This window comes from Nocardioides sp. Arc9.136 (genome assembly GCF_030506255.1).
GTDB lineage: Bacteria > Actinomycetota > Actinomycetes > Propionibacteriales > Nocardioidaceae > Nocardioides.
The window spans coordinates 2,925,001-3,148,090 of record NZ_CP113431.1 but is presented as its reverse complement, the minus strand read 5'-3'; the positions used below and the strand labels follow the sequence as shown (position 1 = coordinate 3,148,090).

Sequence of the window (223,090 nt, the reverse complement as noted above, 5' to 3'; positions counted from 1 at the left end):
ATCCGCCGCGAGGACCGCGGGAAGCCGCTGCTCGGGCGGGCGTTCGAGTACGCCAAGGACCCCTTCGCGCTCTTCCGCCGGCAGTGGGACCACTACGGTCCGGTCGCGCCGATCTCGATGCTCGGCCAGCGCTGGGTGATGCTGCTCGGCCCCGACGCCTGCGAGGAGGCGTTCCGCAACAAGGACAAGGCCTTCGCGAACGGTCCGGCCTGGACCTACCTCGTCGGCCCGTTCTTCGACCGGGGACTGATGCTGCTCGACTTCGAGGAGCACCACATGCACCGCCGGATCATGCAGCAGGCGTTCACCCGCGACCGGCTCGAGGCGTACGCCGCGCGGATGCACGCCCCGATCGAGGCCGGCCTCGCCGGCTGGGCCGCGAGTGGCGGGCGCGCCGGCCGCGACCGCGGCCGCGACCGGGACTTCCGGGCGTACCCCGCCCTCAAGCAGCTCACCCTCGACGTCGCCGCCGACATCTTCATGGGCGGGGCGGAGGACACCACGCCCGAGCAGATGGTCGAGGTCAACCGGGCGTTCATCGCCTGCGTCCAGGCCGCCGCAGCGGTCGTGCGCAAGGACCTGCCGCTCACCCGCTGGGGTCGGGGCCACCGCGGGCGCGAGGTGCTCGAGGAGTTCCTGCGTCACTACCTGCCCTCGCGCCGCGCGACCGAGACCGACGACCTGTTCTCCCAGCTGTGCCACATCGAGAGCGACGAGGGGGAGCGGTTCAGCGACGAAGACGTCGTCAACCACATGATCTTCCTGATGATGGCGGCGCACGACACCTCCACCATCACCCTCTCCACCATGCTGCAGCTGCTCGGCCAGCACCCGGCCTGGCAGGACCGCTGCCGTGCCGAGTCCGAGGCGCTCGGCCCGCGGCCCACGCTGGCCGAGCTCGAGGGGCCGGAGTCGCTGGACCTGGTGATGAAGGAGTGCCTGCGCCTGCGCGCCCCCGTCCCGGTCGTGCTGCGCAAGGTCGTCAAGGACACCGTCGTCCAGGGCGTCCGGATACCCGCGGGCACCTTCGTCACCGTCGCGCCGCAGTTCGCGCAGGTGATGGAGGAGCTGTGGACCAACCCGCTCGTCTTCGACCCCGAGCGGTTCTCGCCCGAGCGCCGCGAGGACAAGTCGCACCGCTACGCCTGGAACCCCTTCGGCGGCGGCGTCCACAAGTGCCTCGGCATGTACTTCGCCGGAGCCGAGGTCAAGGCCGTCATGCACCACCTGCTGCGCGGGTGGGAGTGGAGCGTCGACCCCGGGTACGTCGCCCCGATGAACAACCACTCGCTGCCCTTCCCCCAGGACGGCCAGCCCATCGACCTGCGGAGGACCCGATGACCGCCACGCTCGAGCCCACCGCCGGCCCGGGTGGCGGCGCCCCCGGCGCGGGTGCCTCGGTCCGGCCCGCCTGGGTCACCGGGGCCAGGCTCGCGTCGTGGAACCGGTGGGTCTCGGTCCCCGTCTCCGGCGGCGACGGCACGCTCACCGCGACCGCGCCGTACGACGCACAGCCCACCGCGCCGGTCCCCGCGTGCACCGCCGACGACGTGGCCGCGACCGTCGTCCGCTCGCGCGCGGCGCAGCCGGGCTGGGCCGGCCTGACCGTGGCGGCCCGGGCCGAGGTGCTGATGCGCTTCCACGACCTGCTGCTCGAGCGGCAGGACGAGGTCCTCGACCTCGTGCAGTGGGAGATGGGCAAGGCCCGCTACCACGCGTGGATGGAGGTCCTCCAGGTCGCCAACCTGACCCGGCACTACGCCAAGCGGGCCGCGGCGTACCTCGCCGACCGCCCGGTGCGCGGCGCGCTGCCGCTGCTCACCAAGGTCCGCGAGGTGCGCGTGCCCCGCGGGGTCGTCGGCGTCGTCTCGCCGTGGAACTACCCGCTCTACCTCGGCGTCGGCGACGCCGTCCCCGCCCTGCTCGCCGGCTGCACCGTGGTCAGCAAGGCCGACCCGCAGACGCCGCTGACCCTGCTGTGGACCCGCGCGCTCATGGCCGAGGCCGGGCTGCCGGCCCACGTGTGGGACGTCGTCGCCGGTCCCGGCGCCGAGGTCGGGACCGCGCTGGTCGGGGCCGCCGACTACGTCTGCTTCACCGGCTCCACCGCCACCGGGCGGGTCGTCAGCGAGGCCGCGGCCCGCCGCCTGGTCGGCGCGTCGCTGGAGCTCGGTGGCAAGAACCCGCTTCTCGTCCGTGCCGACGCCGACCTCGACAAGGCCGCCGCCGGAGCCGTCGACGCGGTCTTCACCAACACCGGCCAGATGTGCATCCACGTCGAGCGCGTCATCGTCCACGAGGGGGTGTACGCCGCGTTCCGCGACCGGCTCGTCGCCGCCACGCGCGCGCTCGCCGTCGGCCAGGCGTTCGACTTCTCCTGCCAGGTGGGCTCCCTGGCCAGCGCGGCCCAGCTCGCCACGGTGGCCGCGCACGTCGAGGACGCCGTCGCGAAGGGCGCGACCGTGCTCTGCGGTGGCCGCGCCCGGCCGGACCTGGGCCCCTACGTCTACGAGCCGACCGTCCTGGAGGGCGTCACCGACGACATGGACGTCTGCCTCGGTGAGACCTTCGGACCGGTCGTCGCCCTGCACCGGGTCGGCAGCGACGACGAGGCGGTCGCCCTGGCCAACCAGGGCACCTACGGCCTGTCGGCCGGCATCTTCAGCCGCGACACCGCCACCGCCGAGCGGCTGGCCCGGCGCATCCGCGCCGGCTCGGTCGGCATCAACGACGGTGCCGCGCTCGCCGCCGGGTCCGTCGAGGCCGGGATGGGCGGCATGGGCGACAGCGGCCTCGGCCGCCGCCACGGCGTCCAGGGCATCCAGCGCTTCACCGAGACCCAGACCATCGCCCTGTCCCGGATCGGCCCGGTCGGCCCGCCCCCGGGCATGCCCCTGGAACGCTTCGTCCGGCTCGGCAACGCCCAGCTGCGCGTGCTCCGTCGGCTGCGCGCGCGCTGAGGCCTGCGCTCGCACCACCACGATCGTTCAATTGCGCCATTCGTGTGGGCCTGGTGCCGCCGTCCCGCGCCGGGCGCCACCACAGCCGTTCAATTGAACGATCCGGGTGCCCCGCGACCACCTCCACCGTTGACACACCCACCGCCACTGCCCAGACTGACAGGAAGCCCTGTCAGAATCGAGAGGATCCCCGTCATGCCCCGTGAGATCTCCGGCCTGTCCGTCATCGTCACCGGCGGTGCCCGCGGCATCGGGCGGGCGACCGTCGAGCGCTTCGCCCGCCAGGGCGCCAAGGTCGCCATCGGTGACCGCGACGTCGACCTCGCCACGTCCGTCGCTGCGCCGTACGGCGACCGCGTCACAGCCGCGGCGCTCGACGTGACCGACCCGGCGTCGTGGCGGGAGTTCCTCGACGCGGTCGCCGCGCTCGGGCCCTTCGACGTGCTGGTCAACAACGCGGGGATCATGCCGCTCGGGTCGGTGCTCAAGGAGCCGGACGCCGTGGCCAGGGCGATCGTCGACGTCAACCTGCACGGGGTCATCAACGGGACCAAGGCGGTCGCCCCCGGCATGGTCGAGCGGGGGACCGGCCACATCGTCAACGTCGCCTCGGCGGTCGGCCGGCTTGCGGTGGCCGACGGGGCGACGTACTCCGCCTCGAAGTTCGCCACCGTCGGCTTCAGCGAGGCCACCCGCTCCGAGCTGCGCCCGCACGGCATCGACGTCACCGTCGTCCTGCCGACCGTCGTGCAGACCGAGCTGGCCGCCGGCGTCCCGGCGGCCAGGGGCGTGAAGCCGGTGACGGCCGACGACGTCGCGAAGGTGATCGAGCAGGCCGTGCGCTCGCCCAAGGCCGAGATGTGGGTGCCGCGCTGGTCCCAGGGCCTGGTCAAGGTGACCTCGATGCTCCCGCGCAAGGTGCAGGACGCGATGGCGAGGATGACCCACGCCGACTCGGTGCTGGCCGAGGCCGACCCGGCGGCCCGGGCGGCGTACGAGGAGCGCGCGCGCCGCTCCGCCGGCCCGCAGGTCTAGACGGCGCGGCCCCGGGGGACCGGGACCGCGGCGTGCGCGTCGTGCGCCCCGGAACCGGAGGTGCCCATGGGTGGCGCGATCCCCCTCCTGATCTTCCTCGTCATCGCCCTGGTGGTGCTGTACTTCCTCAGCACCAGCGGTGTCGTCGCGCTCGGCGGTCGCCGCGCCGGCGGGACGCGGGTGCCCGAGGAGATGCCGGCCGCCCGGCTCGGCTACGCGGTCCCGCTCGGCCAGGACCCGGCGGCGGTGGTGGCCGCCCTCACCCGCCAGGGGTACGACGCGGCGCTGGCGCCCGACGAGGAGGTCGACGGCCGGCAGGTCATCCACGTCGCGCGCCCAGACGACGCCCGGCCCGACCGCGAGGACGTCCGTCGCGTGATCCGGGAGGACGCCACGCTGAACCTCGAGGTGCACCGGCCCGGCACCGGGCCGGTGCGCTTCGTCGACGAGACGTAGCCCAGCAGCGTCAGCCCAGCGCCGCGAGCAGGTCGCGGCAGGCCCGCTCGCACCGGCGGCAGGTCTCGGCGCAGGCCCGGCAGTGCTCGTGCATGCCGGCGTGCCGCTCGCACTCGGTGGCGCACGCGCCGCAGGCGGCGGCGCACGCCTCCACCAGCGACCGGACGAGCGAGGGGTCGGTCGGGCGGCGGACCAGCACCGCGGCGGTCGTCGCGCACACGTCGGCACAGGTCAGGTCGGTCCGGATGCACGCGACGAGCTCGGCGACCATCTCCTCGTCGAGGCAGGCGTCGGCGCACGCCCGGCAGGCCGCGGCGCACTCGGTGAGCGCCTCGACGGCGTCGGTGAGCACGGTGAGGTCCACGTCGTGCTCGCCGGGGTGGCTGCGGAGGACGGCGGTCAGGCCGGTCCCGGTCGGGTCGGTCGGGTCGGTGGTCATGGTCGCCGGGTAGCCCCGGCCGCCCCGGTCCATACGGCTGCGCGGCTCGGGCTCCGGCCGTTACCGTGGTCGGGCTCGGTCGTTGTCGGCTTCGGGCAACGGGGGAGACGCACGACGACCAGGAGGACCGGTGGGCTTCAGCGCGCCGCTGAGCAGGACCCAGCGCGACCTGCGGCTGGGGTACGGCGCCGTCGGGATCGGCGCCCTGGCCTTCGTCGCGATGACGGTGACGACGCTCGTGGTCACCGACGCCGACCTCCCGGGCCTGCCGGTCGCGCAGCCGCCGTCGGCCGGTGCCCCGGACGCCCAGCAGGTCGCCGGCGCGCGGGTGCTCGTGCGCGCCGACCCGGCGCCGACCGCGGGGACCGCGGGACCGACCGCCACCGGCGGCCCCGCAGCGGGCGGCCTCGCCGCGACCGGCGGCGTCGTACCGGTCGCCGGCCCCGGAGCCGGGACCTCCGCCGAGGACGGCACCTCCCCGACCGGTGGACCGTCCGCCCCGACCGGCGGCACCGGCGGCACCGGCGGCACCGGCCCCTCGGACCCGCCCGGCACCCCGCCGAGCGGGCCGGGCCCCACCGGCCCCGGCCCGCAGGGACCGGTCCGCGGCCCGGTCTCCGCCCTCGTGGACCCCGTCGTGGCAGGTGTCGTCACCGCCGTCGACGGCCTGACCGGCGGCGGGCTCGCCCCGGTCACCGGCACCGTGCAGGGGACCACCGACGGCCTCACCGACACGGTGGACGGCCTGCTGGGCAGCGCCCTGCTCGGCGGTCGTCACTAGCCACCGCCCCACCCGAGCCGGCCGCAGCCCCACCCCGGGACGCCGGCCCACCCCGGGACGCCGCCGGCCCGGCACCCACGCCACGAGGGCGTCGGTGCCGGGCCGGTGAGGCCGGTGAGGGCCGTGCAAGGGGTCAGCGCTTGCGCTTGACCGCCTTGACCTTGACCTTGAAGGACTTCTTCTGGTCCACGGCCTTGCCGCGGCACGACAGGTTCGTGCCGCGCGAGCACCGGTAGCGGGTGGAGGCGTTGGCCAGGGTGATCGTCACGCCGGCGACCTTCGCGCCGTTGAAGCTCAGGACCTTCTTGCCGTGGCCCTTCGCGCTCAGGGCGATGGTCTTGCGCGACCAGGCCCCCTTCTTGTTGCGCACCAGCACGTGCACGGCCGGGCTGGAGGAGCGGTTCGGGGCGTTGACGACGACCCGCAGCCGCCACTTCTTCCCGCGGAGGTCCGAGCCGGGCTTGACCGCGATGCTGCGCGAGGCGAGGTGGTTGATCCGCACCGACGCCGAGCCCTTGCGGTCACCCTTGGTGAGCCGGATCTTCTTGCTCATCGGGGACTTCGGCCACGCCGAGCCCTCGGGGTAGTACCTGGCCGGCACGGTGTTGGAGGCGGCGTACGCCGCGAAGACCGAGGCGAACCCGCCGCCCTTGCCGCCGACGGCCTTCTTCAGCGCCTTGGCGGAGTACATGTTCGGGGCGCCCTTGAACGCACCGGCCTTGTTCCACACCGACTTCACGATGCCGTTGCCGAAGCGGCGGCTGAGGTACTCCCAGAACGTCCAGTTGCCGTACTGCGCGAAGCCGGAGGGCTGGAAGACGTCCAGCGAGCTGCTCGGGTCGGCGACCTGGCTGGCGGAGAGGTACTGGCGGTTGTCGTTGATGTCGTCGGCGACCCGCTCCTCCATCCACGTGGCGGTGGACTCCAGGAGCCACGGGTCCTCGTGGTAGTCGTAGGCGAACTGGACCGCGTGGAAGAACTCGTGCGCGGCCGTCACCTTCAGGCTCTTGGCCGGGGGCGCGCCGTACTGGGCCTGCGCGAAGTCGTTGTCGAGCACGCAGTAGCCGGAGGCCACCCACTTGGTGCCCTTCTTGCGGTACTCCGGGGCGCAGTAGCCGTAGAGCCGCTTGGCGCCCAGCTCCTTGAGGTAGACGTCGAACTTGCCGTTGCCGCCGTGGTTGCCGTCCTTGACCGGCGGGCGGAAGCCCATCTTGCCGACCTCGGTGCGCCAGACCTTGTCGAGCACCTTGAGGTTCTTCTTCACCCACGCCTTCGACGGCGGGGCGTCGGCGGTGCTGGTGACGTAGTGCAGGCAGAAGTGGCTCGAGCACTTCTTCCGGGAGCCGACGGTGTAGCCGTCGCCGTAAGGGTCGCGGCTGCCGTTGGTGGGCCGGGCGAGGAGGGCCTCGGCCCGCTCGCGCTCGGTGCCGCCGAGGGCGGGCACCGCCTCGAACAGGTCGCGCATCAGCAGGGTGGTGTCCGGCGCGTCGGTCACCGCCTCGGCGCCGCCGCCGGCCAGGACGTCGCTCGCCTGCGCCAGGGTGCGGCGGGCGGTCGCCGCGGTCACGGTCCCGTCGTCGACCGGGGTCACGGTGTCGACGACGGGAGCGCCCGGGTCGGTGGTGGCCGCGGACGTCGCCGTGGCGGGGAGCACCGCGAGACCGGTGCTCAGGGCGACCAGGGCGGCCGCGAGGGTACGACGCATGTGAGGGGTTCCTCTTCTCCGGGGTGAGGGGGCGGTGGAGCAAGCCTGCCCGTGGGTCCTGGGACGAAACCGGGGCGTCGAGCGGGTCAGGAGGTGGCGGAGATCTTCTCGATCAGCGCGGTCGTCGAGATGGCGGGCGTGCGCGGGAGGTAGACGACCTCGCACACGTCGTTGAGCTCGTCGAAGCGCCCGGCCCAGTCGTCGCCCATGACGAGGACGTCCGCTCCGTGCTCGAGGATGTAGTCGCGCTTCAGCTCGAGGCTCTCCTCGACGAAGACCGCGTCCACCGGCTTGAGCGCCGCGACGATCGCGAGCCGCTCGGCCTGGCTGAAGACGGGCTCACGGCCCTTCTTGCGCAGGTTCAGCGCATCGGCCGAGACGCCGACGACCAGCCGGTCGCCGAGGGCCGCCGCCCGCTCGATCACCCGGAGGTGGCCGACGTGGAAGACGTCGAACGTGCCGAAGGTGATCACCGTGCGAGACATGCGGGTGATTCTGGCACGTGGGTCCGTGGGCAAGGATGGCGGTGATGACCACGACGATGCCGATGATCACCGCCGACCCCGAGGCCGACGCCCTGCGACGCAAGGGCCTGCGCCAGATGCGGGCGATCGCGGTCGGGCTGCTCCTGCTCGCCGCCGCGGTGTACGCCGCCACCCTCGGCCAGGACGGGGTGCTCGGCTTCGTCAACGCCGGCGCGGAGGCCTCGATGGTGGGTGCCATTGCCGACTGGTTCGCGGTGACCGCGCTGTTCCGGCACCCGTTGGGGCTGCCGGTGCCGCACACGGCCCTGATCCCCAAGCGCAAGGACGAGCTCGGCCGGGGCCTGGAGGAGTTCGTCGGCGAGAACTTCCTGCAGGAGGACATCATCCGCGACCGGGTGACCGCCGCGACGATCTCGCTGCGGGTGGGTCGCTGGCTGGCCGAGCCGGCGCACGCCCAGCGGGTGGTCGACGAGGTGGCCGACGTCGCGGTGATCGCGCTGGGCAAGGTCCGCGACGACCACGTCGAGGGGCTGATCCGCGAGGCGCTCGTGCCGCGGTTCCGCGAGGAGCCGATCTCGCCGCTGCTCGGTGGGCTGCTGAGCGAGACGCTGCGCGACGACCTGCACCACGGGCTGGTCGACCTGGCCCTCACCGAGCTGCACGACTGGCTCGTCGACAACCCCGACACGGTCACCGAGATCCTCGGCGAGCGGGCGCCGTGGTGGTCGCCGCCGAGCGTCAACGACCGGGTCAGCGCGCGCGTCCACCTCGAGCTGGTGCGCTGGGTGGCCGACATCCGCGACGACCCCCGCCACCACGCCCGACGCGCCCTGGACTCGATGCTCGAGCAGCTCGCGCACGACCTGCTCGAGGACCCCAGCACCCAGGAGCGCACCGAGCGGCTCAAGGAGCGGCTGCTGGACCACCCGCAGGTGCTGGCCTCGAGCGTCTCCCTGTGGAACGCGCTGCGCCGCGGGCTCACCGGCTCCCTGCGCGACCCCGAGGGCGCGGTCCGTCAGCGGCTGCTGACCGAGGCGGCCGCCTTCGCCGACCGGCTGCTGGCCGAGGAGGAGCTGCGCGCGCGGCTCGACGGGCTCGCCGCCGACGCCGCCGTCTTCGCCGTCGGTCGGTACGGCGCGGAGCTGACGACCGTCATCACCAGCACCATCGAGCGGTGGGACGGCAAGGAGGCCGCGCGACGCATCGAGCTGCACGTCGGCCGGGACCTGCAGTTCATCCGGATCAACGGCACGATCGTCGGCGGGCTCGTCGGTGTGCTCATCCACGCGATCTCGGTCATCATCCACTGATGCGCCTGCCGTGGAAGAAGAGCCAGCCGGACCCGGAGCCGGACCCGACGCCCCAGCCGGTGGACGTCGCGATCCGCGACGAGATGATCCGGCTCGGGCAGTTCCTCAAGCTCGCGAACCTCGTCGAGACCGGGGCGGAGGCCAAGCCGGTCATCGCCGACGGGCTGGTGCGCGTCAACGGCGAGGTGGAGCTGCGCCGGGGGCGCCAGCTGCGCGTCGGTGACGTCGTCGAGCTGGCGGGGCAGGCCGCCCGGGTGTCCGACGAGGACGCCGCGGACGACCTGCCCTGGTGAAGCGGGTGCTGCGGGTCAGCTGACGCCGAGCAGGTCGACGACGAAGATCAGCGTCTCACCGGGCTTGATGGCGCCGCCTGCACCGCGGTCGCCGTACCCCAGGTGCGGCGGGATGACCAGCTTGCGGCGACCGCCGACCTTCATGCCCTGCACGCCGGTGTCCCACCCGGAGATGACCTGGCCGATGCCGAGGCGGAAGCGCAGGGGCTCGCCGCGGTTGTACGACGCGTCGAACTCCTCGCCGGTGGAGTGGGCGACGCCCACGTAGTGGACCTCCACCGTGTTGCCGGCGGCGGCCTCCGGGCCGTCGCCGACGGTGATGTCGGTGACCTGCAGGTCGGTGGGCGGTTCGAAGTCGGGGAAGTCGATCTCGGGCTTGTCCATGCCGCTCACCCTACGGCGGGGTGGCTCAGGCGAGGACGGCCGCCACGGCCGCGGCCAGGGCGAGCACGGAGGCGACGGCACGCACCCGGTCGGCGCGGAGCAGCCGCGCCACCAGCCGGTCGTCGCGCTCGGTGAGCCGGCCGTGCAGGGGAGCGGCGAGCGTCGCTGTGGTGCCCAGGGCCACGGCGCTCGCGGCCACGGCCGCCACGTCGGCCGGCCCCGGGTCGGCCAGCGCCGCCGCGCAGGCGGCCAGCACGGCGACGTACACGACGGCGACGAGGGGCGTGATCCGCCGGCTGTGCCGGCCGTGCACGCGGCGCCAGTCGGGGGCCGAGGTCTCGGCCAGCCGGGGGTAGACCAGGACCGTCACCGTCACCTGGAAGCCGGCGTGGAGGGCGGTCGCGCCGAGCAGCAGCGTCTCAGGAGTGCCGGGCACCGGCCCGGTCCCGGGAGGCCAGCACCGCGCGGGCGGCGCGCTGGCCGCTGACCAGGGCACCCTGGATCGAGGCGGTGTCGCGGTGGTCGCCGCACACGACGAGCCCGGGGGACAGCTCGACCGGCTGCCGCGCCGCGAAGGGCACCGGCTGGGCGGGCAGCGCCTGCGGCAGCTCGTGCCGCGCCACCTCCGTCCAGCCCTCGGCCCCGATGCCGAGCAGGTCCGCCGCGTGCCGGCGCATGCGTCCCTCCGAGGGCACGGTGGCGCCGGTCCCGAGCAGCGCGGAGGCCTGCACCAGGTGCCGGCCGGGCGGGGCGTAGGACGGTGCGGCCGAGGAGACCACCGCGGTGTTGACCACCGGGCCGCTGGGCCGGGTCCGGGCGTCCACGGCGAGCACGCCGGGCGCCTCGCGGTCACGACGGCCGGTGAGGTCGTCGACCGCCCACCACTGGGTGACGACGCCGCGGGGGACCGGCGTGGGCGTCCCGACGAGGCGGTGCGCGGTCGCCCCGTCGGTTGCCACGACCACGTGCCGGGTGCGGGTCGTCCCGGCGGCGGTCAGCAGCACCGGCTCGGGGCCGGTGGTGTCGACCGCCTCGACCGGCGTGCGCAGCAGGACCCGGTCGCCGAGCGCGGCCGCGAGCTGGGCCGGCAGCGCCTGCATGCCGGCCGCCGGCAGCGAGGGGGTCCCGGTCGCGAAGCTCCGGGCGAGCAGGAGGGCGTAGGCGTCGGCCGTCGACCCCGACGCGTCGAGGACGACGCCGGCCAGGAAGCGGTCGACGACGTTGCGCAGGAAGCCGTGGACACCGGCCCGGTCCAGCGAGTCGCGCAGCGTCACGTCGCCGCGCCGGGGCGTCACGCGGTCGGCCAGCCCGGTCCCGCGGCCCACGAGCGGCCGCGCCCAGCGCAGCACGGCGAGCACCTCGCGGGGCCGGACCGCGACCGAGCGCGCCGTGCGACCCGTGAGGCCGAGCTCGCGCAGCGGGTCAGCGAGCAGCTCGGCGTCCTCGGCGGTCCGGGCCAGCACGCCGGCCGGGAACGGCTGCAGGTCGAGCGCGTCGACGTCGACCCAGCGCCGGACGGCGGGGTAGGCGGGGTTGAGCAGCTGGAAGCCCTGGTCGACCAGGAAGCCGTCGACCCGGTCGGTCCGCACCCGGCCACCCACCCGGCCGGTGGCCTCGCAGACCACGACGTCCAGGCCGGCGTCCTGGAGCACGCGGGCGCAGCGCAGGCCGGCCAGGCCGGCTCCGACGACCACGACGTCGGCCTCGGTGCGTCCACCCACGGTGTCCCCTCCTGACGATCCGCGCGGCCTCAGCCGCGCCCGTAGCGGTCGACGTACCCGACGACCCGGTTGAACAGCGTCGACACGGTGGCGAGGTCGACGACTCCCGGTGCAGGGTCGTCGGCCAGCTCGAAGAGCACCGGACGCGCCGCGGCCACGCCGGCGTCGGCGGCCACCCGCGCGCAGACCCGCGCGGCGTCGCGCACCGCGCCGGGGTCCACGCCCCACACCGCCTCGAACACGCGCTCGCGGTCGGGTACGTCGTCCTGGCCCGGCAGCTCCCAGGCGGCCAGGACGGCCGGGAGGTCGACGGAGTCGCAGACGACCGTCCACTCGCGGCGCAGCGGGGAGTCCTCGGCGAGCGGCACGTGGTGGACGTGCGTCGCGCGCGGGTCCGGGCCGCCGGCGGCCAGCGCGAACGCCGCCCGCGAGACCCGGGCCAGCTCTTCCCATCGGGGCGCCGCCGGGGCGTAGAACCGCTCGTCCTGGAACGACCCGAAGATGGTGGCCCGGTCCGCGCGGGCGCAGAACTCGTCCTCGATCGCCCAGGACAGCGCCAGCAGCGTCGCCTTGCTCAGCCGCTGTGGCTGCAGCTGCGGGTGCCGCCGGCGCAGCTCGGCGAAGACCGAGTCGGGTGTCGGCGCCGCCGCGGCCCGCGCCTGCTCGACCGCGTGGCCGATCGCGCGGTCCAACCGCACGCCCTCCTCGCGCCGGCGGACCACCTCGCGGACCGCCTCCACGTCGGACTCGGCGTACCGCCGGTGGCCGGACTCGCGCCGGACCGGCTCGGGGAAGCCGTGCCGGGTCTCCCACATCCGCAGCGTCGCCGGCGACACCCCGGTGCGGTCGGCCAGGTCACCGATGGACAGGCCCGGCTCAGACTTCAACAGGTTGTTCACATTTCCCACTGTAGCCCTCGACGGCGTGATGCAAACCGTCCGCGGAAGTTTCATCGGCTGGCCGATGAAACTGTCGGTTGGCCGCTGAAGCTTCATCGGCCAACCGCGAGTTCCAGCGGCTGGCCGCTGGAGCTCCCGCGCGACCGCACGGACCCCGACCGGCACGACGCCCACGCCTCAGGTCTGGTGCACGTAGCTGTCGAGCTGGTCGCGCTCGAACTGGAGCTCGCCGATCTTGTGCTTGACCAGGTCGCCGATGCTGACGATGCCGACGAGCCGGCCGTCCTCGACGACGGGGACGTGCCGCACGCGTCGGTCGGTCATGGTCCGCATCAGCTCGTCGAGCGCGGAGGCGGGGGAGCAGGTGGTGACCTCGGGGGTCATGATCGCGGCGACCGGCACCTCGGCGACAGCGGCGTCGGCGTGCAGGCGGCGCACCACGTCGCGCTCGCTGACGATGCCGTCGACCGACGTGCCGTCGACGCTGACGACCAGCGCGCCCACGTTGTGCTCGGCCAGGAGGGCGACCAGCTCGCCCACGACGGCGTCCGGGCGGATGGTGACCACGTCGGAGCGCGGCTTGCGGCTGAGGACCTCACCGATGTGCACAGGACACCTCCGGTCGGACGGGTCCCTCGCACGGTACTCAGCCGGAGGGGTGCTGGATAGTGCTTCAGTCCAGCGGCAGGTCGCCGACCTCGGGGCGGCGGCGCGAGCGCAGGTCGGAGACGGAGCCCGGGCCGGTGCGCGGCCAGTCCGGGTCGTCGGGGTCGCCGCCGAGGTCGGGCAGCGCGCCGATGAACGACAGCGCCGCCTCGTGGAGGTGGCCGTTGGAGGCGAGCGCGTTGCCGCCGAACGGCCCGTCGACCCCGTCGAGGGAGGTGAATCGCCCGCCGGCCTCGCGCACGATCACGTCGAGTGCCGCCATGTCGTAGACCTCGAGCTCGGGCTCGGCGGCGATGTCGACCGCGCCCTCGGCGAGCAGCATGTAGGACCAGAAGTCGCCGTAGGCGCGGGTGCGCCAGACGCGCCGCATGAGGGCGAGCAGGTCCTCCAGCCGGCCGCGTTCGTCCCAGCCGGAGAGCGAGGAGTAGGACAGCGACGCGTCCTCGAGGCGACGTACGTCGGAGACGCGGCACTGGGTCGCCTTGAGCAGCGACCGGCCGGTCCAGGCGCCTCCGCCCACCGAGGCCCACCAGCGGCGCTGCAGCTGCGGGGCGGACACGACGCCGAGCACGACCTCGTCGTCGACGACGAGGGAGATGAGCGTCGCCCACACCGGCACGCCGCGCACGAAGTTCTTCGTGCCGTCGATCGGGTCGACGATCCAGCGCCGCTGGCTGTGCCCGGTCGAGCCCTGCTCCTCGCCGGTGACGGCGTCGCGCGAGCGGACCCGCGAGAGCGTGCGCCGGATCCCCTCCTCGACGGCCTGGTCGGCGTCGGTCACGGGGGTCAGGTCCGGCTTGCTCATGACGTGCAGGTCGAGCGCCTTGAACCTCGCCGTCGTGAGCGAGTCGGCGTCGTCGGCGAGCACGTGCGCGAGGCGCAGGTCGTCGGTGTAGTCGGGGTGCGGGGTGGCCACGAACGCACAGGCTACTTTCAGCCACCGCCGAGCGGGGTGGTGCAACATTCATCCATGGAGATCAACGGCCTGCCGCTGCACGCACTCGTCGTCCACGCCGCCGTCGTGCTGGGTCCGGTGGCGGCCCTGTTCGGCATCGCGTACGCCGCCGTGCCGCGCTGGCGGGACTGGATCCGGTGGCCCATGGTCGCCCTCGCCGTGCCGGCCGCGATCGCGGTCTGGGTGGCGTACCTCTCCGGCGAGCAGCTCACCGAGGCCAACCAGTACGGCGGCCCGCTGCTCGCCCTGGTCGAGACCCACGAGTCGCGCGCCGAGGTCTTCCGGCTGGTCGTGCTCGCCTTCGCCGTCGTCGCGGTGCTCGCCGCCGCGCTGCACCGCCGCGCGGGTGCCGTGCGGTGGGTCCTCGCCGCGCTGGTGGCCGTCTCCGGCGTCGCGACCGTCGTCTACGCGGTGCTCACCGGCGACGCCGGGGCGCAGGTCGCCTGGTACGGCGTGGAGGGCTGACCGGGCCGCCGTCCCAGGGCGGCAGGCCGGTCACGCGGCCAGCGCCACGCGCTCCCGGGCGAGCTCGAGGCACTCGCGGAAGGACCGCACGATGTACGGCGGCACCGCCAGCCCGGCCTCGGCCGCCCCGAGCAGCTCGGCCTCGGTCCGCGCGACCGTCTGCACGAACTCCTCGGACGCCTCGGGGGTGCCGATGCCGAGCGCGATCATCATGTCGCCGACGTCGGCCTTGCGCGTGTCGTCGCCGGCGGCGACCGGCGCGAACGACACCGCCCGCAGCCGCCGCACCAGCCAGCGCTGCCACTCCGAGAGTCGCGCCCAGAGCCCGCGGGCGGAGAGCTGGTAGAAGGCGAAGTGGCCCGGCTCCTGGCGCCGGATCGGCGCGATGACGGTCCGGACGACGGCAGTCTCGCCCATCTCGGTCAGGCCGTCCTGGAGCCGGTGGTAGGCCAGCAGCGCGGAGCGCTCGGTGGTCATGCCGGTCAGGTAGTAGAGCATCCGCACGACGTCCTGCAGCGCGCCGACGTGGGCGAGCGCGCCGACCGCGCGGATCTTCGGCGAGATCGTCGTGAGGTCGGTCAGCGCCGGCGGGAGCCCGAGCCGGACCTGCAGCTCGTCGAGGGCCAGGCCGTGGCGGGACTCCTGGGGCTGCCAGACCTCGCGGTAGAAGTACCGGTCGACGTCGGGGGCGTGGGGCAGCAGGACGCCGAGCTCGAGGGTGTTGCGCTCGACCTCGAGCTCGGCGCGCGCCATGTAGTCCAGGACCGGCGCGAACCGCGCCACCACCGCGTCCCGGTCGCGGACGGTGAAGTCGCAGGTGGCGAGCTCGATCGGCGGGTGCTCCTCGGCGAGCCGGTCGACGTGGGCGACCAGGCGGGGCTCGGACCAGGGCTCGGGACGGCGGAGGGTGGAGGAGAGACGCACGGGACGGGTTCGGAGCCGGACCGCCGACGGATCGGTCCGGCTCCAGCCCGGTCAGACCTTAGGCCGGAGCACCACGGTGGTCGTGCAGAGCATGTCGGCGAACGTCCGGTTCTTGGCGTCGAACAGCGGCCACACGAAGCCCAGGTAGCAGGGCAGCGCGTCGAGGATGTGTGCGAAGCTCCGCCCGATGTTCAAGGCGATGCCCGGCGGCACGTCCGTGCCGTCCTTGACCAGCTTGATGCCCAGCACCTGCTTGCCGAGGGAGTAGCCGGTGCGGCCTTGGCGGATCCACTGGTTCCAGATCGTGAAGGCCAGCGCGACGAGGTAGAGCACCGCGGCGACCGCCAGGCCGGTCGCGGTCGGGTCGGTCGTGGTCTCGGTGCGGGTGCCGAGGAACGCGTCGGTCGTGGTCCGGGTCGTGGTCTCCGACGTCGCGGCCAGCACGCCGCCCGCGATCGCGTACGCCACCAGCGGGATCACCCCGTCGACCAGGTAGGCGGCGATCCGGCGCCCCCAGGAGGCGTACGTCGGCGCGGGCCCGCCGTACGGCGCCCCGCCGTACGGCTGGCCGTACGGGGGCTGGCCGTACGGGGGCTGGCCGTACTGCGGCTGGCCGTAAGGGGGCTGGCCGTAAGGGGGCTGCCCGTACTGCGGCTGGCCGTACGGCGGCTGCGCCGGGGGCTGGCCGTAGGGCGGGCCGGGCTGCTCGGGCTGCTGGCCGTGGGGAGGGGGACCGGGGTTCTGGCCGTAGGGGTCGCTCACGGGTGGCTGCCTACCCGAGGGGGAGGCGGGCAAACCGGGGGGAGCTCAGTAGTCCGGACCAGTGCTCCGCGCGGCGAGCAGGCGGCGGAAGGACTGCACCCGCTCGGGATCGGCCTGGCCGGCGGCGACCGCGTCGTCGAGCCCGCACTCCGGCTCGTCCTCGCCGTGGGTGCACCCGCGGGGGCAGTCCTCGGTCATCTCGTCGAGGTCGGGGAACGCCTCGATCAGGTGCTCGGGCTCGACGTGGGCCAGGCCGAAGGAGCGGATGCCGGGGGTGTCGATGATCCAGCCGCCCCGGTCGCCGGGCAGCGGGAGCATGTACGCCGAGGTCGAGGTGTGCCGGCCGCGACCGGTCACCGCGTTGACGTGGCCGACCTCCCGGTGGGCCTCGGGCACCAGCGCGTTGACCAGGGTGGACTTGCCGACCCCGCTGTGGCCGACCAGCACGCTGGTGCGGCCCTCGAGCCGGGCGCGCACCTCGGTGAGGTCGTCGCCGCGCCGGGTGACCACCCAGGGCACGCCGAGCGAGCGGTAGGTCACCAGCAGCGACTCCGGGTCGCGCAGGTCGGACTTGGTCAGGCACAGCAGCGGCTGCATCCCGGCGTCGTACGCCGCGACGAGCGCCCGGTCGATCAGCCGCGGGCGCGGCTCGGGGTCGGCCAGGGCGGCCACCACGACCAGCTGCGAGGCGTTGCTGACGATCACCCGCTCGACCGGGTCGTCGTCGTCGGCGGTGCGCCGCAGCACGGTCTCGCGCTCGCGGACCTCGACGATCCGCGCCAGCGAGCCCGGCGCGCCGCTCGTGTCGCCGACCACCCGGACCCGGTCGCCGACCACCACGCCCTTGCGGCCCAGCGGACGCGCCTTCATCGCCATCACCGTGGCGCCGTCGACGAGCAGGGTGAACCGCCCGCGGTCGACGGTGACGACGACCGCGTCCACCGCGTCGTCGTACGACGGGCGCTCCTTGGTCCGCGGCCGGGTGTGGCGGCGCGGCCGCTCGTAGTGCTCCTGGTCGTGCTCGTAGTAGCGACCCGACATCGCGTCCTCAGCCGAGCAGCCCGGCCCAGAAGCCGGCGAAGTCGGGGAAGGTCTTCCCGGTGGTGGCGACGTCCTCGACGAGGACGCCGTCGACGGCGGCGCCCACGACCACGCCGGCGTGGGCCATCCGGTGGTCGGCGTAGGTGCGGAACACGCCGCCGTGCAGGGGCGCGGGACGCAGCTCGAGGCCGTCGGGGTGCTCGGTGACGTCGGCGCCGAGGCGGCCCAGCTCGGTCGCGAGCGCGGCGAGCCGGTCGGTCTCGTGCCCGCGGATGTGGGCGATGCCGCGCAGGTGCGAGGGGGTCGAGGCCACCGCGCACAGGGCGGCCACGGCGGGGGCCAGCTCGCCGACGTCGTGCAGGTCCAGGTCGACACCGAGGAGCCGGTCGGGTCCGGTCACCGAGAGGCCGTCGTCGGTGAGCGCGACGGTGCACCCCATCGCGGCGAGGATGCCGCGCAGCGCGTCCCCGGCCTGGGTGGTGCTGCGGGGCCAGTCGCGGACGGTCACCGTGCCACCGGAGACCGCCGCCAGCGCCAGGAACGGTGCGGCGTTGGACAGGTCCGGCTCGATGACGTGGTCGACTGCGCGCACGGGACCGGGCGCGACCGCCCAGCGGTCGGGCTCGGCGTCGTCGACCTCGACGCCGTGGTCGCGCAGCATCGCGACGGTCATGTCGATGTGCGGGAGCGAGGGGACCGGTGCGCCCTCGTGCCGCACCTCGACGCCACGGTCGTAGCGGGCGCCGGCCAGGAGCAGCGCCGAGATGAACTGCGAGGAGGCCGAGGCGTCGACCACGACGGTGCCGCCCGGGACGGAGCCGGTGCCGCGGACCGTGAACGGCAGGGCGTCGCCCTCGACGTCGATGCCGAGGCCGCGCAGCGCGCCGAGCACCTCGCCGACCGGGCGCTTGCGCATGTGGGGGTCGCCGTCGAACGCCACGGCCCCCGACGCGAGGCCGGCGACGGGGGGCACGAAGCGCATCACGGTGCCGGCCAGGCCGCAGTCGACCCGTGCACCGCCGGCCAGCGGTCCGGGCGTGACGGCCCAGTCCTCGCCGGAGGTGTCGACGTGCGCGCCCAGCGAGGTGAGGGCCGCGGCCATCAGCGTGGTGTCGCGCGAGCGCAGGGCGCGGCGCACGACCGAGGGGCCGTCGGCCACGGCGGCCAGCACCAGCGCGCGGTTGGTGAGTGACTTGCTGCCGGGTAGCGTGACGGTCGCGCGGACCGGCCCCCGTGCGCGCGGCGCGGGCCAGGGGTCCTCGACGGCGGGGCGCGCGGGCTCGGTCACGCGCCGCACTCTATCGGCGCCGTTCAGGCCACCTTCGCCTTCACCAGCTTGGCCTCCTGGCGGGCGGAGACGGCGAGGTGCCGGGCCTCCCGGCGGGCGTCCTTGGCGACCCGGCGCGCGCGCCAGGCGACGCCCGGTCGGCCCTCGGTGTCGCCGGCGGCGATGAGGAGCCCGCCGAGCACCGAGAGGTTCTTGAAGAAGTGGAGCTGCTGCTGGGTCTTCGTGGCCTGGTCGTCGGCCTCCCAGAACCGGTGGCCGGCGAGCGTCGTCGGCGCGAGCGACGCGGCGAGCACGGCGGCGGAGGTGCGGGGCGCGCGGCCGGTCGCGAGCGCGGCGGCCGCGGCGATCTGGACGGCGGCGTTGATCCGGACCAGCGTCTGCGGGTCGTCGGGCAGGGGCGCCTGCGGGACGGCCTTCTTGATCGTCCCGACCAGGGTGTCGGTGACCGGCTCGGCCTTGGCGGCGAGCGCACCGCTGTTCTTCAGGGCGTTGGCGGCACCCACCACGAAGACCGAGGCGAGCATGGGACGGGCGACGAGTCGGCTGAGGGACATGCCGCCTCGATACCCGCTCGGTCGCCCCGGTACACGACGCCGTGCGCGACGGGACCGGAGTCGAGGCGGCACTAGGCTGCGTCGCATGTGCGGTCGCTACGCCTCCAGCCGCCGGGCCGAGGACCTCGTCGAGGAGTTCGAGGTCGACGTCCTGCGGATCGCCGAGCCGCTCGAGCCCGACTACAACGTGGCGCCCACCAAGGACGTGTACGCCGTGGTCGAGCGGCCGCCGTCGAAGGAGCACGCCGAGCGCTCCGAGCAGCACGACCCCGAGCAGCACGACCCCGGTCAGGACGGCCCCGAGCGGCAGCTGCGCGTGGTCCGCTGGGGGCTGGTGCCGTCCTGGGCGAAGGACGCCTCGATCGGCAACCGGATGATCAACGCCCGGATGGAGACGGTGGCGGAGAAGCCGGCGTACAAGCGCGCCTTCGCCAAGCGGCGCTGCCTGCTGCCGGCCGACGGCTACTTCGAGTGGTACCCCACCCAGCAGACGACGAAGGCGGGCAAGCCGCTCAAGCAGCCCTTCTTCATCCGACCGCGCGACGGCGGCTCGCTGGCGATGGCCGGGCTCTACGAGATCTGGCGGGACCCCGCGCGGCCCGACGACGACCCCGACCGCTTCCTGTGGAGCTGCACGGTGATCACCACCGACGCCGAGGACGAGCTGGGCCACATCCACGACCGGATGCCGCTGATGGTCGAGCGCGACCGGTGGTCGGCCTGGCTGGACCCGACCGCGTCGCAGGGGACGCTGCTCGACCTGCTGGTGCCGGCCGCGCCGGGTGCCCTGGAGGCGTTCCCGGTCTCCCGCGAGGTCAGCAACGTGCGCAACAACGGCCCGAGCCTCGTCGAGCCGCTGCCGCTGGAGGAGGTCGTCGAGTGACCCGCAGCGAGCGCGTCGTCGACACCCCGCACGGCCCGGCCCGACTGGTCACCGACCGCGCGCCCCGACCGGTCGGCACCCTGCTGCTCGGCCACGGCGCGGGCGGCGGCATCGACGGGCCGGACCTGACCGCGCTGGCCACGCACCTGCCGCGGCAGGGCTTCACCGTCGTCCGCCTCGAGCAGCCGTGGAAGGTCGCGGGTCGCCGGATCGCACCGGCGCCGCGGATCCTCGACGAGGGGCTGGTCGCGGCCTCGGACCGGCTGCGGGTGCGGACCCCGCTGGTCGTCGGTGGCCGCTCGGCGGGCGCGCGGTCGGCGGTGCGGTGCGGCCGGCGCCTGGGCGCCGTCGCCTGCCTGGCGCTCGCCTTCCCGCTGCACCCCCCGGGCAAGCCGGAGAAGTCGCGGCTCGAGGAGCTGCGCGGCGCCCGGCTGCCCACCCTGGTGGTCCAGGGGGAGCGCGACGCCATGGGCCGGCCCGAGGAGTTCCCCGAGGACGTCGAGATGACGGTCGTCCCGGGCGCCGACCACGGGTTCGGGGTGGCGGCCGCGGGGCCGCTCTCCACGGCCGAGGCGATGGACCTGCTCGTCGAGTGCACCCTGGAGTGGCTGGTGCGTGAGGTGACCGGGAACAAGCACCCGGGGTGAGGTGTTCTGACCGGCGTGACCGCACTCATGGAACGCCCTCCGATCCTGGTGCCGGTGGTCGAGCCTCTCGGGACTGCCGGGCCCGCCGCGCGGGTACCCTGGACGACGATGACTGACTCCGTCACTGACCCGCTGGAGGCCGCGACCGCCGACCCGGTCGACGTCGCCTCCGAGACCGACGAGGAGCGCTCGCTGCGCTTCGAGCGCGACGCGCTGCCGTTCCTCGACCAGCTCTACTCCGCCGCGATGCGCATGACGCGCAACCCGGCCGACGCCGAGGACCTCGTGCAGGAGACGTTCGCCAAGGCGTACTCCTCCTTCCACCAGTTCAAGCCGGGCACCAACCTCAAGGCCTGGCTGTACCGGATCCTCACCAACACCTTCATCAACACCTACCGCAAGAAGCAGCGCCAGCCGCAGCAGTCGATGTCCGAGGACGTCGAGGACTGGCAGCTCGCCCGGGCCGAGTCGCACACGTCGACCGGCCTGAAGTCCGCGGAGATGGAGGCGCTCGAGCACCTGCCCGACTCTCAGGTCAAGGACGCCCTGCAGCGCCTGCCCGAGGAGTTCCGGCTCGCCGTCTACCTCGCCGACGTCGAGGGGTTCGCGTACAAGGAGATCGCCGAGATCATGGACACGCCCATCGGCACCGTCATGTCGCGGTTGCACCGCGGACGTCGCCAGCTGCGCGACATGCTCTCGGACCACGTCCGGGCCAACGACCTGCTGACCGTCGGCCGCGACGGGGGCAAGCGATGAGCGAGCCGGGCCGCAGCCACGACCACGTGGACCCGCAGGAGTGTGCGGACTACCTCGAGCAGATCGTGTACTTCATCGACAACGAGCTCGCGGAGGCCGACTGCGCCGCCGTCCGGGTCCACCTCGACACCTGCAACCCGTGCCTGGAGAAGTACGACCTCCAGCGCACCGTCAAGCAGGTCGTCGCCCGCTCCTGCTCCGAGCCGGCGCCGAGCGAGCTGCGCGAGCGCGTCATGCTCCGCATCCGCGAGGTGCAGGTGCGGATCACCGAGGGCTGAGGCCCGGCGCCCCGCACCAACCGCACCAACCGCACCAAAGCAAGGACCCCCGGCCGTTCGGCTCGGGGGTCCAGTGCTGTGTGGCAGCGCTCAGGCGTTGGGGCGCTTGCCGTGGTTCGCGCCCTTCTTCTTGCGAGCGCGGCGCTTGCGGCCGGTCTTGCCCATGGTGTCCTCCTGGGGATCGATGTACGTCGCCCCGAGGGGCCAACGATCAGTCTCCCAGATCGGCCGGGGCAGGCGAAATCCGCCCCAGGAACCGCTCGGCGTCCACGACGACCCGGGTGACCTCGCCCGTGGCGACCACCTTGCCGGGCACCGGGCCCTCCGGTCCCACCTCCACGTGGCGGGCGGCCACGCTGAACCGGCGCAGCCGCCCGTCGGCGTACGAGGTGGTGGCGGTGACCTCCACCAGGCGGCCGACCGGGCTGGCGCCCTGGTGCTCGAGGGTGACCCGGGTGCCGACCGACGTCTCGCCGTCGGCCAGCGACGGCTCGACCGCGGCGCACGTGGCGGCCTCGCACCAGGCGAGCAGCCGGGGGGTCCCGAGGACCGGCAGCGAGCCGGAGCCGACGGCGAGCGCCGTGTCGTCGTCGGTCACCGTGAAGTGCAGCGTGGCCGACGTCGAGGTCGAGGCGCTGGGGGTGGTGTCCATCTCAGAGGTCCCTTCCGAAGGCGAGCAGGTGGACGTCGGGCACGGGGGAGAAGTCCCGGTCGGGCAGGCGGGTGAACCCGCGCCGACCGTAGAGCCGGTGCGCGCCGGTCATCTCCGGCAGGCTCGACATCACCACCGCGCGGGCACCGTCGGCGCGGAACCGCTCGAGCACCAGGTCGACCAGGGCGATGCCCACGCCGCGGCCCTGCGCGGCCGGGTCGACGGCGAGCATGCGGAACTCGCCCTCGCCCTCGCGGGACACCTCCCGCCACGGGGACCCCGGCGGGCAGACCGTGACCGACCCGAGGACGGTGCCGTCGTCGTCGGCGGCCACCCACAGCTCGGCCTCGCGGTCGCGGCGGGCGGCGTCGCGCAGCCGCGCGACGTACGGGTCGTCCTCGCCCAGGACGAAGCCGGCGTACGCCGCGACGGTGATGCGCCCGACCTGCTCGAGGTCGCCGGGGACGGCTCGTCGCAGCAGCATCAGATCCCGAAGGTGCTGCGCGGGTAGGTCGCGTCGACGTCGGTGATGACGTTGACGAGGTAGGGCACGTCCGCGGCGAACGCGCGGTCCAGCGCCGGTCCCACCTGGCGCGGGTCGGTGACGGTCTCGCCGGCGCCGCCGAGCGCCTTGACCACCTCGTCGTACGCCGTGCGCGGCGCGAGGTCGGCGACCACGTCGTAGCCGTAGAGCATCTGCATGGGGCCCTTCTCCAGGCCCCACGCGGAGTTGTTGCCCATGACCATCACGACCGGCAGGCCGTGGCGGACCAGCGTGTCGACGTCCATCAGGGAGAAGCCGGCCGCGCCGTCGCCGAGCAGCAGCACGACCTGGGCCGACGGGCGGGCGATGCGGGCGGCGATCGCCGCGCCGAGGCCGGCGCCCAGGCAGCCGTACGGACCCGGGTCGAGCCACCCGCCGGGCCGCTTGGGCTCGACGAACTTGCCGGCGAAGCTGACGAAGTCGCCGCCGTCGCCGATCACCACGGCGTCCTCGGCGAGCCGGGGCACCAGCTCCCCGTAGATCCGGGCGGGGTGGATCGGGTCGGCCTCCGCGGTGAGCAGCGCCCGGTCGCGCTCGACGCCGGCCCGCACGGTGTCCTGCAGCGTGCTGGTCCACGCCGACCAGTCCGGTCGCCGCGGCGAGCGCTCGAGGTCGGCGAGGATGCCGTCCAGGGCGGTGGTCAGGTCGCCGGCGACGGACGCGGCGAGGTTCGCGTGGGCGGAGAGCTGGCCGGGGGAGTCGGCGACGTGGACGACCAGCGCGTCGCCGAAGACGCCGTAGGAGAGCCGGAAGTCCAGCGGCGTGCCGACCACGACCACCAGGTCGGCCTCCTTGAGGGCCTGGCTGCGGGCCTTGGTGACCAGCAGCGGGTGACCGCCGGGCACGACGCCGCGGCCCATGCCGTTGGTCAGGGTCGGGATGCCGGCGGACTCCACGAGGCGCAGCGCGGCCTCCTCGGCGCGGTCGGCCCACACGTCGGTGCCCAGGACGAGCACCGGGCGGGAGGCGTCGGCGAGCAGGCCCGCGATCCGGCCGACGGCCTCGCTGTCGGGCTCGGCGCCGCGTGGCAGCACGCCCGCCGTGGCCGCGGGCACGGTCGCCTGCGCGAAGAGCTCGTCCATCGGCACGTCGACGAAGACCGGGCCGCGGTGGGAGGAGCCGGCGGCGCGGAACGCCCGGTCCAGGCCGGGGGCGACGTCCGCGGCGGTCATCAGCGTGCGGGCCTCCTTGGAGACCGACGCGACGATCGGCGGCTGGTCGAGCTCCTGCAGGCTGCCGCTGCCCCAGCGGTTCTGCGGGGCGCGGCCGCCGACGACCACCATGGGCGAGCCGGCGAACTGGGCCTGCGCGATCGCGCTGACGCCGTTGGTGACGCCCGGGCCCGCGGTCAGGACGGCCAGGCCCGGGACGCGGGTCAGCTTGCCGGTCGCCTCGGCGGCGAACGCGGCGGTCTGCTCGTGCCGGACGTCCAGCAGCCGCATCGGCGTCCCGGCCTTGACCGCGCCGTCGTAGAGCGGGAACACGTGGGCCCCCGACAGCGTGAACATCGTCTCCACGCCGTGGGCCTGCGCCACCGCCACGGCCAGCTCACCGGCGTGGCCGCGCACGTGGCCCTCCGGCACGGGGGTGTCGGCCGTCAGGTCGGGCCAGGTCTCAGCGGTGTCGGGCGTCGCGGCGTCGGTCATGCCCGAAGGCTATGTGCAACGCACGTCACACGGGGGCCGAAGCGCCCGTCGGCGACAGCCACGGGTTCGTGTGCCGCAGCGCGTCCACGACGACGAGGAGGAGGTCGGACCGGACGGCGGGCGGCCGGGAGCCGAGGGCGAGCTGGAGGTGCAGCGCGCGGAGGAACGCCTCGGCGTTGCCGCCGGCCAGGTGCGGGTCGCGGTCGTCGTACGTCGCCCGGCCGGTCGCGCCGGCGGCGAGCCGCGCGATCCAGGGCTCCAGCACCTGCAGCGGCACCTCGTCGCGCCGGAGCACCGCCATGGTGGCGGCCGCCAGGCGGTCTGGCTCGCCGTTGACGAAGAGGCTGTCGACCGGCTGCAGCACCCGGTCCGCGACCACGTCGAGCACGACGGTCAGCTCCGGCGTGCCCAGGTGGGGGGAGCGGGCCAGCGCGGCGAGCGCGTCGGCGCCGTGGCCGACGGCGAGCGCCCAGCCCTTGCCGGGCACGAAGCCGCGGGTGTCCTGCTCGCGCAGCAGCCAGGTCGCGATCCGGTCGCCCCAATCGAGGACCGTCCCGGTCGAGACCAGCCCGCGGGCGTTGTCGCGCTCGAGGCACTCCGCGATCACACGGGCCGACCAGCTGCGGCGGAAGACGGTGTCGGTGCCGGTCTCGCCGAGCCCGGTCCGCAGGCCGGCGGCCATGCCGTCGCCCAGCCCGACCAGCAGGTCGTCGTACACGCCGCGGCCGATCCACGTCGACAGCGCCGGGAAGGCGGTGCCGTCGCGGAGCTCGGGGTCGGTCTCGCCCAGCATCGCGGTGAGCTCGGCGGTCAGGTCGCCCAGCGGCCGGTCCTCGGGGACCGCGAGACCGCGGGCGTGGACCTGCTTCCAGTACTGCCCCGACATGGCGCCCATCCTGCCAGGGACCGACGCGTAGACCGAGCCCGCGCGGGCCTCGGGGGAGCCGCAGGTCGGCGTCGGTAGGGTCACGGAGGTGCCGACCCTCCCCGACCTGGTGCGCAGCCACACCGACCTGAGCGACGAGGACGTCGCCTGGCTGCAGCTGCTGCAGGCCGACTGGCAGATCATCGCGGACCTCTCCTTCGCCGACCTGGTGCTGTGGCTGCCCGACCGGTCCGGGGCGGGGTTCTGGGCCGGCGGCCAGATGCGGCCGACCACCGGACCGACGGCGTACGTCGACGACGTGGTCGGCACGTTCGTGCCCGCGGGACGGCGCCCCCTCCTCGACGCGGCGTACGCCGAGGGGCGGCTCGTCCGCGAGGGCGACCCCGAGTGGCGCGACGACGTGCCGGTGCGCGTGGAGACCATCCCCGTGCGCCGCGCGGACCGGGTGATCGCAGTGGTCGCGCGCAACACCAACCTGCTCGGTGTCCGGACCCCCAGCCGCCTGGAGCTCTCCTACCTGCAGACCGCCGCGGACCTGACCCAGATGATCGCGCAGGGCTGGTTCCCCGGGCCGGGCCAGCGCAGCGACCACGCGGACTCACCGCGCGTCGGCGACGGCTTCCTGCGCGTCGACGCCCGGGGGCACGTGGTCTACGCGAGCCCCAACGCGCTCTCGGTGTACCGCCGGCTCGGCCTCTCCGGCGACCTCGCCGGGCTCTCCCTGGCCGACCTGACCCGCGAGCTGGTCCCGCCGCGGCGCCGGCCCGACGAGGAGACGCTCAGCGCGGTGCTGGGTGGCCGGGCGCACCGCGACACCGAGATCGGCACCGACACCGTCTCGCTGATCGTGCGCGCGATCCCGCTGCGACCGGAGGGCACGCACATCGGCGCGCTCGTGCTGGTCCGCGACGTCACCGACCTGCGGCGGCGCGACCGGGAGCTGGTCACCAAGGACGCCACGATCCGCGAGATCCACCACCGGGTGAAGAACAACCTGCAGACCGTCGCCGCGCTGCTGCGGCTGCAGGCGCGGCGCATCGACTCCGAGGCGGCCAAGCTGGCCCTGGAGGAGGCGGTGCGCCGGGTGGGCTCGATCGCGATCGTCCACGAGACGCTGAGCCAGGCGGTGGAGGAGAACGTCGACTTCGACGAGATCGCCGACCGCCTCGGCTCGATGGTGACCGAGGTCAGCGCGGTCGGCGGACGGGTCCGGGTCGTGCGCGACGGCGGGTTCGGCACGCTGCCCTCGGAGTCGGCCACCGCCCTGGCGATGGTGCTGACCGAGGTGCTGCAGAACGCCGTGGAGCACGGCTACGAGGTCGACCAGTCCGTCGAGCCCGCGGTGCCGGCGGACCTCACCGACGTCGGCCACGACGGTGCGGGCGGCACGATCACCGTGACGGTGCGTCGCCTGGTCGGCCGCCTCCACCTCACCGTGGACGACGACGGGCGCGGCCTGCCGGAGGGGTTCGACCTCGACGGGTCGACGAACCTCGGGCTCTCGATCGTGCGCACGCTGGTCGAGTCCGAGCTCGGCGGTCAGCTCGAGCTCGGTCCGGTGCCGGGCGGGCGCGGGACGCGGGCGGCTGTCGACGTACCTCTCGGGTGAGGGAGGTGGCTGCGGTCAGGCGGTGCGGACGCGGGCCCGGGCGTTGCGGCGCTTGAGGGCGCGACGCTCGTCCTCGCTGAGGCCGCCCCAGACCCCGTGGTCCTGACCGGCCTCGAGCGCCCACGCGAGGCACTGCTCGCGCACCTCGCAGCGTCGGCACACCTGCTTGGCCTCCTCGATCTGGAGAATGGCCGGACCGGTGTTGCCGATCGGGAAGAACAGTTCCGGGTCCTCGTCGAGGCAGGCGGAACGGTGGCGCCAATCCATGGCTGGGGAATCCCTACTCTCTACTACGTACGTGCAGGCAAGGGGCAGCTCAGGCCTGCGGGGCTCGCGCGCGGGGGCACGGCGTTTGAACGCGTTCGGCGAGCGAGTGTCCAGCCTGGCAATCTTTGGAACGTTATACAAGCGTTTGCGATGGTCTCTTCCGTCACAAGCGTCCCGCCCGGGCGCCCCTCGTGCCGGTCCGGGTCCCGCCTGTCGGGCCCGGCTACCCTCGACCGGTGCCCCCGAGCGACCACCTCGATACCGCCCCCGGCGCCGCGCCCGAGCAGAACCCGGCGCCGCTGGTCGTCGCCGCCTCCCTGACCGCGGTCGAGGGGGCGGTCCTGGTCTTGCTGGCCCTCGCCGAGGTGGTCCACCTCTCGCCCGAGCGGGTCACCATGAACGTCACCACCACGGCGTTCTTCGCGCTCTGCGGCGCGGCGCTGCTGGTCTGCGCCCGCGGGCTGCAGCGGCACGCGACGTGGTCCCGCAGCCCCGCCGTCCTCGCCCAGCTGATCGCGCTGGGGGTGGCCTGGTCCTTCCGGGGCGGCGACACCACGCTGCTCGCGGTGGGCCTCGCGGTGGTCGCCGCGGTCGTGCTCGCGGGCATCTTCCACCCGGCCAGCACGGCCGTCCTCACCGACGACCCGACCCGCTCGGAGTGAGCGCCCGCGGGCGTCGGGCGGTCTAGTCCGCCTGCTCAAGCGAGGCGCGCAGCTGCACCAGGGTCCGGTTGAGCAACCGGGAGACGTGCATCTGGGAGACGCCGATCTCCTCGGCGATCTGCGACTGGGTCATGTTCTTGAAGAACCGGAGCAGGAGGATCTTCTTCTCCCGCGGGTCCAGGCGGTCCAGCAGCGGCTTGATCGACTCGCGGATCTCGACGTGCTCGAGGCCGGCGTCGTCCACGCCGATCGCGTCGAGCATCGAGGCGGCGCCGTCCTCGGAGTCGTCGCTGGCGTCGAGCGACAGCGTCGAGTAGGCGTTGCTGGACTCGATGCCCTCGATGATCTCCTCGACCGTGCAGCCGATCGCCTCGGCGAGCTCGCGCGGGGTGGGGGAGCGGCCCAGGGACTGGGTGAGCTCGGCCGTCGCCGAGCCGATCTGCATGCGCAGCTCCTGCAGCCGGCGCGGGACCCGGATCGCCCAGCCCTTGTCGCGGAAGTAGCGCTTGATCTCGCCGATGATGGTCGGGGTGGCGTACGTCGAGAACTCCACGCCGCGGTCGGTGTCGAAGCGGTCGACGGACTTGATCAGCCCGATCGTGCCGACCTGGACGAGGTCCTCGAACGGCTCGCCGCGGTTGCGGAACCGGCGCGCGCAGTGCTCGACGAGCGGCAGGTGCAGGTGGACGAGGTCGTCACGCGCGCCGTCGCGGACGTGCTGGGGCACGTCGGCGTCGTGCAGGTCGCGGAACAGCTCGGCACTGCGCTGACGGGTCAGCTCGACACCGGTCAGCGGTGCCTCCGCCTCCGGTACCTCCTGCGTGCGCGAGCCGTCCATGGTCAGAGACCGGCTCCGAGCGCTGCTTCGAGGTCGGTCCCGAGGTCGAGTGCCTTCATGGTCATGGTGACGCCGAACCGGCCGTCGGCCGACTGCACCGACGCGCTCGAGGCCAGCGTCGTGAGGACCTGCCAGGCGAAGCTGTCCTCGTCGGGGGCGGCGGGGGCCGCGGAGGCCACGCTCACCGACACCGTCATCCGGCCCGGGTGCAGCCAGAAGCGGCACAGCAGCTCGGAGTCCGGGTCGGCCTCGGGCAGGACCATCGCGCTCGCCTCGCCGACCGCGATCCGCAGGTCCTCGATGTCGTCGATGGTGAAGTCCAGGCGCGCGGCGAGGCCGGCGGTGGTGGTCCGAAGCACCGAGACGTAGGCGCCGTCGGCGGGGATCCGCAGCTCGACGTCGGCACGGTCCTGGTCGGGACCGCTGGCCGTGACAGACATGTGGTTCGTCCTTCTTCCCTGGGGCCGTCGGGCTGACCATAGTGGTCGGGGCCGGCCACCGGGTGCTTCCCCGGTGACCGGCCCCGCAAACAGCCGTGCTGGCGAGCCTCAGGCCTTCTTGTCACGACGACTTCGCACGCTCAGTCGTCGATGGAGACCAAGCTGGCCCTCGTTCCTTAGGCCCGCTTGGTCTCCCAGAAGATCTCGGCGATCTCGTCGATCTTCGCGAGCAGCTGGTCGGCCTTCTCCGCGTCGAAGACCGCCTTGGTGCCGGTGCCGCTGGCCAGCTTGCACGCCTCGTTGACCAGCATGTGCAGCTGCGGGTACTTCTCGAAGTGCGGCGCCTTGAAGTAGTCGGTCCACAGCACGGTCAGGTGGTGCTTGACCAGCTGGGAGCGCTCCTCCTTGATGAGGATGGCGCGGGTGCGGAAGTCGGGGTCGTCGTTGTCGGCGACCTTGCCGATGATGGCCTTGATGGACTCGGCCTCGATGCGGGCCTGGGCGGGGTCGTAGACGCCGCACGGCAGGTCGCAGTGGGCCGAGACCTCGATGGTGGGGGCGAAGAGTCGCGCGAACATTGCCGTCCTCTCAGATGGGTGGCTCGTGGAGATTGAGCTGTGGCGTTGATCGGGGTGGGTCCACCGGGTGGACCCTGGTCCGCCTGCGACACTACTCCGCGTGTCACGTGACGCACGAGCAGGTCGCCGCGGCTCCCGACCAGTGCCCAGGATCGGCCTCGCGCACGTCTCGGGGGAATCGATGCGGCCCACGCTGGCACCCGGCGACCGGCTCCTGGTCGTGTACGGCGCGCTCCCGCGACCGGGTCGGCTGGTGGTCGCCCGGTTCCCCGACGGGACGGTCGCGGTCAAGCGGGCCGTCGAGCGCCGTACGACGGCGGCGGGCCGCCCGGGGTGGTGGCTGCTGAGCGACGCCCCGGACCGCGGGATCGACTCGCGCCACCGCGGGCCGGTGGCCGAGGAGGCCGTCGTGGCGGTCGTCCGCGCGCGGCTCTGGCCCCGCCCGCGGCTGCTGTGATCCACACCATGATGGACAGCACGGACCGCCGTCCCCGGCTGTGCCAGAGTGGCCGACCATGGCGACACCGCACGAGACGACCGACGCTCCCGAGGCACCGCAGGCCGCAGCCCCCGACCACCCCCTCGCCGGGGACCCGGTCTTCGACCTGCACGTAGGCGGGAAGCTCGAGACGGTCTCCACGGTCTCGCTGGCGGGCGCCGAGGAGCTGTCGATGGCGTACACCCCCGGGGTCGCCCGCGTCTGCACGGCCATCGCCGAGGACCCCTCGATGACCCAGCACTACACGTGGGTCCCGAACACGGTCGCGGTCGTCACCGACGGCACCGCCGTCCTCGGCCTCGGCGACATCGGCCCGGCGGCCGCGATGCCGGTGATGGAGGGCAAGGCGGTGCTGTTCAAGCAGTTCGGCGGCGTCGACGCCGTGCCGATCTGCCTCGACACCACCGACACCGAGGAGATCATCGAGACCGTCGCCCGGCTCGCGCCGAGCTTCGGCGGCATCAACCTCGAGGACATCTCCGCGCCGCGCTGCTTCGAGATCGAGGACCGGCTCAAGGAGCGCCTCGACATCCCGGTGTTCCACGACGACCAGCACGGCACGGCCGTGGTCGCGCTCGCGGCCCTCAAGAACGCGCTGCGCCTGACCGGCCGCACCCCGGCCGGCACGCGCGTCGTCATCTCCGGCGCCGGCGCGGCCGGTGTCGCCGTGGCCCGGATCCTCCTCGAGGCCGGGATCACCGACCTCGCGGTCACCGACCGCAAGGGCGTGCTCAGCTCCGACCGCGACGACCTCACGCCGGTCAAGCGCGTCGTCGCCGAGCTGACCGCCGACAACACGGGCCGCTCGGGGTCCCTGGCCGACGTCCTCGTAGGCGCGGACGTCTACATCGGGGTCTCCGGCGGCACGGTGCCCGAGGAGCACGTCGCGACGATGGCCGACGACGCCATCATCTTCGGCCTGGCCAACCCCACGCCCGAGGTGCTCCCCGAGGTCGCCCACCGCCACGCCCGCGTGGTGGCCACGGGCCGCTCGGACTTCCCGAACCAGATCAACAACGTGCTGGCCTTCCCAGGGATCTTCCGCGGCACCTTCGACGTGCGCGCGACCGCGATTACCGAGGGCATGAAGCTCGCGGCGGCCGACGCGCTGGCCGGCCTGGTCGGCGACGACCTCGCCGAGGACTACATCATCCCCTCGCCGTTCGACGACCGCGTCGGCCCGGCGGTCTCGGCCGCCGTCGCCGAGGCGGCCCGCCGCGACGGCGTGGCGCGCCGCTGACCACGTCCGCACCAGCCGGCCGCTGAGCCGCCGCCGAGAGGGGAACCGGGCCGCCGTGCTCGCCGTCTACGCCGACCGCTTCGCCCCCGACGACCCGCTCTCCGCCCTCGTGGTGGGGGAGCGGCCGAGCCCGCAGGTGCCCGAGGGGTGGGCGGCGGTGCGGATCCGCGCCGCCGCGCTCAACCACCACGACCTGTGGACCCTGCGGGGGGTCGGCATCAAGGCCGAGGCCCTCCCGATGGTCCTCGGGTGCGACGGGGCGGGGGTCGACGAGGAGGGCAACGAGGTCGTCGTCCACGCGGTCATCGGCGACCCCGGCGTCGCCGACGACGAGACGCTCGACCCCGACCGCGCGATCCTCTCCGAGCGGCACTGGGGGACCTTCGCCGAGACGGTCGTCGTGCCCCGGCGCAACCTGGTCCCCAAGCCCCCCTCGCTGAGCTTCGAGGAGGCGGCGTGCCTGCCGTCGGCCTGGCTCACGGCGTACCGGATGCTCTTCACCCAGGGGGGCTGCCGCCCCGGCCAGACCGTGCTCGTGCAGGGCGCCGGCGGCGGGGTGTCGACCGCGCTGGTCATGCTCGCGAGCGCCGCGGGCCTGCGGGTGCTGGTGACGAGCCGCGACGAGGCCAAGCGCGAGCGGGCGCTCGAGATCGGGGCGCACGAGGCGTACCCCTCCGGCGAGCGGCTGCCGGTGAAGGTCGACGCGGTGATGGAGACCGTCGGCCGGGCCACGTGGTCGCACTCGGTGCGCTCGCTGCGTCCCGGTGGCGTCATCGTCGTCTCGGGGACCACCTCCGGTGCCCAGCCCGACGACGCCGAGCTGACCCGGATCTTCTACCGCCAGCTGCGGGTCGTGGGCTCCACGATGGGCACCCGCAACGAGCTGGCCGCGCTGGTGCAGATGCTGGACGCCACCGGGGTGCGCCCGCTCGTCGACCGGGTGCTGCCGATGCGCGAGGCCCGCGCCGGGTTCGAGGCGATGGCCGGGGGAGACCTGTTCGGAAAAGTGGTGTTCACCCTCCATGACTGAGCCGATGCCTACCCCGACGACCGCCCGCACCCACCTCGTCACCGGCGCCGGCTCCGGCATCGGTGCCGAGCTCGCCCGCCGCCTGCACGACCGCGGGGATCGCCTGGTGCTGCTGGCCCGGTCGGCCGGCCGGGCCGAGGACCTCGCCGCGGCGTACGCCGGCGCCAGCGTGCTCGTCGCCGACCTGGCCGACCCCGCCGCGCTCGATGCGCTCGAGCTGCCCGACCGGCTGGACTCGGTCGTCCACGCGGCCGGCGTCGTCGAGCTGGGCGCCGTCGGCGAGCTGTCCACCCAGGCCTGGCTGGAGACCGTGGCGGTCAACCTCGTCGCCCCTGCCGTGCTGACCCGGCTCGCGCTGCCCGCCCTGCGGGCCGCCCGAGGCACGATCGTGCTCGTCAACTCCGGCGCTGGCCTGGTCGCCAACCCGCAGTGGTCGGCGTACGCCGCCTCCAAGCACGGCCTGCGCGGGTTCGCCGACGCGCTGCGGGCCGAGGAGGCGGGCGCCGGCCTGCGGGTCACGTCGGTCTTCCCCGGGCGGACCGCCACGCCGATGCAGGAGGAGGTGCACCGCCAGGAGGGCAAGGAGTACGACGCCGCCGCCTGGATCCGTCCCTCGACCGTGGTCGACCTGGTCCTGCACGTGCTCGACCTGCCCGAGGACGCGGTCGTGCCCGAGGTGGTCGTCAAGCCGCGCTGACGCTGGCACACTCGGTCCAGGAGGCCCTCATGACCAGCACCCGGACCACCAGCACCAGCAGGACCGCCGGCACCGACGGCGGCCCCGGCCGCTACCGCCGGCTGCCCGCGCCCGTGCGGCTCGAGGACACCGTGACCTCGCAGCAGACCGTGGTCCCGCCCGACAGCCCGCCGGAGAAGGACCCCGAGCGCGACTTCATGCTCCGCTACGTGGGCTGACCGGCCCGCTCAGGGCTCCGAGCGCCACTGCAGGGCGCCGACGAGCACCATCCGTAGCTGGGTGCGGGCGGTCTCGGCGAGCTGGCGCTCGGCATCGGGCCGTCCCGCGGCGCCGAGGATCGCCTCCGCGGTGGCCACCATCGCGGTGACGATGAGGTTGGAGAGCACCCGCAGGTCCTCGCCGGACCACTGGTCGGTGCCGGGGAAGCGGGCGAGGTCGGTGGCCAGCTCGCGCTCGCAGAGCTCGATCTCGTGGCGGATCGCCGCGCGCACCGACGGCGGGCCGGCCGCCCGCTCGCGCGCGATGAAGAGGAAGTGCTGGCGCTGCTGGTGGACGTGCTCGACCAGGATGCTGACCGAGGAGTCCACGATGCCGGCGAACCCGCCGGTCGCGGCGTCGGCGCGGCGCACGTCGCGCAGCATCGCCCGCAGCGAGACGAACGACTCGTCGACGAGAGCCAGTCCCAGCGCCTCGATCGAGTCGAAGTGCCGGTAGAAGGCCGTCGGCACGATCCCGACCTCCTTGGCGACCTGACGCAGCGACAACGCGACCAACGAGCTGTCCTCGCACAGCGTCAACGCGGCATCCAGGATCGCGCGGCGGGTGCGCTCCTTGCGCTCGACCCTGGTCTCGGTCATCCCCTCATCGTAGCCGCCGTCACATCGATGGTGGACGTGTGTGCACCCTCACCCGGCAGCCGCCTTGACCCTGCGCCCTGACACTCGGCACAGTGTGGGTGCACAGTCGTTCACCGAACCAGTGCCGCCACGAAGGAGCAGCCCATGGGGATCGCCACCTCCGTCCTGCGCAGCCGCACGCTCGCCGCGCTCACCTCGCCCCACGGCGTCGACCGCTACCTCGAGCTGGTCAACCCGATGTGGGCGGCCCACGAGGTCCGCGCCCGGGTCGTCGACGTCCACCGCGAGGTCGACGTCCCCGGCCACCCGCCGGTCGCCACGATCACCCTCCAGCCGACCTCGACCTGGCGCGGCCACCGCGCCGGGCAGCACGTGCAGGTCGGCGTGGAGGTCGACGGTGCACGCCGCACCACGCGGGTCTTCACCATCTCCAGCCCCGACAGCCGCCCCGGGGACCGCTTCACGATCACGCTGCGGGCCAACCCCGACGGCGTGGTCTCCCGCCACCTCGTCGAGCAGGCCCGGCCCGGCACGACGGTCCACCTCTCCCAGGCGCAGGGCGAGTTCGTCCTGCCCGACGCGGTGCCGGAGCGGATCCTGCTGGTCTCCGGCGGCTCCGGCATCACGCCCGTCATGTCGATGCTGCGTTCGCTCCAGCGCCGCACCCACCGCGGCCACGTGACGTTCCTGCACTACGCCCAGAGCCCCGAGCACCAGATCTTCGCCACCGAGCTCGACGAGATCCGGCGGTCGGGCCACGGCATCGACGTCCGGCTCCTGCACCCCGAGCTCGGCGACCCGGCGCTGTCGCCGGCGTACCTCGAGCGGCTGGTGCCCGGCTACCGCGACGTGCCCACCTGGGCCTGCGGCCCGGCGCCGCTCATCGAGGCCGTCCAGCGGTGCTACGACGACTCGCCGGCCCTGCGCCTGGAGTACTTCAAGCCGCCGCGGGCCGCCGGCTCCGACGCGGCCGAGGGCGACGTCGTCTTCAGCCGCTCCGGGGCCTCCGGCGCCAACACCGGCGACACCCTGCTCGACCAGGCCGAGGCGCTCGGCCTGCAGCCCGAGTCCGGCTGCCGGATGGGCATCTGCTTCTCCTGCGTCTCCCGCAAGAGCGAGGGGACCGTCCGCAACGTCCTGACCGGCGAGCAGTCCTCGCTGCCGGACGAGGACATCCGCATCTGCGTCTCCGCCCCCGTCGGCGACTGCACCGTCGACCTGTGAGGAAGGACCACCCGATGACCACCACCCTGAACGCCCCCAGCACGACCCCGGACGACCCGACCGGCGCCCCCGCGGGCACCGCCACGACCCCCGGCCGGCTCACCCCCGAGCAGCTCGAGACGTTCGGCGAGGAGATGGACGCCATCCGCCAGCGCGTCCTGGCCGACCTCGGCGAGGCCGACGCGGCGTACATCCGCAACGTCGTGAAGGCCCAGCGCGCCTTCGAGGTCGCCGGCCGTGCGCTGTTCTACCTGCCGCCCACCTGGCCGCTGGCCGTGGCGTCGCTGAGCGTCTCCAAGATCCTCGACAACATGGAGATCGGCCACAACGTCATGCACGGCCAGTACGACTGGATGGGCGACCCGGGGCTGAACTCGCGGATGTACGAGTGGGACAACGTCTGCCCCAGCGAGCAGTGGAAGAACAGCCACAACTACATCCACCACACCTACACCAACATCCTCGGCAAGGACCGCGACATCGGGTACGGCGTCCTGCGGATGGACGAGGACCAGCCTTGGCACCCCTACTACCTCGGCAACCCGCTCTACGCGTTCCTGCTGATGGTGTTCTTCGAGTGGGGCGTGGCGATGCACGACCTCGAGGTGGAGAACCTCGTCGCCGGCAAGCGCAAGGTCTCGGAGAACAAGGCTCTGCACGCCGGGATCATGCGCAAGGTCAGGCGCCAGGCGGTCAAGGACTACCTGCTCTTCCCGGCGCTGACCGGTCCGCTGTTCCCGCTCACCTTCGCCGGCAACGCCACGGCCAACCTGGTCCGCAACGTCTGGGCGTTCAACATCATCTTCTGCGGTCACTTCCCGGCCGGCGTCGCGACCTTCTCCCAGGAGGAGTGCGAGGACGAGAGCCGCGGCCAGTGGTACTTCCGCCAGCTCCTCGGCTCGGCCAACATCACCGGCGGCAAGCTCTTCCACCTGATGACCGGCAACCTCAGCCACCAGATCGAGCACCACCTCTTCCCCGACCTGCCCGCCCGGCGCTACCCCGAGATCGCCGAGGAGGTCCAGGAGATCTGCGAGCGCTACGAGCTCCCGTACAACACCGGCCCGCTCGGCAAGCAGCTGTTCAGCGTCGCCCGGAAGATCTGCCGGCTCGCGCTGCCGGGACGGCCCTCGGCCGCCGCCGACACCGCGCCCGTCCCCGAGGCGGCGGAGGCCGCCTGAGGGCGGTCCCGCCGCCCCTGGGCCACACTGGTGCCATGAAGGACCACCTCAGCAAGGCCGAGATCCGCAAGGACGCCGTGCAGGGTGCGGTCGAGGCGACCGCCACCACCGTCGGCGACGTGGCCACGATCCTCACCCGGGCCGTCCGTGAGGTCGCGGGCGCCCTGGGCGGGCTCGCCACGGAGGTCTTCGAGCTCCGCGACGCCGCCCGCCGTGCCTCGGTCGAGTCCGGCGACGAGCGCGCGGAGCACCCGGGGCTGCCCGAGGCCTGAGCGGCGCGCCGGCTCAGCCGAAGGACATCCGGAAGCCGCTCATCCGGAACGACGCGATCGCGCGCCGTCCCGCGAGCCAGCCCAGCGGGCCGTCGGCGTCGAACTCCCACGCGCCCCAGCACGGCATCGCCTTCGCCGACCCCTGCAGCGTGGCGCGGCGCTCCTCGCCGCCGGTGTCGGCGATCCCGGGCTGCCAGGTCTGGCCCTTGAACGGCACCCGGGGGACGACCCGCGCGGCGTCGGTGAACCGGGCGCTCGCGATCGGCCGGCGGTCCAGGGCGGCCGACCACTCGGTGCGGGCGAAGGGTCCGCGGTGCTCGGACTCGAGCCGGAAGTCGCACAGCCCCTTCGGGATGGCCCACAGCTCGCGGCCGCCTGCCACGGACGCGGGCGAGTCGACCCAGATGTCGGTGATGCTCACCCGTCGGCCGCGTCCGCCCGGCACCTTCACGGGGCGCGCGACCAGCAGCTCGGAGTAGGTCAGTGGGCTCGGCTCCTCGTAGGAGACGAACGCCGCGCCGTACACGCCGGCGGGACGGAGCTCGTCGACCGCGGTGGGGACCCGGAACAGCGACAGGAACAGCTGTCCGGTCATCTGCCAGGGCGCTGCGGGGTACGCCGGTGCGCCGGCCGAGGGCGCGGGGGAGGACGTCTCGGTCATCCCCGCATCATCGCCTCAGTCCTCGGGGTCGTCCAGCCGCGCCAGCCACGTGGCGAGACGCTCCACGGCCACCTCGAACTCCGGGTGGGAGTCGGTGAACGCCTGCAGCTGCTCGGCGAGCCACGCCAGGGTGACCTCCTCGTCGCCCCGTCGCCGCTCGAGCTCCTCGATCCCTCGGTCGGTGAAGTACATCCTCGTCTCCTCGTGTGTCGGTGCCCAGACGCGAGATGGCCCGCGTCCGCTGCCGGACGGGGCCATCTCGGTCCTGCGTGCGTGTGCGTCGGTCAGGCGAACGCCCGGGCCAGCAGCTCCTTCTGCTCGGCCTGGTGCCGCTTGACGGTGCCGACGGCGGGAGAGGACCCCTCCGGCCGGCAGACCGGCACGACCTTCGCGTCGACCTCGGGCGCGACGTTGAGCGCGTAGTGCGGCCACGGGCCCATGTTCTGCGGCTCGTCCTGCACCCAGCGCACCTCCTTGAGGTGGGGGTAGCGCGCGATCTCGGCCCGGATGTCGTCGATCGGTCGCGGGTAGAGCTGCTCGACCCGGCCGATCGCGAACCGCTCGCCGTGCTCCTGCTTGGCGCGCTCGACCATGAGGTCCCAGGTGACCCGGCCCGAACACAGCAGCAGCGTGTCGACCTTCTCCGGGTCCGCGTCCGCGTCGGCGATGAAGGGACGGAACGTGCCCTCGGTGAAGTCCGACGGCTGCGAGGCCGCCTCCTTGCGCTTGAGCATCGACTTCGGCGTGAAGACGATCAGCGGGCGGTGCCGCTCGCCGAGCGAGTGCTGGCGCAGCAGGTGGAAGTGCGACGCCGGGGTGCTCGGCTGGGCGACGACGAACGCGTCGTCCGCGGCCATCGCGAGGAACCGCTCGATCCGGGCGGACGAGTGGTCCGCCCCCTGGCCCTCGTAGCCGTGCGGCAGCAGCAGCACGACGCCGGACTGCTGGCTCCACTTGCTCTCGCCGGCGGTGATGAACTCGTCGATGACGATCTGCGCGCCGTTGACGAAGTCGCCGAACTGCGCCTCCCACAGCACCAGCGCCTCGGGGCGCGCGACGGAGTAGCCGTACTCGAACCCGAGGGCGGCGTACTCGGAGAGCAGCGAGTCGTAGACGTGGAACTTCGCCTGGTCCTCGGTGAGCGAGCCCAGCGGGGTCCACTCGTCGGCGTTGCGGCGGTCGATGATCGTCGCGAACCGCTGCACGAAGGTGCCGCGACGCGAGTCCTGCCCGGCCAGCCGGACCGGCCGGCCGTCCATCAGCAGCGAGCCGAAGGCGAGGATCTCGCCGGTGCCCCAGTCGATGGGCCCCTCGGTGATGGCCTGCGAGCGGCGCTGCAGCTGCGGCATCACCTTCGGGTGGACGGTGAAGCCCTCCGGCGGCGTGGTGTAGGCGTCGGCGATCCGCTTGAGGACCTCCTGGGAGACCGCCGTGCTGGTCTCGCTGGCGGGCTTGTCCGGGTAGTCCGGGACGGTCGTCCACTCCGAGGGCTGCGTGCTGGCCTCGCGGACCTCGGTGAAGACCCGCTCGAGCTGCTGCTGGTAGTCGCGCAGGACCTGCTCGGCCTCCTCGACCGTGATGTCGCCACGGCCGATGAGGGACTCGGTGTAGAGCTTGCGGACCGAGCGCTTCTGCTCGATGAGGTCGTACATGAGCGGCTGGGTGTACGACGGGTCGTCGCCCTCGTTGTGACCGCGGCGGCGGTAGCAGACGAGGTCGATGACGACGTCCTTGTTGAACGCCTGGCGGTACTCGAAGGCCAGCCGCGCGACGCGGATGCACGCCTCGGGGTCGTCGCCGTTGACGTGGAAGATCGGCGCCTGCACCATCCGCGCCACGTCGGTGGCGTAGAGGGAGGAGCGCGAGGACCCCGGCGAGGTCGTGAAGCCGACCTGGTTGTTGACGATCACGTGGATCGTGCCGCCGGTGCGGTAGCCGCGCAGCTGGGAGAGGTTGAGTGTCTCCGCGACCACGCCCTGCCCCGCGAACGCCGCGTCGCCGTGGACCAGCAGGGGGAGCACGGGGTACTCCGCGCCGCGGTCGAGCACGTCCTGCTTGGCGCGGGCGATGCCCTCGAGCACCGGGTCGACCGCCTCGAGGTGCGAGGGGTTCGCCGCGACCGAGACCTTGACCTTGTGGCCGGAGTCGGCCTCGAACTCGCCCTCGGCGCCGAGGTGGTACTTCACGTCGCCGGAGCCCTGGACGGTGCGCGGGTCGATGTTGCCCTCGAACTCCCGGAAGATCTGGGAGTACTTCTTGCCCACGATGTTCGCCAGCACGTTGAGGCGGCCGCGGTGGGCCATGCCGATCGCGACCTCGTCGAGGTCGGCCTGCGCCGCGGCCTCGCAGATCTCGTCGATGACCGGGACCGTGGTCTCGCCGCCCTCGAGGGAGAACCGCTTCTGCCCGACGAACTTGGTCTGCAGGAAGGTCTCGAACGCCTCGGCCTGGTTGAGCTTCAGCAGGATCCGCAGCTGCTCCTCGCGCGGTGGCTTCCGGTGCGGCTGCTCAACGCGCTGCTGGATCCACTGCCGCTGCTCGGGGTCCATGATGTGCATGTACTCGATGCCGGTGGTGCGGCAGTAGGAGTCACGCAGGGTGCCGAGGATGTGGCGCAGCTTCATGAAGCGCCGGCCCTCGCCGCCGAAGGAGCCTGTGGGGAACTCCCGGTCCAGGTCCCACAGGGTCAGCCCGTGGGACTCGATGCGCAGGTCGGGGTGGCTGCGCTGGCGGTACTCCAGCGGGTCGGTGTCGGCCATCAGGTGGCCGCGCACGCGGTAGGCGTGGATCAGCTCGAGGATCCGGGCCTGCTTGTCGATCTCGTCGTCGTGGGAGGCCGAGACGTCGGCGTTCCAGCGGATCGGCTCGTAGGGGATGCGCAGCGAGCGGAAGATCTCGTCGTAGAACCCGTCCTGGCCGAGGAGGTACTTGTGGACCTGGCCTAGGAACTCACCCGACTGCGCACCCTGGATGACACGGTGGTCGTAGGTGGAGGTCATGGTCATGATCCGCGAGATCGCGTTGCGCGAGATCGTCTCCTCGGAGGCGCCCTGGAACTCCGGGGGGTAGTCCATGGAGCCGACGCCGATGATGGCCGCCTGGCCCTGCATCAGGCGCGGGACCGAGTTGTTCGTGCCCAGGCCGCCGACGTTGGTGAGGCTGACCGTCGTGCCGGAGTAGTCCTCCATCGTCAGCTTGTTGTTCTTGGCCTTGCGGACGATGTCCTCGTAGGCGGTCCAGAACTGCGCGAAGTCCATCGACTCGCAGGCCTTGATCGACGGGGCGACCAGCTGGCGGCTGCCGTCGGACTTGACCTGGTCGATGGCGAGGCCGAGGTTGATGTGCGCGGGGGTGACCAGGGTCGGCTTGCCGTCGACCTCGCCGTAGGTGTTGTTCATCGCCGGCAGCGCCTTGATCGCCTTGATGATGGCGTAGCCGATGAGGTGGGTGAAGGACACCTTGCCGCCGCGCGCGCGCTCGAGGTGACCGTTGATGACGATCCGGTTGTCCCACAGCAGCTTGACCGGCATGTTGCGCACGGACGTCGCGGTCGGCACCGACAGCGAGATGTCCATGTTCTTCGCCGTGGCCGCGGCGATGCCGCGCAGCACGGTGAACGACGGCTCGTCGCTCGCCGTGGCGGGGTCCGCCGGGCGCGACTCCTTGGGGGTGGGGGAGGAGGTGCCCTTGGCCGGCTCGGCGGCCTTCGTCTCCGGGCGCGGCGTGGCCTTGGGCTCGGTCGGCTGCGCGGCCTTCGCCGGCGCGGCCTTCGCCGGTGCGGCCTGCTTGGGTGCGGCCTGCTTGGGGGCGGGCTCGGCGGCCTTCGGCTTCGCGGGCGCCTGCTGGGTCGGCCCGTTCGCGGAGGCGCCGTTCGGCGCGCCGTTGCCCGCTCCGGCGCCGGCCTCGTCACTCGTGAAGTACTTCACCCACATCGGGTCGACGCTGCCGGGGTCACGCTTGTACTGCTCGTGCATCTCCTCGACGAGCCACTCGTTGGCTCCGAAGTCAGCGGGTGGTTCCGAGACGGACGAACGTTCGGAGGAGTGGTTGCCAGAGGACTGCGGCACGACTTGCTTCGCCTCTTCCCAAGTGAGCGCGCGGGGGTGGGTGTCGAGGGCCAAGGCTAGTCCCCCGGGGAAGGGAATGCGCGGGTCAGGGTCGCCTGTCGAACGCGGTATGACCCGATCCACACCGGCGCGGCTACCGTCGTCCCGTCGCCTGTGGGTGAACATGAGTGCGCTCGATCGACTTAGTGCACTCAAGGAGCGCGGCCACGATGACCCGGACCCCTCACGGGACGCCCCTCGACGGGCCTCGAGGGCCCCGACGGCCCGGACGCCTCGTCGCGACGCTGGTCGCGGCGGCGCTGACGCTGGGCGCCACCGCGTGCTCCGGCGACGGCGCGCCGGACGCCGAGCGGGGCGGCCACCGGCAGGCGGCCCTCGTCCGCGCGGAGGCGGGGTCCGTCCCGACGACGACCACGGTCACGGAGGTGACCGGCCGGCTGCCCGCCGCCCGGCGGGCGCGGCTGAAGAAGGACGTCGCGCGCGTCGTCGACGGCTGGCTGGACGCGGCGTACGTCGGTGGCGACTTCCCTCGCGAGGGCGGCTTCCGGCAGGCGTTCCCCGGGTTCAGCAGCGGGGCGAAGGACGAGGCGCGCCGCGACCTCCGGCTGATGACGAACGTCGGCCTCGCCGGCCGCATCGACGGCGTCGACGTACGTCGCCGCGAGCTGCGCCTCGACGTGCTCGCCGTGCGCGGCCGGCCGGTCGGCGTGACGGCCCGGGTGCTGCTCGGGTTCACCACGAGCGGGCAGGTCGAGCGGCGCGACCGCGTGCAGGGGCGGCTGTACCTCGCCCGTCGCGAGGGCGCCTGGCAGGTCTTCGGCTACGACGTCTCGCGGGGGAGGTCCTGATGCGGTCCCGGTTCGCACGGGTGCGGAGCGCGGTGCGGGCCGGCGTGCTCGCGGCCGTCCTGGCGACGGCGGCGCTCGTCGTCCCCGACGCTGCGGTCCACCCCACCGACCTGGTGCTGGTCGAGGTCGACCGCGCCGACGGCGTGGCGGTCCAGGACTCCGACGTGCTGTGGGTGCTGGCGGTCGGGTCCGACGCCCGTCCCGGCCAGTCGATGCTGGACGTGCGCGCCGACGCCATCCAGCTGGTCGGCCTCAACACCCGCACCGGCTCGGCGGTCGCGATCGGCGTGCCGCGGGACTCCTGGGTCGCCATCCCCGGGCACGGCCACGGCCGGGTGAACTCGGCACTGACCTACGGCGGGCCCCAGCTGGTCGGCCGGACGGTCGGGGACCTCGTCGGCGTCCAGCCGCAGTACGTCCTCGTGACCCGGTTCCCGTTCTTCGAGGACATGGTCGACGACATCGGGGGCATCCACGTCCGCAACCCGCGGCGCTTCTCCGACGAGCACCTCAAGCCCCAGGGCTTCGCGCGCGGCCGGATCAGGCTCGACGGGTACGGCGCCATGGCGTTCTCCCGGGTCCGCAAGTCGCTCGCCGGCGGGGACTTCGACCGCTCCGCGAACCAGCAGCGCGTGCTGCGCGGGATCCAGCAGGCCGTCCGGGCCCGGGCGGACGAGCCGGGCTTCATCGCGCGCGGCGTGCTGACCGTCATGGAGCACCTCCACACCGACCTCCCGCCCGACGAGCTGTTCCGCCTCGCCCAGGCGCTCGCGCACATCGACCCGACGAAGGTCACGACCTGCGTCGTCCAGGGCACGATCGGCACCGTCGGTCCCGCCTCGATCGTCCGGCCCTCGGTCGCCCAAGCGCGCCGGTACGGCGCCGCGGCGCGCTCCGACGCCTCCCTCCGGGGCTGCTGAGCGACCGGCCGGCGCACCGACGACAGCCGGGCCGGCCCCTCGAGGGGGCCGGCCCGGCGGGTCTATCGGGTCGTGCGGGCGTCAGCGCGGGAAGATGCGGCCCGCGGACGAGGCCAGGTCCAGGACGCCGATGCCGGCGAGCTGGAGGGTCAGGCCGTGGACGCCGATCCCGTGGAAGGTGCGGTCGAAGAGCTTCTTGAAGTTCAGGAAGTTCCCGTCACCCAGGTCGTAGGAGTCCCCGGCGCGCAGGCTGACGGGCCGGCCGTCGTGCAGGATCTGCAGGTACTTGGTCGTGACCCTGGGCGCCACCTTGCCGGAGGTGGCCGAGCGCTTGAGGTGCACCAGGGAGGAGAGGCCCTTGATCTCCAGGCCCAGGGTCGGGACGGCGACGGTCCCGAGGTCGGTGCCGATCATGGCCTTCGCCGCGCCGCCCCTGAGGTGGTCGCCCATGAGCTTGTAGGTCACCCCGCTGACGTCGACGAGCCCGCCGAGCAGCGAGTAGTGCGCGGCCTTCTGGGTGACGACCCTGCCGTCGGTGCCCTCGCAGGGGATCGATCGCTGGCCGAGGTTGCCGAGGTTCAGCAGCGGGACGTCGCCGAGGATGTTCGCGCCGGTGGCGGTGCCGCGGAAGACGCCGGCGGGGCCGGCCTCGGAGATCCGGGTGCGGGCGCGGCCGAGCTGCAGGACCGTCGGGTTGCCCGTCGCGGTGATCTCGAGCTTGAGGGCGTACGCCTCGGAGGTGCCGGAGGTGGCGTTCGCGCTGCCCTTGGCGGTGCCGAGCGCGAGCGAGCCCAGCCCGGGGATCCGGATCGCCTGGCCGGGCAGCAGGCTGGTCAGCAGGTCGATGACCTGGTTGACGACCTGGGAGACCGGCGCGGTGACCTGGTTGAGGATGTCGAGGAGAGCGGCGAGCGGCGTGCCGTCGACGACGGTGCCGTCGTAGTCCAGCGAGATGCCCTTGAAGCCGAAGGACTCCTCGTGGTCGAAGGAGCGGCCGTCGTGGAAGGCGTCGGCGACCGACTGCAGGCCCTCGATCTTGAGCCGGGGGAGCTTGCCGAGGCCGGGGACCTCGCCGCCGACGGCGATGTCGGCGATGGTGCTGATCCCGCGGACGCCGGTGCGGCCGCCCTCCTGGTAGGTCTCCGAGCGCTGCTTGGTGAGGGAGAGGTCCACCAGCGGCACGAGGTCCTCGGGCAGGGCGAGCTGGGACTGCTTCTCCGCGACGCGGCCGGCCATGGTCGTGCAGCGCTGCTGGGCGTAGCCGTCCTTGAGGCCGCGGACCTCGACGCCCTCGAGCAGCACCTTGGCGCCGAAGACGTCGGCCTTGTAGCCGAAGCCGGTCCTCTCGAGCCGGCCGCTCGTGGTGAGCGCCCCGGCCGGGGCGGAGACGACGGCCTTCGGGGCGGTCTCGGCGGTGGCGGTGGGGGTGACGACGAGAGCGGCGGCGAGGCCGGCCGCGCTGGCCGCGGTGACCGCGACCGCCCTCCTCAGGGTCTTCTTCACGCTTTCCTGCTTTCGTGGCTGGCGTCGCTCGACCCTCCCCGGCCGGGCGACGGGACCTGGTGACCGGACCGCGAGGGGCCCGTGGCCGGTGCGGACAGCCGAGGCCCGTCCTCCGGGAGCCGGCCCGGGGAAGCCGCCTCACCGCCTGCAACGGGCACCCCGAGGGTTCGTTACGTGCGTCACGTGGGCGGGGGAGGGGTGTCTAGACCCGTGCGGGCGGGTACCCGCTGGGGCCAGGAATGCGGAACGGCCCCCCGGGATGCCCGGGAGGCCGTTCGGTGTGGCGCCTCCGGCAGGATTCGAACCTGCGACACCTGGTACCGGAAACCAGTGCTCTATCCCCTGAGCTACGGAGGCACGCGCCGCCCCAGCACTTCGGGGCGCGCGGTGGAACCGTACCCGGCCCCGGCCGTGCGGGAGAAACCGGTGCCCGCCGATAGGCTTGGACGGTGACTCCCGCGCAGCTCTCCACGACCATCGTCGACGGCCTGACGGCCCTCGTCGAGCAGGGTGCGCTCACCTTGCCCGACGGCGTACCCGCGGAGGTCACCGTCGAGCGTCCCCGTCAGAAGGGGCACGGCGACTACGCCACGAACGTTGCGCTGCAGCTGGCCAAGAAGGCCGGGACGAACCCCCGTGCGCTGGGCGAGCTGCTGGCCGACCGACTGCGCGCCGCCGAGGGGATCAGCGACGTCGAGGTCGCCGGGCCCGGGTTCCTCAACATCACCGTCGAGGCCGCGGCCCAGGGCGTGGTGGCCGCCGAGATCGTCGCGGCCGGTGAGCGGTACGGCCACACCGCGACGCTCGCCGGACAGCGGGTCAACGTCGAGTTCATCTCGGCCAACCCGACCGGCCCGCTGCACCTGGGGCACACCCGGTGGGCGGTGCTCGGCGACGCGATCGGCCGGGTGCTCGCGGCCGCGGGCGCCGAGGTGACCCGCGAGTTCTACATCAACGACCGCGGCGTGCAGATGAACCACTTCGCCGACTCGATCATCGCCGCCGCGCTCGGCCGGCCCGCGCCGGAGGACGGGTACGCCGGCGCCTACATCGGCGACCTGGCCAAGGCCGTCGGCGAGGCGAGCCCGGGGATCTTCGACCTCCCGGCCGAGGAGCGGCGCGCGGCCGTGCGCGAGAAGGGCTACGAGCTCCAACTGGCCCAGCAGCAGGCGCAGCTCGCGGCGTTCAACACCCACTTCGACGTGTGGTTCTCCGAGCTCTCGCTGCACGAGTCCGGCTCGGTGCCCGAGACGCTCGCGCGGCTCAAGGAGCTCGGCACGGTCTACGAGGAGGGCGGCGCGCTGTGGATGCGCACGACCGACTTCGGCGACGACAAGGACCGGGTGCTCATCAAGTCCGACGGCGAGCTGACGTACTTCGCCTCCGACACCGCCTACTACCTCGACAAGCGGGGCCGCGGCTTCGACCGCTGCATCTACCTGCTCGGCGCCGACCACCACGGGTACGTCGGCCGGCTGCGCGCCATGGCCGCCTGCGTCGGGGACGACCCCTCGCAGACGCTCGAGGTCCTCATCGGCCAGCTGGTCAAGATCCTCCGCGACGGCGAGGAGCTGCGCCTGTCGAAGCGCGCCGGCACCATCGTCACCCTCGAGGAGCTCACCGACGAGATCGGCGTCGACGCCCTGCGCTACTCGCTGGCGCGCTACCCGGCGGACTCCCCGCTCGTGCTCGACGTCGCCGAGATCACCCGGCAGTCCAACGAGAACCCCGTCTTCACCGTGCAGTACGCCCACGCCCGCGTCGCGAGCCTGCTGCGCAACGCCGCCGACCTCGGCGTCGAGGCCGCCTCGCACCCCGAGCTCCTCACGCACGAGAAGGAGGGGCTGCTGCTGCGGGCGCTCGCGGAGTTCCCCCGCGTGGTCGCGAGCTCCGCGGAGCTCCGCGAGCCGCACCGCGTCGCCCGCTACCTCGAGGAGCTGGCCGGCACCTACCACCGGTTCTACGACAGCTGCCGAGTGCTGCCCATGGGCGACGAGGAGACCACCGACCTGCACCGGGCGCGCCTGCTGCTGGTCCAGGCGACGCGGACCGTCCTGGCCAACGGCCTGGGCCTCCTCGGCGTCACCGCCCCCGACCGGATGTGAGCAGATGACCCACGAAGCAGGCTGGGCGCACGCGCCCGGTGCCTTCCGCGGCCCCTCCTGGCTGCGCCCGCCCGCCGACCCCAACGACCTGGTCCCGCAGCTGTGGTCGACCACGGCGCACAAGGACGACGCCGGCGTGCTGACCGTCGGCGGCGTCGCGCTGACCGACCTGGTCGCCGAGCACGGCTCGCCGGCGTTCGTCCTGGACGAGGCGGACTTCCGCGGGCGCGCCCGCGCCTTCCGCGACGCCTTCGCCGACTACGACGTCTACTACGCGGGCAAGGCCTTCATCTCCGTGGCGGTCGCGCGCTGGATCGCGGAGGAGGGGCTCTGCCTCGACGTCTGCAGCGGCGGCGAGCTCTCGGTCGCCGAGCGGGCGGGGTTCCCGATGGAGCGGGTGGAGTTCCACGGCAACAACAAGTCCGAGGGCGAGCTGCGCCGCGCCGTACGACTCGGTGTCGGGCGGGTCATCGTGGACTCCTTCCACGAGATCGAGCGGCTGGCCCGGATCGCCGCCGAGGAGGGCGCCAGCGTCCCGGTGATGGTCCGCGTGACCGCCGGGGTCGAGGCCCACACCCACGAGTACATCGCCACCGCCCACGAGGACCAGAAGTTCGGCTTCTCGATCACCTCCGGCTACGGCCTGGACGCAGTACGTCGCGTGCTCGCCGCCGAGGCGCTCGAGCTGCGGGGCCTGCACTCCCACATCGGCAGCCAGATCTTCGACTCCGCGGGCTTCGAGGTGGCCGCCCGCCGGGTGCTGGCGCTGCACGCCACCGTGTCCCGCGAGCTCGGCGTCGACATGCCGGAGATGGACCTCGGCGGCGGCTTCGGCATCGCCTACACCACCCAGGACGACCCGGCCGAGCCCGCACGCCTGGCCGCCGAGATGACCGCGATCGTCGAGCACGAGTGCCGGGCGCTCGGCATCGACCGGCCGGCGCTGTCGATCGAGCCGGGCCGCGCGATCGTCGGACCCTCGATGTGCACCGTCTACGAGGTCGGCACCGTCAAGGAGGTCAGCCTCGACGGCGGCGCCTCGCGCACCTACGTCTCCGTCGACGGCGGGATGAGCGACAACATCCGCACCGCGCTCTACGACGCCGACTACTCCTGCACGCTCGCCTCCCGCACCTCCGACGCAGACCCGGTGCTCGGCCGCGTCGTCGGCAAGCACTGCGAGGCCGGCGACATCGTGGTCAAGGACGAGTTCGTGCCCGGCGACCTGGCTCCCGGCGACCTCGTCGCCGTCCCCGGGACCGGCGCCTACTGCCGCTCGATGGCCTCCAACTACAACCACCTCTTGCGGCCTCCGGTGATCGCGGTGCGGGACGGTGCGTCGCGCGTGCTCCTGCGGCGGGAGACTGAGGACGACCTGTTGGCGACTGACGTGGGTGATCTGTGATGGAGGGCGACAAGCGACCCGGCACGCTCCGGGTGGCGGTGCTCGGCTGCGGCTCGGTGGGCTCCCAGGTGGTGCGGCTGCTGCGGGACCAGGCCGACGACCTCGCGGCCCGGGTGGGCGTGCCGGTCGAGCTGGCCGGCGTCGCCGTGCGCCGCCTCGACGCACCGCGCGAGGTGGAGGTCCCCGACGGCCTGATCACGACCGACGCGGCGGGCCTGGTGGCCCGCGACGACGTCGACCTGGTGGTCGAGGTGATCGGCGGGATCGAGCCCGCCCGCTCGCTCATCCTCTCCGCGCTGGAGAACGGCGCGAGCGTGGTGACCGCCAACAAGGCGCTGCTCGCCGAGGACGGTCCGACGCTCTTCGAGGCCGCCGAGAAGGCCGGGCGCGACCTCTACTACGAGGCGGCCGTCGCCGGTGCCATCCCGATCCTGCGGCCGCTGCGCGAGTCGCTGGCCGGCGACCGCGTGACGCGCGTGCTGGGCATCGTCAACGGCACCACGAACTTCATCCTCGACAAGATGGACTCCTCCGGCGCCGGCTTCACCGAGGCCCTCGAGGAGGCCCAGGAGCTCGGGTACGCCGAGGCCGACCCCACCGCCGACGTGGAGGGCTTCGACGCCGCCGCGAAGGCCGCGATCCTGGCCTCGCTGGCGTTCCACTCCCGCGTGACCGCCTCCGACGTGCACCGCGAGGGCATCTCCGAGGTCACCGCCGCCGACGTCCGGTCCGCCGCCGACATGGGAGCGGTCGTCAAGCTGCTCGCGATCTGCGAGCTGCGCGCGGGCGAGGACGGCGAGGAGGCGGTGGCCGTCCGCGTCCACCCCGCCATGATCCCGCGCTCGCACCCGCTCGCCTCGGTCCGCGAGGCCTACAACGCGGTGTTCGTCGAGTCCGAGGCCGCCGGACAACTGATGTTCTACGGCCCCGGAGCCGGTGGGTCGCCGACCGCCTCGGCGGTCCTCGGCGACCTGGTCACGGTGGCGCGGAACCTGCTCGCCGGCACGCGCGGCGCGGGGGAGTCGGCGTACGCCGACCGGGCCGTGCTGCCGATGGGGGAGGCGCGGACGCGCTACCACGTCGCGATCGACGTCGACGACCGCGCCGGCGTGCTGGCCGCGGTCGCGACCGCCTTCGCCGAGCACGGCGTCTCGATCCAGACCGTCCGCCAGGAGGGCCGCGACGACGACGCCCAGCTGGTCGTGGTCTCGCACGAGGCGACCGACGCCCAGCTGAGCGCCACCGTGGAGCACCTGCGGGGCATGGAGATCGTCCGCGAGGTCACCTCGGTGATGCGGGTGGAAGGGGAGCAGGAGTGAGCACGCGCACGGCCACCCACCAGTGGCGGGGTGTCATCGAGGAGTACCGCGACCTGCTGGAGATCCCCGCCGGCACGCCCGCGGTCACCCTCCGGGAGGGCGGCACGCCGCTCGTCCACTCCGGCTGGCTCTCCGGCCTCACCGGTGCCGACGTCTGGCTCAAGGTCGAGGGCAGCAACCCGACCGGCTCCTTCAAGGACCGCGGCATGACCGCGGCCATCTCCTGCGCGAAGGCGGAGGGCGCCGAGGCCGTGGTCTGCGCGTCGACGGGCAACACGTCGGCGTCGATGGCGGCGTACGCCGCGAAGGCCGGCCTCAAGCCGCTCGTGCTCGTCCCCGAGGGCAAGATCGCCGCCGGCAAGATGGCCCAGGCGATCATGCACGGCGGCCAGGTGGTCATGGTCCGCGGCAACTTCGACGACTGCCTCGCCCTGGCCCGCCAGCTCGCCTGGGACTTCCCTGTCGCGCTGGTGAACTCGGTCAACCCGGTGCGGCTCGAGGGCCAGAAGACCGCCGCCTTCGAGATCGTCGACTTCCTCGGCGACGCCCCCGACTACCACCTGCTGCCGGTCGGCAACGCCGGAAACATCTCGGCGTACTGGCTCGGCTACACCCAGTACGCCGCCCTCGGGATGGCGACGCGGACGCCGGTCATGCGCGGCTTCCAGGCCGAGGGTGCGGCGCCGCTGGTGACCGGTGAGCCGTTCCCCGACCCGGAGACCAAGGCGACCGCGATCCGGATCGGCAACCCGGCCTCCTGGAAGCTCGCCGAGGCCGCCCGCAACGAGTCCGGCGGCCGGTTCGCCTCGGTCAGCGACGACCAGATCCTCAGCGCGCAGCGCCAGCTCGCCGCCCACGACGGGGTCTTCGTGGAGCCCGCCTCCGCCGCCGGCATCGCGGGGCTGCTGCAGGAGCTCGCGGCCGGGGAGTCCTACGCCGGCAGCACCGTGGCGATCACGGTCACCGGCCACGGGCTCAAGGACACCGCCACCGCGCTCGAGGGCTTCGCCGCCAGCGGCCAGAGCATCGTCGACACCGTCATCGACGCCGACGTCACCGCGGCGGCCGAGGCCGCCGGCCTGGCGTGACCCGGTTCGTCGAGGGGCCGGTGCGGGTCTCCGTGCCGGCCACCTCGGCCAACCTGGGCCCCGGGTTCGACAGCCTCGGCCTCGCCCTGGACCTGCGCGACGAGCTCGAGGCGGAGGTGCTCGCGGACGGCCTCGTGGTCGAGGTCGACGGTGCCGGAGCGGGCTCGGTGCCGCTCGACGGGTCGCACCTCGTCGTCCGGGCGATGCGGGTCGCCTTCGAGGCCCTCGGCGCCGAGCCGCCGGGGTTCCGCCTGCGGTGCACGAACGTGGTGCCGCACGCCCGCGGGCTCGGCTCCTCCTCCGCCGCGATCGTCGGCGGGCTCGCCCTCGCGCGCGCCCTCGTGGCTGGCGGCACCCTCATCCTCGACGACGCGGCGCTCTTCGAGCTGGCGGCGCGGATGGAGGGCCACCCGGACAACGTCTCGCCGGCGCTGCACGGCGGCTTCACGATCTCGGGCCACGACGACGACGGGTTCTGGACCGTCGGCTCGCCGGTCGACCCCCGCGTCGCGGTGGCGGTGTTCGTCCCCTCCGACCCGGTCTCGACCGAGGTCGCCCGCGGCCTGCTGCCGGCACAGGTCCCGCACGCGGAGGCCGCGGCGGACGCCGGGCGCACGGCGCTGCTCGTCGCCGCCCTCGCCGGGCGGCCCGAGCACCTGCTCCGCGCGACCCGCGACTACCTCCACCAGGAGCAGCGCCGGCCCGCGATGCCGGCCTCCCTGGCGCTCGTCGACGCGCTGCGCTCCGACGGCGTGCCCGCGGTCGTCTCCGGCGCCGGTCCCACGGTGCTGGCCTTCGTCGACGGGCCGGCCGGGGGGAAGCGGCTGCTCGACCGCTGCCCGGACGGCTGGGCCGCGCACGTGCTGGCCGTCAGCACCGACGGCGTCCGCGTCCTCGACTGAGCCGACCCACCCCGCCGCGCCGATCCCCGTGGTCCGCCCCACGGCCGTCCGGGCCGGTGGTACATTGACGGCGCGCCGCACATCTGGCGTAGCACCCGATCGTGACTCCCGGGCCAGTCCGGACCCGGCGGGTGCACACTCCCTCTCGTTCGTCGCGGAGATCCTCCGCGCACCGGTCCGTCCTCGCCGCTGGCGACGCCGGCCCGGGAGTGGGAGCCCTGACGAGCAGCCGGACGGACCGCGTGGGCGGCCGCGGCACTGACGACGTGGGAAGGACCCCCTCACGTGACGGAGACGATCGAACCCACCACCTCCGGCGGCGCAGCCAGGAAGCGCGGTGGCGGGCTCAGCTCGATGCTCATCGCCGACCTGCGCTCGATGGCCGGCGGCATGGGCATCCCGGGCGCGGCCACGATGAAGAAGGCCCAGCTCATCGAGGCCATCAAGGGCGCACAGACCGGCGGGCGACCCGCCGCCGAGCCGGCCGCCGCGGAGCCGGCCGCCGCGGAGCGACCGGCGGACCGACCGGCCCGTGGCCGGGGCGCCAAGCGTGGCGGCCAGCCCGCCGAGGCGACCGAGCAGCAGGCCTCCCAGCCGCCCGCCGAGCAGCCCATCCCGCAGTCCACGGAGCAGCCCACCGTGGTGCGCGCCGAGCCGCAGGCCGAGCTCCCCGTCGAGCCGGCCGCCGAGCAGCAGCCCGCCGGGCAGCAGGACGGCGAGCGCCGCCGCGAGCGCAACCGGGACCGGCAGCAGGAGCGCCAGGGGCGCGACCGCCAGGACCGGGCGCAGGACAAGGCCCCGGAGAAGGCCCAGGACAAGCAGGATCAGGACCGCCAGGACCAGGGCGGCCGGCAGGGCGGCCAGAAGCAGGGCCAGCGCAACCAGGGACAGAAGCAGGAGCGCCGCGACCCCCAGGACCGCCAGGACCGCGACCGCCAGGACCGGGACCGCCAGGACCGCGACCGCCAGCAGGAGCGCGAGCGGCAGCAGGACCGGGACCGCCAGCAGGACCGGGAGCGGGAGCGCCAGCAGGACCGCGTGCGCGACCAGCAGGACCGCGACCAGCAGGACCGCGACGACGACGACCACGACGGCGGCGGGCGGAACCGGCGTCGCCGGGGACGCGACCGAGAGCGCGGTCGCGGGCAGCGCAACGAGCCCGACACCACGATCCTCGAGGACGACGTCCTCGTCCCGGCCGCCGGCATCCTCGACGTCCTGGACAACTACGCGTTCGTGCGGACCAGCGGCTACCTGCCCGGGCCCGACGACGTCTACCTGTCGCTCTCGATGGTGCGGAAGTTCGGTCTGCGCCGCGGCGACGCGGTCGTCGGCCAGGTCCGCCAGCCGCGCGAGGGCGAGCGCCGGGAGAAGTTCAACCCGATGGTGCGCCTCGACAGCGTCAACGGCACCGACCCCGAGGCGAGCAAGCACCGCGTCGAGTTCTCCAAGCTGACGCCGCTCTACGCCAGCGAGCGGCTGCGCCTGGAGACCGGCCCGGACAACCTCATCGGGCGGGTCATCGACATCGCGGCACCGATCGGCAAGGGCCAGCGCGGCCTCATCGTCTCCCCGGCCAAGGCCGGCAAGACGATGGTGCTGCAGTCCATCGCGAACTCGATCACCACGAACAACCCCGAGTGCCACCTGATGGTGGTCCTGGTCGACGAGCGGCCCGAGGAGGTCACCGACTTCGAGCGCTCGGTCAAGGGGGAGGTCATCTCCTCGACGTTCGACCGGCCGCCGGCCGACCACACCATGGTCGCCGAGCTGGCGATCGAGCGCGCCAAGCGCCTGGTCGAGCTCGGCCACGACGTCGTGGTGCTGCTCGACGGCATCACGCGCCTGGGCCGGGCCTACAACCTGTCGGCGCCGGCGAGCGGACGCATCCTGTCCGGCGGCGTGGACTCCGCGGCCCTCTACCCGCCGAAGCGGTTCTTCGGCGCCGCCCGCAACATCGAGAACGGCGGCTCGCTGACGATCCTCGCGACGGCGCTGGTCGAGAGCGGCTCGAAGATGGACGAGGTCATCTTCGAGGAGTTCAAGGGCACGGGGAACATGGAGATCCGCCTGCGGCGGGACTTCGCCGACAAGCGGCTCTTCCCGGCCATCGACGTCGTGCAGTCCGGGACCCGGCGTGAGGAGCTGCTCCTCTCCAAGGAGGAGCTGGCGATCATCTGGAAGCTGCGCCGGGTGATGTCGAACCTGGAGAACCAGCAGGCGCTGGAGCTGCTGCTCGAGCGGCTGCGGAAGTCGCAGACGAACATCGAGTTCCTGATGCAGGTCCAGAAGACGACGCCGGCCGACGACGACTGAGCCCGCTCGTACGACGAGCCCGGACCCGCGCCGCGCGGGGCCGGGCTCGTCGTACGCCGCGGCGCGACGGGGCCCGTGCGCCGATCTGCGCAACCGCCGTCCGCGCCGCACGCGGACCCCGTAGGCTGACCGCCACGAGCGGGCTCCCCGACTCGGCACCGACGAAGCGGCAGCCCGGCTGCCCGACGAACCAGGGAGGGCAGGACCGTGGCACGCATCCTGGTCGCTGACGACGACGTCGACATCCGGGAGCTGGTCGAGTTCAAGCTCTCGACGCTGGGTCACGACATCGTGGCCGTCGCCGACGGCGCCGCGGCCGTGGAGGCCTGCCAGGCCGAGCGTCCCGACCTCGCGGTCCTCGACGTGATGATGCCGGGCTTCTCCGGCCTCGACGCGATCCGCGTCATCCGCGCCGACCCCGCGCTCGCCGACCTGCCGGTGATCCTGCTGACCGCCCGCGCGCAGGAGTCCGACGTGGAGACCGGGTTCGACTCCGGCGCCGACGACTACATCACCAAGCCGTTCAGCCCGCGCGAGCTCGCCTCCCGGGTCGAGGCGCTCCTCGCCCGGGCCCAGTGACACCGGACGTCCCGTCCCGGTGACCGCTCGATGAGCGCTCGATGACGACTGCCCAGCGTGGCCGTCCCGCCACCGGTGTGCCCGCCGCACCGGCTCCCGCCGGCGGGCGGCCCGTGGCGCGGCTGCTGGCGCCGGTGCTCCTGCGCCTGGGCCTGCTGCTCGCCCTGATGGCGGCGATCTGCGTGGCCGGTGTGCTCGCCTCCACCCAGGCCGTCGACCACCTGACCGACGAGCTGCTGCCAGCGGCCAGCGCCAACGAGGACGTCCTGCAGGACCTCACCGACATGGACGCCGCCGTCGGGGCCTACGCCCGCAGCGGCGACCAGGGCGCCCTCGCGGACTACGAGCAGGCCCTCCAGCGCTTTCCCGGGCACGAGCAGCGGGTGCGCGAGTTCGCCCGCGGCGACGCGGGGCTCGAGCTGCTGGTCACGCGCCAGCAGGACGCCGCCGACGCCTGGCTGACGCAGTACGCCGAGCCGCGGGTCGAGGCGCCCGGCGGGCCGGGCACCTTCCAGCGGGCGCGCTACACCCGCGGCCAGCGCCTCTTCGACGAGGTGCGTGAGGCCCACCTGGCCACGCACGCGGAGTTCGACCGTCGTCAGCGCGAGGCCAGCTCGGACGCGCAGTGGCGCTTCCGGGGCACGATCGTCGCGGTCGTCGCCCTGGGCCTGCTCGGCTGGTTCCTCGTCGGGCGCGCCCGACGCCGGCTCGAGCGCGAGCTGTCCGAGCCGCTGCTGGCGATCGAGTCCACCGTGCAGCGGATCTCGCGCTCGGAGCCCGACGTGCACGCCGCGGTTGCCGGCCCGCGCGAGGTGCGGGCGGTCGCCGTGGCGCTCAACGACCTGGTCGAGCAGCAGGCCCGGGCCCGGGCCGTCGAGACGCGGATCCAGTCCGAGCTCCGGGCGCTCGACACCGCGCGCGACGACTTCGTCTCCAACGTCTCCCACGAGCTGCGGACCCCGCTGACGACCATCAGCGGGTACCTGGAGATGGTCGCCGAGGAGTTCGAGGACGACATGGCGCCCCGCCACGAGCGCATGCTCGAGGCCACGCGGCGCAACGTCACCCGGCTCAAGACGCTCATCGACGACCTGCTCACGCTGTCCAAGGCCGAGAACCGGGGGACCGACCTCGAGCAGGTCGACCTCGACCAGGTCGTGCGCGACGCGGTGACCGACGTACGGATCACCGCCGCACGCCGCGGCATCCGCGTCGAGGTGACCGCCCCCGGTGACCCGCTGCCGGTCCTCGCCGACCGGGCGATGCTCAACCGGGCGTTCCTCAACATCCTCAGCAACGCGGTGAAGTTCAGCAAGGACGGCGACCCGGTCGAGGTCGAGGTGACCGCGTCGATGGGGACGGTGCGGGTGGCGGTGACCGACCACGGCATCGGCATCCCGGCCGCCGAGCTCGACCGCCTCGGCACGCGCTTCTTCCGCGCGTCCAACGCCGTCTTCAACGAGATCGCCGGCACCGGCCTCGGGGTGCGGATCGTGCAGACCATCATCGACAAGCACCAGGGCGAGGTGCTCTTCGAGTCCGAGGAGGGTGCCGGCACGACGGTGGTCGTCGTGCTCCGTCTCCAGGGCGATCGCGTGCCGCCCGCACCGGCTCCCGCCGAGCTCGAGGCCGGCGCTCAGCAGGCGTGACGCACGGCACGAGGCCGGTGGTGTCCGGTGGGCGGCACGGGCCGGCCACCGGGAACAACCACGATTGGGCCGGCGTTCGTACCGGTGGCACAATTCCGTGCTGGTTCCGGTTCACGTCCCGGCCGCAGGGCGCGGCGGACGACCCGGCGACTGAGAGGACACCATGAAGAAGGACATCCACCCCGAGTACGTCGAGACCCAGGTGACCTGCACCTGCGGCGCCGAGTTCACGACTCGCAGCACCGTCTCGTCCGGCCAGATCCGCTCGGACGTCTGCTCGCAGTGCCACCCGTTCTACACCGGCAAGCAGAAGATCCTCGACACCGGCGGCCGCGTCGCCCGCTTCGAGGCCCGCTACGCCAAGGCAGCCAAGAAGTAGCTGTCACCGAGCGCCGGTCCCTGCCGCATGGCGGGGGCCGGCGCTCGTCATTTGTCCGTCACCCCCAGCCACCCGTCCCGGCCACCGTCCCAGGACCCGCGAGGAGCGCCGATGTTCGAGGCCGTCGAAGGCATGCTCGTCGAGCACAGCGCGCTCGAGCAGCAGCTCGCCGCTCCGGAGACCCACGCGGACGCACGGCTCGCCAAGCGGCTCAACCAGCGCTACGCCCAGCTCTCCTCGGTGATCGGGGCGTGGCGGGACTGGCAGGGGCTCGAGGACGACCTCGGGGCCGCCCGCGAGCTGGCCGCCGAGGACCCGACGTTCGCCGAGGAGGCCGAGGCGCTGGTCCCGCGCCTGGCCGCCGCGGAGGAGCGCCTGCGCCGGCTGCTCGTGCCGAGGGACCCGGCCGACGACAAGGACGCGATCCTCGAGCTGAAGTCCGGCGAGGGCGGCGAGGAGTCGGCGCTGTTCGCCGGCGACCTGCTGCGGATGTACACCCGCTACGCCGAGGCGCGCGGCTGGAAGGTCGAGCTGCTCGACGCCACCGAGTCCGACCTGGGCGGGTACAAGTCGGTGACCGTGGCCGTCAAGGCCAAGGGGACCCCCGAGCCCGGCGAGGCGCCGTACGGCCTGCTGAAGTTCGAGGGCGGTGTCCACCGCGTCCAGCGGGTCCCGGTGACCGAGTCCCAGGGCCGGGTGCACACCAGCGCCGCCGGCGTGCTGGTGCTGCCCGAGGCCGAGCAGGTCGACGTGACGGTCGACGAGAACGACCTGCGCATCGACGTCTTCCGCTCGAGCGGTCCCGGCGGCCAGAGCGTCAACACGACCGACTCGGCCGTGCGGATCACCCACCTGCCGACCGGCATCGTGGTGTCCTGCCAGAACGAGAAGAGCCAGCTGCAGAACAAGGAGCAGGCCATGCGCATCCTGCGCGCGCGGCTGCTCGCCGCCGCGCAGGAGGCCGCCGACGCCGAGGCGAGCGACGCTCGGCGCAGCCAGGTGCGCACGGTCGACCGCTCCGAGCGGATCCGCACCTACAACTTCCCGGAGAACCGGATCTCCGACCACCGCACCGGCTACAAGGCCTACAACCTCGACCAGGTGCTCGACGGGGACCTGCAGCCGGTGCTCGCCTCCTGCCTCGACGCCGACCTCGCCGGCCGGCTCGAGGCGCTCGAGCAGTGACCGCGCCGGGCACGCCGGCCACGCCGGCCGCGCGCCGCACCGTGCTGGCCGAGGCGACCGCGCGGCTGCGCGAGGCCGGGGTCGCCAGTCCCGACCACGACGCGGCCGAGCTGCTCGCCCACGTCCTGGGCACCACCCGCGGCCGGCTGGTGCTGGTCGACCAGGTCGGCCCCGCCCACCTCGAGCAGTACGCCGCGCTCGTCGCGCGCCGCGCGCGGCGTGAGCCGCTGCAGCACCTCACCGGGTCCGCGTGGTTCCGCCACGTCGAGCTCGCGGTCGGCCCGGGCGTCTTCGTGCCGCGGCCGGAGACCGAGCTGCTCGCCGGGTGGGCCGTCGACCGGGCCACCGCGCTGGTCGAGGAGGGCCGGACACCGGTCGTGGTCGACCTCTGCACGGGCTCCGGCGCGATCGCGAAGGCGGTGGCCCACGAGGTGCCGCAGGCGGTGGTGCACGCGGTGGAGCTGGACGAGCCCGCGCACCGCTGGGCGGTCCGCAACCTGGCCGGCACCGGGGTCGACCTGCGCCAGGGCGACCTGGCGACCGCCTTCGACGACCTGGCCGGCGAGGTGGACGTGATCACCTGCAACCCGCCGTACATCCCGCTGGACGCCTGGGAGTCGGTCGCGCCCGAGGCGCGGGACCACGACCCGCACCTGGCGCTGTTCTCCGGCGACGACGGGCTCGACGCGATGCGGGTCCTCGAGCGGCGCGCCGCGCTGCTGCTGCGGCCCGGGGGAGTGGTCGGGGCAGAGCACGCCGACGCGCAGGGCGACCTCGCCCCGGCGGTCTTCACCGCGACCGGCCGGTGGACCGAGGTCCGCGACCACCTCGACCTGGCAGGTCGGCCGCGCTTCCTGACGGCGCGGCTGGCACGATGACCGGGTGAGCGAGCGCTACCCGACCGACACCGAGGAGGCCCGCGAGGCCGCCGTCGAGGCTGCGACGCTGGCGGTTCAGCGCGGCGAGCTCGTCGTGCTCCCGACCGACACCGTCTACGGCATCGCCGCCGACGCCTTCGACCCCGCCGCCGTCCGCGACCTGCTCGACGCCAAGGGCCGCGGCCGCGACATGCCGCCGCCCGTCCTCGTCAGCTCCCCGACGACGCTCGACGCGCTCGCCGTGCGGGTGCCCGGGTACGCCCGGGCGCTGGTCGAGCGGTTCTGGCCCGGGCCCCTGACCGTGGTCTGCCACCAGCAGACCTCGCTGCAGTGGGACTTGGGCGACACCCGGGACACGGTGGCGGTGCGCATGCCCGACCACCCGGTGGCCCTGGAGGTCCTGGAGCGGACCGGCCCGCTGGCGGTCTCCTCGGCGAACCTCTCCGGCATGCCGGCCGCGACCGACGCCGACCAGGCCGAGGAGATGCTCGGCGACGAGGTCGCCGTGCTCGTCGACGCGGGGGAGTCGCCCGGCGGCGAGGCCTCCACGATCGTCGACTGCACCGGCGACCAGGGCCGGGTCCTGCGCCGCGGCGCCCTCTCGCTCGAGGCGCTGAACGAGGTCCTCGAGCCGCTCGGGGCGACGCTGACCGACGAGGGCCGGGCGACCACGTAGTGCGGGAGTACCTCCTCGTCTTCCTCGTGGCCGCGACGGTGACCTACCTGCTCACCGTGGTGGCGCGGGAGATCGCGATCCGGACGGGCGCCGTGGCCGCCGTGCGCGACCGCGACGTGCACGACGAGCCGATCCCCTACCTCGGCGGGCTGGCGATGCTCGGCGGGCTGGTGGCGGCGTACCTCGTCGCCCGGGAGCTGCCGTTCCTCTCCCTCAGCGGGCCGTTCGTGTTCCGCGACGCGGGGGTCGTGCTCATCGCCGGCGCGCTGATCTGCGCGGTGGGCGTCCTCGACGACATCTTCGAGCTCGACGCGCTCACCAAGCTCGGTGGACAGGTCCTGGCGGCCGGGTTCCTCATCGCCTTCGGGATCCAGTACGTCTTCTTCCCGCTCACCAACGGCGACATCTTCTCCCTGGACCCCTCGCAGGGCGCGCTGCTGACCGGGTTCGTCGTCGTCGCCACCGTCAACGCGGTGAACTTCGTCGACGGTCTCGACGGCCTGGCCGCCGGCGTGGTCGGCATCGGCGCGATCGCGTTCTTCGTCTTCTGCTACCAGCTCACCCGCCTCAACGACGCCCCGCGCGCGACGACCGCGGCGCTGCTCAGCGTGGCGCTCGCCGGGGTGTGCCTGGGCTTCCTCGTGCACAACTTCCACCCCGCGCGGCTGTTCATGGGTGACTCCGGCTCCATGCTGATCGGACTGGTGCTCTCGGCGAGCGCGGTGACGCTCACCGGCCAGTTCTCCGGCACCGAGATCTCCCGCGGCGCCTCGGGCACGCAGGCGAGCCTGCTGCCGACGCTGCTGCCGGTCCTGCTGCCCGTCTCGATCCTGCTGGTCCCGCTGCTGGACCTGGTGATGGCCGTGGTCCGGCGCACCCGGGCCGGACGCTCGCCGTTCGCCCCGGACAAGCAGCACCTGCACCACCGGCTGCTCGAGATCGGCCACTCCCAGCGGCGCGCGGTGATGATCATGTGGCTGTGGGCGGCCCTGATCGCCTTCGCCACGGTGCTCGCGAGCCTCTACACCGGGGTGTGGGTGTGGCTCGCGGTCGGGGCGCTCGCGCTCGTCACGGTGGTGCTCACGTTCGTGCTCCCGGTGCTGCGCAAGCCCCAGGTCCTGGAGGTGCTCGATGAGCCCTCGCCGGAGACCTTGTGATAGTTTTCACGAGCGGCCCCCGGGCCGCTGACGACCGCGACGAACCCCTCCCAGAACGGCCGCCGAGATGACGACCGAGACACCGCGCGAGACCGCCAGGACCCGCCGTGACGGTGGGACGGCGGTGCTCCTCGGGGCCGCGCTCGGGACCGTCGTCGCCGGCCTCGCCGCCGCGGCGGTGGGCGCCCTGGTCGACGGCAGCCCCGCAGCGTACGGCGCTCTCGTCGGCAGCGCGCTGGTGGTCGTCGTCTTCGCCTTCGGCTCCGCGACGGTGCACGCCGTGGCGGGTCTGTTGCCCGCGGCCTCGCTGGTCGTGGCGCTGCTGACCTACGCCCTGCAGCTGCTGGTCGTCCTGGTCGTGCTCTCGGCGCTCGACGCCTCGGGCGCGGTCGACGACACGCTGTCGCGGGGGTGGCTCGCGGGGGCCGTCATCTGCGGCGCGCTCGCCTGGACCTTCGTTCAGGTGGCGCTCGCGTCCAGGGTGCGGATCCCGGTCTACGACCTCTCCGCGGGCGACGGTGCCACGGGCGCCGGCGCCGCCGGGGAGGCCCCGGGTGAGGCCACCCTGACCACCTCGCAGCCCGGGTGTGATCGATGACTACCCGACCCTGCTATCGTCCGGGGCGCCATGAGTCAGCAGGACCAACCAGCTGTTCCTCAGGACGGCCCGAAGGGCGATCCGTGGCACGCCTTCGGCTACATGGTCTCGGGCGTCGCGGTGTACGGCGTCCTGGGGTGGCTCGCAGACCGGTGGCTCGGCACGACCTTCCTCGTTGCTGTCGGCATCCTGATCGGTGCCACGCTCGGGATCTACATGACCTTCGCTCGTTTCAACCGTGCCCGGCCGGACGACCAGCCGCACGAGCAGTCGCACGACAAGTAGAGGAGAACTGGTGAACGTCGCAGCCGTGGTGCGTTCCGCAGACGGGTTCACCCCGCCCGGACCGGCCGACTTCGACCTCCCCGCCATCGGCGGCGGCTCGACGATGGACTTCCTCGGTCAGGAGGCGGTGCTCGGTGTCACGAAGCCGATGCTCCAGCTGGTCCTGGCGGCCGTCCTGGTCTTCGCTTTCTTCAAGGTCGCCTCGGCCAAGCGCGCGATGGTGCCCGGGAAGCTGCAGTTCGTGGGCGAGGAGGCGTACGGCTTCGTCCGCAACTCCCTCAGCCGCGACATCATCGGCAGCCACGACTTCCAGAAGTACACGCCGTACCTCTTCTCGTTGTTCTTCTTCATCCTGCTGAACAACCTCTTCGCGTCGATCCCGCTCCTGCAGTTCCCGACGTTCTCCCGTTCCGGGATGGTCTACTCGCTGGCCCTGCTCAGCTGGGTCGTCTACAACGTCGCCGGCATCCGCAAGCACGGCTTCGTCGGCTACTTCAAGCTGCAGTCGGTCCCGGCCGGCATCGGCGGCCCGATGCTGATCCTGCTCGTGCCGCTCGAGTTCATGTCCAACATCCTGGTCCGCCCGGTCACCCTGGCGCTGCGACTCTTCGCGAACATGTTCGCCGGCCACCTGCTGCTGATCCTCTTCGCTCTCGGCGGCGAGTACCTCGTGACCGAGATGGCGATCCAGTACGCCCCGGTCGGCATCATCGCGTGGCTGCTCTTCATCGCGGTCGCCTTCCTGGAGATCCTGATCCAGTTCCTCCAGGCCTACGTCTTCGTCCTGCTCAACGCCATGTACATCAGTGGCGCGATCGCGGACGAGCACTGAGCAGCGGCCCCGCCGCACGCACCTCGCTCAGCCAGCAGCACCCCTGACCAGCACCACCCGAGTTAGTAGCAGGAACACACCGAAAGGAAGATTGCCGTGGAAGGCACTCTGAACGGCTCGCTCAACATGATCGGCTACGGCCTCGCGGCCATCGGCCCCGGTATCGGTATCGGTCTGATCTTCGCGGCCTACATCGCCGGCGTGGCCCGTCAGCCGGAGGCCCAGAGCCGCCTGCAGTCGATCGCGATCCTCGGCTTCGCTCTCGCCGAGGCGCTCGCCATCATCGGCATCGCCCTCGCGTTCGTCCTCAGCTGATCACGCCCTCCGCCTGTAGGACCCGGAAGGACCTGGCATGCAAGCACTTGTGACCTCCATGGTGGTGAGGGCCGCCGAGGGGGAGGAGCACGAGCTCAACCCGCTCATCCCGCACCCGATCGAGCTCGTCCTGTCGCTCGTCGTCTTCGCGATCCTCTTCTTCCTCGTGAAGAAGTTCGTCGTGCCGGCGTTCGAGACGACCTACGCCGAGCGCACCAAGGCGATCGAGGGCGGCCTCGCCGCGGCCGAGACCAAGCAGGCGGAGGCCGACGCCAAGCTCGCCGAGCTCGAGAAGCAGCTCGGCGACGCCCGGCACGAGGCTGCGCGGATCCGCGAGGAGGCGCGCGAGCAGGGGGCGGCGATCATCGCCGAGATGCGGGAGCAGGCCCAGGCCGAGTCCACCCGCATCGTCGAGCACGGCAAGGCCCAGATCGAGGCGGAGCGCCAGCAGGCGGTCACCTCGCTCCGCGCCGAGGTCGGCACCCTCGCGACCTCGCTGGCCGGCCGCATCGTCGGGGAGTCCCTCGACGACGACGACCGCCAGCGCCGCGTCGTCGACCGCTTCCTCGCCGACCTCGAGGCCGGCACGCCGGGCCGGAACTGATGGGGGAGCACTGATGTCCGCCTCGTTCCGCGGCGCCTCGGCAGAGTCGCTGGCCGCGCTCGTCGACGAGCTCGGTGGTGCTGTCTCGGGCTCCTCGGAGTCCGCGGCAGTCGTCGCCGGCGACCTGTTCTCGGTGTCGCAGACCCTGCGGTCCGAGGGCGCCCTGCGCCGGTTCCTCACCGACGTGTCCCTCCCGGCAGAGGCCAAGACCGGCCTCGTCGGGCAGGTCCTCGGGGGCAAGGTGTCCGACGCGACCCTGGTGGTCGTCCGCGCCGCGGTCTCGCGCCGGTGGATCTCCACCGGTGACCTGCCGAACGCGCTCGAGCACCTCGGCGTCGTCGCTGCCGTCCGCTCGGCCGGCGACCAGGCCGGTCGCCTCTCCGACGAGCTGTTCTCCTTCGCCCAGACGGTCAAGGACAACCCCGCGCTGCGGGACGCGCTGTCGGACCCGGCGCGTACGCTGGAGGCCAAGGCCGGGCTCGTGCGGTCGCTGCTGGAGGGCAAGGCCCTCCCCGCGACGGTCGCACTGGCCATCCAGTCGCTGGCCGGCACCCACCGCACGGTGGGCGCTGCGCTCGCGGAGTACCAGAAGGTGGCGGCCGAGGCCCACGGCCAGGGCGTGGCCACGGTCCGTGTGGCCCGCGACCTGACCGACGGTGAGCGCGACCGGCTCGCCGCGGCGCTCCACCAGCAGTACGGACGGCCCGTGCACCTCAACCTGCTCGTGGACCCCGCGGTCCTCGGCGGGATCCGCGTCGAGATCGGTGACGACGTCATCGACGGCACCGTGTCCAGCCGGCTCGACGACGCCCGTCGTCGACTCGCCGGCTGACCCACCCCCGCACTTCACGAAGAGACAAGAGAGAAGGAACCGAGATGACGGAGCTCTCCATCCGTCCGGAGGAGATCCGCGACGCGCTGCAGAAGTACGTCGCCGACTACCAGCCCGAGGCAGCCAGCCGCGAAGAGGTCGGCCTCGTGGCGGAGGCCGGCGACGGCATCGCGCGCGTCAGCGGGCTCCCGTCGGCCATGGCCAACGAGCTGCTGCAGTTCGAGGACGGCACCCTGGGCCTCGCCCTGAACCTCGACGCCCGCGAGATCGGCGTCGTCATCCTCGGTGACTTCGACAAGATCGAGGAGGGCCAGACGGTCCGCCGGACCGGCGAGGTCCTCTCGGTCCCCGTCGGCGAGGGCTACCTCGGCCGCGTCGTGGACCCGCTGGGCAACCCGATCGACGGCCTCGGCGACATCGAGACCTCGGGCCGCCGCGCCCTCGAGCTGCAGGCGCCCTCGGTGATGCAGCGCAAGTCGGTGCACGAGCCGCTCGCCACCGGCATCAAGGCGATCGACTCGCTGACCCCGATCGGCCGCGGCCAGCGCCAGCTGATCATCGGCGACCGCGCGACCGGCAAGACCACGGTCGCGATCGACACGATCATCAACCAGAAGCAGTACTGGGAGACCGGCGACCCGAGCAAGCAGGTCCGCTGCATCTACGTCGCCGTCGGCCAGAAGGGCTCGACCATCGCCTCCGTGCGTGGCGCCCTCGAGGAGGCCGGCGCGCTGGAGTACACCACGATCGTCGCCTCGCCGGCGTCGGACAGCGCGGGCTTCAAGTACCTCGCTCCGTACACCGGCTCGGCCATCGGCCAGCACTGGATGTACGACGGCAAGCACGTCCTCATCGTCTTCGACGACCTGACCAAGCAGGCCGAGGCCTACCGCGCCGTGTCGCTGCTGCTGCGCCGCCCGCCGGGCCGCGAGGCCTACCCGGGTGACGTGTTCTACCTGCACAGCCGCCTGCTCGAGCGCTGCGCCAAGCTCTCCGACGACCTCGGTGCCGGCTCGATGACGGGTCTTCCGATGGTGGAGACCAAGGCCAACGACGTGTCGGCGTTCATCCCGACCAACGTCATCTCCATCACCGACGGCCAGATCTTCCTGCAGTCGGACCTCTTCGCCGCGAACCAGCGCCCGGCGATCGACGTCGGCGTCTCGGTCTCCCGCGTGGGTGGTGCGGCGATGACCAAGGCGCTCAAGGCCGTCACCGGATCGCTCAAGGTCGACCTCGCGCAGTTCCGCGCGATGGAGGCGTTCGCGATGTTCGCCTCCGACCTCGACGCGGCCTCGCGCCAGCAGCTCGACCGCGGCCAGCGCCTGATGGCGCTGCTCAAGCAGCCGGCCTACTCGCCGTACCCGGTCGAGGAGATGACCGTCTCCCTGTGGCTCGGCACGACCGGTCGCCTCGACCGCGTCCCGGTCGACGACGTGCTGCGCTTCGAGCGCGAGTTCCTCGACTACCTGCGCCGCTCCCACGAGGGCATCCTCAGCGCGATCCGTGAGTCCCTGAAGTTCGAGGACGACACGGCCTCCGCGGTCGAGGGCGCCTACACCTCCTTCCTCGACCAGTTCGAGACCTCCGAGGGCGGGTCGATCAAGGTCGGCCACGAGGCTGCGGCCGAGGCGCTCGAGGACGAGGACCAGGAGCAGATCGTCAAGCAGAAGCGGGGCTGACGCATGGCCGTATCGCTGCGTGAGTACCGCGCGCGGATCAAGTCGACGGAGTCGATGAAGAAGATCACGCGCGCCATGGAGCTCATCGCTGCGTCCCGGATCATCAAGGCGCAGCAGCGGGCGCAGGCGGCAGCGCCGTACGCCCGTGAGCTGACCCGTGCGGTGTCGGCGGTGGCGACGTTCTCGAACGTCGACCACCCGCTGACCCGCGAGGAGGAGAACCCCAAGCGGGCGGCCGTGCTGATCGTGACCAGCGACCGGGGCCTCGCCGGTGCCTACTCCTCGAGCGTGCTCAAGGAGGCCGAGCGGCTCGCGGAGAAGCTGCGTGCCGAGGGCAAGGAGATCGACACCTACATCTGCGGCCGGAAGGGCGAGGCGTACTACAAGTTCCGCCAGCGCCCCATCGTGCAGGCGTGGACGGGCTTCTCCGACCAGCCGTCGTACGACGTGGCCGCCGAGATCGGTGCCGCGCTGATCGAGTCGTTCCTCAAGGAGCAGGGTGAGGACGGCGACGTGGACGAGGTCCACCTCGTCTACACGCGCTTCCGCTCGATGCTCACCCAGGAGCCGACGGCCGTGCGGCTGCTGCCGCTCGAGGTCGTCGAGGCCGAGGAGAGCGTGCAGGGCGAGAAGCCCGGCGCGTCCGACGTGCTCCCGCTCTACGAGTTCGAGCCGTCGGCCGAGGCGGTCCTCGACGGGCTGCTGCCGCAGTACGTCCAGAGCCGGATCTTCTTCGCGCTGCTCCAGGCCGCGGCCTCGGAGCTGGCCGCGCGCCAGAAGGCGATGAAGTCCGCGACCGACAACGCCGACGAGCTGATCAAGAAGTACACGCGCATCGCCAACCAGGCCCGCCAGGCCGGTATTACCCAGGAAATCAGCGAGATCGTCGGTGGCGTCAACGCACTCGCCGACGCGAACTCCGGGAGTGAGTGAGAGACATGACTGCCACCTTCGAAGAGACCCAGCAGGGCTCGGCGGCCGGTGCCACCGGCCGTGTGGCCCGGGTGACCGGCCCCGTCGTCGACGTCGAGTTCCCCGCGGACGCGATGCCGGAGATGTACAACAAGCTCGAGGTCGACCTCGAGCTCGAGGGCGAGACCAGGACCCTGGTCCTCGAGGTCGCGCTGCACATCGGTGACGGCGTCGTCCGCGCCATCTCGATGAAGTCGACCGACGGCCTGGTCCGCGGTGCCTCGGTGCGTGACACCGGTGGCCCGATCACCGTCCCCGTCGGCAACGGCACCCTCGGCAAGGTCTTCAACGCGACCGGCGACGTGCTCAACCTCGAGGAGGGCGAGCGGTTCGAGGTCAACGAGCGCTGGGGCATCCACCGCAAGGCGCCGGCCTTCGACCAGCTGGAGTCGAAGACCCAGATGTTCGAGACCGGCATCAAGGTCATCGACCTGCTCACGCCGTACGTCCAGGGCGGCAAGATCGGCCTCTTCGGTGGTGCGGGCGTCGGCAAGACCGTCCTCATCCAGGAGATGATCGCCCGCGTCGCCAAGGACCACGGTGGTGTGTCGGTGTTCGCCGGCGTCGGTGAGCGCACCCGCGAGGGCAACGACCTCATCGTCGAGATGGAGGAGGCCGGCGTCCTCGGGCAGACCGCCCTCGTCTTCGGCCAGATGGACGAGCCGCCGGGCACCCGCCTGCGGGTCGCGCTGTCCGCGCTGACGATGGCGGAGTACTTCCGCGACGTGCAGAACCAGGACGTGCTGCTCTTCATCGACAACATCTTCCGGTTCACCCAGGCCGGCTCGGAGGTCTCGACCCTCCTCGGCCGGATGCCGTCCGCGGTGGGCTACCAGCCGAACCTGGCCGACGAGATGGGTCAGCTGCAGGAGCGGATCACCTCGACCCGCGGTCACTCGATCACCTCGATGCAGGCGATCTACGTCCCCGCGGACGACTACACCGACCCGGCGCCGGCGACCACCTTCGCCCACCTCGACGCCACGACCGAGCTGTCCCGCGAGATCGCGTCGCTGGGCATCTACCCGGCCGTGGACCCGCTGACCTCGACCTCGCGGATCCTCGACGCCCAGTACATCGGGCAGGCTCACTACGACTGCGCGATCCGGATCAAGCAGATCCTGCAGCGCAACAAGGAGCTGCAGGACATCATCGCGATCCTCGGTGTCGACGAGCTCTCCGAGGAGGACAAGATCATCGTCTCCCGGGCCCGTCGCATCCAGCGGTTCCTGTCGCAGAACACCTACGTGGCCAAGCAGTTCACCGGCATCGAGGGCTCCACGGTCCCCGTCGCCGACACCATCGAGGCGTTCAACAAGATCGCCGACGGTGAGTACGACCACGTGGCCGAGCAGGCGTTCTTCATGTGCGGCGGTCTCGACGACGTCGAGGCCAAGTGGGCCGAGATCCAGAAGAACCTCTGAGGACCTGACGATGGCTGAGAACCTCACGGTGGAGCTCGTCGCGGCCGACCGCACGGTCTGGTCCGGCGAGGCCACCATGGTCATCGCCCGCACGGTGGAGGGGGACGTCGGCGTGCTGCGCGGTCACGCGCCGATGCTCTCCCTGCTCACCGACGCGGTCGTCGAGATCGCCGAGACCGGCGGCGACGTCGTCGTCGCGGCGGTCGACGGCGGGTTCCTCTCCGTCGCGGCTGACCGGGTCTCGATCCTCTCCGAGCGGGCCGTGCTCGCCTCGGAGGTGGACGTCGACCAGGCGCGCGCCGAGCTCGACGAGGCCCGTGGCCTCGTCGGCGCGGAGGACGAGGCCGAGCGCCGCGTCCGCCGGGCCGAGGCGCGGATCCGCGCCGTCGAGCGGGCCCGCTGAGGCCCGTCGTACGACCTGCACGACCCGGCACCTGTCCCGCCGTCGCCGCCCGCTAGGGTGACGGCACTTCGTAGGGAAAGGGGACCAGATGCCGGTGTGGCAGTGGCTGCTCGACGCAGCCGGCCTGCTGCTCCTGCTCGTCCTGCTCTACGGCGTCGCCCTGATCGTGCGCCGCCGGGTGCTCTCCCGCAACGGGGGCACCTTCGAGCTCAGCCACCGCGTCCGGTCCGAGAGGGCCGGACGCGGTTGGCTTCTCGGGCTCGGGCGCTACTCCGGCGAGACGTTGGAGTGGTTCCGCATCTTCTCCCTCTCGCCCCGGCCGAAGCGGTGCTGGCAGCGCGACGAGATGGCCTACGACGGGCGGCGCGAGCCCGAGGGGCCCGAGCAGATGTCGCTCTACCCCGACCACGTCGTCATCTCCTGCCACACCCGCGAGGGCGAGGTGGAGCTGGCGATGAGCCCCGCCTCACTGACCGGCTTCCAGGCCTGGCTCGAGGCCCGACCTCCTGGCACCGACTGGACCCGTGGCTGACACCTCGACGCCCCCCGCCCCCACCGGACCGACCGACCCCGCACTCCTGCGCACGCGCAACTCGGTGGGGCTGGCCTTCGGCCTCAACGGCTTCCTCTTCGCCACGCTGGTGGCCCGGCTGCCCGACATCCGCGAGCACCTCGACCTCGACAATGCCGCGCTCGGCCTGCTGCTGCTCGCGATCTCGATCGGCTCGATCCTCGCGCTGCCGGCGACCGGTCGGCTGATCGGGCGGTACGGCGCCTCGCGGGTGGTCCGCGCCGGCGTCGTGGCGTGCGCCGTGGGGCTCTCCGCCGCCGGCCTGGCCGCGGGTGTGCTCGAGTCGGTGCCCGCGACGGCGGTCGCCTTCTTCGTCTACGGCATCGGCATCGGGGTCTGGGACGTCGCGATGAACGTCGAGGGCGCCGAGGTCGAGCGGCGGCTCGGGCGCACCGTGATGCCGCGCTTCCACGCCGGCTGGTCCTTCGGGTCGATCGCGGGAGCGGGGCTCGGCATCCCGCTGACCGCGCTCTCGCTGCCGATGCCGGTCCACGTCGTGGCGGGCTGCCTGGTCGCGGTGCTGGTGGTCTGGCCCGCCGCTGCGACGTTCCTGCCGTCCGAGGCGCCGCCCGAGCACACCGAGAAGCCGCGGTCGGCGTGGACCGAGCCCCGGCTGCTGGCCCTGGGCGTGATGGTCCTGGCGTTCGCGGTCGCCGAGGGGTCGGCCAACGACTGGCTGGCGCTGGCGCTCATCGACGGCTACGGCGCGGAGCACTGGGTCGGGGTGGCCGGCTTCTCGCTGTTCGTGACCGCGATGACCGGTGGCCGCCTGCTGGGCCCGGTGCTGCTGGACCGGTTCGGCCGGGCGCCGGTGCTGTGGGCCAGCTGCGCCGCCGCGTGCGCGGGCATCCTGCTCGTGGTCCTGGGCGGCCACGTCGTCCTCGTCTCGGTCGGCATCCTGGTGTGGGGCCTGGGCTCGGCGCTCGGGTTCCCGGTCGGCATGAGCGCCGCGGCCGACGACCCCGTCCGGGCCGCGGCCAGGGTCAGCGTGGTCTCCACCATCGGGTACGGCGCGTTCCTCGCCGGCCCGCCGCTGCTCGGCCTGCTCGGGGACCACGTCGGCACCCTGGACGCGCTCCTCGTGGTGTCGGCGCTGATGGTGCCGGCGGCCGTCGCCGTCCTGGCCGCACGTCCGCGGGTCCCGGCGGGGGAGGCCGGGTGACCTCGCGCCCCCGGGTCGCCATCACCTACTGCCGGCAGTGCCGGTGGCTGCTGCGGGCGCAGTGGTACCAGGGCGAGCTGCTCACGACGTTCGCCGAGGAGCTCGGCGAGGTGGCGCTGGTCCCGGCCACCGGTGGCGTCTTCCGCGTCGACGTCGACGGCGAGCCGGTCTGGAACCGCAAGCGCGACGGCGGCTTCCCCGAGGTCACCGAGCTCAAGCGGCGGGTCCGCGACCTCGTCGCCCCGGGACGCTCGCTCGGCCACGCCGACCAGGGCCCCGGCCAGGAGCCGGGCGACCCCGGCGACAGGTCCGGCTAGTCGGACCGGCCCGGCCGGCTGCGCTCGCCGCCCGGCACCCAGAGCACGTCGCCCTCGTGGCGGTTGGCGTGGCGGGCGAGGATGAACAGCAGGTCCGAGAGCCGGTTGAGGTAGGTGATGGCGAGCTTGTTCATCGACTCCGCGTGCACCTCGAAGGCGGCCCACGCCGAGCGCTCCGCACGCCGGACGACAGTCCGGGCGACGTGGAGGTGGGCGGCGCCCTCGGTGCCGCCGTTGAGGATGAACGAGCGCAGTGCCGGCAGCGCGTCGTTGTACTGGTCGCACCAGGCCTCGAGCCGGTCGACGTAGTCCTGCTCGATCCGCAGCGGCGGGTACTCGGGGTCCGGCACGACCGGGGTGCAGAAGTCCGCGCCGACGTCGAAGAGGTCGTTCTGCACGTGGGTGAGGACCGCGACGACGTCCTCGTCGAGCCCGCCGCGGACCACGGCGAGGCCGAGGTGGGCGTTGGCCTCGTCCACGTCGGCGTAGGCGTGCAGCCGCAGGTCGTTCTTGGTGGTGGTGCTCATGTCGCCGAGACGGGTCTCGCCGCCGTCGCCGGTCCGGGTGTAGATCCGCGTCAGGTTGACCATGACCGGAGGCTATCCACCGTCCGGTCGGTACGGTCGTCGGCATGGACCGCCGGGCGTACGCCGTGCTGCTCTCGCTCCCGGGCCTCGCGCTGGCCGGTGTGGGCCTGGTCCACCCCCACCACCTGTCCTACGAGACCGCCGACCGCTGGTTCGGGGTGCACCTGCCCGGCCTCGTGGTCTTCCCGCTGGTGGGGCTGGCGCTGGCGGCGCTGGTCGGTCGACGCACCGACGCCGTCGCCTGGCTGGTCCGGCTGGCGGCGTACACCTACGCCACCTTCTACACCGCCCTCGACGTCGTCAGCGGGATCGCCGCCGGCTGGGTGACGCGCGAGCTGGGCCCGGGGGTCCCGCGGCCCGACGAGGTGCGCCTGCTGTTCCGGATCGGCACGCCGCTCGGGGAGGTCGGCTCGTGGGCCCTCCTCGTGACCGTGGTCGTGCTGCTGGCCGACCAGCTGCGCCGGCACGGCGTCCGGGCGGCCGGGGGAGTGCTGCTGCTCCCGGGTGCCTGGCTGGTGCACACCGACCACATCTTCTCGCCCGGCGGGGTCGTCGGGACGGTGCTCCTGGGCCTCGGCACCGCCGCTCTCGCGCTCGCCCGCCCGGTGGCAGGTGCGGTCCTGGTTGAAGAACCCACGACCGACACGCGGAGAAGTCGCCCGTAGGGAGGCAACCTTCCCGGTTCCTGCGGCGTCACTATGGGTGAAGCGGGGGACGACCGCAGGCGAGCCCAGCACCGGAGGACCTCCGGGAAGGGAAGGGGCGACATGGACATCGTGGCCGACGGACCCACGCTCGTGCTGAGCGGTGACTTCGACGTGCGGAGCACGACGGAGGCCCGCGACGCCATCTACGACCACCTCGCCGGGCACGACGACGTCGTCCTCGACCTGACCGAGGTCTCCACCGTCGACCTGACCGCGCTCCGGCTGCTGGCGGTCGCCACGCTGGTCGCCACCCGCGGCGGGCACCACATGGTGCTGCGCGGGTGCGGGCCGGCGGTGCGCCGGATGCTCCACCTCTCGCGGCTGCGCAGCGTGGTCGAACTCGAGCGCGAGGCCGTGAGCGCCTGACCGGTGCCCCCGCGGCGGTGCCGCGGTCGGGCCCCCGGTGTGTCGGCCATCCCACACGGACGACCGGTTACCAACCGGTATCAAGCGTCCTACCCTTCCCTCCATGACGCAGATGGATCGCCCCCAGACGGACCGGCCCCAGCGCGACCGGCCCTGGGTGATGCGGACGTACGCCGGCCACTCGACCGCCGAGGCGTCCAACGCGCTCTACCGCTCGAACCTCGCGAAGGGCCAGACCGGGCTCTCGGTGGCCTTCGACCTGCCCACCCAGACCGGCTACGACCCGGACTCGGTGATGGCGCGCGGCGAGGTCGGCAAGGTCGGAGTGCCGGTCCCGCACCTGGGTGAGATGCGCAAGCTGTTCGACTCCATCCCGCTGACGGAGATGAACACCTCGATGACCATCAACGCCACGGCCATGTGGCTGCTGGCGATGTACCAGGTGGTGGCCGAGGAGCAGGCGGGGGTGCCCGAGGGGAGGGCGACGCCGGAGGAGGTCGCCGCGCAGCTGGCCGGCACCACCCAGAACGACATCATCAAGGAGTACCTCTCGCGCGGGACCTACGTGTTCCCGCCGGAGCACTCGCTGCGGCTGATCGGCGACATGATCGCCTACACGGTCCACCAGATCCCGAAGTGGAACCCGATCAACATCTGCAGCTACCACCTGCAGGAGGCCGGCGCGACGCCGACGCAGGAGCTGGCGTACGCGCTGTGCACCGCGATCGCCGTGCTGGACCAGGTGAAAGCGTCGGGCCAGGTCTCCGAGGACGACTTCGAGAAGGTCGTCGGTCGCATCTCGTTCTTCGTCAACGCCGGCGTGCGGTTCGTCGAGGAGATGTGCAAGATGCGTGCCTTCGTCGAGCTGTGGGACGAGATCACCCGCGAGCGGTACGGCGTGACGGACGCCAAGATGCGCCGCTTCCGGTACGGCGTGCAGGTCAACTCCCTCGGCCTGACCGAGGCCCAGCCGGAGAACAACGTGCAGCGGATCGTGCTGGAGATGCTCGGCGTGACGTTGTCCAAGGACGCGCGCGCCCGGGCGATCCAGCTCCCCGCGTGGAACGAGGCGCTCGGCCTGCCCCGCCCGTGGGACCAGCAGTGGTCGCTGCGGTTGCAGCAGGTGCTGGCCTTCGAGTCCGACCTGCTCGAGCACGACGACATCTTCGCCGGCTCGACGGTCGTGGAGGCCAAGGTCGCCGAGCTCGTCGCCGGCGCGAGGGCCGAGATCGACCGGGTGCAGGCGATGGGCGGGGCGATCGCCGCGGTCGAGTCGGGCTACATGAAGCAGGAGCTGGTCTCCGCGCACGCCGCGCGCCGGGCCCGGATCGAGTCCGGCGAGGAGGTCATCGTCGGGGTCAACAGGTTCGAGACCACCGAGCCCTCGCCGCTGACCGCCGACCTCGACGGCGCGATCATGACCGCCGACCCGCAGGCCGAGGCCTCCGCGATCGCCTCGGTGCAGGCGTGGAAGGCCGAGCGCGACGAGGACGAGGTCGCCCGCGCGCTGGCCGCGCTCGCCGACGCGGCGAAGACCGATGCGAACCTGATGCTCCCCACCCTGGCCGCAGCGCGGGCGGGTGCGACCACCGGCGAGTGGGCCGGCACGCTGCGCGAGGTGTTCGGCGAGTTCCGCGCCCCGACCGGCGTCTCCGGCGCCGTCGTGGCCGCCTCGGCCGGCAAGGCCGGCGCGGAGCTGTCGGCCGTGCGCGAGCGGGTCCAGGCGACGGGGGAGGAGCTGGGCGGCCGGCTGCGGCTGCTCGTGGGCAAGCCCGGGCTCGACGGGCACAGCAACGGCGCCGAGCAGGTCGCGGTCCGCGCCCGCGACGCCGGCTTCGAGGTGATCTACCAGGGCATCCGCCTGACCCCGGAGCAGATCGTGTCGGCCGCGGTCGCCGAGGACGTCCACTGCGTCGGCCTCTCGATCCTCTCCGGCTCGCACATGGAGCTGGTCCCGGCCGTCCTCGAGGGCCTGCGCGAGGCCGGCATGGGCGACGTCCCGGTCATCGTCGGCGGGATCATCCCCGACTCCGACGGGCGCCGGCTGGTGGAGCAGGGCGTCGCGGCCGTCTACACGCCCAAGGACTTCGGCCTCACCGAGATCATGGGCGGCATCGTCGACGTCATCCGGCGGGCCAACGGCCTCGCGGCCGGCTGAGCAGGCGACCACCGCTGGTCGAGCAGGTGAGCGCCGGCGAGCCGTCCCACTGCTGGTTGAGCAGGCGAGCGCCAGCGAGCCGTGTCGAAACCCGGTGACCGTGGTTGCGGCCCTGCGCCGGTCACGGGTCTCGACACGCTCAGGCCCCGAGCGGGCCTTCGCTGCTCGACCAGCGGGAGCGGGTCAGCGGCCGACGCGCTCGATGAGGGCGAGCGCGTCGTGCGGTGCGTACCCCTTGGCGTCGTTGTCGAAGTAGACGAAGACGTCGCCGTGCTCGGCCCAGGACCGGCACTTCTCCGCCCAGCGGTCGAGCGCCTCGGGGCCGTAGCCGCTCGCGTAGAGCTCGGTGTCGCCGTGCAGGCGCACGTAGACGTGGTCGGAGGTGACCTGCTCGGGCATCGGGAAGCGGCGGGCGGTGTCGGCGACGACGCAGGCGACGTCGTGGCGCCGCATCAGGTCGAAGGCCTCGTCGGTGCACCAGGTCTCGCTGCGGAACTCCAGCGCGTGCCGCAGCGGGCGCTCGGCGTCGGCCACCGTCAGCGCGCGGTCCTCCGGCACCTTGTCGTCGTGGCCGGCGGCCAGCGTCGCCGCCTCGGTCGTGGTGCGGGGGAGGCGGGAGAAGAAGTCGTCGACGAGCCCGGCGTCGAAGGCCAGCCGCTCGGGCAGCTGCCACAGGAACGGCCCCAGCTTCGGGCCCAGCGCGAGGACGCCGGAGGCGAAGAAGTTGGCCAGCGCCGTGTCGACGTCGCGCAGCCGCTTGAGGTGGGTGACGTAGCGGCCGCCCTTGACCGCGAAGACGAAGTCCTCGGGCGCCTGGTCGCGCCACGCGGCGTACGACGTCGGGCGCTGCAGGGAGTAGAAGGAGCCGTTGACCTCGATCGAGGTCATCCGCTCGGCGGCGTACGCGAGCTCGCGGCGCTGGACCAGGCCGGTCGGGTAGAAGTCGCCCCGCCACCCGCGGTAGGTCCAGCCGGAGATGCCGACGCGGATCCGTCCCATGGCTGCGCGGTGCCCGCTCGGTCCGCCGACCACACCGCGAGACGTGAACGGGAAGACAGGTGAGGCTCACCTAACCCGCTGCTACAGTCACGGCGTGGGCAAGAAGGACAAGAAGCGCGACGGCAAGAAGTCGGCGGTCGCGACCGCGGAGAAGCCGCGCAAGCTCCCCAAGCGGGAGTGCTGCGTCTCGAAGACCAAGTGCGGCCGCTGCCCGCTGCGCATGCTCAAGGAGGGGACCCTCCCCGAGGGCTACACCGTCAAGAAGCGCAAGCTGGTCCGCGTCGACGGGGGCAAGGTCACCAAGAAGTCGCTCGGTAAGGTCGCCTGATGGTCGCCCCCCGTTTCGTCGAGCAGCTCAACGCCCAGATCGGGCACGAGCTGGCCGCCCACAACCAGTACCTCGCCGTCGCCGTGCACTACGACGCGTTGACGATGCCGCAGATGGCGGCGTTCTTCTACGCCCAGGCGCTCGAGGAGCGCGACCACGCGATGATGATGGTCCAGTACCTCCTCGACACCGACGCCGAGGTCGTGATCCCCGGCGTCGACGCCCCGGTCCCGACCTTCGACGGCGTGGTCGTCCCGGTCGCCCTCGCGCTCGAGCAGGAGAAGCGGGTCACCGAGCAGATCAACGGCCTGCTGCGCACCGCCCGCGAGGAGTACGACTTCGCCTCCGAGCAGTTCATGCAGTGGTTCATCAAGGAGCAGGTCGAGGAGGTCGCGACGATGAGCGACCTGCTCGCGGTCGTCACCCGCAACGCCGACGACATCGACGACATCGAGGACTACGTCGCCCGGGAGCAGGGCGGCGAGGGCGCCGACCCCACCGCGCCCCGCGTCGCCGGCGCCTGACCCCACGATCCGGTCCCTGCCAGACTGCCCGTCATGGCACGGGTGATCGTGGTCGGCGCGGGCGTCAGCGGCCTGACCTGCGCCGTCCGGCTGCTGGAGGCGGGCCACCGGGTCGACGTGCTGGCCCGGGACCTGCCGCACGAGACGACCTCGGCCACCGCCGCCGGGCTCTGGTACCCCTACCGCGCGCTGCCCGAGGACCGGGTGACGGCCTGGGCGCGCACGTCCTACGAGGTCCTCGCCGAGCTCGCCGGGCAGGAGGGGACGGGCGTGCGGCTGGTCGCCGGCACCGAGGTGCACACCGGCGACGGCGACGTCACGGGGCGTCCGGACCCGTGGTGGGCCGCGGCCGTGCCCGGGTTCGCACGCACCGAGGCGGTCCCGGAGGGCTGGGCGGGCGGCTGGTCGTTCACGGCTCCGGTCGTGGAGATGCCGACGTACCTCACCTGGCTGCTGCGCCGGGTCGAGCACCTCGGCGGCACCCTCACCCGGCTCGGCATGGGCGGCCTGCCGCCCGGGGGCGACGTGGTGGTCGACTGCGCGGGGATCGGCGCCCGGCTGCTGGCGGCCGACCTCTCGGTCGTGCCGGTGCGGGGACAGGTGGTCCACGTCGAGCAGGTCGGCCTCGACCGGTGGTGGCTCGACGCCGGTGAGGGGTCCGGGAGCGATGGCCTCCGCCCGACGTACGTCGTGCCGCGCAGCGCCGACATCGTGCTCGGCGGCACCGTCGAGGAGGGTGACTGGAGCCGGACGCCGTCGCCGGAGTCGGCGCGCGACATCCTCGGGCGGGCCCGGCGGCTGGTGCCCGAGCTCGCCGACGCCCGGGTTCTGGGCCACCGGGTGGGGCTGCGGCCGGTGCGTCCGACGGTCCGGGTCGAGCGGACGGGGCGGGTCGTGCACTGCTACGGGCACGGCGGGGCCGGCGTCACCCTGAGCTGGGGGTGTGCGGCCGAGGTCACTGGGCTGGTCCACGCGGAGGACGCGCGGACCGCCTAGAGTTCGGCCCATGACACCAGGGGCCGGCGACGGCGCGCTGTTCGCCGGTGTCTTCGAGGCTTCCCCCGACGCGATCGTCGTCACCGACGCCGCCGGGGTGATCGCGGCCGCCAACAGCCGGTGCGAGGCCGTCTTCGGGCTCGCCCCGGCCGAGCTCGTCGGGCGCCCGGTCGAGGACCTGGTGCCGGTGGCCGCCCGTTCGGCGCACCCGGTGCGGCGCGACGGGTTCACCCGGGCACACGGACAGCGGCCGATGGGGCTGCTCCAGCTCGCCGCGGTCCGCGCCGACGGCGAGGAGTTCCCTGCCGAGATCTCCCTCGCGCGCATCGACGTGGCCGGCGCGACCTACGTCTGCGCCACCGTCCGCGACGTGACCGAGCGGCGGCGGCAGGAGCGTCAGTTCCGCGAGGTGATCGAGGCCGCGCCCGACCCGACGGTCATCGTCGACGGGTCCGGGACGATCGTGCTGTCCAACCGCCAGGTGCACCGGGTCTTCGGCTACGAGCCCGGCGAGCTGGTGGGGGCGCCGGTGGAGAAGCTCGTGCCCGAGCGGTTCCGGTCCGGGCACCACGCCCAGCGCTCGGGGTACGCCGCGGCGCCGGTCGTGCGCGGCATGGGCCAGGGTCGCGAGCTGTACGCCGTGCGGAAGAACGGCGAGGAGTTCCCCGTCGAGATCTCGCTGTCCCCGATCGACACCGACGACGGGACCCTGGTGGCGGCCGCCGTCCGCGACGTGACCGAGCGGCGGCGCATCCAGGAGACGGCCGACCGGATCCGCGAGGAGTTCCTCGCGACGGTCTCCCACGAGCTGCGGACGCCGCTGACCTCTATCGTCGGCTACACCGAGCTGCTCGGGGACCTCGACGAGGACCAGGTCGGCCCGCAGGCGCGGCGCATGCTGCAGGTCATCGACCGCAACGCCCGCCGCGAGCTGCGGCTGGTCAACGACCTGCTCACCCTCGCCCAGCTGCAGGAGGAGGGGATGCAGGTCCAGCGCGCGCGGGTCGACCTGCTCCTCGTCGTCCGCGCGTCGGTCGAGGACGCCCGGCTCGCCGCGCGCAGTCGCGGGGTCACGGTCAGGATCGAGTCGGCGCGCGAGGAGCTGTGCGTGGTCGGCGACGCCCAGCGGCTCGGCCAGGTCGTCGGCAACCTGCTCGGCAACGCCATCAAGTTCACCCCGCCCGGCGGCCGCGTCGTCCTGGAGGTCGAGGACGTGCCTGCGGGGCACGTGACCCTGCACGTGGTCGACACCGGGCCGGGAATGACGGCCGAGGAGGTGGAGCAGGTCTTCGACCGGCTCTACCGGGCGCCGTCCGCGGTGCGCGAGCAGGTGCCCGGCGCGGGCCTCGGGCTGTCCATTGCGCGGGCCGTGGTCGAGGCGCACGACGGTGCCATCGAGGTCAGCTCCGAGCCCGGCGTCGGAACGACCGTCAGCGTCCGTCTGGTGGCAGCAGACCGCTGAGCGCGCGCTCGCGGCGCCGGGACAGCGCGACGGCGACCGGGACGCCCACGAGGAGCCCCGCGGCGGTGCCCAGCACCGCGCCCCAGCCGGCGGCGGGCACCACCGCCTCCCCGAGGAGGGCGAGCGCGACCACGGTGGTGAGGACGATGCAGGCCAGCGCCGTCCGGTGGAGGAGCTCGCCGAGGAACAGCCGGCTGAACGAGGCGTCCACGTCCCGGGCGCCGGGCCCGTCCAGCGGCAGGACCTGCACGACCGCGGACGTCTCGATCGCCCCGTAGACGTGCGGGAAGGTCTCGCTGGTCCCCGGAGCGGGCTCCTCGACGACCGGCGCGGAGAGCCGGTCGGTCTCGATGACCAGCAGCACCAGCGGCTCCGTCGCGTCGGCGTACCACCGCTCGCGGACCGCCTGCCACTGGTCGGCGCGGCAGGCGTGGACGAACCCCTCGTCGGCGAGCGTCACGCCGTACGTCGACGTGGTGTAGCGGCCGGTGCGCTGCGCCTCCCGCCAGTCCGCCAGCGTGGCGATGTGGAGGATGCGCACCGGGAGCCCGGTCAGAACAGCCGGTGGCTGGGGTCGTCGAGCCCGCGGAGGGCGTCGTAGTCGACGACGGCGCAGGCGATGCCGCGGTCGGTGGCCAGGACCCGGGCCTGCGGCTTGATCTCCTGGGCCGCGAAGATCCCGCGCACGGGGGAGAGCAGCGGGTCGCGGTTGAGCAGCTCGAGGTAGCGGGTCAGCTGCTCGACGCCGTCGATGTCGCCGCGCCGCTTGATCTCGACCGCGACGCTCGCGCCGTCCGCGTCGCGGCACATCAGGTCGACCGGTCCGATGGCGGTGGGGTACTCCCGCCGCACCAGCGTCAGCCCGGGCAGGAGGCTGGCGGGGTGGTCGGCGAGGAGCTCCTGCAGGTGCTTCTCGACGCCGTCCTTCTGCAGCCCCGGGTCGATGCCGAGGTCGTGCACCGACTCGTGCTGGACCTCCTCGATCAGGATCCGCAGGGTGTCGTCGGACTTCGGGCTCGTGACGGTCCACTCGACCTGGCCCTCCTCGGTCGTGCCCTCGCGGAAGGTGCACGGTGGCGACATCCAGTTCAGGGGCTTGTAGGAGCCGCCGTCGGAGTGCACCAGGACCGAGCCGTCGGCCTTGATCATCAGCACCCGGGTCGCCATCGGGAGGTGGGCGGTGAGCCGTCCGGCGTAGTCGACCTGGCAGCGCGCAACGACGAGTCTCACGGGCGGCGAATCTACCGGTCCTCGCCGCGGGCGCCGCGTCGAGGAGTGTGACGAGCGCCTCGTCCGGTGGGCGTTCGAGGGGTTACCAGTCGGTAGGACACCTGTCATAGTCCCGGCATGACGACGAACGAGCAGATCGCCCGGACGCTGGTCCTCCCGTACCTCAACCACGCGGTCCGGATGTTCGAGTCCGGGTACGCCTCGGCCGCCGACATCGACGCCGGCATGCGCTTCGGCTGCGGCTACCCGCAGGGCCCGCTGGCGACGGTCGACGAGATGGGAGCCGCGACGGTCCGCGACGGGCTCGCCGAGCGGTACGCCGAGACCGGCGACCCGCTGCACCGGCCGGCCGACCTGCTGGAGAAGCTGGCCGCCGAGGGCTCGACCCTCGCCGAGGCCGCCGCCGGGGGCGAGCAGGCGCAGCCGCAGGTGCGCCACGAGATCTCCACCGTCGGGGTCGTCGGCACCGGCACGATGGCCTCGGGCATCGCCCAGGTCTTCGCCGCCAAGGGGTACGACGTCGTCTACGTCGGCCGCTCGGAGGAGAAGGTCGCCAGCGTCCAGGCCGCGATCGCGAAGTCCCTGGACCGCCTCGTCTCCAAGGGCAAGCTGGAGGAGTCCGAGAAGGAGACCGTGCTCGCCCGCCTGACCGGCGCCACCTCCCGCGAGGCGCTCGCCACCGCCGACATCGTCGTCGAGGCGATCGCCGAGGAGCTGTCGGTCAAGAAGGAGCTCTTCGGCGACCTCGACCGGATCTGCAAGCCGGGCGCGATCCTGGCGACGACCACCTCGAGCCTCCCGATCGCCGAGTGCGCGTCGGCCACCTCGCGCCCCGAGGCGGTCATCGGCATGCACTTCTTCAACCCCGCCCCGGTCATGAAGCTGGTCGAGGTGGTCACCACCGAGCAGACCGGTGCCGACGTCGACGAGACCGTGCGGGCGCTGTGCGCGAAGGTCGGCAAGGTCGCGGTGTCGTGCGGGGACCGGGCCGGGTTCATCGTCAACTGCTTGCTCTTCCCCTACCTCAACGACGCGGTCAAGCTGCACGAGTCGGGCGCGGCCTCCCTCGAGGAGATCGACGCCGCGATCAAGGAGCAGGTCGGCTTCCCGATGGGTCCCTTCGAGCTGCTGGACGTGGTGGGCAACGACGTGTCGCTGGCGATCGAGCAGGAGCTGCACGCGGAGTTCGGCCACGACGGGTTCGCCCCCGCCCCGACGCTGGAGAAGCTCGTCGCCGACGGCCACCTGGGCCGCAAGACCGGCAGGGGCTTCCACGACTACGCCCGCTGACGCGGCACCCCGCTGACCTCCAGGCGCAGCAGCAGCGAGGGCACGTCGACGTCGTCGGCGTCGACGGTGGCCACGAGCCGCCCGCCCTCGCCGCTGCTCGACCAGGACTCCAGCGCCACGCCCTCGACCTTGACCACGGCGCCTTCGACGGGCGGCAGCGGCACCAGTGCGCGTACGTCGGTCCCGTCCAGGACCGCGAGGGCCGCGGAGCCCACCGGCCCGTCGGCGTAGGTGTCGGCACTGTCCTCCGCCGCGGCGCTCACCAGCACCCCGCCGTCGGGGAGCACGACCGCGTCGGTGACCGCGAGGTCGGCGCCCAGGTCGAGCACCCCGGTCCCGAGCAGGCCGGCGGGCACCGCGCCGCCGCCGAGCACGGCGGCCACCAGCGCGTCGAGGTCCAGGTCGACCCAGGCCGCGGGGACACCGGTGGCCGGCAGCCCCCGCTGGAACCACCGCAGCCGGTCGTCGACGACGCACGCGCCCTCGAGGTTCAGCTCGCCGGGAGCCAGGCCCAGCTCGGCGCGGACCGCGGCGTGCACGGGCGCGAGGTCGGCCACGTGCACGGCCCCGGCCGGCTCGACCAGGACCGCCCGCGTCCGGGCCGGCGTGGAGCCGGAGCCGAGGAGCAGGGCCCCGGCCGCGGTGCGGCAGGCCGCCTCGAGGTCCGGCTTGAGGTGCTTGGTGCCCTCGGCCTCGGAGAACCGGTCGTGGCCCTCGACCGGGGGCAGCAGGCGCACCGGCCGGACCTCCCCGTCGCGGACGAGGGCGCCGTGGGTGGCGTCGTCCTGCGCGACCAGCCAGCCGCCGTCGTGCTCGACGAGGGCCGAGGCCGCCCGCACGGGAGTGCCGTCGTCGAAGACCAGACGCTCGACGGAGAGGACCTCGACGCGCACGTCAGCCCCTCGGGTAGCCGCGGCGGACGGTGCGGTCGAGGATGCCCAGGGTGGCCCGCAGCGCCGCCTCGGAGATGACGGGGAAGATGCCGGCCGCCCGCCAGTCGGGGTGGATGTCGCTCCAGTCGTAGTACGACGTGGCGCGGGTGCCGGCGGTCCCGTCGGGGAGCTCGGCGGGCTCGAGCAGGTAGCCGTAGACGTGCCCGATCTGAGGCCGCACCCGGCCCAGGACCGTCCACGAGACGTGCCGGTCCGGGACCAGGTCGCGGATCGTGACGGTGACGTCGTACCGCCCCATCTCGGGGAGGTCGTCGAGCGCCTCGCGGTCCATGTGCACGACGAACGTGTCACCCGCGGCGCGCACCGGCTCCCCGGTCGCGCCCTGCAGCATGCCCGAGGAGTCGATCGCGACGTGCCCCTGCGGGTCGCACAGGACCGAGAAGACCTCGGGCGGGGTCGCCGCGACCAGCCGGTCCACCTCCAACCTTGTCCGGCCGGCGGGAACTCCTGGCTCCGTGAGGTCGTTCATGCAGCGATCGTGCCATGGGTACATGCGGCGGCATGGCAGTCGAAACCGGTCGGATCACCACCGACATCCCCGCGCGTCTCGACCGGCTCCCGTGGGCCCGGTGGCACTGGATGGTCGTCATCGGCCTGGGCACCGTGTGGATCCTCGACGGGCTCGAGGTCACGATCGTCGGGTCGATGTCCGACGCCCTCAAGGACGGTGACACCGGCCTGGGGCTCAGCAACTTCGACGTCGGCCTGGCGGGCGCGGTGTACGTCGCCGGTGCCTGCCTCGGCGCCCTGTTCTTCGGCCAGCTCACCGACCGGCTGGGTCGCAAGAAGCTGTTCCTGCTGACCCTGGCGGTCTACACCGTCGCGACGGTCGCGACGGCGTTCGCGCCGAACCCGCTGTGGTACTTCATCGCCCGGTTCTTCACCGGGACCGGCATCGGCGGGGAGTACGCCGCCATCAACTCCGCCATCGACGAGCTGATCCCGGCGCCGTACCGCGGCCGGGTCGACGTCGCCATCAACGGCTCCTTCTGGATCGGCGCGGCCGGCGGGTCGCTGCTCACCATCCCGCTGCTCGACCCCAACGTGATCGACGCCCAGTGGGGCTGGCGGCTGGCCTTCGGGCTCGGCGGCATCCTGGCCGTCGGCATCCTCGTCGTCCGGCGGCACGTGCCCGAGAGCCCCCGCTGGCTGTTCATCCACGGACGCGAGGACGAGGCCGAGGACATCGTCCGCGGCATCGAGCACACCGTCGAGGAGGAGAGCGGGAAGCGGCTCGACCCGGTCTCGGAGACGATCACCATCCGGCAGCGGAAGTCGATCGGCATGGGCCTGATCGCCCGCACGGTGTTCACGCTCTACCCGAAGCGCACGATCGTCTGCTTCTCGCTCTTCGTGGGCCAGGCGTTCCTCTACAACGCCTTCTTCTTCACCTACGGCGACACCCTGACCACGTTCCTCGACGTCGAGCAGACCGGGTGGTACCTCGCGATCTTCGCGGTCAGCAACTTCGTCGGCGCACTGGCGCTCAGCCCGCTGTTCGACTCGATCGGCCGGGTCCAGATGATCACGTTCACCTACGTGCTCTCGGGCGTGCTGCTGGGCGTGACCGGCTTCTTCCTCGACGGGTTCACCGCCACCACGCTGACGCTGATGGGCGCGATCATCTTCTTCTTCGCCTCCGCCGGGGCCAGCGCGGCGTACCTCACGGCCAGCGAGGTGTTCCCGATGGAGACGCGCGCGCTGTGCATCGCGTTCTTCTACGCCATCGGCACCGCCGCCGGCGGCATCTCCGGCCCGCTGCTCTTCGGCTGGCTGATCGAGCGCGCCTCCGACAGCGGCGACATCACCAAGATCGCCATCGGCTACTTCATCGGCGCGGCGCTGATGATCGCCGGCGGCATCGTCGAGGCCTTCCTCGGCGTGCGCGCCGAGGGCAAGTCCCTGGAGAGCATCGCCCAGCCGCTCACGGCCGACGACGACGAGCCGCAGCCCGGTGGGACGGAGGAGGACCGCGCCGCCCCGGCGCCGGCCTGAGCCGCGACCGCGGAGTACGTAGGCTGGGGTCATGGCAGAGTTGCTGGTCATCCTCGTCCTGCTCGCGGTGGTGCTCGTCGCCGTGGGCGTCTCGAGCCGGCGCAAGCAGGCCCGCGAGCTCGAGCGGCAGCAGGCCGAGCTCGAGCCGGTCCGGAAGCTGGCCTCCGAGGACATCACCGCGCTCGGCGTGGAGCTGCAGGAGCTCGACGCCGACCTGGCCGGGCAGCCGCTCGACGCGGGTGCCCGTTCGGACTACCAGCGTGCGCTGGACTCCTACGAGGCCGCCAAGACCGCGGCCGACCGGCTGACCCGGCCCGAGGACATCAAGCACGTGACCGAGATCCTCGAGGACGGCAAGTACGCCATGGCGTGCGTCCGCGCGCGGGTGGCCGGTGAGCCGCTCCCGGCGCGGCGGCCGCCGTGCTTCTTCGACCCCCGCCACGGGCTGTCGGTCGAGGACGTGCCGTGGACCCCGCCCGGCGGCGCCCGGCGCGACGTGCCGGCCTGCGCGCTCGACGCGGAGCGGGTCAAGGTCGGTGCCGCCCCCGACATCCGTCAGGTCATGGTCGGCTGCCAGCGCGTGCCGTACTGGCAGGGCGGGCGGGCCTACCAGCCCTACGCCGCCGGCTACTTCGGCAGCTTCGCCGCGATGGACTTCATGTTCATGGGCCTGATGTTCGGCGCGTTCGGCGGCTTCGACGCGCTGGGCGAGATCGGGGAGGGGCTCGGCGAGGGCCTCGGCTCGATCGGCGACGGCATCGGCGACATGTTCGACGGCTTCGACTTCTGAGCGCCGTGACGATCCTCCTGCGGCTGCTCGCCCTCGCGCTCGGGCTCGCGCTCCTGACCGGCCCGGCCGCGGCGGCTCCCGACCCGGCTCCCGCCCCGTCCCCGGAGGCGGCTCCGGACATCGCCCCGCTCCCGGTCGGCACGGACGCCGACTACCAGCTCGGCGGGGCACGACCGGTCCCCGCGCGCGTGGGGATCGTGGTGCGCGACCGCCGTGCCGAGCCCGCCGGGCGCTACGACGTCTGCTACGTCAACGCCTTCCAGACCCAGCCCGACGAGCACCGGTCGTGGAAGAAGCGGATGCACCTCGTGCTCCGCTCGAAGGGCGAGCCGGTCGTCGACGAGGCCTGGGGCGAGTGGCTGCTGGACCTGCGGACCGGGGCCAAGCGCGCGGCGCTCGCGCGGATCGTCGGCCGCTGGGTGGACCGGTGCGCTGCGGACGGCTACGAGGCGGTCGAGTACGACAACCTCGACTCCTTCACCCGCAGCGGCGGCCTGCTGAGCCGGCGGCAGGCGCTCGCCTACGCGCGCCTGGTGGTCGCCGAGGCGCACGAGGCCGGCCTCGCGGTCGGGCAGAAGAACCTGGCCGGCCTCGACGGGAGCCGGATCGGCTTCGACTTCGCCGTGACGGAGGAGTGCTCGCGCTACCGCGAGTGCGGCGCGTACGTCGCGGCGTACGGCCGGCGGGTCGTGGCGGTCGAGTACCGCCGCCAGGACTTCCGCCGCGGCTGCCGCCAGTGGGGCGACCGGCTCCCGATGGTGCTCCGCGACCTCGACGTGAGCCCGAAGGGCGTCCGGCGCTTCTGCTGACCCCGGCCGTCGTCGCCGGGTCCCGCGGTCAGCCGTCGGCGGCCTGGCGGGCGCGGTAGGCCGCCACGGCGTTGCGGTTGCCGCACGCGGTCGAGCAGAAGCGGCGCGAGCGGTTGCGCGAGAGGTCCAGCACGAGCCCGCCGCACCCGTCGTCGGCGCAGACGCCGAGCCGGCCCAGGTCGTCGGCGCGGATGACGTCGACCATCGCCATCGCGGTCTCGACGGTGATCCGGGCGACCAGTGGTGCGTCCGAGGTGATCGCGTGCAGGTGCCAGTCGAACCGGTCGTGGCGCACGAGCCGGGGGAGGGCACGCGCGTCGGCCAGCATCGAGTTGACCAGGTCGGCGGCGGTGTCCCGGTCGGCGGTGAGCAGCTCGCGCAGCGTCGGCCGCAGGGCCCGGACCTGTTCCAGCTCGGCACGGGTGCGCTCGTGCCGACCGGTGTACTCGAACCGCTCGTAGAACGCGTCGAGCTCGGCCACGGTCTCCAGCGTGTCCGGCGGCTCGGCGGTGTTGACGAGGGTGACCGCCGCGATCAGTGAGGTCTCGGTGTCATGAGCGAAAACCACGTTGACAGATTACCAGCGGCGCACGTAGCGTCATGGGTCATGAGCGCTTTGACCAATGACACGCCCCTCGTCGCGAGCGGCACCCGGCTGGCCGGCGGCCTGTCGTTCGCGGTGGTCTCGGCGCTGAGTTTCGGACTCTCCGGCGCGCTGGCGAGCGGGCTGCTCGACGCCGGCTGGTCCGCGGGGGCCACGGTCCTGGTCCGCGTGGGCGTGGCCGCGCTCGTCGTCCTCCCGCTGGGGCTGTGGGCGCTCGAGGGGCGCTGGGAGGTGCTGCGCCGCAACGCCGCCACGATCGTGCTGTACGGCGCGCTGGCCGTCGCGGGGGCGCAGTTCTGCTACTTCTCGGCCGTCCAGCACATGCAGGTCGGGCCGGCCCTGCTGATCGAGTACACCGCGCCCGCCGCGGTCGTCGTGTGGCTCTGGCTGCGGCACGGGCAGCGGCCCGGTCCGCTCACGCTGGCCGGCGCGGGCGTCGCCGCCCTCGGGCTGGTGCTCGTCCTGGACCTGCTCTCGGGCGCCGACCTCAGCCCGGTCGGCGTGGCGTGGTCACTGGCGGCGATGGTCGGCGCGGCGTCGTACTTCCTCATCTCCGCGGACGCCTCGACCGGCCTGCCGCCGCTGGCGCTCGCGGCCGGCGGCCTCGTCGTCGGCACCCTCGTGCTCGGCGTCCTGGGGCTCGTCGGCGTGCTGCCCATGCGGGCCAGCACCGACGTGGTCACCTACGCCGACAGCGAGGTGGCCTGGTGGGCGCCGCTGCTGCTGCTGGGCGTCGTCACCGCGGCGGTGGCCTACTGCACCGGCATCGCCGCGGGCCGGCGCCTCGGCTCGCGGCTGGCGTCGTTCGTGGCGCTGCTCGAGGTGGTCGCGGGCGTGCTCTTCGCCTGGCTGCTGCTCGACCAGCTCCCGCGTCCCGTGCAGCTCGTCGGCGGACTGCTCGTCCTCGCCGGCGTCGTGGGGGTCAAGCTGGGGGAGCGGCAGACCGTCCGCGCCGAGCCCACCCCCGCGTGACCGGGGGACCGGCCTAGCGGGCGTCCTGCCGCCGGACGACGACCTCGCGGGTCAGCATCAGGATGGCGGCGGCGGTCGGGATCGCGAGCAGGGCGCCCACGACGCCGAGGAGCGCGGCCCCCACCAGCGCCGCGATCACGGTGACCGCACCGGGGACGTCGACCGCCCGCGACATCACGCGCGGGTAGATCAGGTAGTTCTCGGCCTGCTGGTAGATGAGGTAGAAGATCGCGCAGGCGATGCCGATCTTGGGCTCCGTGGCGAAGCCGATGGCGGTCACGAGCACCGCGCCGATGGTCGCGCCGATCATCGGGATGACGTCGAGCAGGGCCACGACGAACGCCAGCGCCACGGCGTACTCGCCCAGCCCGACGACGAACAGGAAGACCAGCGAGGACAGGCCGGCGCAGAGGGCGACGATGAAGGCACCGGAGACGTAGCCGCCGACGCCCTCGATGACACGGTCGCCGAGCCGCGTGACCCGCTCGCGGCGCGAGGCGGGGGCCAGGCGGTAGAGAGCGCCCTTCGTGGTCTTGAGCGAGGAGAGGAAGTAGAGCGTCAGGACCGTGACGATGAAGGTGTTGGCGAGCGCGGAGAGCACCGCCAGGCCGACGCCGAGGACGCCGCCGAAGATGCCGCTGGCGTAGTCGCCGGCGGCGACGTACTCGCGGACCTTGTCGATCACGCCGTACTTCTCGTCGAGCTCCTGGACCCGCCTGTTCTCCTGCAGGCTGTCGAGCCAGTCGGGGGCGTTCCTGCTCAGGGAGGCGACCTGGTCGCTGATCACCGGCACGATCGCGACGACGAAGAGCGACAGCGCGGCGATGACGCCGATGATCACCACGAGCACAGCCCAGGAGCGGCGCAGGCCGGCGCGGCTCTCGAAGAACCGCACCGCCGGGTCCAGGCCGGCCGCGAGGAACATCGAGACCACGACGAGGATGAGCGTCGGTCCGATGGAGACGACGAGGTCGCCGAGCCACCAGGCGATGAAGACGCCGAGCCCGCCGAAGAAGCCGACGACGAACGGGGAGCGGCGCAGCGGCGCGCCGAGCTCGCCGAGGTAGGCCTCGTCCTGGTCAGCCGCGTGGCCAGCGGGCGCCGCGGGCGGCGGCCCCTCCGGCTCGTCGACCCGCAGCGCGGCCCGCCCGTCATCCTCCTCGGTGACCCCCTGGGGGCCTGGGGTCACGACTGGTCCTCGCCGAACCCGGCGACGACGTCCCGCAGGGAGGCCAGCTGGGCGACGATCGCGTCCCGGCGCTTGGTAAGGCGGTCGAGCTCGGCGCGCACGGCAGCGGCCTCGCGCTCGGCCTCGGCGTGCCCGGTCGAGGTGATCGACTCGGCCTGGGTGCGGGCCGAGGCGACGATCTGCTCGGCCTCGCGGCGGACCCGGGCGAGCAGGGCCTCGGACTCCGACTGGGCGGTCGCCCGGTGCTCGGAGGCCTGCTGCGTCGCCTGGCGGGCCCGCTCCTCGGCGGCCGCGGCGCGGGCCTCGGCCTCCTCGACGAGTCGTCGGGTCTCCGCGGTCGCGTTGTTGTGGTGGTCGGTGGCCTCGCGGGCGAGGCGCTCCTTCTCCACTGCGAGGGCGCGGCGGGCCTCCTGGACCTCCCGGTCGGCGGCGGCACGGGCCTGCTCGACCTCGCGCTGCGCCGAGGTGCGCATCTCGGTGGTCTCCTGGGTGGCCGCCAGGCGCAGCTGGTCGGCCTCCCGGCGGGCGGACGCGAGCAGGTCCTCGGCCTCGCCGCGCGCGAGCGCGCGCTCCTGCTCGGCGTCGGCGATCGAGCGGCTGCGCATCTCGTCGAGCTCCTTGAGCTGGACCATGCGCATGTCCTCGGCCTCGCGGGAGGCGTCGGCGCGGATCGCCTTGGCGTCGCGGTTGGCCTGCTCGAGGATGTCGGTGGCGTCGCGGCTCGCGACCGCGCGGATCTCGTCGGCCTCCTCCTCGGCGAGCCGGAGCATCGCGGAGGCGCGACCGCCCAGGCCGGCGTACGACGGCTGCTCGTACTCGCGCAGCTCCTCGCGGGCCGCGACGAGCTGGGCCTCGAGGTCGGTGGCGCGGCGCTCGGCCTCGGCGATGCGGGAGGTCAGCTCGGCCTGGTCGGCGAGCAGGCCGCGGAAGCGCTGGTCGACGGCGTCGCGGTCGTAGCCACCGCGCCGCACGACCGGGAAGTCGGCGGCGACGGGGGCGGGCGGCGGCGTCGCCGGGCGGCCCGCCGGGGCCCGCGTCACGGCGGGGCGCTGCTGGGTCCGCTGGCCGGGCTGGGGAGCCTGGGCCGCCTGGGGTGCCGGGGGCGTGGGCCGCGAGGCGGCCGCGTCGTCCGCCGGGACCACCGGCATCACCTGGGTGGTCTCGTCCGTCGTTTCCACGTCGGCGGGCTCGCGCTCCGGGTCGTTGTTGAAGATGGACAGACCCTGGTCGCTCATCAGCTTCATCCTCTGGTCGATCGCGGTGGTGACGGCCGAGCCCCCATCTTCCACGATCCACCTGAGACGCCGCACCCCGGCACCGGACGCGCCGGTGCCGGGGTGACGGCTTCAGGAGGGGGCTCCGAAGGAGGTCTCAGACCCCTCGGAACCGGTTGATCTCGGTCTCGTGCTTCGCGCGCATCTCGGTGTCGCGGACGCCAAGACCCTCCTCCGGGGCGAGGCACAGGACGCCGACCTTGCCCTGGTGCTTGTTGTGGTGCACGTCGAGCGCGGCCTGGCCGACGTCCTCGAGGTTGTAGGTCTTCGACAGGGTGGGGTGGATCTTGCCCTGGGCGATGAGGCGGTTGGCCTCGTACGCCTCGCGGTAGTTGGCGAAGTGGCTGGAGACGATCCGCTTGAGGTTCATCCACAGGTAGCGGTTGTCGTACTCGTGCATGAAGCCCGTGGTCGAGGCGCAGGTGGTGATGGTGCCGCCCTTGCGGGTGACGTAGACGGATGCGCCGAAGGTCTCGCGGCCCGGGTGCTCGAAGACGATGTCGATGTCCTCGCCGCCGGTGAGCTCACGGATCCGCTTGCCGAGGCGCTGCCACTCCTTGGGGTTCTGCCGGGTGTTGTCCTCGTTCCAGAACTGCCAGTTCTCCTCGGAGCGGTTGATGACCATCTCCGCGCCCATCGAGCGGACGATCTTGGCCTTCTCCTCGTTCGAGACCACGCAGATCGGGTTGGCGCCGCCGTTGAGGGCGTACTGCGTCGCGAAGCCACCGAGACCGCCGGAGGCGCCCCAGATGAGGACGTTGTCGCCCTGCTTCATCTGCCCGGCGTTCTTCGAGACCAGCTGCCGGTACGCCGTGGCGTTGACGAGACCGGGCGAGGCGGCCTCCTCCCACGTCAGGTGGGCGGGCTTGGCGAGCAGCTGGTTGGACTTGACCAGGGCGATGTGCGCCAGGCCGCCGAAGTTCGTCTCGAAGCCCCAGATCCGCTGCTGCGGGTCCATCATCGAGTCGTCGTGGCCGGCCGGGTCCTCCAGCTCGACCGACAGGCAGTGCGCGACGACCTCGGCGCCGGGCTTCCACGCGGTGACGCCGGGGCCGGTCTTGAGCACGACGCCGGCCAGGTCGGAGCCGACCACGTGGTAGGGCAGGTCGTGGCGCTTGGTCAGCTCCGAGACCCGCCCGTAGCGCTCGAGGAACCCGAAGGTGGAGACCGGCTCGAAGATCGAGGTCCACACGGTGTTGTAGTTGATCGCCGAGGCCATCACGGCCACGAGGGCCTCGCCGGGGCCGAGCTCGGGGAGGGCGACCTCCTCGACGTGCAGGGACTTGCGGGGGTCCTTGTCGCGGGACGCGAGACCCTCGAACATGTCGACCTCGTCCTTGTGCACCGTCGCGGCGCGGTAGGACTCGGGCAGCTGCAGGTTCGCGAAGTCCTCGCTGGTGGCGTCACCGGTCTGGCCGGCACTGATGGCGTCCAGGATGTTCTGCACGGGTGCGGTCTCCTCAGGGGAAGGGCGGGGCTGCGGACGGGTGCGGCGAAGATACCGATCGGTAACCTTCGCGCCTAGGGGTTGGTGAGGGACGTCTCAACCACAGTGCTGCGAGCTCGCTCAGTGGGCCGCGCCCGCGGCCGGCTCCACGAGCTCGACGAGCACGCCGCCGGCGTCCTTGGGGTGGATGAAGTTGATCCGGGAGTCCGAGGTGCCGCGGCGCGGTGCGTCGTACAGCAGGCGGACGCCGCGCTCGCGCAGGATGGCGCTCACGGCGTCGACGTCGGTGACGCGGTAGGCCATCTGCTGCACGCCCGGGCCGGAGCGCTCGAGGAACTTCGCGATCGTCGAGCTCTCGTCCAGCGGCGCGAGGAGCTGGATGTGGGAGCCCGAGTCGCCGACGGCGATCATCGCCTCGCGCACGCCCTGCTCCTCGTTGGTCTCCTGGTGGGCCAGGCGCATCCCGAAGGTGCGCTCGTAGAACGCGATCGCCTCGTCGAGGTCACGGACGGCGATGCCGACGTGGTCGATGGCGGTGAACAGGTGCTCGGGGATCTCGAGCGGGGTGCTGGAGTCGGTCATGCCGTCATGCTCGCGGAGCCCACCAGGGGCCGCGACCCCTTGTGACGAGTGCCTCACGCGGCCCCGTCCGAGACGGTCTTCCGGCGGTTCCTACGCGTGGGTAGTGTCCGCCGGAACGGGCGTCGCCGAGCGCGGCGCCGCCGTCCCCATGCTGGAGGAGCACCATGTCCGGAACCGTCATCGTCGCCGGAGCGCGCACCCCGATCGGCCGCCTGTCCGGCGGCCTCAAGAGCCTCTCGGCCCCGGACCTCGGCGGCCACGCGATCAAGGGCGCGCTGGAGAAGGCCGGGGTCTCCGGCGAGCAGGTCGAGTACGTGATCATGGGCCAGGTCATCCAGGCCGGCGCCGGCCAGAACCCCGCCCGGATGGCGGCGGTCAACGGCGGCATCCCGATGCGCGTCCCGTCGATCACCATCAACAAGGTGTGCCTCTCGGGCCTCAACGCCATCGCGATGGCCGACCAGCTGATCCGTGCCGGCGAGGCCGAGATCATCGTGGCCGGCGGCATGGAGTCGATGACCAACGCCCCGCACTTCCTGCCCAAGTCCCGCGAGGGCATCAAGTTCGGCGACGTCAAGCTGGTCGACTCGATGGCCTACGACGCGCTGTTCGACCAGTTCACCTCCCAGGCCATGGGCCTGCTGACCGAGGAGTGCAACGCCGCGAGCGCCAACCTGACGCGGGCCGAGCAGGACGAGTTCGCGGCGCAGTCGCACCAGAAGGCCGCGACCGCCTGGAAGAACGGCGTCTTCGACGCCGAGGTCGTGCCGGTCCCCATCCCGCAGCGCAAGGGCGACCCGGTCGTCGTCAGCACCGACGAGGGCGTCCGCGGAGAGACCACCGCCGAGTCGCTGGGCAAGCTGCGCGCGGCGTTCTCCAAGGAGGGCACCATCACGGCCGGCTCCTCCTCGCAGATCTCCGACGGTGCCGCCGCGGTCGTCGTGATGAGCAAGGCCAAGGCCGAGGAGCTCGGCCTGGAGTGGCTCGCCGAGATCGGTGCCCACGGCCAGGTTGCCGGCCCCGACTCCACCCTGCAGCTGCAGCCGGCGGCCGCGACCGCGAAGGCGTGCGAGAAGGAGGGCATCGACCCCGCCTCCCTCGACCTGGTCGAGTTCAACGAGGCGTTCGCCGCGGTCGGGATCTCCTCGGCCCGCGAGCTCGGCCTCGACGACGCCAAGGTCAACGTCAACGGCGGCGCCATCGCGCTGGGCCACCCGGTCGGCATGTCCGGGACCCGCGTCGTGCTGCACCTGGCCCTGGAGCTCCAGCGTCGCGGCGGCGGCGTCGGCGCGGCCGCCCTCTGTGGTGGCGGTGGCCAGGGCGACGCGCTGATCGTGCGAGTCCCGAAGAAGTAGTGCCACCTCGCACCGAGGCGGACGTCCCGGGCCTCGTCGAGCGCGCACGCGCCGGCGAGGCCCGGGCCGTCGCACGCCTGATCTCCCTCGTCGAGGACGAGTCCCCGCGCCTGCGCGAGGTCACGGCGGCGCTCGCGCCGCACACCGGCCGGGCGCAGGTGCTCGGCCTCACCGGCGCGCCCGGCGTCGGCAAGTCGACGACGACCAACGCCCTCGTGCGCGAGCTGCGCTCGGCGGGCAAGCGGGTCGGGGTCCTGGCCGTGGACCCGTCCTCGCCGTTCTCCGGCGGGGCGCTGCTCGGCGACCGGATCCGGATGCAGGACCACGCCGGTGACAAGGACGTCTACATCCGGTCGATGGCCTCGCGCGGCCACCTCGGCGGTCTCGCCTGGTCGACCCCGCAGGCGGTACGGGTGCTCGACGCCGCCGGCTGCGACGTGGTCGTGGTCGAGACCGTCGGCGTCGGGCAGAGCGAGGTCGAGGTCGCCGGCCTCGCCGACACCACGCTCGTCCTGCTCGCACCGGGGATGGGCGACGGCATCCAGGCCGCCAAGGCCGGGATCCTCGAGGTCGGCGACGTGTACGTCGTGAACAAGGCCGACCGCGACGGGGCCGACCAGGTGCGGCGCGACCTGCGCTCGATGGTCGCCCTCGCGGACCGGCCGGAGGACGGGTGGGCGCCGCCGATCGTCAAGACGGTCGCCCAGGCCGGCGAGGGGCTGACCGAGCTCGTCGTGGAGATCGAGCGGCACCACGCCTGGCTGCGGGAGACCGGCGAGCTGCAGCAGCGTCGTACGCGCCGGGCGCGGGCCGAGGTCGAGGCGATCGCCCTGGCCTCGATGCGCCGCACCTGGGCGGGCCTGGGCGGACGGGCCGGCCGCGCCGGGCTCGACGAGCTCGCCGCCGCCGTGGCCGCGGGGGAGACCGACCCGTGGGCGGCCGCCGACCGGCTGCTCCAGCAGGCCGGCGCCTCGCCGCAGCACGCGTGACCCGCGGCTCGTGACCGGCGCGCCTCCTCCGCCGTCGCGCGGGGGTCGGGGAGGATCGCGCCGAGCCATGTCCTGACTCGGTCGTCTTTAGGTGGAACGCAGATGCAGAAGCTGGTGCTGGTCCTGGTCGTCGTCTTCCTGGGCTTCTGGATGTTCACCGACCCCAGCGGCCTCGCCGACGCCGGCGGGTCGCTCGGTGGGCAGCTGGTCGACTGGACCGGGAACCTGTTCGACGCCGTGATCCGCTTCGTCGACGAGCTCTGAGCCGACGGTGCACCAGCCCCGGCCGCTCGGCGGGCCCGACATCGGCCGCCACCTCCTGCGCGAGGAGGGCGAGGTCATCGTCGACGAGGTGCGCCACCACTGGGCCGCCTACACCGTCCCGATGCTCGAAGGGCTGCTCGCGGTCGCCGTGCTCGCCTTCGTGCCGGTCATCCACATCGACCTCGCCGGGTTCGCGCTGCTGCTCGCCCTCGGCCTCTCCCTCCACGCCGGCTGGGGTGCCCTGCGCGAGCACCGCGACCGGTTCGTGATCACCAACATGCGGGTCTTCCGGGTGCACGGGGTGCTCTCGACCAAGCTCGCCACCATGCCGCTGCACCGGATCCTCGACATCACCGTCGTGCGGCCGCTGCACGGGCGGATCCTCGGCTTCGGCCACTTCTGCTTCGAGTCCGCGGCGCAGGACCAGGGCCTGCGCGACATCCGGTACGTCGGGCGGCCGGTGCAGCGCGACCTCGCGATCCAGCGGGTCGTGCAGCGCTCGGGGCTCCGCGGCCCGCGCGTGGGCTGACCCCCGGGGCTCCCGGCCGTCTGCTGGGATGGGGCACGTGGACCTCACGACCGCCCTGCGCCGCCTGCCCGAGAACCCCCGCGTCGTCGTCAGCGGCAACCACGCGACGCCGTGGCACACCCTGCGCCTGCTCGACGCCGCGCTACCGGCGTACCGGCTGTGGGCGCTCAACGGCCAGCCGGGCCTGCCCGACCGGGACGGCGTCGTGCTCGAGTCGTCGTTCGTGGGGCCGGGCCAGCGGCGCAGCCCCCGGTTGAGCTACGTGCCCTCACGCCTCTCGATGGTGCCGACGCTGTTCGCCGGCGCGATGCCGCCGGACCTCGTGCTGGTGCACACCACGCGGCCGCGCGGCGGCAGGGTCTCCCTCGGCACCGAGGTCAACGTGCTGCCCGCCGCCATCGAGGCGGCGCGGGCGCGCGGCGGGCTGGTCGTCGCGCAGGTCAACGACCACCTGCCGTGGACCTACGGCGACGCCGAGCTCGACGAGTCGCTCGTCGACGTGATGGTGGAGGCCGACGAGCCGCTGGTGCACGCTCCGGTGCTGCCCATCGACGAGGACTCCGCGCGGATCGGCGCCCTGGTCGCCGAGCGGGTGGGGGACGGGGCGACGCTGCAGGCGGGCATCGGCGCGGTGCCGGACGCGACGATGCGCGGCCTGGTGGGCCGCCGGGGCCTGCGGATCTGGACCGAGATGTTCTCCGACTCGGTGCTGGCCCTCGAGCGGGCCGGGGCGCTGGACGAGACGGTGCCGATCACCGCCTCGTTCCTCTTCGGCTCCGAGGAGCTCATCGACTGGGTCGACGGCAACGGGCGGATCGCGATGGCGCGCACCGAGACCACCAACGACCCCGGGCGGATCGCGCGCAACCAGGCGATGGTCAGCGTCAACACCGCCCTGCAGGTGGACCTGTTCGGCCAGGCGAACGCCTCGCGGATCCGGGCGCGGATCCACTCCGGGTTCGGCGGCCAGACCGACTTCATCGTCGGCGCGCTGCACAGCCCCGGCGGGCAGGCCGTCATCGCGCTGCGCTCGTGGCACCCGCGCGCGGACGTGTCCACGATCGTGCCGCTGGTCGACGAGCCGGTGACGTCGTTCCAGATGAGCGCGGTCGTCACCGAGCAGGGCGTCGCGGAGGTCTTCGGCCACGACCAGCGCGAGCAGGCCCGTCGCCTGATCGAGCACGCCGCGCACCCGAGCGTCCGCGAGGAGCTCCGCGAGGAGGCGGTCGAGCTCGGGCTGGCGGGTCCTCTCTAGGATTGCGCCCATGACGCAGCAGCCGTTCTCGCGCCCGGGCGCCATCGACCTCTCGGCGTTGAAGCGACCCGCCCCGTCCGCACCTCCCGCCGGGCCGGGCGGACCCGGTGCGCCCGCCACCGGTGCGCCCACCGGCGGTGCCCCGACCGCGGCGGCCGGCGGCTCGTCGTACGCCGTCGACGTGACCGAGCAGAACTTCCAGACCGTCATCGAGTCCTCGATGACCGCGCCGGTCCTCCTGGTCTTCTACTCCCGCACCCGGATGCCGGAGAGCGGTCAGCTCGCCGACGACCTCGCGGTCGTCTCCGGTGAGTTCGAGGGCCGCTTCCTGGCCGGCCTGGTCGACATCGACGCCGCCCCGCAGATCGCCCAGGCGATGCAGATCCCCTCGATCCCGCTCGTGGTCGCCGTGCTCGACGGCCGGCCCGCGCCGCTGCTGCAGGACGCCGTGCCGATCGAGGAGCTGCGCGCCGCGCTGACCCAGGTCATGCAGCAGCTCACCGCGCAGGGCATGACCGGCCGGCACCAGCCGCTCCACGCCGTCGCCGGCCCCGACGACGGCGCGGAGGAGCCGCCGGTCGACCCGCGGTACGCCGCCGCGCAGGACGCCCTGGGCGAGGGCGACATCGACCGGGCGGTCGCGGAGTACCAGAAGCTCGTCGACGCCAACCCGGCCGATGCCGAGGCCGCCGCCGGGCTGGCGATGGCCAAGGTGCTCCAGCGCACCCAGGGAGTCGACCTCAACGAGGCGCGCGCGGCCGGTGCGGCGAACCCCGACGACGTCGACGCCCAGACGCTCGTCGCCGACCTCGACATGCTCGGCGGGCACGTCGAGGACGCCTTCGCCCGTCTCGTCGAGCTGGTGCGGCGTACCTCCGGTGACGAGCGGAACGCCGCCCGCGAGCACCTCCTCGGCCTCTTCGCCGCGGTCGGCAACGACGACCCGCGGGTCGTCCGCGGCCGCCAGGCGCTCGCCTCCGCGCTGTTCTGAGCGGTCCTCCACAGGCTCCGTCTCCGGCGGTGGCGCGCGCCGGCGGGCAGCGGCAGCATCGGCGTCCGTGGGGACGGAGCCGGATCGGACGGGACTCGCGCACCTGCTGCGCTTCGTCCAGGACGGCGTGGTCTCGCGGCGGCAGCTCGAAGGGCTGGGCTTCAGGCCGCACGACCTCGAGCGGATGCTGCGCCGCCGCGAGCTGAGTCGCGTGCACCCGGGGGTCTTCGTGGACCACACCGGGCCGCTGACCTGGGACCAGCGGGCCTGGACCGCTGTCCTGGTCCACGAGCCTGCGGCGCTGACCCGCCGCTCCGCCCTGCCAGCCCCCCCCGGGGCGGGCGCCGATCGAGGTGGCCGTGGACGCTCGGCGGACGGTGCGACCGGTCGACGGCGTGGTGGCCCACCGGACCACGCGTCTCGCGGCGCGGATCGACCCGCTGTCGTCGCCGCCGCGGCTGCGGCTGGAGGACGCGGCGATCGAGGAGGCGCTGCGGTGCCCGAGTGCTGCCGACGCCTACACACTGCTGGCAGACCTGTGCCACACGCGCCGCACGACACCCGCGCGGCTGGCCGCCGAGGTGCGCTCGAGGCCGCGGGTGAGGCGGCGCGGGCTCCTGCTCGAGCTGCTCGACGACCTCGCCCTCGGCGCCTGCTCGGTACTCGAGCGGGAGTACCTCCACCGGGTCGAGCGACGCCACGGCCTGCCGGCCGGGAGCCGGCAGGTGCGCGACGCCGCCGGCGCCCGCACGGCGTACCGCGATGTCGACCACCCCGCGTGGGGCCTGGTGGTGGAGCTGGACGGGCGGCAGCACGCCGTGCCGTCAGCCCGTCGACGGGACCTGGAGCGGGACCTCGACGTCGCGGTACGGCGGGACCGGCGGACGGTCCGCCTCGGCCACGCCCAGGTCCTCGACGACGCGTGCCGGACGGCCGCTGCCGTCGCTGCCCTGCTGCAGCGGGGTGGCTGGCCGGGTCGCCTCGTCCCCTGCGAGGACTGCCGGGTCACTGGTGCGTGATCCTGGCGCACCCACCACGTCAGGACCACGCACGAGAGTCAGCCGGCTCAGTCGCGGAGCGCCGCGAGCACCGCGGCGACGGCGGGGGAGTCGGTCATGCTGCGCCGGTGCAGGGCGACGACGTCGCGTGTGGGGACCGGTTCCGCGGCCGTCACGGCCACGAGGTCGGTCCCGAGCGGCTGACGGCCCAGGCGGGGGACCAGGGCGATGCCGAGCCGCGCGCGGACCAGCGCGAGGTGGGAGTCGAACTCCATCGACTGGTGCGCGATCCTCGGCAAGCGGCCGGTGCCGTCGTACATCCGGTGCAGCCACTGGCGGCAGATCGTCCCCTCCGGCGTCGCGACCCAGTCCTCCTCCAGCAGGTCGTGCGGGGTGACGACGCCCCGCGTGGCGAGGGGGTGGTCGCGGTGCACGACGACGTCCGCGACGTCGGTGGCGACCGACGTCGTCACGAGGTGGTCGGGGACCGCGAGGGGCACGTCGCCCCAGCGGTGGACGACGCCGAGGTCCGCGCGGCCGGTGGAGACCAGGTCCACCGAGTCCCAGGGCTCGCACTCGTGCAGCGACACCTCCAGGTCGGGGTGGGCGTCGATGAGCACGCGCAGCCGCGGGGCGACGAGCCCCCGCACGGCGGTCGAGAACGCCGTCATCCGCAGCCGCCCCGCCACCGCGCCGGCGCCGCGGTGGAGGCCCGCCTCGAGCTGCTCGAGGTCGGCGAGCAGCCGGCCGCCCTCCTCGACCAGGTGCCGGCCGTGCCGGGACAGCACCACCCCGCGCCCCACCCGCTCGAGCAGCGGCACCCCCGTCTGCCGCTCGAGCCGCTTGACCTGCTGGGAGACCGCGCTGGGGGTGAAACCGAGGGCGTCGGCGGCCGCCACGACCGAGCCGTGCGTGGCGACGGCGCGGAGCGACGCGAGGGCGGTGAGGTCGATCATGAAGGGACCGTACCGATAATCCGGAGCAACACGTCGCTGGTGCTTCACGGTCGCGAGTGCCGAGACTGGTCCGGTGAACCGCCGCGACAGCCTCCTCGCCGCCCTGGTCGCCTCGGTGTGGGGCTTCAACTTCGTCGTCATCGACTGGGGGATGGGCGACGTCCCGCCCCTGCTCTTCTGCGCGGTGCGGTTCCTGCTCGTGCTGGTGCCGGCCGTCCTGGTCGTGCGGCGCCCGCAGGTGTCCTGGCGCACGCTGGCGCTGGTCGGGGCGACGATGTCGCTGGGCCAGTTCGGCTTCCTGTACGTCGCGATGGCCGCCGGCCTGCCGCCGGGGCTCGCCGCCCTGGTGCTCCAGGCGCAGGTGGTGTTCACGATCGTGATCGCCGCCGGGGTGCTGCGCGAGCGGCCGACCACCGCCCAGGTCGCCGGGGTCCTGCTCGGGACGCTCGGCCTGGTGGTGGTCTCGGTCGGGCGCGGCGGGCACGTGCCGCTCACGGCGCTGGCGCTCTGCCTGCTCGGCGCCCTCTCCTGGGGTATCGGCAACGTCGTCTCCCGCGCGTCGGGCGTGCCGGGCGGCCTCGGGCTGACCGTCTGGTCGGCCGTGGTCGTCCCGGTGCCGCTCGTGGCCCTCTCCCTGCTGGTCGACGGCCCGACAGCGGTCGTGGACGGGCTCGCCGCCTTCGGCTGGCAGGCCGCCGTCTCGACCGTCTACACCGCCGGGCTGGCCTCGCTCGTGGGGTACGGCGTGTTCAACACGCTGCTCGGCCGCAACCCCTCGGCCGCGGTGGTCCCGTGGGTGCTGCTCGCACCGGTCGTCGCGACGGCCTCGGCATGGGCGCTGCTGGGTCAGGCACCGAACGCCGCGGAGAGCGCGGGCGGCCTGCTGCTGGTCGGCGGGGTCCTGGTCGCGCTGCGGCGGCCGCGGACGGCGGCCCGCCCGCCTCGTGATGCCCAGCGAGCGCCGGAGCGCGCGCTCAGCAGCACGAGGCGGTGAGGAGGAGCGTCAGCCGCGCCCGGACTCGGTGTACGCCGGGCCCCCGCCGAGGTTGGCGACGGCCGAGCGCAGCCGGCGGGCGGTGAAGTCCGCGCAGAGCCGGTCGGCCTCCTCGAGGGTGCAGAACTCCGCGGATCGGATCTCGCGGGCCTGCTTGACGATCCGGTCGGTGATCGAGGCGTCGTGGACGCCACCGTCGAAGACCAGGCACAGCGCGTCGTCCCAGCCGCTCCACGGCGGCAGCCAGTCGGTGAGCAGCAGGGGACCGGTGGGGACCTGGAGGCCGAGCTCCTCCTCGACCTCGCGGCCCACGGCCACCTGGGGCGACTCGCCGACCTCGACGACGCCGCCGGGCAGGTCCCAGTCCTGCTTGTAGGTCAGCTGGCACAGCAGCACGCGGTCGTCGTGGTCGCGCAGGAGCATCTGCCCGATGGCGCGCTTGCGCGGCAGGAAGGAGTTGAGCAGGGCCCGGAACCCCTCCGGCTCGGAGGTGGGCACGTCGGTCGCGAGCCGGGCGTAGACGATCCGGTCGACCGGCTTGCCCTCCACGGTCACCCCGCGCATCACCCCCTCGCGGCGCATGCCCGACCAGGTGGCGGTGCGCTGGGCGTCCTCGTCGACGGGGTCGACCAGGGCCTCCACGCGGGCGTGGCCGACGAGGGCCGCCGCCACCTCGCGGCGTACGACGTCGACCGGCTCCCCGGCGGACCAGGCGATGCGGGCGACGCCCTCGGCGACGGTGGTGACGGTCGTCGGCTGGTCGGTCACGGGATCACCCTAGGACCCACCCGGTGACCGCGCGGCGGCCACCCGCAGGCCCCTCAGCCGAAGTCGGCCTTCCGGATCAGGGCGTGGATGCCGGTGGTGCGGTCGACCACCTGGGAGACCTGGAAGTCCGTCGCCGCGGACAGGTAGGCGTAGGCCACCGGGCCGGCCATGCCCTTCTCCTCGACCAGGAACGCGAGGGCCTGCTGCACGGCGTCCTTCATGGCCAGGTCCAGGCTGGTGGCGTTCGTGCCGCCCTCGGGCCCGTCGGCGTCGGAGAGGCCGATCGGCAGCCAGAAGTCGGGCGTCTCGGCGAACGGGTGGTCGAACGCCTGCCGCGGCACCTTTCGGCTGCCCCGCGGGAGCACCGTCAGCCGGAGCGTCGCGCGCAGCGACCCCTCCATAGCGGTCAGCGCGACCTCGCCGTCGCCCTGCGCCATGTGCGGGTCGCCGGCGAAGAAGAGCGCGCCGGCCACCTGCACCGGCAGGTACAGCGTCGAGCCCACGACCAGGTCGTTGATGTCGAGGTTGCCCCCGGCGTCGGTCGGCGGGACGGAGTCGACCATCGCGTCGGTGTCGCGGGCGACCCCCATCAGCCCGAGGAACGGCGCCAGGCCGAAGCCGACCGGGACGTCGCCGGGGAGCCGGGCCCGGAGCCCGTGCTCGGTCGTCCGGCGCACGGAAGCGAAGACGCTGATGTTGCCGCCCTCGTTGACGTACGGCGCGTTGGCCGGGTCGTCGACGAACCGCTCGGGGTAGGTCCCGGGCAGCGCGCCCTTGCCGTGCCGGTTGGAGATGACGCCGTACGGGACGCGCAGCGGCAGGGCGAGGACCTCCACCTTCAGCACGTCCCCGGGCTCGGCGCCCCGCACCGCGATCGGGCCGGTGACCACGTGCGGCCCCGGGCCGGCGTGCTCGGCGCGCGCGGCGACGGCGACCGCGTCGCGGAGGACGTGCTTCTCGGGCACCCCGAAGCTCTCGAAGTACTGCCGCGGGTCCTGGCCCTGGTCCTCCAGCAGGCCCTCGTGGGAGATCGTGTCGATGGTGACGACCGATCCGGAGTCCACCACGGCGACCGGTTCGGCCGTCCGGTTGGGCAGGTGCCCCCACCACACCTCGTCGGCGCGGGAGCGGACGTAGCGGCCCCGCAGCCTCCCCTGGCCCGGCTGCAGGATCGTCACGCCCCGGCTGGTGGGTGCGGCGTACGCCGCGGAGCCGGCGGCCCCGGTCAGCGCGGCGCCGGTGCCGAGCGCGCCGGCGGCGGTCGCCCGCAGCACGGCGCGCCGGGCCAGGGCCGAGGCGAGGGCCGAGGTGGGGGAGGAGGTGGGGGAGGAGGCGGCGGGTGAGGTGTCCATGCCGGGCACCTCACCAGCGGGACGTCACCGCCGCGCTCCTCCCGCGTTGCCGTGCGGTTACGCCTTGCGCCGGAACCAGACCGTCGCCAGCGGCGGGACCACGATGTCGGCGTGCGCCGGCAGCCCCTGGTGCTCCCCGGCCACGCCGGTGATCGTGCCGAGGTTGCCCACGCCCGACCCGGTGTAGGTCTCGGCATCGGTGTTGAGCACCTCCTCCCACACCCCCTCGGCGGGCAGCGCGAGGCGGTAGCCCTCGTGCGGGACCGCGGCGAAGTTCGCCACGCAGACCAGCTCCGGCACCGCGGACCCGTCGGGCACGCGGCGCACGAAGGAGAAGGTGTTGTGGCCCGCGTCGTTGGCGTCGATCCACTGGAAGCCGGCCGGGTCGTGGTCGGCGGCCCACAGGGCCGGCGAGCCGGTGTAGACCCGGTTGAGGTCGCGCACCAGGGAGTGCACGCCACGGTGCTCGGGGTGGTCCATCAGCCACCAGTCGAGCTCGCGGGACTCCGCCCACTCCGACTCCTGGCCCAGCTCGGCGCCCATGAACAGCAGCTGCTTGCCCGGGTGGGCCCACATGAAGCCGAGGTACGCGCGCAGGTTCGCCAGCTGCTGCCAGCGGTCGCCGGGCATCTTGCGCAGCAGGGAGCCCTTGCCGTGCACGACCTCGTCGTGGCTGATCGGCAGCACGTAGTTCTCCGACCACGCGTAGACCAGGGAGAAGGTCATCTCGCCGTGGTGGTAGGCGCGGTGGACCGGCTCGTGCGCGACGTACCCGAGGGAGTCGTGCATCCAGCCCATGTTCCACTTGAAGCCGAAGCCCAGGCCGTCCGCGGAGGTCGGCCGGGTGACGCCGGGCCAGGAGGTGGACTCCTCGGCGACGGTGACGATCCCCGGGACGCGCTTGTAGACCGTCGCGTTCATCTCCTGGAGGAACTGCACCGCCTCGAGGTTCTCGCGGCCGCCGTGCTTGTTCGGCGTCCACTCACCCTCCTCGCGGGAGTAGTCCAGGTAGAGCATCGAGGCGACGCCGTCGACGCGCAGGCCGTCGGCGTGGAACTCCTCGAGCCAGTACACCGCGTTCGCGTAGAGGAAGTTGCGCACCTCGTTGCGACCGAAGTTGAAGATGTGGGAGCCCCACTCCTTGTGCCACCCGCGCTGCGGATTGGGATCCTCGTAGAGCGGGGTGCCGTCGAAGCGCGCCAGCGCCCACTCGTCGGTGGCGAAGTGGCCGGGCACCCAGTCCAGGATGACGCCGATGCCGGCCTGGTGCAGCCGGTCGACGAGCAGCTTGAAGCCGTCGGGGTCGCCGAAGCGGGAGTCCGGCGCGAAGTACGACGTCACGTGGTAGCCCCACGAGCCGCCGAACGGGTGCTGCATCACCGGCATCAGCTCGACGTGGGTGAAGCCCAGGTCCGCGAGGTACGCCGGCAGGTCGTCGGCCAGCTCGGCCCAGGACCAGAAGCGGCCGTCGGGGTGCTTCTTCCACGACGCCAGGTGCATCTCGTAGACCGACATCGCCTCGGCGACCGGCTGCTTGGCGGGTCGCTCGGCCATCCACGCGTCGTCGCCCCACTCGTAGGTCGACTCGAAGACCAGCGAGGAGGTGGCCGGCGGCTGCTCGGACCAGGCCGCCAGCGGGTCGGCCTTCTCCCGCCACTCGCCGTCCTGGCCGAGGATGGCGTACTTGTAGGCCGTCCCGGTGCCGAGGCCGGGGACGAAGAGCTCCCAGACACCCGAGCTGCCGAGCTGGCGCATCGGGTGCTCGCGCCCGTCCCAGCTGTTGAAGGAGCCCTTGATCCGGACGCCGCGCGCCGACGGGGCCCAGACGGCGAAGGACGTGCCGGTCACCTCGCCGGCGTAGTGGTGGACCCGCGCGCCGAGGACCGTCCACAGCTGCTCGTGGCGTCCCTCGTTGATCAGGTGCAGGTCCATCTCGCCGAGCGTCGGCAGGAAGCGGTAGGGGTCGTCGACCTCGACCGGCTCACCCTCGTAGGCCACGCGCACCCGGTAGGCGGGCACGTCGGCCACCGGCAGGACGCCGGCCCAGAAGCCCTCGTACTCGTGCTCGAGCCGGGTCTCGCCCCAGTCGCCGGCGACCGTCACGCTCGAGGCGAGGGGCTTGAGCACGCGGACGGTGACGCCGCCCTCGTGCGGGTGGGCACCCAGCACGCTGTGCGGGTCGCCGTGGCCGCCGCCGAGGATCAGGTCGAGCTCCTCGCGGGCGACCGGCTTGGTGGAGGGGGTGGTGGGCGTGGTCATGCGGCTCCGATCCGTGCGACGGCCTCGAGCGGGATGGACACCCATCCGGGCCGGTTGCGGGTCTCGTAGACGGTCTCGTAGACGGCCTTGTCGGCGACGTACGCCGCCAGCAGCAGCTTCGCCTCGTCGGTCGGCTCGCCGCCGGCGTAGGCCGTCAGGAAGTGGTTGCGGTTGCGGTGGGCCCACTCCTCGGCCCGGTAGGCGAGCTGGGCGGCGGCCTCGGCGTCGTCGTCGGCGAGGTCGACGCTCTGCTTCTCGACCACCCGGGGGGCGTAGTCGAAGGAGCGCAGCATGCCGGCGACGTCGCGCCACGGGCTGTCGGGCTCGAGGCGCTCGACGAGCGGCTTGGCCGGCTCGCCCTCGAAGTCGACGATCTTCCAGCCCTTGGCGGTCCGCATGGTCTGGCCCAGGTGCAGGTCGCCGTGGATGCGCTGGACCTCCAGCCCGTCGAGCCCCGCCACCGCGTCGTACGTCGCGCGCAGGGCGTCGGCGTGCTGGGCCAGCTCCGGGACGACCTCGAGGGCGGCGTCCAGCCGGTCGCGCATCGCGGCCGCCAGCGTCCGGGCGGCCTCGGGCCCCCGCCGCTCGGCGGGGAAGTGCGTGCGCAGCGCCTCGTGGACCTCGCGCAGGGTGAGCCCCAGGCGCTCGGACTCGCCGGCGAAGTCGCCGCCGACCTCGTGGGCGTGCAGGTCGCCCTCGGCGAAGAGGTCGCGGACGCTGGCCAGGGCCAGGTCCCACCCGTCCGTGGCCGTGCGGAGGAACTGCTGCAGCATCGCGAGGTGGTACTCCTCGCCCGCCGGGTCGGTCCACGACATCCAGCCGTAGAGCCCGGCCACGTCGGTGGACCCCGCGCGGGTCATCGCCTCGTGGATGGTCACGTCCGGGTTCGGCCCGGGGGTGACCTTCCGGAACAGCTTCATGATCGAGTCCTCGCCGAAGGCGACCGAGGAGTTCGACTGCTCGCCGGTGAACAACGAGGCGACGCCCTCGGCGTCGAGATCGTGCCCGGGCAGGCGGTGGAAGGTGAGGCCGGTGGGCCCGGCGACCGGACCCTCGGCGGCGGCCACGAACGAGCGCAGCCAGCAGGCCATCGCCTCCCGGTCGTGGAGCGCGTCGTAGGCGTGCACCCAGCCCCGCTCGGGCTCCTCCCACCAGCCGATGAAGGCGTGGTCGAGCCGCTGCTCGGGGTCGGCGTACAGCGAGATCGGCACCTGGTAGAGCTCGGTGCCGCCCTCCGCGTCGCCGTAGGTCAGCTCGACGAGGTGGTCGACGACGGCCGGGCCTGCGTCGACGCACCCGGGCACCTGGCCGATCCGGTGCACCGCGGTCACCTCGAAGGGGCGTCCCTTGCCGCCGAACCAGCGGGTCTTCTCGAAGTAGTCGACGAAGACCTGCCGGTCGAGGTGGTCGGCGGTGGGGTGGTCCAGCGGGTTCTCGCTCACAGCAGCTGACCCTCCTCGGGGTTGTCCGGCCTGGTCAGGCGGAACCAGTAGAAGCCGTAGCCGGTCATGGTCAGCAGGTACGGCAGCTCGCCGATCGCCGGGAACGGCACCCCGCCGAGCAGCTCGACGGGCACCATGCCCTCGAACCGCCGCAGGTCGAGCTCGACCGGCTGCGGGAAGCGGGAGAGGTTGTTGACGCACAGGATGACGTCGTCCTCGCCGTCCTGGGCGTGCTCTCGCACGTAGGAGAGCACCGAGGGGTTCGAGCCGCCGAGGTCGCTGAAGGACCCCAGGCCGAACGCCGAGTGGTGGCGGCGGGCGTGGATCATCCGGCGGGTCCAGTGCAGCAGCGAGGAGGTGTTCTCCATCTGCGCCTCGACGTTGACCGCCTGGTAGCCGTAGACCGGGTCTTGGATCGCCGGCAGGTGCAGCTTGCCGGGGGTGGCCGAGGAGAAGCCGGCGTTGCGGTCCGGGGTCCACTGCATCGGCGTGCGGACGCCGTCGCGGTCACCGAGCCAGATGTTGTCGCCCATGCCGATCTCGTCGCCGTAGTAGAGGACCGGCGACCCCGGCAGCGACAGCAGCAGGGCGGTGAACAGCTCGATCTGGTTGATGTCGTTGTCGAGGAGCGGCGCCAGGCGCCGGCGGATGCCGATGTTGGCCTTCATCCGCGGGTCCTTGGCGTACTCGTTCCACATGTAGTCGCGGTCCTCGTCGGTGACCATCTCGAGGGTCAGCTCGTCGTGGTTGCGCAGGAAGATGCCCCACTGGCAGCCGTGGGGGATCGGCGGCGTCTGCTCGAGGATCTCCGAGATCGGGAAGCGCGACTCGCGGCGCACCGCCATGAAGATGCGCGGCATCACCGGGAAGTGGAAGCACATGTGGCACTCGTCGCCACCGGACTCGAAGTCGCCGAAGTAGTCCACCACGTCCGCGGGCCACTGGTTGGCCTCGGCCAGCAGCACCTTGCCGGGGTACTTCTCGTCGACGTAGCGCCGGACCTTGCGGAGGAACTCGTGGGTCTCGGGCAGGTTCTCGCCGTTGGTGCCGGGCCGCTCGTAGAGGTAGGGCACCGCGTCGAGGCGGAAGCCGTCGAGACCCATGTCGAACCAGAACGCGATCGCGTCGAGGATCGCGTCGTGGACCGCGGGGTTGTCGAAGTTGAGGTCGGGCTGGTGGGAGAAGAACCGGTGCCAGTAGTACTGCTGGCGCACCGGGTCCCACGTCCAGTTCGACGGCTCGGTGTCGACGAAGATGATCCGCGCCTCCTGGTAGAGGTCGTCGTTGTCGGACCACACGTAGAAGTCGCCGTAGGGGCCCTCGGGGTCCTCCCGGCTGGCCTGGAACCACGGGTGCTGGTCGCTGGTGTGGTTCATGACGAAGTCGATGATCACGCGGATGCCGCGCTTGTGCGCCTCGTCGAGGAAGTGGTGGAAGTCCTCGACCGTCCCGATCTCGGGGAGGATGTTGGTGTAGTCGGCGACGTCGTACCCGCCGTCGCGCAGCGGCGAGGAGAAGAACGGCGGGATCCACAGGCAGTCGACGCCGAGCCACTCGAGGTAGTCGAGCTTCTCGACCAGGCCCCGGAAGTCACCGGTGCCGTCGCCGTTGGAGTCGCGGAACGAGCGGACCAGCACCTCGTAGAACACCGCGGTCTTGAACCACTCCGGCTGCCGCGCGGTGTCGTCGGGGAACGGGTCGCCCTCGGGGGCCTGGCCCATCGGGCTCAGCTGCTGGGACGGGTCGGTCTGCTCCGGCGTGCTCGTCGGGGCATCGGTCACCGGGTCCTCCTCACGGTCAGGACGTGCGCGGGCTCGTGGTAGGGGTCGAGCCGGACGTAGTTGTGCTGGGACCAGCTCCAGTCGGCGCCGGTGATCTCGTCGTGGACGACGAAGGACTCGCCGTGCTCCATGCCCATCGCGGGCAGGTCGAGGTGGACCATCGTCTCGCGCGTGGCGTGCGGGTCGAGGTTGATGACCACGACGACGTCGTCGGCCACCCCGTCCACGACGGCGTGCTTGCTGAAGACCAGCACGTTCTCGTCGTCGCTGGAGTGGATGACGACGTTGCGCAGGAGGCGGAGCGCCCGGTGCTGGCGGCGGACCTCGTTGAGCCGGGTGAGGTACGGCGCGAGGGTGCGGCCCTCGCGCGCGGCGCCCTCCCAGTCGCGGATCCGGACCTGGTACTTCTCGGAGTCGAGGTACTCCTCGCTGCCCGGCTTCACCGCGACGTGCTCGTAGAGCTCGTACCCGGCGTACACGCCCCAGCTCGGCGAGCCGGTCGCGGCCAGCGCCGCGCGGACCTTGAACGCCGCCGGGCCGCCGTACTGCAGGTAGGCGTGGAGGATGTCGGGGGTGTTGACGAAGAAGTTCGGCCGCATCACGTGGTCGGACTCGGTGGCCAGCTCGCGGAGGTACTCCTCGATCTCCCACTTGGCGGTGCGCCAGGTGAAGTAGGTGTAGCTCTGGTGGAAGCCGACCGCGCCCAGGCCGCGCATCATCGCCGGGCGGGTGAACGCCTCGGAGAGGAACAGGACGTCGGGGTCGGTGCGGCGCACCTCCTTGAGCAGCCACTCCCAGAACGCCACCGGCTTGGTGTGGGGGTTGTCGACGCGGAAGATCCGCACGCCGTGCGCCATCCAGTGCTTCACGACGCGGAGCACCTCGCGGCAGATGCCGGTCGGGTCGTTGTCGAAGTTGATCGGGTAGATGTCCTGGTACTTCTTCGGCGGGTTCTCCGCGAAGGCGATCGTGCCGTCGGCCCGGGTGGTGAAGAACTCGGGGTGCTCGACGACCCAGGGGTGGTCCGGGGCCGCCTGCAGGGCCAGGTCGAGCGCGACCTCGAGGTCCAGCTCGCGGGCCCGCGCGACGAAGGCGTCGAAGTCCTCGATCGTGCCGAGGTCGGGGTGCACGGCGTCGTGGCCGCCGTCCTTGGAGCCGATCGCCCACGGCGAGCCGGGGTCGTCCGGGCCGGGGGTGAGGGTGTTGTTCGGACCCTTGCGGTTGACCTCGCCGATCGGGTGGATCGGCGGCAGGTAGATCACGTCGAAGCCCATGGCGGCGACCGCGTCGAGCCGCTGGGCGGCGGTCCGGAACGTCCCGCTGGTGACCTTGCCGGTCGCCGGGTCCTGGGTCGCGCCCTCGGAGCGCGGGAAGAACTCGTACCAGCTGCCGAACAGCGCGCGCTCGCGGTCGGCCCAGAGCGGGTAGGGCCCCTCGACGGTCACCAGCTCGCGCAGCGGGTGGGCGAGGAAGATCGCGTCCAGCTCGGGGGACTGCAGGACGGCCAGGCGGGCGGCCTCGGGACGGGAGGTGTCGGTGCAGGCGTCGATCGCCGCCTCGACGACCTCCCGGGCGGCGGCGTCCTTGCCGTCCAGGTCGCCGCGGACCCGCTCGAGCAGGAGCCTGCCCTCGGTGAACATCAGCTCGGTGTCCACGCCGGCGGGGATCTTCACGCCGGCGTTGTGCTGCCAGGTCGCGACCGGGTCGGACCAGGCCTGGATCTCGAAGGTCCAGGCGCCGCCGGCGTCCGGCGTCACCCATGCGTCGTACCGGTCCGGGACCTCGGCGTGCTTGGTCATCCGGACCGGCGCCCGGCGGGTCCCGGAGGGGTCGGTGAGGACCACCTCGGCGCCGAGCCGGTCGTGGCCCTCGCGGAAGACCGTGGCGCGCACGGGCAGGGGCTCGCCGACGGTCGCCTTGGCCGGTTGCCGGCCGAGGTCGACCACGGGCATGACGTTCATGACGGGGATGCGTCCGACCATTTCTCCAACCTAGTGGCGGGCGGCGACGGCTGCGCAAGTCGTCGCGCCGCCGTGTGAGGGGCGGTGCTGAGTACGGGGCATGTACCCACCCCGGCGCGGCCCGAACGGGGTACGACCGCCGTTGTCCCGCCCGTCCACCGCCGATCGGGACGAAACGGTTGGAACGATCAAAGAATCTCGCTAGCGTCGGTCCCGTGCGAGCCATCCGACGATTCACCGTCCGCCCTGTCCTCCCGCCCGCGCTCGCCGCGCTCGGCGACCTCGCCGGAAACCTGCGGTGGTCCTGGCACCCCGAGACCCAGGACGTCTTCGAGCGCGTCGACGCCGCGCTGTGGCAGTCGACGGGCAAGGACCCCGTCAAGCTGCTCGGCTCCGTGGGCCGGGCGCGCCTCGACGAGCTCGCCGGCGACCAGGGCTTCCTCGACCAGCTCGCGGCCGCCCGCGCCAGCCTCGAGGCGTACCTGACCGAGGACCGCTGGTACCAGCAGCGCGGCCCCGCTGACGGGCCCGCGTCGATCGCCTACTTCTCCCCGGAGTTCGGCATCACCGCCGTGCTCCCGCAGTACTCCGGCGGTCTCGGCATCCTCGCCGGCGACCACCTCAAGGCCGCGAGCGACCTCGGCGTCCCGATCGTCGGGGTGGGCCTGCTCTACAAGCACGGCTACTTCAAGCAGTCGCTCTCCCGCGAGGGCTGGCAGCAGGAGACCTACCCCGTCCTCGACCCCGACGAGCTGCCGATCTCGCTGCTGCGCGAGCCCGACGGTTCGCGCGCCACGATCTCGCTGGCGATGTCCGACGGCCCCGACCTCGTCGCCCGGATCTGGGTGGCCAGCGTCGGGCGGGTCCCGCTGCTGATGCTCGACACCGACGTCGAGGAGAACCCCGAGCACTACGTCGGCGTCACCGACCGGCTCTACGGCGGCAACTCCGAGCACCGCCTGCGCCAGGAGCTGCTGCTCGGCATCGGCGGCGTGCGCGCGCTGCGTGCCTACTCCCGCATCACCGGCCACCCCGCGCCGGAGGTGTTCCACACCAACGAGGGCCACGCCGGCTTCCTCGGGCTGGAGCGGATCCGGGAGCTGACGGTCGACGACGGCGGGCCCCGCCTCGACCTCGACACCGCGATCGAGGTCGGCCGCGCCTCGACGGTGTTCACGACCCACACCCCGGTCCCGGCCGGCATCGACCGGTTCCCGCGCACGCTCGTCGAGCAGTACCTCTCCGAGGGCGGCCCGGTGCCCGGCGTGCCCGTCGACCGGATCCTCGCCCTCGGCGCCGAGGACTACGAGGGCGGTGACGGGTCGGTCTTCAACATGGCGGTGATGGGCTTCCGGCTCGCCCAGCGCGCCAACGGCGTCTCCCAGCTGCACGGCCACGTCAGCCGGGAGATGTTCAACGGCCTGTGGCCGGCCTTCGACGAGGCCGAGGTGCCGATCGGCTCGATCACCAACGGCGTGCACGCCCCGACCTGGGTCGCCCGCGAGGTCTTCGAGCTGGCCGCGGACGTCGGCGCCGACCCGGCCGACCTCGACAGCTTCTGGGCGGCCGCGGACAAGATCCCCGGCCGGCGGATCTGGGACGTTAAGCGCCAGCTGCGCGAGCGGCTCGTCGCCGACGCCCGGCGCCGGATGCTGCGCTCCCAGGAGAAGCGCGGCCACGCCCGCGCCGAGCTGGGCTGGGTCGACACCGCGCTGGACCCCGACGTGCTGACCATCGGCTTCGCGCGCCGCGCCGCGTCGTACAAGCGGCTCACCCTGCTGCTGCGCGACCCCGACCGGCTCAAGCGGCTGCTGCTCGACCCCGACCGGCCGGTGCAGCTGGTCATGGCGGGCAAGGCGCACCCGGCCGACGACGGTGGCAAGAAGCTGATCCAGGCGATCGTCCAGCTGGCCGACGACCCCGAGCTGCGGCACCGGATCGCCTACCTGCCCAACTACGACATCGCGATGGCCCAGCCGCTCTACCCCGGCTGCGACGTGTGGCTGAACAACCCGCTGCGCCCCTACGAGGCGTGCGGCACCTCGGGCATGAAGGCGGCGCTCAACGGCGCCCTCAACCTCTCCATCCTCGACGGCTGGTGGGACGAGTGGTACGACGGCGAGAACGGCTGGGCGATCCCGTCGGCCGACGGGGTCGAGGACACCGACAAGCGCGACGACCTCGAGGCCGCGGCGCTCTACGACCTGATCGAGAACGAGGTCGCGCCGCGGTTCTACGACGTCGACGACGAGGGCGTGCCCACCCGCTGGCTCGAGATGCTGCGGCACACCCTGAAGTCGCTCGGGCCCAAGGTGCTCGCGACCCGCATGGTGCGCGACTACACCAAGCAGCTCTACGTCCCGGCCGCCGGCAACGCGCGCCGGCTCAACGACGACTACGCCGGTGCCGCCGAGCTCGCCGGGTGGAAGCGGCGGGTCCGGACCGGGTGGTCCGGCGTCCGTGTCGAGCACGTCGAGAGCAGCGGCGTGGGCGACGCCCCGGAGGTGGGCGCCGACCTCTCGGTGCGCGCGTTCGTCGCGCTCGGCGACCTCTCCCCGGCCGACGTCGCGGTGCAGCTGGTGCACGGCCGCACGACCAGCGAGGACGAGCTGCGCGACACCTCGGTCACCGAGCTCACGGTCGCGGAGAGCTACGACGGCGGTCGCCACCGCTTCGACGGCGACGTCGTCCTCGACCACGCCGGCGCGTTCGGCTACACCGTCCGCGTGGTGCCGCGCAACGAGCTGCTGGTCTCCCCGGCCGAGCTCGGGGTGGTGGCGCTGCCGGGCTGAGCCGGCGGCTCAGCTCTCGCGGAAGACGACGACGGTACGGCGCCCGAGGGCGAGGCGGTCACCCGCCTCGACCTCGGTGCCGACCGGCAGCTTGACGTCGGTGGACAGCACGACCGTGCCGTGCTGGACCCAGTCGTTCTCCGGCAGCTCGATGCTCTGGGGCAGCCAGGTGGCGTTGAACCAGAGCATGAAGGACTTGTCGACCTGCTGCTCCCCGCGCGGGCCGGGGGAGCGCAGCGGCGCCCCCGAGACGAACATCCCGATCGTGCGCAGGTCCGGGTCGTGCCAGTCGTCGGGCCGCATCTCGCGCCCCGAGGGGTGCAGCCACGCCAGGTCCTTGGGGCCGCCGAGGATGGCGGGCCGGCCCTCGAACCAGTGCCGCTGCCGTAGGGCGGGGTGCTCGCGGCGCAGGCGCAGCGCCATCTTGGTGACCTCGTAGACGTCGAGCCAGGCGTCGTCGGGCCTCCAGTCGATCCACGAGGTCTCGTTGTCCTGGCAGTAGGCGTTGTTGTTGCCCCGCTGGGTCCGCCCGCGCTCGTCGCCGGCGGTGATCATCGGGACGCCGTTGGACAGGCAGAGCGTCGCCATCATGTTGGCGGCCTGCCGGCGACGTACCGCCTGCAGCGCGGGGTCGTCGGTCTCGCCCTCGACCCCGTGGTTCCACGAGCGGTTGTTGTCGGTGCCGTCCCGGTTGGCCTCGCCGTTGGCCTCGTTGTGCTTCTGCTCGTAGCTGACCAGGTCGCGCAGGGTGAAGCCGTCGTGCGCGGTGATGAAGTTGATCGAGTTGTACGGCGACCGGCCGTCGTCGGCGTAGAGGTCGCTGGAGCCGGCGAGGCGCGTCGCGACCTGGCGGATGCCGGGGGAGTGGTTGCGCCAGAAGTCGCGGATCTCGTCGCGGTACTGGTCGTTCCACTCCACCCACGGCGGCGGGAACTCGCCGACCCGGTAGCCGTCCATCGAGGCGTCCCACGGCTCGGCGATCAGCTTGACGTGCCGCAGCACCGGGTCCTGGCCGATCGCGGTGAGCAGGTGGGAACCCATGTCGACGCGACGGTCCACGCGGGCGAGCGCCGACATCAGGTCGAAGCGGAACCCGTCGACGTGCATCTCGGTGACCCAGTAGCGCAGCGAGTCGAGGATCATCCGCAGCGCGAACGGGTTGGCCGCGTCGACGGTGTTGCCGCAGCCGGTCACGTCCCAGTAGGTGTCCGGTGCCGGCTCGCCGGGGACGTCGCCGGCGGCGACGCGGTAGTAGACGGAGTCGTCGAACCCGCGGAAGGACAGCGTCGGGCCGAGCGAGCCGGCCTCGGCGGTGTGGTTGTAGACGACGTCGAGGATGACCTCGAGCCCGGCCTCGTGGAAGGCCTTGACCATCGCCTTGAACTCGGTGACCTGCTGGCCGCGGTCGCCGGAGGCGGCGTAGGCGTTGTGGGGGGCGAAGTACCCGAGGGTGTTGTAGCCCCAGTAGTTGGTGAGGCCCCGCTGGGCCAGGGCCGGCTCCGGCACGAACTGGTGGACCGGCAGCAGCTCGACCGCGGTCACGCCGAGGTCCTTGAGGTAGTCGACGACCGCCGGCGTCGCCAGCCCGGCGTACGTCCCGCGCAGCGCCTCCGGGACGCGGTCGTGCAGGGCGGTCATGCCCTTGACGTGCAGCTCGTAGATGACGGTGTCGCGCCACCGCCGCCGCATCGGGCGGTCATCGCCCCAGTCGAACGCCTCGTCGACGACCACGCCGACCGGGACGTACGGCGCGGAGTCGGCCAGGCTCATCACCTCGGGGTCGCCGAGGGTGTAGCCGAAGATCGCCGGGTCGACGGTCAGTGAGCCGGAGACGGCCCGCGCGAACGGGTCGAGCAGCAGCTTGTTCGGGTTGAAGCGCAGGCCGGCCGCGGGGTCCCACGGGCCCTCCACGCGGTAGCCGTAGCGGGTGCCGGGGGCGATGCCGGGGATCGCGCCGTGCCAGATGCCGAGGGTCTGCTCGGTGAGCCGGTGCCGGGTCTCGCCGCCCTCGTCGTCGAGCAGGCACAGCCAGGTGGCGGTGGCCCGGGGCGCGTGCACGGCGAAGTTCGTCGACTCCGGTGACCAGGTCGCGCCCAGCGGCCAGCCGCGCCCCGGCCAGACGGCGGCGCGCTCGCCCTCGCTCCTCCACATCCTCGGACTCACCGCGCCATTGTCGCCGACATCGGGGACCCGCCGTGCACAATGCCCTCCGACGGTGTTCCAGGACACGTCGGCACGACCTCGGGATCGACGACACCGCGCGGGCAGCGCGACGGACAGGGAGCGGCATGGCACGCGAGAAGGGCCTCACCGGCGGCAAGGCGGTGCGGGCGAACGTCGCCACCGCGCTGTGGACGCTGTTCGCGCTCGCCGCGATCTTCCTGGCGGTGGGCGCGCTCTGCGTGGCCCTGGACGCCAACCGGGACAACGGGCTGGTCTCGTTCGTGCTCGACGTCGCCGACGCGGTCGACCTCGGCATCTTCTCCCGGGACAACGGGATCAAGCAGTTCGACGGGGGCAACGCCGAGACCAAGAACGCCCTGTTCAACTGGGGTCTGGGCGCCGTGGCGTGGCTTGTCGTGGGACGGATCGTCGAGCGCGTCGTACGCCCCTGAGCGGCGCCGCGCCAGGGTTCGGGCCTGTGAGGTAGTCCACCGTCGGCCTCTGTTTCGTGCATGTTGACGCGGCGGTAGCCTCACGAGCACATCCGAGTGCACAGGAGGGGCCGTCCCGGCCGACACCATGAACATTGTTGTCTGTGTGAAGTACGTGCCCGACTCCACTGCCGATCGGCAGTTCGAGTCGGACAACACCGTGGACCGAGTCGGCGTCGACGGGCTCCTGTCGGAGCTCGACGAGTACGCCGTTGAGCAGGCGCTCCAGCTGAAGGAGAAGAACGAGGGCGCCACCGTGACCGCGCTGTGCGTGGGTCCGGAGAAGGCCGTCGACGCTGTCCGGAAGGCGCTGCAGATGGGCGCCGACCAGGGCATCCTCGTCACCGACGAGGCGATCGCGGGCTCCGACTACGTCGCGACGTCGCTGGTGCTGGCCAAGGCCATCGAGAAGGCGGGCGCCGAGAACAAGGTGGACCTCGTCATGTGCGGCATGGCCTCGACCGACGCCTCCGGCTCGGTCGTGCCGGCGATGCTCGCCGAGCGCCTCGACCTGCCCCAGGTCACCTTCGCCTCCGTCGTGGAGACGCAGGGCGACCAGGTGCGGATCAAGCGTGACTCCGACACCGCCACCGAGGTCATCGGCGCCACCATGCCGCTGGTCATGTCGGTGACCGACCAGACCGGCGAGGCGCGCTACCCGTCGTTCAAGGGGATCATGGCGGCGAAGAAGAAGCCGCTGGAGACCTGGTCGCTCAGCGACATCGGCGTCGACGCCGGCGAGGTCGGCCTGTCGGTGGCGTGGACCGAGGTCACCGACACCACGGCCCGTCCGCCGCGCACCGCCGGCGAGATCGTCAAGGACGAGGACGGCTCCGGCGCCAACGCGCTGACCGAGTTCCTCGTGTCGAAGAAGTTCATCTGAGGACCGAGGGGTAACGAGAGATGTCTGAAGTCCTGGTCGTCGTCGACCACGTCGACGGCGCGATCCGCAAGCCGACCTTCGAGCTGCTCACCCTGGCCCGCCGCCTGGGCGAGGCCTCGGCGGTCTTCTTCGGCTCCTCCGACAAGGGTGCCGAGGTCGCGGCGAAGCTCGGCCAGCTCGGCGCCGAGAAGGTCTACGTCGTCGACGACGCCGAGATCAAGGGCTACCTGGTGGCCCCCAAGGCCGAGGCCCTGGCCCAGCTGGTGGAGAAGACCTCGCCGGCCGCGGTGCTGTTCGTCTCCGGCTACGAGGGCAAGGAGGTCGCCGCCCGCCTGGCGATCAAGACGGGCTCGGGGATCATCACCGACGCCGTCGACATCGAGGAGGGCGGCGTCGTCACGCAGGCCGCCTTCGCGGGCAACTACACCGTGAAGGGCAAGGTCACCAAGGGTGTCCCGCTCATCACGGTCAAGCCCAACTCCGCCCCGGTGGAGGAGGTCGGCGCCGCCGGCACCGTCGAGGAGTTCGCCGCGACGATCTCCGACTCGGCCAAGAAGGCGCAGATCGTGGCCCAGCAGCCGCGCAAGGCGTCGGGTCGCCCCGAGCTGACCGAGGCCGCGATCGTGGTCTCGGGCGGTCGTGGCACCGGCGGCAACTTCGAGCCGATCGAGGGCCTCGCCGACGCGCTCGGCGCGGCCGTGGGCGCCTCGCGCGCCGCGGTCGACTCCGGCTGGATGCCGCACACCTTCCAGGTCGGCCAGACCGGCAAGGTCGTCTCGCCGCAGCTCTACGTCGCCAACGGCATCTCGGGTGCGATCCAGCACCGCGCCGGCATGCAGACCTCCAAGACGATCGTGGCGGTCAACAAGGACGAGGAGGCCCCGATCTTCGAGCTCGTCGACTTCGGTGTCGTGGGTGACCTGCACTCGGTCCTCCCCGCAGCCACCGAGGAGATCAACAAGCGCAAGGGCTGAGCCTCCGGCTCGACCGACCGACAGGGGAGGTCCTCCCGCACCTGGTGCGGGAGGACCTCCCCTGTCGCGTACGGCGCCGGGCGGCCGCGCTCAGCAGGCGCCGGCGGCGACCCTGGTGCCCACCGCGGCCCGGACGGTCTGCGGGACGCCGTCGGCGCCCTCGTAGGTGATGTCGACCCCCTCGACGACGACGTCGGTGGCCGCGACGCGGAAGCCCAGCAGCGGGAGGATGCGCTCGCCGTCGGCGACCTCGCGGCCGACGAGCGGGCCTCGTGCGGCCCAGTCGGTCTTCCTGCGCAGCACCGCGTCGCCGCGGATCGGCCACTCCTCGCCGATCGCGACGCCGGGCCCGAAGCCCTCCTCGGAGGTGACGGTCACGACCTGCTGGTCCTCCAGCAGCGCGACGGTGCCGTCGGAGGGGGCCGCGTCGACCCGCGTGATCGTCACGTCGCCCTCGGCCACCAGCGTCGGGTCGTGGACGGTGTAGCGGTCCCCGCGCCGCACCCGCTCCAGGCAGGAGGCGCCGGACCCGTTCCGCTCGGCCACGAGCCGGGCCGGTGTCGCGGTCGTGCCGGCCGACGCGCCGGCGGTCACGCCTGCCGAGGCGCCGGCGGTCGCGGAGGCCGAGGTGGAGGCCGTGCCCGCGTCCTCGGGGGCCGGCCCGGCCTCGTCGTCGCCGGAGCACCCAGCGGTGAGAGCGGTGAGTCCGGCGAGCAGGAGGGCGGCGGCGTACGCCGAGCGGTGGCGGGTCACGGGCGGCTCATGCCCGCCCGGTCACCCGGGGAAACCGCGGGCCGGGACGGCGGAGCCCGGCCGGCGCCGCCTGGCTACGCTCCGGCCATGAGCACCGGCACCACCGAGCAGGACGTCGTCGACCTCGCCATCCGCGCACGCGAGGCCTCGCGGGCGCTCGCGCTGGCCACCCGGGCCGAGAAGGACGCCGCGCTGCTGGCGATGGCCGCCGCCCTCGGGACCCACGCCGAGCCGCTCCTCGCCGCCAACGCCGAGGACGTCGCGCGCGCCGAGGAGGGCGGCACGCCGCCGAACGTCGTCGACCGGCTGCGGCTGACCGACGAGCGGCTCGCCGGGATGGCCCAGGGGCTGCGCGACGTGGCTGGGCTCCCCGACCCGGTGGGCGAGGTCGTCCGGGGCGGCACGCTCGCCAACGGCCTGGAGCTGCGCCAGCTGCGGGTGCCGTTCGGCGTGGTCGCGATGATCTACGAGGCGCGACCCAACGTGACCGCGGACGCGGCCGGGATCTGCCTGAAGTCGGGCAACGCGGTGCTGCTGCGCGGGTCCTCCAGCGCCGCGGCGAGCAACGCGGCGATCGTCGAGGTGCTGCGCGGGGCGGCCGCGGCCACGGGGCTCCCGGCCGACGTGGTGCAGCTGGTGCCGAGCGACTCCCGCGCGACCGTCCAGGCGCTGATGCGCGCCCGAGGGCACGTCGACGTGCTGATCCCGCGCGGCGGTGCCGGCCTCATCCGGTCGGTGGTGGAGGGGTCCACGGTGCCGGTGATCGAGACCGGCGTCGGCAACTGCCACGTGTACGTCGACCGCGCCGCCGACCTGGACCGCGCGCTCGCCATCGTGCTGAACGCCAAGACCCACCGCACGAGCGTGTGCAACGCCGCGGAGTCGCTCCTCGTCCACGCCGACGTGGCCGAGGCGTTCCTGCCCCGGGTCGTCGCCGCGCTCCGCGAGGGCGGGGTGACCGTCCACGGCGACGAGGAGTTCGCGGCGCACGACGGCGTCGTGCCGGCGACCGAGGAGGACTTCGCCACCGAGTACCTCTCCCTCGACATCTCCGCGGCCGTCGTGCCCGACCTCGACGCGGCCCTCGCGCACGTCCGGCGCTTCTCCAGCGGCCACTCCGACGCGATCGTCACCGAGGACCAGCGGGCGGCCCGCCGGTTCGTCGCCGAGGTGGACTCCGCGGCGGTGCTGGTCAACGCCTCGACGCGGTTCACCGACGGCGGGGAGTTCGGGTTCGGGGCCGAGATCGGCATCAGCACCCAGAAGCTCCACGCCCGTGGCCCGATGGGCCTGCCCGAGATGACGACGACCAAGTACGTCGTGACGGGGGACGGGCACGTCCGCTGAGCCGGGCGCCCGGTAGGCTGCCCCCATGCTGAACGCGCTCGTCGTCCTCGCCGCCGCCGAGGAGTCCCACCACGAGGTCGACCACGCCCTGAGCTGGGGCGTCGGGGCCGTCGCCCTCGTCATCCTCCTCGGCATGATGCTCGCCCTCGTGGCCTTCGGCGGCGGGCGCGAGCACAGCTGAGCACCGTGACCGAGCGCCGGCGCCGCGTCGGCGTGATGGGCGGGACCTTCGACCCCATCCACCACGGCCACCTCGTGGCGGCGGCGGAGGTGCAGTCGTGGTTCGACCTCGACGAGGTCGTCTTCGTCCCCGCCGGCGACCCCTGGCAGAAGTCCGACCGGGGCGTCTCGCCGGCCGAGCACCGCTACCTGATGACCGTCGTCGCGACGGCGTCCAACCCGCGGTTCACGGTCTCCCGGGTCGACGTCGACCGCACGGGGCCGACGTACACGATCGACACCCTGCGCGACCTGCGGGCGGCGATGCCGGAGGCCGACCTCTACTTCATCACCGGCGCGGACGCGCTGGCCGACATCTTCACCTGGCGCGACGCCGAGGAGCTGTTCTCGCTCGCGCAGTTCGTCGGCTGCACCCGGCCCGGCTACACGATGGACGAGGCGACGTTGTCCTCGATCCCGGCCGACCGGGTCACCATGGTGGAGATCCCCGCCCTGGCGATCAGCTCGACCGACTGCCGCGCGCGGACCCGCCGCGGCGAACCCGTCTGGTACCTCGTGCCCGACGGCGTCGTGCAGTACATCGCCAAGCACGACCTCTACCCACCGGACGCCCCGGTGGCCGACCCGCCGGACCCCACCCTCGGAGACTCATGACCGCCACCGACCACGCCCTCGAGCTCGTCCACGCCGCCGCCCGCGCGGCCAGCGACAAGCTCGCCCAGCAGATCATCGCCTTCGACGTCAGCGAGCAGCTGGCGATCACCGACGCCTTCGTCCTCGCCTCGGCGACCAACGACCGCCAGGTCAAGGCCATCGTCGACGAGGTCGAGGACAAGCTCCGCGAGATCGGCGCCAAGCCGATCCGCCGGGAGGGCGAGCGCGACGGCCGCTGGGTCCTCATCGACTACGGCGAGATCGTCGTCCACGTCCAGCACGAGGAGGAGCGCCAGTTCTACGCCCTCGAGCGGCTGTGGCGCGACTGCCCGAGCATCCAGCTGCCCGCGGACGTCGTCTCGCACGAGCGCTGAGGCGTGGTCGGGCAGGTCCCGGCCCGCCGGCTGGTGCTGCTGCGGCACGGCCGGACGGCCTGGAACGCGGCGCGCCGGGTGCAGGGCCAGCTCGACGTCGAGATCGACGAGCTCGGCCACCAGCAGGCGGCCGCGGCCGCGGTGGTCCTCGCCGCGATGCGTCCGGCCGCCCTGTGGTCCTCCGACAGCGCGCGGGCGCGCCAGACCGCGGCGTACGTCGCGAAGGAGACCGGGCTCGACCCGACGTACGACGCACGCCTGCGGGAGTACTTCCTCGGCGAGCGGCAGGGCCTGACCCACGAGGAGTACGCCGCGCTGGCGCCCGAGGAGTTCGCCGCCTTCCGGACCGGTGACTTCGACGTGGTCCCCGGCGGGGAGCGCGCCCGTGCGGTCGCCGACCGCGTCCGGGCCGCGGTCGGCGACCTGCTGGCCGCGATCGGCCCCGGCGAGCTCGGGGTGGCCGTCTCCCACGGCGCTGCCATCCGCGACGCCGTCCCGGCTCTCCTCGGGTGGCCCGTGGAGGAGCGGGCCGCGCTGCACGGGCTCACCAACTGCGGGTGGGTCGAGCTCGACCAGGCCGAGCCGGGGGCGCCGATGCGGCTCGTGGCCTACAACCGGACCGCCACCGACACCCGGATTTCGTCTTCGGAACGCGTATGAGTAACATTCTGCGAGCCGCCTGACGGGGAGACCCGGACGGCGACAGGCTTGGGGCTGTGGCGCAGCTGGTAGCGCATCTGCATGGCATGCAGAGGGTCAGGGGTTCGAGTCCCCTCAGCTCCACCGAAGAAGATCAGCAGGGCGCGTCTCCTCCGCGAGGAGGCGCGCCCTGTCTGCTTCTCGCTGCGTCGTGCGTGTGGGGTCAGCGGCGCTGCGGGAGGTCGAGCGAGCGCACGACGAGGTCGTCGCGCTGGACGAACTTCGCGAACAGACGGGCGAAGACCTCCTTCTCCTCGAGCGTGAACTCCTCGAGGCTGTCGAGGATCCGCCCGCGCCGCTCGTCCGCGGCGTCGGCGAGGGACGCGGCGGCGCGCTCGCTCAGCTGCAGCACCGCCCGCGGCCGCGACCCGGTCCGGGACACCAGGCCGCGCGCCACCAGGTCGTCGACGAGGCGCCACATGTCCTCGGTGGGCACGCGCAGCTGGGCGATGAGGTCGCACTCGCGCAGCCGGCGGTAGCGGTCGATGCGCATCAGCACGACCAGGCCGAAGCGGCCGAGCCCCGGCGAGAGCCGCTCCGCAGCCCGCGCGAGGTAGGCGTCGCCCTGCACGGCGTACTCCGACAGCGCCTCGTGCACGAGGTCCTCGACCCGGTCCATCCTCTGTCCCCTCCTGTCGGCCACGGCGTCCCCTCAACGAGGAAGCCGCATCTCCGTCCCTGGGACAGGACCGTAACGCTCGTCACACCGGCGTGCTGGTGCTCTACGGTTTCTGCAACCTGTTCCACCCAGGAGGCGCGATGAGCCCGCAGCAGTTCAACCTCTCGACGGTGTTCCGGACCGTGGCCGAGGCCGTGCCCGACCAGGAGGTGCTGGTCTGGCGGGACCGGCGGCTCACCTACCGCGAGCTCGACGGCCGGGTGGACGGCCTGGCCCACCACCTGCGCGCCGCGGGCCTCGGCTGCCGCACCGAGCGCGCCGGCCTCGCCGGGCACGAGTCGGGCCAGGACCACGTGGCGCTCTACCTGCGCAACGGCAACGAGTACCTCGAGGGCATGCTCGCCAGCTACCGCGCCCGCGCGACGGCGGTCAACGTCAACTACCGCTACGTCGAGGAGGAGCTGGCCTACCTCCTGGCCGACTCCGCCGCGACCGCGCTGGTCTACCACGCGGAGTTCGCCCCGCGGGTCGCCGCCGTCCGCGAGCGGCTGCCGCAGCTGCGGGTCCTCGTGCAGGTCGCCGACGGGTCCGGGAACGAGCTGCTGCCCGGCGCGGTCGACTACGAGCATGCGGTCCGCACGCCGGAGCCGCCCGACGGGATGCCCGAGCCGTCGCCCGACGACCTGTTCGTGCTCTACACCGGCGGCACGACGGGGATGCCCAAGGGCGTGCTCTGGCGCCAGGACGACATCTACGTCACCTCCATGGGCGGCACGCCGTTCGGCACCACCGAGCCGCACGCGTCGTACGACGCGATCGCGGAGACGGCCCGCGCCGCCGGCGGCGGGATGACGCTGCTGATGGCCCTCCCGTTCATGCACGGCGCCGCCCAGTGGTCGACGTTCCACACCATCACCGGCGGCGGCAGGATCGTGCTGCCCCACCACGTGGACCACCTCGACGCCGCCGACGTGCTCAGCACCGCGATCCGGGAGGGGGCGGTCAGCATCCCGGTGGTCGGCGACGCCGTCGTGCGCCCGCTGATCGACGAGATCGAGCGGGGCGACTACGACCTCTCCGGGCTGGCGGCGATCAACAACGGCAGCGCCCCGCTGACGCCGGCGGTGCGCGACCGGTTCCTCGAGCTCGCCCCACACATGGTGGTCATGGACGCGGCCGGGTCCTCCGAGACCGGCCTGCAGATGAGCTCGATGTCGCTGAGGGGGATGGCGGCCGACGCCGCCACGTTCGCGCCGGTGCCGGCGACGACGGTGGTCGACGACCTGCTGACGCGGGTGCTGCAGCCCGGGGAGGGAGGTGGCTGGCTGGCGCAGCGCGGCCGGGTTCCGCTCGGCTACCTGGGCGACGCCGCCAAGACGGCGCGCACCTTCCCGGTCATCGACGGCGAGCGGTTCTCGATCCCCGGCGACCGCGCGGACCTGCTCGAGGACGGCCGGATCCGGCTGCTCGGCCGGGACGGGGTCACGATCAACTCCGGCGGCGAGAAGATCTTCGTCGAGGAGGTGGAGCGCGCGCTGGCCCACCACCCCGCGGTGCGCGACGTCGTCGTGGTGGGTCGGCCCTCCGAGCGGTGGGGGAGCGAGCCGGTCGCGGTCGTCCAGCTCGCCGACGGGGCCACCGCCACCGACGAGGAGCTGCTCGCGGAGTGCGCGAAGCACGTCGCGCGCTACAAGGTGCCGCGGGCCGTGGTCCGGGTCGGGCTGGTGGAGCGCTCCCCGTCGGGCAAGGCGGACTACCGCTGGGCCAAGGCGCGGGCGACGGCGGAGCCCGCCCCCGCCTGACGGTGCTTAGGGGAGCCTCTCCTTTCTGGAACCGATCCAGAAAAGCCGATATCGTCCTGCCCATGACCGAACTCCTGCACCCCGACCGGACCCACGTCGCCAAGCCGGCCTTCACCGCCTCCGAGCAGCTCGCCTCGCACCTGCAGCAGCTCAGCGTCGACCTGATCGAGCTGCACCTGCAGGGCAAGCAGGCCCACTGGAACGTCGTCGGCCTGAACTTCCGCGACCTCCACCTGCAGCTCGACGAGGTCGTCGACGCCGCCCGGGAGTACTCCGACCAGGTCGCCGAGCGGATGCGCGCGCTGTACGTCGTCCCCGACGGCCGCTCCGCGACGGTCGCCGCGCAGACCTCGCTGCCGCCGTTCCCGAACGGCGAGGTGAACACCGCCGAGTGCGTCGACCTGGTCACGACCGCGATCTACGCCGTCACCGGCACCGCGCGGCGCATCCACGACGACGTCGACGCCGAGGACCCGACCTCCGCCGACATCCTCCACGTCATCATCGAGCGCCTCGAGCAGCTCGCCTGGATGATCGACGCCGAGAACCGGGTCGCCAACCGCAGCCTGCCGCGCTCGCTGCACCGCTGACCCGCGGCCGGCGGCCGCGGTCGGCGGGTCAGGCGAGCTGCAGCTCGTCCCAGTCGACCTCGGCGGTCCGGGCCTGGTACTCCGCGACCAGGCCCGGCCAGTTCGTCGTGATGCGCGGCCCGTCGACGTACCAGCTGTTGCACCCGGCCCAGGCGCTGGTCGCCAGTCGCGACTGCATCTCCCGGTCGTAGGCGTCGGCGGCGACGGCGGTCGGCTCGACGGTCCGCAGCCCGCGGTCCGCGAGGCGCCGGACGACCCGGGCGACGTAGCCGGCCTGGCCCTCCATCATGGCGATGATCGAGCTGCCGCCCAGGTTGGTGTTGGGTCCGTAGATGCAGAACAGGTTCGGGAAGCCGGGCACCGTGATCCCCAGGTGGGCGCGGGCGCCGTCGGACCAGTGCTCGTGCAGGTCCCGGCCGCCCCGGCCGGTCACCTTCATCGGCGCCAGGAACTCCGTCGCGGCGAAGCCGGTGCCCCAGATGAGCACGTCGGCCTCGTGGAGGCGACCGTCGGCGGTCCGGACGCCGGTCGCCTCGAGGCCGGTGACCTCCTCGGGCACGACCTCGACGTGCTCGCGGGCCAGTGCGGGGTACCACTGGTTGCTGAAGAGCACCCGCTTGCAGCCCAGCGGGTAGTCCGGGACGAGCCGGCGGCGCAGGGCGGGGTCCTTGACCCGGGCCCGCAGGTGCGCCCTCCACGTCGCCTTGATCGCCGCCATCAGCGGCCTGGTCCCGGGTGAGTCGCCGGCCAGGGCGCCGTTGAAGCGCTCGGTCAGCCAGAAGACCGCCCGCCGCTCGGCGCGCAGGGCCGCCGGGAACCGCTCGAAGAGACGGTGGTGGTGCGCCTGGTACTCCTGGTCGGGCTTGGGCAGGACGTAGGGGGCCGAGCGCTGGAAGACCGTCATCGACCCGACGCGGTCGACGATGCCGGGCACGAACTGGACGGCGCTCGCGCCGGTCCCCACGACGGCGACCCGCTTGCCGTCCAGGTCGACGTCGTGGCGCCACTGGGCGGAGTGGAAGGCCGGGCCCTCGAAGTGGCCGGGCACCTTCGGCAGCGCGGGGTTGGAGAGCTGTCCGACCGCCGAGACCAGCACCTCGGCCTCGTAGGTCTCGCCCGCGGCGGTCTCGACGCGCCAGGCCGCGGTCGCCTCGTCGTACGCCGCGGAGGTGACCTCCTGGCCGGTCCGGACCAGGTCGAGCAGGCCCTCGTCCCGGGCGGCGGAGCGGAGGTACTCCAGGATCTCGGGCTGGGTCCCGTAGCGGCGGCTCCAGTGGGGGTTCTGCGCCCACGACCACGAGTAGAGCGGCGACGGCACGTCGCAGGCGGCACCCGGGTAGGTGTTGTCCCGCCACACCCCGCCCACGTCGTCGGCGCGCTCCAGCACCGTGATGTCGGTGATGCCCTGCTCGCGCAGCGCGCGGGCCGCGCCCAGGCCGCCGAAGCCGGCGCCGATGATCACCACGCGGGGTCCCTGCTGGTCTGCCATGGCGACGAACCTAGGAGCGGCCGGGGTGGCGGGGGAGGCGTCGCGCCCACCGTGCTTGATAATTCCGGCCATGGAGGACGACGCGCACTCCGTGCAGGTCGTCGAGCCGGCCGCGCGGGACTGGGAGTTCCCACGGGCCGCGGCGGGGACCGCCCACCTCGTGGGGTACGCCGCGGCGCGCGGCGTGGGCGCGGACGTGGTGCTGGCCGGCACCGGCCTGCGGGCGGCCGACCTGGCGGTGCCGGGCCGCGAGGTGACCGCCGCGCAGGAGCTGCTGGTCGTGCGGACGCTGCAGCGGCTGCTGCCCGGGTCGGGCGGCCACGTCGGGGCGACGTACCGGGCCTCGTCGTTCGGCGTCCTGGGCTACGCGCTGCTCGCCAGCCGGACGGTCCGCGAGGCCATGGAGGTGACGCTGCGCTTCATCGACCTCTCCTACGCCTTCGCGCTGCCGCGCGCGGAGCTGTCCGGCGACCGCGTGCGGCTGGTCGTGGACGGCAGCGGCCTGCCCGGTGACGTGCGGGCCTTCCTGGTCGCCCGGGACACCACGGCGATCCACGTCGTCGCGGACTCGCTGGTGCCCGGCGGGCTGGGGGCCACGCGGACCCTCGGGACCGACCTGGGGGTGCTCGACCTGGCCGCCTCCGAGCTCGACCGGCCGCTGCCGCGCGACACCTCGACGGCCGGCGCGCAGCTCGCCGAGGACATGTGCCGCGACGTCGTCGCCCGCCGCCGCGAGCGCACCGGGGTGGCGCGCGACGTGCAGGTGCTGGTCACCCAGCGGCTGCCCGAGGGGGCGCCGATGGCGGCGGTCGCCGGCGGCCTCGGCCTGAGCGAGCGCAGCCTCCGGCGCCGGCTCGCCGACGCCGGGGTCGGCTACCGGGCCCTCGTCGAGGAGGTCCGGGAGTCGCTGGCGCGCTCGCTGCTGGAGTCGCGCGCGACGCTGCCGGTGGCCGACGTGGCGCGCCGGCTGGGGTACGCCGACGCGGCGGCGTTCACCCACGCGTTCACGCGGTGGACGGGCGTGCCGCCGGCGGCGTACGCCCGGGGCGAGCGGCTCAGGTGATCGTCATGCCGCCGTCGACGACGAGGGTCTGGCCGGTGATGTAGCCGCCCGCGGCGGAGGCGAGGAAGACCCCGGCCGCGGCCAGCTCGGCGGGCTCGCCCTTGCGGCCCAGCGGGATGCGGTCCTGGCGGGACTCGAGGTAGCCCGGCGGGTACTGCTCGGTCATCTCGGTGTCGAAGAAGCCCGGCGCGATCGCGTTGACGCGGATGCCCTTGCGGCCGGTCCACTGCTGGGCGAGGTCGCGGGTCAGGCCGATCAGGCCGGCCTTGGTGGCGGCGTACGCCGCCTGCGGGAGCCCGGCGGTGGTGAGGCCGAGGACCGAGGAGATGTTGACGATGCTGGAGCCGGGCTGCATGACGCGTCCGCACGCCTGGGCCATCCAGTAGCAGCCGTTGAGGTTGACGTCGACGACGCCGCGGAACTGCTCGGGGGTCTCGCGGGTGGCCGGGACCGCGGTGCCGATGCCGGCGTTGTTGACCAGGACGTCGACGTGGCCGAGCTCCTCCATCGCCAGCGCGACGAGGTTGGTGCAGGAGTCGGGGTCGGCGACGTCGGTCGGCACCGGCAGCGCCCGGCGGCCGGCGGCCTCGACCAGGCGTGCGGTCTCGGCGAGCCGGTCGGCGCGGCGCGCGCCGAGGACCACGTCGGCGCCGGCCTCGGCGAAGGCCTGGGCGAACGCGACGCCGAGGCCGCTGCTCGCACCGGTGACGACGGCGACCTTGCCGTCGAGTCGGAACATGTCGGTGACGGTCATGGCGGGCACTCTAGGCCCGCACCCCGAGCGTCTCGCGCAGGCCGTCGGCAGCGCTGACCCGGGGCGTCCAGCCCAGCTGCTCCTTGGCGCGCGTGGTGTCCATGATCGCCGGGTGGGCCAGCGCCTCGACCCACTGCGCGGGCTGGGGGAGGCCCGGCACGGCCGCCGCTAGCCGGGCGGCCGCGTGCGCCGGACCGGCCGGCAGCGGGACCGGGACGCCGCCCAGGACGCGCACCACGTCCGCCGCGGTCAGCGTGTCGTCCGCGGCGATGTTGTAGGCGCCCGGCGGGCCGGCGGCGACCACGCACCGCAGCAGCGCCTGCCCGACGTCGGACTCGTGGACCAGCTGCAGGGGGAGGTCCGGGACCGGCACGGGGACCGGCGGCAGCCGCGTGGGCAGGTGCCGCAGCACGGCACCGAGGCCACGGGCCCACTCCGGCAGCCGCACCTTGCCCCCGACGGCGTTCGGGCCGACGACGATCGGCGGGCGCGGCAGGTAGAGGTCGATCCCCTGGCGCTCGGCGGCCTCCTCGCGCAGCAGCACCTCCAGCTCGGCCTTCTCCCGGGCGTAGAAGAGCCGGTCGGCCGGGCGGACCGGCCAGTCCTCGGTGATGCCGACCGGGTTGTCGGGGTGGAAGCCGTACGCCGCGACCGAGCTGGCGTGGACGAACCGCCGGGCCCCCGCGTCGGCTGCCGCGCGGAACGCGTTGAGCGTGCCCTCCACGTTGATCGCCCGGGTCGCCTCGGCCGAGCCGCCGACGATGGCGAAGGCCAGGTGCACCACCACGTCGGCCCCGGCGAACACCTCCGCCAGGGCGGCCCGGTCGCGCACGTCGCCACGCCGGTAGGTCGTCTTCACCCAGCCGCGCGCCGCCGGGTCGACCTCGCTCCGGGCGACGCCCACCACGCGCCGTACCCGCTCGTCGGCCTCGAGCAGCGGGAGCAGCCCCGCGCCGAAGGTGCCGGTCGGCCCGGTGACGGCCACGGTCAGGTCGGTCTCGGTCATGGCGGCCCCGTACCCCCGGCGCCGGTCGCGGTACCATGGCCGCCATGCGCAGGACCCTGCTCCTTACCTAGCCGCGTCGACGAGCACGACCCGACGCGGCTGCCCCTCGCGAGAGAGGGGCCTTTTTTGTGTGCGCAGTCATGCCCGGGCGTGACCGGGACCGAGCAGGACGACCACCTCACGCACAAGACGGGAAGAGACACGCAGATGAGCGAGCAGGCGGGCCGGCCGGACGAGGCCGCGACGTACGACATGACCGCGGCGCAGGAGAAGTGGCGCGGGGTCTGGGAGGGCCTCGACCCGTTCCGCGCCGGCAGCGCCGCGCCCGGGGCGGAGAAGCGCTACGCGCTGACGATGTTCCCCTACCCCTCCGGCGACCTGCACATGGGCCACGCCGAGGTGATGGCGCTGCACGACGTCATCGCGCGCTACTGGTGGCAGAAGGGCTACGACGTCCTCAACCCCATCGGTTGGGACTCCTTCGGCCTGCCCGCCGAGAACGCCGCGATCCGCAACGACGAGCACCCGGCGACCTACACCTACGCCAACATCGAGACCCAGGCGGAGTCCTTCCGCCGCTACGGCATCTCCTTCGACTGGTCGCGGCGCCTGCACACCTCCGACCCGGAGTACTACCGCTGGACCCAGTGGCTGTTCCTGAAGTTCCGCGAGCGGGGCCTGGCCTACCGCAAGAACAGCCCGGTCAACTGGTGCCCGAACGACCAGACGGTGCTCGCCAACGAGCAGGTCGTCGGCGGCATGTGCGAGCGGTGCGGGGCGGAGGTGACCAAGCGCGAGCTGAACCAGTGGTACTTCAAGGTCACCGACTACGCCCAGCGGCTGCTCGACGACATGGACGCGCTCTCGGGCACCTGGCCCGACCGCGTGCTGGCCATGCAGCGCAACTGGATCGGCCGCTCCGAGGGCGCGCACGTCGACTTCGACATCGAGCTGGCCTCGGGGGAGTCCCGGACGGTCACGGTCTTCACGACCCGCCCCGACACGTTGTACGGCGCGACCTTCATGGTGGTGGCCGCGGACGCGAAGCTGGCCGCCGAGGTCGTCGCGCCGTCCCAGGAGCCCGCGCTGGCGGCGTACGTCGAGGAGATCCGCAAGGCCTCCGACATCGACCGGCTCTCCACCGAGCGGCCGAAGTCCGGTGTCGACCTCGGCGTCACCGCGGTCAACCCGGTCACCGGCGAGCGGATGCCGGTCTGGGCCTCGGACTACGTGCTGGCCGACTACGGCACCGGCGCGATCATGGCCGTCCCCGCGCACGACCAGCGCGACCTGGACTTCGCGAAGGTCTTCGGGCTGCCGGTCCGGCGCGTCGTGGCGGTGCCCGACGAGGAGGGCAACCCCGAGGAGACGTACGTCGCCACGACCGGTGACGGCACCTACGTCAACAGCGGGCCGCTGGACGGGCTGAGCGACAAGGCCGCCGGCATCAGCCGGATCATCGAGCAGCTCGAGGCCGACGGCCGCGGCACCGGCACGGTGAACTTCCGGCTGCGCGACTGGCTGCTGAGCCGCCAGCGCTTCTGGGGCGCGCCGATCCCGATCGTCCACTGCCCCGACTGCGGCGAGGTCCCGGTGCCGGAGGACCAGCTGCCGGTGCGGCTGCCCGACGACCTCAGGGGCGCCGACCTCAAGCCCAAGGGTGTCTCGCCGCTGGCGGCCGCGGAGGCGTGGGTCAACACCGAGTGCCCCTCCTGCGGCGGCCCCGCCAAGCGGGACAGCGACACGATGGACACGTTCGTCGACTCCTCGTGGTACTACCTGCGCTACCTGGACCCCTCCTACGACCAGGGTCCGTTCGACCCCGAGCAGGCCCGCGAGTGGATGCCGGTCGCGCAGTACGTCGGCGGCGTCGAGCACGCGATCCTGCACCTGCTCTACTCCCGGTTCTTCACCAAGGTGCTGCACGACATGGGGATGGTCGACTTCGTCGAGCCGTTCTCGGCGCTGCTCAACCAGGGCCAGGTCATCAACCAGGGCAAGGCGATGTCGAAGTCGCTGGGCAACGGCGTCAACCTCGGCGAGATGATCGACACCTACGGCGTCGACGCGGTGCGGCTGACGATGGTCTTCGCCGGCCCGCCCGAGGACGACATCGACTGGGCCGACATGTCGCCCGGTGGCGCCGTGAAGTTCCTCCAGCGCGCGTGGCGCCTGGCCGGTGACGTCACGGCCCCGGCCGGCACGCCCGTCGAGGGCGGCGACCTCGCGCTGCGCAAGGCGACCCACAAGACGCTGCACGAGGTGGAGCAGCTGATCGAGGGACACCGGTTCAACGTGGTGGTCGCCCGGACGATGGAGCTGGTGAACACCACCCGCAAGGCCATCGACTCCGGCTGCGGCCCGGCCGACCCCGCGGTGCGCGAGGCCGTGGAGGCGGTCGCGGTCCTGCTGTCCCTCGTGGCGCCGTACACCGCCGAGGAGATGTGGGAGCGGCTCGGTCACCAGCCGACCGTCGCCCGCGTCGGCTGGCCGACGGTCGACCCCGCGCTGCTGGTCGAGGACACCGTGACCGCGGTCGTCCAGATCCAGGGCAAGGTCAAGGCCCGCCTGGAGGTCGCCCCCGACATCTCCGAGGCCGACCTGGAGCAGCTCGCGATGGCCGACCCGGCGGTGGTCCGGGCGATCGACGGACGCCCGGTCCGCAAGGTGGTCGTCCGGGCCCCGAAGCTGGTCAACGTGGTGGTCTGAGGCCATGCCCGCCGACTCGCCGGTGTCCTCCGGACGCACCGTCGTCGTCACCGACTCGACCGCCAGCCTCCCCGCGGAGGTGGCGGCCGAGCACGGTCTCCTCGTCGTGCCGCTGCAGGTCGTCATCGGCGCGCAGGTGCACGACGAGGGCGAGCACGGGGCGACCCCCGACATGGTCGCGGCCGCGCTGAAGTCCTTCACGCCGGTCAGCACCTCGCGGCCCTCCCCGGCGACCATGGCGGCGGCGTACGAGCGCGCGGTCGCCGACGGGGCCACCTCGATCGTGTCGGTCCACATCTCCGGCGACATGAGCGGGACCTTCGAGTCCGCGCAGCTCGCGGCTCGCGAGGCCTCCGTCCCGGTCATCGCCGTCGACTCGCGCCAGGTGGGGGTCGCGACCGGGTACGCCGCGCTGGCGGCCGCCGAGGTCGCCGCGGCCGGCGGCTCGGCCGAGGAGGTCGCCGAGGCGGCCCGCGCCCGCGCCGAGGCCTCGTCCTCGCTGTTCTACGTCGACACCCTGGAGTACCTCCGCCGCGGCGGCCGGATCGGCGCCGCCGCCGCGCTGCTCGGCGGGGCGCTCGCGGTCAAGCCGCTGCTCACCATCAGCGACGGCCGGGTCGAGTCGCTCGAGCGGGTGCGCACCTCCCAGCGCGCGCTCGCCCGGCTCGAGGAGCTCGCCGCCGAGGCCGCCGGCGACCAATCGGTCGACGTCTGCGTCGCCCACCTCGCCAGCGCCGACCGCGCAGCCGCCCTCACCGACCGGCTGGCCGAGCGGCTAGCCGACCAGCTCGAGGGCCGCGACGTCTGGTGCGGCGAGCTCGGCGCCGTCCTCGGCGCCCACGTCGGCCCCGGCATGCTGGCCGTCTGCGTCGCGCCTCGTCCCTGAGGTCTTCGGGCTCGCGTCGCAGGAGTCCCCGGTGAACCGGGGACTCCTGCGCTTTCCGGGGTAGATCTGCCCCGGTGAGCGAGGGACTGCCCCGGGAAGGTCGTCGGGGCGGGGTGGTGGCGTGCCGGTTTCCCCGGGGCCCGGGGAAACCAGCGCTTCTCAGGGGAAGCATCGCCTGAGAAGCACAGGTTTCCCCTGAGGAGTCGGCGGTACGGCGCCGGCGCCCGGTTGTCGCGCACAGGCCGGCCGCCGCGCAGCACGGTCCACAGCCGGTGCCCGGCCGCGGGCAGCGGCGGCCCGGCGTACCTAGCGTCGCCGGCATGCGTACCCGCCGTGTCACCGCCGAGCACCAGGAGGCCGTCTCCCGACGGCTGGCCCTGCTGAGCGCCGAGCTCGCCGCCGAGCGGCCGCCGGCCTGGGGCCCGCCCCTGGAGCCCTCACCGGGGCGAGAGCCCGAGCCGTACGCCGCGCCCCTGACCGAGCCGCCGCCCACCGAGCCGGACTGGACGAGCGAGCACACCCGGATCCGACCCCGGGTCGCGGCGGCCGAGCCACCTCCGGACCCGGAGCCCGCGTGGCAGCCGCCGGCGGTGCCGGTGCCCGGACGGCACGCGGCCCGCCGTCCGCGGTCGCTCGTGCCGGCGGCGGTCGGCGCGGTGCCGGAGACGCTGCGCGGCCGGGCGGCGCTCGGCAGCGCCCAGCTGACCGTCGTGGCCGTGGTGGTGGCGATCGGGCTGGCGGTGACCTGCTGGTGGGTCGTCCGGGGCGACCCGTCGGCGCCCGTGGCGCCGACGCCCGTGGCGACGTCGCCGGTCGCGGACCTGGTGGAGGTGCCGCCGGCGGCGGCGCCCGCGCCCACACCCGCAGCCGGCACGGGCGACGTGACCCCGGGCGCGGCCGCCGAGCTCGTCGTCGACGTGGCGGGCAAGGTGCGCCGGCCCGGCATCGTCGTGCTCGAGAGCGGCGCGCGGGTCGTCGATGCACTCGAGGCGGCCGGCGGCGCGCGACCGGGCGCTGACCTGTCCGGCCTCAACCTGGCCCGGCTGCTGGTCGACGGGGAGCAGGTCCTGGTGGGCAGGCCGGCGACCGCGCGGGCAGGCGTCCCGGGGACCCTTCCCGGCACCTCGGGGACTCCTGGGACGCCGGGCGCGCCGACCGCCCTGGTCGACCTGAACCTGGCCACCCCCGTCGAGCTGGAGGCGCTCCCGGAGGTGGGACCGGTGACGGCCGCGGCGATCGTGGCCTGGCGCGAACAACACGGTGGCTTCAGCGCCGTCGACGAGCTGCTCGAGGTGGACGGGATCGGTGAGGCGACGCTCGGGCAGGTGCGGCCCTACGTGACGGTCGGAGGTGGCTGAGCGCGTCGACGTCCGGATGCCGCTGCTCGCCGCCGGCGCGTGGCTCGCCGGCCTCGCGGCGCAGCTGCTGCCGGGGCCGCTCCTGGGCCTGGCCGCCGGGCTGGTGCTGCTGGCGGCGCTCGCAGCGGTCGCACGCGACCGCGGGCGGCTGACCACCGTCGCCGCCGTCGTGCTGGTGGTGGCGGCCGTCGGGTGCTCGGCCGCCGTCCGGGCCGAGCAGACGGCGACCAACCCGGTCGCCGACCTCGCCAGGGAGCGCGCCGCGGTGACCGTGACCGGGACGGTGGTGGCCGACCCGCGTCCGGTGGAGGGCGGGTTCGCCGACCGGGTGCTCACCCGGCTGGAGGTCGTGGAGGTCACCGGGCGGGGGACGACCACGCGGCTGGTCACCCGGGTGCTCGTCCTCGGCGACGAGCCCTGGGCCGAGGTCAGGCTCGGCTCGACGGTCCGGGTCACCGGGCGGCTGGACACCGCGGAGGGCGAGGACCTCGCCGGCGTGCTGGTGGCGGGCACGCCGCAGCTGCTCGCCGGCCCCGGCCCGTGGTGGCGCGGTGCGGACGCGGTCCGCTCCTCGATCCGCGACGCGGTGGCCCACCGGCCCGCCGACCAGGCGGCGCTGGTCCCGGCGCTGGTCACCGGCGACGACCAGCTGCTCGACGAGGAGCTCGAGGAGGACTTCCGGACGACCGGCCTCACCCACCTGCTCGCCGTCTCCGGCACCAACCTGACCCTCGTCGTCGGGTTCCTGCTCCTCCTGGCCCGGTGGTGCGGCGTCCGCGGGCGGGGCATGTACGTCGTGGGGGCCCTCGGCATCGTCGGGTTCGTGCTGCTCGCCCGCACGGAGCCCAGCGTGCTCCGCGCCGCGGTGATGGGCTCGGTCGCGCTGCTGGCGCTCGGTGTGCACGCGCTGCAGCGGGGCTTCCGGGCGCTGGGCGTGGCGGTCGTGGTCCTGCTGCTCGTGCAACCAGGCCTGGCGGTCTCGCCCGGGTTCGCGCTGTCGGTCCTCGCGACTGCCGGCATCCTGGTGCTCGCGCCGGTCTGGCGCGACGCCCTGGCCCGCTGGACACCGAGGTGGGTGGCCGAGGCGGTGGCCGTGCCGCTCGCTGCCCAGCTCGCCTGCACCCCCGTCGTCGCTGCGCTCTCCGGCGAGGTCAGCCTGGTCGCGGTCGCGGCGAACCTCGTGGTGGCTCCGGTGGTCGGTCCCGCGACCGTCCTGGGGCTCGCCGGCGGCCTGGTCGGGCTGGTCTGGGAGCCCGCGGGGCGGGTGCTCGGCACCGGTGCCGGGTGGTGCGTGGGGTGGATCGTGGCGGTGGCCGACCGGGGGGCCGACCTGCCCACGGCCGCGGTGGGCTGGGGCACGGGCCCCGTGGCGCTCGCGCTCCTCGCGGTCGGCTGCGTGCTCCTGGCCCTGGCGCTGCGGCCGCTGCTCGCCCGGCGGTCCACAGCGCTGGCGCTGGCCGCGGTCCTCGCCGTGGTGGTGCTGGTGCGTCCGCCGACCCCGGGGTGGCCGGCGGGGGACTGGGTCCTGGCGATGTGCGACGTGGGGCAGGGCGACGCGCTGGTGCTGCGGTCGGGGCCGGGGGAGGCGGTCGTCGTCGACGCCGGACCCGAGCCGGGGCCGGTCGACCGGTGCCTCGACGACCTCGGGGTCGAGCGGGTGCCGCTCGTCGTGCTCACCCACTTCCACGCCGACCACGTCGACGGGCTCGCGGGCGTCCTGGACGGCCGCGCGGTCGGTGCGGTCGAGACGACGCCCGTGCTCGACCCGGCCGGCGGCGTCGCGGACGTCGACGCCGCGGCGGCAGCGGCCGGGCTGGAGGTCCGGGCGGCGTCGTACGGCGCGACGCGGCGGGTGGGGCAGGTGACGCTGCAGGCGCTGTGGCCGCTGCCCACCGCCACGACGCGGCCGACGGGGGAGCCGGGGGAGTCGGCCAACGACGGGAGCGTGGTGCTGCTCGCCGAGGTGGCGGGTGTGCGCGTGCTGCTCACCGGGGACCTCGAGCCCCCGGGCCAGGCCGCGCTCGCCCGGGCGCTGCCCGGCCTGCGCGTCGACGTGCTCAAGCTGCCGCACCACGGCAGCAGGTACCAGGACCTGCCGTTCCTCGCCTCGCTCGAGGCTCAGGTGGTGCTGGTCTCGGTGGGCCGGGACAACGACTACGGCCACCCCGCCGACGACGTGCTGGGACCGCTGGCGGCGGCCGGCGCCGAGGTGCGGCGCACCGACGAGGACGGCGACGTCCTGGTCCTGGCCACGGCGGACGGTCCCGCCACCCGCACCCGCCGGTGAGGGGGCGGCCGAGGCGCGGCGCCGTCGGTCGGCTGTGGGAGGCTGGGCGCACCATGGCAGCAGCAGGTCCGAAGGCAGCAGACGTCCTGGGCCGGGTCACCCTGGTGACCGGCAAGGAGGAGTTCCTCAACGAGCGCACCGTCTCGGCGGTGCGCGAGGCGGTGCGTGCGCACGACGCCGAGGCGGAGCTCACGGAGACGTCGGCCGGCGACCTGACGCTGGCCACCCTCGGCGAGATGTCGGCCCCCTCGCTCTTCTCCAGCACCCGGTGCGTGGTCGTGCGGGCCCTGGAGAACCTGCCCGAGGAGTCGGTCGCGGGGCTGCTGTCCTATGCCGACGCCCCGGTCGAGGACGTCGCCCTGGTGCTCGTGCACGGCGGAGGGCCGAAGGGCAGCGGGGTGCTCACCAAGCTCCGCAAGGCGGCCGGCGTCACCGAGTCGAAGTCCGGGGAGCTCAAGGCCTCGGAGTTCCCGGGGTTCGTCGCCGCCGAGGTGCGTCGGCACGGCTCGACCATCGACCAGGAGGCGGCGTCCTTCCTCGTCTCGGCCGTCGGCCAGGACCTGCGCTCGCTGTCCGCCGCCGCCCACCAGCTGACCCACGACTTCCTCGGCCAGCCCCTGGACACCGAGAAGGTCAAGCGGTACTTCGGCGGACGGGCCGAGGCCAAGTCCTTCGCCGTCGCGGACGCGGCGTTCTCCGGCCGCCGCCAGGTCGCGCTCGAGGAGCTGCGGTGGGCGATCGACGGTGGGACGGCGCCGGTGCTGGTCACCTCGGCCTTCGCCGGAGGGGCGCGCGGGCTGGCCCGCTACCAGGGGGCGCCGCGCGGCATGCGGGAGGCCGACCTGGCCCGTGAGGTCGGCGTACCGCCGTGGAAGCTGCGCTCGATCCGCGACCAGTCCCGCGGCTGGTCCGAGCAGGGCCTGGCCCGCGCGATCCGCGCGGTCGCCCAGGCCGACGCCGACATCAAGGGCGCGGCCAGCGACGCGTCGTACACCCTCGAGCGGCTGGTGCTGACCATCACCGCCCTGCGCGACACCCGCTGAGGACCCCGCGGCCGCCGGGCGGGCCCACAACGCGAAGAAGGCGTCGACCCGAAGGGTCGACGCCTGTTCGCGGGCCTCAGAGAGAGGCGGCCTTCTTGGCGATCGCGGACTTGCGGTTCGCGGCCTGGTTCTTGTGGATGACGCCCTTGGAGGCGGCCTTGTCCAGCAGGCGCGACGCGTCGCGGGCCGCGGTGGACGCGGTCTCCTTGTCGCCCGCCTCGGCGGCCTTGCGGAACTTGTTCACGGCGGTCTTCAGGCCGGTCTTGACGGCCTTGTTCCGCTCGTGACGCTTCTCGTTCTGCTTGTTCCGCTTGATCTGGGACTTGATGTTCGCCACTACTGCGCCTTCGTCGTAGGTGTGGGGTGCTGTGCTGGGTGGTGCTGGTGGTGCAGGTCCTCGGTGCTGTCGGCGCCTCCGCCCATGGGGTGGGCGCCGGACATGCGACGTACGAGATTAGCAGCGGGCGTTCGGGCCGCCCAAATCGCTCACGACCAGCCGCGACGCTGCGCCAGCCAGCCCCACGTCGCCTCGGCCCGCCGGCGCTGCGAGGTCCGGAGGAACGGCGAGGTCGCCGGTACCCGCTGGGCCTGCATCACGAGGAAGTATCCCGCGTGCAGCGCCAGGACCGCGTCGACGTGGTCGGCCGGCACGTCCCGCGTCAGCGGCGCCCGCACGAGCACGGCGTCGACGTCCAGCCCGTCCTCGCGCGCGCCGATGAGCAGCGCGACGGTGTCGAACCACGCCGCACCGCGGACCGGCCAGGTCCAGTCGCACAGCAGCACCCGGCCGTCGGCGGCGAGCAGCACGTTGTCGTCGCGGACGTCGGCGTGGACGAGCGTGTCGCCGGCGGTCACCGACAGGGCGAGCCGGGCCAGCCCGGCGGCCTCCGCGCCGTGCTCGGCCAGCCCCGGGACGGCGAGGCCGCGGCCCAGGTCCTGGAGGAGGACGCGGTCCCAGCACGACGGCCAGCCCGCCATCTCCTCGGCCGCGGTGGCCGTAGCCAGGCCGGGGGGCGCCGGGGTGAGCGCCTCCGCCACGACGCCGAGCATCGCCACCGCCCGGTCGAGGTCCTCGGTGCGCCAGGGGCGGGGCGGGGTGACGTGCTCGACGTGCTCGATGCCGAGCACGACCCAGTCGTCGTCGTGGGACCAGCGCAGCGACGGCGCGGGCACCGCCGCGGGCAGCGCCCCGAGCGCACGCGCCTCCTCGCGGTAGGACTCCGCGAACGCCCGCTGGGCGACGACCGAGGCGGCCTTGACGAAGTGACGGCTGCCGTCCTCGCAGGTCAGGACCGACGCGAAGCCGGGGGTGAAGCCGCTCGTCTGCGAGCGGGCGCCCACCACCGGCGAGCCGCAGCGCTGCGCGACCAGGTCCCGCACGTGCGGGGGCAGGAAGTGCCACTCCAGCCGACGTGCGGTGCGGCCGTGCGGGACGGACAGGACGCTCACCGGAGCATCCTGCGGCACGACGGGCGCACCCGGCGCTACCGGGCCGGCGAGGCGTCGTCGAGGGCCGTGGCCGCGGGCGCGCCGACCGGGCGCGGCTCCGGGCGCCAGCCGGGCGGGCCGAACACGTACCCGAGCTTGGCCCGCAGCGTCGGTGCGCCCCGCACGTCGCGCGCGATCGCGGCGTACTCGTGGGTCTGCAGCCGCAGCACGTGGTAGGTCCCGACCGGCGACGTGAGCCCGTACGTCGGGCGGTGCAGCTCGGGCTGGAAGGTCCCGAAGAGCCGGTCCCAGACGATGAGGATGCCGCCGTAGTTGCGGTCGAGGTACTCCGGGTCGCTGCCGTGGTGCACCCGATGGTGCGAGGGGGTGTTGAGGACCAGCTCGACGGGCCGCCACAGGGTGCGGATGCGCTCGGTGTGGACGAAGAACTGGTAGACGAGGCTGAGCGAGAAGCCGAGGAAGACCAGGGCCGGCGGCACGCCGAGCAGCGGCAGCGGCGCCCAGATGACCAGCTCGTGGGAGTTGTTCCACTTCTGCCGCAGCGCGGTCGAGAAGTTGAACTGCTCGCTGGAGTGGTGGGCCTGGTGGGTCGCCCACACGAGCCGCACCCGGTGCGCGACGCGGTGGGCCCAGTAGAAGAAGAAGTCCACGCCGAGCACCGCCAGGACGACGGTCCACCAGGCGTCCACGGGCAGCTGCCACGGGGCGACGTGCACGAAGAGCACCGTGTAGACCGCGAGGCCGAGCAGCTTCCACAGCGCCATCGTCACCACGGACACCGAGCCGAGCGAGACGCTGGTGAAGGCGTCGCGCCGGTCGTACCGCGGGCTGCCGTCGGGGCGCTCGTCCTCCAGGAAGTACGCCGCGAGCGCCTCCACGACGACGAAGAGCAGGAAGAAGGGCATCGCCAGCACGACCGGCTCCCGCAGCGCGTCAGGGATCGAGTGCCAGGTCGACTGGAGGACATCGGTCACCCGGGGATCCTGCCGCATCCGGCGAGTCGGGGTGAGGGGTTCTGGCGTGGGAGGATGGGCCGGTCCGTCCTCACCACCACGTACGTCGAGAAGAGCCCGTGCCCCAGACGCCTGCGCCGAAGCCCGGCCACACCGATCCCGCGATCATCCGGAACTTCTGCATCATCGCGCACATCGACCACGGCAAGTCGACCCTCGCCGACCGGATGCTCCAGCTCACGGGCGTGGTGGGGGAGCGCGAGGCCAAGGCGCAGTACCTCGACCGCATGGACATCGAGCGCGAGCGCGGCATCACCATCAAGTCGCAGGCGGTCCGGATGCCGTGGACGGTCACCGAGGAGGCGGCCGCCGAGCACCACATCGAGGCCGGAGCCGGCACCTACGTCCTCAACATGATCGACACCCCCGGGCACGTCGACTTCACCTACGAGGTGTCCCGCTCGCTGGAGGCCTGCGAGGCCGCGATCCTCCTCGTGGACGCGGCGCAGGGCATCGAGGCCCAGACGCTGGCGAACCTCTACCTCGCCATGGGTGCGGACCTGCAGATCATCCCGGTGCTCAACAAGATCGACCTGCCCTCGGCGAACGTCGACAAGTACGCGCTCGAGCTGGCCAACCTGGTCGGCTGCGACCCCGAGGACGTGCTCCTCACCTCCGCCAAGACCGGGGTCGGCGTGGAGGCGCTGCTCAACGAGATCGTGAAGCAGGTCCCGGCGCCCGTCGGCGTCGCCGACGCCCCGGCCCGCGCCCTGATCTTCGACTCCGTGTACGACACCTACCGCGGCGTGGTCACCTACGTCCGCGTCGTCGACGGCTCGCTGAAGCACCGCGACCGGATCAAGATGATGTCTACCGGAGCGGTCCACGAGATGCTCGAGGTCGGCGTGATCAGCCCCGAGCCGATGAAGGCAGGCGAGCTGGGGGTCGGCGAGACCGGCTACCTCATCACCGGCGTGAAGGACGTCCGCCAGTCCCGGGTCGGCGACACGGTCACCAGCCAGCACCACGGCGCCACCGAGCCGCTCGGCGGCTACGCGCACCCCAACCCGATGGTCTACGCCGGTCTCTACCCGATCGACGGCGACCAGTACCCCGAGCTGCGCGACGCGCTCGAGAAGCTCCAGCTCAACGACGCCTCGCTCACCTACGAGCCGGAGACGTCGGGCGCGCTCGGCTTCGGGTTCCGCTGCGGCTTCCTCGGCCTGCTGCACATGGAGATCACGCGCGAGCGGCTCGAGCGGGAGTTCGACCTCGACCTCATCTCGACCGCCCCGAACGTGGTCTACGAGGTCGTCATGGAGGACGGCACGCAGCTGACCGTGACGAACCCCAGCGAGTACCCCGACGGCAAGATCAGCGAGGTCCGCGAGCCGGTCGTCAACGCGACGATCCTGGCCCCGGCGGACTACATCGGCACGATCATGGAGCTGTGCCAGCAGAAGCGCGGCACGTTGCTCGGCATGGACTACCTCTCCGAGGACCGGGTCGAGATGCGCTACACGCTGCCGATGGGCGAGATCGCCTTCGACTTCTTCGACCAGCTGAAGTCGAAGACCAAGGGCTACGCCTCGCTCAACTACGAGCGGTCCGGGGAGCAGACCGCCGACCTGGTCAAGGTCGACATCCTGCTGCAGGGCGAGCCGGTCGACGCGTTCTCCGCCATCGTCCACCGCGAGGCGGCCTACGGGTACGGCGTGATGATGGCCGGCAAGCTCAAGGAGCTCATCCCGCGCCAGCAGTTCGAGGTGCCGATCCAGGCGGCCATCGGCGCCCGGGTCATCGCCCGCGAGAACATCCGCGCCATCCGCAAGGACGTCCTGGCCAAGTGCTACGGCGGTGACATCACCCGCAAGCGCAAGCTGCTGGAGAAGCAGAAAGAGGGCAAGAAGCGGATGAAGATGGTCGGCCGCGTCGAGGTCCCCCAGGAGGCGTTCGTGGCCGCGCTGTCCACCACCGCGTCGGCGGAGAAGAGCGGCAAGAAGTAGCCGCTCGTCAGGCCGGCGCCGGTCCGCGACGGCCGCGCAGCCGGCGCAGGCGACGTACCGCCGCGCGGGCGGCGACCTGCCCGAGGAGCGCCGCCCGGGCCCGGACTCCGTGGGCGGCGCGCACCCGGGTGAGCACCCGACGGTGCGTGGCGAAGCCGGACTTGTACGCCTCGTCCCCGCGCAGCAGGTCGACCTCCGTGCACCCTTCGAGCGCCGCCCGCTCGACGACCCGCACCAGCAGCGCGGTCCCGGCACCGTCGTGGTGGCGCTCGGTCGAGCGCGCCAGCTGGTAGAGCGCGAGCCGGCCGGCGACCAGGAACGCCACGGACACCGCGGCGGGCCGGCCGCCGACCTCGAGGACGTCGACCCTCGCCTCGCCGCACGCGACCGCCTCGGTGATCGCGGGCCGCAGCCGCGCCATCTCCCGCAGCAGGGGAGCCCGGTCGGGTCGGTCGCGGTGCAGTGCCTCGAAGGAGTCGAGGGCCGCACCGACGTCCGCGGAGGTGGCTGTCCACTGCTGCGCGCCGCGGTCGGCGAGCCGCTTCTCGGTGCGTCGCACGTTGCGCCGGAAGGACGCCGAGCGGGTCGCGAGGAAGGACCCCGTGAGCGGTTCGTACGGCGCCACGTCCACCGGCTGCGCAGCGACCCCGAGCGCGGCCGCGGCCAGGGACCGCTCGGGCGCGCCGGAGAGGTCCAGCAGCCGCGCCCCGGGCCGGGCGAACCACCGCCCGAAGGCCTCCGCGACGTCCTGCTCGCGACCCGGCAGCGCGACCAGGTCGACGTGGTCGGGGCAGGGCACCCCGTGGCCTGCGGGGCGCAGGACCTCCACGCCGAGCCGGCGGCGCGAGGTGAGCGCGATGCCACCGACCGGCCCGTCGGCGTCGTGGATGAGCAGCGGTGCCGGTGTGTCCTGCGTCACGTGGCGCACCCACCAGGGCCGGGTGAACGGGGACGGATGAGGCTGCTGGGACAGCAGGTGCGGCCACGCCGCCCAGAACGCCCGGGGGTCGGTGCTGACCCGTACGGTCGGCGACTCCAGGGCTGCCACGCGCGTCACCGTAGGGGACCGCCGGGGGACGGGCAGAAGGTTTACGACTGCACCACCCCGGGCAGCCTTCAGTTCACATCTGTATACCGAGCACGTACTGGGGGACGTACATGGCTTCGCAGGGGGACGACCACGTCAACGTGGGCGACGGACGGGCAGGGGGCCCGGGCTCGTCGCCCAGCACCGGAGAGCAGGTCGAGGCGGCTCGAGCGGCGTTCGCCGCTCGACGCGAGGCGGAGAACGTGCTGGCGGACGCCAGCAAGATCCGCGCGTCGGCCGCCGCCGATGCAGACGCGTTGCTGGTCGACGCGCAGATCATGGCCGACCGGCTCCAGTCGGAGTCGCTGGCCGAGTACGAGCGCCTCGTCCGCGAGGCCACCGAGCGCTCCGACGGGATCCTGGCGCGGGCCCGGATGGAGGCCGACCGCCTCCGCGCCGAGGCGCAGGGCCAGGCCGAGGCCATCCGGCTGCGGGCCGAGAGCCAGCTCGACCAGATGCGGGCCCAGGTCCGCGAGGAGCTGCGCGCCGAGCAGATGGCCACGCTGGGCACCGTCCGGCACCGCTCCGACGGCCTGCTGCGCGACCTCGAGTCGGGCGTGCTGGACCTCGGCACCACCTTCGAGCGGGCGAACGCGTCGGTCGCCGACGTCGTCGCGACGATCGGTCAGCTCCGCACCGTGACCGAGTCGGCGCTGCCCGCCGCGCCCGCCCCGGCCGCCGAGCCCGCCTCGGACCTCGCCCGGACGTCGGTCGTGGTCGAGGAACCGGTCACCGAGCCGGTCACCGAGCCGGTCACCGAGCCGGTCATCGCACCGGCACCCGTGGTCGAGGCGCCCGTCGCCGAGCCCGTCCGCGCGCCCGTCGTGGAGGACACCCGCGAGGCCGCTGCGCCCGAGCAGCGCGCCGCGATCGCCACGCCGACCGACGAGGTGCCCGACCGGGACCACGAGGGCCGGGAGCACGAGGGGCAGGACTCCGAGGACCGTGGGCCGGGGGCCGCCGCCGGGGACGCGCCGATGATCGGTCGCATCTCGACCGCGGCGGTCACCGTCCCGCAGCCGGTCGCCGACGAGAACGCCACCAGCTTCCTCGGCACCGACCCGCCGCGCCCGGTCACCGACTGGGCCACCGGGCCGGCCGCCACGGCGGGGGGCGACCCGGTCGCCGCGCCGCTGGGCGCGGGTGAGGGCTCCCGGCCGCTCGGCTGGCTCTTCCGCGCCACCTCCTGAGGTCAGGACGCCGAGGCGTCCTCGCACCCGGCGGCCACCGCGCCGTCCGGGTGCACCGCGACCGAGTCGACGACCGAGCCCCGAGGCACCCGACGGAACAGCTGCATGAAGATCCGTCGGGTGCCTCCGGGCGCGAAGCACGACCACGTGCCCGACACGACGGCGACCAACCCTCCGCCGGGGTCGGTCACCACCGCCTGCACGACGGCGCTCGGCACGTCGGCGTCGGCGGTGACGTCGGCCAGGACCACCGAACCGCGCGGACCCTCCTCGATCCGCACGGGCTCCGCACGCACCTCGGGGACACCCGCGCCGTCGGACCACGAGACGTCGCGGTAGGTCACGTCCACGGAGGCCACCTCCGAGGCGGGACCGTCGACACCGACGTACACGCCGTACGTCGCACCAGGACGAAGGGAACGCACCGTGCAGCAGCCGTCGCCGCCGCCGCGCGTCGCCACGGCCGTCGAGGCCAGCGCCGTGCCGCGCGGGTCACGCAACGTGACCACGGCCTCGGCGCGCCGCAGCACGCGGTCGGTGGGGTTGCGGACCAGCACGGAGACGAGCCCGTCGAGCTCGGCCCAGCCGACGGTCTCCAGCAACGAGCCCGCGCTGGCCGCCGTCGTCGCGGCGGTCGGGTCGACCTCCTCGCCGGCCAGCTGGTCGGAGATGGCCGAGCACCCGGTGAGGGTCACCACCAACGCCCCTGCCGTCACGGTCCGCAGCACCCTTCCCGAATCCCCCATGCCGGTCAGGGTAGGGGCGACGTGAGCCGGCCGGTGGTGCCGCTCGTGCCGCGGTCGAGCGTCGCGGTCCTGGGCCAGGACCCGGCACTCGCGACGGCGCCCACGGCGCCCGGTGGTCCGGACGCCGGGGCGCGTGCCACCGGCGAGGCCGGCCGGGCGGCGCGCGGCGTGGTCTGGCTGGCGGCGAACGGCGTCGTGGTGAAGACCGCGCAGACCGTCGTGCTGCTGTCGCTGGCCGCGATGCTGGCGCCGTCCGCGCTCGGCCTGGTGGCGTTGGGGACCCTCGTCGCCAACGTCGCGGTGCAGGTGTCCGGCCTGGGCACGGCCAGCGCGCTGGTCTACTGGCGCGGAGACGTGCTCCGCGCCGCCCGCACCGCCGCGACGATCAGCGTCGGCTGCGCCGCGGCCATCTCCGCGGCGCTGTGGGTCGGCGCTCCGTGGCTCGCCTCGGCGCTGGGTGCGGCCGACGGCGGTGCGGCGGTGATCCGCGGCCTGACCGTCGTGCTGCCGTGCACCGCGCTCGCCGGGGTCAGCTACGAGCTGCTCCGCCGGGAGCTGCGCTTCCTGCGCCGGGTGATCCCGGACGCGGTCGCCGCGGTGGTCGGTGCGGTGGTCGCGATCGCGCTCGTCGTCCAGGGGTCCGGGGTGATGGCCCTGGTCGCCGGGCAGGTCGTCCAGGCGGTCCTCGCCCTGCTGCTCGCCTGGTGCGTGCACCCGCCGGTGCTGCCCGGCTGGGACGCCGAGGACGCCCGCGGGCTGCTGTCGTACGGCGGGCCGTTCGCCGGCACCCACCTGCTCGAGCTCGTCCAGCTCAACATCGACTACGTGGTCGTCTCCGCGGTCCTCGGCACGGTGGCGCTCGGGCAGTACTCCCTGGCCTTCCGGCTGGCGTTCATGCCGTACCTGATGATCGTCGTCGTCGTCACCGGAGCGGCCTTCCCCTACCTGTGCCGGGTGCGCGGGCCCGAGCTCGGCCGAGCGGTCGTCTCGGTGACCACGGTGACGACCACGCTCGTGGCGCCCCTGTGCCTGGGCATCGCGCTGGCCTCCGACCACCTGGTCGTGCTGGGCGAGAAGTGGTCGCCGGCGGTGCCCGCGGCGGCCTGGTTGGCGGCGTACGCCGCGCTGCTGAGCATCGGCCTGCTCGTGCAGACCGCCGTGAACGCCGCCGGCCGACCCGTGCTGGCGCTGGGGCTGCGCCTGGCGCACCTGGTGCTGCTCGTCGGTGCCCTCCTCGTGGTCGTCGACCGAGGGATCACCGTGGTCGCGGCCGCGCAGGCCGCCGTCGCGGCGGTCGTCGCCGCGCTGGCCCTCGGCCTGGCCCGGCGGACGGTGAGCGGGTTCTCGCTGCGCGACCTCGCGGTCGCCCTGCGCCCCGCCGCGCTCAGCGCGCTGGCGCTCGCCGCCGCCGTGCTGCTCGTGCGGGCACTGCTCGGCGACCTCGTGCCCAGCCCCGCGACGCTCGCGCTGCTCGCGGTGACCGGCCTCGCGGCGTACGCCGGCCCGCTGTGGCTCCTGGACCGCCACCGCCTGCTGGCGGCGGCCGCGCTGCTGAGGAGGTCGCAGTGAGGACCGGGACCCGCACCGTCGCCACCGTCCTCCGCCCGGTCGTGCGCGCCGGACGTGCCGTGGCGACCACCCCCGGGCTGACGCTCGTCGGGTGGCACCGGGTGGACGGGCGCACCTCCGACGGCCTCTCGACGGGCACCGACGACTTCCGCCGCCACCTCGACGCCCTCGAGCGGTGGGGCGCGCAAGTGCTGCCGCTGGACGACGCGGTCGCCCGGCTGCAGGACGGCACGCTGCCCGCGCGTGCCGTGGCACTGACCTTCGACGACGGCTACGCCAGCGTGGTGGGGACGGCCTGGCCGCTCCTGCGCGAGCGCGCGCTGCCGGCCACGCTGTTCGTGGTCAGCGGCACCCTGAGCGGCCACCGGTTCCCGTGGGACGCCCACGAGTCCGCGCCCTGCCGCAGCGGCCGGCTGCGGACCGCGACTGCCGAGGAGCTCCTCGCGGCCGCCGCCGAGGGGCTGGACATCGGCTCGCACACCGTGACCCACCCGTGGCTGCCGGCCCTGGACGACCGGACGCTCGAGCAGGAGCTGACCGGGTCGCGCGCGGTCCTCGAGGACCTGCTCGGCCGACCGGTGCGGTCGCTGGCCTACCCGACCGGGGGCTGGGACGCGCGGGTGCGCGCCGCCGCCGCCCGGGCGGGCTACCGCGTCGGGGTCACGGTCGACCGCGGGCTCAACACCGGCCGGGTCGACCCGCTCTCGCTGCGCCGGGCCTTCGTGCCCACGGACCCCACCGACCTGCGGCACGTCCTCGACGGCGCGTACACCTTCCTCCGCCCGCTGGACCGCTGGCGCGCCCGCGGGGGCCCGGCATGGTGACCCAGGACGTCGCGCTCGCCCTCGGCCTGCGCCGGCCGGCCCCCGACACCCGGCCGCGCACGGCCGGGACGGTCGTGCTCCCGCTGCTCCTCGCCGTGCTCGGCGGGCTCGCGGTCGGCTACGCCCCCTCGCTGGCGCTCGTCGGCGGAACGGCGCTGGCGCTCGGGACGGCGCTCCTGGTCCGCCTGGAGTGGGCCGCGCTGGCCGTGGTGGCGACCGCGGTCTTCGAGGACTACCTCGCGCTGGTCGACCCGCGGCTGACCAAGCTGCTCGCCGTGGTCCTGGTGGCCGCCTGGGTCGTACGCCGCTGCCAGGGCCCGCTCCGCAGGGCCACGCACCCGATGGCCGGCGCCCGCAGCAGCGGCCGGTCGGCGGTGCTCGCCGCGGCGCTCGTGCTGGTGGTGCTCCTGCTCGCCTCGACGGTGCTGCACCCCCACGGCACCACCGGTGCCACCGTGCTGGCCCGCTGGGCCGGCTTCGTCGTCGTGCTCCTCGTCCTCGTCGACGCGATGCGCGGGCCGGTGCCGCCGCGCGCCGTGGCCCGCACCTACGTGCTCGCCTGTGCCGCCGCGTCCGTCTGCGGGATCGTGACCTACGCCGTCGGAGCCGACCGGCGGGTCAGCGGCCCGGTCGGCGACCCCAACGACCTCGCCTTCTTCCTGCTCGCCGCGATCCCGCTGGGCACCGCCCTGCGCGTCGGCGCGCGCCGCGCGTGGGTGTACGACGTCGCCGTCGTCGTCAGCCTCGCCGCGCTCATCGGCACCCTCTCCCGGGGTGCGCTCCTGGGCCTGGCCGTCGCCGTGGGGGTCGCGGTGCTGACCCGCCAGCTGTCCGGCCGGGCGGTCCTCGCGCTCGTGCTCGCTGGGGGCGCCACGGTCGCGCTCGCGCTGGCGACCGTGCCGCAGCTGGTCGAGACGAGCCTGGAGCAGAAGGGCGACGTCGCGGACCAGAACGTCTCCGAGCGCCTCGACCTGTGGGAGTCCGCCGCGGACATGACGCTCGAGGCGCCGGTGCTGGGTCACGGGCCGGGCTCGTTCTCCCTCGAGCACCGCGAGCACCTCGACCGGCTGCCGGAGGCGGTCGACCACGACCTCGACGTCGCGCACAACACCTACCTCGAGACCGCCGCCGAGGTCGGCGTGCTCGGGCTGGCCGCCCTGCTCGTGCTCCTGGCCGCGGGCTACCTCGCCGCCCGCTCGGGCCGGGTGGCCCGCGGTGACCGGCTGGCGGGCGCGGTCTGCGTCGCGCTGGCGGGCACGGCGGTCGCCGCGGTGTTCGTCACCGAGCAGTACTTCCTCCCGCTGTGGCTGCTGTGCGCCCTCGGTGCGGGACTCGCACGGGAGGTGCGGTCGTGACGCGCGTCGTGCAGGTCCTGACCCAGGGCACGGGCGGCCCGGTCGTCCATGCGGTCGACGTGGCGACCGAGCTGGCCCGCCGCGGGGTCGACAGCCACGTGCTCGGCCCGCGGCCCGTCGACGCCCCGGGCGTGACCTGGCACGCCACGACCGTCGCGGGCAAGACCGACGGGCGGGGCGCGCGCGACGCGCTGGCGCTCCTGCGGGCGCTGCGCGCCGACGTCGTCCACGCGCACGACCGCCGGGCGGGCTGGCTCGCCCGGCTGGCGGCACCCGTGCTCGCGGCGCCGGTCGTCTACACCCTGCACGGGGTGCCCGACGGGCTCTCGGACCTGGTCCCGGGCAACGTGCGGGCCGCCGGGCGCCGGCGCCGCGACCGGCTCTACTACCTGACCGGCGAGCGGCTGGTGACCCGCTGGGCCCGGGCCCGGGTCGTCGTGCCCAGCGCCGCCGTGGCGACGTACGCCGTGGAGCGCGTGGGCCTGCCCGAGCGCGCCGTGTCGGTGGTGCACAACGGCGTCGACCCGGACCGCTGGCGGCCGGCGCCCGTGCCCGGGGGGCCGGTGACGGTCTTGTGGAGCGGCGTGCTCGGCGGGGTGAAGCGGGTGGGCCTGCTGCTCGACGCGCTCGCCGCCGTGCCGCACGCGCGGGCACTGGTCGTCGGCGACGGCCCGGAGCGCGGCCTGGTCGAGCGGCGCGCGGCCGAGCCGGCCCTGGCCGGTCGGGTCGAGCTCACCGGTTGGCTGGACGACCCGGCGCCGGCGTACGCCCGCGCGCACGTGCTCGCCCTGACCTCCGCCGCGGAGAACCTCCCGCTCACCCTTCTGCAGGGGATGGCGTGCGGGCTGCCCGCGCTCGCGACCGCCGTGGGCGGCGTGCCGGAGGTGGTTCGCGACGGCGTCGACGGGCTGCTCGTGCCCGCCGACGACGCCGCGTCCCTCACCGCCGCCCTCCGGACGCTGGCCGGCGACGCCGGGCTGCGCGAGCGGGCGGGGAGGTCCGCCCGGGACCGGGTCGAGCAGTCGTTCTCCCTGGACCGCTGCGTCGACGGGCTCGAGCGGGTCTACGCGGAGGTCCGCGGATGAGGACGCTGATGGTGATCGCCGAGATGGGCTCGGGCGGCGCGGAGGCGGTCGTGGCCGACCTCGCGCTCGACCGGCTCGGGCGCGGCGACGAGGTCGCGGTGGCGAGCGACTGTGGCTGGCGCACCGGCGACCTCGCGGTCCGCGGGGCGCGCCTCGTGCCGCTGCCACTGCGCAGCCCCAGCGCTCCCGCCCTCGCCCGGTCCGGTGCCCGGCTCCGCCGGCACCTGCGGGACCGTCCGGCCGACCTGCTGCACACCCACAACGTCCGCGCCACCCTGGCCGCCCACCTCGCCGTGCACGCGGCCCGGCGGTCGACGCCGCCCGTCGTGGCGACGGTCCACGGGCTGGCCGGGCCGGACTACGCCCGCGCCGTCCGGGTGCTCGACCGGTGCGCCGACGTCGTCGTGGCCGTCTCCGAGCACGTGGCCGACCGGCTGCGTGACGCGGGGCTCCCGGACGCCCGGCTGCGCGTCGTGGAGAACGCCGCGCCGCTGCCCCGTCCGCCGGCCCGGGCCGCCGCACGCGCGGCGCTGGGCCTCCCGGCCGACGTGCCGGTCGCGGTCTGCGTCGCCCGGCTCGTCGCGCCGAAGCGGCACGACCTGGTCGTCGACGCGTGGGGGAACCTGCCCGGCGCCCCGGTCCTGCTGCTGGCCGGGGACGGCCCCGGTCGTGCCGACCTCGTGCGCCGTGCCGCCTCCGCCGGCGTGGCCGACCGGGTGCGCCTGCTCGGCGACCGCCGCGACGTCGAGCGGCTGCTGGCCGCCGCCGACCTGGTGCTGCTCCCGAGCGACCGCGAGGGCCTGCCGGTCTCGGTGCTCGAGGCGATGGCGGCCGGCGTCCCGGTCGCCGCGTCCGCCGTCGGTGGGCTCGTCTCGCTGGCGGGAGCCGTCGAGCTGGTCGACCCCGCCACGCCCGAGGCCTGGGCATCGGCGGTGCGCCGGCTGCTCGAGGACCCCGGCCGCCGGTCGGACCTGCGCGCGGCGGCCTCCGCGCTCGTCGACCGGCGGTTCTCGCCGGTGGCGATGCGGGCGTCGTACGACGCGATCTACCGAGACCTGATCTGAATCGCATGGAAATCCTGGGGGGATCCTGATGGAGCTGCACCACATCGGTGGCGCACTGTGGCGCCAACGCCTGCTCGTCCTGCTCGTGCTGCTGCTGACCGGCTGCGCCGTGGCGGTGGGCGTCTCGCTGGCGCCGAAGACCTACCGCGCCACCGCCGTGCTGGCGGCGACCGCCGACCCGGGCACGTCCGAGTCGCCCGACGACCTGGACGCGCTCCGCGGCACCCTGGCCGAGCTGGCCAGCAGCCGCGAGCTGCTCACCGAGGTGCAGGGCGAGCTGGACGTCGACCGCGACGTCAGCGACCTGCGCTCGGCGGTGTCGGGGGAGTGGGTCGGCGGAACCATCCTGATCCAGGTCGTCGCGGAGGACGCCGACCCGCAGGTCGCCGCGGACCTCGCCAATCAGGTGGCGATGACGCTGCCGTACTACGACCCGAGCGCCAACGCGTTCCTCTTCACCCAGACCAACGAGGCGCAGGCGCCGCGGACCTACAGCAGCCCCAACCTGCTGCTGGCCATCGGTGTGGGCGCCGCGCTGGCCATCGTCCTGGCCGTGGCCGCCGCCGTCGCGCGGGACCGCCGCACCAGCACCGTCGTCGACGGCGCTGCCCTCGAGGACGCCACGGACACCCCGCTGCTCGGCCACGTCCCCGTGCCGCGGGACCCCACCACCCTGCCCGCCCTCTACCCCGGCACGGCCGCCGCCGACGTCTTCCGCCAGCTGCGGATCGCGCTCGAGGCGCAGGCCGCGGGCAGCCCCGTCAGCCGCGTCGTCGTCGCCGGGGTGACCCCCGGCGAGGTCAACGTCTGGCTGGGCGCCAACCTGGCCATCTCGCTGGCCAACGTCGGCCGCACCGTCCTGCTCGTCGACGGCCGGATGGGGCCCCGCCACGGGCGCTCGATCGCCGCGGAGCCCGACACCCCCGGCCTGTTCGACGTGCTGGCCGGCACCGACCTGGGCCGGGCGGTCAGCCCGGGGCCGGTGGACCTGCTGGCCGTCCTGCCCGCGGGCGACGCCGGGGCCGAGCCGTACGAGTCGATGCTCGAGACGGTCTTCGCCGACCGGATGGCCGAGGCGGAGGCGGCGTACGACGTCGTGATCGTGCTCGCGCCCGCCCTGGAGACCTGCGACGACGCCCGCGTGATGGCGGCCCGCGGCGCGCTGCTGATGGTCGTCCCCGAGGGCCAGGTCTCGGCGGAGGCGCTGCGGGCGCACGCCGACCGGGTGCGCTCGGTCGGCGCCAGCCTGCTCGGAGCGGTGCTCGTCGGGCGCCGGGCCGAGCGGGTGCTGACCTGAGGAGGGCGGGGTGAGCAGGCGACCGGCGCAGCCCCGGGGCGGGATGCGGCGCCGGCTCCACGTGGCCCACGTGTCCGAGCCCTCCAGCGAGGGCGTGGCCGTGGTGCAGTACGCCTACATCCGCGAGCAACTGAGGCGCGGGTGGAAGGTGACCGTCATCTGCCCGACCCACGGGTGGCTGGGCTACTCCGCGCGGGCCGCGGGCGCGGACGTGCGCTGGTGGCAGGCGACCCGCGGCCCGGGCCCCTCGGTGCTCCGCGAGACCGCCGACCTGCGGCGGATCCTCGCCGAGGTCGACCCGGACGTCGTGCACCTGCACAGCGCCAAGGCCGGCCTGGCCGGCCGGCTGGCCGTGCGCGGCCGGCGCGCCACCGTCTTCCAGCCGCACGCGTGGTCCTTCCTCGCCGCCGAGGGTGCGGTACGCCGCGCCACCGAGCACTGGGAGCGGCTCGCGGCGCGCTGGACCCACCGCCTGGTCTGCGTGAGCGAGGCGGAGCGGCTCGCGGGCGTCCAGGTCGGCGTGGAGGCGCCGACGGCGGTGCTGGCCAACGGCGCCGACCTCCTCCGCCTCGAGGTGCAGGGACCCAAGCAGCGCGACGACGCGCGCAGCGGGCTCGGCCTGGCGGACGTCCCGACCGTCGTGTGCGTGGGCCGGCTGACCCGGCAGAAGGGTCAGGACGTGCTGCTCGACGCCTGGCCCTCGATCCGCGAGCGCGTCCCGGACGCCCAGCTGGTGCTGGTCGGGTCCGGCCCCGACCGCGCCGAGCTCGAGCGGCGCGCGGCCGGGCTCGCCGGCGTCCTGCTGGTGGGCTCGCGCACCGACGTGCCCCTGTGGTTCGCCGCCTCGGACGTGGTCGTGGCCCCCTCCCGCTGGGAGGGGATGCCGCTCGTGCCGCTGGAGGCGATGGCGTGTGGCCGCAGCGTGGTCGCCACCGCCATCCCCGGCATCGAGGAGGCCGTGCCCGACGACGCCGGCCAGCTGGTGCCCGAGGGCGACGCGTCGGCGCTGGCCGACGCGGTGGTCTACCGCCTGCAGTCACCCGAGCAGACGACCGACGAGGGCTGGGCCGGGCGGCTCCACGTGGAGGACCACCACGACGAGCTCACCGCTGCGCGGGGGGTCCTCCGGGTGTACCTGGCCGTGCTGCGCGAGCGACGGGGAGACGGACGGCGCCGACCTCTCCGCGCGGTGCTCGCAGGACGACCGGCAGGGTCCGGCACAGGATCTTGACGTCGCTCCACAGCGACCAGTTCTCGATGTAGAAGTTGTCGACCCGGGTGCGCTCGGCGATCGAGGTGTCGCCCTTGAGCCGGTGCACCTGGGCGAGCCCGGTGAGCCCGGTCGGGACGCGGTGCCGGTCGGCGTACCGGCTCTCGGCCTGGCTGAAGGCGTCGACGAAGTAGGGCCGCTCGGGCCGCGGGCCGACCAGGCTCATGTCGCCCTTGATCACGTTGACCAGCTGGGGCAGCTCGTCGAGGCTGGAGGCACGCAGGAACCGGCCCACCGGGCCGATCCGGTCGTCGCCGTCGATGTTCCAGCGGGTCGCGCTCTCGGTCTCGTCGTCGGGCTTGAGCGAGCGGAGCTTGTAGAGGGTGAACGGCTTCCCGCCGACCCCGACGCGGGTCTGCTTGAAGACGACGCCGGGGCCGGTCTCGATGCGGGAGGCCAGCGCGCAGGCGGCGATGACGGGGGAGGCGACGAGCAGCCCGGCGGAGGCCAGGACCACGTCGAGCGTGCGCTTGCCCCAGCGGGCGAGGGGCCGGTGGCCCCAGCGCCGCAGCCGCATCAGCGTGACGCCCTGGACCACCTCGGTGCCGCGGGTGCCGGTGGCACCCATCAGCTCGTGGAACCGCGGGACGACGAAGACCTGGTGGTCGCGCTCGACGCAGCGGCGCACGACCGCGACGGTCTCGGCGTCGGGCGGGGCGGGGAAGGCGAAGACGACGTCGTGCACGCCCAGGTCGACCATCGCCTGCTCGAGGCGGTCGATGCCGCCGAGGAGCGGGACCGGAAGCCGGCGGGCGCTGGCGCCGCGCTCGATGATGCCGACGGGGCGCAGGCCCAGCTGCGGCTGGTCGAGCAGGGTGGCGGCCAGCGCGGAGCCGACCGGTTCGCCGCCGACGATGACGACCGGGTGCCCGGCGTGCCCGCGGCGGCGCAGCGCGTGGATCGAGGCGTACGCCGCGACGCGGAGCACGACGAGGAGCACCGCGACCGCGGCGGCGAAGGCGGGCACCACCGACCACGTCGACCGGGCGGTCACGCCGATGCCGGGTGCGGCCGCGACGAGGGCCAGCGCGCCGAGCCCGGCGGCCAGGAGCAGCCGGGGGAGGTCCTCGAGCGCGGAGAGCACGAGGCGCGGGCGGTACAGGTCGGCGCTGTGGCAGGTCAGGAACACCGCCGCGGTCGCGGCGGCGATCGCCAGCGGCCCCACGTCGACGGTGCTGACGACCGGCACGGCCGCCACGAGGACCGCCACCACGTCGAGCAGCAGGAGCAGCGGTCGCTGGCTACGCAGCCACGGCAGCCGGTCGATCAACCGGTCGGTCAAGCGCATGCGAAAAACCCCCCGCGGGCTGTCTACCCCCTCGCGCGGTGCCCCAATCCTGTCCCGCAGGATGGATCCGTGGAGCGCGCCGTCGAGGACCTGTTGGCCGAGTGGGGCCTGGTCGTGGACGGGCCCTCGCCGGCCGCGGGTCGCGCCACGGTGCTCCCGGTCACCGGGGACCGCGGCCCGGCCGTGCTCAAGGTCGCCGTGGTCGAGGAGCGCACCGAGCACGAGGCGCTCGCCCTGCAGCGGTGGGGCGCCGCGCCCCGGCCCTGGGCGGCTCGCCTGCTGCGCGCCGACCCGCACCGGCGGGCGCTGCTGCTCGAGCGGCTGCCGGGCCCGGACCTGGCCGACCACTGGGACGTCGAGGCATGCGAGCTCGTCGGGGCACACCTGGCCCGCCTGCACGTCGACCCGCCGCCGCAGGTCCCCACGCTCGCGTCGTACGTCGCGGAGCGGACCGCCGCGCTCGCCGCGCTGCCGCGGGACGCGCCGCTGCCGCACCGCCTGGTGGAGCAGGTCGTCTCGCTGGGGCGGGACCTCCTCGCCGACCCGGGGGAGCAGCGGCTGCTGCACACCGACCTGCACTACGCCCACCTGCTCGGTGCAGGGGACGACTGGCGGGCGATCTCGCCGAAGCCGCTCGCCGGCGACCCGCACAGCGAGCTGGCCCCGCTGCTGTGGCACCGCTGGGACGACGTCGTCGGCGACGTGCGGGGCACCCTGCGGCGGCGGTTCCACGCGGCGGTCGACGCGGCCCTCCTCGACGAGGACCGGGCGCGCGACTGGGTGGTCGTCCGGACCGTGCACCGGGCCCTCGACGCGCTGGCGGACCGGGCGCTGGTGACCCGGTGCGTCGCGGTGGTCAAGGCCGTCCAGGACTGAGCCCGTCCCCGTTCCGGACGGCTCCACCCGGCCGGGTGACTTCGGCCGATCGATTCGCACCGGGGCCGCCGCCGGGGGAGGATCTGCGGGTGTCCCAGCTCGTCTCCGTCAACGTCGGCATGCCCCGCGAGGCGGCCTGGGCCGGCATCGGCCGCACCAGCATCGACAAGGCGCCCGTCGCCGGGCCGGTGGAGGTCGGGCTGCTCGGGCTGGCCGGCGACCAGGTCTCCGACACCCGGCACCACGGCGGCGTGGACCAGGCGGTCTACGCCTACGCGCGCGAGGACCTCGACCGCTGGGCGGTCGACCTGGGGCAGGAGGTCCGCGACGGGCAGTTCGCCGAGAACCTCACCACCCGCGGGGTCGAGGTCACCGAGGCCGAGGTGGGCGAGCGCTGGCGGGTCGGCACGACGCTGCTGGAGGTCGCCTACGTCCGCACGCCGTGCAACGACTTCAAGAGCTGGATGGGCCGGTGCGGGTTCGACAACCGGGCCTGGGTCAAGCGGTTCACCCTCGACGGCGCTCCCGGGGCCTACCTCCGGGTGCTCGCGCCGGGCGAGGTGCAGGCCGGCGACGACGTGGAGGTCGTCCACCGTCCGGGCCACGGCGTCACGATCGCGACGATGTTCCGCGCGCTGCACACCGAGCCGGCGCTGCTGCCCCGGCTCCTCGAGGTCGACGGCCTGGCCGCGAAGGCCCGCCGCAAGGCCGAGCAGTACGTCGCCGCACGGGCCTGAGCCGGCCTCCGCGCCGGATGTTTTGCCGAGCACGTCCAGGAAGCGGTCTGGTCCGGTTACCGACGGGTCGCAAGTGACGTAGGTTACTGGGCAACGATCCGCCGACGGGAGACGCGGCCGCTTCGGCCTACCCTCCCGGCCGTCACCCAGGAGAGCCATGCCCGTCAACCACGACACCAGCTTCGTCGACCACCTGAGCCCCAACGTGGCGGTGCAGTTCCTCGACCGGGTGGAGAAGTCCTCCGGGGCCGAGGCGTTCCGCTTCCCGCGGGGCGAGGCCTGGGAGTCGGTCACCTGGGCGCAGGCCGGTGACCGGGTACGTCGCCTCGCCGCCGGGCTGCTGGCGCTCGGCCTGGAGTCCGAGCAGCGCGTCGGGATCGCCTCCGGCACCCGCTACGAGTGGATCCTCGCCGACCTGGCGGTCATGTGCGCCGCCGGTGCGACCACCACCGTCTACCCGACGACGAACGCCGAGGACGTGGCGTACATCCTCGGCGACGCGGAGTGCCGCGTCGTCTTCGCCGAGGACTTCGACCAGATCACCAAGCTCACCCTGCACAAGAACGAGCTGCCGCACCTGATGAAGGTCGTGACGTTCGACGGCGCCGGCGACGGCGACTGGGTCATCACGATGGACGACCTCGCCGAGCTCGGCGAGAAGTACCTCGCCGAGCACCCCGACGTCGTCGAGCAGACCGCCCGGGCGATCGCGCCGGACCAGCTGGCGACGCTGATCTACACCTCCGGCACCACCGGCCGGCCCAAGGGCGTCCGGCTGCGCCACCGCTCCTGGGTCTACGAGGGCGCGGCGATCCAGGCCCAGGACATCCTCCACGAGGACGACCTGCAGTTCCTGTGGCTGCCGATGGCCCACTCCTTCGGCAAGGTGCTGCTCTCCAGCCAGCTCGCGTGCGGCTTCGCCACCGCGATCGACGGCCGTGTCGACAAGATCGTGGAGAACCTCGGCGTCGTGAAGCCGACGTTCATGGGCGCCGCCCCGCGGATCTTCGAGAAGGCCCACGGTCGGATCGTCACCATGCAGCAGGCCGAGGGCGGTGCCAAGGAGAAGATCTTCAAGAAGGCCTTCGAGGTCGGCACCAAGGTCGACCGGCTCCGGCGCGACGGCAAGTCCGTCCCGCTGCCGCTCAAGGTGCAGCACGGCCTGTTCGACAAGCTGGTGTTCAGCAAGGTCCGCGACCGCTTCGGTGGCCGGGTCCGGTTCTTCATCTCCGGCTCCGCCGCGCTCAACCAGGAGATCGCCGAGTGGTTCAACGCCGCCGGCATCCTGATCCTCGAGGGCTACGGCATGACCGAGAACGCCGCGGGCGCCACGGTCAACCACCCCGAGGACTACAAGATGGGCACCGTCGGCCCCGCGCTGCCGGGGGCGCAGGTCCGCATCGGCGAGGGCGACGAGGTCCAGATCAAGGGCCCGCACGTGATGGAGGGCTACCACAACCTGCCCGAGGAGACCGCGAAGGCGTTCACCGAGGACGGCTGGCTGCGCACCGGTGACAAGGGCTCGCTGGACGCCGACGGGTTCCTGACGATCACCGGCCGGATCAAGGACCTCTTCAAGACCTCCGGCGGCAAGTACATCGCCCCGTCGGCGATCGAGTCGAAGTTCAAGGCGCTGTGCCCCTACACCAGCCAGTTCATGGTCTTCGGCAACGACCACAACTACTGCGTCGCGCTGGTGACCCTCGACCCCGACGCGATGGCGACGTGGGCCGAGGAGAACGGCATGTCGGGCAAGTCCTACACCGAGGTCGTCTCCTCCCCGCAGGTCCAGGAGATGGTCGCCGGGTACGTCGAGCAGCTCAACGGCCGGCTCAACCGGTGGGAGACCATCAAGAAGTGGGAGATCCTCGACCACGACCTCACGATCGAGTCCGGTGAGCTGACCCCCTCGATGAAGGTCAAGCGCAACGTCGTGGAGGACAACAACAAGGCGCGGATCGAGGCGCTCTACGCCTCCTGAGCACCTGATCCACCCGCCGCTCCGCGGAGCGGCACCGAGGTGGCCACCCCCCGGTTGACGCGTTCGAACGCGTGTTCGATACTGGGGCGTGGCCACCTCTTCCCCTGCAGCAGGCGAGATCGACCGCCTGCGTGAGCGCATGCAGCGGATGACCGACGGCGTGCCGCGGCGTCCGCTGGCCACCCACCCGGCGCTCGGCGGGCTGGTCCAGCTGCGCACCGGCGGCAGCTACGAGGTCGACAGCACGACCCTCGCGCTGGCGCTCATGGCCGGCCCGTCCCAGGCGGGGGACTGGTGCGCGGTCGTGGGCGTGCCGGACTTCGGCGCCGAGGCCGCGGCCGCCGCCGGCGTCGACCTGGGCCGCACCGTCCTGGTCCCCGAGCCCGGCGAGCAGTGGCTGGAGGTCACCGCCGCGCTGGTCGACGTCCTCCCGCTGGTCGTGCTGCGCCCACCGCCGCGGGTGGGCGAGCACGTCGCGGAGAAGCTCGGCGCGCGGCTGCGCAAGCGCTCGGCCGTGCTGGTCGCGCTCGGCCCGTGGCCGCGGTGCGAGGTGCGACTGTCCACCGCCGAGCCGCGGTGGACCGGTGTCGGCCTGGGCCACGGCCACCTGCACAGCCGGCAGGTGGTCGTCGAGGCGCGTCGCGGCTCGGCGCCGCCGCGCCGCACGGCGCTGTGGTTCCCCGGCGAGGCGGGCGCCCCGGCCCCGGCCGCCCCGGTGGTCGTCCCGGGCCCCGTCGCGGTGGCGGGCTAGCCGTGCCCACCCGCGCGCTGGTGGTGTGGTGCCCGGACTGGCCGGTGGTGGCCGCACTGGCCGAGGAGGCGCTCCCGCCCCGGCAGCCGGCGGCGGTGTTCGCGGCGAACGTCGTGCAGGCCGTCAACGGTCCCGCCCGCGACTTCGGCGTCCGCCGGGGCATGCGGCGGCGCGACGCCCAGGCGCGGTGCCCCGAGATCGCCGTCCTCGCCGCGAACCCCGACCGGGACGCGCGGGCCTTCGACGACGTGCTGGCGGTGCTGGAGCAGCTGCGGCCGGGCATCGCCCCGCTCCGGCCGGGGCTGGTGGCGCTCCGCTCGCCCGGCCGGTTCTACGGCGGGGAGGCCGAGGCGGCGGCGGTGGTCGCCGAGCGGCTGGTGCGGCACGGCGTCTGGGACTGCCGGGTGGGGATCGCCGACGAGCTGTTCACCGCCGAGCAGGCCGCACGCCGCGCGGCGCCCCAGGACAGCGTCGTGGTGCCGGCCGGGGAGTCGGTGCCGTTCCTGCGCGACCTGCCCGTCGAGGTGCTCGACGACCCCGAGACCGTCGGCCTGCTCAAGCGCCTGGGGCTGCGGTCGCTGGGCCAGCTGGCCGACCTGGGCGCCGGCGACGTGCTGGCCCGGTTCGGCCGCCAGGTGGCGTGGGTGCACCGGGTCGTCTCGGGCCGGGGCGAGACGCTGCTGGCCGAGCGGACGCCGCCCCCGGACCTCGAGGTCCACGTCGACTTCGAGCCGCCGCTGGACTCCGCGGAGACCATCTGCTTCAGCGCCCGGCGCACCGCCGACGCCTTCGTCGAGCAGCTGGCCCGCCAGGGCCTGGTCTGCACCGAGCTGCTGGTGCAGGCCGAGGCCGACGGGGTGGTGGCGTCCTCGCGGCGCTGGGTGCACCCGCGCTGGTTCGGCGCGGCCGAGGTGATCGACCGGCTGCACTGGCAGCTGCAGGGCGCCATGAACGGGCTGAGCCGTGGCGGGGCGGTGCGGGCGCCGGTCGAGCGGGTGCGGTTCGTCCCCGAGACCGTCGTGCCGGACTCCGTGCACGCCGACGGCCTGTGGGGCGGCACCGACGAGCGGGTCCAGCGCGGGATCGCCCGGGTGCAGGGGATGCTCGGCCACGAGGCGGTCGTGGTGCCGGTGCTCCAGGGCGGCCGCGCGCCGGCGGACCGGCAGGCGATGGTGCCGTGGGGCGAGCGGCCGGTGGGGCTGCGGCCGACCGGCCTGCCGTGGCCGGGCAGCATCCCGCCGCCGGCCCCCGCCCGGGTGCTGGCCGACCCGTGGCCGGCGGCGCTGGTCGAGCCGGGTGGTCGCCCGGTCGTCGTCGACGAGCGGGGTGCGGTGCGTGGCGAGCCGACGCGGTTCCGGCCCAGCGCCGACGAGCCGTGGCAGCCGGTCGCCGCGTGGGCCGGGCCGTGGCCGGTCGAGGAGCTGTGGTGGGAGGGCACCCCGCGACGGGTGGCCCGCTTCCAGGTGGTCGGCGTCGACGGCCGCGCCTGGCTGATGACGTACGACCAGGCCGCGGCGGAGTCGGTCTGGTGGACCGAGGCGGGGTACGACTGATGGGCTGGAACAACCCGACGATGCCGTGGTCGGAGCTCGAGCGACGGCTCTCGGGCCGGCCCGACCTGTCCTCGGAGGCACCGATCTCGCGGCGCAAGCGGAGGCCGCAGCAGACCGACGTCGCCGCGCCCGACGGGCCGGTGGTGCCCTACGCCGAGCTGCACTGCCACTCCAGCTACAGCTTCCTCGACGGGGCCAGCTCGCCGGACCAGCTCGTGCTCGAGGCGATCCGGCTCGGGCTGGACACGCTGGCGATCACCGACCACGACGGCTTCCACGGGGCGCCGCTCTTCGCCGAGACCGCGCAGGTCAACGCGGCCCCCTCCGGGCGCTCGGACCTGCGCACGGCGTACGGCGCGGAGCTCTCCCTCGGCCTGGGCCGGCCTCAGCAGGGGGTGGCCGACCCCGAGGGCACCCACCTGCTGGTGCTGGCGCGCGGGGTGGAGGGCTACCACCGGCTGGCCGCGGCGATCACCGACGCGCACCTGCGCGGGGAGGAGAAGGGCCGGCCGGTCTACGACCTCGCCGAGCTCGGCGAGCGGGGGCGCGGGCACTGGCTGGTGCTGACCGGGTGCCGCAAGGGCGCGGTCCGCTCCGCGCTCCAGGCCGAGGGCGCGCCGGGCGCGGCCCGCGAGCTGCGCCGGCTGGTCGAGCTCTTCGGCCGCGACTCCGTGGCCGTGGAGCTGGTCGACCACGGCTACCCGACCGACTCCGGCCACAACGACCTGCTCTTCGCCCTGGCCGCCGAGCACGGCCTGCCCGCCGTGGCGACCAACAACGTGCACCACGCCCGGCCCGGCGACCACCGGCTCGCCGCCGCGATGGCCGCGATCCGGGCCCGGCGCAGCCTGGCCGAGATGGACGGCTGGCTGCCGGCGAGCGGCGCGGCCTGCCTGCGGTCGGGGGAGGAGATGGCGCGCCGGTTCGCCCGCTACCCCGGCGCGGTGAGCCGCTCGGTCGAGCTGGCCGACCAGGTCGTGCTCGACCTGCAGAAGGCGACGCCGCGGCTGCCCAAGGACGGCATCCCCGACGGGCACACGCCGATCAGCTGGCTCAAGGTGCTGACCTGGCGGGGCTTCGAGGAGCGGTACTACGGCACCGACCTGGAGGCCGAGGCACGGGCCAAGATCCTGCACGAGCTGGAGGTCATCGAGCGCAAGGACTTCGCCGGCTACTTCGTCATCGTCCACGACATCGTGGCCTTCGCCCGCTCGCGCGGGATCCTCTGCCAGGGCCGCGGCTCCGCGGCCAGCTCGGTGGTCTGCCACGCCCTCGGCATCACCGCGATCGACCCGGTCTTCTACCGGCTGCCCTTCGAGCGGTTCATCTCCGAGCACCGCGACGAGGAGCCCGACATCGACGTCGACTTCGACTCCGACCGCCGTGAGGAGGTCATCCAGTGGGTCTACGAGCGCTACGGCCGGCACAACGCCGCGCAGGTCGCCAACGTCATCAGCTACCGCCCCAAGATGGCCGTCCGCGACGCCGCCAAGGCGCTCGGGTACTCCCCGGGCCAGCAGGACGCGTGGTCGAAGTCGATCTCGAGCTGGACCAAGGTCGAGCCCGACGGCGACCCCGGCGAGGCCGAGATCCCGTCGCCGGTCGTCGCGCTGGCCAACCAGCTGCTCTCGGTGCCGCGGCACCTCGGCATCCACTCCGGCGGCATGGTGCTGACCGAGCGACCGATCGGGGAGGTGTGCCCGATCGAGCATGCCCGGATGGAGAACCGCACCGTCCTGCAGTGGGACAAGGACGCCTGCGAGTTCATGGGCCTGGTCAAGTTCGACCTGCTCGGCCTGGGGATGCTCTCGGCGCTGGACCACATGATCCGCATCGCGGGGGAGCACCTCGGCGACCACTGGGAGCTGGCCACGATCCCCAAGGAGGAGCCGGCGGTCTACGACATGCTCTGCCGGGCGGACTCCATCGGCGTCTTCCAGGTCGAGAGCCGGGCCCAGATCGGCACCCTCCCGCGGTTGCAGCCGCGCTGCTTCTACGACCTGGCCATCGAGATCGCCCTGATCCGCCCCGGCCCCATCCAGGGCGGCGCGGTCCACCCCTACGTCCGCCGCGCCACCGGCCGGGAGCCGGTCGACTACCCGCACCCCGAGCTGGTGCCCGTCCTCGAGCGCACCCTCGGCGTCCCGCTGTTCCAGGAGCAGCTGATGGACATGGCCAAGACGATCGGCGACTGCACCCCCGACGAGGCCGACCTGCTGCGCCGGGCGATGGGCTCCAAGCGCGGCGTGGAGCGGATCGAGAGCATCAAGCACAAGCTGTACGCCGGCATGGAGCGTCGCGGGGTCCTCGGCGAGGACGCGGACGCGATCTACGTCAAGATCCTGTCCTTCGCCAACTTCGGCTTCGCCGAGAGCCACTCGCTCTCCTTCGCCAAGCTCGTCTACGCCAGCTCCTGGTTCAAGCTGCACTACCCGGGGGCGTTCCTCGCCGGGCTGCTGCGCGCCCAGCCGATGGGCTTCTACTCCCCGCAGTCGCTCGTCGGCGACGCCCGCCGCCACGGGGTCACCGTGCTCAAGCCCGACCTCGAGCGCTCCGGCGCCCGGGCCGACCTGGAGCCGCTGGGCCCGGACGCGCGCACCACCGGGATGGACTCCTGCCTGCTCGACCACCCCGGCAAGACGTTCTTCGTGCCGGGCACGCCCGACCCCACCCCGCAGCACCGGCGCGACGCGGCGTACGCCGTGCGGCTGGGCCTGGACTCCGTCCGCGGCATCGGCGCCGACGTCGCCGCGCGGATCGTCGCCGCGCGTGCGGAGCGGCCCTTCGCCGACCAGGTCGACCTCTCGCGGCGCGCCGGCCTCGACGCCCGGCAGCTCGAGGCGCTGGCGACGGCCGGCGTCTTCGACAGCAGCGGGCTGAGCCGCCGGCAGGCGCTGTGGAACGCCGGGTGGACCGAGCGGGAGGACCAGCTCGAGGGGGTCCGGGTCGCCGGGGACGCACCGATGCTGCCCGAGATGGACGAGGTCGAGGTGACGATGGCCGACCTCTGGGCCACCGGGGTCACCACCGACAGCCACCCCTTCGGCCACCTGCGCGACCAGCTGCGCCGGTCGGGGGTCAGGTCGGTGGCCGACCTGGCCACCACCGAGCCGAACCGCCGGATCAGCGTCGCCGGGCTGGTCACCCACCGCCAGCGCCCGGGCACGGCGGGCGGGGTGACCTTCCTCAACCTCGAGGACGAGACCGGCATGCTCAACGTCATCTGCACCGTCGGCGTGTGGCGCCGGCACCGCAAGGCGGCCGCGGGGTCCTCGGCGGTGGTGATCCGCGGGATGCTCGAGCGCGAGGACGGCGCCACCAACCTGGTGGCCGACAAGATCTCCTCCCTCGAGGAGCTCCACCCCGAGGCCGGCCGGGCGCTGCGCGAGAAGCACCGCTCTCGTGACTTCCGCTGAGCCCGCCCACAGGGTCCGCACAGCCGCTCCGGCTTCGCTGGGGCCATGACCGACCACCGCCCTGATCACCGCCCCGACACCGACGGCCTCGAGGACCACGACCTCGGCCTCTCCCACGACCTGCCGCGCATCCTCGGCCGCCGCCGGATCCTCGGCCTCGCTGGCGGGGTCGGCGTCGCGGCCGCCCTGGTCGCCTGCGGCACCGACGACGGCGTCGACCTGACCGCGGCGGGGCAGCGGCCGGAGCCGCCCGCCGGGGTCGGCGGCGGTCCGGGCGGGCCGGGTGGCGGGTCCGGCGGCGCGGCGTCGGACGTCGAGGTCGCCGAGGGCGAGATCCCCGAGGAGACCGCCGGGCCCTACCCGGGCGACGGCTCGAACGGCGCCAACGTCCTGACCGAGTCCGGGGTGGTGCGCAGCGACCTCACCACGAGCTTCGGCTCCGCCTCGGGCACCGCCGAGGGCGTCCCGGTGACGATCCGGCTCCGGGTGCAGGACCTCTCCGGCGAGAACGTCGCCCCGCTGGCCGGCGCGGCGGTCTACCTGTGGCACTGCGACCGCGACGGCGAGTACTCGATGTACTCGGAGTCCATCGCCGAGGAGAACTACCTGCGCGGCGTGCAGGAGACCGACGCCGCCGGCCGCGTGGAGTTCACCAGCATCTTCCCCGCCTGCTACGACGGCCGCTGGCCGCACATGCACTTCGAGGTCTACTCCTCGCTGGCGTCCGCCACGACGTACTCCAACAAGATGCGCACCTCCCAGCTCGCGCTGCCCGAGGACGTGTGCCGCGAGGTCTACGCGACCGAGGGCTACGAGCAGAGCGTCACCAACCTCGAGCGCGTCACCCTCGACTCCGACAACGTCTTCTCCGACGGGCACTCGCTGCAGCTGGCGCGGGCCACCGGGTCGGTCGAGGAGGGCTACGTGGTCAGCCTCAACGTCCCGGTCTGAGCCGTCCGCGGATGTGGCCGGCCCGGCCCCCGGTGGGAGGATGGAGCGCGTGCCTTCCGTCCTTCCCGCCGGTGACCCGGTGCCCGAGGACGGCACCCTCCCCGAGGAGTCGCTCGCGCGGCTGGGGGAGCGTCCCTTCGGCTTCTACGTGCACGTGCCGTTCTGCACCGTGCGCTGCGGCTACTGCGACTTCAACACCTACACCGCCTCCGAGCTCGGGGCGGGTCCGGGCGGGATCTCGCGCAGCTCCTACGCCGCGGCTGCGGTCCAGGAGGTACGTCGCGCGCGGCGCGTGCTCGGCGACCGGGGCCTGCCGGTGGAGACGGTGTTCCTGGGCGGCGGCACCCCGACGCTGCTGAGCCCCGCCGACCTCGGGTCGGTGCTCACCGCGATCGACGAGGAGTTCGGCCTCGTCCCGGGCGCCGAGGTGACCACCGAGGCCAACCCCGACAGCGTCGACCTCGGCTACCTCGACGGCCTCCGGGCTGCCGGGTTCACCCGCGTCTCGATCGGCATGCAGTCGGCGGTGCCGCACGTGCTCCGCGTGCTCGACCGCACCCACGACCCGCTCCGCGTCCCGGCCGCCGTGGAGTGGGCCCGGGCGGCCGGCTTCGACCAGGTCAGCCTCGACCTCATCTACGGCACGCCGGGGGAGTCCCTCGACGACTGGGCGACCTCGCTGGACGCCGCACTGGCCTGCGCGCCCGACCACGTCTCGGCGTACGCGCTGATCGTCGAGGAGGGCACCGCCCTGGCCCGGCAGGTGCGCCGTGGCGAGGTGCCGATGCCCGACGACGACGACCTGGCCGACAAGTACCTCCTCGCCGACGAGCGGATGTCGGCCGCCGGCCTGGGCTGGTACGAGGTCTCGAACTGGAGCCGCGACCAGGCATCGCGGTGCCACCACAACGAGCTGTACTGGACCGGCGCCGACTGGTGGGGCGTCGGGCCGGGTGCCCACTCCCACGTGGGCGGGACCCGCTGGTGGAACGTCAAGCACCCCGCGGCGTACGGCGACCGGATCGCGGCCGGGCTCAGCCCCGCCCACGCCCGCGAGGTGCTGGAGCCCGAGGACCAGCGCGTCGAGCGGGTGCTGCTCGAGCTGCGCCTCGCCGACGGCCTGGACCGTGCCGTCCTCGACGCGGCCGGGAACGCAGCAGTCCCCGACCTCGTGCGCCGGGGACTGCTGGTGGAGCGAGGGGACCGGCTGGTGCTCACCCGCGACGGACGGCTGCTCGCCGACGCCGTGGTGCGTGACCTGCTCGGGTGAGCCTCAGCTGACCATCCGGATCGTCAGCGGGTAGCGGTACAGCTCGCCGTTGCTCGCTTTGACCGAGCCGATGATCGTCAGCACCAGCCACGCGATGCCGACGATCGGCAGCAGCAGGAAGCCGATCAGCACGAAGACCAGGACGAACGACACGAGCCCGTAGATCAGGATCGAGAGCTGGAAGTTCAGCGACTCCACGGCCTGCGCGCGGACGTAGCCGGACTGGTTGCCCTTGACGAGCATCACCAGCAGCGGGCCGAGGAACGCCATCGCCACGAAGGCGCCGATCAGGGCCGACCAGTGGGCGGCGCCGCCCCAGGTGCGCTCGTCGGGGTTCATCGGGCCGCCGCCCTGGTAGGGCTGGTACGGCGGCTGGCCGCCCGGTGGCTGCTGGCCCCACTGCGGCTGTCCCCACTGCGGTGCGGGCTGCTGGCCGTACGGCTGCTGGCCGTAGGGCTGCTGTCCGTGGGGCGGCCGGTCGGCCGGGTCCTGGGACGGCGGCGGGCCGTAGGGGTCGCTCACGGTTGCTCCTCGGTGACGAAGTCGATCAGTTCCTCGACCCTACCCAGCAGCGCGGGCTCGCAGTCACCGAACGAGTGCACCTTGGAGAGGATGTGCTTCCAGGCACGCGCGATGTCGGCCTGGTCACGGTGGGGCCAGCCCAGCTGCTGGCACACGCCCTTCTTCCACTCCAGGTGGCGGGGGACGTCCGGCCAGGCATCCAGGCCGAGCCGCTCGGGCTTGACGGCCGCCCAGATGTCGATGAACGGGTGGCCGACGATCAGCACGTGCTTGCCGACCGGCGTGCGACGGACGGCGTCGGCGATCCGGCTCTCCTTGGACCCCTTGACGAGGTGGTCGACGAGCACGCCGACGCGCCGGTTCGGGCCGGGTCGGAAGTCGCGCAGCTGCTCGGAGAGGTCGTCGATGCCGTCGAGGTACTCGACCACGACGCCCTCGATGCGCAGGTCGTCGCCCCAGACCTTCTCGACGAGCTCGGCGTCGTGGCGGCCCTCGACGAAGATCCGGCTGGCGCGCGCGACCCGGGCCTTGGCGTCGCGCACCGCGATCGATCCCGACGCGGTGCGCGTCGGTCTGGCCGGCGCCGTCCGACGGACCGGGGCCGTGAGGATCACGGGCTTGCCCTCGAGCAGGAACCCGGCCCCGAGCGGGAAGGTGCGGCGGCGGTCGCGCCGGTCCTCGAGGGTGACGGTGTGCAGGTCGCGGTCGACGGCGACGATCTCGCCGACCCAGTCGGTGCTGACCTCCTCCACGACGGCCCCGATCTCGGCGGGCGCCTCGACGGCGCGGCCGCGCTTCGGGGCGCGCCAGTCGGTGGAGAGGACGTCGGGTCCGTAGCGGTCGGTCACCCGACCGACGCTAGGCGGGCCCGCCGACGCTCGCGCGCACGGCGCGCCGGGGTCAACCGTCCTGTGACGTGCCCGACCCGTCCTGGGCGCCGCCCTGCTCCGGCGCCTGCTCCCGGGCCTGCTCCTGGTCGGTGTGCTTGCCGTCCTCGAGGAGGTCGCCGGCGGTCTCGCCGGGATCGAGCCCCTCGGCGAGCGGGTTGTCCTCGCCGGGCTGGAGGTCCTCGGGCAGCTGGTCGTCGCCGATGCCGGTCGCGTCCCGGCCGGCGTCCTCGGGGGTGGGCTCGCTCATGGCGGCCCGTTACCCGGATCAGATCAGCGGCAAGCGCCGCTGGCTGCGCGGCAGCTGGGCGTAGGCGCGCGCCACCGCGGTAGCCACGTGCTCGCGCGGCCAGGGCCACTCGGCGGCGTCGAGCGCCTCGCCGAGGGGCACCCCGCGGGTCGCCAGGTCGCGTGCGGTCTCGGCCAGCACGCCGATGGTGTTGCGCTGCTCCTCGACGAACTCGCGGTCGACGACCGGTCCGTGCCCCGGCACGACGACGGAGGTCGCCGTGGTCAGCCCGAGCACGATGTCGAGGCTCAGCGGCCAGTCCATCGGCCAGGAGTCCTCGCCGAACGACGGCGGGGCCGAGGACTCCACGAGGTCGCCGGCCACCAGCACGTCGGCGTCGGGCACGCGGAGCACGAGGTCGCCCGAGGTGTGGCCGCGGCCGGGGTGCACCAGCTCGAGGGCGCGGTCGCCGAGGTCGAGGACCCGGGCGGAGGAGAAGGTGTGGTCGGGCGGCACGACGGTGCTGGCGAGGAGCTCGTCGCGGTGCTCCTCGTCGGTCCCGGCCTGCTCCTCGAGCGCGGCGACCGCGCCCCGCTCCAGCTCGGCGAGCGCCTCCTCGTGGGCGTGCACCGGGACCTCGGGCCAGACCTCCCGGAACGCCTCGTTGCCCAGGAGGTGGTCGAGGTGCCAGTGGGTGTTGACGACCGCCACGACCTCACCGGCGCCGAGGGCGCGCACGTCGCGAATCAGCTCGCGGCCCGCGGCGGTGGAGGCGTGGGTGTCGACGACCACCAGCCCGCGCTCGCCGCCGACGACGGTCGTGGTCACGTCGTACCAGGGGCGACGGGTCACCCAGACGCGGTCGGCGATCTCGGTGAAGGTCACTCGGGGAGCCTAGGTGCACCTGCCCCGGGCGTGCCCCGGGCTCTCGGTCAGCACATGCCGTGGTGCAGCTCGCGGCGCAGCATGTCGCCGAGCTCGGCGGTGGTGCGCGCCGCGCGGGGGAAGTGCAGCACGGTGCGGTCGGCCCCCTCGGGGCCCACCCACTGCACCTCGACCCGGTCGGCGCGCAGGTCCGCCAGCGCCACGCCGACGACGTCGCCCATCCGGGTGCCGGTCGTGGTGGAGACCGCGCGGCGCAGCTCCTCCTGGTGGTGGCTGTTGGCGTGCTCGACCGAGCGCTGGAGGTAGCCGCGGTTGAGCTGGTGCTCGCCGGCGCGGAAGCTGGCCACGTCGACCCGCAGCTGCTGCTCTGCGCCGGCACCCCGCCGGCCCAGGGCGACGAGGTCCGGCTCCAGGGCGACGACGTCGCGGGGGTCCCCGCAGCACTCGCAGGTCTCCCGGCCGCGGACGACCAGGCGCCCGGCGATGCTCAGCGTGGCCTCGCGGTCCTCCGAGCCGGGGCGGCCCAGCCCGCTGTGCACGGTGAGCAGGGCGCGGCGACCGGCGGCCGCCACCACGGCGAGGTCGGAGCCGAGCGCGGTGGAGAACGTCGGCTCGCCTCCGCAGTCCTGCATGCCCGTGCCCTCGGCCTCCGGACCCTCCAGGACGTCGGGGGCGCCGTCGACGACCAGGTGGACGCTCGCGGGACAGGAGAGGATGCTGCGGGCGGCGGCCGCGAGGCGGCTCGGGTCGTGGCGCGTGGTGCTGCTCGGGACGACGGTCATGGTGCTCCCTCGGCAGGGCCGGCGGTGGGTGACTTAGGTGAGCCTAACCTATGCGTCGGTAGTGGCTCTCGGGGAAGGCGACGTCTCGGTCGGCGAGACCCGAGGCGGTACCGCGGCGCGCTACAGTTGGCACTCAGTCGTGACGAGTGCCAGAGGTAGGGAGGCGACGTGCAGGAGGACCGCAGGCTCGCCGTGCTGCGGGCCATCGTCGAGGACTACGTGGCCACCGAGGAGCCGGTCGGCTCCAAGGCCCTGGTCGAGCGCCACGGGCTGGGCGTCTCGCCCGCCACGGTCCGCAACGACATGGCCGTCCTCGAGGACGAGGGCTACATCACCCAGCCGCACACCAGTGCCGGCCGGGTGCCGACGGACAAGGGCTACCGGCTCTTCGTCGACCGGTTGAGCACCGTCAAGCCGATGACCGGCGCGGAGAAGCGCGCCATCGCCTCCTTCCTCGACGGGGCGGTCGACCTCGACGACGTCGTGACCCGCTCGGTGCGGCTGCTCTCCCAGCTGACCCGCCAGGTCGCCGTGGTCCAGTACCCCACGCTCTCGCGCTCGACGGTGCGCCACGTCGAGCTCGTCGCCCTCACGCCGAACCGTCTCCTCGTCGTGCTCATCCTCAGCACCGGTCGCGTCGAGCAGCGGCTGGTCGAGCTGCCCGCCGAGCTGTCCGAGGAAGCCCTCGCCGACCTCCGTTCGCGGGTCAACCACGCCGCGACCGGCGAGGTGATCTCCGACGCCGTGCGCCGCCTTCGCGAGGCGGTGCCGGAGGTCCCCGGGGACGCCCCCGACCGCGACGACGGCGTGACCCGCGCGGTCGTCGAGACCCTCGCCGACGCGATGGAGGACCACCGCTCCGACGAGCGGATCGCCGTCGGCGGTGCCGCCAACCTCGCGCGGTACGGCGACTCCTTCGACTCCGCGGTCCGGCCGCTCCTCGAGGCGCTCGAGGAGCACGTCGTGCTGCTCCGCCTGCTCGGCGAGGCCACGACCGGTGGCGCCGTCACGGTGCGCATCGGCGCGGAGGGCCCCTACGAGCAGTTCGCCTCCACGAGCGTCGTCGCCACCGGCTACGGCCCCCGCGACGAGGCGCTCGCCACGTTGGGCATCGTCGGCCCGACCCGCATGGACTACCCGGGCACGATGTCCGCGGTGCGCGCCGTCGCCCGCTACGTCTCCCGCATCCTCGACGAGGGCTGACCGCCCCGCGTCGCGGCGTACCTCTCTCACCTCGATCACCGAAGGAACCCAGTTGAGCCAGGACCTCTACGAGCTGCTCGGAGTCGACCGCGACGCGGACGACACCGCGATCAAGAAGGCCTACCGGCGGCTGGCTCGGCAGTACCACCCCGACGTCAACCCCGACCCGGACGCGCAGGAGCGGTTCAAGGAGGTCTCCACCGCCTACGAGGTGCTCTCGGACCCGCAGAAGCGTGCGGCGTACGACCGCGGCGGCGACCCGTTCGGCGGCGGCGCGGCGGGCTTCGGCCAGGGGGCGGGCTTCTCGTTCACCGACATCATGGACGCCTTCTTCGGCGGCCAGCCCGGCGGCGCGGGCGGCGGGCGGGGCCCGCGGCCCCGCGTGCGCCGCGGCCAGGACGCGCTGATCCGGCTCGAGGTCGACCTCGCCGAGGCGGCGTTCGGCGTGACCCGCGAGATCAAGGTCGACACCGCGGTGCTCTGCACCACCTGCCACGGCGACGGTGCCGCGCCGGGCAGCCACCCCGTGCCCTGCGAGACCTGCCGCGGCCAGGGCGAGGTCGCCCAGGTCCAGCGCTCGTTCCTCGGCGAGATCCGCACGCTGCGCCCGTGCGCGGCCTGCCGCGGCTTCGGCACGATCATCCCCGAGCCGTGCCGGGAGTGCTCCGGTGACGGCCGCGTCCGCTCGCGCCGCACCCTGACGGTCAAGATCCCCGCCGGCGTCGACACCGGCACCCGCGTCCAGCTGGCCGAGCAGGGCGAGGTCGGCCCCGGCGGCGGCCCCGCCGGCGACCTGTACGTCGAGATCCAGGTCGCGGCGCACCCCGTCTTCACCCGGCACGGCAACGACCTGCACTGCACCGTCACCGTCCCGATGACCGCCGCCGCGCTCGGCACCTCGCTGACGCTGCCCACGCTCGAGGCCGACGTCGAGCAGGGCGCCGACTCCGGGGTGGAGACCGAGTTCGCCCTCGAGATCCCGGCCGGGACCCAGTCGGGCACCGAGCAGGTGCTGCGCGGTCGCGGCGTGCCCGGGCTGCGCGGCGGTCGCGGCGACCTCGTCGTCTCGGTCGCGGTGGAGACCCCGCAGCGGCTCGACCCCCGCCAGGAGGAGCTGCTGCGCGAGCTGGCCGCGATCCGTGGCGAGGAGACCCCGACCGGCCAGGTCAAGCCCGGATCGAAGTCGTTCTTCGGGCGGCTGCGCGACGCCTTCGACGGTCACTGATGTCGCTCCCGGTCCACCTCGTCCCGACGCTGGCCGGGGTCGGCGCCGGGGCCACCGTGACGGTCGAGGGCGACGAGGCGCACCACGCCGTCGCCGTGCGCCGGATGCGGGTGGGGGAGCCGCTGGTCCTCACCGACGGCTCCGGCACGTCGGTCACCGGCGAGGTCGCCTCGACCGGCAAGCGCGTCCTGGACGTGCGGGTGAGCGACGTGCGCCGCGTCGAGGCGCCGTCGCCGTCGGTGGTCGTGGTCCAGGCGCTGCCCAAGGGGGAGCGCGGCGAGCTGGCGGTCGAGGTGCTCACCGAGATCGGGGCGACGACGATCGTGCCGTGGGCGGCCTCGCGCTCGGTGGCGGTCTGGAAGGGCGAGCGCGCCGCGAAGTCGTTGACCAAGTGGCGCTCGACCGCCCGTGAGGCGGCCAAGCAGGCCCGGCGCTCGTGGTTCCCCGAGGTCGCCGAGCTCGCCTCGACGGCGGAGGTCGTGCGCCTGGTCGCCGACGCCTCGCTCGCCGTCGTGCTGCACGAGGAGGCCGCCGTGCCGCTCGCCGCGCTCCGGGTGCCGAACGACGGCTCGATCGTCGTCGTGGTCGGCCCGGAGGGTGGGCTGACCGAGGAGGAGGTCGCGGTCTTCACCGCGGCCGGCGCCTCCTCGGTGCGGATGGGCGCCGAGGTCCTGCGCACCTCCACCGCCGGCGTCGCCGCCGTCGCCGCGCTCCTGTCGCGGACCTCGCGCTGGGGCTGAGCCCCCGCTACCCCACGACGATCGTCTTGCTGTCCTCGGTCGGCCCGCCGCCCTCGCCGCCGGAGGGGTCGTCGGTCATCGCGACGAAGGTGTAGGTGCCCGGGTCGAGGCGCGACACGTCGACCTCGCTCTCCCAGGGGTAGAGCTTGTCCATCCAGCCCTCGGCGGTCGCGAACCCGTCGAGCACGACCTCCCCGCCGCCGTCGCGCACCTGCCACGGGACGGTCGCCTCGAACGACGACGCGACGCCCGCGGCGGTGAACGTGTCGCCGACCGTCGCGCCCTCCTCGGGGCCGCTGACGCTGACCAGCGCGAGGACCTCCAGCGGCGCCGCCTGGGTGATGTCCCCGTCGATGCCGAACAGCGCCACGGGCGTGCCGCTGCCGTCGACCACGCGCACGGGCAGGCGCTGTTGCTCGACGCCCTGGAGGGTGTAGACGAGCTGCTGGGCGGCCAGGCGCGCGCCGTTCGCGGAGAGCCCGCCGCGCGCGGACCAGGAGTCGTCGTCGACCTGCGCGACGAACGCGCCGTCCTGGACCGACACGGAGCCGAACGTGCCCTCGGGCCACAGCGACCGGTAGTCGGGGTCCAGCGCGTCGCCGGTGGTGAGCAGCTCGGCGGCCTCGGTCAGCGGGTCCCCGCTGACGCGGCGGAACTCGCGGTAGAGGCGCACGCCCTGCGGCGTCTCGCCGGCGAAGTAGACCGGCACGGTGGTCTCCGGGCCGCCGTCGCTCCCGCTGCCGCCGTCACCCTCCGTGGGGCTCGCGCTCGCGCTCGCGCTCGCGGTCGGCGTCGCGCTGGCGCTGGGCTCCTCCGAGGCGGCGCTCGTGCCGCCCGCGGGCGTGGGGTCGTCCGTGGCGGTGTCGTCCTCGCCGCACGCCGCGAGGGTGAGTGCGAGGGCGGAGGTGGTCAGCAGGGCGGTGATCCGCAGGCGGGCGTCCATGGGGTCATCCTCCCGGTCGGGGGCCGTCGTGCCGGTGAGACGCGCGCGGGTCGGCGCTAGGTTGCGTGCATGAGCGATGCGGACTGCCTGTTCTGCAAGATCGTCGCCGAGGAGGTGCCGGCCGAGGTCGTGCACGTCACCGAGCGCACCGTCGCCTTCCGCGACATCAACCCCCAGGCGCCGACCCACGTGCTGGTCGTGCCCCGGGACCACTACGCGAACGCCGCGGCCCTGGCCGCCGGCGACCCGGTCGCCTCCGCGGAGCTGGTGACGGCGGCGGCGGCGATCGCCACGGCCGAGGGGCACGAGGACTACCGGCTCGTCTACAACACCGGCGCCGGTGTCGGGCAGACGGTCTTCCACACCCACCTGCACGTGCTTGCCGGCCGGTCGATGACCTGGCCCCCTGGCTGAGCGTTCCGTCGGCGGAGCGCTGCCGGGCGCTACCGGTAGCCGACCAGGGTCGGCGTCGCCGTCAGCACCCGCAGCCCGACCGGCGCCCCCGGGATGGTCACCGTGCCGCTCACCGGCTGCCACGGCCCGCTGTCGACGCTGAACTCTGCGGCGTACGTCGTGTCCACGCTCGGCGCCACCCGCCCCGCCCGCCGGTAGTCGTGGGTCACCTGGAGGTCGGGGTACGGCGCACCCGGCTCGCTCGTCGTGCTGGTCGTCCCGTCCCCGAAGCTCCACGTGTAGCTCGTCGGCCAGATCCGCAGGTCGACCCGCCGCCCCAGCAGGCTGACGCTCCGCGTCAGCTCCCCGCGCTCGGTCCAGAAGTTCGTGGCGAAGTTGACGAGCGTGCGGCCGTTCGCGGGTTGCACCTGCAGCGTCGCCGGTGGGAGCGGCAGGCGGCGGAAGGCGGCGGCGACCATTCCGGGGGTTAGTTGAGGTGTTGGGTTGGCTTGATCGCCGGGTGCCGCGCAGAACTCGAACGGGTCGAGGCCGATACTGATAGCCGATCGAACGCAAACGGCGTCCAGGTCGGAATCACGTGGAGGCAATGGCCCATCCGGCTCACCTGCCGAACTTGCAGTGGGTGGATTCGACGTGCAGACGTAGTGGCTGCTAACCGTCGCCATGCCCTGAACAAGGACGACCTCTTCGACGTAGCCGCAGCCCGCGTAGGCCGGGTCCGCGGCGACGAAGAGTCCAGTGACCATAAACAGAAGCGCCATCGCCATCCGAGTCATGACAAGTACCCGATGAAATCCACCAGCCAGATCTCATCTGCACGCACCAGTCGGAAGACTGCTATGTGCTTCTCCTCTCCATACCGCACCGGCTCGGCGCCGGCCGACGGTGTAGTGCTGCCGCTGGCGTAGATCAGGGCGGTGTCGATCTCGATCTGGCCGCGACCCTCTCGCTTGATATTCGTGCCAGCTACTCGCCACCCGGGCGTATCGAACTCGCCTCCCTCGGCGTGAACTGTCTTAATCGGCCGCAGCAAGTCCTCGCAGGTCTTGCAAGACGGTGAGCTGAGCTTCCGGACGGCGGTTGTATTGCCTTCCTCTAGCGCCTCGTTGCGAGCCTCCACCCAGGCGCGGACCACACCCTCCGGTCCTAGCCCGGACGCATGTCCTGAAGGTGATGCAGTTGCAGGGGAGTTCAATGCCGACGGTTCCGGCGCGACCTTGGGCTCCGGGTCGTCCGAGCACCCGGAGAGCACGAGCGCGACGGACAGCGCGAGGGCGGCGGGGAGTCGGTGCGGCATGACGTGGTCCTTCCCGAGACAGCAGCGCCCAGACCGAGGCGCCCGAAACGGACGATAACCACGTTCCGGTGCGCTGGCGACCGTCCGGAACCGCCTTGTGGACGGGAGCGACGGAGGCTCTCGGAACGCCTGTCACGACCGTCCCACCTGCCACAACCTCGACGACCAGAATCGCGCAATTGAGCGATTGCGACGCCTGGAAGCGCTTCCAACCCGTCGCAACCGCGCAATTGAACGATTACGGCGGCCCGAGACCCGCACGGCAGCCTCAGAACAGCTGAAGCACCCGCACCACGGCGAACACCACGGGCAGGCCGAAGACGACGAGCATCACCCAGGCGGTGATCCGGTGCCGGCGGTTGGAGGAGTCGAGCCGGCTGGCGAAGTCCAGCAGCGCGCCGTCGGGGACGTGGTGGGTCAGGCCCATGCGGCGGGCGTCCGGCGGGAGGTGCAGGCCGGCCTCCCAGTACGGCGGGGTGTCGTCGTCGTGGTCGTCGTCGTGCCCGTCGCCGTGGCCCTCGGCGTCGTCGCCGAGGTCACGCGGGTCGACGGGAACAGGGGGCACGCCCTCGACGCTACGCCCGGTGCACAGAACCAGTGCACAGATCTCGCTGGGGAGCGCCGAGCCGCTCCCGTAGCATGGCCAGGCACCCACCGTCGACGAAAGGCCGCCCGGACCGGGCATCCATGACTGACAGCCAGACCCACACCACGCGGCACACCGTCGTGGTCCCGAACAGCATCAACATGGTGAGCCTCCTCGGTCCCGGCGACGAGCACCTCGCGCTGATCGAGCAGGCCTTCGACGCGGACGTGCACGTCCGCGGCAACCGGATCACCCTGTACGGCGAGCCGGGCGAGGTCGCGCTGGCCGAGCGGCTGCTCGACGAGCTGGTGACGATCATCCGCACCGGCCAGGGCGTCACGGGCGAGACCGTCGAGCGCGTGCTGGCGATGCTGCGCGCCGAGACGACCGAGCGCCCGGCGGACGTGCTGAGCCTCAACATCCTCAGCAACCGCGGCCGGTCGATCCGCCCGAAGACGCTGAACCAGAAGCGCTACGTCGACTCCATCGACAAGCACACGATCACGTTCGGCATCGGCCCGGCGGGCACGGGCAAGACCTACCTCGCCATGGCCAAGGCCGTGCAGGCCCTGCAGAGCAAGAACGTCAACCGGATCATCCTCACCCGCCCGGCCGTCGAGGCCGGCGAGCACCTCGGCTTCCTGCCGGGCACGCTGAGCGAGAAGATCGACCCGTACCTGCGGCCGCTCTACGACGCGCTGCACGACATGATGGACCCCGAGACGATCCCGAAGCTGCTGGCCGCCGGGACGATCGAGGTGGCGCCGCTGGCGTACATGCGCGGCCGCACGCTCAACGACTCCTTCATCATCCTCGACGAGGCGCAGAACACCACGCCCGAGCAGATGAAGATGTTCCTCACCCGCCTCGGCTTCGGCTCCAAGGTCGTCGTCACCGGCGACATCACCCAGACCGACCTCCCCGGCGGGGTCCGGTCCGGGCTGCGGATCGTCGAGGGCATCCTCGACGGGGTCGAGGACATCTCCTTCAACCGCCTCTCCAGCCACGACGTCGTCCGGCACCGCCTGGTCGGCAAGATCGTGGCGGCGTACGACGAGTTCGACGCCGAGCGGGAGCGCACCAGCGAGCAGCGGGCCAAGGACGCGAGCCGGTGAGCATCGAGGTCCTCGACGAGTCCGGCCACGAGCTGGACGTGCGGTGGCTGGCCGACCTCAGCCGGTTCGTGATGGACCGGATGCGCGTCCACCCCATGGCCGAGCTGTGCATCAAGGCGGTCGACGAGGCCACCATCGCCGAGCTCAACGAGCAGTGGATGGAGAAGGAGGGGCCGACCGACGTCCTCGCCTTCCCGATGGACGAGCTGCGCCCCGGCCTGGTCGACGAGGAGCCCGAGGAGGGCGTCCTCGGTGACCTCGTGCTCTGCCCGGAGATCGCCGAGAAGCAGGGGGAGACCGCCGGTCACGGCAAGGCCGCCGAGATCGAGCTGCTCACCGTGCACGGCATCCTGCACCTGCTCGGCTACGACCACGCCGAGCCCGAGGAGCACCGGGAGATGTTCGGCCTGCAGGACGAGATCCTGAAGGAGTGGCGCTCCCGGTGAACGCCGAGGACCTCTGGCTGCTGGTCACGGCGGCCGGCCTGGTCGTGCTCGCGGGACTCTTCTCCGCCGTCGACGCCGGCATCAGCGCGTTCTCGCGCGCCCGCGCCGAGGAGCTGGTGGGGGAGGAGCGCGCCGGCGCCAAGCGGCTGCTGGCCCTGCTCGACGACCCGGTCCGCTACCTCAACACCGCGCTCTTCCTGCGCATGCTGTGCGAGGTCGCCGCGATCGTGCTGGTCACCCTGCAGATCGACGACGGGCTCGACGGCGCGTGGTGGGCCAGCGTGCTCATCACCATCGGCGTGATGCTGGTCGTGAGCTTCGTCGTCATCGGCGTGGCACCCCGCACCCTGGGCCGCCAGCACTCCGAGACCGTCGCGCTCTTCTCGGCCGGCCCGCTGATGGCGGTCAGCCGGGTGCTCGGCCCGCTGCCGCGGCTGCTGATCGTCGTCGGCAACGCGCTGACGCCGGGCCGCGGCTTCCGCGAGGGGCCGTTCTCCACCGAGACCGAGCTGCGCGAGCTGGTCGACCTCGCCGAGGCCTCCGCGGTCATCGAGTCGGGGGAGCGGCGGATGATCCACTCGGTCTTCGAGCTCGGTGACACGACCGCCCGCGAGGTCATGGTGCCGCGCAACGACGTGGTCTACGTCGAGCGCCACAAGAACCTGCGCCAGACGCTCTCGCTCTTCCTGCGCTCCGGGTTCTCCCGGGTGCCGGTCATCGACGAGAACCTCGACAACATCGTCGGCTTCGCCTACCTCAAGGACGTCGTCCGCCGCGACTTCGAGGCACCCGAGGTGGAGTTCACCCAGCGCATCGACGAGGTCATGCGCCCGGTCTCCTGGGTTCCGGAGTCCAAGCCGGTCGACGCGCTGCTCTCGGAGATGCAGGCCAACCGCCAGCACATCGCGGTCGTCGTCGACGAGTACGGCGGCACCGCCGGCATCATCACGATCGAGGACCTGCTCGAGGAGATCGTCGGGGAGATCACCGACGAGTACGACGAGGAGCAGGTCGAGACCGAGCGGCTCGAGGGCGCCGAGGGCTGGCGGGTCTCCTCGCGCTACCCCGTCGACGACCTCGACGAGCTCTTCGGCTTCGACGTCGAGGAGGAGGACGTCGACAGCGTCGGCGGCCTGATGGCCAAGCACCTGGGCCGGGTGCCGATCCCCGGCTCGGTCGTGGTGGCGCACGGTCTGCGTTTCGAGGCAGAGGGGCCGTCGGGCCGTCGCAACAAGGTCGCGACCGTCCGGATCCTGCAGGTCAGCGACGCCGATCCCGACGAGGACACCCCGGAGGACGAGTGAGCGACCCCACCGACCAGCCCAGCGCGGAGGACCGCAAGCTGGTGACCCTCGCCCGGGCCACCCGGGCCCGCACCAGCGCCGCGGAGGGCGCCGCCGTGCGCGACGCGGACGGCCGCACGTACGCCGCGGCGACCGTCGACCTGCCCTCCCTGCAGGTCTCCGCGCTCGGCGTGTGCGTCGCCATGGCCGTCGCCTCGGGCGCCACCGGGCTCGAGGCCGCCGTCGTCCTCACCGACGCCGACGCGGTGGCCGAGGGGGACCTCGGGGCGCTGCGCGACCTCGGCGGCGCGGGCGTGGTCGTCCACCGGGGCGACCCCCGCGGGACGCTCCTCGCGACCGCCACGACCTGAGCCCGTGACCGCCGAGGAGCAGGCGCTGCTAGCCGCGGTCGAGGCACGGTTCGCGGTCCTCGGCGCGGGCACCCCGCCCTGGGACGACCCGCACCCGGGCGCGGAGTCGCCGGCCGAGGAGGAGTACTCCCGGCTGCTGGACCCCGCCAAGTACCGCATCCTGGCCGCCCGGGCCCGTGCCTGGACCGAGGTCCTCGTCGCGGCACGGCTGGCGCGCGTCGAGGAGGTGGCCGAGCCAGCGGTGCTCGCCTGCCACCCGACGACGCCCCTGGAGCGATCCTGGTGGCTGCGGCCCGTGCGTGCCGGCGCGCTGCCGCTCCTGGTCGGCCTGCGCAGCATGGACGGCGTCACCGAGACCGTCGCCGAGCTGTGGGCGGCCGAGCCCCCGGTGCTCGTCACCGTCGTGCCCGACTGCGGCTGCGACGCCTGCGACGAGGGCTCGGCGGGCTACCTCACCGAGCTCGACGAGCACGTCCTGCACGTCGTCCGCGGCGGGTTCGTGCGGGTCGAGCTTCCCGGCGGGTCGCACGCGACCAGCGACCCGAACGGCTGCTCGGCGAGCGGCTTCAGCATCCCCGACGACTACGTCGCCGAGGTCGAGCGCGCCCGGGCCGGCACGTCGCCGTACCCCAGCACCTCCGGCCGGTCCTGGTTCGCGCCCGACGGGCCCGAGGCGGCCGTCGTGACGCCCGCCACCGCCTGACCCGGGCCGAAGGACCCTCGCGCAGAACGCCCGCGCACCGGAGTAACTTGTTGCCCGTGACAACCGTCAACGCCTGGCAGCAGCACGCCGAGGCGGTCGACCGGCTGCGCGCGTCGTACGCCGCGATCCCGGCCGGTGCCCCGGTGCGGCTGGCCAAGCAGACCTCGAACCTCTTCCGGCCGCGCGCCACCACGACCGGCCCCGGCCTGGACGTCAGCGGCCTCACCGGCGTCATCGCCGTCGACCCCGTCGCCCGCACGGCCGACGTGCAGGGCATGTGCACCTACGAGGACCTGGTCGACGCCACCCTGCCGCACGGGCTGACGCCCTACGTCGTGCCGCAGCTGCGCACGATCACGCTGGGCGGCGCGGTGACCGGTCTCGGCATCGAGTCCACGAGCTTCCGCAACGGCCTGCCGCACGAGTCGGTGCTCGAGATGGACGTGTTCACCGGCGCGGGCGAGGTGGTCACCGCGCGGCCCGGAGACGAGTTGTTCGACGCCTTCCCGAACTCCTACGGCTCGCTCGGCTACGCCACCCGGCTGCGGATCGAGCTCGAGCCGGTGCCGTCCTACGTGGCGCTGCGCCACGTTCGCTTCGACGACGCCGCAGCCCTGGCCGCGGCGGTCGAGGACATCGTGGCGACCCGCGAGCACGACGGCGTCCGGGTCGACGGCCTCGACGGCGTGGCGTTCTCGCCCGACGAGCTCTACCTGACCCTGGCGACGTGGCAGGAGGAGCCCGGGCCGACCAGCGACTACACCGGCCAGGACGTCTTCTACCGCAGCATCCAGCAGCGGGAGACCGACCTGCTGACGACCTACGACTACCTGTGGCGCTGGGACACCGACTGGTTCTGGTGCTCGGGGGCGTTCGGCGCGCAGCACCCGGTCGTGCGCCGGGTGTGGCCGCGCCGCTGGCGCCGGTCGGACGTCTACCACCGGCTCGTGGCGCTCGAGCGGCGCTACGGCGTGGTCGACCGGCTCGACCGCCGGGCCGGTCGCCCCCAGCGCGAGCGCGTCATCCAGGACGTCGAGGTGCCGGTCGGGCGCCTCGCGGACTTCCTGTCGTGGTTCGACGAGGCCGTCGGCATGCGCCCGGTGTGGCTGTGCCCCCTCGTCGCCAAGCGCGACTGGTCCACCTACCCCCTCGAGGCCGGCGCGACGTACGTCAACGCGGGTTTCTGGGGAACGGTGCACGTGGGCCCCGAGGCACCCGAGGGTCCGCTCAACCGGGCCATCGAGGAGGAGGTGCACGAGCTGGGCGGCCACAAGTCGCTCTACTCCGAGGCCTTCTACGACCGCGAGACCTTCGACCGGCTCTACGCCGGCGAGCACCTCGCGACGATCAAGAGCACGTACGACCCCGACAACAGGCTGACGAGCCTCTACGACAAGGTGGTGAGGAGACGGTGACCTCGATCTCGATCGGCGACGTGGTGGCGTCGCTGCTCCGTGACGGGATGCCGGTGCGGTTCGAGGCGTACGACGGGTCGGCCGCCGGCCCCGCCGACGCCGACATCCGCCTGGAGCTGAAGAACCCCCGCGGGCTGGCCTACATCATGACCGCGCCGGGCGACCTCGGCATGGCGCGCGCCTACGTCTCGGGCGACCTCGAGGTGCACGGCGTGCACCCCGGCGACCCCTACGACGCGATGACCCTGCTCATGAACCACCTGCGCTTCCGCAAGCCGAGTGCCGCCGAGGCGGTCCGGCTCGTCCGTGGGCTCGGCATCAACCACCTCAAGCCCCCGCCGCCCCCGCCGCAGGAGCACCTGCCGCGCTGGCGCCGGGTGGTCGAGGGCGTGCGGCACTCGCTCTCCCGCGACGCGGAGGTCATCAGCCACCACTACGACGTCTCCAACGCCTTCTACCGCCACGTGCTCGGCCCGTCGATGGCCTACACGTGCGCGGTCTTCCCCGACGAGTCGGCGTCGCTGGAGCAGGCGCAGGCCGAGAAGTTCGACCTGGTCGCCCGCAAGCTCGACCTCCAGCCCGGCCAGCGCCTGCTGGACGTCGGCTGCGGCTGGGGCGGCATGGTCATCCACGCCGCCAAGGAGTACGGCGTGAAGGCGCTCGGCGTCACCCTGTCGCGCGAGCAGGCGTCGTGGGCGAAGAACGCCATCGACGAGGCCGGCGTCGGCGACCTGGTCGAGGTCCGGCACTCCGACTACCGCGACGTGCTCGAGTCCGACTTCGACGCGATCAGCTCGATCGGCCTCACCGAGCACATCGGGGTGCGCAACTACCCGGCGTACTTCGGCTTCCTGCGCGACCACCTCAAGCCCGAGGGGCGGCTGCTCAACCACTGCATCACCCGGCCGCACAACCGCCCGGCGAGCACCGGCGCGTTCATCGACCGCTACGTCTTCCCCGACGGGGAGCTGACCGGCTCGGGCACGATCATCACGACCGCGCAGGACGCCGGCCTCGAGGTCATGCACGAGGAGAACCTGCGGCTCCACTACGCGATGACCCTGCGTGACTGGTGCCGCAACCTGGCCGAGAACTGGGACGCGTGCGTCGCCGAGGTCGGCGAGGGCACCGCCCGGGTGTGGGGCCTCTACATGGCCGGCTCGCGGCTGGCCTTCGAGCGCAACGAGATCCAGCTCCACCAGGTGCTGGCGGTCAACACCACCGAGGACGGCTCCGACGGATTCCCGCTGCGTCCGACGTGGTGACTAGCCTGACCCGGTGAGCACCCGGGCCCAGCAGCACTCCGCGCAGGTCGTGAGCCGTACCCAGGTCTCCCACCACCTCGTGCGGCTCGTGCTCGGCGGGTCCGGGCTCACCGGCTTCACCTCGACCGGCGTGCCGGACGAGTGGGTGGGGCTGGTGGTGCCCGGGCAGTTCCAGAGCCGGTACTACACCGTCCGGTCGTGGGACCCCACCGCCGGCGCGGGTGGCGAGCTCGCGCTGGACGTCGTCGTGCACGAGGTCGGCCTGGTCACCGAGTGGGCCCGCCGCGACGTGGTCGGCGAGACCGTGACGGTGACCGAGCCGAAGGGCTCCTTCGCCATGCCCGACGACGCCGCCTGGCTGCTGCTCGTGGGCGACCTGACCGCGCTGCCGGCGATGGCGCGGATCCGGGAGTCCGTCGACGTGCCCACGCGCGTCTGGGCGGAGGTGCCGGCCGCCGACGAGCTGGCGGGCTACCTCCCGGCCGGGGCTGACGTGACCTGGCTGGAGCAGCCGGGTGACGGGGAGAGCCGCCTCGCCGCGGCCGTCGAGGCGATCGACTGGCCCGCGGGCGAGGGCTACTTCTGGATGGCGGGGGAGTCCGCCCAGATGCGGGCGGTGCGCAAGCACCTGATGCACGACCGGCGGCTGCCGAGCACGGCGTACGACGTCATGGGCTACTGGCGCGCGAACGCGAAGCGCCAGCCACGCGCCGTCGACCCGGGCCCGGTGTGGCGGGCCGGGAAGGCCGCCGGCAAGAGCGACGACCAGATCTGGGCCGACTACGACTCAGCCGCAGCGACAGACAGGGCCTCCGATGGCTGAGCAGCAGACCCCCGAGCACCGCAGCGGCTTCGCGTCGTTCGTCGGCCGGCCCAACGCGGGGAAGTCGACGCTGACCAACGCGCTGGTGGGCGCGAAGGTCGTGATCACCAGCTCCAAGCCGCAGACGACCCGCACCGTGGTGCGCGGCATCGTGCACCGGCCCGACGCCCAGCTGGTGCTGGTCGACACCCCCGGGCTGCACCGCCCGCGCACGCTGCTCGGCGAGCGGCTCAACGACCTCGTGAAGACTACGCTGGCCGAGGTCGACGTCGTCGCGGCGTGCTTCCCGGCGAACGAGAAGATCGGGCCCGGCGACCGGTTCATCGTCAACGAGATGGCCAAGGTCAAGCGGACGAAGAAGGTCGCGATCGCGACCAAGACCGACCTCGCCACCCCCGAGCAGGTCGGCCAGCACCTGCTCGACATCCAGGCGCTCGGCGCCGAGACCGGCACCGAGTGGGCCGAGATCGTCCCCGTCTCGGCGCAGGCCGGCGACCAGGTCGAGCTGCTCGCGGACCTGCTCATCGGACTGCTGCCCGAGGGCCCGCAGCTCTACCCCGACGGCGACCTCAGCGACGCCCCGGAGGAGATCCTCGTCGCGGAGCTGATCCGCGAGGCGGCACTGGAGGACGTCCGCGACGAGCTCCCGCACTCCATCGCGGTGGTCGTCGAGGAGATGGGCCTGCGCGAGGACCGGCCCGAGGACAAGCCGCTGCTCGACATCCACGCCAACGTGTACGTCGAGCGCGACTCCCAGAAGGGCATCATCATCGGCCACAAGGGGTCCCGGCTGCGCAAGATCGGCACCGACTCCCGCAAGCAGATCGAGGCGCTCCTCGGCACGCCGGTCTACCTCGACCTGCACGTCAAGATCGCCAAGGACTGGCAGCGGGACCCGCGCCAGCTGCGCAAGCTCGGCTTCTGACCACCCGCTGGTCGAGCAGGGAGGCGCGCCAGCGCCGACCGTCGTCGAGACCGGTTGACATACCCACTGCCGTAGGCGCCTCACCGGGTCTCGACACGCCCGTCGCGACCTCGTCCCTCGGTCGCGGGGCTCGCTCGACCCTCCTTCGCGACGCCGCCCGCTCGTTCCCTCAGGCCTCTCACCGGGTCTCGACACGCCCGTCGCGACCTCGTGCCTCGGTCGCGGGGCTCGCTCGACCTTCCTTCGCGACGCCGCCCGCTCGTTCCTCGCGGGCGGCTGCTCAGTCAGTCCGGCGCCCAGCAGCGGCCGAAGGTCATCCCGGCGTCCCACTGCTCGGCGGTCGGCCACTCGTAGCCCCACTCGAAGCTGAGCGGGTCCGCGGCGGCCGCGCGGCCGGCGTCCTCGCACGGGCCCTGGCCGGCCGCGCGGGCCGGCCCTGCGCCCGGGTAGCGCCCGGTGCCGAGGTCGACGACCGAGACCGCGCGCCAGGCGTGCGGGGCCGAGCACAGCACCCGCCGGAAGTCCCGCGCGTCCGGACCGGCGGTGCCGCACATCGCCCACCGCTGCGCCGCCGCGGGCCGGTCGAGGACGCCGGCGACCCGCCCGGTGAGCGGCGCGAGCCGCTCGGGGCCGGCGAGCGCGACGACGTCGCAGCGGAACCAGTCCGCCCCCGCGTCGGACTCCTCCACGGTCGGGGTGAACCACACCGACCGCAGCATGCTCAGCCGCAGCGCCGTGCGGTCGCCGCCGACGAAGGACCCGAGCCGGCGGGGGCACTCTGCCGCGACCTGCTGCTGGACCCGCTCGGAGTCGACGGCCAGCAGGTGGCCGCCGACGACGGTGTCGAGCTCGCCGACGGCGTACGTCGTGGAGGTGTGCGGCTCCGAGCACGGCACCCTGGGCGCCGCGGTGGTCGGCGCGACCGCCTCGGCGTACGCCATCCGGTAGCAGGCCCGGTCCCGCGGCTCGCGCAGGGGCGCCGCGGACGCGGGCGGGGCCGACGTGGCGGCCGACGACGAGGGGGAGCGGTCCGGCTGCTCGTCGGGCTCGGAGGAGCAGCCGGCGAGCGCGGCCGGCCCGAGCAGGACCAGGCCGAGGACGACGGCGGCGCCGCGCCGACGCATCAGTCCGGGGTCCGGGCCCAGCACACCGAGCGGCGGTTGCCGGCCTGCCAGTCGGCCTCGTGGAACCAGGTGTAGCCGAAGTCGTACTCCACGGGGTAGCCCAGCCAGGCGCCCACCGACTCCGAGCAGTAGTCGCGCGTGGTGACCTCGACGATCCGGTCCCCGGGGTACTCGTCGCCCTTGTCGCCGACCTTGATGGTCGTCACCGCGCGCCAGTCGTGCTTCGCCGAGCACGGCACCTTGGTGCCGGCGTCGACGGAGGGGCCGACCGCGCACACCATCCACTTGTCCTGCGGGCGGCCCATGAGCAGACCCTCCGCGGTCTCGGGCAGCGCGACGTACTCGGTGCTCTGCTCGCCGCCGCCGACGACGTCGCAGCGGTACCAGCGCGCCCCGTCGTCCCAGGCATCCTCGGAGGGCCGGAACCAGGCCCAGCTCACGACGGTGCGCATCACGAGGCTCTCGTCGGCGCCCAGCAGCTTCTGGAAGCCCGTCGAGCAGGTCTCGTAGGCGAAGGCGCCGAGCTCCTCGGAGTCGTACGCCGCGTCGTGCAGGTCCTCCGGCAGGTCACCGACCGCGAAGGTCTGGGCGGTGTGCCGCTCCGAGCACTCCACCGTGCGGGTGGCGTTGCTGGCCTGGGCCACGTCGTCGGGGCCGAGCACCCGGCACGCGCCGAGCGCCGGCGCCTCGACGGAGTCGACCTGGTCGGGGTCGGTGTCGCCACCCTGGAGCTCGCCGCAGCCGGCCAGCAGGACCAGCGGGAGCAGCAGGGCGGGGAGCAGGCGCACGCGCCGGATGCTACCCGCGACCGGTGGGCCCTCAGGCGAGCTCCGCACGCATCCGGTCGAGGATCTTGCCCAGCAGGCGGGACACCTGGACCTGGCTGACGCCGAGGTCCGCGCCGATCTCGGCCTGGCTGCGGTCCTCGAAGAAGCGCAGGTAGAGGATCCGCTGGTCGCGCTCGCCGAGCGACCGCACGACCGGCGCCAGCGCGACGCGTGCCTCGCTGACCGCGTGCGGGTCGTCGACGCCCTCCTCGGGCAGCAGGTCCATCAGCGCGGCACCCTCGTCGCTGCCCACGGGCTGGTCCAGCGACCGGGGCGCGAAGCAGCCCCACGCGCCGGCCACCTCGTCGTACTCCTCACGGCTCAGGCCCAGCGCCTCGCGGATGTCGCTGTCGGTCGGCTCCCGGCCGAGCTCCTGGTGGAGGTCGTCGACGGTCCGGTTGAACCGGCTCTGCAGCTCTTGGACCCGCCGCGGCGGCCGCACCGCCCAGCCGTGGTCGCGGAAGTGGCGGGTGATCTCGCCGCGGATGGTCGGCACCGCGAAGGTGAGCAGGTCGTGGCCGCGGTCGGGGTCGAACCGGGTCACGGCCTTGGTCAGGCCGAGGTAGGCGACCTGGGCCAGGTCGTCGTCGGCGAGGCCCCGGCCGCGGTAGCGCTTGGCCACCGCCTCGGCGACGCCACGGTTGACCATCACCAGCTCCCGGCGGAGGTCCTCACGACGGTCCTCGTCGGCGCAGTCCCGGAGCCGCTCGAGGAGCGCCTCGGTGCGGGCGGCGCGCTCGGCGCGGGGCAGGCGGGTGGTGTGGTGAGCAGACGTCATGGTTCGGTCCGTCCCGAGGTGGAGGAGCTCGTGCCGCCGTCAGCGGGTACGTCTCCACAGAACCCTCCGCCCCAGGTGCCGTACCTCATCCCCCCGGGTGAAAGGTGGGCGATCTCACCCTTGTCGGACGCGCGGCGGCGCCGCTGTGACCGGTGTGACGCAGGCGATCGGGGGAACCGAGGGTCGAGCGCTCCGAGACCTGTGAGGATTGCCACCGTCGCGGGGGTGACCCAGCCCGCTGATTGGGCACAGGAGGGCCATGAGCGAGCAGCACCAGCGAAGGGACGCCATGGACGGGTCGTTCGACTCCGGCCGGTCGGCCGCCTTCCAGCAGGCCCCGGGACTCCTCGCCCTCTTCGAAGGCCCTGACCTCCGGCTCGCCGAGGTCAACGAGGCCGGGCGTGCGTTGCTCGGCGGTGACGACGTCTCCGCGCTGGCCGCCGGCTCGGCCGCCGGGTCGCCGGTGGGTCCGGTGACCGGAGACCTGCTCGCCCTGGTCCGTGCGGTCCACGAGACCGGTGAGCCGCGCGTCGGCGAGGTCGAGCCGGGCGGCGCCGGCCCGCTCGTGGTCGGCGTCGCGCCGTGGCGCGACCCCGACGGCGTCGTCCGCGGCGTGGTCGCCCAGGCGCTCGCCGGCCCCGCCCGCCCTGCCCCTTCCGCCCCCTCGCGCCCGGCCGCGCCCGCAGCGCCGGCCGGCCCCGACCAGACCCTCGTCGCGCTCCAGGACGCGCTGCTCCCCGGCGGCGTGCCGATCCCGCGGGGCGTCCGGCTGGCCGCCCGCTACCTCCTCGCCGACGAGGGCACGGTCGCCGGCGGCGACTGGTTCGACGCCGTCGCTTTGGAGGACGGCCGCTTGGTGCTCGCCGTGGGCGACGTGGTCGGCCACGGCGTGCGCGCCTCGGTCGCCATGGGCGAGCTGCGGGCCCTGTTCGAGGAGCGCGCGCGCCTCGACGGCGACATCGAGGCCGCGCTGGAGCTGCTCGACTCACGCGCCCGCCGCGTGCCGCCGGCGCGCGCGGCCACCGTCTGCGCGGCCGTGCTGGACCCGCAGACCGGCGAGCTCGTCTACTGCACCGCCGGGCACCCGCCGCCGATGGTGGTCAGCCCGAGCGGCGAGACCACTTTCCTCCCGTCCTCCGGCGCCGGACCGCTCGCGTCCGGGCTCCCGTTCGACCTGGCCGAGCACCAGCTCGAGGAGGGCGACGTCCTGGTGATGTACAGCGACGGCATCGTCGAGCGCCCCGGCCGCACGGTGGCCCAGTGCACCGTCGACCTGGCCGAGGTCGTCCGCGAGGCCGTCCTCGCCGGCCCCGACCTGGAGCGGATCGACGAGCGGGTCCCGGAGCGGATCTGCCGGGAGTCCATCGAGCGGCTGGCCGGCTCGACCGGGGTCGCCGACGACGTCACGGTGCTCGCGGCCGAGCTGGTCGAGCCGATGCCCGACCTCGAGCTCACCTACCCCGCCATGCCGGACACGCCCCGCGTCGTCCGCGCCGAGCTGGCCGAGTGGCTCGACGAGCTGCAGGTCGGACCGCTTGACGAGGTCGCGCTGCAGCACGCCGTCGGCGAGGTGGTCACCAACGCCTGCGAGCACGCCTACTCCGCCGCCACCCGGCGGACCGAGGCGGTCGTCGAGCTGGTCGCCCACCTCGACGACGAGGGCTACGTCGAGGTGACCGTCCGGGACAACGGCACCTGGCGCGTCCCCGGCGCTCCCGGGAGCCGCGGGCGGGGCCTGGCCATGGCCCGCGGCTTCACCGACGAGTTCGAGATCGAGCACGGCGAGCAGGGCACGACCGCGCGGCTGCGGCTGCGCCCCACCCGCTCGGTCGGCATGCTGACCGCGTCCGGGTCGCGTGCCGCGGCCCGCGAGCCGCTCACGATCGAGGAGCGTCCGGGCGTCCTGCTGCTCACCGGCACCGTGGACCACCGCTGCACCGACGAGCTGCGCCGCCGGCTCGCCCACGCGTCGTACGGCGGCACCTCGGACCTGGTCGTCGACATGTCGGCGGTGACGCTCCTGGCCAGCGCGGGGGTGCAGGTCCTCTACGAGGCGATCGCACCGGTCAGCGGTCCGGGGCTCGGTGTGCTCCACCTGGTGGCGCCCCTCGGCTCGCCGGCCCAGCACGTGCTCGAGATGGTCCGGCTGCCCTACACGACCAGCTGATCGGGGCGGGCGCCGCTCACCCGTCGAGCAGCGCCGCCACCGTGCCGCCGAGCTCGTACGCCGCGTCCCGCTCCGCCCCGCCCACGTCGCCGAGGACCTCGAGGACCGCCGCGGACTGGCGCCAGGGGAGTGCCCCGACGATCGAGAGGACCGACCGCACCGCGCCCGTGGTGTCGTAGCGGCCGTGCACCCACAGCCCGAACGGCTTGGCCTCGCCGGCGCTCGCGGCGGCGCCGCCGTCGTCGGTCAACGCTCCGCCGGCCTCGAGGAAGATCGTGTCGAAGAAGTGCTTGAGCGCGCCCGACATGTACCCGAAGTTCGCCGGCGTGCCGAGCAGGTAGCCGTCCGCGCCCAGGACGTCGGCGGCCGTCGCCTCGAGGGCGGCTCGCACCACGACGTCCACGCCCTCGATCGCGTCGTCGTGCGCGCCGGCCACGACCGCGTCCGCGAGTGCACGGACGCCCGGGGTCGGCGCGTGGTGGACGATGAGGAGGGTCGGCACCTCCCCAGCATGCCTGGCCGGCTGCCCAGATCGTGACCGGCGCCGCGAGCGCCGGAGCAGGTCGGCTAGGGTGGCGGGGTCATGATGCGTCAGCACCTCCTCCTTCGCTGCCGCAGCGAGGTCTGAGCCCAGCCGGACCCCCTCGCTGCGGAGTGCTCGCGCGGCCGGCGCCCCTGGGCCCCACCAGGCCCCACCCAGCAGACAGCCGAGGATCCCCATGACCACCGAGCCCGTCCAGCCCACCCAGCCCCGCCGCACCGTCCACCAGGCGGCGCACCAGAAGCCGAGCGGGATGCCGTTCGAGCGCTACCGTGCCTTCCCGCCGGTCGACCTGCCCGACCGCACCTGGCCCTCGCAGACGATCACCCAGGCGCCGCGCTGGCTCTCCACCGACCTGCGCGACGGCAACCAGGCCCTGATCGACCCGATGAGCCCTGCGCGCAAGATGCAGATGTTCGACCTGCTCGTGAAGATGGGCTACAAGGAGATCGAGGTCGGCTTCCCGGCTGCCTCGGAGACCGACTACTCCTTCGTCCGCCAGCTGATCGAGGGCGACCGGATCCCCGACGACGTCACGATCTCGGTGCTGACCCAGGCCCGCGAGGACCTGATCGAGCGCAGCGTGCAGTCGCTGGTCGGGGTGCCGCGCGCCAACATCCACCTCTACAACGCGGTCGCGCCGCTCTTCCGCCGCGTGGTGTTCCGCGCGAGCACCGACGAGATCAAGGACATCGCGGTCCGCGGCACCAACGCGGTGATGAAGAACATCGAGAGCTACCTCGACGCCACGGTGATCGGCTACGAGTACAGCCCCGAAATCTTCACCGCGACCGAGCTGCCGTTCTCGGCCGAGGTGTGCGAGGCGGTCACCGACGTGTGGCAGCCCGAGGACGGTCGCGAGATCATCCTCAACCTGCCGGCGACCGTCGAGATGGCGACGCCCAACGTCTACGCCGACCAGATCGAGTGGTTCTCCCGCCAGCTGACCCGGCGTGAGCACACCGTCATCTCGCTGCACCCGCACAACGACCGCGGCACCGCGGTCGCCGCCACCGAGCTGGCGATGATGGCCGGCGCCGACCGCGTCGAGGGCTGCCTGTTCGGGCACGGCGAGCGGACCGGCAACGTGTGCCTGGTGACCCTCGGCATGAACCTGTTCAGCCAGGGCATCGACCCGCAGATCGACTTCAGCGACATCGACGAGGTGCGCCGCACGGTCGAGTACTGCACCCAGCTGCCGGTGCACCCGCGGCACCCCTACGCCGGCGACCTGGTCTACACGGCGTTCTCCGGGTCCCACCAGGACGCGATCAAGAAGGGGCTGGAGGACCTCGAGCGCCAGGCCTCCGAGCAGGGCGTCCCGGTCGAGCAGCTGCCGTGGGAGGCGCCGTACCTGCCGATCGACCCGCACGACGTCGGGCGCTCCTACGAGGCCGTCATCCGGGTCAACAGCCAGTCCGGCAAGGGCGGCGTGGCCTACGTGCTGAAGAACGAGCACAAGCTCGACCTGCCGCGCCGCGCGCAGATCGAGTTCAGCCGGGTCATCCAGGAGCGCACCGACGCCGAGGGCGGCGAGATGACCGCCGAGGCGATCTGGGAGGTCTTCCAGGCCGAGTACCTCACCCGCGAGACCCCGCTGCGGCTCGAGACGGTGCACAGCTCCTCGGCCGCGGGTGAGAAGGACCGGCTCACCATCGAGGTGCAGGTCGAGGGCGAGCGGCGCACGCTCGAGGGCACCGGCAACGGTCCCATCGCGGCGTTCGTCGAGGTCGTCAACGGCCTCGGGCTGGCCCAGGAGCGTGGCTGGGACGTCCGCGTCCTGGACTACGCCGAGCACGCCCTCTCCGCCGGCGGCGACGCCTACGCCGCGGCGTACGTCGAGTGCGCCGTGGGCGACCAGGTGCTCTGGGGCATCGGCGTCGACCACAACATCGTCACCGCCTCCCTGAAGGCCGTCACCAGCGCCGTCAACCGCGCCTGAGCCGGCCGACGCCCCGCACCGCGCGGGGCGCCGGGCCGGGTCAGGCCGCGAGCGGGAGCCGGACGGTGAACGTCGTCCCCTGCAGGTGCTCGGAGTCGACGCTGATCCGGCCGCCGTGCGCGGCGACGATGGCGGCGACGATGGACAGGCCCAGGCCGGTGCCCTGGATGGCGCGCTGCTGGGCGGTCGTGGAGCGGAAGAACTTCTCGAAGAGCCCGTCCTGCTCCGACCGCGGGATGCCGATGCCGGAGTCGGCCACCTCGAGCACCGCCTCCCCGGCGTCGCGGTGCACGCGACAGGTCACGGTGCCACCGTCCTCGGTGAACTTCACCGCGTTGCCGACCAGGTTCAGCACGACGCGCTCGAGCTGCGCCCGGTCGCCGCTGACCGGGACCGGCCCGGGGCCGGCGTGCCAGGTGACGTCGAGGCGCCGCCCGCCCAGCAGGGGGCGGACCGACTCCTCGACGGCCGGCACGACCGCGGCCAGGTCGAGCTCCTCGCGCTGCCACGTCGTGGTGCCGGCGTCGAGCCCCGAGAGCGCCAGCAGGTCGTCGCACAGGGCGATGAGGCGCTGGCCGTTGCGGCTGATGCTGTCCAGGAGCCGCAGCTGCTGGGGGTGCGGCTCGACCGGGTCGCCGTCCTGGAGCATCTCGGTGTAGCCGACGATGCTGGTCACCGGGGTGCGCAGCTCGTGGGAGACGGTGGAGACGAACTCGTTCTTCGCGTCGTCGAGGGACCGCAGCCGCTCGACCGCGTGCCGCTCCTTCTCCAGCGCGGCGACGAGCAGCTCCCGGCTCTCCCGCTGCTCGGTGACGTCGCGGCCGACGACCAGGTAGCCGACGTGGTCGCCGAAGGCGTCGGTGGTCGTGCTCAGCGTCATCGAGACCACGCGGCGCTGGCCGCCCCGGGAGACCCAGGTCCAGTCCCGCGCGGCGGACTCCCCGCCCGCCCCGAGCGTGGCGGCCAGGACCGCGAAGGCGGCCTCCGGGTCGACGGTGCCGGTCCGCTCCCGCAGCTCGCCGGGGTCGAGCAGTTCGGCGAGCGGTCCTCCGACCGCCGCGTGCGGGTCCAGCCCGAGCAGGTGGGCGGCACCGGACCCGAGCACCGTGACCCGGCCCCGCACGTCGAGGCCGATGAGCGCCGTGGTGATCGCCGCCTGCATCAGGTGCGTGACGAGCCCGGCGCTCGTGCGCTCGCCGGTGACGTCGACGCCGGTCATCACGGCGTACGTCGCCGTGCCGTGCTCGTCGCGCACGACGTTGTTGTTCCACACCATCCGCAGGCGCCGGCCGTCCCGGGTCACCAGGTCCCGCTCCCGGATGACCGGCTGTCCCGACCGGTTCGGCCAGACGAAGAGCGCCTCGATGTCGTGGGTCCCCGACGGCGACACGGGGGTGTCCCACACGGGGCGGCCGAGCAGCTCCTCCTCGCCGTACCCGGTGATCGCGGTCGTGGCGGCGTTGACCCGCACGATCCGGCCGTCGGTGTCGGTGACGAGGATGACGCACGCGGCGGTGTCCAGGGTCGCGCCCGTCAGCCGCTCGGCGGCCTCCAGCCGCTCCCGCGCCTGGTGCTCGGCGGTCACGTCGAGGACCTGGGCGGAGAGGACAGCGTTCGTCGCCGGCGCCGGACAGGAGCACGAGGGCCACCTCCACGCGGGCGCCCGGCCGGTCGGGGACCAGGCACGACCCGGTCCAGCCCTCCCGCCGCCCGGCCAGCAGGTCGCGGACCACGGCGGCCAGCGGCTCCGGCGCCGCGAGCACCTCGTCCAGGGGCCGCTCGAGCAGGGCGGACCGGTCGCCGCCCAGGACGGCCACCGCGCGGTCGTTGAGCTCGACCGCGTGCAGCCGGTCGCCGTGCACGCGCAGCAGCAGCATGCCGAGCAGCGACTCGGTGAAGTTGCGGCGGAACAGTGCCTCGTCGGCACTGACCCGCGCCAGGAGGCGTGTGCCGCTGCTGCACCGCGATGGCCAGCGGGAGGGTGATCAGGACGGCGCAGACGAGGTAGCCCTGGGAGAGCGCTGCGACCTCGAGCGGGCCGACGTCGCCGTCGGCGTACGCGTGGCCGAACGGCCCGTGTCCCTGGCTCGTCGCCACCGTGTTGAGCAGCGCGAACAGCCCCAGCTCCCACGCGACGGTGCGCACCGAAAGGCGGAGCGCGCCCCAGACGAGCAGCGGCAGCGGGGCGATCGAGAGCGCGAGCGACCGGTCGACACCGAGCACGAGCGCCGCGACCAGCAGGGTGGCGCCGCCCTGGAGCAGCGCCTCGAGGTCGCTGCCCGTGCGGTGCCCGCGGCGGCGGGCGAGGGCGATGGGCGTGACGACGAGCACCGCCGAGAGGTGCGAGAACAGCACCAGCGGTGCGGTCCCGACGCTCGACCCGCCCACGGTGGCCTCGACGGCGGCCGTCGCGCCCACCGCCACGACGGCGCCCGCGACCCCGGCGAGGACGAGACGGACGAAGTCGTCGTGGGCGGACAGGCCCGGCACATGGTCGCGGAGCCCCTTGAGCACCAGCCCGGCGGCCAGCGCGCCGAGGGCGTTGACCACCGCGAAGGCCCCCGCGAGGTCGCCGCCACGGCCGGCAACCAGGTTCGCGAGGAGCGTGGCCAGTGCGATCGCCACGGTCAGCAGAGGGGCGCGGCGCAGGGGCGAGAGCGCCACCAGGGCCGCCGCCAGGCCGGCACCCGGCCACCAGCTCGCGACGGGAAATCCCTCGGGCGAGAGCTCGATCGCCAGCCAGCCCGCCACGGTCGTCGCGACGAGCAGCAGCGCGGTCCACGACCAGCCGAGCGTTCGCCGGTCTCCCCGGGCCGCGGGTCTGGTCACCGGGTGATTGTCCTGCACTAGGGTGCCGAGCATGCTGGTTTCCGAGCGGATCGGGCAGTTCTTCGTCGAGGGCGACAGCGGCCGGGACCGGTTGGAGTACACCGACTACGGCGCCGGCGACTCCTGGGTCGTGCTCGTGCACGGCCAGCTCATGCCGCGCCGCATGCACGCGCCGCTGGCCCGCCGGCTCGCCGCCGAGGGCCTGCACGTCGTCACCCTCGACCTGCTCGGCCACGGGCGGTCGGACCGGCCGGCGGACCCGCTCGTCTACTCGGTCACCGCGTTCGCCGAGCAGGTGCTCGCCCTGCTCGACCACCTCGGCGCCGCGCAGGCCGTCGTCGGCGGCACGTCCATCGGGGCGAACGTCGCGCTGGAGACGGCGGTCCTGGCCCCCGAGCGCGTCCGCGGGCTGATCTGCGAGATGCCCGTGCTCGACAACGCGGTCGAGGCCGGCATCCTCACCTTCGCGCCGCTGCTGATGGCGGCCCGCTTCCTGCCGTTCACCGTCAACACCGTGCGCCGGCTGACCCGGCCGGTGCCGCGCGGGATCGTGCCGTTCTGGGCGGGCATCGCCCTGGACTCCCTCGACCAGCGCGCGGACGCGCTCGCCGCCGTGGTCCACGGGCTGTTCTTCGGGCGGCTGGCCCCGCCGTCGAGCCAGCGCCGCCGGATCGCCGTCCCGGCGCTGGTCGTCGGCCACCCGGCCGACCCCGTCCACCCGGCTGCCGACGCCGCCATGCTGGCCCAGGAGCTGCCGCAGGCCACCTTCGTCCAGGCCCGGTCGATCCTGGAGTGGCGGGTCTCGCCGGAGCGGCTGGACCGCGCGGCGGTCGGCTTCGCGCTCGGCTGCTGGCGCTCGACGGGGCGGCGTCGTCGTACCGGCAGCTGAGTCGCGCACAATGGAGGGGTGCCTCTCTACCGCGACGAGGCGATCGTGCTCCGCACCCACAAGCTGGGGGAGGCCGACCGCATCATCACCCTGCTGACCCGTCACCACGGGCGGGTCCGCGCGGTCGCCAAGGGGGTGCGCCGCACCACGTCGCGCTTCGGCTCGCGCCTCGAGCCGTTCACCCACGTCGACCTCCAGCTGGCCGAGGGGCGCAACCTCGACACGATCACCCAGGCCGAGACGCTGACGCCGTTCCACTCCGAGATCGGCCTGGACTACGACCGCTACACCGCCGGCACCGTGATGCTCGAGACCGCCGAGCGGGTCGCCGCCGAGGAGCGTGAGCCGTCGCTCCAGCAGTTCCTGCTGCTCGTCGGCGGCCTGCGTGCGATGTCGACCGGCCAGCGCACGCGCCCAGCCAGGTGCTCGACTCCTACCTGCTGCGCTCGCTGGCGGTCGCCGGCTACGCCCCGTCGTTCGAGCACTGCGCCCGCTGCGGGCTGGAGGGCCCGCACCGCTGGTTCAACCCCTCGATGGGCGGCGTGCTCTGCGCGACCTGCCGGGTGCCCGGCTCGGCGTCGCCGGCCGCGGAGACCCTCGTGCTGCTCGGTGCGCTGCTCGCCGGCGACTGGCCGGTCGTCGAGGCCGCCGAGCCGCGTCACCTCAAGGAGGCGAGCGGGCTGGTCGCGGCGTACCTGCAGTGGCACCTCGAGCGCGCGCTGCGCTCCATGGCCTACGTCGAGCGGTGACCGGGCACCTCTAGGCTCGCCCGCGTGAAGCGCGCCGTCCGCCAGCCCACGCCGCACCCCTCGGGCGCCCGGCCCCCCGAGCTCCCGCGTGAGCTCGTCCCGCGCCACGTCGCCGTCGTCATGGACGGCAACGGCCGCTGGGCCAAGGAGCGCGGGCTGCCGCGGACGCGCGGCCACGAGGAGGGCGAGTCCTCGCTCTTCGACGTCGTCGAGGGGGCCATCGAGATCGGCGTCAAGGCCGTCTCGGCGTACGCCTTCTCGACCGAGAACTGGTCGCGCAGCCCCGAGGAGGTCCGGTTCCTGATGGGGTTCAACCGCGACGTGATCCGGCGACGCCGCGACGAGATGCACGAGCTCGGCGTCCGCGTCCGGTGGGCCGGCCGTGCGCCGCGGCTGTGGAAGTCGGTCATCAAGGAGCTGCAGGTCGCCGAGGAGCTGACCCGGGAACGACGTGCTGACGCTGACGATGTGCGTGAACTACGGCGGTCGCCGACACCGCTCGCCGGATCGCCGAGGAGGTCGCCGGGCTGGACCCGCGCAAGGTCGACGAGAAGGTCTTCGCGCGCCACCTCTACGTCCCCGAGCAGTCCGACGCCGACCTGGTCTGGCGCACGTCGGGGGAGCAGCGGCTCTCGAACTTCATGCTCTGGCAGGCGGCCTACGCCGAGCTCGTCTACTCCGACGTGCTGTGGCCCGACGTGGACCGCCGGCACCTGTGGGCGGCGATCGAGGAGTACGCCCGGCGCGACCGCCGCTACGGCGGCGCGAAGTGACGTCCGGGCTCACCGGGCGTGTGACGGGTCCTGGAGGTGACTGCTGGGTGAAGACCCTGCGGTTCACCTGCTGAAACGTCCGCGGCACGCCACACTGGCCCCGTGCCGGGGGAGGGTGGGACCGGCCGTCGCTGGACGACGGCCCTGCGCGGGGTGCTCCTCGCGTCCACGACCGACCCCCGTGCGATCCAGACCGGTTTCGCCCTGCTCGTCGCCGTCGACGTGGCGCTGCGCTGGGTGGGTGGCGTGCGGTCGGCCTGTCGCTGCCGGCGGTCTCCGTGCTGGTGGTCCTGGTCCTCCTCGCGGTCACGTTCCTCAGCCGGGGCCGGCTGCCGCTGCGCGCGGTCGAGGCGGTCCTCGTGCTCGACATCGCCGCCGTCGGGCTCGCCCGGCTGAGCCCCGACGGTGGTTCGGGCCTCCTGGTCGTGCTGCCGGCGCTCTGGCTCGGGCGGTTGCTGGGACGTCGTGGCGCGGCCGTCGCCGGCGTCGCGACGGTGCTCCTCGTGACGGTCCCGGGGCTCCTCTACACCGGTGCCGAGGGCATCTTCCTCAGCCGGTCGGTGAGCATCCCCGTCGTGGCGGTGATCGCCTCGCTGGCCATCGCCGGTGGCATGGAGCAGGTCGGGCGGGCGATGGAGACCGTCGAGCACCAGCGCCGGGTCTCCGACGCCACCCTCGACACCGTCGACGTCGGCCTGGTCCTCCTCGACCGCCGCGGCGGGTACGTCGGGCTCAACCGCCGCCACCGCGACTTCATGGCGCTGGCCTACCCCGGCGGCCACTCCGGCCGGGCCGGGCAGGTGGGCGAGGTGCTGGACTCCGACGGCACCACCCCGCTCGCGGCGGAGCAGATGCCGACGTACCGCGCGGCGCAGGGCGAGGAGTTCGACGACTGCCGGATCTGGGTCGGCAGGGACCCGCTGACCCGCCGCGCGCTGTCGGTCTCGGCGCGGTCGGTCCGCGACGAGCGCGGGACGTTCGCCGGCGCCGCCCTGGCCTACAAGGACGTCACCGACTTCATGCGCGCCATGGAGGTCAAGGACGAGTTCGTCGCCTCGGTCTCCCACGAGCTGCGGACGCCGCTGACCTCGATCGTGGGCTACGTGCAGATGCTGCTCGAGGACGGCGAGCTCGACCCGGTCGCGGTGCGCCAGCTGCAGGTGGTCGACCGCAACGCCCAGCGGCTGCTGCGCCTGATCACCGACCTCCTCGACACCGCCCAGATCGACGCGGGACCGGTGGCGCTGACCCGGGCGCCGTGCGACCTGGCCCAGCTGGTCCGCGCGTGCGTGGACGCCGCGCGGCCGGCGTACCGCGCCGCCGGCATCAGGCTCGAGGTGCACGCCCCCGCGGCGCTGGCGACGCTCCTGGACGGGCAGCGCATCGAGCAGGTGGTCGACAACCTGCTGACCAACGCGATGAAGTACAGCAGCCGCGGCACCGAGGTCTGCGTCGAGCTCGTCGTGCAGGACGGCCGCGCCGTGCTCAGCGTGCGCGACCAGGGCATCGGCATCTCGGCGGCCGACCGCGACCGGCTGTTCACCCGGTTCTTCCGCTCCCGCGACGCCGAGGACCGCTCCATCCAGGGCGTCGGCCTGGGGCTCAGCATCACCCGGGGGATCGTCGAGGCCCACGGCGGCCGGATCGAGGTCGACAGCCAGCTCGGCGCCGGCAGCACCTTCCGCGTCCGGCTGCCCGTCGCGGCCTGACGGCGGAGCGGACGGCTCTGACCGGCGCCGTTCCCGCCTCGTGATGCCCAGCGTGCGCCCCGGCGCGCCCTGGGCATCACGAGGCGGGCATCGGGAGGGGCCCGTCAGCGGCAGGCGGGGCAGGTCCCGAAGATCTCCAGGGTGTGGCTGACGTCGGAGAAGCCGTGCTCGGCGGCGATGCTGCGGGTCCAGCGCTCGACGGCCGGGCCCTCCACCTCGACCGTCGCGCCGCAGGAGCGGCAGACCAGGTGGTGGTGGTGCGTGCCCGAGCAGCGCCGGTAGACCGCCTCGCCGTCCTCGGTCCGCAGCAGGTCGACCTCGCCGGCGTCGGCGAGCCGCTGCAGCGTGCGGTAGACCGTGGCCAGCCCGACCGGATCGCCGCGCCTGCCGAGGAGGTCGTGGATGTCCTGGGCGGAGCGGAAGTCGTCGACGGACGCGAGGGCCTCCGCGACGGCGACGCGCTGGCGGGTCGGCCGGAGAGGGGTCTGCTCGGTCATGGGCTGGTCCCGTCGTTCAGTGCTCGTCGTAGTGCTCGTCGTGCGGCGCGTGCCGGTGACCGTCGTGCACGTAGTCGACGTGGTCGTCGTGGGGCACCGCGAGGTGGCCGCAGGCCGGACCGTGGTCGTGGGGGTGGTCGGTGGTCTCGTGCCCCTCCACCGGCTCGGCCGGGAACGGCGCGCGCAGGCGGTCGCGCCGGCGCTGCCAGGCACCGAGCGGCCAGGTGCCGACGAAGCACGCCAGCGCCAGCAGCACGATGGTGGAGCCCGGGGCGAGGGAGACGTCGTGGCGCACGGAGGCGTACGCCGACACCAGCAGGCCCCCGACGGCCGAGCCCGCTCCGACGAGGACCGCTCCGACGACCGTCCTGCGGAAGGACCGCGCCAGCTGCTGGGAGGTCGCCACCGGGACGATCATCAGCGCGGAGACGAGCAGCAGCCCGACGGTCCGCATCGCGATGGTCACCGTGACCGCGGCCAGCACCGCCACCAGCAGGTTGTAGGCGCGCACGTTGAGCCCCGCGACGCGGGCGAAGTCCTGGTCCTGGGCGACGGCGAACAGCTGCGGCAGCAGCCCCAGCCCGACCACGAGGATGACCAGCGCCAGCCCGAGGGTGAACCAGATGTCGGCGACCGAGATGGAGGTGATCGAGCCGAAGAGGTACTGGTTCAGGGTGGCGCCCGTCTGACCGGCGAGCCCGGTGATCATCACGCCACCCGCCAGGCCGCCGTAGAACAGCAGCGCGAGCGCCAGGTCGCCGCTGGTGCTCCCGCGCTCGCGGATCACCTCGATGGCCACCGCGCCGAGCACCGCCACCAGGACGGCGGTCCAGGTCGGCGCCAGGCCGGTGAGCAGCCCGAGAGCGACGCCGGTGACCGCGACGTGGCCGAGGCCGTCGCCGAGGAGGGCGAGGCGCCGCTGGACCAGGTAGGTGCCGATCACCGGCGCCGCGAGGCCGGTGACGAAGGCGGCGATGAGGGCCCGCTGCATGAAGGTGTGGCCGAGGAGGTCGATCACCAGGACACGTCCTCTCCGGACCGGTCGAGCGGGGCCACCACGCCGGGGTGGTGGTCGGTGCGCCGGGGGCTGGGGTGGTGGTGGCCGTGGGCGTCGTCGAGCTGCAGCGGGGCGCCGTCGTACACCACCCGGCCGTCGCGCAGGACCACGGTGCGGTCGACGAGCGGCGCGAGCGGACCGAGCTCGTGGGTGACGAGCACGACGGTGCTGCCGGTCGCCGAGAGGGCGCCGAGGGCCGCGGCGAGCGCCTGCTGGTTGGGCAGGTCGACGCCCGCGGTCGGCTCGTCGAGGAAGAACAGGTCCGGCTCGCCCGCCAGGGCCCGCGCGATGAGCACGCGCTGCTGCTGGCCGCCGGAGAGGGTGGCGACACTGTCCCGGGCGCGGTCGGAGAGCCCGACGAGCTCGAGGGCGGACGCGACGGCCGCGCGGTCCGCCCGCCCGGCCGGGCGCAGCAGCCGCCGGCGGGTCAGCCGGCCGGAGGCCACGACCTCGGCGACCGAGGCCGGCACGCCGCTCGCCGCGCTCGAGCGCTGCGGCACGAAGCCGAGCCGGTGCCAGTCGCGGAAGGACTCCAGCGGCGTGCCGAAGAGCCTCAGCGAGCCCAGGGTCAGCGGGCGCAGCCCGGTCAGCGCGCGCACCAGCGTGGACTTGCCGGAGCCGTTGGGGCCGAGCAGCGTCACGAACTCGCCCTGCCGGACCGTGAGGTCGACGTGCCGCAGGATCGGCCGGCCGCCGATGGCGACCGCGCCGTCGTGCAGCTCGACGACCGGGGTGCCGGACGGGTGCGAGGGGCTCAACAGCCGTTCGCCTCCTGCAGGGCGGCGAGGTTGGCGCGCATGAGGGAAAGGTAGTCCTCGTCCGCGTTGTCGTCGGTCAGGCCCTCGATGGTGTCCAGCACGTCGGTGCGCACGCCGGCGTCGTCGGCCAGCACCTCGGCGGTCTTCGGGCTCACCAGCGACTCGGAGAAGACCGTGGTGATCCCGTCCTCGCGGATCAGGTCCTGCAGGTCGGCGAGGGCGCCGGGGCTGGGCTCGGCGTCGGGGGAGATGCCGGCGATCGACTCCAGCTCCAGGCCGTACTTCTCCAGGTAGCCGAACGCGTCGTGGTTGGTGACGACCGTCGACGTCCTGCAGTCGGCGAGCCCCGCGACGTACTCCTCGTCGAGCGCCTCGAGGTCGGAGCGGAGCGCGTCCGCGTTGGCGGTGAAGGTGTCGGCCTCGTCCGGGTCGATCTCGGCCAGGCGCTCGGCGACGGCGTCACCGAGCTCGGCCATCCGCAGGGGATCCTGCCAGAAGTGCGGGTCGAGCTCGCCGTGGTCGTGGCCCTCGTGCCCCTCCTCCTCGGCGTGCTCGTCCGCGCCCTCCTCCTCGTGCCCCTCGTGGTCCTCGTGGGCGTGCTCTTCCTCGTGCGCGTGCTCGTCCTCGAACGGCATCAAGTCGACGACGGCCGCGGCGTCGAGCACGTCGCCACCGGCGTTCTCCTCGGCCGCGGCGTCGACGGCGGGCTGGAGGGAGTCGACGTACACGAGGAGGGCGGAGTCGCTGACCAGCGCGGTCTCGCGGACGCCGAGCTCGAGGTCGTGCGGCTCCCCGCCGGGGGAGGTGAGGTTCTCGACGTCGAAGGCGTCGCCCGCCACCCGCTCGGCGACGTACGCCAGGGGGTAGAGCGCGGCCGCGACCGTGCGCGAGCCCTCGCCCGAGCCGCCCGAGTCGTTCGCGTCGTCCCCGCCGGTGAGGGCGGCGCAGCCGCTGAGGGACAGAGTCGCGGACAGCGCGCCGACGGTGAGCGCGGCGGTGGTGGGACGACGGCGGAGATTCATGAGAACGATTCTCAGTAGAAGTGAGAACCGTTGTCAAATCGCCTCCGCACTAGGCTCGACCCGTGCTGGTGGTCAACCGTTTCCGCGTGCCCGAGGGCGACGACCGCTTCCGCGCGGACCTGCAGCGGGCGCACGAGACGCTCGCCGCGCGCCCGGGGTACGTCGCCGGGCGGATCGGCCGCAACGTCGACGACCCGACCCTGTGGGTGCTCACCACGACCTGGCGCGACGTCGGGTCCTACCGCCGCGCACTGTCGTCCTACGAGGTGAAGCTGGACGCGGTGCCGGTGCTGAGCCGGGCCCTCGACGAGCCCAGTGCCTACGAGCCCGTCGACCCGGGGACCGTGCTCAACGCCGGGGTGCCCCGCTCGCTAGGCTGACCGCTCGCTCATCCGAGTTCCGCCTGCAGTCCGCTCGAAAGGTTCATCGTGGCCAAGCCGCCCGCAACCACCGTCGACCACGTCGTCTCCCTCGCCAAGCGGCGGGGCTTCGTCTACCCGTGCGGCGAGATCTACGGCGGTACGCGCTCCGCGTGGGACTACGGCCCGCTCGGCGTGGAGCTGAAGGAGAACATCAAGCGCCAGTGGTGGAAGTCCATGGTCACCATGCGCGAGGACGTCGTGGGCCTGGACTCCAGCATCATCCTGCCGCGCCAGGTCTGGGAGGCCAGCGGCCACGTCGACACCTTCAACGACCCGCTGACCGAGTGCCAGTCGTGCCACAAGCGGTTCCGCGCCGACCACCTCCAGGAGGCCTACGCGGAGAAGAAGGGCATCGAGGACCCCGACACCGTCGACCTCGCCGAGGTCGCCTGCAGCAACTGCGGCACCCGCGGCGCGTGGACCGAGCCCCGGCAGTTCTCCGGCATGCTCAAGACCCACCTCGGCGTCACCGAGGACGAGACCGGGCTGCACTACCTGCGCCCGGAGACCGCCCAGGGCATCTTCGTGAACTTCGCGAACGTCGTCACCTCGAGCCGCCAGAAGCCGCCCTTCGGCATCGCCCAGATCGGCAAGAGCTTCCGCAACGAGATCACGCCGGGCAACTTCATCTTCCGCACCCGCGAGTTCGAGCAGATGGAGATGGAGTTCTTCGTCAAGCCCGGCGAGGACGAGGAGTGGCACCAGTACTGGATCGACCAGCGCACCCAGTGGTACACCGACCTCGGCATCGACCCGGCCAACCTGCGGCACTTCGAGCACGCGCAGGAGAAGCTCAGCCACTACTCCAAGCGCACCGTCGACATCGAGTACCGCTTCGGCTTCACCGGCTCGGAGTGGGGTGAGCTCGAGGGCATCGCGAACCGCACGGACTTCGACCTCTCCACCCACGCCAAGCACTCCGGCCAGGACCTGTCGTACTTCGACCAGGCCAACAACGAGCGCTACACGCCGTACGTCATCGAGCCGGCAGCGGGCCTCTCGCGCAGCCTGATGACCTTCCTGGTCGACGCCTACACCGAGGACGAGGCGCCCAACACCAAGGGCGGCGTCGACAAGCGGACCGTGCTGCGCCTCGACCCGCGCCTCGCGCCGGTCAAGGTCGCGGTGCTGCCGCTGAGCCGCAACGCCGACCTCTCGCCCAAGGCCAAGGACCTCGCCATGGAGCTGCGCAGCGCCGGCTGGAACGTCGACTTCGACGACTCCGGCGCGATCGGTCGCCGCTACCGCCGCCAGGACGAGATCGGCACGCCGTACTGCGTCACGGTGGACTTCGACACCCTCGAGGACCAGGCGATCACCGTGCGGTCGCGCGACACCATGGAGCAGGAGCGCGTCTCCCTCGACCAGGTGACGTCGTGGTTCGCGCAGCGATTCGTCGGGTGCTGACCGGACGGCCCGTGCACAATCGAGGGATGCGCTCCACCCGAACCGCCCTCGCGGGCCTGCTCGCCGCGGGCCTGCTGCTGACCGCCTGCTCCGACGACTCCGAGGGCTCGGCCGATCCCGGCTCCGGGGACAGCTCCTCGCCGGCCGGCGAGGCGGGGTCCGCGTCGGCCAGCGCGACGCCGTACCTCCCCGTCCCCGACGGCGTCGAGCTGACCCCCCAGGGGACCGAGCTGTCGGTCGGCGACGAGGCCGTCGTGGCCTACGAGCCGCGGCAGGACCAGGTGGGCGTGCTCGGGATCCGGGTCGACCGGCTGGAGCGGACGACGTTCAAGGAGTCCTTCAGCGGTTGGCAGCTCGACGCCGCCACGAAGAAGTCCAACCCCTACTTCGTCCGCGCCACCCTCACCAACGAGGGGGACACCAAGCTGGGCGGCCGCCCCGTCCCGCTCTACATCGTCGACGGGAAGAACACGCTGATCGAGGCCTCCTCGTTCGCCAGCCGCTTCGCGCCGTGCCCGAGCGGGCCGCTGCCGAAGAAGTTCGGCCCGGGCGCGAAGACCGACGTCTGCCTCGTCTACCTGGCGCCGGACAAGGGCGACCTGACCGCGGTGAGCTTCCGTCCGACCCAGGAGTTCAACCCGATCACCTGGACCGGTGACCTGGAGAAGGTCGGCGGCGACAAGGGCGGCGACAAGGGCGGCAAGAAGGGCGGCAAGAAGGGCGGCAAGACCGGCGGCGCGAGCCGCTGAACCCACCGCGGGTGGGGCCTCGCGGCGGGAGGCACGTCGCGCACACGGGTGAGCGATTTTGGCCGCTCCGGGGCCCCGCCGGACAATGGACGACATGGTCCTGCCCTCCTCGTTGACCCTCGGGTCCCTGCGCGTCGACGTGCCCGTCGTGCTCGCGCCAATGGCGGGCATCACGAACGCGGCCTACCGCCGGCTGTGCGCCGAGCAGGGCGCCGGGCTCTACGTCTGCGAGATGATCACGAGCCGTGGGCTGGTCGAAGGCGACCAGCACACCCGCGACATGCTGGTCTTCGACGAGCTCGAGACCACCCGGTCGGTCCAGCTCTACGGCACCGACCCGGTCTACGTAGGGAAGGCCGCGGAGATCCTCTGCGCCGAGTACGGCGTCGCCCACATCGACCTGAACTTCGGCTGCCCGGTCCCCAAGGTGACCCGCAAGGGCGGCGGCGGCGCGCTGCCGTGGAAGCGCGCGCTGCTCGGCCGGATCCTCGAGCACGCCGTGGCCGCGGCCGCGCCGTACGACGTGCCGGTGACGATGAAGACCCGCAAGGGCATCGACGAGGACCACCTCACCTACCTCGACGCCGGCCGGATCGCCCAGGAGTCCGGTGCCGCGGCCATCGCGCTGCACGGGCGGACCGTCGCCCAGGCCTACTCGGGCGAGGCCGACTGGGACGCCATCGGGGAGCTGGCCGCGGCCGTCGACATCCCGGTGCTGGGCAACGGCGACATCTGGGAGGCCGCCGACGCGGTGCGCATGGTCGAGCAGACCGGCGCGGCCGGTGTGGTCGTCGGCCGCGGCTGCCTGGGCCGCCCGTGGCTGTTCCGCGACCTCGCGGCGGCGTTCGGCGGGCAGGAGGTCAAGACCCTGCCGACGCTGGGCGAGGTGACCGCCATGATGCGCCGCCACGCCGAGCTCCTGTGCCAGCACATGGGCGAGGAGCGGGGCTGCAAGGAGTTCCGCAAGCACGTCTCGTGGTACCTCAAGGGCTTCAGCGCCGGTGGGGAGATGCGTCGCTCGCTCGGGCTGGTCGACAGCCTCGCGGGGCTCGACGCGCTGCTGGCTGCCCTCGACCCGGACGAGCCCTTCCCGACCTCCGAGCTCGGCACCCCGCGAGGACGCCAGGGCTCGCCGCGCGCGAGGGTCGCGCTGCCCGAGGGCTGGCTCGACGACACCGACGGCCTGGGCTGCGTGCTCGCCGAGGACGCCGACAGCGCCACCGGCGGGTGAGCCGACACACAGCGGAATTTGCCGTTCAACTTTCACACAGGACGGCGGGTCTGTGTCACGGTAGGTGACCGTGCCGGTCCAGCGACGAGCTGACCGGCCGTCCCATGTACGCAACAGCAAAGGATTCAGCGCTGTGGCAGACCACCGCCACAAGCGGGACACCGATGCCCGCCGCAAGCCCCGGGCCGCCGTCATCGCCGGCCCGATCGCCCTCCTCGCCACCGCAGCCGCCGTCACCCTCGGCGTCGTCGGCACCCCCGCGGGCACCGAGCTGGTGACCGCCGACGCCGAGCAGGCGTCCGTGCCCGGCCCCTCGATGGAGTTCGAGCGCCAGCCGGTCGTCTCCCGGGCCTCGGACCGCATCGAGCGCAAGCCCACCCGGGCCGAGCTCGTCACCGCGCCCGCGAAGGTGCGCCGGGCCGTCGCGAACGCCGACACCAAGATGTGGACCACCACGGTGCTGAACCTGTGGGACCAGCCGGGGGAGAAGGCCGCCAAGGTCGGCCAGCTCGACGAGCTGGAGAAGGTGCTGGTCACCGGGCGCTCGCTCTTCGGCCGCGAGGAGGTCGTCGTCGACGGCACCGCGCGCTGGATCAGCACGGGCTACCTGGTCGCCGAGAAGCCCGAGACCGAGACCGAGGTCGAGGAGGGTACGGCGACCGCGCGGCAGCTGGGCGGTGCCTGCACCAACGGGTCGTCGGTCTCCTCCGGCGTCAGCCCGAACGTCGTCAAGGTGCACGAGGCGGTCTGCGCGGCGTTCCCCGAGATCTCGACCTACGGCACGTTCCGCGGGGACGGCGAGCACGCCCAGGGCATCGCCGTCGACATCATGGTGAGCGGTGACCGCGGCTGGGAGGTCGCGGAGTTCGTCCGCGCCAACTACGCCGAGCTCGGCGTCTCCTACCTCATCTACGCCCAGAAGATCTGGTCGGTGGAGCGCGCCGGCGAGGGCTGGCGTGCGATGGAGGACCGCGGCTCGACCACGGCCAACCACTACGACCACGTCCACGTCACGACGTACTGACCCCTCGGGTCCCTCCTCGTCGCCGTCGTGTCGGGGGCGCGCCCTAGGCTCGCCCCCGACATGACCACCGAGGAGCTGTACGACGACGCCGCCCGCGAGCGGCTCGTCCCGGAGCCGCCCAAGCGGGTCGACGCTCCTGAGCGGACCGCCTTCGAGCGCGACCGGGCGCGGCTGGTCCACGCCGCGGCCTCCCGGCGGCTCGCCGCGAAGACCCAGGTGCTGGGGCCGCAGACCGACGACTTCGTCCGGAACCGGCTCACCCACAGCCTCGAGGTGGCCCAGGTGGCCCGCGACCTCTCGCGCGCCCTCGGCAGCCAGCCCGACATCGCCGAGACCGCGGCGCTGGCCCACGACCTCGGCCACCCGCCGTTCGGCCACAACGGCGAACGGGTGCTGGCCGAGCTCAGCGGGTCGTGCGGCGGGTTCGAGGGCAACGCCCAGACCCTGCGGCTGCTGACCCGGCTGGAGGCCAAGACCTTCGACGCCGACGGGCGCTCCGTCGGGCTGAACCTCACCCGCGCCACGCTCGACGCCTGCACGAAGTACCCCTGGGCGCGGGCCCGGGCGGAGTCGCCCCGCGGCGTGCACGCCGACGGCTCCCCGCGCGAGGTCAGCAAGTTCGGGGTCTACGACGACGACCGCCCGGTCTTCGACTGGATGCGGCTCGGCGCCGTGGGCGACCGCCAGTGCCTGGAGGCACAGGTGATGGACCTCGCCGACGACGTCGCCTACTCCGTGCACGACATCGAGGACGGCATCGTCGCCGGCCGCGTCGACCTCACCGCCCTCGACACCGCCGCGGTCTGGGAGACCGTCCGCGACTGGTACGTCCCCGACGCCACCGACGAGGTGCTCGACGAGGTGCTCGCCGGCCTGCGGACCCAGGGGTCCTGGCCGGTCACGCCGTACGACGGCAGCCGCCGCGGCCTCGCGGCGCTGAAGAACCTCACCAGCGACCTGATCGGCAGGTTCTGCGGGGCCGTGCAGCACGCGACGTACGCCGCGGGGGAGGGGCCGTTCGTGCGCTACCGCGCGGACCTGGTGGTCCCGCCGCGGACGCTGCTGGAGATCGCGGTGCTCAAGGGCGTGGCCGCGCGGTACGTCATGCAGGCCGAGGACCGGGTCGCGGTGATGGAGCGGCAGCGCGAGCTGCTCGCCGAGCTGGTGGCGGCGCTGGTCCACCGCGGTCCGGACGCGCTGCAGCGCCCGCTCGCCGACGACTGGCGCGAGGCGGCCGACGACGCAGCGCGGTTGCGCGTGGTCGTCGACCAGGTCGCGTCCCTGACCGACGCGAGCGCGATCGAGTGGCACGCGCGGCTGTGCCGCTGACCGGCCTTGAAAGCCGACCGGTAAGGTCGAGTTTCATGAGCGACCGACTCGTCTGGCTGCCGTTCGACCCCGCCGAGCTCGGCGACCCGCCCGAGGGGCTGCGCTACGAGGTCGTCGACCCGACCCGGGACGTGCCGGACTCGGTCGAGGACGTGCGCTTCTACGTGCCGCCGTACCAGATGGGGCCGGCGATCGGCGACGTCCTGCCGCGGATGCGGAGCCTCGAGGTCGTCCAGCTGCTCTCGGCGGGTGTCGACAACGTCCGCTCGCGCGTGCCGGCGGGCGTCGCGCTCTGCAACGGCCGCGGCATCCACGACACCTCCACCGCCGAGCTCACCCTCGCGCTCGTCCTCGCCTCGCTCCGTGGGATCCCCGACTTCGTCCGGGCCCAGGACCGGCACGAGTGGACGCCCGGGTGGCGCCCCGCGCTCGCCGACCGCCGCGTCCTGCTGGTCGGGCACGGCGCGATCGGCGAGGCCATCGAGAGGCGGCTGCTGCCGTTCGAGGTCGACGTCGTCCGCGTCGCCCGCACCGCGCGCGAGGGCGTGCACCCGATCGAGGACCTGCCCGCGCTGCTCCCCGACGCGGACGTCGTCATCCTCGTCGTGCCGCTGACCGACGCGACGCGGGGGCTGGTCGACGCCGACTTCCTCGGCCGGATGAAGGACGGCGCCCTCCTGGTCAACGTCGCCCGCGGGGGCGTCGTCGTCACCGACGACCTGGTCGCCGCGCTGCACTCCGGGCGCATCCGCGCGGCGGTCGACGTGGCCGAGACCGAGCCGCTCCCGGCCGACAGCCCGCTGTGGGACGCACCCGGCCTGCTCGTCAGCCCGCACGTCGGCGGCGCCAGCAGCGCGATGTGGCCGCGGGCGCACCGGCTGGTCCGCGACCAGCTGCACCGGTACGCCGCGGGGGAGCCCCTCCACAACCTGATGACCGGCGAGTACTGATCCCCGTCGGCCACCTAGGATCGGCCCCGTGGCAGGCCTGATCCGCGAGGAGAGCATCGCCGAGGTGCGCGAGAAGGCGCGCATCGACGAGGTGGTGGGCGAGCACGTCTCCCTGCGCAACGCCGGCGGCGGGTCGATGAAGGGCCTGTGCCCCTTCCACGACGAGAAGTCGCCGTCCTTCCACGTCACCCCGTCGCGAGGGTTCTTCCACTGCTTCGGCTGCCAGGCCGGCGGCGACGTCATCAAGTTCGTCATGGACATCGACGCGCTGTCCTTCGCCGAGGCGGTCGAGCGGCTGGCCGACAAGTACGGCGTGCAGCTGCGCCGCGAGGAGGGCGACGTCCGGGAGGACCGCCCCCGCGGACCGCAGCGCAACCGGCTGATCGAGGCCCACCGCGTCGCCCAGCAGTTCTACGCCGAGCAGCTCGCCACGCCCGACGCGCTCGTGGCGCGGCAGTTCCTCGGCGAGCGCGGGTTCGACCAGTCGGCCGCCGAGACGTTCGGCGTCGGGTTCGCCCCGCGTGACGGCGACGCGCTCTTCAAGCACCTGCGCCAGAAGGCCTTCTCCGAGGAGGAGCTGGTCGCCGGCGGCCTCGTGGCGGTCGGCCGCTCGGCGTACGACCGGTTCCGCGGCCGGCTGCTCTGGCCCATCCGCGACGCCAGCGGCGACACGATCGGCTTCGGCGCGCGCCGGATCTTCGACGACGACCGGATCGACGCGAAGTACCTCAACACCTCCGAGACCCCGATCTACAAGAAGAGCCAGGTGCTCTACGGCATCGACCTGGCGCGCAAGGACATGGCGCGGTCCTCCCAGGCGGTCGTGGTCGAGGGCTACACCGACGTGATGGCCTGCCACCTCGCCGGGGTCACCACCGCGGTGGCGACGTGCGGGACGGCGTTCGGCGACGAGCACGCGCGGGTGCTGCGCCGCTTCATGCACGACCACGAGGAGTTCCGCGGCGAGGTGATCTTCGCCTTCGACGGCGACGCCGCCGGCCAGAAGGCGGCGCTGCGGACCTTCGGCGGGGACCAGAACTTCGTGTCCCAGACCTACGTCGCGGTCGAGCCCGACGGCCTGGACCCCTGCGACCTGCGGATCAAGCAGGGCGACGCCGCGGTCCGCGAGCTGGTCGCCCGACGGGTGCCGCTCTACCGGTTCGTGCTGTCCAACGTGGTCGGCAAGTACGACCTGGACCGCGCCGACAGCCGCGTCGACGCACTGCGCGAGGGTGCCCGCCTGGTCTCCAGCATCCGCGACCGCTCGAAGGTCGACGCCTTCGCCCGCGAGCTGGCCGGCATGGTGGGCATCGACATCGAGCAGGCCCGCGCCGAGGTGCGTCGCGCGACCAACCGCGGGCCCACGAAGCCCGACCAGCGCGGCAGCCGGCGGGGGGAGCCGCAGCCCGAGCAGCCGGCCGAGCGGGCTCCCCGCACGCCGGTCCCGGACCTGCGCGACCCGCGCTTCGCGCTCGAGCGGGAGACCCTCAAGCTGGTCATCCAGCACCCGATGGCGATCGGCCGGACGACCTCCGACATCGGCCCCGACGACTTCACCCACCCGGTCTACCGCGCCGTGTGGGGGCTCGTCGCCGCCGCGGGCGGGCCGGTCGCCGGCTCCGGGGACGCGCAGTGGGCCGGCCGGCTGCGCGACGCGGCCACCGATCCGCTCGTCTCCTCCACGATCAGCGCCTTGGGTGTCGAGCCGATCCTCTCCGCGAAGGAGCCGGACGCGGCGTACGTCTCCATGCACGTCTTCCGGCTCCTCGAGCTGACCGCGATGCGCCGGATCGCCGACGTGAAGTCCAAGCTGCAGCGCACCAACCCGGTGGAGAACGCCGCCGAGTACAACCGGATGTTCGGCGAGCTGGCCGCGCTCGAGCAGCACCGCCGCACGCTGCGCGAGCGGGCGGTCGGGAGCACCACGTGAGGCTGCGGCCCCGCCGGGCGCCCCGGCCCGACCTCGCCGTACGACGCGGGGAACGCCTGCTGGCCTGGACCGACACCTCCGTGGGGCCGGTCGGGGGCACCCGCGAGGCGCTGTACCTGCCCGACCGCCGGGTCCCGTGGGAGCACGTCGAGTCGGCCCACTGGGACCGCGACACCTCCGAGCTCGTCGTCCGCGAGGTCGGCAGCTGGGGCGAGCCGCGACCGGTGCACCGGGCGCTCGTCGACGAGCCCGGGCGGTTGCTCGAGCTCGTCCGCGAACGGGTGACCGCGAGCGTCGTGCTCCAGCGGCACGTGCCCGTCCTCGGGGAGCGCGGGCTGCGCGTCGTGGCGCGCCGCGGGTCCTCGGGCGCCCGCGCGCTCACCTGGACCTACGACCTCGACGACGGGCTCGACCCCGACGACCCCGCGGTCCGCGCGGCCGCCGAGCGCGGGCTCGCAGCAGCCCGCGCCGAGGTCGAGCCGGGCTGAGTCACGCCGGGCCCCCGAATTTCTCCGCGCCGCGGAGCCTTGCTAATGTGTGCGCGCTGCACCGATCCCCTGTAGCTCAACTGGCAGAGCATTCGGCTGTTAACCGGAGGGTTGTTGGTTCGAGTCCAACCGGGGGAGCAGAGATCGAGGGCCCGGCACCACGTGCCGGGCCCTCGCTGCGTCTCGGCACCTGGTTGCGGGCGGCTGTGCGGTTCGGTTGGATGGGTCGCCATCGGCGCAGCCACGTGGCCGGACTGACCGCGACCCCCTGGCGGCCAGCACATCTGCGTGACGGCCGGTCCCTCCTCGGCGCGGACTCAGCAGAGGGTCGGTCGAGGAGGCGTACCGCGGGCAGCCGGCGCGGCGACAGTCGTCGGCCCCCTGGACCTGCCTGCGGCCAGCGGTCCACGTCCGGGTAGGGCGTGTGGGGCTCGAACCCACGACCCAGGGATTATGAGTCCCTTGCTCTGACCGACTGAGCTAACGCCCCGCGAGCCCGGGAGCCTAGCCGGGCGCCGACGCGGCGGAGGCCGCGGGTGCCCGCCTCACCCGCCTCACCCGTCGCCCTCGTCCCCGTCGACGTCGTCGGCCTCGACGTAGTCCTGCCGCACCTGCTCCAACCAGCGCGACGCCGGCTGCCCGGTGACCGCCACGAGGTAGTCGACGAGGTGCATCGCGATGTTCGCCAGGTCGAGGATGGCCATCTCGCTGGCGGTGCTGGCGCCGAACGCCGACTCGAGCTCGGCCCAGCCCTGCTGGTAGACCTGCTCGAAGTCCGCCGGCAGCCACTCGCCGGAGGGGGTGTTGACCCGCATGGTCAGCAGGGACATCGCCCAGTTGGTGATCGCGTCGAAGTCCGGCTCGCCACTCATGGGACAACAGTGCCCGGTGGGTGGCAGCAGTCGACCCGCCCCCCGTGGGGACCGAGGGCGGGCCGACCTGCGCCGCGCTGGACGGGCCGGCCCCTGCAGGGACCGGAGCCGCCGTCGTCCAGGTGGTGCACCACCACCTGTCCCGACGGCCCTCCCGCGTTACACGCGTCGTGGAACCGGTCAGTCGAGCTTCATCAGCGCGCCGGGACCGAAGACCGGCCCGGTCAGGTAGATGTCACCGTCCTTGGCGACGTCGACGCCGCCGGGCAGCACCAGCTTCCCCGGGACGAGCTCACGGACGTGGGTGTGATTGCGGTGCGGGGTGATGCGGAACAGCCCGCCGACCTCGGCGCCCGGGGTGCCGGACTCGGCCTGCAGCCAGCCGGCCTTCGACATGCTCAGCGCGTAGATCCCGCCCCTGCGGTCGGCAGCGAGGTCCACGATCGAGGTGAGCCCGTCGGCGTAGCGCGTGCAGCTGCTGCGGTGCTTCGCCGGGTGCTTCGCCGCGCGGTGGTGGCGCCGGTCGTACGCCGCGGGGTCGCACACCGCACCCAGCGAGCCCGGCTTGATGCGCCACACCTGCGAGGTGCCCGGCGTCGCGGGGAAGCCGCGCAGCTCGCCGACGTACCAGTAGCCGTCGGCACCCACGGTGACCGAGGTCGGGACGGACTCCGCCGGCGTGGTCGGCGCCTCCGGCTCCGGCTCGGGCGCACCCCGGTCCAGGCGGCGCAGCGGGCCGGCAGGAGGCTCCGGAAGGTCGTCGGGAACGGCGACCACGCGCGGCTTGAACACCGCGACGGTCTTCACCGTGCCGTCCGGCCAGACCCGCAGGAGGTCGTTGCCGCCGGCGTCGACGACGAGCACGGTCCCGTCCTTGAGGGCGTGCAGGCCGAAGGGGTTCGTGTCCGTCGGGACGTTCTCGATGTCGTAGGGGTCGCCGTCGTCCACCTGGTACGCGCCGATGTCCGCGAGCGGCTCGAGCGTGCCGCCGGACCACACGTAGAGCGTGGCCGCGCCGGGCGGCAGGCCCTCGGCGGCGCCACCGCCCCCGGTGAGGAAGTAGACCTTGCCATGGGCGGCGGAGATGGCCTGGGCGAACCCGGCGGCCGCCGGCAGGCCGCCCAGCTCGCGCACCTCAGCGGTCCCGTCGCGGCGCTCGACGACGAGGCTGAAGGTGCCGTCGTCCTCGGTGACGAGGGTCAGCCCGCGGCCGACCGAGTCGACGCCGCGGGGCCCGCTGAGGGCGGTGATGGTGGTGAGGTCGTCGGGTTCGTGGCGGGGGTGGGCGTCGGCGGGCACGAGGGCGGCGGCGGCGAGAGCGGCGCTGGCGGTGCTGGCGACCAGCGCCGAGAGCAGCACGGTCCGTGGACGGGTCATGGGGAACTTCCTCCGGTGGCGGGGTGGATGGGGGTGCGGGGAGCGCACGGTTCACCACCCAAGTCCGCCGCCCGGCGCAGGCGCATCTCCCACATGGGGGAAGTCCCGGCGCGGCTCCGGGCTCAGCGGGGCGTGGTCGTGCGGGGCTGCGCTCGCGCGACGTCGCGCGCGCCGCGGCGGTGCACCAGCCACCCGACGACCACCAGCAGGGCGCCGGCGGCGAGGAAGCCGAGGTCCCACGACAGAGGAGCGCCGAGGTCGTCCCGGACGTGGTGCACGCCGAGGAGCTGGTGGTCGACGAGACCCTCGACGACGTTGAACAGCCCCCAGCCGGCCAGGACGAGCCCGAGGTGGAAGGACCAGGTGGGCGCGAGCCGCCCCTGCTGCCAGGCCCGGACGGTCAGCACGGACGCGGCCACGACGCAGAGCCACGCCAGCACGTGGAACAGCCCGTCGGCGAACGTGTTGGCCTCCAGGCCGGCCACGGTCGTGGTGGGGGTGTCGTCGACGTGGCTGACCATGTGGTGCCACTGCAGCAGCTGGTGCAGGACGATGCCGTCGACGAAGCCGCCGAGCCCGATGCCGTACAGCAGCCCGGCCGCTCTCGTGGGACGGCGGTCGGTGGGTGTCTCGGAGGTGGCCATGGCGGCGCGGTACCCACGCCGGTCCTAGGACCTCAACCCGCTCGAGAATCGTCCGTTCGGACGATGCCGTGCGGACCGCCGCCGACTAGTTTCTGCATCGCCGGGCCGTGGGCACACCCCCCAGGTCCACGGCCCGGCTCTGACCACCGCGTCCCAGGACGCCGGCAGAGCCGCGCGGTTTGTGCACGTCGGCCGACGGGAACCCGGGCCGCATGAGCATCCCTGCGAACGGTGGTCCCACCGCAGCGTCACTCGAGTTCGTCGGCACGGCGACGACGATCCTCCGGTTGGGTCCGTTCACCCTGCTGACCGACCCGAACTTCCTGCACCGGGGGCAGCGGGCCTACCTCGGCAAAGGGTTGTTCTCCAAGCGGCTCACCGAGCCGTCGCGGCAGCCCGCCGACCTGCCGAGGCTCGACGGGGTGGTGCTCAGCCACCTGCACGGTGACCACTTCGACCGCATCGCGCGCGAGCAGCTTGACCGTCAGCTGCTCGTCGCGACGACGCCGGCCTCGAGCCGGAAGCTCGGTCAGTGGGGCTTCCTCGGCGCGCACGGGATGCGCACCTGGGAGGACCTCTCGCTGACCAGCGGCGACAGCCGGCTGCGCATCGTCGCCGCGCCCGGGCAGCACGGTCCGGGGCCGGCCAAGCACGTGATGCCGCCGGTGATGGGCAGCGTCCTGGAGCTGGAGGAGCCGGGTCGGCCGGTCTTCCGGGTCTACATCAGCGGCGACACGTTGTTCCGGCCCTACCTGCGTGACGTCGTCGAGCGCACCGGGCCGCTCGACGCGGCGGTGGTGCACCTGGGCGGCACGCGTGCCTTCGGCGTCCTGGTGACCATGGACGACCGGCAGGGCGCCGACCTGGTGGAGCTCCTCGAGCCGGCCGTGACGGTGCCGGTGCACTTCGACGACTACACGGTCTTCCGGTCCGACCGCGCCGAGTTCCTGGCGCGTTGCCGCGAGCGCGGCCTGCCGACCCACCTGCGCACCGTCGAGCGGGGTGGGCGGGTCGAGCTCACCTGAGCCGACCCCGCGGGGGAGGGCGGAGGCGTCAGCCGTCCGTGCCGCGCCCGGTCGCCTGCTGGAGGCGGTTGATGTGCTCGGAGGCCTCGGCCTTGGTCAGGTCGGCCGGGATCGTCTCGCCGGCCTGGCGGGCCAGCGTGTCGAGGTAGCTGCGCTGGGCGCCGGTCATCGGCTCGTCGCCGGTGACCCAGTCCTCGGGGTCCTTCTGGGCGTTGGTGGGGGCGTCCTGACCGTCGGGGTTCTCGGCGCCGAGGACGTCGCCGTCGGCCGAGGGGTTCATCGCGGCGTTCGCATCTGTGTTCGAATCACTCATGTCCGCCCCGTACCCGACGCACCGGCCGGCAAACCCGTCCCTGGGGCGGGATCAGTAGCCGCGCTCGATGCCCCAGGCGACGGCCTGCGAGCGCCGGGCGACGCCGATCTTGTGGTAGATCTGGCGGATGTAGGTCTTCACCGAGTTGACCGAGACGTAGAGCTCGGCCGCGATCTCCAGGTTGCTCCGGCCCCGGCAGATCAAGGAGAGCACCTCGGCCTCGCGGCCGCTGAGGGAGTCGCTGGTCGGCATGGTGGCGGCCGGTGCCTGGACGACGTCCCCGTCGTGCACGAGCTCGACCACGCGGACCAGCTCGTCGGAGTCCACGGACTTCGACACGAAGCCCTGTGCGCCCGCCGACACGGCTCGCCGCACGCTGCCCGGGTCCAGCCGCCAGGTGTAGACCACGATGCGGCCGCGGCTGCGGCCGGCGACCTCGGACAGGTACGCCTCGATGTCGACGCCCCGGCCCACGGGGTCGCAGAGGACCACGTCGGCGACCTCGGGCTCCACGTGCGCGACCCGGCCGGGGTGCTGGGCGAGCATGCCCTCCACGCCGGTGGCCACGAGCTCGGACTCGTCCACCAGGCCCACCCGCACCGGCCTGCTGCCGGCTGCCCTCGCGTCGTCCGTCGCGTCGTCTGGAGCGTTCTTCATGATGAGTACGAACCTAAGCCGGACCGAGGGTCGACATGGACCGCAAGAGGTCGCCCGAAGGGGTGAAAAGTGCTGGTCGGAGCGGTTCTCGGTCAGGATCCGGTCGTCCCCGACCGGTACGGCGAGTGCCTCAGCCGGCCGAGGAGTACGCCGCGCGGTACTCCTCCAGCAGCCCCTGGCCGCGCCGTACGGCGGCCGCGAGCGCGTCGACCAGCGGCTCCGCACCCTGGGTGGTCCCCGCGTCGCCGAGGAACTCCAGCTCCCGGGCGGCGGCCCCCACCTCGAGCACGCCGAGGTTGAGGGCGCTCCCCGCCAGCTTGTGCGCGGCCTGCCGCATCGCGTCGGCGTCGTCGTCGGCGACGGTCTCGCGGATCCGGTCGACCGCCGGGCCCGAGTTGGCGAGGAAGTTCCCGATCGCCCGGTCCAGGTAGGCCGTGCTCCCGGGGTCGAGGTCCCGCAGCATGTCCAGGCGCTCGACGTCGAGCCCCTCGACCGGCGTTGACGGTGGCATCTCCATGACTTGCTCCTCCTCGGGTGGTGGGACCGAGCCCGGCCCCACCCACTGTGACAACACGGACCCGAGCGCCGCCGGGTCCACCGGCTTCGTCAGGAAGTCGTCCATCCCGGCCGCCAGGCAACGCTCGCGCTCGCCCTCGACGGCGGCGGCGGTCATGGCGATCACCGGCACGCGGCCGGCGCCCCCCGCACCGCCCTCGCGGCGGCGGAGCTCCCGCGTCGCGGCGTACCCGTCCATGCGGGGCATCTGGACGTCCATCAGCACGGCGTCGAAGGACTCCCGCTCCAGCACCTCGAGCGCGGCGACGCCGTCCTCGGCCGTCACCACGTCGTAGCCCATCGACTCCAGCAGCCCCGTCGCCACCATCTGGTTGACCGGGTTGTCCTCGACGACCAGGACGCGCTGTTCGCGCCCGGCCTGCGGCTCGGGGGCGGACGCCACCGGTGCCGCGTCGACGCCGGCCAGCGCCCCGACGAGGACGCCGCGCAGCACGGGTGCGAGCACGGGCTTGGTCAGGCAGCTGGCGATCCCCGCCTCCGCGACCGCGGCGGGGTCGACCTCCGAGAAAGAGGTGAGCATGACCAGGCGCAGCGCGTCGTACGTCGCGTCCCGGCGCACCGCGCGGGCGAGGTCGAGGCCGTCGCGTCCCGGCATCGCCAGGTCGAGGAGGGCCCCGTCGAAGGGATCGCCCTCGGCGACCGCCCCCGCGAGCGCGCGCTCGGCGTCGTCGGCGGTCGCGACGCTGAGCGGCCGGACGTGCCAGCAGCGCAGCTGCTCCTCGAGGATGAGGCGGTTGTGGGCGTTGTCGTCGACGACCAGGACGCGCTGGCCGGCGAGCCAGGTCCGGGCGTAGGCGTCGCCGGGGTCGGTGGTGGTGCCCGCGGGCCGGTCGAAGGCCGCGGTGAAGGAGAAGGTGCTCCCGCCGGCGGGGTTCGGCTCGAACCAGATCTCGCCGCCGAGCGCGGCCACGATCTCCTTGGAGATCGCCAGGCCCAGCCCGGTGCCGCCGTAGACGCGGGTGGTCGAGGCGTCGGCCTGGGTGAACGGCTCGAAGAGCCCAGCGACCTTGGCCGGGTCGACGCCCATGCCGGTGTCGGTGACGTCCACGCGCAGGGTCGTGCGGCCCTCCTCGGCGGGTGCGCACGTCGCCCGGACGAAGACCTCGCCGGCCTCGGTGAACTTCACGGCGTTCGAGACCAGGTTCGTGAGCACCTGGGACAGGCGCGTCGGGTCCCCGGCGAGCACGTCGGGCACGTCGGGGTGGCAGGAGACGATCAGCTCCAGGCCGCGCGAGCGCGCGCCCTCGGCCATGACCGCGGCGACCTGGTCGAAGACCGGCCGCACCTCGAAGTCGACGACCTCCAGCTCCAGCCGGCCGGCCTCGATCTTGGAGAAGTCCAGGATGTCGTTGATGACGTTCAGCAGGGCGCGGCTGGCCACCTGCACCCCCGACGCCAGTCGCAGCTGGTCGGGGGCGAGCCCGGTGCGCAGCAACAGGTCGTTGAGGCCGATGACGCCGTTGAGCGGGGTCCGGATCTCGTGGCTCATCGTCGCGAGGAACTCCGACTTCTGCCGCGAGGCCTCCATGGCCTGGTCGCGGGCGTCGGCCAGCTCGCGCTCGGCCTGCTCGCGCTCGACCACGCGCGCCATCTGGACGGTCACCGCGTCGACCATCTCCTCGATCATGCGGTGGCGGTAGAGGGGCGGGGCCGACGTGATGGTGACGACCGCGTGCACCCGCCCGGCGTACGACACCGGGGCGGCGATCATCAGCCGCTGGTCGTCCCACACGGGGCGCTGGTCGTGGAACGCCCGCTGGGCCAGGGCCAGCTCGCGGGCCGCGACGTCGGGCGCGCCCGCGTCGGCGAGCCGGTCCTCCTCACTGATGTAGTACGGCGCGACGCCGGTGCCGTCCTCGGCGACCAGGAACCCGCGGCCGCGCTCCCAGTCGTCGTGCAGCAGCACCAGGTCGCGGGCCTGGCCGAGCAGCTCGTGCAGCGACCGGGCCTCGTTCGCCGCGGACGCCACGGCCTGCATCAGGACGTTCTGGTTGACCTGGTCGACGAGCGCCAGCTCGGTCTGCTTGACCTCGGTGATGTCCTGGTGGGTCCCCGACATGGCGACCGCCCGCCCGTCGGGGTCGCGGTGCACCACCCCCCGGCCGCGCGTCCACACCCAGCCCTTCGCGCCGAGCACGCGGGCGACCCAGACGAAGGCGTCGGCACCGTCCAGGGCGCCGCGCACCTGCTCGTCCACGTGCGCCCGGTCGTCGTCGTGGAGGATCGCGAGGAACTCGTCGTACGACGCCGGGAACCCGCCGGGCTCGAAGCCGTAGAGCTCGTGGATCTCGGCGGAGCCGACGACCGTGTCGTGCACCAGGTCCCAGGACCAGCTGCCGAGCCGGGCGATGCGCTGGGCCTCGGCCAGCCGCCCGCGGCTCTCGACCAGCTCCTCGAGGTCGCGGCGCCGGTCGCTCCAGTCGGTCATCCGGTGCAGGACGCCGGTGACCTCGCCGTCGGGCCCGCGCAGCGGGGACTCGCGGGCCAGGACCCAGGTCGCGGTGCCGTCCGCGCGCTGCAGCCGCACCTCGACCTCACGCTCGTTGAAGCGCCCCTGCCGCACCTGCTCCAGGTGCGCGGAGAACTGGGCCCTGCCCGGCTCGTCGAGGGTGTCGAAGACGGTGAGCTGCTGGGCACGCTCGCGGGTGACGCCGACCATGCGGGCCAGTGCGGGGTTGGCGTACAGGATGCGTCCGTCGAGGTCGAAGACCCAGATGCCGTCCGGGGCCGTCTCGACGACGTCGCGGTACAGCGATCCCAGCTCCATGCCCACCTCCCGCGCTCACCCTAGGGGCTGGCGGAGCGCCGTCGTGACGCGCTAGCCCTCGCCGGCGATCTTGTAGGTGCCGTCCTCGAAGCTCAGCCGGAGCTCGACGTCGTCGCGGACCGTCCGACCGTTGGTGAGCGTGTAGCTGTAGCGGTACTCCACCGAGGGGCCGGACGGGTCCGGCCGCACCCGCTGCACCTGCACCGACTCGACGTCACCCCAGAACCCGGCGTACCCGGCCAGGCCGCCGCTCTCCGCCTGGAACTGCGGGGTGAGCATCTGGAAGCCCGCCGAGGGGTCGGAGGCGGCGGTCCGGAGGTAGTCGCGGATGAAGGCGTCGATGCCCTCGGCGGTCGGCCGCTCCGGTTCCGCGGACCGCGAGCTCGGAGGGGCCGTCGTGGGTGCGGGGGCCGTGCTCGGCGACCCCGACGGGTCGTCGCTCCCGCCCCCGCGCCCGAGCAGGAAGCCGCCGACCGTGAGGACGACGACCGCGGCCACGCCCAGCAGCACCGGGAGGAGCAGGCCGCGTCCGCGGTGGCGCGAGTCTTCGGGCGCCCCGGGCGGCGGCGGGGGGAGGGACGGCGCAGAGGGGCCGGCAGGAGGGGGGACCGGCGGGACCGCCTGCGGGGTCGCGCCGGCGCCGGTCGGCGGGGCCGACGGTGGGGGTGGCGGTGGCGGCAGCATCCCGGTGCGGGCGAGCAGCTGCGTGCTGTGGTCGTCGTGGCGCGACGCCCGCGCCACCGGCACCGGTCGGGAGGTCGCGGCTCCGGGCCCGGCCTCGAGGAAGTCCCGTACCTGCGCCATGGTCCAGCGGTCACCGGGCTCGCGCGCCATGGTGGCCGCGAGCAGCGGGGTCAGCCACCCGGCGTCGTCGAGCCGGGGCGGGTCCTCGTGCACGATCCGGTACAGCGCACCGAGGACGTTGTCGCCGACGTCGTACGGCGGCCGGCCGGCCAGCGCGTGGAACGTCGAGGCCCCGAGGGACCACACGTCGCTCGGCGGGCTCGCCTGCCGACCGCTGGCGACCTCGGGCGCGAGATAGGCGGGGGAGCCGGTGACCAGACCGGTCTGGGTGAGGGAGGCGTCCGCCTCGGCCCGCGCGATCCCGAAGTCCGACAGCTTCACCCGGCCGTCCTCGGTGACCAGCATGTTCGACGGCTTCACGTCGCGGTGCACGATGCCGGCGGCGTGCGCGGCGGCCAGCGCGTCGGCGGCCTGGGCCAGGACCCGCGCGGCCTCGTCGGTGGGCAGCGGCCCGCGGGTCCGCACGAGCTCGGCGAGCGTGGTGCCCGGCACGTGCTCCATCACCAGCCAGCGGACGTCCCCCTCGTCGACGAGGTCGAAGACCGCCACGACGTGCGGGTGGTTGAGCCGCGCGGCCAGCCGCGCCTCGCGCTGGGCGCGCTCGAGGTCGGCGGTGCTGCTGCCGGGGGCGAGGCCGATGCGCTTGAGCGCGACGCCCCGGCCGAGCACCTCGTCGCGTGCCAGCCAGACGGCGCCCATGCCGCCCCGACCGATCTCGCGCTCGAGCGAGTACCTGCCGGCGATCACCGTGGGGGGCCTCCTCGTCGCCTCCGCTGCCTGCGGACCGAGCCAGCCTAGCGACGGCTCCACGCCGAGCCCGGTGGGCGGACGCGCCGCCGATGCGGCAGGCTTGTCGGCAGGTACCCAGCCCGACGGAAGGTCCATCGTGTCCCTCGACCCCACCCTGCTCGACGACCTCCAGTGGCGCGGTCTCATCGCGCACTCGACGGACCTCGACGCGATGCGCGAGGCGTTCGCCGCGGGGAGCGTGAGGTTCTACGTGGGGTTCGACCCGACCGCGCCGAGCCTGCACATGGGCCACCTCGTCCAGGTGCTGACCGCCCGCCGGCTGCAGGAGGCCGGCCACACGCCGTACGCCCTCGTCGGTGGGGCGACCGGCATGATCGGCGACCCCCGTGACTCCGGCGAGCGCACGCTGAACTCCCTCGACACCGTCGAGGAGTGGACCGACCGGGTCCGCGGGCAGATCGAGCCGTTCCTCTCCTTCGAGGGGGACAACGCCGCGACGATGGTCAACAACTACGACTGGACCGCACAGGTCTCCGCGATCGACTTCCTCCGCGACATCGGGAAGCACTTCCCGGTCAACCGGATGCTCGCCCGCGACGTGGTGAGCCGCCGGCTCGAGGCGGGCATCAGCTACACCGAGTTCAGCTACGTGCTGCTCCAGTCGATGGACTTCCTCCACCTGCACCGGGCGGAGGGGGTCGACCTGCAGCTCGGCGGCTCCGACCAGTGGGGCAACCTCACCGCGGGCGTCGAGCTGATCCGCCGCGCGACCGGCGACCGGGCGCACGCGTTCGTCACCCCGCTGCTCACCAAGGCCGACGGGACGAAGTACGGCAAGACCGAGGGCGGCGCGCTCTGGCTCGACCCCGAGATGATGTCGCCGTACTCCTTCTTCCAGTTCTGGCTCAACGTCGAGGACGAGAAGGTCCCCGAGCTGCTGCGGGTCTTCACCTTCCTCTCCCGCGAGGAGATCGAGGAGCTCGAGGCCACCCACGCCGAGAAGCCGTTCCGCCGGGCCGGGCAGAAGGCGTTGGCCGACCACGTCACCACGCTGGTCCACGGCGCCGAGGAGACCGAGCGGATCAAGGCGGCCTCCGCCGCCCTGTTCGGCGGGGGCGACCTGGCAGGCCTCGGCGGCTCCACCCTCGGGTCCGCCCTGCGCGAGGCCGGCTCGGTGACGGTCGACCGCGCGGGCGGGATCCCCCCGGTCGTGGACCTGCTCGTGGACACCGGCCTGGCCAAGAGCAAGGGCGAGGCCCGGCGCACGATCGGCGAGGGCGGCGCGTACCTCAACAACGTCCGGGTCGAGGACGCCGAGGCGGTGCCCGCCGAGGCGGACCTGATCGACGGCGCCTGGCTGGTGCTGCGCCGGGGCAAGAAGAAGTTCGCCGGCGTCGAGGTCCGATGACCAGCTGGCTCGCCGGCCTGGAGGAGAGGGCGCGGGCCGTGCTGCCCGCCCCCGTCCTCGAGTACGTCGCGCAGGGGGCCCGCGAGTCGCTCACCGCCGCCGGCGCGGCCGACGCCTGGCGCGCGGTCCGCTTCCTGCCGCACGTCATGCGCGACGTCACCGACGTCGACCCGGGCGTCGAGCTGCTCGGCCGGCGCAGCGAGGTGCCGTGGGGCGTGGCGCCGACGACGCTGCAGCGGGCGGTGCATCCCGAGGGCGAGCTGGCGATGGTCCGGGCCACCGCCGCGGCCGGCGCCGTCACGGTGGTGTCCAGCAACGCCGGGACCGGCTTCGCCGAGATCGGTGCGACCGGGGCCCGGTGGTGGCTGCAGGCCTACCTGCCCAGCGACCGCACGCTCGCCGAGCCGATGCTGGCCCGCGCGGTCGAGGCCGGGGCCGAGGCCGTGGTGCTCACCGTGGACACCCCGGTGGTGGGGACCAAGCACGTCGTGGGGGAGTCCGTCTGGGACACGGTCGACCCGGGGCTGGTGCGCGTGAACTTCGGGCCCGGGCACGAGCAGCACCCGGGGGCCGACAAGGCGACCGACCTCGGCCCGCACGACATCGACTGGTTGCAGACCCGCACTGGGCTGCCGGTCGTGGTCAAGGGCGTGCTGCGCCCGGACGACGCGCGTCGGTGCGTCCAGGCCGGTGCGGCTGCCGTCTGGGTCAGCAACCACGGGGGACGACAGCTCGACCGCGCTGTCGCCACCGCGACCGCTCTCCCGGCCGTGGTCGCGGAGGTGGGCCGGGACGCCCAGGTGTACGTCGACGGGGGAGTGCGCTCCGGCCTCGACGTCCTCGCCGCGCTGGCATCGGGTGCGGACGCGGTGTTCCTCGGGCGGTCACCGGTGTGGGCGCTCGCCGGCGGCGAGGAGGGAGTGGCCCGCCTGCACGCCGAGCTGCTCGCGGAGACGGTCGAGGCGCTGCGCCTGGCCGGCTGCCGCACCGCCGCCGAGGCGCGCTCGCTGCTCCGGCAGGCCGCTGTACCCGGCGCCTGAGGAGGCGAAACGGCCTGTGCTCGCCGTCACGCCGTCTCGGTTTGGTGTTTGGCGCGAGGGCCGTCTAATGTTTTCTCTGTCGCCAGGGAGCGGCGGGGAGCAAGGCCGGTCTGGTCGGGCTTCCGGCCCCGGGTTGACCACAGCATGGTCCTGGTGGTTCGGGGGCTGCACCGGTTTGTTGGTGTGGGTCTTGGGTGTCTAGGGTGTGCGAGCCCCGGAGGGCAGTGAGGGATCGCTGTCCGCGGTGTGCGTGTGATTCTTGAGAACTCAACAGTGTGTCATAGTCGACGAATTAGTTTGTTATGCCCCGTCGACTGATCTCCCTCTTTTGTGGGGTTGGTTGGTTGATGGTTTCTTTGACAATGATTCT

Annotated in this window: 215 protein-coding genes, 4 tRNA genes and 3 pseudogenes (1 of these 222 cut by a window edge); 137 read left to right on the top strand and 85 right to left on the bottom strand. The window is 73.5% G+C overall.

Annotated features, from left to right (window positions below; all coding sequences use genetic code 11):
* The 4 genes from OSR43_RS15310 to OSR43_RS15295 form a co-directional block, all read left to right on the top strand.
* Positions 1-1,341 carry the 3' portion of a cytochrome P450 gene (locus OSR43_RS15310; RefSeq protein WP_302267484.1) on the top strand. The gene continues 81 nt to the left of window position 1, outside the view, so only the last 1,341 of its 1,422 coding nucleotides appear in the window; its start codon lies beyond the left edge, outside the window; its stop codon occupies positions 1,339-1,341.
* The gene (locus OSR43_RS15305; protein WP_302267483.1) at positions 1,338-2,960 is read left to right on the top strand and encodes a succinic semialdehyde dehydrogenase; all 1,623 of its coding nucleotides are present in this window, start codon (positions 1,338-1,340) and stop codon (positions 2,958-2,960) included. Before OSR43_RS15310 ends, OSR43_RS15305 begins: the two co-directional genes overlap by 4 nt.
* Before the next feature lie 195 nt (positions 2,961-3,155).
* On the top strand, positions 3,156-3,995 hold the full coding sequence (locus tag OSR43_RS15300) for an SDR family oxidoreductase (RefSeq protein WP_302267482.1): 840 nt from the start codon (positions 3,156-3,158) through the stop codon (positions 3,993-3,995).
* Positions 3,996-4,061: 66 nt separating this feature from the next.
* On the top strand, positions 4,062-4,451 hold the full coding sequence (locus tag OSR43_RS15295) for a hypothetical protein (RefSeq protein ID WP_302267481.1): 390 nt from the start codon (positions 4,062-4,064) through the stop codon (positions 4,449-4,451).
* Between the two features lie 10 nt (positions 4,452-4,461).
* Here OSR43_RS15295 and OSR43_RS15290 read toward each other — a convergent pair whose 3' ends face one another.
* Positions 4,462-4,890 (bottom strand): four-helix bundle copper-binding protein, encoded by a 429-nt coding sequence (locus OSR43_RS15290; RefSeq protein ID WP_302267479.1) that lies wholly within the window; start codon positions 4,888-4,890, stop codon positions 4,462-4,464.
* A 130-nt stretch (positions 4,891-5,020) separates the two neighbouring features.
* On the opposite strand from OSR43_RS15290, the gene OSR43_RS15285 reads away from it, so the two are divergent.
* The gene (locus tag OSR43_RS15285; protein ID WP_302267478.1) at positions 5,021-5,671 is read left to right on the top strand and encodes a hypothetical protein; all 651 of its coding nucleotides are present in this window, start codon (positions 5,021-5,023) and stop codon (positions 5,669-5,671) included.
* 133 nt (positions 5,672-5,804) lie between these two features.
* Here OSR43_RS15285 and OSR43_RS15280 read toward each other — a convergent pair whose 3' ends face one another.
* Both OSR43_RS15280 and OSR43_RS15275 read right to left on the bottom strand, forming a co-directional pair.
* Positions 5,805-7,376 (bottom strand): MXAN_6640 family putative metalloprotease, encoded by a 1,572-nt coding sequence (locus OSR43_RS15280; protein WP_302267476.1) that lies wholly within the window; start codon positions 7,374-7,376, stop codon positions 5,805-5,807.
* An 86-nt stretch (positions 7,377-7,462) separates the two neighbouring features.
* Positions 7,463-7,861 carry an adenylyltransferase/cytidyltransferase family protein gene (locus tag OSR43_RS15275; protein ID WP_302267475.1) on the bottom strand — a complete coding sequence of 133 codons (399 nt, stop codon included), beginning with the start codon at positions 7,859-7,861 and terminating at the stop codon, positions 7,463-7,465.
* A gap of 44 nt (positions 7,862-7,905) precedes the next feature.
* Between OSR43_RS15275 and OSR43_RS15270 the strand changes: the two genes are divergently transcribed.
* Both OSR43_RS15270 and OSR43_RS15265 read left to right on the top strand, forming a co-directional pair.
* Positions 7,906-9,171: a DUF445 domain-containing protein gene (locus OSR43_RS15270; RefSeq protein WP_302267474.1), complete on the top strand. Its 1,266-nt coding sequence runs from the start codon at positions 7,906-7,908 to the stop codon at positions 9,169-9,171.
* A complete protein-coding gene (locus OSR43_RS15265) occupies positions 9,171-9,464 on the top strand; it encodes an RNA-binding S4 domain-containing protein (RefSeq protein ID WP_302267473.1) in 294 nt (97 codons plus the stop codon). Before OSR43_RS15270 ends, OSR43_RS15265 begins: the two co-directional genes overlap by 1 nt.
* Positions 9,465-9,479: 15 nt before the next feature.
* Here the strand turns inward: OSR43_RS15265 and OSR43_RS15260 are convergent, their stop codons facing one another.
* From OSR43_RS15260 to OSR43_RS15235, 6 genes are all read right to left on the bottom strand, one after another.
* Positions 9,480-9,848: an FKBP-type peptidyl-prolyl cis-trans isomerase gene (locus tag OSR43_RS15260; RefSeq protein WP_302267472.1), complete on the bottom strand. Its 369-nt coding sequence runs from the start codon at positions 9,846-9,848 to the stop codon at positions 9,480-9,482.
* 25 nt (positions 9,849-9,873) lie between these two features.
* Positions 9,874-10,284: a DUF1772 domain-containing protein gene (locus OSR43_RS15255; RefSeq protein WP_302267471.1), complete on the bottom strand. Its 411-nt coding sequence runs from the start codon at positions 10,282-10,284 to the stop codon at positions 9,874-9,876.
* Positions 10,268-11,569, bottom strand: coding sequence for an FAD-dependent oxidoreductase (locus OSR43_RS15250; RefSeq protein ID WP_302267470.1), 1,302 nt, complete (start codon positions 11,567-11,569; stop codon positions 10,268-10,270). The genes OSR43_RS15255 and OSR43_RS15250 overlap by 17 nt, the downstream gene beginning before the upstream one ends.
* Before the next feature lie 29 nt (positions 11,570-11,598).
* Entirely contained in the window at positions 11,599-12,468 is an 870-nt protein-coding gene (locus OSR43_RS15245; RefSeq protein ID WP_302267469.1) for a DICT sensory domain-containing protein, read from the bottom strand.
* A 177-nt stretch (positions 12,469-12,645) separates the two neighbouring features.
* Positions 12,646-13,077, bottom strand: a complete 432-nt coding sequence (locus OSR43_RS15240; RefSeq protein WP_302267468.1) for a CBS domain-containing protein — start codon at positions 13,075-13,077, stop codon at positions 12,646-12,648.
* Positions 13,078-13,141: 64 nt separating this feature from the next.
* Positions 13,142-14,050 carry an inositol monophosphatase family protein gene (locus OSR43_RS15235; RefSeq protein WP_302267467.1) on the bottom strand — a complete coding sequence of 303 codons (909 nt, stop codon included), beginning with the start codon at positions 14,048-14,050 and terminating at the stop codon, positions 13,142-13,144.
* 54 nt (positions 14,051-14,104) lie between these two features.
* Between OSR43_RS15235 and OSR43_RS15230 the strand changes: the two genes are divergently transcribed.
* Complete coding sequence (locus OSR43_RS15230) at positions 14,105-14,554, top strand: DUF2231 domain-containing protein (RefSeq protein ID WP_302267466.1); 450 nt, start codon at positions 14,105-14,107, stop codon at positions 14,552-14,554.
* 30 nt (positions 14,555-14,584) lie between these two features.
* Here the strand turns inward: OSR43_RS15230 and OSR43_RS15225 are convergent, their stop codons facing one another.
* Genes OSR43_RS15225 through OSR43_RS15205 form a run of 5 tightly spaced genes read right to left on the bottom strand, consistent with a single transcriptional unit; the run spans position 14,585 to position 19,123 of the window.
* Entirely contained in the window at positions 14,585-15,478 is an 894-nt protein-coding gene (locus OSR43_RS15225; RefSeq protein WP_302267465.1) for a GTP-binding protein LepA, read from the bottom strand.
* A gap of 51 nt (positions 15,479-15,529) precedes the next feature.
* Positions 15,530-16,240: an RDD family protein gene (locus OSR43_RS15220; protein WP_302267464.1), complete on the bottom strand. Its 711-nt coding sequence runs from the start codon at positions 16,238-16,240 to the stop codon at positions 15,530-15,532.
* Positions 16,241-16,285: 45 nt separating this feature from the next.
* Entirely contained in the window at positions 16,286-17,281 is a 996-nt protein-coding gene (rsgA, locus tag OSR43_RS15215; protein ID WP_302267463.1) for a ribosome small subunit-dependent GTPase A, read from the bottom strand.
* A gap of 7 nt (positions 17,282-17,288) precedes the next feature.
* Positions 17,289-18,569, bottom strand: a complete 1,281-nt coding sequence (gene aroA, locus OSR43_RS15210) for a 3-phosphoshikimate 1-carboxyvinyltransferase (RefSeq protein WP_302267462.1) — start codon at positions 18,567-18,569, stop codon at positions 17,289-17,291.
* Positions 18,570-18,592: 23 nt separating this feature from the next.
* Complete coding sequence (locus tag OSR43_RS15205) at positions 18,593-19,123, bottom strand: DoxX family membrane protein (protein WP_302267461.1); 531 nt, start codon at positions 19,121-19,123, stop codon at positions 18,593-18,595.
* A gap of 85 nt (positions 19,124-19,208) precedes the next feature.
* Here OSR43_RS15205 and OSR43_RS15200 point away from each other — a divergent pair, with 85 nt between their 5' ends.
* The 4 genes from OSR43_RS15200 to rsrA all read left to right on the top strand — a co-directional run bounded on the left by OSR43_RS15200 (position 19,209) and on the right by rsrA (position 21,690).
* A complete protein-coding gene (locus OSR43_RS15200; RefSeq protein WP_302267460.1) occupies positions 19,209-20,006 on the top strand; it encodes an SOS response-associated peptidase in 798 nt (265 codons plus the stop codon).
* Positions 20,003-20,653: an alpha/beta family hydrolase gene (locus tag OSR43_RS15195; RefSeq protein WP_302267458.1), complete on the top strand. Its 651-nt coding sequence runs from the start codon at positions 20,003-20,005 to the stop codon at positions 20,651-20,653. The genes OSR43_RS15200 and OSR43_RS15195 overlap by 4 nt, the downstream gene beginning before the upstream one ends.
* 108 nt (positions 20,654-20,761) lie before the next feature.
* Complete coding sequence (locus OSR43_RS15190) at positions 20,762-21,412, top strand: sigma-70 family RNA polymerase sigma factor (RefSeq protein WP_302267457.1); 651 nt, start codon at positions 20,762-20,764, stop codon at positions 21,410-21,412.
* On the top strand, positions 21,409-21,690 hold the full coding sequence (gene rsrA / locus OSR43_RS15185) for a mycothiol system anti-sigma-R factor (protein ID WP_302267456.1): 282 nt from the start codon (positions 21,409-21,411) through the stop codon (positions 21,688-21,690). Before OSR43_RS15190 ends, rsrA begins: the two co-directional genes overlap by 4 nt.
* A gap of 211 nt (positions 21,691-21,901) precedes the next feature.
* Here the strand turns inward: rsrA and OSR43_RS15180 are convergent, their stop codons facing one another.
* From OSR43_RS15180 to OSR43_RS15165, 4 genes are read right to left on the bottom strand one after another with little or no spacing between them, the layout of a single operon-like run.
* Positions 21,902-22,342, bottom strand: coding sequence for a thioesterase family protein (locus OSR43_RS15180; RefSeq protein WP_302267455.1), 441 nt, complete (start codon positions 22,340-22,342; stop codon positions 21,902-21,904).
* A 1-nt stretch (position 22,343) separates the two neighbouring features.
* Positions 22,344-22,826: a GNAT family N-acetyltransferase gene (locus tag OSR43_RS15175; protein ID WP_302267454.1), complete on the bottom strand. Its 483-nt coding sequence runs from the start codon at positions 22,824-22,826 to the stop codon at positions 22,344-22,346.
* Positions 22,826-24,532, bottom strand: coding sequence for an acetolactate synthase (locus OSR43_RS15170; RefSeq protein ID WP_302267452.1), 1,707 nt, complete (start codon positions 24,530-24,532; stop codon positions 22,826-22,828). The genes OSR43_RS15175 and OSR43_RS15170 overlap by 1 nt, the downstream gene beginning before the upstream one ends.
* A 25-nt stretch (positions 24,533-24,557) precedes the next feature.
* On the bottom strand, positions 24,558-25,418 hold the full coding sequence (locus OSR43_RS15165) for a DUF2785 domain-containing protein (protein ID WP_302267451.1): 861 nt from the start codon (positions 25,416-25,418) through the stop codon (positions 24,558-24,560).
* A gap of 88 nt (positions 25,419-25,506) precedes the next feature.
* On the opposite strand from OSR43_RS15165, the gene OSR43_RS15160 reads away from it, so the two are divergent.
* Positions 25,507-27,027: a sensor histidine kinase gene (locus tag OSR43_RS15160; RefSeq protein ID WP_302267450.1), complete on the top strand. Its 1,521-nt coding sequence runs from the start codon at positions 25,507-25,509 to the stop codon at positions 27,025-27,027.
* 15 nt (positions 27,028-27,042) lie between these two features.
* On the opposite strand, the gene OSR43_RS15155 is transcribed toward OSR43_RS15160, so the two are convergent.
* Complete coding sequence (locus tag OSR43_RS15155; RefSeq protein WP_011755173.1) at positions 27,043-27,294, bottom strand: WhiB family transcriptional regulator; 252 nt, start codon at positions 27,292-27,294, stop codon at positions 27,043-27,045.
* 236 nt (positions 27,295-27,530) lie between these two features.
* Between OSR43_RS15155 and OSR43_RS15150 the strand changes: the two genes are divergently transcribed.
* Positions 27,531-27,956 (top strand): hypothetical protein, encoded by a 426-nt coding sequence (locus OSR43_RS15150; RefSeq protein WP_302267448.1) that lies wholly within the window; start codon positions 27,531-27,533, stop codon positions 27,954-27,956.
* A 22-nt stretch (positions 27,957-27,978) separates the two neighbouring features.
* On the opposite strand, the gene OSR43_RS15145 is transcribed toward OSR43_RS15150, so the two are convergent.
* From OSR43_RS15145 to sodN, 3 genes are all read right to left on the bottom strand, one after another.
* On the bottom strand, positions 27,979-28,794 hold the full coding sequence (locus tag OSR43_RS15145; RefSeq protein ID WP_302267447.1) for an RNA polymerase sigma factor SigF: 816 nt from the start codon (positions 28,792-28,794) through the stop codon (positions 27,979-27,981).
* A gap of 2 nt (positions 28,795-28,796) precedes the next feature.
* A complete protein-coding gene (locus OSR43_RS15140; protein WP_302267446.1) occupies positions 28,797-29,234 on the bottom strand; it encodes an anti-sigma factor in 438 nt (145 codons plus the stop codon).
* A 176-nt stretch (positions 29,235-29,410) separates the two neighbouring features.
* Positions 29,411-29,812: a superoxide dismutase, Ni gene (sodN, locus tag OSR43_RS15135; protein ID WP_302267445.1), complete on the bottom strand. Its 402-nt coding sequence runs from the start codon at positions 29,810-29,812 to the stop codon at positions 29,411-29,413.
* 100 nt (positions 29,813-29,912) lie between these two features.
* On the opposite strand from sodN, the gene OSR43_RS15130 reads away from it, so the two are divergent.
* From OSR43_RS15130 to OSR43_RS15110, 5 genes are read left to right on the top strand one after another with little or no spacing between them, the layout of a single operon-like run.
* Entirely contained in the window at positions 29,913-30,269 is a 357-nt protein-coding gene (locus OSR43_RS15130) for a S24/S26 family peptidase (RefSeq protein WP_367891499.1), read from the top strand.
* Between the two features lie 58 nt (positions 30,270-30,327).
* Entirely contained in the window at positions 30,328-31,551 is a 1,224-nt protein-coding gene (locus OSR43_RS15125) for an NADP-dependent malic enzyme (protein WP_302267443.1), read from the top strand.
* A gap of 55 nt (positions 31,552-31,606) precedes the next feature.
* Positions 31,607-32,581, top strand: coding sequence for a zinc-binding dehydrogenase (locus OSR43_RS15120; RefSeq protein ID WP_302267442.1), 975 nt, complete (start codon positions 31,607-31,609; stop codon positions 32,579-32,581).
* A gap of 4 nt (positions 32,582-32,585) precedes the next feature.
* The gene (locus tag OSR43_RS15115; RefSeq protein WP_302267441.1) at positions 32,586-33,278 is read left to right on the top strand and encodes an SDR family oxidoreductase; all 693 of its coding nucleotides are present in this window, start codon (positions 32,586-32,588) and stop codon (positions 33,276-33,278) included.
* A gap of 29 nt (positions 33,279-33,307) precedes the next feature.
* The gene (locus tag OSR43_RS15110; RefSeq protein ID WP_302267440.1) at positions 33,308-33,496 is read left to right on the top strand and encodes a hypothetical protein; all 189 of its coding nucleotides are present in this window, start codon (positions 33,308-33,310) and stop codon (positions 33,494-33,496) included.
* 9 nt (positions 33,497-33,505) lie between these two features.
* Here the strand turns inward: OSR43_RS15110 and OSR43_RS15105 are convergent, their stop codons facing one another.
* Positions 33,506-34,135: a TetR family transcriptional regulator gene (locus OSR43_RS15105; protein WP_302267439.1), complete on the bottom strand. Its 630-nt coding sequence runs from the start codon at positions 34,133-34,135 to the stop codon at positions 33,506-33,508.
* Between the two features lie 144 nt (positions 34,136-34,279).
* Between OSR43_RS15105 and OSR43_RS15100 the strand changes: the two genes are divergently transcribed.
* From OSR43_RS15100 to OSR43_RS15090, 3 genes are read left to right on the top strand one after another with little or no spacing between them, the layout of a single operon-like run.
* Positions 34,280-35,359 carry a ferredoxin reductase gene (locus tag OSR43_RS15100; protein WP_302267438.1) on the top strand — a complete coding sequence of 360 codons (1,080 nt, stop codon included), beginning with the start codon at positions 34,280-34,282 and terminating at the stop codon, positions 35,357-35,359.
* 14 nt (positions 35,360-35,373) lie between these two features.
* The gene (locus OSR43_RS15095) at positions 35,374-36,540 is read left to right on the top strand and encodes an acyl-CoA desaturase (protein WP_302267437.1); all 1,167 of its coding nucleotides are present in this window, start codon (positions 35,374-35,376) and stop codon (positions 36,538-36,540) included.
* Between the two features lie 35 nt (positions 36,541-36,575).
* The gene (locus OSR43_RS15090; RefSeq protein WP_302267436.1) at positions 36,576-36,812 is read left to right on the top strand and encodes a hypothetical protein; all 237 of its coding nucleotides are present in this window, start codon (positions 36,576-36,578) and stop codon (positions 36,810-36,812) included.
* Between the two features lie 13 nt (positions 36,813-36,825).
* Here the strand turns inward: OSR43_RS15090 and OSR43_RS15085 are convergent, their stop codons facing one another.
* From OSR43_RS15085 to OSR43_RS15075, 3 genes are all read right to left on the bottom strand, one after another.
* On the bottom strand, positions 36,826-37,473 hold the full coding sequence (locus tag OSR43_RS15085) for an acetoacetate decarboxylase family protein (RefSeq protein ID WP_302267434.1): 648 nt from the start codon (positions 37,471-37,473) through the stop codon (positions 36,826-36,828).
* A gap of 15 nt (positions 37,474-37,488) precedes the next feature.
* Positions 37,489-37,665, bottom strand: coding sequence for a DUF6104 family protein (locus OSR43_RS15080; RefSeq protein ID WP_302267433.1), 177 nt, complete (start codon positions 37,663-37,665; stop codon positions 37,489-37,491).
* Positions 37,666-37,757: 92 nt separating this feature from the next.
* Positions 37,758-41,540: a multifunctional oxoglutarate decarboxylase/oxoglutarate dehydrogenase thiamine pyrophosphate-binding subunit/dihydrolipoyllysine-residue succinyltransferase subunit gene (locus tag OSR43_RS15075; RefSeq protein ID WP_302267432.1), complete on the bottom strand. Its 3,783-nt coding sequence runs from the start codon at positions 41,538-41,540 to the stop codon at positions 37,758-37,760.
* A 209-nt stretch (positions 41,541-41,749) separates the two neighbouring features.
* Between OSR43_RS15075 and OSR43_RS15070 the strand changes: the two genes are divergently transcribed.
* Both OSR43_RS15070 and OSR43_RS15065 read left to right on the top strand, forming a co-directional pair.
* Positions 41,750-42,388, top strand: coding sequence for a hypothetical protein (locus OSR43_RS15070; protein WP_302267431.1), 639 nt, complete (start codon positions 41,750-41,752; stop codon positions 42,386-42,388).
* Complete coding sequence (locus tag OSR43_RS15065) at positions 42,388-43,308, top strand: LCP family protein (protein ID WP_302267430.1); 921 nt, start codon at positions 42,388-42,390, stop codon at positions 43,306-43,308. Before OSR43_RS15070 ends, OSR43_RS15065 begins: the two co-directional genes overlap by 1 nt.
* Before the next feature lie 81 nt (positions 43,309-43,389).
* On the opposite strand, the gene OSR43_RS15060 is transcribed toward OSR43_RS15065, so the two are convergent.
* Both OSR43_RS15060 and OSR43_RS15055 read right to left on the bottom strand, forming a co-directional pair.
* Positions 43,390-44,811, bottom strand: coding sequence for a hypothetical protein (locus OSR43_RS15060; RefSeq protein WP_302267429.1), 1,422 nt, complete (start codon positions 44,809-44,811; stop codon positions 43,390-43,392).
* Positions 44,812-45,092: 281 nt separating this feature from the next.
* Positions 45,093-45,168, bottom strand: a tRNA-Arg gene (locus tag OSR43_RS15055).
* Between the two features lie 92 nt (positions 45,169-45,260).
* Between OSR43_RS15055 and argS the strand changes: the two genes are divergently transcribed.
* The 26 genes from argS (at position 45,261) to OSR43_RS14925 (ending at position 70,446) form a co-directional block, all read left to right on the top strand.
* The gene (argS, locus tag OSR43_RS15050) at positions 45,261-46,916 is read left to right on the top strand and encodes an arginine--tRNA ligase (RefSeq protein WP_302267427.1); all 1,656 of its coding nucleotides are present in this window, start codon (positions 45,261-45,263) and stop codon (positions 46,914-46,916) included.
* A 4-nt stretch (positions 46,917-46,920) separates the two neighbouring features.
* Positions 46,921-48,321 (top strand): diaminopimelate decarboxylase, encoded by a 1,401-nt coding sequence (gene lysA / locus OSR43_RS15045; protein ID WP_302267425.1) that lies wholly within the window; start codon positions 46,921-46,923, stop codon positions 48,319-48,321.
* Positions 48,321-49,640: a homoserine dehydrogenase gene (locus OSR43_RS15040; RefSeq protein WP_302267423.1), complete on the top strand. Its 1,320-nt coding sequence runs from the start codon at positions 48,321-48,323 to the stop codon at positions 49,638-49,640. The genes lysA and OSR43_RS15040 overlap by 1 nt, the downstream gene beginning before the upstream one ends.
* Complete coding sequence (gene thrC / locus OSR43_RS15035) at positions 49,637-50,728, top strand: threonine synthase (protein WP_302267422.1); 1,092 nt, start codon at positions 49,637-49,639, stop codon at positions 50,726-50,728. The genes OSR43_RS15040 and thrC overlap by 4 nt, the downstream gene beginning before the upstream one ends.
* Positions 50,725-51,630, top strand: a complete 906-nt coding sequence (gene thrB / locus OSR43_RS15030; RefSeq protein ID WP_302267421.1) for a homoserine kinase — start codon at positions 50,725-50,727, stop codon at positions 51,628-51,630. The genes thrC and thrB overlap by 4 nt, the downstream gene beginning before the upstream one ends.
* A gap of 285 nt (positions 51,631-51,915) precedes the next feature.
* Entirely contained in the window at positions 51,916-53,946 is a 2,031-nt protein-coding gene (gene rho, locus OSR43_RS15025; protein ID WP_302267420.1) for a transcription termination factor Rho, read from the top strand.
* 207 nt (positions 53,947-54,153) lie between these two features.
* On the top strand, positions 54,154-54,525 hold the full coding sequence (locus tag OSR43_RS15020; RefSeq protein ID WP_302267419.1) for a response regulator transcription factor: 372 nt from the start codon (positions 54,154-54,156) through the stop codon (positions 54,523-54,525).
* A gap of 41 nt (positions 54,526-54,566) precedes the next feature.
* Entirely contained in the window at positions 54,567-56,174 is a 1,608-nt protein-coding gene (locus OSR43_RS15015; RefSeq protein WP_302267418.1) for an ATP-binding protein, read from the top strand.
* A gap of 163 nt (positions 56,175-56,337) precedes the next feature.
* Positions 56,338-56,553 (top strand): 50S ribosomal protein L31, encoded by a 216-nt coding sequence (gene rpmE / locus OSR43_RS15010; protein WP_302267417.1) that lies wholly within the window; start codon positions 56,338-56,340, stop codon positions 56,551-56,553.
* A gap of 111 nt (positions 56,554-56,664) precedes the next feature.
* The gene (gene prfA / locus OSR43_RS15005; RefSeq protein ID WP_302267416.1) at positions 56,665-57,738 is read left to right on the top strand and encodes a peptide chain release factor 1; all 1,074 of its coding nucleotides are present in this window, start codon (positions 56,665-56,667) and stop codon (positions 57,736-57,738) included.
* Entirely contained in the window at positions 57,735-58,616 is an 882-nt protein-coding gene (gene prmC / locus OSR43_RS15000; protein ID WP_302267415.1) for a peptide chain release factor N(5)-glutamine methyltransferase, read from the top strand. Before prfA ends, prmC begins: the two co-directional genes overlap by 4 nt.
* Positions 58,617-58,620: 4 nt before the next feature.
* Complete coding sequence (locus tag OSR43_RS14995; RefSeq protein ID WP_302267414.1) at positions 58,621-59,292, top strand: L-threonylcarbamoyladenylate synthase; 672 nt, start codon at positions 58,621-58,623, stop codon at positions 59,290-59,292.
* Positions 59,292-60,449, top strand: coding sequence for an MraY family glycosyltransferase (locus OSR43_RS14990; protein ID WP_302267413.1), 1,158 nt, complete (start codon positions 59,292-59,294; stop codon positions 60,447-60,449). Before OSR43_RS14995 ends, OSR43_RS14990 begins: the two co-directional genes overlap by 1 nt.
* 67 nt (positions 60,450-60,516) lie before the next feature.
* A complete protein-coding gene (locus OSR43_RS14985; protein WP_302267412.1) occupies positions 60,517-61,047 on the top strand; it encodes a hypothetical protein in 531 nt (176 codons plus the stop codon).
* A 30-nt stretch (positions 61,048-61,077) separates the two neighbouring features.
* Positions 61,078-61,332: an AtpZ/AtpI family protein gene (locus tag OSR43_RS14980; protein ID WP_302267411.1), complete on the top strand. Its 255-nt coding sequence runs from the start codon at positions 61,078-61,080 to the stop codon at positions 61,330-61,332.
* 10 nt (positions 61,333-61,342) lie between these two features.
* Complete coding sequence (gene atpB, locus OSR43_RS14975; protein WP_367891498.1) at positions 61,343-62,164, top strand: F0F1 ATP synthase subunit A; 822 nt, start codon at positions 61,343-61,345, stop codon at positions 62,162-62,164.
* Between the two features lie 126 nt (positions 62,165-62,290).
* The gene (atpE, locus tag OSR43_RS14970) at positions 62,291-62,479 is read left to right on the top strand and encodes an ATP synthase F0 subunit C (protein ID WP_367891531.1); all 189 of its coding nucleotides are present in this window, start codon (positions 62,291-62,293) and stop codon (positions 62,477-62,479) included.
* A gap of 37 nt (positions 62,480-62,516) precedes the next feature.
* Positions 62,517-63,083 (top strand): F0F1 ATP synthase subunit B, encoded by a 567-nt coding sequence (locus OSR43_RS14965; protein WP_302267410.1) that lies wholly within the window; start codon positions 62,517-62,519, stop codon positions 63,081-63,083.
* A gap of 13 nt (positions 63,084-63,096) precedes the next feature.
* Positions 63,097-63,915: a F0F1 ATP synthase subunit delta gene (locus OSR43_RS14960; RefSeq protein ID WP_302267409.1), complete on the top strand. Its 819-nt coding sequence runs from the start codon at positions 63,097-63,099 to the stop codon at positions 63,913-63,915.
* A 44-nt stretch (positions 63,916-63,959) separates the two neighbouring features.
* Positions 63,960-65,597: a F0F1 ATP synthase subunit alpha gene (atpA, locus tag OSR43_RS14955; protein WP_302267408.1), complete on the top strand. Its 1,638-nt coding sequence runs from the start codon at positions 63,960-63,962 to the stop codon at positions 65,595-65,597.
* 3 nt (positions 65,598-65,600) lie between these two features.
* Positions 65,601-66,530 (top strand): F0F1 ATP synthase subunit gamma, encoded by a 930-nt coding sequence (locus tag OSR43_RS14950; protein WP_302267407.1) that lies wholly within the window; start codon positions 65,601-65,603, stop codon positions 66,528-66,530.
* A gap of 5 nt (positions 66,531-66,535) precedes the next feature.
* Positions 66,536-67,993 (top strand): F0F1 ATP synthase subunit beta, encoded by a 1,458-nt coding sequence (gene atpD / locus OSR43_RS14945; protein ID WP_302267406.1) that lies wholly within the window; start codon positions 66,536-66,538, stop codon positions 67,991-67,993.
* Between the two features lie 10 nt (positions 67,994-68,003).
* Positions 68,004-68,396 carry a F0F1 ATP synthase subunit epsilon gene (locus tag OSR43_RS14940; protein WP_302267404.1) on the top strand — a complete coding sequence of 131 codons (393 nt, stop codon included), beginning with the start codon at positions 68,004-68,006 and terminating at the stop codon, positions 68,394-68,396.
* A gap of 88 nt (positions 68,397-68,484) precedes the next feature.
* The gene (locus OSR43_RS14935) at positions 68,485-68,928 is read left to right on the top strand and encodes a DUF2550 domain-containing protein (RefSeq protein ID WP_302267403.1); all 444 of its coding nucleotides are present in this window, start codon (positions 68,485-68,487) and stop codon (positions 68,926-68,928) included.
* A complete protein-coding gene (locus OSR43_RS14930; protein ID WP_302267402.1) occupies positions 68,921-70,129 on the top strand; it encodes an MFS transporter in 1,209 nt (402 codons plus the stop codon). The genes OSR43_RS14935 and OSR43_RS14930 overlap by 8 nt, the downstream gene beginning before the upstream one ends.
* A complete protein-coding gene (locus tag OSR43_RS14925) occupies positions 70,126-70,446 on the top strand; it encodes a SelT/SelW/SelH family protein (RefSeq protein ID WP_302267401.1) in 321 nt (106 codons plus the stop codon). The genes OSR43_RS14930 and OSR43_RS14925 overlap by 4 nt, the downstream gene beginning before the upstream one ends.
* Here the strand turns inward: OSR43_RS14925 and OSR43_RS14920 are convergent.
* Positions 70,443-71,036 carry a cob(I)yrinic acid a,c-diamide adenosyltransferase gene (locus tag OSR43_RS14920; protein ID WP_302267400.1) on the bottom strand — a complete coding sequence of 198 codons (594 nt, stop codon included), beginning with the start codon at positions 71,034-71,036 and terminating at the stop codon, positions 70,443-70,445. The two genes, OSR43_RS14925 and OSR43_RS14920, sit on opposite strands and share 4 nt — an antisense overlap.
* Before the next feature lie 41 nt (positions 71,037-71,077).
* Here OSR43_RS14920 and OSR43_RS14915 point away from each other — a divergent pair, with 41 nt between their 5' ends.
* The 3 genes from OSR43_RS14915 to OSR43_RS14905 all read left to right on the top strand — a co-directional run bounded on the left by OSR43_RS14915 (position 71,078) and on the right by OSR43_RS14905 (position 74,264).
* Complete coding sequence (locus OSR43_RS14915; protein WP_302267399.1) at positions 71,078-71,698, top strand: hypothetical protein; 621 nt, start codon at positions 71,078-71,080, stop codon at positions 71,696-71,698.
* A 102-nt stretch (positions 71,699-71,800) separates the two neighbouring features.
* Positions 71,801-72,106: an STAS domain-containing protein gene (locus OSR43_RS14910; protein ID WP_302267398.1), complete on the top strand. Its 306-nt coding sequence runs from the start codon at positions 71,801-71,803 to the stop codon at positions 72,104-72,106.
* Between the two features lie 103 nt (positions 72,107-72,209).
* Positions 72,210-74,264 (top strand): protein meaA, encoded by a 2,055-nt coding sequence (locus OSR43_RS14905; RefSeq protein ID WP_302267397.1) that lies wholly within the window; start codon positions 72,210-72,212, stop codon positions 74,262-74,264.
* 183 nt (positions 74,265-74,447) lie between these two features.
* On the opposite strand, the gene OSR43_RS14900 is transcribed toward OSR43_RS14905, so the two are convergent.
* Positions 74,448-75,263, bottom strand: a complete 816-nt coding sequence (locus OSR43_RS14900) for a DUF72 domain-containing protein (protein WP_302267396.1) — start codon at positions 75,261-75,263, stop codon at positions 74,448-74,450.
* Between the two features lie 94 nt (positions 75,264-75,357).
* On the opposite strand from OSR43_RS14900, the gene OSR43_RS14895 reads away from it, so the two are divergent.
* Genes OSR43_RS14895 through OSR43_RS14880 form a run of 4 tightly spaced genes read left to right on the top strand, consistent with a single transcriptional unit; the run spans position 75,358 to position 78,573 of the window.
* Positions 75,358-75,591 (top strand): hypothetical protein, encoded by a 234-nt coding sequence (locus OSR43_RS14895; RefSeq protein WP_302267394.1) that lies wholly within the window; start codon positions 75,358-75,360, stop codon positions 75,589-75,591.
* Positions 75,591-76,115, top strand: a complete 525-nt coding sequence (locus OSR43_RS14890) for a ferritin (RefSeq protein WP_302267393.1) — start codon at positions 75,591-75,593, stop codon at positions 76,113-76,115. The genes OSR43_RS14895 and OSR43_RS14890 overlap by 1 nt, the downstream gene beginning before the upstream one ends.
* Positions 76,116-76,148: 33 nt before the next feature.
* Positions 76,149-77,111, top strand: a complete 963-nt coding sequence (locus OSR43_RS14885; protein ID WP_302267391.1) for an FAD-dependent oxidoreductase — start codon at positions 76,149-76,151, stop codon at positions 77,109-77,111.
* Positions 77,112-77,121: 10 nt separating this feature from the next.
* Positions 77,122-78,573, top strand: coding sequence for a PAS domain S-box protein (locus OSR43_RS14880; RefSeq protein WP_302267390.1), 1,452 nt, complete (start codon positions 77,122-77,124; stop codon positions 78,571-78,573).
* Here the strand turns inward: OSR43_RS14880 and OSR43_RS14875 are convergent.
* Together OSR43_RS14875 and nucS are read right to left on the bottom strand one after the other, a co-directional pair.
* A complete protein-coding gene (locus OSR43_RS14875) occupies positions 78,542-79,114 on the bottom strand; it encodes a DUF952 domain-containing protein (RefSeq protein ID WP_302267389.1) in 573 nt (190 codons plus the stop codon). The genes OSR43_RS14880 and OSR43_RS14875 overlap by 32 nt on opposite strands.
* An 11-nt stretch (positions 79,115-79,125) precedes the next feature.
* Positions 79,126-79,803, bottom strand: coding sequence for an endonuclease NucS (nucS, locus tag OSR43_RS14870; RefSeq protein ID WP_302267387.1), 678 nt, complete (start codon positions 79,801-79,803; stop codon positions 79,126-79,128).
* Positions 79,804-79,920: 117 nt separating this feature from the next.
* Here nucS and OSR43_RS14865 point away from each other — a divergent pair, with 117 nt between their 5' ends.
* Positions 79,921-81,093 carry a 3-hydroxyacyl-CoA dehydrogenase NAD-binding domain-containing protein gene (locus OSR43_RS14865; RefSeq protein WP_302267386.1) on the top strand — a complete coding sequence of 391 codons (1,173 nt, stop codon included), beginning with the start codon at positions 79,921-79,923 and terminating at the stop codon, positions 81,091-81,093.
* On the opposite strand, the gene OSR43_RS14860 is transcribed toward OSR43_RS14865, so the two are convergent.
* Both OSR43_RS14860 and OSR43_RS14855 read right to left on the bottom strand, forming a co-directional pair.
* On the bottom strand, positions 81,081-81,986 hold the full coding sequence (locus OSR43_RS14860) for a hypothetical protein (protein WP_302267385.1): 906 nt from the start codon (positions 81,984-81,986) through the stop codon (positions 81,081-81,083). The two genes, OSR43_RS14865 and OSR43_RS14860, sit on opposite strands and share 13 nt — an antisense overlap.
* 1 nt (position 81,987) lies before the next feature.
* Positions 81,988-82,464 carry a polyketide cyclase gene (locus OSR43_RS14855; protein WP_302267384.1) on the bottom strand — a complete coding sequence of 159 codons (477 nt, stop codon included), beginning with the start codon at positions 82,462-82,464 and terminating at the stop codon, positions 81,988-81,990.
* 83 nt (positions 82,465-82,547) lie between these two features.
* Between OSR43_RS14855 and OSR43_RS14850 the strand changes: the two genes are divergently transcribed.
* Genes OSR43_RS14850 through OSR43_RS14840 form a run of 3 tightly spaced genes read left to right on the top strand, consistent with a single transcriptional unit; the run spans position 82,548 to position 85,640 of the window.
* Positions 82,548-84,041: an MFS transporter gene (locus tag OSR43_RS14850; protein ID WP_302267383.1), complete on the top strand. Its 1,494-nt coding sequence runs from the start codon at positions 82,548-82,550 to the stop codon at positions 84,039-84,041.
* Between the two features lie 31 nt (positions 84,042-84,072).
* On the top strand, positions 84,073-84,831 hold the full coding sequence (locus tag OSR43_RS14845; RefSeq protein WP_302267382.1) for a hypothetical protein: 759 nt from the start codon (positions 84,073-84,075) through the stop codon (positions 84,829-84,831).
* Positions 84,832-84,836: 5 nt separating this feature from the next.
* Positions 84,837-85,640: an endo alpha-1,4 polygalactosaminidase gene (locus OSR43_RS14840; protein WP_302267381.1), complete on the top strand. Its 804-nt coding sequence runs from the start codon at positions 84,837-84,839 to the stop codon at positions 85,638-85,640.
* 28 nt (positions 85,641-85,668) lie between these two features.
* Here OSR43_RS14840 and OSR43_RS14835 read toward each other — a convergent pair whose 3' ends face one another.
* Complete coding sequence (locus tag OSR43_RS14835) at positions 85,669-86,208, bottom strand: CGNR zinc finger domain-containing protein (RefSeq protein WP_302267380.1); 540 nt, start codon at positions 86,206-86,208, stop codon at positions 85,669-85,671.
* A gap of 39 nt (positions 86,209-86,247) precedes the next feature.
* Here OSR43_RS14835 and OSR43_RS14830 point away from each other — a divergent pair, with 39 nt between their 5' ends.
* On the top strand, positions 86,248-87,216 hold the full coding sequence (locus OSR43_RS14830) for a DMT family transporter (RefSeq protein ID WP_302267379.1): 969 nt from the start codon (positions 86,248-86,250) through the stop codon (positions 87,214-87,216).
* Positions 87,217-87,229: 13 nt separating this feature from the next.
* Here OSR43_RS14830 and OSR43_RS14825 read toward each other — a convergent pair whose 3' ends face one another.
* From OSR43_RS14825 to mce, 4 genes are all read right to left on the bottom strand, one after another.
* Positions 87,230-88,405, bottom strand: coding sequence for an AI-2E family transporter (locus tag OSR43_RS14825; protein ID WP_302267378.1), 1,176 nt, complete (start codon positions 88,403-88,405; stop codon positions 87,230-87,232).
* Positions 88,402-89,640 carry a hypothetical protein gene (locus OSR43_RS14820; RefSeq protein WP_302267377.1) on the bottom strand — a complete coding sequence of 413 codons (1,239 nt, stop codon included), beginning with the start codon at positions 89,638-89,640 and terminating at the stop codon, positions 88,402-88,404. The genes OSR43_RS14825 and OSR43_RS14820 overlap by 4 nt, the downstream gene beginning before the upstream one ends.
* A gap of 136 nt (positions 89,641-89,776) precedes the next feature.
* On the bottom strand, positions 89,777-91,126 hold the full coding sequence (ccrA, locus tag OSR43_RS14815) for a crotonyl-CoA carboxylase/reductase (protein WP_302267376.1): 1,350 nt from the start codon (positions 91,124-91,126) through the stop codon (positions 89,777-89,779).
* Between the two features lie 120 nt (positions 91,127-91,246).
* Positions 91,247-91,708: a methylmalonyl-CoA epimerase gene (gene mce / locus OSR43_RS14810; protein ID WP_302267375.1), complete on the bottom strand. Its 462-nt coding sequence runs from the start codon at positions 91,706-91,708 to the stop codon at positions 91,247-91,249.
* A 164-nt stretch (positions 91,709-91,872) separates the two neighbouring features.
* On the opposite strand from mce, the gene OSR43_RS14805 reads away from it, so the two are divergent.
* The 7 genes from OSR43_RS14805 to OSR43_RS14775 all read left to right on the top strand — a co-directional run bounded on the left by OSR43_RS14805 (position 91,873) and on the right by OSR43_RS14775 (position 98,110).
* Positions 91,873-93,063 (top strand): acetyl-CoA C-acetyltransferase, encoded by a 1,191-nt coding sequence (locus tag OSR43_RS14805; protein WP_302267374.1) that lies wholly within the window; start codon positions 91,873-91,875, stop codon positions 93,061-93,063.
* Positions 93,063-94,052, top strand: a complete 990-nt coding sequence (gene meaB, locus OSR43_RS14800; protein WP_302267373.1) for a methylmalonyl Co-A mutase-associated GTPase MeaB — start codon at positions 93,063-93,065, stop codon at positions 94,050-94,052. The genes OSR43_RS14805 and meaB overlap by 1 nt, the downstream gene beginning before the upstream one ends.
* A gap of 102 nt (positions 94,053-94,154) precedes the next feature.
* A complete protein-coding gene (locus tag OSR43_RS14795; RefSeq protein ID WP_302267372.1) occupies positions 94,155-94,316 on the top strand; it encodes a hypothetical protein in 162 nt (53 codons plus the stop codon).
* A gap of 7 nt (positions 94,317-94,323) precedes the next feature.
* On the top strand, positions 94,324-94,845 hold the full coding sequence (locus OSR43_RS14790) for a PH domain-containing protein (protein WP_302267371.1): 522 nt from the start codon (positions 94,324-94,326) through the stop codon (positions 94,843-94,845).
* Between the two features lie 37 nt (positions 94,846-94,882).
* Complete coding sequence (locus tag OSR43_RS14785; RefSeq protein WP_302267370.1) at positions 94,883-96,100, top strand: acetyl-CoA hydrolase/transferase family protein; 1,218 nt, start codon at positions 94,883-94,885, stop codon at positions 96,098-96,100.
* Between the two features lie 10 nt (positions 96,101-96,110).
* Positions 96,111-97,091, top strand: coding sequence for a co-chaperone YbbN (locus OSR43_RS14780; RefSeq protein ID WP_302267369.1), 981 nt, complete (start codon positions 96,111-96,113; stop codon positions 97,089-97,091).
* Between the two features lie 359 nt (positions 97,092-97,450).
* On the top strand, positions 97,451-98,110 hold the full coding sequence (locus OSR43_RS14775; protein WP_302267368.1) for a hypothetical protein: 660 nt from the start codon (positions 97,451-97,453) through the stop codon (positions 98,108-98,110).
* 47 nt (positions 98,111-98,157) lie between these two features.
* Here the strand turns inward: OSR43_RS14775 and OSR43_RS14770 are convergent, their stop codons facing one another.
* Positions 98,158-99,045 carry a LysR family transcriptional regulator gene (locus OSR43_RS14770; protein ID WP_302267367.1) on the bottom strand — a complete coding sequence of 296 codons (888 nt, stop codon included), beginning with the start codon at positions 99,043-99,045 and terminating at the stop codon, positions 98,158-98,160.
* 73 nt (positions 99,046-99,118) lie between these two features.
* Here OSR43_RS14770 and OSR43_RS14765 point away from each other — a divergent pair, with 73 nt between their 5' ends.
* Positions 99,119-100,039, top strand: coding sequence for an EamA family transporter (locus tag OSR43_RS14765; protein ID WP_302267366.1), 921 nt, complete (start codon positions 99,119-99,121; stop codon positions 100,037-100,039).
* A gap of 9 nt (positions 100,040-100,048) precedes the next feature.
* Here OSR43_RS14765 and OSR43_RS14760 read toward each other — a convergent pair whose 3' ends face one another.
* From OSR43_RS14760 to OSR43_RS14735, 6 genes are read right to left on the bottom strand one after another with little or no spacing between them, the layout of a single operon-like run.
* Positions 100,049-100,807, bottom strand: coding sequence for an NUDIX hydrolase (locus OSR43_RS14760; protein ID WP_302267365.1), 759 nt, complete (start codon positions 100,805-100,807; stop codon positions 100,049-100,051).
* Positions 100,808-100,860: 53 nt separating this feature from the next.
* Positions 100,861-102,159, bottom strand: a complete 1,299-nt coding sequence (locus tag OSR43_RS14755) for an acetamidase/formamidase family protein (protein ID WP_302267364.1) — start codon at positions 102,157-102,159, stop codon at positions 100,861-100,863.
* Positions 102,160-102,216: 57 nt separating this feature from the next.
* Positions 102,217-104,418 (bottom strand): 1,4-alpha-glucan branching protein GlgB, encoded by a 2,202-nt coding sequence (gene glgB / locus OSR43_RS14750; RefSeq protein ID WP_302267363.1) that lies wholly within the window; start codon positions 104,416-104,418, stop codon positions 102,217-102,219.
* Positions 104,415-105,860, bottom strand: a complete 1,446-nt coding sequence (locus tag OSR43_RS14745; RefSeq protein ID WP_302267362.1) for a phosphotransferase — start codon at positions 105,858-105,860, stop codon at positions 104,415-104,417. Before OSR43_RS14745 ends, glgB begins: the two co-directional genes overlap by 4 nt.
* Positions 105,857-107,581, bottom strand: a complete 1,725-nt coding sequence (gene treS, locus OSR43_RS14740) for a maltose alpha-D-glucosyltransferase (RefSeq protein ID WP_302271694.1) — start codon at positions 107,579-107,581, stop codon at positions 105,857-105,859. Before treS ends, OSR43_RS14745 begins: the two co-directional genes overlap by 4 nt.
* Positions 107,582-107,637: 56 nt before the next feature.
* Complete coding sequence (locus OSR43_RS14735) at positions 107,638-109,623, bottom strand: alpha-1,4-glucan--maltose-1-phosphate maltosyltransferase (protein ID WP_302267361.1); 1,986 nt, start codon at positions 109,621-109,623, stop codon at positions 107,638-107,640.
* 194 nt (positions 109,624-109,817) lie between these two features.
* Here OSR43_RS14735 and glgP point away from each other — a divergent pair, with 194 nt between their 5' ends.
* Positions 109,818-112,394 carry an alpha-glucan family phosphorylase gene (gene glgP, locus OSR43_RS14730; RefSeq protein WP_302267360.1) on the top strand — a complete coding sequence of 859 codons (2,577 nt, stop codon included), beginning with the start codon at positions 109,818-109,820 and terminating at the stop codon, positions 112,392-112,394.
* 9 nt (positions 112,395-112,403) lie between these two features.
* Here the strand turns inward: glgP and glgX are convergent, their stop codons facing one another.
* Positions 112,404-114,557, bottom strand: a complete 2,154-nt coding sequence (gene glgX, locus OSR43_RS14725; RefSeq protein ID WP_302267359.1) for a glycogen debranching protein GlgX — start codon at positions 114,555-114,557, stop codon at positions 112,404-112,406.
* Between the two features lie 125 nt (positions 114,558-114,682).
* Between glgX and OSR43_RS14720 the strand changes: the two genes are divergently transcribed.
* The 3 genes from OSR43_RS14720 to OSR43_RS14710 all read left to right on the top strand — a co-directional run bounded on the left by OSR43_RS14720 (position 114,683) and on the right by OSR43_RS14710 (position 116,905).
* A complete protein-coding gene (locus OSR43_RS14720) occupies positions 114,683-115,009 on the top strand; it encodes a hypothetical protein (protein WP_302267358.1) in 327 nt (108 codons plus the stop codon).
* A 145-nt stretch (positions 115,010-115,154) separates the two neighbouring features.
* On the top strand, positions 115,155-115,931 hold the full coding sequence (locus OSR43_RS14715; protein WP_302267357.1) for an electron transfer flavoprotein subunit beta/FixA family protein: 777 nt from the start codon (positions 115,155-115,157) through the stop codon (positions 115,929-115,931).
* A 20-nt stretch (positions 115,932-115,951) separates the two neighbouring features.
* Positions 115,952-116,905: an electron transfer flavoprotein subunit alpha/FixB family protein gene (locus tag OSR43_RS14710; RefSeq protein ID WP_302267356.1), complete on the top strand. Its 954-nt coding sequence runs from the start codon at positions 115,952-115,954 to the stop codon at positions 116,903-116,905.
* A 90-nt stretch (positions 116,906-116,995) separates the two neighbouring features.
* Here the strand turns inward: OSR43_RS14710 and OSR43_RS14705 are convergent, their stop codons facing one another.
* A complete protein-coding gene (locus OSR43_RS14705; RefSeq protein WP_302267355.1) occupies positions 116,996-117,658 on the bottom strand; it encodes a hypothetical protein in 663 nt (220 codons plus the stop codon).
* A gap of 87 nt (positions 117,659-117,745) precedes the next feature.
* On the opposite strand from OSR43_RS14705, the gene OSR43_RS14700 reads away from it, so the two are divergent.
* The 6 genes from OSR43_RS14700 to OSR43_RS14675 all read left to right on the top strand — a co-directional run bounded on the left by OSR43_RS14700 (position 117,746) and on the right by OSR43_RS14675 (position 120,996).
* The gene (locus OSR43_RS14700) at positions 117,746-119,005 is read left to right on the top strand and encodes a glutamate-5-semialdehyde dehydrogenase (RefSeq protein ID WP_302267354.1); all 1,260 of its coding nucleotides are present in this window, start codon (positions 117,746-117,748) and stop codon (positions 119,003-119,005) included.
* Between the two features lie 25 nt (positions 119,006-119,030).
* A complete protein-coding gene (locus OSR43_RS14695) occupies positions 119,031-119,186 on the top strand; it encodes a hypothetical protein (RefSeq protein ID WP_302267353.1) in 156 nt (51 codons plus the stop codon).
* A gap of 5 nt (positions 119,187-119,191) precedes the next feature.
* A complete protein-coding gene (nadD, locus tag OSR43_RS14690; protein WP_302267352.1) occupies positions 119,192-119,839 on the top strand; it encodes a nicotinate-nucleotide adenylyltransferase in 648 nt (215 codons plus the stop codon).
* The gene (gene rsfS, locus OSR43_RS14685; protein ID WP_302267351.1) at positions 119,836-120,213 is read left to right on the top strand and encodes a ribosome silencing factor; all 378 of its coding nucleotides are present in this window, start codon (positions 119,836-119,838) and stop codon (positions 120,211-120,213) included. The genes nadD and rsfS overlap by 4 nt, the downstream gene beginning before the upstream one ends.
* A gap of 3 nt (positions 120,214-120,216) precedes the next feature.
* Entirely contained in the window at positions 120,217-120,873 is a 657-nt protein-coding gene (locus OSR43_RS14680) for a histidine phosphatase family protein (RefSeq protein ID WP_302267350.1), read from the top strand.
* 50 nt (positions 120,874-120,923) lie between these two features.
* Positions 120,924-120,996 (top strand) — tRNA-Ala (locus OSR43_RS14675).
* Positions 120,997-121,075: 79 nt separating this feature from the next.
* On the opposite strand, the gene OSR43_RS14670 is transcribed toward OSR43_RS14675, so the two are convergent.
* Positions 121,076-121,531, bottom strand: coding sequence for a hypothetical protein (locus tag OSR43_RS14670; protein WP_302267349.1), 456 nt, complete (start codon positions 121,529-121,531; stop codon positions 121,076-121,078).
* Positions 121,532-121,671: 140 nt separating this feature from the next.
* Here OSR43_RS14670 and OSR43_RS14665 point away from each other — a divergent pair, with 140 nt between their 5' ends.
* Both OSR43_RS14665 and OSR43_RS14660 read left to right on the top strand, forming a co-directional pair.
* Positions 121,672-123,333, top strand: a complete 1,662-nt coding sequence (locus OSR43_RS14665; RefSeq protein WP_302267348.1) for an acyl-CoA synthetase — start codon at positions 121,672-121,674, stop codon at positions 123,331-123,333.
* Positions 123,334-123,395: 62 nt separating this feature from the next.
* Entirely contained in the window at positions 123,396-123,923 is a 528-nt protein-coding gene (locus OSR43_RS14660) for a Dps family protein (protein ID WP_302267346.1), read from the top strand.
* Positions 123,924-123,951: 28 nt separating this feature from the next.
* Here OSR43_RS14660 and OSR43_RS14655 read toward each other — a convergent pair whose 3' ends face one another.
* Positions 123,952-125,412 carry an NAD(P)/FAD-dependent oxidoreductase gene (locus OSR43_RS14655; RefSeq protein WP_302267345.1) on the bottom strand — a complete coding sequence of 487 codons (1,461 nt, stop codon included), beginning with the start codon at positions 125,410-125,412 and terminating at the stop codon, positions 123,952-123,954.
* Between the two features lie 70 nt (positions 125,413-125,482).
* Between OSR43_RS14655 and OSR43_RS14650 the strand changes: the two genes are divergently transcribed.
* Positions 125,483-126,475: an AraC family transcriptional regulator gene (locus tag OSR43_RS14650; protein WP_302267344.1), complete on the top strand. Its 993-nt coding sequence runs from the start codon at positions 125,483-125,485 to the stop codon at positions 126,473-126,475.
* Here the strand turns inward: OSR43_RS14650 and OSR43_RS14645 are convergent.
* Together OSR43_RS14645 and OSR43_RS14640 are read right to left on the bottom strand one after the other, a co-directional pair.
* Positions 126,468-127,229 carry an SDR family NAD(P)-dependent oxidoreductase gene (locus OSR43_RS14645; protein WP_302267343.1) on the bottom strand — a complete coding sequence of 254 codons (762 nt, stop codon included), beginning with the start codon at positions 127,227-127,229 and terminating at the stop codon, positions 126,468-126,470. The genes OSR43_RS14650 and OSR43_RS14645 overlap by 8 nt on opposite strands.
* Before the next feature lie 10 nt (positions 127,230-127,239).
* Positions 127,240-128,235 carry an NAD-dependent epimerase/dehydratase family protein gene (locus tag OSR43_RS14640; protein ID WP_302267342.1) on the bottom strand — a complete coding sequence of 332 codons (996 nt, stop codon included), beginning with the start codon at positions 128,233-128,235 and terminating at the stop codon, positions 127,240-127,242.
* 207 nt (positions 128,236-128,442) lie between these two features.
* Here OSR43_RS14640 and leuS point away from each other — a divergent pair, with 207 nt between their 5' ends.
* From leuS to holA, 5 genes are all read left to right on the top strand, one after another.
* On the top strand, positions 128,443-130,944 hold the full coding sequence (gene leuS / locus OSR43_RS14635) for a leucine--tRNA ligase (protein ID WP_302267341.1): 2,502 nt from the start codon (positions 128,443-128,445) through the stop codon (positions 130,942-130,944).
* Positions 130,945-130,948: 4 nt separating this feature from the next.
* Entirely contained in the window at positions 130,949-131,830 is an 882-nt protein-coding gene (locus OSR43_RS14630; protein ID WP_302267340.1) for a DegV family protein, read from the top strand.
* Between the two features lie 320 nt (positions 131,831-132,150).
* Positions 132,151-133,188: a helix-hairpin-helix domain-containing protein gene (locus OSR43_RS14625; RefSeq protein ID WP_302267339.1), complete on the top strand. Its 1,038-nt coding sequence runs from the start codon at positions 132,151-132,153 to the stop codon at positions 133,186-133,188.
* Positions 133,181-135,475 (top strand): ComEC/Rec2 family competence protein, encoded by a 2,295-nt coding sequence (locus OSR43_RS14620; RefSeq protein WP_302267338.1) that lies wholly within the window; start codon positions 133,181-133,183, stop codon positions 135,473-135,475. Before OSR43_RS14625 ends, OSR43_RS14620 begins: the two co-directional genes overlap by 8 nt.
* A gap of 53 nt (positions 135,476-135,528) precedes the next feature.
* Entirely contained in the window at positions 135,529-136,518 is a 990-nt protein-coding gene (gene holA / locus OSR43_RS14615) for a DNA polymerase III subunit delta (protein WP_302267337.1), read from the top strand.
* A 76-nt stretch (positions 136,519-136,594) separates the two neighbouring features.
* Here the strand turns inward: holA and rpsT are convergent, their stop codons facing one another.
* From rpsT to OSR43_RS14600, 3 genes are all read right to left on the bottom strand, one after another.
* Positions 136,595-136,855, bottom strand: coding sequence for a 30S ribosomal protein S20 (gene rpsT / locus OSR43_RS14610; protein WP_302267336.1), 261 nt, complete (start codon positions 136,853-136,855; stop codon positions 136,595-136,597).
* Between the two features lie 149 nt (positions 136,856-137,004).
* Entirely contained in the window at positions 137,005-137,967 is a 963-nt protein-coding gene (locus OSR43_RS14605; protein ID WP_302267335.1) for a hypothetical protein, read from the bottom strand.
* A 35-nt stretch (positions 137,968-138,002) separates the two neighbouring features.
* Positions 138,003-138,941 (bottom strand): sterol desaturase family protein, encoded by a 939-nt coding sequence (locus OSR43_RS14600; protein WP_302267334.1) that lies wholly within the window; start codon positions 138,939-138,941, stop codon positions 138,003-138,005.
* Positions 138,942-139,039: 98 nt separating this feature from the next.
* Between OSR43_RS14600 and lepA the strand changes: the two genes are divergently transcribed.
* A complete protein-coding gene (gene lepA, locus OSR43_RS14595; RefSeq protein WP_302267333.1) occupies positions 139,040-140,926 on the top strand; it encodes a translation elongation factor 4 in 1,887 nt (628 codons plus the stop codon).
* A gap of 7 nt (positions 140,927-140,933) precedes the next feature.
* Here lepA and OSR43_RS14590 read toward each other — a convergent pair whose 3' ends face one another.
* Positions 140,934-141,974, bottom strand: a complete 1,041-nt coding sequence (locus tag OSR43_RS14590) for a GNAT family N-acetyltransferase (RefSeq protein WP_302267332.1) — start codon at positions 141,972-141,974, stop codon at positions 140,934-140,936.
* A 110-nt stretch (positions 141,975-142,084) separates the two neighbouring features.
* On the opposite strand from OSR43_RS14590, the gene OSR43_RS14585 reads away from it, so the two are divergent.
* A complete protein-coding gene (locus tag OSR43_RS14585) occupies positions 142,085-143,203 on the top strand; it encodes an ATP synthase F0 subunit B (protein ID WP_302267331.1) in 1,119 nt (372 codons plus the stop codon).
* Between the two features lie 2 nt (positions 143,204-143,205).
* Here OSR43_RS14585 and OSR43_RS14580 read toward each other — a convergent pair whose 3' ends face one another.
* Complete coding sequence (locus tag OSR43_RS14580; RefSeq protein WP_302267330.1) at positions 143,206-143,949, bottom strand: hypothetical protein; 744 nt, start codon at positions 143,947-143,949, stop codon at positions 143,206-143,208.
* Between the two features lie 21 nt (positions 143,950-143,970).
* Here OSR43_RS14580 and OSR43_RS14575 point away from each other — a divergent pair, with 21 nt between their 5' ends.
* The 7 genes and pseudogenes from OSR43_RS14575 to OSR43_RS14545 all read left to right on the top strand — a co-directional run.
* On the top strand, positions 143,971-145,518 hold the full coding sequence (locus OSR43_RS14575; RefSeq protein ID WP_302267329.1) for an oligosaccharide flippase family protein: 1,548 nt from the start codon (positions 143,971-143,973) through the stop codon (positions 145,516-145,518).
* Positions 145,515-146,342 (top strand): polysaccharide deacetylase family protein, encoded by an 828-nt coding sequence (locus OSR43_RS14570; protein WP_302267328.1) that lies wholly within the window; start codon positions 145,515-145,517, stop codon positions 146,340-146,342. The genes OSR43_RS14575 and OSR43_RS14570 overlap by 4 nt, the downstream gene beginning before the upstream one ends.
* On the top strand, positions 146,336-147,697 hold the full coding sequence (locus tag OSR43_RS14565) for an O-antigen ligase (protein WP_302267327.1): 1,362 nt from the start codon (positions 146,336-146,338) through the stop codon (positions 147,695-147,697). Before OSR43_RS14570 ends, OSR43_RS14565 begins: the two co-directional genes overlap by 7 nt.
* Positions 147,694-148,782 (top strand): glycosyltransferase family 4 protein, encoded by a 1,089-nt coding sequence (locus OSR43_RS14560; protein WP_302267326.1) that lies wholly within the window; start codon positions 147,694-147,696, stop codon positions 148,780-148,782. Before OSR43_RS14565 ends, OSR43_RS14560 begins: the two co-directional genes overlap by 4 nt.
* Positions 148,779-149,846, top strand: coding sequence for a glycosyltransferase (locus OSR43_RS14555; protein WP_302267325.1), 1,068 nt, complete (start codon positions 148,779-148,781; stop codon positions 149,844-149,846). Before OSR43_RS14560 ends, OSR43_RS14555 begins: the two co-directional genes overlap by 4 nt.
* Before the next feature lie 28 nt (positions 149,847-149,874).
* Positions 149,875-151,143 carry a Wzz/FepE/Etk N-terminal domain-containing protein gene (locus OSR43_RS14550; RefSeq protein ID WP_302267324.1) on the top strand — a complete coding sequence of 423 codons (1,269 nt, stop codon included), beginning with the start codon at positions 149,875-149,877 and terminating at the stop codon, positions 151,141-151,143.
* Between the two features lie 43 nt (positions 151,144-151,186).
* A pseudogene (locus OSR43_RS14545) lies at positions 151,187-152,230 on the top strand (glycosyltransferase); the annotation flags it as partial.
* Positions 152,231-152,246: 16 nt separating this feature from the next.
* Here the strand turns inward: OSR43_RS14545 and OSR43_RS14540 are convergent.
* A complete protein-coding gene (locus OSR43_RS14540; RefSeq protein ID WP_302267323.1) occupies positions 152,247-153,701 on the bottom strand; it encodes a sugar transferase in 1,455 nt (484 codons plus the stop codon).
* 69 nt (positions 153,702-153,770) lie between these two features.
* Between OSR43_RS14540 and OSR43_RS14535 the strand changes: the two genes are divergently transcribed.
* The 8 genes from OSR43_RS14535 (at position 153,771) to hemW (ending at position 165,236) form a co-directional block, all read left to right on the top strand.
* A complete protein-coding gene (locus OSR43_RS14535; protein WP_302267322.1) occupies positions 153,771-154,577 on the top strand; it encodes an aminoglycoside phosphotransferase family protein in 807 nt (268 codons plus the stop codon).
* 89 nt (positions 154,578-154,666) lie between these two features.
* On the top strand, positions 154,667-155,314 hold the full coding sequence (locus OSR43_RS14530; RefSeq protein ID WP_302267321.1) for an MOSC domain-containing protein: 648 nt from the start codon (positions 154,667-154,669) through the stop codon (positions 155,312-155,314).
* Between the two features lie 157 nt (positions 155,315-155,471).
* Positions 155,472-157,295 (top strand): long-chain fatty acid--CoA ligase, encoded by a 1,824-nt coding sequence (locus tag OSR43_RS14525; RefSeq protein ID WP_302267320.1) that lies wholly within the window; start codon positions 155,472-155,474, stop codon positions 157,293-157,295.
* 88 nt (positions 157,296-157,383) lie between these two features.
* A complete protein-coding gene (locus tag OSR43_RS14520; protein WP_302267319.1) occupies positions 157,384-158,046 on the top strand; it encodes a hypothetical protein in 663 nt (220 codons plus the stop codon).
* A 2-nt stretch (positions 158,047-158,048) separates the two neighbouring features.
* Positions 158,049-159,599 (top strand): DNA polymerase Y family protein, encoded by a 1,551-nt coding sequence (locus OSR43_RS14515; protein WP_302267318.1) that lies wholly within the window; start codon positions 158,049-158,051, stop codon positions 159,597-159,599.
* Entirely contained in the window at positions 159,599-163,015 is a 3,417-nt protein-coding gene (locus tag OSR43_RS14510) for an error-prone DNA polymerase (RefSeq protein WP_302271691.1), read from the top strand. The genes OSR43_RS14515 and OSR43_RS14510 overlap by 1 nt, the downstream gene beginning before the upstream one ends.
* Before the next feature lie 45 nt (positions 163,016-163,060).
* Positions 163,061-163,966 (top strand): intradiol ring-cleavage dioxygenase, encoded by a 906-nt coding sequence (locus OSR43_RS14505; protein WP_302267317.1) that lies wholly within the window; start codon positions 163,061-163,063, stop codon positions 163,964-163,966.
* A gap of 49 nt (positions 163,967-164,015) precedes the next feature.
* Positions 164,016-165,236 (top strand): radical SAM family heme chaperone HemW, encoded by a 1,221-nt coding sequence (gene hemW, locus OSR43_RS14500; RefSeq protein WP_302267316.1) that lies wholly within the window; start codon positions 164,016-164,018, stop codon positions 165,234-165,236.
* Positions 165,237-165,239: 3 nt separating this feature from the next.
* Here the strand turns inward: hemW and OSR43_RS14495 are convergent, their stop codons facing one another.
* Genes OSR43_RS14495 through OSR43_RS14475 form a run of 5 tightly spaced genes read right to left on the bottom strand, consistent with a single transcriptional unit; the run spans position 165,240 to position 168,541 of the window.
* Positions 165,240-165,758 (bottom strand): DUF4870 domain-containing protein, encoded by a 519-nt coding sequence (locus tag OSR43_RS14495; RefSeq protein ID WP_302267315.1) that lies wholly within the window; start codon positions 165,756-165,758, stop codon positions 165,240-165,242.
* Positions 165,755-166,606, bottom strand: coding sequence for a DUF3097 domain-containing protein (locus tag OSR43_RS14490; protein WP_302267314.1), 852 nt, complete (start codon positions 166,604-166,606; stop codon positions 165,755-165,757). The genes OSR43_RS14495 and OSR43_RS14490 overlap by 4 nt, the downstream gene beginning before the upstream one ends.
* Positions 166,607-166,658: 52 nt before the next feature.
* Entirely contained in the window at positions 166,659-166,895 is a 237-nt protein-coding gene (locus tag OSR43_RS14485) for a hypothetical protein (RefSeq protein ID WP_302267313.1), read from the bottom strand.
* A gap of 18 nt (positions 166,896-166,913) precedes the next feature.
* A complete protein-coding gene (locus OSR43_RS14480; protein WP_302267312.1) occupies positions 166,914-167,759 on the bottom strand; it encodes an MBL fold metallo-hydrolase in 846 nt (281 codons plus the stop codon).
* A gap of 47 nt (positions 167,760-167,806) precedes the next feature.
* Positions 167,807-168,541, bottom strand: a complete 735-nt coding sequence (locus OSR43_RS14475; protein ID WP_302267311.1) for a hypothetical protein — start codon at positions 168,539-168,541, stop codon at positions 167,807-167,809.
* A gap of 168 nt (positions 168,542-168,709) precedes the next feature.
* Here OSR43_RS14475 and hrcA point away from each other — a divergent pair, with 168 nt between their 5' ends.
* From hrcA to OSR43_RS14460, 3 genes are read left to right on the top strand one after another with little or no spacing between them, the layout of a single operon-like run.
* Positions 168,710-169,744: a heat-inducible transcriptional repressor HrcA gene (gene hrcA / locus OSR43_RS14470; protein ID WP_302267310.1), complete on the top strand. Its 1,035-nt coding sequence runs from the start codon at positions 168,710-168,712 to the stop codon at positions 169,742-169,744.
* Positions 169,745-169,796: 52 nt separating this feature from the next.
* The gene (gene dnaJ / locus OSR43_RS14465) at positions 169,797-170,969 is read left to right on the top strand and encodes a molecular chaperone DnaJ (protein WP_302267309.1); all 1,173 of its coding nucleotides are present in this window, start codon (positions 169,797-169,799) and stop codon (positions 170,967-170,969) included.
* The gene (locus OSR43_RS14460) at positions 170,969-171,709 is read left to right on the top strand and encodes a 16S rRNA (uracil(1498)-N(3))-methyltransferase (RefSeq protein ID WP_302267308.1); all 741 of its coding nucleotides are present in this window, start codon (positions 170,969-170,971) and stop codon (positions 171,707-171,709) included. Before dnaJ ends, OSR43_RS14460 begins: the two co-directional genes overlap by 1 nt.
* A gap of 7 nt (positions 171,710-171,716) precedes the next feature.
* On the opposite strand, the gene OSR43_RS14455 is transcribed toward OSR43_RS14460, so the two are convergent.
* The gene (locus OSR43_RS14455; protein ID WP_302267307.1) at positions 171,717-172,652 is read right to left on the bottom strand and encodes a Gmad2 immunoglobulin-like domain-containing protein; all 936 of its coding nucleotides are present in this window, start codon (positions 172,650-172,652) and stop codon (positions 171,717-171,719) included.
* 69 nt (positions 172,653-172,721) lie between these two features.
* On the opposite strand from OSR43_RS14455, the gene OSR43_RS14450 reads away from it, so the two are divergent.
* The gene (locus OSR43_RS14450; RefSeq protein ID WP_302267306.1) at positions 172,722-173,066 is read left to right on the top strand and encodes an HIT domain-containing protein; all 345 of its coding nucleotides are present in this window, start codon (positions 172,722-172,724) and stop codon (positions 173,064-173,066) included.
* A gap of 29 nt (positions 173,067-173,095) precedes the next feature.
* On the opposite strand, the gene OSR43_RS14445 is transcribed toward OSR43_RS14450, so the two are convergent.
* From OSR43_RS14445 to OSR43_RS14435, 3 genes are all read right to left on the bottom strand, one after another.
* Positions 173,096-173,524 (bottom strand): hypothetical protein, encoded by a 429-nt coding sequence (locus OSR43_RS14445; RefSeq protein ID WP_302267305.1) that lies wholly within the window; start codon positions 173,522-173,524, stop codon positions 173,096-173,098.
* A 314-nt stretch (positions 173,525-173,838) separates the two neighbouring features.
* Complete coding sequence (locus tag OSR43_RS14440; protein WP_302267304.1) at positions 173,839-174,363, bottom strand: hypothetical protein; 525 nt, start codon at positions 174,361-174,363, stop codon at positions 173,839-173,841.
* 268 nt (positions 174,364-174,631) lie between these two features.
* Entirely contained in the window at positions 174,632-174,928 is a 297-nt protein-coding gene (locus OSR43_RS14435; protein ID WP_302267303.1) for a hypothetical protein, read from the bottom strand.
* Between the two features lie 122 nt (positions 174,929-175,050).
* Between OSR43_RS14435 and OSR43_RS14430 the strand changes: the two genes are divergently transcribed.
* The 9 genes from OSR43_RS14430 to era are packed head-to-tail and all read left to right on the top strand — an operon-like array spanning position 175,051 to position 183,295.
* Positions 175,051-176,064 carry a PhoH family protein gene (locus OSR43_RS14430; RefSeq protein ID WP_302267302.1) on the top strand — a complete coding sequence of 338 codons (1,014 nt, stop codon included), beginning with the start codon at positions 175,051-175,053 and terminating at the stop codon, positions 176,062-176,064.
* On the top strand, positions 176,061-176,510 hold the full coding sequence (gene ybeY / locus OSR43_RS14425; RefSeq protein WP_302267301.1) for an rRNA maturation RNase YbeY: 450 nt from the start codon (positions 176,061-176,063) through the stop codon (positions 176,508-176,510). Before OSR43_RS14430 ends, ybeY begins: the two co-directional genes overlap by 4 nt.
* Entirely contained in the window at positions 176,495-177,814 is a 1,320-nt protein-coding gene (locus OSR43_RS14420; RefSeq protein WP_302267300.1) for a hemolysin family protein, read from the top strand. Before ybeY ends, OSR43_RS14420 begins: the two co-directional genes overlap by 16 nt.
* Positions 177,811-178,164, top strand: a complete 354-nt coding sequence (locus tag OSR43_RS14415; RefSeq protein WP_302267299.1) for a cytidine deaminase — start codon at positions 177,811-177,813, stop codon at positions 178,162-178,164. Before OSR43_RS14420 ends, OSR43_RS14415 begins: the two co-directional genes overlap by 4 nt.
* A 4-nt stretch (positions 178,165-178,168) precedes the next feature.
* Positions 178,169-178,867 carry a DUF6226 family protein gene (locus OSR43_RS14410; RefSeq protein ID WP_302267298.1) on the top strand — a complete coding sequence of 233 codons (699 nt, stop codon included), beginning with the start codon at positions 178,169-178,171 and terminating at the stop codon, positions 178,865-178,867.
* A 56-nt stretch (positions 178,868-178,923) separates the two neighbouring features.
* Positions 178,924-180,282 carry an FAD-binding oxidoreductase gene (locus tag OSR43_RS14405; protein ID WP_302267297.1) on the top strand — a complete coding sequence of 453 codons (1,359 nt, stop codon included), beginning with the start codon at positions 178,924-178,926 and terminating at the stop codon, positions 180,280-180,282.
* Entirely contained in the window at positions 180,279-181,547 is a 1,269-nt protein-coding gene (locus OSR43_RS14400) for a class I SAM-dependent methyltransferase (protein ID WP_367891497.1), read from the top strand. The genes OSR43_RS14405 and OSR43_RS14400 overlap by 4 nt, the downstream gene beginning before the upstream one ends.
* Before the next feature lie 13 nt (positions 181,548-181,560).
* Positions 181,561-182,370 carry a siderophore-interacting protein gene (locus OSR43_RS14395; RefSeq protein ID WP_302267296.1) on the top strand — a complete coding sequence of 270 codons (810 nt, stop codon included), beginning with the start codon at positions 181,561-181,563 and terminating at the stop codon, positions 182,368-182,370.
* Positions 182,363-183,295 (top strand): GTPase Era, encoded by a 933-nt coding sequence (gene era / locus OSR43_RS14390; RefSeq protein WP_302267294.1) that lies wholly within the window; start codon positions 182,363-182,365, stop codon positions 183,293-183,295. The genes OSR43_RS14395 and era overlap by 8 nt, the downstream gene beginning before the upstream one ends.
* Before the next feature lie 284 nt (positions 183,296-183,579).
* Here the strand turns inward: era and OSR43_RS14385 are convergent, their stop codons facing one another.
* The 3 genes from OSR43_RS14385 to OSR43_RS14375 are packed head-to-tail and all read right to left on the bottom strand — an operon-like array spanning position 183,580 to position 186,024.
* On the bottom strand, positions 183,580-184,419 hold the full coding sequence (locus OSR43_RS14385; protein WP_302267293.1) for a septum formation family protein: 840 nt from the start codon (positions 184,417-184,419) through the stop codon (positions 183,580-183,582).
* Positions 184,419-185,207, bottom strand: coding sequence for a septum formation family protein (locus OSR43_RS14380; RefSeq protein ID WP_302267292.1), 789 nt, complete (start codon positions 185,205-185,207; stop codon positions 184,419-184,421). Before OSR43_RS14380 ends, OSR43_RS14385 begins: the two co-directional genes overlap by 1 nt.
* A gap of 31 nt (positions 185,208-185,238) precedes the next feature.
* Positions 185,239-186,024 carry a sigma-70 family RNA polymerase sigma factor gene (locus tag OSR43_RS14375; protein ID WP_302267291.1) on the bottom strand — a complete coding sequence of 262 codons (786 nt, stop codon included), beginning with the start codon at positions 186,022-186,024 and terminating at the stop codon, positions 185,239-185,241.
* A 259-nt stretch (positions 186,025-186,283) separates the two neighbouring features.
* Here OSR43_RS14375 and OSR43_RS14370 point away from each other — a divergent pair, with 259 nt between their 5' ends.
* Positions 186,284-188,191, top strand: a complete 1,908-nt coding sequence (locus OSR43_RS14370) for a SpoIIE family protein phosphatase (protein ID WP_302267290.1) — start codon at positions 186,284-186,286, stop codon at positions 188,189-188,191.
* A gap of 16 nt (positions 188,192-188,207) precedes the next feature.
* Here the strand turns inward: OSR43_RS14370 and OSR43_RS14365 are convergent, their stop codons facing one another.
* A complete protein-coding gene (locus OSR43_RS14365) occupies positions 188,208-188,693 on the bottom strand; it encodes a flavodoxin family protein (RefSeq protein ID WP_302267288.1) in 486 nt (161 codons plus the stop codon).
* Between the two features lie 292 nt (positions 188,694-188,985).
* Between OSR43_RS14365 and leuA the strand changes: the two genes are divergently transcribed.
* On the top strand, positions 188,986-190,674 hold the full coding sequence (leuA, locus tag OSR43_RS14360; protein ID WP_302271686.1) for a 2-isopropylmalate synthase: 1,689 nt from the start codon (positions 188,986-188,988) through the stop codon (positions 190,672-190,674).
* A 40-nt stretch (positions 190,675-190,714) separates the two neighbouring features.
* Here the strand turns inward: leuA and OSR43_RS14355 are convergent, their stop codons facing one another.
* A complete protein-coding gene (locus tag OSR43_RS14355; RefSeq protein WP_302267287.1) occupies positions 190,715-192,259 on the bottom strand; it encodes an ATP-binding protein in 1,545 nt (514 codons plus the stop codon).
* Positions 192,256-193,503, bottom strand: coding sequence for an MASE1 domain-containing protein (locus OSR43_RS14350; protein ID WP_302267286.1), 1,248 nt, complete (start codon positions 193,501-193,503; stop codon positions 192,256-192,258). The genes OSR43_RS14355 and OSR43_RS14350 overlap by 4 nt, the downstream gene beginning before the upstream one ends.
* Before the next feature lie 31 nt (positions 193,504-193,534).
* On the opposite strand from OSR43_RS14350, the gene OSR43_RS14345 reads away from it, so the two are divergent.
* The 4 genes and pseudogenes from OSR43_RS14345 to OSR43_RS14330 all read left to right on the top strand — a co-directional run bounded on the left by OSR43_RS14345 (position 193,535) and on the right by OSR43_RS14330 (position 197,623).
* Entirely contained in the window at positions 193,535-194,392 is an 858-nt protein-coding gene (locus tag OSR43_RS14345) for an alpha/beta fold hydrolase (protein WP_302267285.1), read from the top strand.
* Between the two features lie 18 nt (positions 194,393-194,410).
* Positions 194,411-195,141: pseudogene (recO, locus tag OSR43_RS14340) on the top strand (DNA repair protein RecO).
* 120 nt (positions 195,142-195,261) lie between these two features.
* Positions 195,262-195,914 (top strand): annotated as a pseudogene (gene uppS, locus OSR43_RS14335) (polyprenyl diphosphate synthase).
* A gap of 278 nt (positions 195,915-196,192) precedes the next feature.
* A complete protein-coding gene (locus OSR43_RS14330; RefSeq protein WP_302267284.1) occupies positions 196,193-197,623 on the top strand; it encodes a cell wall metabolism sensor histidine kinase WalK in 1,431 nt (476 codons plus the stop codon).
* A 104-nt stretch (positions 197,624-197,727) separates the two neighbouring features.
* On the opposite strand, the gene OSR43_RS14325 is transcribed toward OSR43_RS14330, so the two are convergent.
* From OSR43_RS14325 to OSR43_RS14310, 4 genes are read right to left on the bottom strand one after another with little or no spacing between them, the layout of a single operon-like run.
* On the bottom strand, positions 197,728-198,120 hold the full coding sequence (locus tag OSR43_RS14325; protein WP_302267282.1) for a Fur family transcriptional regulator: 393 nt from the start codon (positions 198,118-198,120) through the stop codon (positions 197,728-197,730).
* A gap of 16 nt (positions 198,121-198,136) precedes the next feature.
* Positions 198,137-199,138 (bottom strand): metal ABC transporter permease, encoded by a 1,002-nt coding sequence (locus OSR43_RS14320; RefSeq protein ID WP_367891496.1) that lies wholly within the window; start codon positions 199,136-199,138, stop codon positions 198,137-198,139.
* The gene (locus OSR43_RS14315) at positions 199,135-199,935 is read right to left on the bottom strand and encodes a metal ABC transporter ATP-binding protein (protein WP_302267280.1); all 801 of its coding nucleotides are present in this window, start codon (positions 199,933-199,935) and stop codon (positions 199,135-199,137) included. Before OSR43_RS14315 ends, OSR43_RS14320 begins: the two co-directional genes overlap by 4 nt.
* On the bottom strand, positions 199,932-200,957 hold the full coding sequence (locus OSR43_RS14310) for a metal ABC transporter substrate-binding protein (protein ID WP_302267279.1): 1,026 nt from the start codon (positions 200,955-200,957) through the stop codon (positions 199,932-199,934). Before OSR43_RS14310 ends, OSR43_RS14315 begins: the two co-directional genes overlap by 4 nt.
* A gap of 62 nt (positions 200,958-201,019) precedes the next feature.
* On the opposite strand from OSR43_RS14310, the gene OSR43_RS14305 reads away from it, so the two are divergent.
* The 10 genes from OSR43_RS14305 to OSR43_RS14260 all read left to right on the top strand — a co-directional run bounded on the left by OSR43_RS14305 (position 201,020) and on the right by OSR43_RS14260 (position 210,625).
* Positions 201,020-201,337, top strand: coding sequence for an antibiotic biosynthesis monooxygenase (locus OSR43_RS14305; RefSeq protein WP_302267277.1), 318 nt, complete (start codon positions 201,020-201,022; stop codon positions 201,335-201,337).
* A 48-nt stretch (positions 201,338-201,385) separates the two neighbouring features.
* Positions 201,386-202,786, top strand: a complete 1,401-nt coding sequence (locus tag OSR43_RS14300; RefSeq protein WP_302267276.1) for a glycine--tRNA ligase — start codon at positions 201,386-201,388, stop codon at positions 202,784-202,786.
* Between the two features lie 26 nt (positions 202,787-202,812).
* Positions 202,813-203,535 (top strand): hypothetical protein, encoded by a 723-nt coding sequence (locus tag OSR43_RS14295; protein WP_302267275.1) that lies wholly within the window; start codon positions 202,813-202,815, stop codon positions 203,533-203,535.
* Between the two features lie 94 nt (positions 203,536-203,629).
* Entirely contained in the window at positions 203,630-204,766 is a 1,137-nt protein-coding gene (gene dusB / locus OSR43_RS14290) for a tRNA dihydrouridine synthase DusB (RefSeq protein WP_302267274.1), read from the top strand.
* 133 nt (positions 204,767-204,899) lie between these two features.
* On the top strand, positions 204,900-205,790 hold the full coding sequence (locus tag OSR43_RS14285) for a mucin-2 protein (protein ID WP_302267273.1): 891 nt from the start codon (positions 204,900-204,902) through the stop codon (positions 205,788-205,790).
* A 60-nt stretch (positions 205,791-205,850) separates the two neighbouring features.
* Positions 205,851-207,119, top strand: coding sequence for a deoxyguanosinetriphosphate triphosphohydrolase (locus tag OSR43_RS14280; RefSeq protein ID WP_302267272.1), 1,269 nt, complete (start codon positions 205,851-205,853; stop codon positions 207,117-207,119).
* Between the two features lie 35 nt (positions 207,120-207,154).
* Positions 207,155-208,069, top strand: a complete 915-nt coding sequence (locus OSR43_RS14275) for a 2-hydroxyacid dehydrogenase (RefSeq protein ID WP_302267271.1) — start codon at positions 207,155-207,157, stop codon at positions 208,067-208,069.
* 28 nt (positions 208,070-208,097) lie between these two features.
* Positions 208,098-209,999, top strand: coding sequence for a DNA primase (gene dnaG, locus OSR43_RS14270; RefSeq protein ID WP_302267270.1), 1,902 nt, complete (start codon positions 208,098-208,100; stop codon positions 209,997-209,999).
* Positions 209,996-210,487 (top strand): hypothetical protein, encoded by a 492-nt coding sequence (locus tag OSR43_RS14265; protein WP_302267269.1) that lies wholly within the window; start codon positions 209,996-209,998, stop codon positions 210,485-210,487. The genes dnaG and OSR43_RS14265 overlap by 4 nt, the downstream gene beginning before the upstream one ends.
* 65 nt (positions 210,488-210,552) lie before the next feature.
* Positions 210,553-210,625, top strand: a tRNA-Asn gene (locus OSR43_RS14260).
* Positions 210,626-210,903: 278 nt separating this feature from the next.
* Here the strand turns inward: OSR43_RS14260 and OSR43_RS14255 are convergent.
* From OSR43_RS14255 to OSR43_RS14240, 4 genes are all read right to left on the bottom strand, one after another.
* Positions 210,904-210,977: transfer RNA gene (locus tag OSR43_RS14255), tRNA-Ile, on the bottom strand.
* A gap of 64 nt (positions 210,978-211,041) precedes the next feature.
* The gene (locus tag OSR43_RS14250; RefSeq protein WP_302267268.1) at positions 211,042-211,359 is read right to left on the bottom strand and encodes a hypothetical protein; all 318 of its coding nucleotides are present in this window, start codon (positions 211,357-211,359) and stop codon (positions 211,042-211,044) included.
* Between the two features lie 180 nt (positions 211,360-211,539).
* Positions 211,540-212,736, bottom strand: a complete 1,197-nt coding sequence (locus OSR43_RS14245; protein ID WP_302267267.1) for a ScyD/ScyE family protein — start codon at positions 212,734-212,736, stop codon at positions 211,540-211,542.
* Between the two features lie 122 nt (positions 212,737-212,858).
* Positions 212,859-213,380, bottom strand: a complete 522-nt coding sequence (locus OSR43_RS14240; protein ID WP_302267266.1) for a DUF2243 domain-containing protein — start codon at positions 213,378-213,380, stop codon at positions 212,859-212,861.
* A 212-nt stretch (positions 213,381-213,592) separates the two neighbouring features.
* Between OSR43_RS14240 and OSR43_RS14235 the strand changes: the two genes are divergently transcribed.
* Positions 213,593-214,405 (top strand): MBL fold metallo-hydrolase, encoded by an 813-nt coding sequence (locus OSR43_RS14235; protein WP_302267265.1) that lies wholly within the window; start codon positions 213,593-213,595, stop codon positions 214,403-214,405.
* Between the two features lie 28 nt (positions 214,406-214,433).
* Here the strand turns inward: OSR43_RS14235 and OSR43_RS14230 are convergent, their stop codons facing one another.
* The 4 genes from OSR43_RS14230 to OSR43_RS14215 form a co-directional block, all read right to left on the bottom strand.
* Positions 214,434-214,718, bottom strand: a complete 285-nt coding sequence (locus OSR43_RS14230; RefSeq protein ID WP_302267264.1) for a DUF3072 domain-containing protein — start codon at positions 214,716-214,718, stop codon at positions 214,434-214,436.
* A gap of 51 nt (positions 214,719-214,769) precedes the next feature.
* A complete protein-coding gene (locus OSR43_RS14225) occupies positions 214,770-215,375 on the bottom strand; it encodes a response regulator transcription factor (protein ID WP_302267263.1) in 606 nt (201 codons plus the stop codon).
* A 130-nt stretch (positions 215,376-215,505) separates the two neighbouring features.
* Positions 215,506-218,718: a response regulator gene (locus tag OSR43_RS14220; protein ID WP_302267262.1), complete on the bottom strand. Its 3,213-nt coding sequence runs from the start codon at positions 218,716-218,718 to the stop codon at positions 215,506-215,508.
* Between the two features lie 51 nt (positions 218,719-218,769).
* Positions 218,770-220,269 (bottom strand): serine/threonine-protein kinase, encoded by a 1,500-nt coding sequence (locus OSR43_RS14215; protein WP_302267261.1) that lies wholly within the window; start codon positions 220,267-220,269, stop codon positions 218,770-218,772.
* A 139-nt stretch (positions 220,270-220,408) separates the two neighbouring features.
* Here OSR43_RS14215 and tyrS point away from each other — a divergent pair, with 139 nt between their 5' ends.
* Together tyrS and OSR43_RS14205 are read left to right on the top strand one after the other, a co-directional pair.
* Positions 220,409-221,680, top strand: coding sequence for a tyrosine--tRNA ligase (tyrS, locus tag OSR43_RS14210; protein WP_302267260.1), 1,272 nt, complete (start codon positions 220,409-220,411; stop codon positions 221,678-221,680).
* Entirely contained in the window at positions 221,677-222,720 is a 1,044-nt protein-coding gene (locus OSR43_RS14205; RefSeq protein ID WP_302267259.1) for an alpha-hydroxy acid oxidase, read from the top strand. Before tyrS ends, OSR43_RS14205 begins: the two co-directional genes overlap by 4 nt.
* Positions 222,721-223,090 lie beyond the last annotated feature (370 nt).

What these genes read in the sequence shown, in the direction of transcription:
- OSR43_RS15100 (WP_302267438.1), top strand. Translation starts at nt 34,280, where the DNA reads ATGGGGATCGCCACCTCCGTCCTGCGCAGCCGCACGCTCGCCGCGCTC.
- OSR43_RS14450 (WP_302267306.1), top strand. Translation starts at nt 172,722, where the DNA reads ATGAGCGATGCGGACTGCCTGTTCTGCAAGATCGTCGCCGAGGAGGTG.
- OSR43_RS14805 (WP_302267374.1), top strand. Translation starts at nt 91,873, where the DNA reads ATGTCCGGAACCGTCATCGTCGCCGGAGCGCGCACCCCGATCGGCCGC.
- OSR43_RS14820 (WP_302267377.1), bottom strand. Translation starts at nt 89,640, where the DNA reads ATGAGCGACCAGGGTCTGTCCATCTTCAACAACGACCCGGAGCGCGAG.
- OSR43_RS14375 (WP_302267291.1), bottom strand. Translation starts at nt 186,024, where the DNA reads ATGACGTCTGCTCACCACACCACCCGCCTGCCCCGCGCCGAGCGCGCC.
- OSR43_RS14540 (WP_302267323.1), bottom strand. Translation starts at nt 153,701, where the DNA reads ATGCGCTTGACCGACCGGTTGATCGACCGGCTGCCGTGGCTGCGTAGC.
- OSR43_RS15200 (WP_302267460.1), top strand. Translation starts at nt 19,209, where the DNA reads ATGTGCGGTCGCTACGCCTCCAGCCGCCGGGCCGAGGACCTCGTCGAG.
- OSR43_RS14630 (WP_302267340.1), top strand. Translation starts at nt 130,949, where the DNA reads ATGCCCGCCGACTCGCCGGTGTCCTCCGGACGCACCGTCGTCGTCACC.
- OSR43_RS14625 (WP_302267339.1), top strand. Translation starts at nt 132,151, where the DNA reads ATGCGTACCCGCCGTGTCACCGCCGAGCACCAGGAGGCCGTCTCCCGA.
- OSR43_RS15280 (WP_302267476.1), bottom strand. Translation starts at nt 7,376, where the DNA reads ATGCGTCGTACCCTCGCGGCCGCCCTGGTCGCCCTGAGCACCGGTCTC.
- OSR43_RS14220 (WP_302267262.1), bottom strand. Translation starts at nt 218,718, where the DNA reads ATGGAGCTGGGATCGCTGTACCGCGACGTCGTCGAGACGGCCCCGGAC.
- OSR43_RS14240 (WP_302267266.1), bottom strand. Translation starts at nt 213,380, where the DNA reads ATGGCCACCTCCGAGACACCCACCGACCGCCGTCCCACGAGAGCGGCC.
- OSR43_RS14475 (WP_302267311.1), bottom strand. Translation starts at nt 168,541, where the DNA reads ATGACCGTCGTCCCGAGCAGCACCACGCGCCACGACCCGAGCCGCCTC.
- OSR43_RS14890 (WP_302267393.1), top strand. Translation starts at nt 75,591, where the DNA reads ATGGTCGCCCCCCGTTTCGTCGAGCAGCTCAACGCCCAGATCGGGCAC.
- rsgA (WP_302267463.1), bottom strand. Translation starts at nt 17,281, where the DNA reads ATGTCGGGTCGCTACTACGAGCACGACCAGGAGCACTACGAGCGGCCG.
- OSR43_RS14965 (WP_302267410.1), top strand. Translation starts at nt 62,517, where the DNA reads ATGCAAGCACTTGTGACCTCCATGGTGGTGAGGGCCGCCGAGGGGGAG.
- leuA (WP_302271686.1), top strand. Translation starts at nt 188,986, where the DNA reads ATGCCGTTCGAGCGCTACCGTGCCTTCCCGCCGGTCGACCTGCCCGAC.
- OSR43_RS15155 (WP_011755173.1), bottom strand. Translation starts at nt 27,294, where the DNA reads ATGGATTGGCGCCACCGTTCCGCCTGCCTCGACGAGGACCCGGAACTG.
- OSR43_RS15290 (WP_302267479.1), bottom strand. Translation starts at nt 4,890, where the DNA reads ATGACCACCGACCCGACCGACCCGACCGGGACCGGCCTGACCGCCGTC.
- OSR43_RS15275 (WP_302267475.1), bottom strand. Translation starts at nt 7,861, where the DNA reads ATGTCTCGCACGGTGATCACCTTCGGCACGTTCGACGTCTTCCACGTC.
- OSR43_RS14445 (WP_302267305.1), bottom strand. Translation starts at nt 173,524, where the DNA reads ATGGTCGCCGCCGCCTTCCGCCGCCTGCCGCTCCCACCGGCGACGCTG.
- OSR43_RS15270 (WP_302267474.1), top strand. Translation starts at nt 7,906, where the DNA reads ATGACCACGACGATGCCGATGATCACCGCCGACCCCGAGGCCGACGCC.
- OSR43_RS14455 (WP_302267307.1), bottom strand. Translation starts at nt 172,652, where the DNA reads ATGGACGCCCGCCTGCGGATCACCGCCCTGCTGACCACCTCCGCCCTC.
- OSR43_RS14700 (WP_302267354.1), top strand. Translation starts at nt 117,746, where the DNA reads ATGAGCACCGGCACCACCGAGCAGGACGTCGTCGACCTCGCCATCCGC.
- OSR43_RS14780 (WP_302267369.1), top strand. Translation starts at nt 96,111, where the DNA reads ATGACGCAGCAGCCGTTCTCGCGCCCGGGCGCCATCGACCTCTCGGCG.
- OSR43_RS14845 (WP_302267382.1), top strand. Translation starts at nt 84,073, where the DNA reads ATGGCAGAGTTGCTGGTCATCCTCGTCCTGCTCGCGGTGGTGCTCGTC.
- OSR43_RS14980 (WP_302267411.1), top strand. Translation starts at nt 61,078, where the DNA reads ATGAGTCAGCAGGACCAACCAGCTGTTCCTCAGGACGGCCCGAAGGGC.
- OSR43_RS15205 (WP_302267461.1), bottom strand. Translation starts at nt 19,123, where the DNA reads ATGTCCCTCAGCCGACTCGTCGCCCGTCCCATGCTCGCCTCGGTCTTC.
- OSR43_RS14250 (WP_302267268.1), bottom strand. Translation starts at nt 211,359, where the DNA reads ATGAGTGGCGAGCCGGACTTCGACGCGATCACCAACTGGGCGATGTCC.
- dusB (WP_302267274.1), top strand. Translation starts at nt 203,630, where the DNA reads ATGGTCCTGCCCTCCTCGTTGACCCTCGGGTCCCTGCGCGTCGACGTG.
- treS (WP_302271694.1), bottom strand. Translation starts at nt 107,581, where the DNA reads ATGGGCCAGGCCCCCGAGGGCGACCCGTTCCCCGACGACACCGCGCGG.
- OSR43_RS14650 (WP_302267344.1), top strand. Translation starts at nt 125,483, where the DNA reads ATGGAGGACGACGCGCACTCCGTGCAGGTCGTCGAGCCGGCCGCGCGG.
- OSR43_RS14580 (WP_302267330.1), bottom strand. Translation starts at nt 143,949, where the DNA reads ATGGGGGATTCGGGAAGGGTGCTGCGGACCGTGACGGCAGGGGCGTTG.
- OSR43_RS14850 (WP_302267383.1), top strand. Translation starts at nt 82,548, where the DNA reads ATGGCAGTCGAAACCGGTCGGATCACCACCGACATCCCCGCGCGTCTC.
- OSR43_RS14910 (WP_302267398.1), top strand. Translation starts at nt 71,801, where the DNA reads ATGGACATCGTGGCCGACGGACCCACGCTCGTGCTGAGCGGTGACTTC.
- OSR43_RS14665 (WP_302267348.1), top strand. Translation starts at nt 121,672, where the DNA reads ATGAGCCCGCAGCAGTTCAACCTCTCGACGGTGTTCCGGACCGTGGCC.
- OSR43_RS14525 (WP_302267320.1), top strand. Translation starts at nt 155,472, where the DNA reads ATGCCCGTCAACCACGACACCAGCTTCGTCGACCACCTGAGCCCCAAC.
- rpmE (WP_302267417.1), top strand. Translation starts at nt 56,338, where the DNA reads ATGAAGAAGGACATCCACCCCGAGTACGTCGAGACCCAGGTGACCTGC.
- OSR43_RS15070 (WP_302267431.1), top strand. Translation starts at nt 41,750, where the DNA reads ATGACCCGGACCCCTCACGGGACGCCCCTCGACGGGCCTCGAGGGCCC.
- OSR43_RS15260 (WP_302267472.1), bottom strand. Translation starts at nt 9,848, where the DNA reads ATGGACAAGCCCGAGATCGACTTCCCCGACTTCGAACCGCCCACCGAC.
- OSR43_RS14555 (WP_302267325.1), top strand. Translation starts at nt 148,779, where the DNA reads ATGAGGACGCTGATGGTGATCGCCGAGATGGGCTCGGGCGGCGCGGAG.
- OSR43_RS14235 (WP_302267265.1), top strand. Translation starts at nt 213,593, where the DNA reads ATGAGCATCCCTGCGAACGGTGGTCCCACCGCAGCGTCACTCGAGTTC.
- OSR43_RS14865 (WP_302267386.1), top strand. Translation starts at nt 79,921, where the DNA reads ATGACGACGAACGAGCAGATCGCCCGGACGCTGGTCCTCCCGTACCTC.
- OSR43_RS15040 (WP_302267423.1), top strand. Translation starts at nt 48,321, where the DNA reads ATGGAGGGCGACAAGCGACCCGGCACGCTCCGGGTGGCGGTGCTCGGC.
- atpA (WP_302267408.1), top strand. Translation starts at nt 63,960, where the DNA reads ATGACGGAGCTCTCCATCCGTCCGGAGGAGATCCGCGACGCGCTGCAG.
- OSR43_RS15230 (WP_302267466.1), top strand. Translation starts at nt 14,105, where the DNA reads ATGGAGATCAACGGCCTGCCGCTGCACGCACTCGTCGTCCACGCCGCC.
- OSR43_RS14205 (WP_302267259.1), top strand. Translation starts at nt 221,677, where the DNA reads ATGACCAGCTGGCTCGCCGGCCTGGAGGAGAGGGCGCGGGCCGTGCTG.
- leuS (WP_302267341.1), top strand. Translation starts at nt 128,443, where the DNA reads ATGAGCGAGCAGGCGGGCCGGCCGGACGAGGCCGCGACGTACGACATG.
- OSR43_RS14950 (WP_302267407.1), top strand. Translation starts at nt 65,601, where the DNA reads ATGGCCGTATCGCTGCGTGAGTACCGCGCGCGGATCAAGTCGACGGAG.
- OSR43_RS14670 (WP_302267349.1), bottom strand. Translation starts at nt 121,531, where the DNA reads ATGGACCGGGTCGAGGACCTCGTGCACGAGGCGCTGTCGGAGTACGCC.
- OSR43_RS15065 (WP_302267430.1), top strand. Translation starts at nt 42,388, where the DNA reads ATGCGGTCCCGGTTCGCACGGGTGCGGAGCGCGGTGCGGGCCGGCGTG.
- holA (WP_302267337.1), top strand. Translation starts at nt 135,529, where the DNA reads ATGGCAGCAGCAGGTCCGAAGGCAGCAGACGTCCTGGGCCGGGTCACC.
- OSR43_RS14225 (WP_302267263.1), bottom strand. Translation starts at nt 215,375, where the DNA reads ATGAAGAACGCTCCAGACGACGCGACGGACGACGCGAGGGCAGCCGGC.
- OSR43_RS15085 (WP_302267434.1), bottom strand. Translation starts at nt 37,473, where the DNA reads ATGACCGAGACGTCCTCCCCCGCGCCCTCGGCCGGCGCACCGGCGTAC.
- OSR43_RS14720 (WP_302267358.1), top strand. Translation starts at nt 114,683, where the DNA reads ATGGCACGCGAGAAGGGCCTCACCGGCGGCAAGGCGGTGCGGGCGAAC.
- rsfS (WP_302267351.1), top strand. Translation starts at nt 119,836, where the DNA reads ATGACCGCCACCGACCACGCCCTCGAGCTCGTCCACGCCGCCGCCCGC.
- OSR43_RS14385 (WP_302267293.1), bottom strand. Translation starts at nt 184,419, where the DNA reads ATGCGTCGGCGCGGCGCCGCCGTCGTCCTCGGCCTGGTCCTGCTCGGG.
- OSR43_RS14460 (WP_302267308.1), top strand. Translation starts at nt 170,969, where the DNA reads ATGTCGCTCCCGGTCCACCTCGTCCCGACGCTGGCCGGGGTCGGCGCC.
- OSR43_RS14230 (WP_302267264.1), bottom strand. Translation starts at nt 214,718, where the DNA reads ATGAGTGATTCGAACACAGATGCGAACGCCGCGATGAACCCCTCGGCC.
- OSR43_RS14935 (WP_302267403.1), top strand. Translation starts at nt 68,485, where the DNA reads ATGCCGGTGTGGCAGTGGCTGCTCGACGCAGCCGGCCTGCTGCTCCTG.
- OSR43_RS14440 (WP_302267304.1), bottom strand. Translation starts at nt 174,363, where the DNA reads ATGCCGCACCGACTCCCCGCCGCCCTCGCGCTGTCCGTCGCGCTCGTG.
- OSR43_RS15300 (WP_302267482.1), top strand. Translation starts at nt 3,156, where the DNA reads ATGCCCCGTGAGATCTCCGGCCTGTCCGTCATCGTCACCGGCGGTGCC.
- OSR43_RS14770 (WP_302267367.1), bottom strand. Translation starts at nt 99,045, where the DNA reads ATGATCGACCTCACCGCCCTCGCGTCGCTCCGCGCCGTCGCCACGCAC.
- OSR43_RS15115 (WP_302267441.1), top strand. Translation starts at nt 32,586, where the DNA reads ATGCCTACCCCGACGACCGCCCGCACCCACCTCGTCACCGGCGCCGGC.
- OSR43_RS14940 (WP_302267404.1), top strand. Translation starts at nt 68,004, where the DNA reads ATGGCTGAGAACCTCACGGTGGAGCTCGTCGCGGCCGACCGCACGGTC.
- OSR43_RS14985 (WP_302267412.1), top strand. Translation starts at nt 60,517, where the DNA reads ATGACGACCGAGACACCGCGCGAGACCGCCAGGACCCGCCGTGACGGT.
- lysA (WP_302267425.1), top strand. Translation starts at nt 46,921, where the DNA reads ATGACCCACGAAGCAGGCTGGGCGCACGCGCCCGGTGCCTTCCGCGGC.
- OSR43_RS14905 (WP_302267397.1), top strand. Translation starts at nt 72,210, where the DNA reads ATGACGCAGATGGATCGCCCCCAGACGGACCGGCCCCAGCGCGACCGG.
- OSR43_RS15145 (WP_302267447.1), bottom strand. Translation starts at nt 28,794, where the DNA reads ATGGACGGCTCGCGCACGCAGGAGGTACCGGAGGCGGAGGCACCGCTG.
- OSR43_RS15090 (WP_302267436.1), top strand. Translation starts at nt 36,576, where the DNA reads ATGAAGGACCACCTCAGCAAGGCCGAGATCCGCAAGGACGCCGTGCAG.
- OSR43_RS15170 (WP_302267452.1), bottom strand. Translation starts at nt 24,532, where the DNA reads ATGACCGACGCCGCGACGCCCGACACCGCTGAGACCTGGCCCGACCTG.
- OSR43_RS14310 (WP_302267279.1), bottom strand. Translation starts at nt 200,957, where the DNA reads ATGAATCTCCGCCGTCGTCCCACCACCGCCGCGCTCACCGTCGGCGCG.
- OSR43_RS14920 (WP_302267400.1), bottom strand. Translation starts at nt 71,036, where the DNA reads ATGGTCAACCTGACGCGGATCTACACCCGGACCGGCGACGGCGGCGAG.
- OSR43_RS14695 (WP_302267353.1), top strand. Translation starts at nt 119,031, where the DNA reads ATGCTGAACGCGCTCGTCGTCCTCGCCGCCGCCGAGGAGTCCCACCAC.
- prfA (WP_302267416.1), top strand. Translation starts at nt 56,665, where the DNA reads ATGTTCGAGGCCGTCGAAGGCATGCTCGTCGAGCACAGCGCGCTCGAG.
- OSR43_RS14660 (WP_302267346.1), top strand. Translation starts at nt 123,396, where the DNA reads ATGACCGAACTCCTGCACCCCGACCGGACCCACGTCGCCAAGCCGGCC.
- OSR43_RS15305 (WP_302267483.1), top strand. Translation starts at nt 1,338, where the DNA reads ATGACCGCCACGCTCGAGCCCACCGCCGGCCCGGGTGGCGGCGCCCCC.
- OSR43_RS14710 (WP_302267356.1), top strand. Translation starts at nt 115,952, where the DNA reads ATGTCTGAAGTCCTGGTCGTCGTCGACCACGTCGACGGCGCGATCCGC.
- OSR43_RS14795 (WP_302267372.1), top strand. Translation starts at nt 94,155, where the DNA reads ATGCAGAAGCTGGTGCTGGTCCTGGTCGTCGTCTTCCTGGGCTTCTGG.
- OSR43_RS14900 (WP_302267396.1), bottom strand. Translation starts at nt 75,263, where the DNA reads ATGGGACGGATCCGCGTCGGCATCTCCGGCTGGACCTACCGCGGGTGG.
- rsrA (WP_302267456.1), top strand. Translation starts at nt 21,409, where the DNA reads ATGAGCGAGCCGGGCCGCAGCCACGACCACGTGGACCCGCAGGAGTGT.
- OSR43_RS15080 (WP_302267433.1), bottom strand. Translation starts at nt 37,665, where the DNA reads ATGTACTTCACCGACCGAGGGATCGAGGAGCTCGAGCGGCGACGGGGC.
- OSR43_RS14880 (WP_302267390.1), top strand. Translation starts at nt 77,122, where the DNA reads ATGACACCAGGGGCCGGCGACGGCGCGCTGTTCGCCGGTGTCTTCGAG.
- OSR43_RS14830 (WP_302267379.1), top strand. Translation starts at nt 86,248, where the DNA reads ATGAGCGCTTTGACCAATGACACGCCCCTCGTCGCGAGCGGCACCCGG.
- OSR43_RS15165 (WP_302267451.1), bottom strand. Translation starts at nt 25,418, where the DNA reads ATGTCGGGGCAGTACTGGAAGCAGGTCCACGCCCGCGGTCTCGCGGTC.
- OSR43_RS14325 (WP_302267282.1), bottom strand. Translation starts at nt 198,120, where the DNA reads ATGACCGAGCAGACCCCTCTCCGGCCGACCCGCCAGCGCGTCGCCGTC.
- OSR43_RS14510 (WP_302271691.1), top strand. Translation starts at nt 159,599, where the DNA reads ATGGGCTGGAACAACCCGACGATGCCGTGGTCGGAGCTCGAGCGACGG.
- OSR43_RS14245 (WP_302267267.1), bottom strand. Translation starts at nt 212,736, where the DNA reads ATGACCCGTCCACGGACCGTGCTGCTCTCGGCGCTGGTCGCCAGCACC.
- OSR43_RS15180 (WP_302267455.1), bottom strand. Translation starts at nt 22,342, where the DNA reads ATGGACACCACCCCCAGCGCCTCGACCTCGACGTCGGCCACGCTGCAC.
- OSR43_RS14655 (WP_302267345.1), bottom strand. Translation starts at nt 125,412, where the DNA reads ATGGCAGACCAGCAGGGACCCCGCGTGGTGATCATCGGCGCCGGCTTC.
- OSR43_RS14550 (WP_302267324.1), top strand. Translation starts at nt 149,875, where the DNA reads ATGGAGCTGCACCACATCGGTGGCGCACTGTGGCGCCAACGCCTGCTC.
- era (WP_302267294.1), top strand. Translation starts at nt 182,363, where the DNA reads ATGGCTGAGCAGCAGACCCCCGAGCACCGCAGCGGCTTCGCGTCGTTC.
- OSR43_RS14505 (WP_302267317.1), top strand. Translation starts at nt 163,061, where the DNA reads ATGACCGACCACCGCCCTGATCACCGCCCCGACACCGACGGCCTCGAG.
- OSR43_RS15265 (WP_302267473.1), top strand. Translation starts at nt 9,171, where the DNA reads ATGCGCCTGCCGTGGAAGAAGAGCCAGCCGGACCCGGAGCCGGACCCG.
- OSR43_RS15140 (WP_302267446.1), bottom strand. Translation starts at nt 29,234, where the DNA reads ATGTCTGTCACGGCCAGCGGTCCCGACCAGGACCGTGCCGACGTCGAG.
- atpE (WP_367891531.1), top strand. Translation starts at nt 62,291, where the DNA reads ATGATCGGCTACGGCCTCGCGGCCATCGGCCCCGGTATCGGTATCGGT.
- OSR43_RS15110 (WP_302267440.1), top strand. Translation starts at nt 33,308, where the DNA reads ATGACCAGCACCCGGACCACCAGCACCAGCAGGACCGCCGGCACCGAC.
- OSR43_RS15105 (WP_302267439.1), bottom strand. Translation starts at nt 34,135, where the DNA reads ATGACCGAGACCAGGGTCGAGCGCAAGGAGCGCACCCGCCGCGCGATC.
- mce (WP_302267375.1), bottom strand. Translation starts at nt 91,708, where the DNA reads ATGACCGACTCCAGCACCCCGCTCGAGATCCCCGAGCACCTGTTCACC.
- OSR43_RS15295 (WP_302267481.1), top strand. Translation starts at nt 4,062, where the DNA reads ATGGGTGGCGCGATCCCCCTCCTGATCTTCCTCGTCATCGCCCTGGTG.
- OSR43_RS14885 (WP_302267391.1), top strand. Translation starts at nt 76,149, where the DNA reads ATGGCACGGGTGATCGTGGTCGGCGCGGGCGTCAGCGGCCTGACCTGC.
- OSR43_RS14280 (WP_302267272.1), top strand. Translation starts at nt 205,851, where the DNA reads ATGACCACCGAGGAGCTGTACGACGACGCCGCCCGCGAGCGGCTCGTC.
- sodN (WP_302267445.1), bottom strand. Translation starts at nt 29,812, where the DNA reads ATGTTCGCGCGACTCTTCGCCCCCACCATCGAGGTCTCGGCCCACTGC.
- OSR43_RS15095 (WP_302267437.1), top strand. Translation starts at nt 35,374, where the DNA reads ATGACCACCACCCTGAACGCCCCCAGCACGACCCCGGACGACCCGACC.
- OSR43_RS14960 (WP_302267409.1), top strand. Translation starts at nt 63,097, where the DNA reads ATGTCCGCCTCGTTCCGCGGCGCCTCGGCAGAGTCGCTGGCCGCGCTC.
- OSR43_RS14485 (WP_302267313.1), bottom strand. Translation starts at nt 166,895, where the DNA reads ATGAGCGAGCCCACCCCCGAGGACGCCGGCCGGGACGCGACCGGCATC.
- OSR43_RS14645 (WP_302267343.1), bottom strand. Translation starts at nt 127,229, where the DNA reads ATGACCGTCACCGACATGTTCCGACTCGACGGCAAGGTCGCCGTCGTC.
- atpD (WP_302267406.1), top strand. Translation starts at nt 66,536, where the DNA reads ATGACTGCCACCTTCGAAGAGACCCAGCAGGGCTCGGCGGCCGGTGCC.
- OSR43_RS14735 (WP_302267361.1), bottom strand. Translation starts at nt 109,623, where the DNA reads ATGGTCGGACGCATCCCCGTCATGAACGTCATGCCCGTGGTCGACCTC.
- glgB (WP_302267363.1), bottom strand. Translation starts at nt 104,418, where the DNA reads ATGACCACGCCCACCACCCCCTCCACCAAGCCGGTCGCCCGCGAGGAG.
- OSR43_RS14585 (WP_302267331.1), top strand. Translation starts at nt 142,085, where the DNA reads ATGGCTTCGCAGGGGGACGACCACGTCAACGTGGGCGACGGACGGGCA.
- OSR43_RS15175 (WP_302267454.1), bottom strand. Translation starts at nt 22,826, where the DNA reads ATGCTGCTGCGACGAGCCGTCCCCGGCGACCTCGAGCAGGTCGGGCGC.
- OSR43_RS15015 (WP_302267418.1), top strand. Translation starts at nt 54,567, where the DNA reads ATGACGACTGCCCAGCGTGGCCGTCCCGCCACCGGTGTGCCCGCCGCA.
- OSR43_RS14565 (WP_302267327.1), top strand. Translation starts at nt 146,336, where the DNA reads ATGGTGACCCAGGACGTCGCGCTCGCCCTCGGCCTGCGCCGGCCGGCC.
- OSR43_RS14275 (WP_302267271.1), top strand. Translation starts at nt 207,155, where the DNA reads ATGAGCGACCGACTCGTCTGGCTGCCGTTCGACCCCGCCGAGCTCGGC.
- OSR43_RS14345 (WP_302267285.1), top strand. Translation starts at nt 193,535, where the DNA reads ATGCTGGTTTCCGAGCGGATCGGGCAGTTCTTCGTCGAGGGCGACAGC.
- OSR43_RS14915 (WP_302267399.1), top strand. Translation starts at nt 71,078, where the DNA reads ATGGACCGCCGGGCGTACGCCGTGCTGCTCTCGCTCCCGGGCCTCGCG.
- OSR43_RS14295 (WP_302267275.1), top strand. Translation starts at nt 202,813, where the DNA reads ATGCGCTCCACCCGAACCGCCCTCGCGGGCCTGCTCGCCGCGGGCCTG.
- OSR43_RS15190 (WP_302267457.1), top strand. Translation starts at nt 20,762, where the DNA reads ATGACTGACTCCGTCACTGACCCGCTGGAGGCCGCGACCGCCGACCCG.
- OSR43_RS14755 (WP_302267364.1), bottom strand. Translation starts at nt 102,159, where the DNA reads ATGGACACCTCACCCGCCGCCTCCTCCCCCACCTCCTCCCCCACCTCG.
- OSR43_RS14430 (WP_302267302.1), top strand. Translation starts at nt 175,051, where the DNA reads ATGACTGACAGCCAGACCCACACCACGCGGCACACCGTCGTGGTCCCG.
- OSR43_RS14640 (WP_302267342.1), bottom strand. Translation starts at nt 128,235, where the DNA reads ATGACCGAGACCGACCTGACCGTGGCCGTCACCGGGCCGACCGGCACC.
- OSR43_RS15125 (WP_302267443.1), top strand. Translation starts at nt 30,328, where the DNA reads ATGGCGACACCGCACGAGACGACCGACGCTCCCGAGGCACCGCAGGCC.
- OSR43_RS14370 (WP_302267290.1), top strand. Translation starts at nt 186,284, where the DNA reads ATGAGCGAGCAGCACCAGCGAAGGGACGCCATGGACGGGTCGTTCGAC.